The following is a 230,686-nucleotide window of genomic DNA, read 5'->3' on the forward strand; positions in this document are numbered from 1 at the left end:
CGTAAATTTTTTAATTCAGTGTTTCATCCAGCCAATCGTACATGACGGCATTGGCAAACATCACATTTCCAACCTGGCAGTGCGTGCTTGCACCGCTCTCATCATCAAAGCAATAGCTGCTGCCCTGAACCTGTTTGATAAACGCCTGGCTTTGCCTTTGCGGCTCCTCACCCTCCCCGCTGCCAATCAGGGCCAGCGCCGGGCATTGGATTTGTTTTAGCGCCGCTTCGTCCACTTTAAAGCGGGCGATGTATTCAAATGTTTTGCGAAAGGTTTCTCTGCCGTATCGCTGCATCAGCATTTCACATTGGAACTTCACCTGACGAGGCATCATATCCTCAGGAATATCCGGCAAATCCTTAACCCCAAAGTCATCGGTTTCAGGTATGTCGCGAAGCGGATCAATGCCTGCAAACGCCGTCATGTAAGCATAGAGGTCAATAATAGGTGAATTGGCTATTAGGGCACCGAGAGGATGTACATGGCACGCCGCTCGCGTGGCGAAATAGCCGCCAAAGCTAATGCCGCAAAGTGCAATTTTCTCAGGGTTGACTTCTTTAAGAGTAATAAGTCTGTCCATCAACACCTGGATGGCACGTTCATAATCGGGTTTGAAGCAGGACGTTTCATTCACACGCCAGGTATCCATTTGTCCTGGGCCTGCAAATACCACAATATTATAGCCGCGTTCGAGCCCTGCCATGCCGCGCATTAAAAACTCTTCTTCCAGGGTGCCGTCAAATCCACTGACAATGATAAGAGTCTTGTGATTGCGCTTCCCCTTTTTGGGAAAAAAGGCATAAGCCGGCAGCATTTCACCGTCCAATTCCAACATCAGGGACTCAAAATGATGATCCACGCATCTCATCGCCTGCTGGAAACTGGAGCGGGCCTTAAAGCCTAACTGTTTATGTTCCGGCGTGATGACCGGACTGTAGTATTCGGCAGCCCTGAATGAATTGCATGCCTTAATTAACTGGCCATACGCGCTGACTTTATGCTGCTTAGCCAAACGGGCAAGCCCATCCTGCAACTGGTGATTGGCCAAGCGGGTAAACACATGAACCCAGTCTTTGGGTTCATTGTCATGGATGTCGTTGACTGCAGCAAAACATTCGCCAACGGAGGAAGCGCCATAGGCTGTTGCACCCAACTGGCGCAATAATTGGAAATCCATTTCAGGGTCGGTAAACCCCTGTACCTTGATAGACCCCCGCTTAAGATTCGCCATACTCACCCCGATTTTATTTCTAGTGATTAAAATTTAGATTATTGCGCCTCAATTTGCCATCAGCTATGCTGTGCACAATTAATCACAGTGACCCAAGGATTTGCAATGAGACTATTTTATGCCCTTTTATTTGCCTGCTGTTTAACCCCTCTCTGGGCTGCGCCTTATCCTTCTAACAATGTGCACCAACACCCCAGTCAGGATCAAGCCCTGGCAAGAGCCTTGCGAATTGGCACGGATACGGATGGCAAACCCCTGTTTCTTTGCCTGGCCCGCCTGTTCAACAGTACGCAACCGGGGAAAACCTGGGCGGGGTATGGGCGCTGCAATGTGCCGTATGGCGGTAAGGAATACATCGTCAATGATTACCAGGTTCCACCAGCCAATGCCTTTGGCAATGTGTTCTGGCAGAATGCAGGCGGTGCGCCGCTGGCCATTGGTCGCGACACCAACGGCAATCCTCTGTTTTTATGCCAGGCTTATTTCAAGGGCAGTAAACAACCCGGCAAAACCTGGCCTGGTTATAACCACTGCAATATTTCTTATGCGGGACACGAAATTATTACTGATAATTACCGTATCCTGGGTTCGGATAGCGGACAGGCCAATTACCACCAGCACGCCAGTCAAAATGCACAGCAACAGTGCATTACCGGACCGTTCAGTAATAAAGCCTGCGGTTATAATTGCATCAAATCCATGAATAATGTCGCCTGCGCCCCCTCTCCGGATCAGCAATGCGTCAGTGATAACTTCGGGCGTATTGTCTGTGGGTATGGTTGCGTGCAGTCACCATTCAAAGTTGCCTGTGCCAGTCGCCGCTCTGAAAATTGTGTCATCAATTCATTTAATGAGATTCGCTGCGGCAGAAATTGCAGAATGGATAACTTTAACAGGATCCAGTGTAATTAACGCCGTTCATAAGAATAGAATGTAACATCGTAGGGATTTTTCTCATCCGCCTGTCTGGAAAGCATCTCCAGACAGGACCACTCGTTCTCCTTCCATGACGGAAAAAAGACATCCGCATCAAACAGGTGATGGATGACTGTCAGATAAAGGCGAGTGGCCAACGGCAAAGCCTGTTCAAAGAGTTCCGCCCCTCCAATAATCATGGCTTCAGGAAACTCCGAAACCTGTTCAAGCGCCTGGGACAGGGATGACACCGTAACCACATCAGGAATCTTAGACTCCGTGCGGCTGAGAACGATGTTCAGGCGACCCGGCAATGGCCGGCCAATCGAGGCAAAGGTTTTCCTGCCCATAATAATCGGTTTGCCCATGGTGATTTTTTTAAAATGAGCCAAATCAGCGGGAAGATGGCAGAGCAACTGATTGTTTTTACCCAGGCCGCGATTTTCATCCACAGCGGCAATGAGACTGATAATGGTCATGAATGGCCTCTCGCTCGAACCATGGTCAACGCCGTGCGTACCGCAGCGAACAGGCTTCCTGTGTCGGCATGGCCTGTTCCGGCCAGTTCCAACGCCGTGCCGTGATCCACTGACGTACGAATGATGGGCAAACCTAATGTGATATTCACAGCATGATTAAAACCAGCATACTTAAGCACAGGCAATCCCTGATCATGGTACATGGTCAGATAAACATCGCATTGGTCAGCCTTTTGTGTTGCAAACAGGGTATCCGCGGGAAAAGGCCCACTCACATTAATGCCCTGTTGACGTAAGGAAGCCAGCGCGGGTTCAATAATATCAATCTCCTCTCGACCCAGGTACCCGCCTTCCCCGGCGTGAGGATTGAGTCCGGCAACAGCAATCCGCGGTTCTCGAATACCAAAATCCCTTTGCAGAGACTGATGAACCTGTCTGGCCACGCCAATGATCAAATCCTGGTTTATTGCCCGCGGCACCGCACTTAAAGGCAGATGGGTGGTCACCAGAGCGACCTTCATGGCTTCACAGGCCAGCATCATAACGACCTCATTGACACCAAAATAATCAGCAAAAAATTCGGTGTGGCCAGTGAATGGAATACCGGCTTCATTGATGATGGCTTTGTGAACCGGCGCTGTCACCAGCGCCGAGAATTCACCTGCAAGGCAAGCTTTGGCACTTGCCGTCAACAGATCCAACACGTAAAGGGCATTGCGTGCATCAAGTTGCCCCGCGACGACTGGTGCAGGACAGGGTAACGATAACACCGTGAGTTGCCCGGGTTGGGCATGGAGAGGGACTTGAGGGTGGTAATCCTGAATTTCAACATCTAAACCGAGCATTTTGCCGCGCTGCTTTAAAAGCTGTTTATCACCGATTACAACGAGGGGTAATTCAAGTCCGGCCAACGAAAGACACAAATCAGGTCCTATACCAGCCGGTTCACCGCTGCTGACCAGCAGCGGCTTCATGCTAAATCCTTATCCAGAATTTTAACATAAGCATCCGCTCTTAAATGCTGCTGCCAGTTTTGCACCGCCTCGGTAAATTTACGCTGCTGCAGAAAGGCGCGAACCTGTTGCCTTTTGAATGTTTCGGTGTCATCGACCTTTTTACGGCCAAGAACCTGAATGATATGCCAGCCAAAGACCGATTTAACCGGTTTGCTGATCTTGTTAATGGGCAAGGCATCCATGGCTTTTTCAAATTCCATCACCAGTTCACCGGAATTAACCCAACCTAAATCGCCGCCTTTTACTGCACTCGCCGCATCCAGCGAATACTGCTTGGCCATGTGAGCAAAATCTTTACCCGATTTCAATTGCTGGTACAGATTATTGGCCTGCTTTTCCGCTTCAACCGCTGTCATGCTGGCATCCTGTTTCAGCAGGATATGGCGTACATGGGTCTTCACGACTTCATGCTTCTGCTCTGCCCCGCCAATAGCAATCAGCCGAATCAGCTGGAAACCGTTCCCTGTACGAATGGGACCGGCAATCTGGCCGGTTTTCATGTTCACCACCTGTTTGGCAAAGACTTCAGGCAATTCCGCCAAATGACGCATGCCCAAATCGCCCCCTTCCAAGGCAAACTCACCGCTTGATTCGGCAATCGCCAAACGGTTGAAGTCCTCCCCTTTTTTGATTTTGGCCAATAATTCCTTCGCCTTTTGGCGGGCTTTATTTAATTGTTCAGTCGTCGGCTCTTCCGGCAACGGGATGACAATGTTCTGCAAGTGATAGGTAAATTGGGTTTTATCCTGAAATTGCGCTGTTTTAAGATAGTCTTCAACCTGCTCATTGCTGATGGCTGACACGTCCTTGCCCACAGCTTTCTGCTGCACGCGGCTGATTAAAATTTCCTTGCGAATGTTTTCGCGATAGCTCTGCCAGCTGATCCCCTGACGCGTTAATTCTTCACGCAATTCAGTGAGAGTCAGGTGGTTATTGGCGGCAATCTTGTTGATGGCCTCATTCAGCTCCGTGCTGTCGACCGTCATGTCGTTCTGCTTAGCCAGCTGCAATTGCAAATCCACATCAATCAAATGCTGCAATACTTGTTTGCGCAGGGTTTTTTCAGGCGGCATCTGCATTTTTCTGGCTTGCATTTGCTGACGCAGTGCTTCCACCTGAGTATTGAGTTCGCTTGAGGTAATGACGCCGTCATTGACAATAGCCACCACGCTGTCTAAAGGCTGAGCTAAGGCAAGGGTTGGCAGTAACATGGCCAAAGAGACAATCCGCTTTAACATCCAATTTTCCTCTAAATTGTTTTTTTGCCGCCATTTTGGTTTATTTATAACCAAAAAACAAGCTTTGATTAATTAAACGCCATTATGCCTTCATTGATGAAAAGTATCCACATAGCTCGGCAAATATGTGCGAATCATGCCGATGGGATCGCTGTATCCCAATGAGCCTAAGCCTTTTAACAGAAACTGTAAATAAACATGGTTGTTGTATTGAGGTTGAAGGGTATTACTCAGGCTTTGGAAAGAACGTCCTCCGACCAGTCGCACAGCCCAACAACAATTATCGTACTGCACGCCCAGAAAGGACAGCATTTCATAACGTTTGCTGATGTTGTAACTGAATGCGCCGAGCGTGCTCCATCGATCATTGAATGGCCAGGCATAGGATACCGTGGCCTGATGCAATGGATTTTTCTGAGGTTTAACCGTACTGCGTGCCACCTGAGTGATATCGCCATTAACCAGGTAGGTATACCCTACATTAATAATGCGGTTAGCCTCGGGCTGATAGTGAAAATAGACATTGCTGTTATCGGTACTGCGGGTATAGGGATCCCACACGTAATCGCTGGTCACAGTCCACACAGGATTAAAACGGTACATGCCTCTCGTAGCCACAGGGGAAAAATCAGCCAGTGGTGATAAATAACCCAGCAATGTCGGCGGATCGATGCAATCCGGCTTGCCGGGACGATTGCGGCAAAGCTGGACTCGCCTGTCTTCAAAATAACGGATTTGTCCTACCGTCACCTGGGCTTTTTCAACCCCGGATTCATCCGCAATCCATCGTGAGGTGAGGCCATAAGCCAATTGATTGGCATCGCTGATGCGATCGTAGCCGGAAAAACGATTCGCACGAAAAACCTGATCCGTATTAAAAATCATGTAGGCTGAATCAAAAACCGGTATCTCGGACTGATCCACAAAAGGCGTATAAAGATAATAAAGCCTGGGCTCCAGCGTTTGAGTAAATGAACGATTCATTATCCTCAGGGGACGGTCAAAATAAAGACCTCCGTCTGCGCTTAAGCGGGGAATAGTGGGGCTGAATTCAGAATCAGGCATAACCCCGTTTCCCTGGATATTGTAATAATTCTGCACCAACTCAACCGTTGGCGTGAAATACCCCCAAGGTTTCATCTGCGGCAAGGAAAGCACAGGATTGAAATGATAACGCGGCCCTTCCGGTTGCTCGGTGAAACTGTTATCAGGCCAGTGGAATTGATCAAACTGATTATGCAAAATCAAATTGCCGTTAAACGGCAGGTCGTTGTAGTTGCCTAAGGCCACCAATTGCGGCAGACGCTCATAAATGTCGCTGACAGGCGTCTGGTTAACCGGCTGCAGGGTCTGGTAACTTTGCAGGGTTGAGCGGAACAGCCAGTGATCCGTGGTATAGATTAAATCCCCCTGACGCAACAACTGCCTCTCGGTCAGCACCGACAGATTGCTGCTGAAATCCTGTAGAAAATAATCGTCCGACACCTGTTGGTAATTAATCCGCAGGCGAAGGTTTGGAGCCAGCCGGGTGATGTCATTGTATTGCAGGGACCAGCGATTACTGGATTCGTTACGCAACGCCGGAAATTCCAGTTCGTTATCGCGCAGAAACTGGTTATAGGCACGATCCTGAGGTAAAAAGCGTCCGTTAAAAATACCCGTTGAGTTTTCGGTCAGATAACGGAATTGCCCACCCAGCATCACACCGCGGCGCGTGTAAATCTCGGGGGTTATCGTGGCGTCATAATTAGGCGCCATATTCCAGTAATACGGCAGGGCAAAATTAAACCCTCCAATGTTGGATGAACCCAGTGTAGGCAGCAGGAACCCTGATTTTCTGTCTTTGGAAGTGGGGAAACTTAAATAAGGCGTATAAAACACAGGAACATCCCTGACGCGCAAACGGGCATGACGGGCAACGCCGGTGGCGGTGGAGTCATCCAGCGCAATGGAATCGGCTTCAATCTGCCAGGCTTTATCCTGCGGGGCGCAGGTGGTGTAAGTTGCCTTTTTTAAAAAATAATCCTTGTTGGCAAAGCGTTCAATAAAGCTGGCCCGCCCCCAGGCCGGTAAAGAAGCGCTGGGGCGGGGTGAATTAAAGCGGTATAACACGTCTTCTGCCTGTCCGGAGCGATCCGATGGATTGATGTTTACTTTTCTGGCAATCATCAGGCGCCCGGGCTCAAGGTAATTGACCCGGCCTAACAATTCAATGCGGTTAACCTGATTGGTTTTGGCGTCACGGTACACATAAGCGGTCTCGGCATTGACAATGCGGCCGGTTTGATGGACCTCGACATTGCCCTTCAATGTTGAGCGGCCCTGATTGTAAAAGGACACTTCATCCGCCTGAATACGGATTTCATCGTCTTCAGCCAACGGCTCAACATCCACCGGGCGGTAGGCCCCCCGACACATCGGCAACGCCGAACTCTCTTCCCAACCTAAACATTGGGCAATTCTGGCCCGAAGCATGGGATCAAGCACTGCCTCGCGTGGAATGATACAGGCCTGCACCGGTTCAAGCCAGGTTTCTGCCGCACTGGAAGCGTCCTGGTAAAGCAGGATCCCGAGCGTTATCAGGAAGAACCCCGCTGCTGCAACCGGCTTTAAACCGCGCGGCATTAATCGATAATATCTAATGTTCACCGTCACCAAAATACCTTATGATCCTGGTGCACATTGTGCACAGTCATTTAAACGCCCCTGATATTTTCAGTCAGGCAATGGGTTTGGAGTATAACATGCAACATCGTCAAAGCGCACTGAGCAAATGGCTTCAGAGCGTGCTTCCGCGGCAACACTATGAGTTAGTGTCTTTAACCGGGGATGCAAGCTTCAGACGCTACTATCGTCTCCATTATAACGGCATTAGCCGCATCGTCATGGATGCGCCCCCGGATAAGGAAACCATGAGGCCGTTTTTGCTGGTTGGCGATTTATTACGACAGGCCGGTGTCAGGACACCCACAGTGTATGCCTGCGATGAAGCCCAGGGATTTGCCATGCTCGACGATTTTGGCGACACCCTGTTGCTCTCGCAGTTGACGCCCGATCGTGCAGACTCGCTTTACCGTCAGGCGCTTGCCAGTTTAATCGTTATGCAGCAATGCGCTACGGCCAGCCCTCGCTTTTTGCTCCCCTCCTTTGACCAGTCCTTCATGCGGCAGGAGTTAGGGTTGTTCTCCACCTGGTTTCTCGACAGCTATTTGAAACTTGAACTGACTTCGGCTGAACAGACCATGCTTGAACAAACCTTTGACTGGTTAATGACTGAAATCAGCCGTCTGCCTCAGGTTTTTATCCACCGGGATTATCACTCCCGTAACATCATGATTCTTGAATCGGGGGAATTGGGCATTATTGATTTTCAGGATGCCATGAGAGGCCCGCTAACCTATGATTTGGTGTCGCTGCTTAAAGATTGCTACGTCCAATGGCCCTGTGAGCAGGTTCGTGATTGGGTTCACTGTTTTCACGCCCAGTCCGTCATTGCCCAACAATTACCGTTTCAGGATTTTTTCCGCGCTTTCGAGTTATGCGGTCTGCAGCGGCACCTGAAAGTTCTGGGTGTTTTTTCGCGCCTGTTTATCCGCGACCACAAGCCAGGCTACTTAAACGACTTACCGCTGACTATGCATTATACCCTGGCCTTCCTTGAATCCTGCGAAGAATTACAGCCCTTTTACCAATTCATGCAACGCAGGATTCAACTACCATGAAAACAGCGATGATTTTAGCGGCTGGACGCGGTGAACGTTTAAAGCCAGTAACACTTTATACCCCTAAAGCCATGTGCCGGGTCCAGGGTATACCACTCATTGAACGCCATGTGGTTAATCTTGCGCGGGCAGGATTTGAAAAAATCATTATCAACCATGCCTACTTAGGCGGACAGATTCGCCACCATCTTGGCGATGGCCGGCGTTTTGGAGTGGCTATCCATTATTCCCCGGAACCCCCAGGTGGACTTGAAACCGGTGGCGGCATTCACAATGCGCTTAGTCTGTTGGGCGATGAACCGTTCCTCACCGTCAATGCCGATATCATTACCCATTACGATTTCACCCGTCTGGCCCTGCCTCAGGGTTCACTGCTGCATCTCGTGCTGGTACCCAACCCCGCCCATAATCAGGCGGGAGATTTTGGTTTGACAGCAGAAGGCCGGTTAACCAATGATCGGGTTTACACCTATCCGGGAATTGCCTGTTATCATCCTCAGGCGCTTAAGCATTGCCTGCCAGGACGCTACTCGATAGTACCGCTGATGCGTGCCCTGACGAGAAACCAGCAGGCCACAGGGGAATTGTTCCGGGGCGTATGGCTGGACATCGGCTCGACCGACAGGCTCAACCAGGCCAAAACCGCGGCCTGTGACTAACCTGACTTTCCCAATTTATCAAGGGTGACTCCGGGACAGGTGATTAACCGCCCATGCGCCCGCCGCTTGTTGGGGATTCGGCCGTGGAAGGCACTTCCGGGCGGGTTTCCTGCGGGGCAGGAGTCGCTTTTCCTTTTTTGGCCGTATCCTGGGCTTCGCGACGTTTATCGGCCGTCTGCGCTTGCTCGGGGTACTGATGTTGCTGCACAACGACTTCCAGGCCCCGATCCTGAAGAAACCGGCCAAATCCTTTTTTCTCATCCGCCATCAATTGCATGATTTTTTCAGGATCAGCCCTTAAGGGGTTACCTGCCTTGTCTTTGACAATCTCACCGTGTTCATTGGTTTGATAAATGACGCTGCCTTTGCTTAAATAATTATTTTCTGCCAGCCAGGCATTAAACAATTTATCGAGAGACTCCACCGGCACGCCTTTCAAAGCCATCCCTTCTTCACTGTAGCCGCGAAGCAACTGCGCCGCCTTGCTGACCGCCACATCCATTTTGACAATGCCTTTGATAATGGCCGTGATGGTTCGGACAGCGGCCTCGGCCAGATGATGCTGCAGATTTTGAAAATCGGTGCGCATCTGTGTGTCGCCATCCCAGGGAAAGCCGCGGGCATCGCGCTGGTAATGGGTATTTTTAACAAAATCCTTGATCTTATTGAGAATCGGCTCTGACTTTTTGTAAACGTCGCCACCGGCTTCTTTTAGGATTTTTTCAAATTGCTCCAGAAAATAATCCGCTGCCTCAGGGAATTTAAAGCAGGCTAAGAGGGCATCCTTGTCGGGTAATGGTGTTACTTTAGGCATTCTTACCTCTCGCTATCTTTACCAGTGCAAAATGCTGGGAAGGGCGCTCAGCATTTTTATTAATTATTAATCAATTATAGCAATCGGTACTGGCAAAGCAGTACCGATTATTTCAAAGAAATGGTTAAAAGAACGTAAAGTTTAATCGACCGGATTGGGTAAATTATCCGCCACGGACGTGAATGTTTTGTTTTTCATGGATTCGAACGTGAATTCATCCACCTGCATGGCATCCCATCGCGCCTTTTCAACCGCGACTAAGTCATCCATTTCCTGTTGCGTCAATTTCCCCTGGCTGACTCTTTCCGCCAGCTTCACTTTCATGTCATCCAATTTTAAGCGGCGAAGATCACTGACTTTTTTATACAGGTCAGCGTTTTTCAATACCATCTGCAGAGTCTCTTCCATTTTATCCACGGGTTGCCGCCGATCGCCTGAGAGGTAAATGCGTTTTTTAATGCGATCACGGTAATGGTTATTGGTCATCATCCGTTTGGCCAATTGATGATCAGCCTTGTCGCTGGGGTAGCGCATGGTTTGTCCCAGCGGGAAAGCCAGCAGGCGCATGACCACACCCAGAGTGCGGGAAGGAAAATTGGCACAAAAGGCAATCATCGCGCGCTGGGCGTGATAAAAGCAGTAATCCACCGCCCATTGCGCATGCAGTTTCTCATCCGCATGTTCTTCATTCTGCTGGTAAGTCAGAAGAACGCCCATGGCCATGTAGAGGTAAGAAAGGCCGTCAGCCAGACGAGCGGACAGGCGCTCGCGGCGTTTTAAATCCCCACCAAGATAAATCAGAGATAAATCGGCCAACCAGGCGTAAGCATGGCTTAAGCGAGCCAGGCGTTGATAGGCTCTTTTCATACCGTTATTGGGGGCACTGATAAAAAGACCGCCAGTCCAGCCCGAACAAATGGTTTTGGCAAAATTTTGCATGAAATATTGGATGTGTTTCCACAGCAGGGTATGAAAGGCCGATTTGTCTTCCCGTGAAATGGCGTAAAATTCATCGCGAACATAGGGATGGCACGCCATCGAACCCTGACCAAAGATCAGCAAATTGCGGGACATGATATTGGCCCCTTCCACTGTCACCGACACTGGGATGCCTAAATAAAAGCTGGTCATGTAATTGCGTGGCCCTACCACCACCGCACGACCGGCATGGATGTCCATGGCATCATTAATGACAATTCTGGCCAATTCGGTATTGAAATATTTGGTAATTGCCGAAGCCACGGAAGGCTTTTTGTGTTGGTTGACCGCGGCCACCGTCAGCAGGCGCGTGGCATTGATGAGGTAGTTCAAACCAGCGATCTCTGCCAGTTTTTCCTGAATTCCCTCGAATTGACCAATGTCGACATTGAATTGACGGCGAATGTGAGCAAAGGCCCCCGTAGCCAGATAGGCAATGGTGGAGGACGCAGCGCCAAGTGCGGGCAGCGAAATCGAGCGGCCGATGGACAGACACTCCACCAGCATTTGCCAGCCGCGTCCGGCATTCTTTTGGCCGCCGATGATGGTGGTGATGGGGACAACAATGTTTTTGCCGCGGATAGTCCCGTTCATAAAAGGTTGATCGGCCGGCAAATGGCGATTACCGATTTCCAGATTTTCAGTATCGCGTGGAATTAACAAACAGGTGATCCCTTCTTCGCCTTCACCCTGTAACAAGCCATCCGGGTCTTTGAGGTTAACCGCGAGACCGATGAGCGTGGCCACGGGTGCAAGTGTAATCCAGCGTTTGTTCAAATCAATTTTTAAATACAATTCCGTTTTGTTGCCCACTTTTTTCTTCATCACAATCGCCTCTGACTGGATAGAGGTCGCATCGCTGCCGGCGCCAGGCTCAGTCAGGGCGAAGCAGGGAATGTCGACGCCTTTGGCGAGATTAGGCAAATATTGCTGCTTCTGTTCATCCGTGCCGTAGTAATGCAGCAACTCGCCCGGGCCAAGCGAGTTGGGAACCATCACGGTCACCGCGGCGACACCGGAGCGGCTGGCAATTTTCATGACGATGTCAGAATGGGCGCGTGCAGAAAAACCCTTACCGCCAAATTCCTTGCTGATGACCAAGCCAAAAAAGCCATTCTTTTTTAAATAGGACCAGACTTTCTCTGGTAAATCACCGTGTTGAATAATTTCCCATTCATCCAGCATGTCGCACAGCGTTTTGGTCTCGTTATCAAGAAAAGACTGCTCTTCATCGGTTAAGGATGTGGACACCGCGCTTAGTTTCTGCCAATCCGGCGTACCGGTAAAAATGTCTTTTTCCAGCCAGGTTTCACCGGCATTCAGCGCTTCTTCTTCGGTTTTGGACAGTTTAGGGATGGCTTTTCCTGAGCGGGCATAAAAAAAATCAGTGATGGCCTGGCGCAAGGGTTCGGCCCTGACAACCGCCACAGCCGCGAGAATGCCCAATGCAACAAGGATCGTTAGCACCCAGTGCATATCCAGATACAGCGTCGCGATAAGCAGGTACACAATACTGCCAGCTTCCCAGAGGATGGGACTCATCGCCCGATAAAGGACAATCAGGGTAAATGCCAGGTAGGCAATCAACAATAGCGTAGCGGCCATAATGGTCTTCCTTTTAACAGCCAAACAGAGTGGAAATGAAACCTAAGTATATACTGTTAATAGCAAAATTGGCGAGATCGGGCGATTGAAATCCTGATTAACTATCGAGGACTTTGTTCAGTGTCACCTCAGGGACAATCACCGGAGCGACCGGTTTGGGTTTGCGCCAGAAATTAAACCAGCCTGTGGTTGGAGACTTTGGCGGCTCTAACGGTTCGGCTTTGGCCACATCCGGGATCACGGAAATACTGGTCAATAAGGCATCGACTTCTTCGCTGACGACAACCTGGGGCTTTTCAGTTTTAATATCAAGCAGGATAAAGCTGGATTCACCGAGATGGCTGCTCTCGTCCAGGGATTTCTTACCCTCTTTGACTGTAACGTTCTGCTCATCCAGTTTTTGTTCTGGTTTTTGCCAGCTAAACAGCCGCCCGACATAGTCCATGACACGGAAGAAACCGCTGACTAAGGTAGCCGTATACCCCGAAGCATCAACACCCTGCACAGTTTCCAGCGTTTTGGGATGGGTTTTTTCATAATAAGCCTCCAGATCAATCCATGCTCGCTGCTCGGCAGGCGCAAGGTTCGCTTCCTGTTTTTTTACAGGCTCGGCGGGGACGGGAGGGACAGGCTCGTCAGGGTTCTGCATGGCATCGGTCATCTTTTGCATCACATCAAAAGAGGGGTGTAATTGTTTAATCTCGTTAAACATGGCCTTGTATTCGGCCAGTTTCTGCTCATAGTCATCCGTGTTTCGCACATCGTTGCTGGACAATTCGAGGACTTTCTCCGCCTCGTTGATTGCCTTATCCAGTTCCTCCAGGGCCTTTTGCAGGTCACCCTCTTCGGTTTGGGCAATCAGGGCCTCGACCCGACTCATCGCCCGGTTAACGTCATTCAGTGCGGCCAACTCCACCTCGACCTGGTCTTGAGCAGGATACACCCGAAAGGCATTGCGCAAACGCGCGATGGGGCCAAAGGCAAACGCATTGGCAATTTTGGCCACCAGAAAATCGGTCAACAGGGTTTTAAGTAAAGCCAGCCCTAAACATTTCAAGACAACCACCGTGATTAATCCCGCTTTTTTAGCATTGGAATAATCAGGGTGATTGCTGATGTCATTGAATTCCTTGCGGTGTGCGAAAATCTCTTTACCCATTTTGATGGTGAAACGCACCAGGGCCATGACGCCAAGAACCACCGCCCCCGCGATTGTAGCCGTTCCACCCACCGCGCCACCAACACCAAGCAGAACCAATAAGGATTGTAAGGCGCCAGATGCGCCCCCGATGGTTGTCAGCGGCGCAATGATGGATGCCCAGAGCGACGTAAAAGTCACGGCCTCGTAAAACCATCGCATAACGGTTACCGCCAAACGGGGGTTATTGCCTTTATCAAGGTCGTATTCCACGGCCACGACGCTTCGTCCAAGACGCGGCGGTTTCGCCGTTTTCAATTCCTCTCGAGCATCAATTTCGTGCTGAATGTCAGCTTTTGCGGCCCGAAGCCGTTCAATAGCCCGCTGTTGAAGTGCGGCCGCTGCTTTTTCTTTCGCAGGTTTTAACAACTGCATCAGTCGAGCGGATGATTGAGCAACGGCTTTTTCTTCTTCTTTTTTAAGAGAAGCTTCATCCGTTTCCATTTTTTTAAGGACCTTGGCTAGAGTTTCTATCGCCTGTTGCTGTAACTTGTATTTTTGATCGGCCTCCAGTTTTTCCGATGCTTCCAGAGCCATCAGCAGGTAGCGGTTGACTAAAGCGATGCGGATAACGTTGTCATTGTCCGGATCGCTTAAATCCAGGTTTTGAATTAAAAATAAAAGTTGATCCTGTGTTTCTTCTACAGCTGAGCGCTCACGAACCGGTTGGGTATTATCCTGCAACCGTTGATCCAGCGCAGTGAAAGCCCCCATGAGCCTGTCTTTTTTATTCTCTCTTTCGTCAGCGTCCTTCTCTTCTCCAAGAAAGGCATTAAAGAGGTAGCCGACGCAGGAAGCGGTCCATTCCGGGTCCGCCTTCGGATTTTGGCGTTTCAGGGCCTGGTACTGGAGGTAATAATAAGCAAAAGCATCCCTGTCAGCCGATGAGGCGGCTTTCTTGTCGGCACTGATGGCATAAGCATAGGCGCGACTTTCCATGGTTTTTTTCAACTGCACACCCAACAGCATGTAGAGCCTTTCTTTGGCAATATTAGCCACCTGCAGGGTTTTATCGGCAATCACATCACCGTATTCCGTGGCCATTACGGCAAGAAATTGTCCCAGCAGATTCCGCATTTCCTCACTCTGCATCATCTGATAGGCAATAATGCCCATGAAAGGATACGGGAACAAATTCATTAACGTGTCTTTGTTAATGTTGCTCACTATTTTTTGTACTGATGTTTTAAGGAATTGGCTGCCCCAGGCCAGGAATGATTGTTCATTTATTCCAAGCAGGGTATTTAACAGCTGATCCATCTGCGCTTCCTCGGCCGGAATAAGATGGTCGACACTTAAAGGATCCGTCAAGACGGGCATTAACTCCGGAATGGGCCTAGCATTTAATTCATCGTGAAATGTTTTTTGCGCCTGATAAATTTCACTGGCATCCGAATCCTTAAAATAGTAGGTCAGGAGATTATGGAGAAAATTATCATCGGGTTTGTTGGGTTCATTTGCCGGCCAGACCGTCCAGGCAAAGCGGACCAGTTTGCCGCTTAAGGACGTAAACGAAAGACTCTTAATCCCTTCTTCCACTTTTTGCCCGCTAATCCAACCATCAAGCGCTTGAGCCAACGTACCAGGATGGTGGGTAATCGCATCGTTGAGTTTATTAATGCTTGCTTTTACGCTGTCAATGTAGTTTATCTTTTTTAGACAGAGTGCATGCAAGTCGCTCCCTGCGTCACATAATTCCAATAATCTGTTGCATTCCTTTTTCTGATCATCAAGTCCGTTCAGCAGGTATTGCAGTGTTATTTTGATGTTTGGAAGCGCCTGAGTTGTAATAAAATGAACACGCGATTGGTGCGGTGTCGGGCAAGGCTCAGGGTTGGCATCACTGGCCGGGAATAATTTGCAGAATGATTTTTCCAGCGAAGATGCCGCAGTGAACAAGTCCTTGCAGGCGGCGAATTCAGCCGTGTTGGCAAAGACTGATTTGAGGGACTCATAATCCTGTCTCGATAATCTCTGCCTGGATTTAAGCTTGGCATAAATGGCGGGCAAATGATTCGTGTCAGCCTTATTGATAGGGTCAACTCTTGGCTCATCGTAGCCGATGACACGCTCCAGCAAGGGTATAAATTCATTCCCCATGGCATCGAGCAGCATGGCTTCAATGGCAGGTTTCAGGAAGCGTTGGCTGTATGCGTTCAGGGTGGGGTTGTCTTTCCTGCTGTTTATCGCCTCCATCGCCAGTTTCAGGGCCATCATGATTTCAGACAAGGCTTTAAAATCGTTTGCCTGCAATGCCGCATTAAACTGGCTCTGCAATTCCTTAAGCTGATGAACCATCAACACCACATCAAAAGCCCGGAAATCCTCGCTTCCCAGTGAGGCAGGCGTCGGCTTGTTGCTTTTTTGGTCGGCAAATTCTTTCAGGCGTTGGTGTAACGGAATCGCCAGATCGCTTTCATGAAGGCTTTTTCTGAAGGCTTTGAAATCGGAGTAAGGGAATTTCGCTTGCGTGTCTTTATATAAATCGCGAATGTACGCGTTAAAGAACCGCTCAATCAAGGGTTCCTGAATATCGCTTCGAACAGCCAGCTCATAAAAGCTAAGATACACCAGCGCGGCTTCCGCCCCACCAGCCTTGGCGCCAAAGGTATGAAAAATTTCGGCAAAATCATCCTGCCGGTTGGTTAAATACTGTCTTATGGATTCCGGGATAAAGTAGGTTAAACGGTTGTAAAATACCCCGAATCCCTCATAAGCCGCCTGCATCAAATTCTGAATCCCATCCGCTTTCTGGTGCAATTCCTGATAATAACGGCTGGTTTCCCGCAACCAGGGCGGCAGCAGGCTTTCATCCACCTGCGCGGTGACATCGGCCATCTGATCAAGGTTAGCGAAGATTCTGCCAATCTGGGCGGCTCGGTCGATTACATTGTCATTGGCAATGGCTTTTCCTGTCGCCTCCGCGGCGCCCCAAAGGCCACTCGCCAATTGCTCGCACTGATGAACGGGATTAAGCAGGGTATTTTGGATCACATCCTGCAGGGAATCAAAATGGATGCCGAGATGAGACAATAATTTCTGACGGGCAGCGGTTTTTTTCGGATCATCGACCGGGAAAATTTTTCCCTTGGCTTTTACAAGCCGTTCATTGTGCTGCATGACCTGTACAATGAAGGGTAAAAGCTCGTCTTTAATCTGATCAATTAATTGTTCATCCATGGGTAATTCAGGCAGGGCAATCTGTACAGCCAGTTTTAAGGCTTCCGTCAGTCGGTGCTCATCCAGCGACAGACTGACCACGTCAAGCACGCGGGTCAGCATTTCCGCGCTTTTACGGGGGACGTAATTAATGCCCTTGTTATTGGCCACGCCAACACAGAATTTTTCAAGCACAAAGGGCAGAGTCAGCAGGGTATCTAAATAATTACGGTGTGCATGCAGGGCATCGAGATACTCCCTGCTTAAGGTTTCGCCGAGTTCTTCGCCATGGATTATACTGACTGACATGTCCTCAGGCGCATTGGCCAGCGTTCGAATCGCCATTTCAGTGTTTTTACGGGCTTTATCAAGCTCGCTTAAATAGCCGGTTTTGAGTAATTTCACGCCCCAGGGATCACGATTGGCCTGCTGAACTTCATCGACGATGCTTTGAGCAAATTCCTTGAGCAGAACCAGGGTGCCGGCACTGGCTTCATCATGCCAGGCTAAAGGCAATGCCTGGCATAACTTGTTCCATTTGTCTGCCTTAAGCACCATTTGCCGCCGCAGGGCGATGTGCAGGTGAAAAGCATAAGCCGCGGGGTTACAGCCGGCTTTGTCTAAAGTAAAACCACATAAGTCCAGAATGAACTGACTTAATCTTTTTTTATCATTAGCAATTAGATTGCTCTCTGTTTTTGCAAGCATGACAACTCAAAATGCCCAACTATTATTCATTGAGTATAAAACGTATTTATTAAGGGAATATGATATGCCATGACGAATGGTTTGCATTTGCAAACTGACTCCAGCGGTAAGCGCTTTTTTTGCCCCACGAAGAAAAAAAGGCTTTTAATAGCCCACCCCCATGAAATAGACTAACTTAAGAATCACCCAGTCAATCCGCCTATGAAAAAACGCCTGGTTTGGAATTTTGAAATTGACCCTACGCATGCCGAGCAATTCCCACCCCTCGTGCCTGCTGCCAAAGAATCCCTGCGTTGGGAAGCGCGTTATTTCTGGCCGGAAAATGACATTGCAGTCCTTCATGGCTTAAGCGATTATTATCTTGATTTAACCCGTTATGAAAGCAAACACAGAGAAGACACCTACCACCTGCTTCTTCCCTTTGACTTCAATATTAAAGTCAGACGGGGCGAACTCCTGTACAAGCCTTTACTCGACCAAACCCCGCTGTTACTGGGGTTTGGTAAGAAAATACTCCTCCATGAACAACCCTCTGAAGCGGTTTTACCTGGAACCGATGGGCTTTCAGCACGGCAACTGCTGGAATTTGTTGAAAAAGAGTCACGCCTCATCACCGTGGAAAAGGAAGCGCTCATTCATCAATTGACCAATGAGCCAACCATTAAACTGGAATTGTCGCGGCTTAAAATCGGCTCGGGTATTTTTTTCAGCGCCTGCCTGGAAGGGCGGTCGCAGGCCCTGGTTCAAGCCCTTGCCCGGCATATTTTTCCCGATCTCAAGCCCTGCGATTACGTGCGCTTTCTGAAACAGCAGGTTGATCATGATTAATACCCTCCTCGCTTTAATGGCAAGTTTCGGCAAAATTGGCTTTATCTCGCTGGGCGGTGGTAATTCCATGCTGAAATTGATTGAATACGAAGCCGTGGTCTACCGGCATTGGATTAGTCCCGAAGAATTTGTCAACATGGTTGGTACGACCTTTTTATTTCCCGGTTTAACTGCCGTAAAATTGTCAGCGGTCATCGGTTACAAAGCAGCCGGCTTCTGGGGCCTGGTCCTGGCCGTTGCCAGCATTAATTTACCGGGTTTGATTTTAGCCGTACTGGGTTACCGATTTTTAAGCAGCAGCACCAGTGTCCTGGCTCATAAAATCATGGTTTCAGTTCAGTATGGAGCCCTGGCCTTGCTGGCCGCTGCCTCGTTTTCAGTGGCTCAGGGGGTGGTGAGTATGTATTATTCCCTTTCCATCAGTATTGCGACGGTGTTATTTTTCATTGCCCTGGTTTATTTGCAGTTATCGCCGTTTTGGGGATTTATTGCCTTTATCGGCATTTGCTTTTTTATAGTAAGATAAACAGGCGAGAAATTTGCTTGTATTGGCGAATGAGGCCACCTTAATGGAGGAGATCGGTGTGAGCGAATCTCTGGACAATCCGGAATACTACATCAATCGCGAGTTCACTGCCCTGGCATTCAATGAACGGGTTTTACAACTGGCTAAAAATGAACGCGTCCCCTTGCTGGAACGCATGCGTTTTTTATGCATATGCAGCAGTAATCTCGATGAGTTTTTTGAAATTCGCGTTGCCGGTTTGAAAGAAAAAATCGCCCTGTCGTCCCGCAAACCCAATATCGATGGGTTAACGGCCGATGATGTGTTTAATCATTTAAGCCGCAAGGCCCATCTGCTGAGCGATGAACTTTATGAGATTTTCAATCGCGAACTGATGCCGGCGCTGCGCAGAGAAAACATTTATTTCCTCGGAATTGATGAGTGGAGCGAAGACATCCAGTTGTGGGCCAAGCATTATTTTAAAAATGAAATTCTACCCATAGTCAGCCCCATTGCGCTGGATCTGGCGCATCCGTTTCCGCGTTTATTTAACAAGAGCCTCAATTTCATTATTGCTTTGCAGGGCCGGGACGCCTTCGATCGCAGCATTGATTACGCGGTGGTTCATGCGCCCCGCTCTCTGCCGCGCATGATTCACCTTCCCTCCGAACTCTGCACTCCAGGCGGCAGTTATTTTGTTTATCTTTCATCCATTATTCAAACGCACATCCACAGCCTGTTTCCGGGCATGGAAATCAATGGCTGTTATCCTTTTCGTTTAACACGAAACAGTGATTTATTTTTGCGCGAAGAAGAAATTGAAGATCTGGCAGTCGCCGTACAGCGCGAATTGTTCTCCCGCCATTACGGTCATGTGGTCCGGCTTGAAATCGACAAAAAATGCCCGCCGCACATTGTGGATTTTCTTCTGCAGAAACACCACCTGCACCATGAAGACAGCTATTATTGCGATGGGCCGGTTAATTTGCAGCGCTATGCCAGCGTCATCAATCAAATCGATCGCCCCGACCTGAATTATCCGCCGCTGCATGTCCAATACCCGACGTTTCTCAATCATAAGCGCAACCTGTTTAACGTCCTTGATGAGCAGGACATCCTCCTGCACCATCCTTTCCAGAGTTTTGATGTGGTCATTGATTTCGTGCGCCAGGCCGCGGCCGATCCGAACGTACTGGCCATTAAACAGACCTTGTACCGCACCCGCTCGGATTCCATCATGGTGAAAGCCCTGATTGAGGCAGCGCGCTCAGGCAAGGAAGTAACTGCCGTCGTTGAATTGCGAGCCCGCTTTGATGAAGAATCAAACCTTAAACTGGCCAACCGTCTGCATGAAGCCGGGGTGCTGGTTCTGTATGGGGTCATGGGCTATAAAACTCATGCCAAAATGACACTGGTGGTCAGAAGAACTCACGGCAAGCTGAAGCGTTATGTTCATCTGGGGACAGGAAATTACCATGAGCAAACCGCCAAACGCTACACGGATTTTGGCTTGTTAACCAGCGAGTCCACCATTACCGCCGACACGCAGATTATTTTCCAGCAACTGACTGGCTTGGGTAAAACGGTCAAGCTCAAAGCCTTGTGCCATTCACCTTTTACACTGCAGAAAAACCTGCTGCAATTGATTGAGGATTGCGCCGCCACCGCCAAAGAAGGCAAAGAGGCTGAAATTATCATCAAGGTGAATGGCCTAACCGACAAAGTCATGGTAAAAGCGCTTTACCTTGCCTCTCAGGCGGGTGTTAAGATTACACTGCTGGTGCGAAGCCTCTGCTGCCTTAAACCGGGAATACCCGGCATCTCCGACAATATCCGCGTCATTTCCATTGTTGGGCGCTTTCTTGAGCACCACCGCATATATTATTTCCGCAAACAGGAAGAGGAATTTTATTTCTGCTCCAGCGCGGACTTGATGGAGCGCAATCTTTATAACCGCATCGAAGTCATGTTTCCTATTCTCGATGAGAACTGCCAGCGGCGCATCAAAAATGAAATTTTTAAAAACTACCTGAAAGACAACCGCAATGCCTGGGAAATGCAGGCGGACGGCAGTTACAAAGCCTTAACCCATGGCGCCTACAGCGCTCAGGAAAAATTAATTGACCTGTATTCTCATAGCAACGAATAGCGCTTACACCAGCAGGGTCTTGTGTTTTTTCCCTGCCTCTTCTCTCGCCAGACGCGGAACCAGGTAACCTGGAAGCATCGCTTGCAATTGACGATAAATGGCAAGGGCTTCGTCATCCGGCATGTCGAAATGCGCCCCTCCCTTGATCTTATCGAGCACGTGCAGGTAATAAGGCAGAACTTGACAGTCGAACAAGCGTTCGCTCAATGCGGCAAGGACGTCAGGCCGATCATTAATGCCCTTGAGCAGAACCGATTGATTGAGCAACTGGCAACCGGCCTGGTGCAGGGCAAGGCAGGCTTTAGCAACGGTTTCGTCTATCTCCTGGGGATGGTTGCAGTGAATGACAATGACTTTGCGTAAGCGTGACGCCGTCAGTTGTTCCAATAACGCCGCATTGATGCGCTCCGGCAGGACGACAGGGATGCGGGTATGAAACCGCACCGTGCGTACGTGGTTTATTTCACCCAGAGCTTTAATCAATTCGCCCATTACCAAATCCGACGCCATGAACGGATCACCGCCGCTCAATATCACTTCATGAATGGCTGAATCCTCACGGATATAGTCGATGACACGCCGCCAGCCTTCGCGGCCCGGATTGTTATCCTGATAGGGGAAATGACGACGAAAACAATAGCGGCAATTGACAGCACACGCACCGGTTAATGTTAACAGCACGCGGCCCTGGTATTTATGAATTAAACCCTGAAGCGGATTGGCTGCCGCCTCCGCCAGCGGATCAACGCTGTAGCCCTCGGTCTCATGCAACTCCTGGTCCACAGCCAATACCTGAAGCAGCAAGGGATCGGTTGGATTTCCCGCCTGCATCCGTCTGGCAAAACCGCGCGGAACACGAGTCTTGAATTGCTGTTCCGCCCCATCACTGCCCAGTGTATGAGGCAGGGAAAGGTAATCCAGCAACGCCTCTTTTGTGGCAAAACCTTGTGCCAGAATTTTTTGCCAGCTCACAGAAGCATCTCGCATTAATTGTACAAAATTGGTAAACTGCGTGAACTTTAGCGAAATTACGACAAAATCTCAACTGTGGAGAACGAATGGCTATTTACGGCAGTAATGATTTAAAAAATGGTTTGAAGGTCATGGTGGACGGCGCGCCCTGTAACATTGTTGAGTGCGAGTTCGTCAAACCCGGCAAAGGCCAGGCTTTTACCCGCATCAAAATCCGCAATTTAAAAACCGGCCGCGTCGTCGAGCGTACCTTGAAATCAAACGAGACTTTATCCTCTGCCGATGTCACCGATGTGGAAATGCAATACCTTTATAATGATGGCGAACAATGGCACTTCATGGTTCCTGACAATTTTGAACAATACGCCATCAGTACCGAAACTCTCGCGGACTCCGCCCAATGGTTAAAAGAACAGGATATCTGCATTGTGACCCTGTGGAATAACGAACCCATTCAGGTCACGCCCCCGAACTTTGTTATCCTGGCCATCACCGAAACCGACCCTGGCTTAAAAGGCGATACGTCTGGCGGCGGCGGTAAACCCGCGACGCTGGAAACCGGCGCTGTGGTGCGTGTCCCACTGTTTGTCCAAACCGGTGAGCTGATTAAAGTGGATACCCGTAAAGGCGAATACGTTTCTCGCGCCAAAGAGTAATGGGGCCTGGTGCGGGCATTTTCCCGCACCCCCTTCCTTTAATTACTTCTCTTTTTATCGCTAACTTGTTTATTATTAACAATTTTTTGATCCTATTGAACAAAAAAAATTCATGTGTTAGCCTAGCCTCTTTTATTTTTCAGGCAGAGCATCATTATGGTTTATTATTTTGGCACCCCGGATCAGGTTAAAGCCGATGAAGCTTACGTCAGCGGTGATTACCATGCAGCACTTACCCATTATTACCGCGCACTCGAAACCCTCAACCGGTACGCGGCCCAACCTCATTTTCATCCCCCTTCTGCATTTTATGATGCCGTGTGCTATGTCAATGTTGAAATTGCCCACACGCAATGCATGATCATCCAGACTGCTATTGATGACGATCGTTTTTCACAGCAGGAAACGGAGATGCTCTGGCAGCAAATCCGGGGAAAAATCCCTGAGATTATCCAGGTCTTTGAACGAATCAGGAATCATAGTCACGTCAAATGCGATCAGGCATTCATTAACAATCTCTTGGTTCTGGCTTCGGAAACCTGCGAAAAAATCAGCGATGAACTGTTTGATTTACAGGATAATCAAGAACCACCCGCTCGATTAGCTCTGCTGCAGGCCGGCAAATCCTGGATAAGAGAAGCCATTCAATACCGTCGTCAGGCAGGCTTAAGTTCAGTAGACCAGCACTTAAGCTATTTAAATACATTGGAGTCACTCTTTAAGCTGGATGCAAACCCTGAAACCATGAACGAGATGCTTTCTTACACTGAAAGCAGCCAGCTGCTTGTCACAGTATTACCAGCCACACTGGAACTGGAAGTGTGTTATTATCGCGCACTGGCCGCCTTTGAATTGCAAAAAGACGATTGCGAACTGTTTATGGCCCGCTGTCAACGCCTTATTGATGGGTTCGATTCTTCTGCCAATGACCTGATCGTGGTGGACGATGCCAAGGCACTGATTAATCGCTACAGAGGATCATTTTCTACGCCAGACGCCTTTGATCGTGCCGATGATTACCTCGATCCCGATCGGATGGATGACTCTGGATTCGAGGAACGGCCAATGGAGGATGACTCAAACGTCATGCCCAACTTCTTTTCTGCAACCATGCCGGCTGCGGCAGCCAGCCAGTTGGCAGCAGGCACATCGCCGCTGCTTAATAATCCTAAACCATGGTTATTTTTTCAGCCTTCTGTAGAAAGTACAGGAACAATGCAGGTTGTAGCCGCCATGAGGGCCATCACCGATCATGCAAAAAATGAGAAATTTTTTGCCAATATTCTGTCGGTAGCAGGAGATTATTTCTATAAAAATTGCCGGGTTAAATTTAAAAATCGCATGCTGATGGCCAATGATCTGTATACCGCGACCTTGTCCATCGATCCAAACCATGGAGTGGCCAGAGCCAACCAAAAGCAAATTCAGCGTTTCCCCGAAGTACGGGATAATCGCCTGTTTGCCATGAAAGGGAATCAACACCAGGATCCGAGAAGCGCTTTTATTCAGGCGATTGAAGACATCGGCCTGCAACTGGAAGTACTCGCTCCCCAGACAATGCAGAGAATTCTTGATGAGATGGTTCAATCCATTGCGATGACCATTGAATCAAAAAACATTGCCGGCGCCTTATCTCACCATGTCGCCGACACGTTAAGGAATCACTATAATCAAGTCAAGCCGTCTGTTTCTCTTCACGGCTTCTAGCGGCTGTTGCTGCCGCAGGCATCACCACCTGCGGCCAAATAAACCGACACCATAAGAACTGCCATAATAACCGCCATAAAGTGAGCGATTACCATACCAATAGCTGTTTCTCCAGGTCACTCCAGGATAATAGGAACTGTAATAGCTTCCCCAATAGGGTCTATACCCATAATAACCCACGGAGTAGACATAATCGCTGTTGTACCCGGGTGAATAGGTGGTGCTGGTCACCGTGCAACTGGAAAGCATGAAGGCGGACAAAGAAAGACTGCTTAATAGAATTAGTTTTTTCATAACGTTGTCCTTGTCAATAGACGTGTATAAAGTATACGACAAGAACAAATTATTAACAAATTGTGACTTTACTTTTCACTTAAATTCAAGCCAATGATGGAGAGACAAATCAAACTGATGCAGGTGAGGCGCAGCAGCGACGTTGATTCACCAAAAAAATAAATACCATAAATAACTGTGCCAACCGAACCGATCCCAGTCCAAACCGCATAAGCTGTTCCCAGGGGAAGTGATTTAAGGGCATAGGATAGAAAGAAAAAACTGACAGCCATACCGGCACCGGTCAGCAGGGAAGGATATAAGCGCGAAAAACCCTCCGTGTATTTTAGGCAAACAGCCCAGAAAATTTCAAAAAAGCCTGCGAGAAAAAGCGCTATCCATGCCATCGTTGCTTATCAATGATAAAAGAATAAAGGGTATAGGAATTTAAAAAAGAAGAAAGGGTCATCGCGATACAGGTAACGACTTTCCTGAGTTCTGAGCCGCTACTGCTCTCACTGTGGCGATCTATGAAGGACTTTAGGTTTCCTTAATTCACAAGGACGCACACCGCTCTTCAAAATCAATCTCCGTATTCGAAATTTGATTTAGGTTCAGCCAGGGCAGTCATCACCTATATGTCTAATATAATAGACCATTAAGCCATGTTGTGCATAATTTATACAAAATTACTTTTGAAAAGGGGCTCGGGTTGTACTATCCGGTTGATTTTTTTTATTTTTTTTCAGTTGTTGCTTCGTGACTTCATCAATGGGAGCAGGGCCCTGAAAGCCATGATCATTTTCCAGACGCTCTTCATCTTCGTCATTGGTGAGGGGAATTGCTGTCGGATTATTCTTTCCTTTCCCTGAATGTTTAAATGTTGACATCTTACGACTCCTTTGCTTGTGACTAAAAAGCAAAAACCACCCGAGGGTGGTCATTTGCTGTCGGTAACTAGCGAAATTTTCATTCCGTTACTACCTACATTTTAAGTATAGTAATGAATAACAACTATTTCCAATTTTATTACTAAAAGACATCGAAAATTTGATGGAAAATTTTTAAATATCAGCCGATTGATCTTTGAAAAAATTTTTATAAAAATTTGCGCAGTTTGCATAATACTTTTATATGTTCTATGGTTAGTAAGCTTACTTCAATTTTGGACAAGCAATGATAAGGAGAATTATCATGGACTATAATCAACAACCCGGGAAAAACCCGCCCCAGAACAATACGGGGAAAAATCAGACTCAAACCCAGGGACAAGGGCAAAATCAAGGGGGCTTTAATCAAAAAACCGCACAAAATCAACCGGTTAAAGGCGGTCAAGGCCAATCCACACAATCCCAAAATCTGGGTAAAGGCAACACTCAAAACCAGGAAAAGAGTAGTCAGGGTCGCAATAACAGTGATGATCCCATGCGACGCTAATCGCTAATCCATTTAAAATTCTGCCAGTTTTCTGGCAGAATTATTATCAAAAATTTTTGGATTAACAATTAAAAAAATCGTCATTTTTACCCCATTTTAATCGCGAAAATTATCAAACTGCAACGGAATTTTAATGTCTGATTTTTTCAATAAGGCAATTATTTCCTGTAAATCATCGCGTTTTTTCCCTGTTACCCGCACCTTATCGCCCTGGATAGACGTTTGTACTTTTGCTTTACTATCCTTAATGATTTTAACGATTTCCTTAGCCATGGGCTGATCAATTCCCTGTTTAAACGTCATATTCAGAGAGAAGGTTTTCCCGCTGTGTACCGGTTTGTCTTCCATGTCAACACCGGACGCATCGACACCGCGTTTACTGCAATGATTACGAAATAAATCTTCAAGTTGTCTGACCTGAAAATCAGATTCTGATTTTAATGTGACAGTCATTTCTTTTAATTCAATGCTGGACTCCACCCCGCGAAAATCAAATCGCGTTCCCATTTCCCGTACCGCATTATCGACAGCATTTTTAAGCTCAACTTCATTAATTTCGGAAACAATATCAAATGACGGCATAATGGACCTGCAACAGTTAACATAACGTGGACTTACGATTGTAACGAAAAAAAGGAAGCAGTGAAATTCCAGATGGGTCACTGGTTGAACCAGGGGAAATACTGTATAATTTTACAGCATTCTTGCCTCCCCCGTCTGAAACAGGGGCAGATTTTTTTAATGGCAAAATGGTAATATGCCGGCATCCGTTGCTTTAACTCCAACAGGTAGGATTATGAATTCGTTTGTTATTATTGCTTTCTATAAATTCACCCCCATTGCCAATCCCGAACAATTGCGTGAAATTCTTCTTTCGAAATTAATTGAACTTGACATCAAGGGCACCCTCATCCTGGCAAACGAAGGGATCAATGGCAGCTTCAGCGGCACCCGGGAGCAAGTGGATAATTTTATTGCCTACCTCAGTACTTACCCTGAATTTAAAGGCATCCATTTCAAGGAAAATTACGACAGCAGTAATCCCTTCGATAAGTCCAAAGTCAAGTTACGCAAGGAAATTGTTTCCATGGGCGTGGCCAACGTCGATGCACAAACGAATGCTGGTGAATACGTGAAACCGGAAGAATGGAATGCCCTTATCGACGATGAAAACGTGCTGGTCATCGACACCCGCAACGACTATGAAATTGAATTAGGCACGTTTAAGCGGGCCATTAATCCTAAAACAGTTAATTTCCGTGATTTTCCAGACTATGTTGAAAAAAACCTGCTTGAAAATAAAGACAAGAAAATAGCCATGTTCTGTACCGGCGGCATACGCTGTGAAAAATCCACCGCTTACTTAAAACAACTCGGCTTTGAAAAAGTGTATCACCTGGAAGGGGGAATCCTTAATTACCTTGAAAAAATCCCCGAGCAAGAGTCCTTATGGCAAGGGAGTTGTTTCGTTTTTGATAATCGCGTCGCCGTTAATCAGTCGCTCGCTTCTCTGCAAAAAGGCACCATCGATCTCGAATGGAAAAACAAACACCGTCAAAAAAGCCTTGATGACATGATCGAGTCTTAATTCATCGTGAGAACTGAATGAACATGCCCATTGCCATTCGTTTCGTTAAAATTCTACTCGTTGTCAGCGTTGCGCTCATCGCCACGCTCATTGCCTGGGGAAACATGGCTGATTACTCATCGAACCTGTCTTATGTCGCCAAAATCATGACCATGGATGATATTTTTGTTACCAGCACGCTGCGATCGCGGGCCATGCAACATCCTTTTCTCGTGCATTCTGCTTTTCTAATCATTATCCTGTGGGAATGCTGTATCGCTCTGTTGTGCTGGATGGGCAGCGTCCAGGCATTGCGTCAACTGAAGCAGAACTCCTCCGTGTTCAATGCCTCGAAAGCAACCGCTACTCTGGGTCTGATGCTGTTCTTATTGCTCTTTGCCCTGGTGTTTATGACTATTGGCGGAGAATGGTTCGCCAGTTGGCAATCGCCGCAATTCAATTCAATCACAGCCAGTAACACGCATTTTGCCTTCTTAGGCATTATCCTGTTGCTATGGCTGCATGCGGATTAATATGGACGCCTTAAAGAAAGCCGCGGCAATTTATCTTGCCAAACCCGAATACCACCAGGAGCTGGCAGAAGAACTTGGCCAGGATAGCTTAACGATTGGAGACCTGTTCTTCTCGCCGCATCCTTCGCAGACTGTTTGTTTTGCAAAAGACAGCTGGCTTAATCCCCAATTCGTTGAATTTGAATCCATTTCACAAGCAGCCGCGGTATTAAAAAACGCGGGCAAATTCTGGTACCTTCATCCCTTAACGCATGTTCGCCGCGGTCGCCTAATCGAAGAAAAATTGCGAAAAACACCTTCGCTGCTGCGTCATTTTCCCCTGACAGATGAACTGCCGCCGGTGAATGTTTTTTTCCTTCTCGATAAAAACACGCTGGTGTACAGCACTGAGCGAACGAATCCATGGCCGGACGGGGAATGTTTATTCATTGAAGACAAGGTCAATCCACCCAATCGAGCTTATTTAAAATTATGGGAAGCCCTGACCCTGCTTAACCATTACCCCAAAACCGGGGAAAAGGCCCTTGATTTGGGAGCCTCACCCGGTGGGTGGACTTTTGTCATGCACAGCTTCGGCGCCAGCGTCACCGCAGTTGACAAAGCGCCTTTGGCTGACCCCATCGCACGCTTACCGCGCGTTCATTTCCTAAAGCAAAGTGCTTTCGCACTCGATCCCGATAAACTGGTAGAGTCTTATGACTGGATACTGTCCGATGTGGCCTGCTATCCCGAGCGGGCTTTGCGTTTGATCAAACAATGGATAGCTTCAGGTAAAGCGAAGCAATTGATTTTTACCATTAAACTGCAGGGTGAAACGGATCTGCAAATCATTAAGGAATTGCAAAACATTCCCAATTCGCGGGTTTTAAATCTGTTCTATAACAAGCATGAGGCCACCTTTTTCCATCCCTTTCCAGGCTAGGCCGCCGGTTGTAATTTGACTCGGACTAATCGCGTACTCAGAATATTAATCATTAAACCGCAAATGACCAGCAAACCGGCTGCCACTTTCCAAAGCTCAAAGGGCTCGCCTAATACAATGATTGAACTGAAAACGCCCACAACGGGTACTAATAACGTATAGGGAACAACCATACCCACCGGATAACGGCTGATTAACCAGTTCCATACGCCATAGCCTACCCAGGTGGAGATGTACACAATGTAAAACAGAGAACCCATGCCCAGCCAGTTGATATGGCGGTAGGTGTAGACCATACTCGCCGGTCCTTCAAGCAGGAGGGATAACAGCAGCATGGGGATACTGGCTACAAAGCTGCCCCAAACCACCACCGCCATCATATTGACGCCTTGAAATTTTTTGGTAATCAGATTGCCAACCCCCCAGGTAGCGGCGGCAGCAAGAATGAACAGGAATCCGGTTAAGGTGATATGGCTATCCAGATGCAAGGCGACAAGGCCGATGCCGGCAAATGAAACGATGGCCCCCATGATCTGCAACAGATGAGGCTGCTCTTTTAGAAAAACCACGGCAAAGAACAGGCTGAAAAAAACCTGCACCTGAATGATCAACGAGGCCATTCCAGGGGTCATACCGGCATGCATCCCCAAAAACAATAAGGAAAACTGCAGGGCAAACATCACCAGGCCATAGGAGGCAATCAAGGTAAAAGGCACCTTCGGCGGTTTAATAAAAAAGACAGCCGGCAGGCTTGCCAGCACAAAGCGCAGAGCACAAAGCAGCAAAGGGGACATTTCATCCAGGGCAAATTTAACAAAGAGGAAGTTGACACCCCACACCAGCACCACAACCAGGGCTAATAACACATGGGCAAAAGGCATAATGGAAAACCGCTTGAAACAATACCCGTTATTTTAACTTAAAAATAACATTATTTTTTAAAACCACGTGAAAAAATAGTGTTAAGTTTAAAAATCATACAAGCTGCCTGCAGGCAAACGCCTGCAGTCTGAGAAGACAGCGGCTTAGTTGCAGCGCCTTTCTATCCAGCATTCATCATAATAATTATCGCAAACCTCATACTCCTGGCAGCGTGGAACATAATAATTCTCGACGGGCACATTGATAATCACATTGGGCACCGGAGGTCCCCAATAAGGACCTGGACCGTAATAATAGGCGCGCGGCCCATAACCTGGGTGATAATGGGTATTGCCGCCATACCAGCCCACACCAACGCTTACCGCTGACCAGGCCTGGCAATTAAAACTGGCAAGGAGGCTTACGAGAAACAAGCCAATACAAGCTGCATTGCCTTTACGTGTAGTCATTTTATTATCCTTGGGTAATGATTATTCATTTTGAACGTGGAGAACAACAGAGTCACTCGGTTGGAGGTTATTTTAAATTTGTACAACTTGTTCCGCAATTACCTTTGAAAAAATATTTTAGTTCGTTTCAATTCATTTGACGCTTAATCGTCTTGCTAACTGCCGTCGTTATTCGCAAAATGCTGGTCACCCAATTCAACCCATCAGGCTGCTGCATGAAATTGAAACTTGATAAATTTTTGGACTTTTTTAAGAAGAAAAAACCTAAACCCAAAGCCTTTTCCGCGGACAATACCCCCAACCGATTGAGTCTGCTTGAGGCGAATACCCCGGCTGAAAAAGCGGATAACCGACCCAAAATGCAGACTTTCTCCGAAAAGCAACCGAATTTATACAGCGTCTCTGCCGTTCGTATTACTTCCGGGCGCCTGGGGGTCAAAATAGCGTTTGAAGTCAAATCGGAAGCCTTGTCTAAAGTGTATTTTCGCCTGACACAAACCAAAATACCCCTGAAATGCAATAAACACAACGAAGCCTATCATCTGGCTTTAACGTTGTCGCAAAATCGCTTCATTCAGATTGTCAGTAACGATGTGTATGACATTCTTACGAGCCTTAAAATTTTATCCCCTGACTACCTGAGTCCTGAACTGTTGCAGCAAGTTGCCCAACATTTTCCTGCCATGCCTGGCGAGGTTGATCTCTACAGCTTCATAGCCCCACCCCCGTTGGACGATGCGCCTGAGCCGCCGCAGGCAGGGAATAGTAAGCCCCTTCAGACCGACACCCGTTCCTCTGGCTTTTTTATCGTGCGCCCTGTAAAACAAGCACCCACACCGCCAGAAAATCAGCCGTTGAAATACCCATAAGCAGAATCATCTGCCCTTAACTATACTGAGAGAAACTGCTGCGTTACCCTGGCCATCGAATAAGGAAGAGAAATGAAAGGGACCAGTCAAATCACTCTCTCAGTGTGTTTTATTGCCTTGCTCAACCTGCCTGCCTTCGCTGCAAACTCAGAAAACAAGCTTCATTATGGCAGCGCGTTTGAAGGCGGCGTGGTTGCCTGCCTGCAGAGCAACGGGGATCTTTATAACCTCATCGCCGCAAGCAAAGACAACAGTGATGGCATTACTTGGGGTGGGCAGGGAATTGCCATTGGTCCTTCAGCCCAAAGCGAAACGGATGGTTTGGGCAATAGCCAGGCCATTAGAGAAAAATTAGGGGACGACGCCAGTTACGCTGCGAAACTCTGTCTTGATTATGAAGTCGATGCGGCAGGCAATACTCCCTGCAAGGACGGTCAACCCTGTTACCGTGACTGGTTTCTGCCCGCTAAAAAGCAACTGCACTGCCTTTATAAGCATCACAAGGAAATCGGTGGTTTTGCGAAGGATTATTACTGGAGTTCAAGCGAATTTGCAGGTTACCCCGAATACAGTGCCTGGGATCTTTATTTTTCAGACCAGGATCACCATGATTCGGGCGAAGATGATTTTGAGAGAGTGCGTTGCGTACGCTATTTTACTCCCCCAAAATCCTGATTTTTCAAGGATTACTCCTCTGCGGTGACGCTTAACTTGCCAGCGGCACTGTATGCCTGAACATTGGGCTGATACATGGCCTGGGCATACACGGGCGGTACGATGTATTCCCCATTATTAATCGCTTTAATGCGATAAACAATTTCAGTCGCCTCAGAGCCAAGGCCGGTGAAGAAGATGACGCGGTCTTCACGCACATCGGCATAATCAAGGTATTTCGCATTCACGGAATCCCTGACGACCTCAAAGCCGCCCGGCAACAGATCGACAATGGCGACGTTATTCAAGTACCGATCATCCAATGCCCTGACTTGAATATGGACTTCCATCTCCTTGCCCAGGGCAATGGCATCGATGACATCGCCATCCAGATTACGGTATTCACGGTCAATTTCTATCCCTTGCTTCAAGGCCTCCGTGGGTGCCTGTTGATCAAAGCCCGCCTGAATCAGTTGATAAAAAATAGACTGCTTTCCTGGATTATTAAAGGTAATTTCCTTAACCCCGCTTTCCAATAACGCCTTCTGGAAAACAGGATTGCTGGCGGGTAATGCTTTGGAGGTATTGTCCGCCAGGGTTTCAGTCATTGAGAAGCTTCCCGAACCATCTGCTTCCACGGCCTGTGCGTAGGCGCCCAGCGCCAAACTGGAATAACCGGCGAGCAACGTGTTGATTTCGCCATTATTCATCGCCGACACCAGTGGGATAACGTACTGGTCAGTCATTTTTCCTAGCCTGTCCGGAAAATGGCTCGCGACTAAATAAAGGTATTGGGCATTGGCAATCGATTTGCTGTAAAAATCAGCGGATGAAGCATCGACAGGTGCCTTGTAGCGTCCGATCAATTGCTGCGCTTCATCCTCGCTTTTCAGCAATTGATAACTGGCAGCAATGTAAGCCCCGAGAATGTCCTCACGCCAGACTTTCACCTGCTCTTTTTCCAGATAAAGTTGCAGGTTGGTTAAATAATTGGTCGTAACGACTTCATTGCGGGTTAACAGATAAATGGCATAGGCCTGTAACCTCGCGTCTTCGAGATTTCGGGGATTTTGTGCGGCCAGTTCTTTTAAAAAGGCCATACCCGCATAATACAGTTCATTAGGAATGTTATAACCCTGCGCTTTCGCTTCCGTAATAAAGTGCATGGCATAGACAGAAACAAAGCGATCGCTGTCATTGGCTATCATTCCTGGCCAGTAACTAAAACCACCGCTGGTCATCTGACGTTGACCAAGCATCTGGAAGGTTGTTGTCAAGCGATCGGTAATGGAGGCGGCGCTGCTGTTAAACCAGGGCTGCTTACCCATGGCCAGTAAAGGCAGGGCCTTACTCGTCAATTGTTCCGTACACCCATAGGGATAATCATTTAAATAGCGTTCGAGACCCGTGACGAGAATCAGCGGGCTACTGGACATGGCGGCCTCGACATGCCTGTATTCGGGATACAGATTTCTATCCAGGGCCAGGCTTTTGGTTTCGCTGGTGGCGCTGCCGCTGGTAACCGAGGTGAGGAAAGCCGTAGGGGGCCTGATACTTAAGGTAGCCGCCATTTTGCTGGACTTATCCCCTGCACTGGTTACGAAAGTCACCGAGGCCGAACCAAGTACGGATTTTGCCCGTAATTTATAACTGACCGTCTTTTCCTTGCCTTCACCAATGGTCAGCGTGGTCTTGGCATCCCCAATAATCTCCAATCCGGGAGAAGCCGTCAGCACGACATCAATGGCAGCCGCCTCCCCTGAGTCTTTGATGTTATTGGCAATGCTCGCCGTCACCTCAAACTCATCCCCGGGAGCCACAAACGTGGGCACATTGGGATTGATAACAAAATGCCCGCGCACCTGCGATTCTTTGGTCGCCCCACCCACAGCATCCTCAGCCACGGCAACCGCCATGACTCTTAAAGTGCCGCTGAAATAATCCGGCACCTGGTATTGGACCTGCCTCAGGGTTTGGTCTGCGTCCATAATCCCTGACCAATACACCACGGGTAAATCGGTTTTGCGCTTGAATGGGTTTAAGTGATTCGCCAGAAACTCTTCGCCGCCATCGCCGCCCACCGTCGATAACTCGCGCTCCTGAACAAATTTAGGCAGAATCTGATCGACCGTTTGTTGCGTCAACACTTCGAGTGCTCTTTTCTGGAAAAAGAAGCTTAACGGATCGGGTACCTGATAGTTAGCCACCTGCAGAATGCCTTCATCGACGGCATACACGATGATTTTCCCAGGCTTGTCCGTCTGGTATTCAATGGTAAACGGTTCACCGGGTCTTGCCAGTTGCGGCGTGTTGAGTGCAATTTTTACCGCATGATTGTCATGGCTGACCTTAAAGGGAATCACGCTGTAACTTAAAGGACTGATAAAAATTTCTGGCGAATTCCAATCCCGGACAAAGGCGACATTCACATAGCCGTTGCCCTCAAAATCGGCAGGAATGTGAATCGTCTGGACCGAACTGGTCGTCTCCGTTTTAAACCACTGGGTTGCATAAACTTTATCCCGCTCAATGGTGATTAACCCGGCACCTGTATAGGGCGCGGTAATCTGCAGCTCAATGTCTTCATCCGCGTTGTACTCTTCCTTGCTGAGTTTGACGGTTAATTCGGCATTTTTTGCCAGAGGAATTTGGCTTTCGCCAACAACGCTGAATGTGAATTGACTCAGCTCGGTATTGTTTTTATCCACCACCCGGACGGAAAAATCACCGATTTGATTTGTCGGCAGCGGGTATTGAATGCCCTGTTCAGCAATACCAAGCGGCTGACTGCTCACCAGCGTGGATTGAACAATGGATTGGTATTGGTAAGTGCCATCCGGTTTCTTTACCAGCGTTGAAACCGGCCTTAAGGAGTAAAGGTTCAGTTTCAAATCGTTGACAGCCATGGGCTTTAACTGGGGATCGATGGCGATAAACTGTACTTGTCGGGCACTGTTCTGCTTAATGTACTTTAAATCACCATCCGGTTTATAACCGATAAGGTAGCTTAGAGGACTGACCAAAGCCGTCAATTGGGTAGCGACACTTCGGCCACCCTGGGCTTCAAAGCCCTCGGCAAAAAAGGTCAACTGATAAGTTGCCTTGTCAAATCGCTCAAGGTCCAAATTGAATACGGCCATGCCTTCCGCATCCGTTTTGGTCTCCGGCAAATTGTCTGTAAACACTTTAGCGGGTTTATCAGGATCAAGCAGCGGATCGGCAAACACATAATCTGGGTATTTATCAAAGGCCACGCGTTGCGGGGTCAGTAAAATTTTAGCGCTGACGCTGCGCTCAGCCGCAGGAGCGCCGTACAGATTCCAAAGACCCACTTTAGCGCTTAAATCGGCAGGCGACATCCACCCTTCCGAGCGCGGTTGCGACCATTGCGAGGTGATGCGCATGCGGTCCGGCTGAAACTCAGACACACGGAAATTCACCGAGCCTAAGTAACTGTCAGCCTGGTTATCCTTCACGATGTAGAGGTTAACATAATACGGCCCCGTGGGAGAGGTAGCATTGGTTGCGACATCAAAACTCATGTAACCTGACGCATCCAGGGTGAATTTTTTATCCAGAACGGTCGTGCCACGCGGATCAGTGACCGTGGCCTGGAGGGGTAAACCCGCAGGTTGAGGTTTGGCGAACGTTTGTTTGACAATGACGCCAATGTGCGCCTCATCCCCCGGACGATAAATGCCGCGATCCGTAAACAGGAAGGCACTGAGACGGTTTTTCTCATCGGCATTGTAAACGCCTCCGACATCATAACGGGAATAATTCAATTGCCGGCCGGGATTATTGTAGGGGATAAACGAAACATCGCTGCCGAAACTGGCTAAATAAGCCACGGGCTCCCTGTCTTCGATAAAATCATTGAGGGGTGGAAAATTGGCGCGACCCTGCGCATCGGTAAAACGCGTTAAGACAGGCAACCCGTTTTTACCCAAAACCGCGACCATGGCATTCACCACGGGAGTACCCTCGGTAATCGACTGCACAAACACATCATGGGATTTGTCGCTGTTGTCTTTCACAATCAAGCCCAGATCCGTCATCAAAATCAGGCGGCTGTTTTTGACGTCAAGCGGGGTATTGTTGTTCATATCCCAGCCTGTGGCCTTGAGCAGGAATAAACCCTGCGGTCCCTGACTGTTGATCTCGGTATTGACGTACTTACCCAAATCCAGCGCCGTATACTGCTGCCGGCTTAAATCCGAGTTATCGAACTGGCGTATTTCAGAAAAAAGCTGACTGATGTTCTGCTGATTAAAGCTTTGATTGATGAAATAAGGGTTATTAAAATCCCCTTGTGTCTGCGTCACCAACTGATTGATGTTATCCGGCATAACCCGGGCAATTTCAAATTTAACAGCAGAAAGCCCGCGCACTGTCACTGACAGTTTTCGCTCGCTGTTTAAGGCCAGCAGAGCCCCTTTATGTAAAAAGCCGATTTCGCGCGGGAATTCCGGCACTTTGACAATCACCGCGTAGTCACTGCTTAAGACGAAATCGCCAAAACTCTTGATGCCTTTGTTGAGTTTGACATACAGGTAACGGGGTTCATTCACGGTAAATTGATAGCTGTGCAGAGTCGAGAAATGATGTGCAGCGGGAATGGTTGTTTTATTAAGCGGAGTAGCCAGCGCCAGGATGTTTGCGGTGACTTCCCCGGGATTCTGCCACTGATAATTTTTAATCTCGCCTTGTGTACGCGTGGCGGGATAATCCTCCGGCAGCAGGTAGACATGCAGGTATTTGTTCAACTCGGCCTCATTAACACCCACGGACGTTTCCAGATTCAGAACCTGTTCCGGTTGATCATTGCTGTTACGTACAATGGCGGCATCCACTTTAACCACTTTAAAGTAACTGCCCATGTCAGGAAGCAGCACATTCCTGCTGATCGCCGCTGTCGTTTCACTGGATTGACTGGCTGATTTAACCCCGGGACCGATCGACAGTACGAGATAACGCGAGATTTCAGGCAGTTGCAGTGTCTCTGAACGCAAATACGCCACGCGGTTGTGTTTGCCATACGTGACCGTGAATTTGTACTGTTGTGCGGCCAGATCCAGTTTGTCTTTTTTAATGGCTTCCAGGATCAAGCGGGTGTTGTTTTCAAAACTGGACGTATCCACAGGGTAATTAAAGCGCACGGTGGCGACAATCTGTCGTACACTGGGTTTCACCGGATCCTGATAAAATTTCAATTGGCTGATTTTGACGCTAAACGGTTGGGTTGCAAAACGATAGGTCAGGGTGTCCATCCGGCTGCTGTCAGCGACAGCGCTTTTATCCAGCGTGACCTGATAGGTTTGACCCGCAGGCCAATCCTGGCTGGGGGTAAAAATCAGACGGTGATCATTTTCCCATTTCCAAACCCCCGGGATCTCGGGAGACAGCGTGATGCCTTCAGTAACCTCCTTGCCTATGCGCTTTAAAGGGGCTACCGATTGGCTCATAAACCCGCCATCACGGTTTACACCAAAATCAAAAATCACCGGTTCGGGAATTAATTCATCCGCTACGGGCGTTAGTTCAGGCGCTGTGATTTTGGCGGTAATCCATTCAGGAACCGGGCGGTTTTTATACCATTGATACGCATAGGCGAGCGCCGCCACCAGAATGAGGGCCGAAGCCAACGCACCCACGAATTGCGCTGGTTTTCGGCGGGCTCGCTGACCTAATTCATGGACCCAGGGCGGAGAACTCCAGCTGATACGACCAACGAGTGATGACAGGACAGAGCCCAGTGCAGCAAAAAAACGTGAAAAAGGATTGTTATTCATGTTGGGTCCAATGAAAGGGTGGCACTTAATAATTCAATCTGCTTGAGGTAGTCAAAGTCCATTTTTTATCTTTTTTAGCGAATTGGCAGGAAAAAAATAACCTCCCCGCGTACGGTTGCGTTATAGTATGGCTATGAAATTCCTCAGACCCTCTAGAATAATATTTGTTTTGCTTTTTGTCAGTGGATCGGCTGCTTATTTTTTCATTCCAAAACCGCCGCTGCTTGCGGGAGTCGATTATTCGCGGGCTTACTTCGATGAACAGGGGCAACTCTTACGGCTCAGTTTAAGTCATGACGACCAATACCGACTCTACACCCCCCTGTCGGCCATTGCATCACCCTTGATTGAAGCGACGCTGCTGCAGGAAGATCAATACTTTTATCAGCACCCGGGAATCAACCCGTTTGCCCTTTGCAAAGCCATCTGGCAGACGTATGTGATGAGAACACGGCGACTGGGGGCATCAACCATTACCATGCAGCTTGCGCGCATCCGCTTTCACTTAAACTCCAAAACGGTTTCAGGCAAGCTGATGCAGATAGCCCGCGCGTTACAGCTTGAACGGCATTACAGCAAAAACGAGATTCTTGAGGCCTATTTAAATCTCGCACCCTACGGCAATAACATCGAGGGAGCGGGGGCTGCGAGCCTGATTTACTTTAACAAACCGGCAAAGCAGTTAACGCTGCCTGAAGCATTGACGCTCAGCGTAATTCCACAAAACCCCACACACCGTACCCCTGATAATCGGCAGTTGCAAAGTATCCGTAACAAATTGTTCAACCGCTGGCTTAGCCTGCACCCGCAAGACAACACTTTCAAGGGAACCATGAGCCTGCCTCTATCGATGCGCAGTATCCGCCAGATGCCTTTCTCAGCGCCTCATTTTGTTAATTCACTGACAAGAAGCCACCCCCTGCCCACCACTGTCACGACCACGCTGGATAGCCGTCTTCAGCACATTGCCGAGCGTGTCCTGCATCACTACTTAACTCGAACCAAACGGTTAGGCGTGGACAATGCCGCCCTGCTGCTGGTTGACACGCGCAATATGGGCATTAAAGCCATGGTCGGTTCGGCTGATTTTTTTAATCAGCACATTGGCGGGCAAATCAATGGTACGGACATTAAACGCTCGCCGGGCTCCACCTTGAAACCCTTTATTTATGCTCTGGCTCTGGATCAGGGCTTAATCCATCCAGCCACTGTGCTGAAGGATGTTCCCCACCGGTTTGGCGCCTATAACCCTGAAAATTTTGATTATGATTTCATGGGCCCGATCAAAGCCAGAGACGCCCTGGTCTTAAGCCGCAATATCCCTGCCATTGCCTTGGCCAACCAGCTCAGTCATCCTGATTTGCATCAATTACTGGTAGAAGCCCAGGTCACTCAACTCAAGCCCGCCTCCTATTATGGACTGGCGCTCAGTCTGGGCGGTGCGGAATTGACGATGAAAGAACTGACCTCCCTGTATGCCATGCTGGCCAATGAAGGGGTGTGGCATGAATTACGTGCACAGGTTGATGAAGGGCGGGATGCTGGCAAACGCCTGTTAAGTCCGGAAGCCAGTTTTCTGGTTTTGGATATGCTGACGCAGATGCCAGGACCTGGCGTATCCCACCCTTTTAGTCAGGATAAGCTTAAAATGGCCTGGAAAACCGGTACCTCCTCTGGTTTTCGTGATGCCTGGACCGTCGGTGTTTTTGGACCCTATGTGCTGACCGTGTGGGTTGGTAATTTTAACAACAAAGGCAACCCGGCCTTCGTCGGCAAAGACATCGCGGCCCCTTTGTTCTTTGAAGTAGCGGAAGCGATTCGACAGGAATACGGTCCTCTGCCCAATCGGCCCCAATACCCTCAAACCATGAATTTACGGCAGATTGAAGTCTGTAAGGCGTCAGGCATGTTGCCAACCCGCTATTGCAAAGAGACGGAGCGTACCTGGTTTATCCCCGGCAAATCGCCCATAAAAAGCGATACCATCTACCGGGAAGTGGCCATTGATAGCCGCACCGGATTAAGAACCTGCCATTTTAATGAGTACACTCATTTCGAAGTGTACGAATTCTGGCCGTCTGATCTGCTTAAGATTTTTAAAAAAGCCGGGATTCAACGACGCTCTCCCCCGGTCTACGAACCGGGTTGCGAACGCATCAGCAGTTCAGGCCTGCCGCCGCAGATCACCTCGCCCCAGCGTGAACTGCGTTACATGATTCAGGCGCACGCTGCGCAAACCACCAGAATCCCTTTAAGTGCGGTGACCGATGCCGATGTGACCACCCTCTACTGGTTTATTAATGACACTTATCTTACCAGGACATCCCGCGATGAAACCTATTGGTGGCAGGCAAAGCCCGGGCACTTTATTGTGCGCGTGGTGGACGATCACGGGCTGTCTCATGCGCAGGATATAACCATCTCCGTTACCGATTGATACGTTTGATCAAAAAAAACAGCACTTGTTTGTGCTATGTTTTGATTATTGCCGATAACGAGCTGCCCCATGAAGCCCTCGCTTTCTGAGTATTATCAATACGTCTTAGCCGGTCATGCCCGCATTGATCTTTCCCAGGTGCCCCCTGCCAAGCAGGCACAGCGCAGGCATTTCATTATTGCCTGCATTAAAGAAAAATTTCAGGCCATTATCGAGGATGGCGATTTGTCTCTGCATTTCAGACGGATGCTCCGCCAGACAGGCTCCGAACTTGAAGAGGTATTGTATGGCAATCAGGAAGACCCATTGGGCCCTGCCATGCCCGGGTATGAAATACCGGATGATGAGACAATTTTTGCCCTTTTTCAGCCGCTGAATGCCCGTTATCATTTTTTTAAACGTGACGATGACGAAACAGTTCAGCAATTCAAACTTTTTTTCAAAATAGGCAAAATGGTTAACCTTTACCTCGAAAAAAGCGGGGCAGACGATGGGGCGATCGGTTTACAGGCTTACAAGATGCTTGTCTGGCATGGGTTTACTCCGGGCCGCAACCCGTTTGCCCGCATAGAAAGCCATGTCAGCACGCATGGTGCATCACTTGAAAAGCCCTTGTCCGACAGCCTTAAGCCTGATTTGCCAATCAACGATCCACCCATTAAAAAATTTGAGCAATGGCGCAAACTCATTGCACTGCATGGTCAAATAGCCATCATGCTTTTACAACAGGCCCAGCCCATAGAACAGGGCTTAAAGAAAAACAGATTGACATTGACGTCTGCCCTGCAACAAGCTGCGGCTTTGCGTTATGGACGCGCCAGAGAATACCCGGAACTCGCCACTCTCTGTTACCTATACAATCGTCCGCAAAGCCTGTTTGATCAATGCCTGGCACTCAGGCCGCTCATTAAAACCCGCGACAGACTGCCTGACCTTGTTATTGAAGGCCGGGATTTTGGTTACAAAGGCTATAGTCTCGTAAAAATGCCTGCGAATGATCCTAACGCATACCTGCTTGGTGAAATCACCCACTGCTGCCAATCCATGGGGGCAGCCAGTGAATCCATTGTCCGTGACGGTTTGCTTTTTGAAAACAATGGTTTTCTGGTTCTGCTTAAAGAAAAGAAGCCTGGTGCAGGTCCTCCTCGCGATCTGCAAGGAGCGATCCGTTACTCCGATTATGAGATTGTCGCGCATGGTTACCTGTGGAATTCCGCCTCAGGACTGGTGCTGGACTCCTTCGAAAGCCTTCGAGCCGCCGATGAACCCGCCGGCATCGCTCTGTTGCAGCAATACGGTCGAGCCGTGTTGCAGGAATACCCGCAATACCGCCTTTTTTTACTTGGTGCCGGGGGTAAAACACCGGCAGCCTTAGTGCATGAGGCCAACCTGCCGTTGCTGTTTTTAACCGATCCCATGCTTGAAGGAAAACAACACCTGGATTCGTTCCTGCAATTTGTTTTGGCCGAACGTGATCTTGACGAACGCCGCGACGCGCTAAGGCGTCGCCTTTCTGACAATAAGCTGGGATGGGATCCAGATGATCTTGCCCGATTAATTGCTGTTGACTCGCTGTATACTGACAGTCAATTTGACAGCATTGAATCCACATTGTTTGATGAGAATGCCTGCCAAATAATCCGCTCGTTTGAGGCAGAAAATCCCGAAAAATTTTCACGTTTTTTTCTAAAAAAACCCGATGTTTTTTTAGGCCTTCTCTACGCGCTCAAACGGAGGAATCTGACAGAGGACCATGCCCTGTGCTGTCAAGCACTCGCTTTCACCAAAATAACCGCCATTCATACCCTTAAACTTCTGCAACAACTGCCGTCTCTCGATAAAACCATTTTCAAGCGGCTTTTTTCATCAGAAGCAGAGTTTAAAAAAATATCAACGATGAGCCATTTCCTGGCTGGCTGGAATGCACTGAACCAGTCCACTTTCACTTTACTTCTGAATGCTCAAACAGTCGCATCCAGACTTAATCTTCAGGATAAAATTCAGCGTTTGTCCAAAAAAAATCATGTGGTTAGTGATGATTTTTTAGCCCTTGTGAATTTATCGCCCAAACAGCAGCAGGAGACACTGGAACACTTGTGTTTATTGAGTGAAATGGGTTTATTTACCCCGCCCATCCGGTATTGTCTGTTGACTGATCCTGCTCACGGCAATACCTTGCTGCTTTTATTATCGCGCTTAAACCCTCTCCATGATCAGTTCACTGAGAGTGACTACACCTTCATTCAACAACATATCGATGAGTTGCCGGCCTTGCAGGTGGCAGCGGATTTTCTGATCGATAAAAATCAATTAACGCTCTCTGCCTGGCGAGCCTTGATTCCTGTCCTGATGAAAAGAAAATCAAGTACGGATCAGTTAAAACAATGGTTGGAGCACTATTGGGAGAAAGAAACCCCTGCTGTCGCCACCGTATCAGGAAAACACGGTCTGTTTATGAGTAAAACCCCTGCGTTCAATGATCAGGAAATTGACGCAGCCGTAGGCCGAAGTTCTCCGCCCCCCGCATGAAAATGAAATAATTGAATACAAACAATGTGATAAAAAAAATCCTTCCATTATTGGAAATATTAAAAAACAGGGACTACTATTAATTTTGCTGTCTTTATTAATTAATCCATAAGGAAATGAAAATGACACAAAGAAACGATCAGGGACATCATGGCCAACAAAAAATTAACTCCGCATCAGACAATGCCCGATTCCACCCGAATCATGATAAAAATAATGCGGACAAATCAGAAAAACGCCACGACTCAAACCTCTCTCGAACCGCTCGTGACAGCAAAGAAAGAACTGACATTCGAGACAGTAAAAAGCAAGAAAATCAATCTTATAGCCGCAATGAAGCGTCTCAAAGAAATGTTAATTCACGCCAAAACAACACTCCAAGAAACTAGGAAAAAAATATCGCCAGAATATTAATTTCTGGCGATAACTTTATTCGTTTATTTTTTAAATTAAAAACAAACATCTACTTGATATATATAGCTAAATTTTTTGCCAAAAGGCGTGCAATGGTCTAATCTTAAGACAAGCCATATTTTTTATGGATTAAATATAAATCCTGATAGATTAAAATTAAAGCGGTTTTATAGTTGGATATGGCTCTCTGTTTTAATTGAAGCACAATAGGGAATGATGCTTCTTTTAATCTCTGATTTATTAATACCGCTATTGCATAAAATTGGGAATTCATTAATAGAGGTAGATATCATGGATAGATTACGTTTGAAAGCAACAACCCTTCTTATTCTGGGCGGTCTGTCGTTCAGTCCCTTAGTCAGCGCTAATGCCGTACCGGCTGACGCGACGACCTCAACCACAACGCCTGCAACCACAACGACGACGGAAGGCACGGCAACCGTGAAAACCAGCGATGCTGACTTCAAACATGCCGTCGAAGCCGCTTTGGCCCAATACCCTGATGTCAAGGTCACTGTGACTAATGGGATTGTTTATTTGGACGGGCAGTTAGCCTCCGATACCGATTATGAAAAAGTGGTTATGCTTACCGAATCCGTGGAAGGGATTGGCGATGTCAATGCCGATAACCTGACCGTAAAAGACAGCCGTGCTCCATTGGCAGACACCTACATCACCGCCAAGGTGAAAGCGGCCATCTTAAAATCGGACATCATGGGAAGAGACATCCCCAGTTGGTCTGTGAGCGTTGAAACCAAAGACGGAAAAGTCATTTTATCCGGTGAGGTCGCTTCCGCCCAGCAGAAGCAAGCCATTATGACTGTCGTTAACTCAGTCAAAGGTGTGAAAGGGGTTGACGATCAGCTAACGCTTTCCGGGGATGATTCATTAACTGAATAACAGCCGTTATTCAGTTAACCCGGAGTAAACGGAAGTACAAGGAGAATCATTATGACAAGCTTGATAGTAAACGCCAATGATGTCATTGGCGCTGAAGTACGGAACCTTCAGGACGAAGACCTTGGTAAAATTGAAGCCCTGATGATTGATAAACTGGACGGACATGTCGCCTATGTCGTATTGTCTTTTGGGGGCTTGTTTGGCATGGGTGACAAATTATTTGCCCTGCCCTGGTCCACTTTTTCCTATGATAAGGAAAATGAGTGTTACATCATCAACATCAGTAAAGAGAGACTTAAAAACTCTCCGGGCTTTGATAAAGATCATTGGCCTGATATGTCCAGTCCCAACTGGAGTACGACAATCCATAATTATTATGGAACTACTCAGCAATAACAAAAAAGCAAACACCAAAGATGCACTGGCATCTTTGGTGTTTTATAAGGAGAAAAAAAATGCTTAAATATCTGATTGCCTGGTTATTAGGCGTACCATTGAGTGTATTAGTGTTGATTTGGTTAGTATCTCGCGTCTTTTAATTTAAACAGGACTTATAGACAAGGAAAGCTATCATGATTGAACAAACCATCCCTGTGCAAGAGGTTCATGAGGAACACTGCACGATACACCATCATCATTTCAAGCGTATTTCCTGGACAGCAATCTTTGTCGGTGCGCTGATTGGAGTAGGACTCGGATTTTTACTGACCCTGTTTAGTATGGCCATTGGTCTTAGTTTATTCACTTTGAGCAGCAATGGCGCTATCGTTTTGGCAATTGGTGGATTTTTGGGGGTAGTGATTGGCTTAATCGCCTCCATGCTGACCGCCGGTTATGCCGCAGGCTATCTTGGCCGTCTTTACTGCCCAAAAAGAAATCTTGGCATTGTCTATGGTTTTACAACCTGGACGGTGGCTTTGTTGTTAAGTGCCGTAGCCATTGGCCACATCAGCCAATACGTCGCCAATTATCCGACGGCCATTCCTCATTCGGTTAAACAAATGATTCCGGTAGTCACAGCCAACACGGAAGCGGTCAACCCGAGCGCCTCAGCGCCTGAGGGCCAAAAGCAAGCCGCTGCTGATAATACCCTACGAATTGATACAAGCCCCTCCAACCTGGCCTGGAATGGTTTTGTCATTTTCGTGCTGTTCTTTATCGGTGCCTTATCCACCTGCTTTGGTGCGTGCTGGGGCATGACCTGTAAGCGTATCGATTAATCATCGGCAAGGGGAGTATACGGCTCCCCTTCCCTCCTGTATCCTGGTCACACCTCACAACGCACCTGATGAAAGCCGGTTACATCAGAGGCTCAGCCCAACGCTGACATTGTGCGGCCACCACTTGCGGATAAGTTCCTTTTTCCTTGTAAATGTCTCTTAAATACTGGGCATCGCTTTGATTTGTCTTTACCCCGTCAAGCAAACGCTCAATGCCTTCCCGCGTGTTTAATTCATCCGCTACATCCTGGATGTTTTCCCAGGTTTGCAGAATATCGTCATGGATGGCTATTTTAGTTTGGGAATCAGGATGAATGAATTCACCTTCATAACCGTAGCGGCTGGCCTGAAAACGGTTGTAGTTATAGAGGTAATAAAGATCGTGGGAAATAGTAACGGGCTTCTCACGCAACAGATAAAGCACCAGCGCCTGGACATAAGCCGTGATATCCACTGCCTTTTTCATGCTGAGCGGGGTATCGCACACACGGATTTCCACCGTGCCAAACTCGGGTTTTGGCCTCACATCCCAGTAAAAATCCTTCATGCTTTTAATTACACCCAGGCGTCGCAACGTGTAAAAATAGTCTGAAAACTCTTCCCAGGTGAGGAAATAGGGAATAACACCGCTCATGGGAAAATTGGTAAATATAGTCGAGCGGGACGAATAATACCCTGTGTCTACCCCCTGATAGAAAGGGGAGCAGGCGCTTAAAGCGATAAACTGGGGCACATAACGGCCTAACGCATGCGTGAGGTAAAGCGCATCCCTGGCACTGGCACAGCCCACATGGATGTGCTGCCCAAAAACCGTGGAACGCTTGGACAGGTATCGGTATTTCTGCGATAAATTTTTATAGCGTAAGGTTGGGAATATTTTTTGCAGATTCCATCGTTGAAAAGGGTGAACTCCGCCCCCGCAGAATCGAATGGCTAATGCCTCTGCCTTGTGCATTAAAAAATCATGGATTGCCTCAAATTCCCGGAGCAACTCCGCAGGAGAATGATGCACAGACGAATTGATTTCAATCATGCTCTGGGTAATTTCAGGAATGATTTGCCTGCTGAAATCACTTTCACGGAGGCTGCGGATAAGATCCTTTGCCCGTGGAACCAGGGTATAGGTCTGTGGTGAAACAATTTGAAATTCAAGCTCCACGCCGATAGAGCCCACCAGGGACTTTTTAAATGGTACTCGCCTCATGGTTGTTCCTTCAATCCACTGGGTAGTCTATTAATTATAAATCAACTCTTTATTGGCGGGACATTCATGGAAAGACTTTCACTGTGTAATCATAAACATTATACTAAAAAAAACCCACGTCTAGCCTTCAGTTGACAAAACATCAATAAAGGGAAAATCAGAATAAGGATTATTTTATGTATAAGAAAAAGCAAGGTCTGGCTTTCGCACTGCTGAGCGCCCTTTCTTTGACGATTCAGGCCGATCCGCCCACCAGTTACATGCCGGTTATTATGAAAGAAGACTTCCAAAGCGTGGTCAAGCGCATGGAATCCCAAAAAGAATCCCTGGCCAAACAACACAACGAGTTATTGAATCAACGGTATGATTTAAGCAATAAACCCTCCAAAAACGCGACCATGACCGGCGGCAAACCGGTACAGGAAGGGGTGCGGGTTAAATTGCCAGCCGGCGTCACCTGGGAATCCCTGTCAAAAATGACCCCTGAGGAAATCAAGGAAAAAGGCGTGTTCCCCAAAGGCTTTTTACCCCTGCCCCATCCGCATCATGCCGAGGGGGGCATGCTGTTTCCTCATTTTGTTATCGATGAGATTAAACGTCAGGAACAACGGGATCTGACCCGTTTTGATCTGGATTTTGATATTCCTGATCATTTTCTGCCGCCGTTTCCCCCCGCGATCTTTCTAACCACACGTCCGGATTTAGGGGATGTATCCAAAGGTCAGCTGGTCACTATCAATAATTATTTTGACTTGTTTAACGGCCTGTTAAACCCCAAACAACTGGAGGGCTTGCGCCTGCTGGTCACTCCTTTCCCGCAGCAGCAATTTAACCAGACCGATGATCGCCGCACCCTTCAGCCAAGCCGCGGCGTTGCCTGTCTTGATTGCCATGCAAACGGACATACCAACAAAGCCACCCATCTGGTGGGCGATATCCGTCCCCAGGAATTCAGGCATCGTATCAATACCCCCAGTTTAAGGGGAGTGAATATCCAGCGCCTCTTTGGCTCTCAGCGTGCCTTAAAAACCATTGAGGATTTTACGGAATTCGAACAACGCGCCGCTTACTTCGATGGTGATCCGGTCATTGCCACGAAAAAAGGGGTGAATATTCTCGAACGGGGCAGCCAGGTTCACTTTATGGCGGAATTTCAGGCGCTGCTGGATTTTCCACCCGCCCCCAAATTACGATGGGACGGCAAACTCGATCCTAAAAAAGCCACTGAAGCGGAATTACGCGGACAGGCCTTATTCTTTGGCAAAGCCCAATGCGCTACCTGCCATACGCCGCCCTATTACACGGACAATACCATGCACAACCTCCAGACCGAGCGTTTTTTCAAGCCCGAACTGGTCAATGGGTTAATGGAAAGTGCTGACGGTCCGATTAAAACTTTCCCACTCCGAGGCATTAAAGACAGCCCGCCCTATCTGCATGATGGCCGCCTGTTGACGCTCGATGACACCGTTGAGTTTTTTAATCAGGTGCTGGAATTACAGCTTAACAGCCAGGAAAAACAGGATCTGGTTGCCTTCATGCTTACTCTGTAACCGTGTAATCCGCTCTGCATTCAGAGCGGATTTTATTTTGCAGCGAGCAAGGCCAGAACCGCATCAAAAACCGCGTCCACTGAAATGGCCTGCAAACCGAGTTTCGGGTTGATCGTGTCTTCGGCGCGCAGCACTTTACACTTTTCTTCAGGCATATAAGGACCGCAGTCGCCCGGGTGAAGCTCGGAAAATAAAGCCACCAATGGGGTGTTCAATGCCGCGGCAAGATGCATGACGCCGGTATTGGCTACCACGAGAACATTTAAACGATGAAGAAAACACAGGTACCGTTGGAAATCAGGCTCCGTCGGCAATAACACCGCGCAGCCCTGACTGGCTTTTTGTATTTGCAATCCCAATGCTCGTTCTTCGGGGAGCAAGTCCATCACCACCTTGATATCCATCCCCCTGTTTTTTCCATACTCAGCGAGCATCAAAGCCAGTTTGGCAAAGTGTTGCCAGGGCCATAAGCGATGAATGCTCTCCTTCCCCTTACCCCACTTATTAAATCCGCTGTAGGTCGGGTGCAGTCCAATCAAAACCGTACTGGACGTGATGCCTTGAGCCTGCAAAAAAGCATTAAGCGACAAGGCTTTTTGAGTATTGAAGGTCAGGTAATGGTGCTGGTAATTCGTTTCAGGCGAGGGCGTAACCAGTGTCAAACAACGCCAGGCATAATGTTGCAGTTGCGGGCTGGGCTCTATTATTTTAGCCTGCGCGGGCAGCCAGGAAATCGTGCGTTTTTTCCTTTCAAAACAATAAACCAAATCAAACGGCTGTTGGCGAATAAATCGCCTGACTTTGTAGAGTTCCCACCACCGATAAAGAAAATGATTGTTGTATTCGGCCATTGTTTCAGGATTCAGTCCAAAGGCTTTCAGAAGGCGAATACCATCTGAACTGGTAATGACATGAATCCTTGCTTGAGGATACAGACGCTGGATTTCTTTCACCGCGGGCAGGATCATCACCATATCACCCAGACGGCCAATTCTTACAAGTAAAATATTCATACAATCCGTTACAATGCCGTGTTAGTTAACGCACGCTCAATAAAAACAGGTCAGTATAACTCATCCAGGAAAGAGCCGTTAGTTTTTATCCCTCTGATAACAATCACTGGATAATTCTTTTTCTTGCACTATCCTTAAAGATACCGGATTAGAAAAGAAAGGAAGCGTACCATGAAAGACACGGAAGCCCATCAAAAAGCGAACAAAGTAACCGAAGAAGCCTCTCTGGTTTTGACTCAGCATGAGCTTGAAGAATTTTTAAAAACACTCATTAACAGAGACGTGGATTTATACGAAGAATTTGACGTTGTCCGCTCCATTAATTAAACGGCTTTTGCTCACACACCGGTTAACCTTGAGCAGTCATTCAAGGTTAGTCCAGGTTGTTTTACTGTCAGGCCTGATAATCGTATTGCAATTCCAGCGGCATTAATTCATGCAATCGCTGAAAAAGCCGCAGAATGTCAATGCAAAAAACATGCTGTTGCTGGCGACTTTCCCACAATTCATAATCAATTCCTTTGCGAAAGGCCACCTGACGCGACAGTTTTTTCATGAGTTGAATGTCCTGACTGGAAAAACCAAGATCAATGTTTAACTCCACCAGTTCCTGTAAATTTTTATGTTGTTTAACCGGGCGGTGATCATGCAGCAGGAAGGCTTTAAACATCATCTCAAACGCGGTATACATCAAGGATGAAATGGGCGCTAACGCATCGCTGACGCCGTACCGGGCAATATTGACTTCCGCGTCGTTCTGCAGCAAATGCTGCGCGCAATAGGCATGCTGGCTTGCAATTTTAAGCATCTCAATAGGCGAGTAATAATGTTTGTCCATGGCATTCCTCATTACGTTGTGTGCCTTAAGCGGAGCAATCATGCATCATGATAATGGATGTGTATAATACTCTCAATTAATGGTTGTCTTATTTCATTGTAACCCATGCAATCTTTTTTCAACACACCACTGACTATCGGGACACTGTCTTTAGCCAACCGTCTGATTCAGGGCCCCCTGGCTGGATTCAGCTGCGCGGCGTTCAGACGCTTGTTCTATCGTTTTGTACCGCCGGCTTACTCGGTCAGCGAAATGATGTCCGCTCACGATGTAGTCTATAAACATCATTTTAGCAGCCGCTACCTCTTCCGTGCACCGGAAGAGACTCGTTTATGTTATCAACTTGCCGGCAACGATCCGGCCCTGATGGCTGAAGCGGCGGCTAAACTGACGGCTTTTGCCCCCGACTTACTGGACATTAATTGCGGTTGTCCTAAAGCCAAGATTCGCAAAAAAGGAGCTGGCAGCGCCCTGCTGCAACAACCCGATACGCTAGGAGCCATTGTTCGCGCCGTGAAAGACGCGAGTCCCTGTCCTTTAACCGTCAAAATCCGTATCCAGGGGAATGATCAGGACGTCATGCTGGCAGAGCAACTTGCCGAAGCCGGCGCCGATGCTCTGATAGTGCATGGACGCCGCTGGGTGGATGATTATGATATTGCCTGTGATTTTAAACAGATTGCACGCATTAAACGCCATATTGCCCTGCCGGTTATTGCCAATGGCGATATCCATGACCTGGCGAGCCTGGAAAGGGCACGACTTGAAACCGGTTGTGATGCGTTTATGATTTCCAGAGCTGGCACGGGCAAACCCTGGCTTTATCAGCAATTGCTGCAACAACCCACGCTAAGCCCAGGCACTGAACAATCAAGCGAATTATTTCTGTTGCATCTGACTTATTTAAGTGAACAGGAGAATGAGCATCAGGCGGTTTTACAAAGCAAATCCCTTGTCCGTTATTATTTTAAAAACCGCCTCACAGCCTCTGAGCTGTCGTCTTTTTATGCCTTAACGAGCCTCGCCGCCATCAAAGACTACATGCGGCAGTGGTGTTTAAGTCAGGCTGCGGCCACCGTCGACATTTAAAATCTGGCCCGTGATAAAGGCATTATCCGCCAAAGCCAACACCGCCTGAGCAATGTAATCCGGCTGTCCGTGGCTTTTTAAGGGTGTGCGGGCAATGATTTGTTCGCGGGCATTAAGACTTAAGCTGTTTTCATGCTCAGGCCAGGCAATGGCTCCCGGCGCTACCGCATTCACCCGCACAAGCGGAGCAAACTCACGTGCCAGCGCTCGGGTTTGCATGGCTAAAGCCGCTTTGGACTGGCAATACAGGGCATAGCCTTTCAAAGGCTTATCGGCATGGATGTCGGTAATATTGACGATGCTTCCCTTCTGTTGCTGTAACCAGGGGAAGGCAGACGTACTTAACGAAAAAGGGGCAAACACATTAACCTGAAATAAACGATTCTGATCATTCACATGCCATTGCTGAACATCGGTCCGGAAAAACACCGACGCGTTGTTCACTAACAAGTCAAGACGGCCTGCCCAGCGGGTCACCTCGTCGATAATAACCTGCCCAGCATCGTCGCGTAACAGATCACATTGGATAACCCGGGCACTGTCGGCTTGCAAATTGTTCAATAATTTTGCTAAATTAGCAGCCTCGGTCGACGACTGATAGCAATGAATGGCCACTTTAAACCCTGCCTGATGAAGAAATTGAACGATAGCTGCCCCGATACGACGAGCAGCCCCGGTCACCAGGGCAACACGGCCTTCTTGTTTAGTCATTTGATTCAAGGTATTTTCCCCGTTTTTAATGGTATTTTCCTATGAGCAATCCTACTTCGCTTCATCAACTTTTGCAGGAATGCGGTGAAATCCCCTTTGTGGAATTCATGCAACACGCCCTCTATGCACCAGGCAGCGGTTATTACAGCGCCGGATTGCAGAAGTTTGGTGCAGAAGGTGATTTTATCACAGCTCCCGAATTAACCCCGCTTTTTGCACAAACACTGGCAATACAGTGCCAACAGATTCTTAAGGAGCTTAACCGCCCGGTTTTGTTTGAGTTTGGTGCAGGTTCAGGACGTCTTTGCGTGGATTTACTGAAGGCGCTGGATGCCCTGCAGTGCTTGCCAGAGCAATACCTGATTATGGAAGTCAGCGGCAATTTACGCCAACGTCAACACCAGTTGATTCAAAACGAAATCCCTCATCTTCAAACGCGCGTCCAATGGTTGGAGCGGTGGCCAGAGCAGGGCTTTGATGGCGTCATGATTGCCAATGAGGTACTGGACGCCATGCCCGTTCATCGCTTTCTGCAAACCGAACAGGGTCTGCTGGAGAGCTGGGTAGGCGTCGATGAACAAGGCCAACTCATCGAGCGTTTTAAGCCCTGCGACAATTCCCGTCTGGTCAAATACCTGCAACAGACCGTACCCGACCTACCCTGCCCTTATCAATCGGAAGTGAATTTATTCACCGCGGACTGGCTTAAGGAATGCAGCCGGATTTTACATCGGGGCGCCATGCTGCTGATTGATTATGGTTTCCCGCGCCATGAATATTATCATCCGGATCGCAATCAGGGCACCTTAATGTGTCATTTTCGCCATCGCGCCCACAGTAACCCGCTCATTCATGTCGGCGAGCAGGATATCACCGCACACGTGGATTTCACCCAGGTGGCCGAAGCGGGCCATGAGGCGGGTTTTCATGTCGCCGGTTACACTAATCAAGCCTCTTTCTTGCTTGCTAACGGTTTGCTAAGCTTACTGGAGCGTATAGCCGATGGGCCGCAACGCATTCGGGCGCAACAAGCAGTGAAACAGTTAATTCAGCCCGGCGAAATGGGTGAACTTTTTAAGGTGATTGCCTTGACCAAAGGCATTGACTTTCCCCTGCAGGGTTTTCTACTTCATGATAAGCGAGTGAGTTTGTGATATGAGCAAATATTTAACCACTGTGGAATTACAAAAAGAATCCATGAAGTTTTCCGCAGGCCATACAACCCTCTTTTCAGCCACCGAGCGCGAACCGTTACATGGCCATATGTACAACGTTTATCTGGCACTGACAACCTGGGTTGAAGAAAATGGCATGACCTTCGATTACCGCTATTACAAGGAACGCATTCACAAGCTGTGTCGGCAACTGAATCAAACATTTCTGATGCCGCAATTCTCCCCCTTTCTGCAATACGCTGAAGACGAAACGTATCTTTATTTCACCTTTAATCACAAAAAAATTCCTTTCCTTAAGGAAGACGTCACGCTCATGCCCTTGACCAACATCACTGTGGAAGAGTTATCACGCTGGTTTGTGCAGGAATTGATTAAAGACACCGCCGAACTGGACCGTCATCGTATTGAAAAAGTGGTGGTTAAGGTTTTTTCAGCACCCGGGCAATCCGCCAGTCATGAATGGCAACGCACTTGACAATGGCTAAAGTCGTTAAGGTCTGCATCCCACACACTCACCGCGATCATTTCGACTATTTACCGGCGGGCGCTTTGCCTTTAGCCGGTTCTCGTGTGCTTGTACCGTTCCGTAATAAAATTCGCGTCGGCATCGTCACAGGATCCGGGGAAACAGAACAGGAAATTACCACCTTAAAAACCATCGAACGGCTTTTTGACGAAGAACCGCTGTTCACTCCACCACTGCTTGAATTGTGTCACTGGGTCAGCCGCTACTACCAGTCGCCGCTGTCTGAAGTACTCCCCCTTGCCCTCCCTAAAAATTATCGCCTCGGTAAAGAAGCGCAATTGGCTTACGTCGATTATTTTCAATTGGCCCTTCCTGCGGAAGAGGCTTTGCGTCTAATTAATCAAAGGGCGCGAAAACAACAGCAATTGCTGGCTCAATTCATGATTAACGCCGAAGCAGTCAGCAAAAGCGAATTGCAGAAAGCCGGATTTAATTCTTCTCTGCTGACCTCGCTGTGTGAGCGCGGCATTCTGGAGCGCCGACAGGAGTTAGCCTTTCCTCTGGCGAGTAATCGCAGCCCCGAGGCGCCGCTTATGTTAAATGAGGAACAACAGTCCGCAGTAGAAAAAATAACCGCCAACCCGACAGCTTATCATTGTTATCTGTTACAGGGTGTAACCGGCAGCGGTAAAACAGAAGTCTACCTTCAGGTGATTAGCACGTGGCTGTCTTTAAACCGTCAAATTCTGGTTTTAGTCCCGGAAATCGGCTTAACACCGCAATTGATCCATCGTTTTAGCCAGCGGCTGACCGTGCCGATAGCGGTTATTCACTCGGGCCTCAATGAACAGGAACGTCAGCAGGCTTGGCATCTGGCTAAAATAGGCGCGGTTAAAGTCATCATCGGCACCCGCACCGCCGTGTTTACTCCCATGCCCGATCTGGGCTTGATCATCATTGATGAAGAGCACGACCCCTCATTAAAGCAGGGGGAGGGCGTACGCTATTCTGCCCGCGATACCGCTTTGATGCGGGCGCACCTTGCAGGCATCCCTATTCTTTTGGGTTCAGCCACTCCAAGCCTTGAAAGTCTGCAAAACGGTCTGCAGGGAAAATACACCTTGCTGCGTTTAAATCAAAAGGCGCTCAATCAATCCCCTCTGCACATTCAAATCACCGATTTACGCAACGTCCCGCTTAAGGATGGCCTGGCCGATTCGACCCTTAAAACCATGGCTGCCCATCTGAATAAGGGCAATCAGGTGTTGGTTTTTATTAACCGCCGCGGTTACGCCCCGGTTCTGCTTTGCCATCAATGCGGCTGGATGGCCGATTGCCGCGCCTGCGACAGCCATCTGACGCTGCATCGCCAACGCCAGCGGCTGCTTTGCCATCATTGCGGCTTAAGCCAGGCGATTCCCTCGGTATGCAAGCAGTGCGGCAGCCGAGAACTCGTTCCTGTCGGCGTGGGTACGCAACGGCTGTATGATTATTTAAGCGAGCAATTCCCAACCATCCGCCTGCTGCGTATCGATCGGGATGAAGTGCGTAAAAAAAATGAACTGGATGAGCGGCTGGCCGAAATCCACCGTGGAGAGGCCCAATTAATCATTGGTACGCAGATGCTGGCCAAAGGGCATCATTTTCCCCGCCTGACCCTGGTTGTGATTGTGGATGTGGATGCCGGCTTCTACAATCAGGATTTTCGTGCCTTGGAACGCCTGGGGCAGTTACTCACTCAGGTGGCAGGGCGTGCAGGACGTGCGGACAAACCAGGGCAGGTCATTATTCAAACCCATTTCCCGGCTCACCCACTGTTAAACACGCTGGTGCAGGAAGGCTACGATGCCTTTGCCGAAGCGTTGCTGACTTCCCGCCAACAGGCTGCCCTGCCGCCCTACCACTACCTTGCTGTGATTCGCGCACAGGATAAAAAGCCGGCGCCGCTGCTTCAGTTTCTGCATGCGGTGAAAAACCAGTTACACTGCCAACCCATTGACATCATGGGACCGGCCCCAGCCCCCTTGCCGCGTAAAGCCAATCAATACCGCATGCAATTATTATTAAAATCACCCTCACGTAAATTACTGCAACAGTCATTGACGACCTTAAGGGAGTGGTTAACAATAGATAAATCACACAATATCCGCTGGAATATCGACGTGGATCCCATGGATTTAACATGACCGATGCAAAAATTGCTGTTCACCAAAAAACCTTTTCCATTGCCTGGGGCGACATGGACGCGTTGGGTCATGTCAACAATGGCCGTTATTTCGACTATTTTCAGCAGGCGCGCATTGACTGGCTGCAGGAATTGAATCTGGACATGCAGCAAACGCTTGGTCCGGTTGTTATTCACATTGCCTGCACCTTTTTAAAACCCGTGGTCTATCCGGCCACATTAACCTTAACCAGCAGCGTGCATAGCCTGGGGCGATCCAGTTTCGTGATGGATCACGACTTGTTTCAGGATGATCAACTGATGGCGCAGGGCACAAGCAAAATTGTCTGGGTTGATTATCAGAAAAATCAGTCTGTTCCCGTGCCGGCGTGCATTCGCGAGTTTTTTCAGCAAAAATAAATGCAATCCTTAAGCTTTCCTTAACGCTGTTCTGCCTATAATCCGCTCTCCTTGATTAAGCCTAACGGAGAGACCATGGCAAAAAAAGAAGAACTGCTTGAATTAAGCGATACCTTACGCAGCAATTACATGACCTATCAAAAAGACAAAAGTCAGATTGCCCGGTTAAAAGCCGGCATTGAAGCCTTTGAGAAGGTCGTGCCGGATCGCTCAAAGGTAAAACGCCTGTTGAGCTACGTTACAGTGCTCGATTTACCGGCCTATCTTGATGTCCTTCTGTTGGCCGCACAAAGTTATGTGGCTTTGGCGCTTGAAAATAAAGCCGAATTGGCAAGGCATCACGCGTTAGTAGATTGCGCTTTGGGCTGTTATCAACTGACTCTCGAACTCATTGAACCGATCGGACCAGCCAGGATGACACCCACGTTAGGCGATATTGAACTGGACGCCACATTCTGCGTATTAAAAATGGCTTATTTTAAAGCAGAAGGCGAATTACATACCCTTAAGAAACAACTGGTTGTAGAAAACAATCCGGACTCAGGTATCCATGAACGCCTTCAAAAAGTCCAGACTGAACTAAGTGCGTTTCATCGAACCCTCAAAAACGAGTATAAAAACGCGTATTACCGAAAAGTCTTAAACATTACCCCCGAACTCGAGGACGAGGTGCAAAAAGCCCTGGATTCGGTTAACAGCCTGTTGAAGGCACCAAAACGAAAGGTAAGGGACGTAGCAGAATCACCTTCAACAGAGGGGACTGTATTTAAAAAACCGGTGTCTATTCCTAAAAAGAAAAAAAATCCGTCACCTGCACAGCCCACGCCGCATGAAGAGGCGGCCAATGTCCTGCTGTTGTTGTCGTTCTTTGGTAAACAACCTGAACAGGAAAAACCTGCCAATACTGCCAACACTCTGCAATTCTCCTGACAGCCTTGAGGCTCTCATTCAGGTTGGGTTTCACATGGCCCAACCTGAAAATTTGCCATAGTCCTTCTTTTCCATTACCTTAGCCGTCTATTCCTTTTTATTAAGACAAGAATGACTGACGCATTAATTTCTCATCAGCAGGAAACGGAAGCCTTGTCCGTGGTAGCAGCACGTGTCGCCGAGAAAATTAAACAACAGGGCAGGCAGGATGGCTTTTCCGTCGCGGAGCAGTTGGCACTTCTTCAGGAATTGCAGTCGTTTGACTTTGGGCGCTTTCTTTTACAGAACCAGGGCATTAATGGGTTTTGGACACATTACATGTTAACACACCCCTTTCATGGCCGGCTAACCGGAAAAAATAACCGCGGCCAGGGGTTTTCGCCACTGGAAAAATTTATCCTCGATGACTCCCCCTTAATGTTGGCCACCCAGGAGCGTTTCACATTTTTCCTCAAAGAAAATCAGGCCCAGGTGCGTCCCGGCGCCACACTGGCCTGTATTCCCTGCGGCATGATGGGGGAGCTGCTTTATCTTGATTTTCACGGGGTTTCTGATTGCCTGCTGGTAGGTATTGATTACGATGCCGACACCCTGGCGGATGCGAAGCAATTAGCCATCGAGAAAGGCTTAAACCAATGGCTTGTTTTAAAACAGGCAGATGCCTGGAAAATCACGGCCGAGAATGAATACGATTTGATCTCAAGCAATGGCTTAAGTATTTATGAACCGGGCACGGAGCGACTCTTGCAGCTCTATCAACGCTTTTATGCCGCATTAAAACCAGGTGGTAAATTAGTCACCAGCTTCGTCACTCCGCCGCCCACGGAAGCTCACCCCGGAGAGTGGGATCTGTCGCAGATAAATCATGAGCACCTGCGTTTACAGAAACTGTTATTCACAACGCTCATCGACAGCAAATTCCGCTGCTTTCGCTCGTCGCACGAAACAGAAGCCCTGCTCTCGCAGGCAGGATTCTCATCCATCCGATTTATTTATGACAAAGCACGCCTTTTTCCTACAGTGACGGCGTTTAAGCCCCAATAAGACAGCACGCCTTCTCAGGTTTTATTGCTATAGTTAATAAAACCAAGGAGGAATCATGTGTCGACTCGTTGCTTACCTCGGGGATGATGTGTTACTGGAAGACGTGCTGGTGAAGCCCACCAACTCCATTATTATGCAAAGCCTTCATGCCCGCGAATCCACCATTCCAACCAATGGCGATGGCTTCGGTTTAGGCTGGTATGCCCATCACCTCAGCCCGGCGCCGGCTTTATTTACTTCCATCTCACCGGCCTGGAATGACAGAAACCTGTTGCATTTGACCGCTAAAATTCAATCCACCTGTTTTTTTGCGCATGTCCGCGCGGCCAGTGCGGGAGGTGTGACCAATTACAATTGCCATCCCTTTATTCATGGTAACTGGATGTTGATGCACAACGGCGGCATTGATAATTTCATCACCGTTAAACGTCATTTGCGCCATATGCTGGAAGATGACATTTATAACTGGATTCAGGGGGAAACCGATTCGGAGCATTTTTTTGCCTTGTTTCTGCAATTAGCCAAGGGAAAAGATTTATCGCAATTATCAACCGTCGCTGAAATTTTTCAGGTCACGGTGACCGAAATCAATCGGCTGGTCAATGATTTTGGGGCGAAAGAAGCGTCTTATTTTAATATTTGCCTGACCGATGGGCAGCGCTTGCTGGCAAGCCGTTATTGTTCTGACAAGAAATTAAAACCCGAATCCATGCATTATTTTTCTGGTCACTGCTTTACGCCGCATAAACACAATCATGGTAAGGATGCAACTGAAGATCATCATTGCGTGCTGGTGGCGTCCGAAAAATTGACTAAATTTAAAGCGGAATGGCAGGATGTGCCGCCCAATCATCTGCTGCTGGTGGATTTTGACCGGGAAATCAGACTTCATCCCCTGCTGTAATAATTAGGCGTGCAGCGTGTCTGTAACCGTGGTGAGGCTGGCTGCAGGCGTGGCGCTGGTTTGTTTTCCGAGGTAATTCAAGGCTAAGGAAATGCGCTCCTGACTGACGATTTTTGGCCAGCAATAAATATCGTTGAAACATTTCTGTTGTTGTTTAAACGTTTCAGCAAAGGCGCTTCGCATCATTTCCGAATCTGTCCAGGCAATGACAGGCAATGAGGGCTTCAATTCCCAGAGCGCATCCGCCAGGGCAGGTCCATTACACAATAATCCATCGCTGGCACCCAAATCGCCATCGACAATCACTAAAGACATCTCGTCTGATTCGATCACATTTAACGCGCTGAGACTGTCATTGACCACTGTCACTTGCACTGAAGGTTGCACGGACTGCAACAGACGTGTTAAGCAAAAGGCATTAAATGCATTGTCCTCGACAATTAATACACGCATGAAAACTCCTTGAATCAATGCCTGCAGTATACCGAGCAAACCTTAAGAAAAACTTAAGAATTATTGCAATTTCATAAATATTTTTAGCGGCTATTAAAATACTATATTGATTTTTAACGATTTTTTTAAAAAAATAGGCTGCAAGGCAGCCTATTCATGCGTTAAGAAAAATTTACCTGATCGTGATGCCATTCGAGTGAGCGGCAATGACTTTGTTCGCGCGGCGTTTAGCAAAAAGACCGCACTCGACCACGCCAGGAATGAGTTTGATGGACTCCTCAAGACGGATGGGGGTGGATATATCCAAATGATAAACATCGAGAATAATATTGCCGTTGTCGGTTTTAAATCCTTCACGGTATTCCGGGTCGCCACCCAGCTTAACCAGTTCGCGTGCCACGTAACTGCGGGCTAAAGGAAGCACCTCGACTGCCACGGGGAAGGCGCCTAAACGATTGACGATTTTTGATTCATCCACGATGCAGATAAATTCCGAAGCCACGGTCGCAATGATTTTTTCACGGGTTAAGGCCCCGCCGCCGCCCTTTACCATTTCATTCTGTGCATTGATTTCATCTGCCCCATCAATGTAAATGGGCAATTCACCCGCGGCATTTAAATCAATCACCGGAATTCCTGCGGCCCGCAAACGGGTTTCTGTGGCCACGGAACTGGCAACGCAGGCGTCAATGCGATGTTTAATGGCCGCCAATTCCTCAATGAAATAATTGACCGTTGAGCCTGTGCCTACGCCGACAATCATGTTGTCCTCAATAAAGGCGAGAGCCGCTTTGGCAGCCTGTTGCTTTAATTCATTCATTTTGCACTCACATGGGTGAAAAGCCGCATTTTAACGCCATAAACTGTTCTTCACCAAATCAAGAATTTCAGTCCCCTGGCCGTTGATAATGGCTTTCATCATGTAAAGGCTAAACCCTTTGACCTGCGCTGTGGTGATGGTTGGCGGCATGACCAGTTCATTGCGGTTAACCCGCACGTCCACCAACGCAGGCCCGGGATGGCTGAAGGCAACCTGCAAAGCCTGTTGTAATTGTTCAGGTTCTTCCACCCGAAACCCTTTAATCCCTACCGCTTCCGCCATGTTGGCAAAATTGGGGTTTTCTAACTCGGTGGCATATTCCAGCATGCCGCCCACGTGCATTTCCATTTCCACAAAACCTAAGGTGCTGTTATTAAAAATAACGATTTTAACGGGCAGATTCTGCTGCACCAGGGTCAGGATATCCCCCATCAGCATGCTGAATCCACCATCGCCGCATAAAGCGACCACCTGACGATTGGGAAAGGCTGTTTGCGCCCCGATGGCCTGGGCCAGGGCATTGGCCATGGAGCCGTGATTAAAGGAGCCCAGTAAACGACGCTGGCCATTCATGGTGAGATAACGGGCTGCCCAGACGGTCGGCGTGCCAACATCGCAGGTAAAAATGGTGTCGACGTGAGCCTCTTCGTTGATCACGCGCGTTAAAAACTGCGGGTGGATAACTTTTTTGCCTGGGTTATAGTTTGCAAGCGCATCCAAATCCCGTCGTGCCTTTTTATAATGGCTAACCGCCTGTTCCAGGTGACTGCTGTCAGTCTTGGCCTCAATCAAAGGCAGCAGGGCTTTGAGGGTAGCATCACTGTCGCCAATTACCCCAAGCGCGAGATCCGTGCGTTTGCCCAATTGTTCACCGTGCAAATCAATTTGAATGATGTCCGCTTTACCCGGATAAAATTGCCGGTAAGGAAAGCTGGTTCCAAGCAACAGCAGGGTATCGCAGGCTTCCATCGCATAATAACCGGAAGAGAAGCCAATCAACCCTGTCATGCCGACGTCGTAAGGGTTGTCGTATTCGACATACGGTTTACCGCGCAGGGTATGAACCACCGGCGCACGCAATTTCTCACACAACGCCATCAACGATTGATGGGCGTTGGCCGCACCGATGCCGGCAAAAATGGTGATTTTTTTGGCGCTGTTTAACCGCTTGGCCAATTCATTCAATAAATCCGGTTGTGGAATCACCGCGGGTTGCGGCATAGGCATCCACTGCGGCATCGCCTCTGCCCGCATTTCCTGCAAAGCCAGATCGCCAGAGATCACCAACACAGCCACACCCCGTTTGGCCATGGCGGTCTGCATGGCAATTTTCAGCAAACGCGGCACTTGTTCTACTGACGAAATGACTTCACAAAAACAGCTGCATTCTTTAAATAAGATATTGGGATGGGTTTCCTGAAAATAATCCCCGCCGATTTCCGGGGTTGGGATATGCGCGGCAATGGCTAAAACCGGGGCATTGCTGCGCTGGCAATCATAAAGCCCGTTAATCAGATGCACATTGCCCGGCCCGCAGCTTCCGGCACAGACCGTCAGCCCGCCGGTCAACTGGGCCTCGGCGCCAGCAGCAAAAGCCGCCACCTCTTCATGGCGGGTATGCACCCATTGGATGGTCTTGCGTTTTTGCAAGGCATTGGTAATGCCGTTTAAAGAATCCCCAACAATACCATAAATGCGTTTGATGCCTGCCTTTTCCAACGAGTCCACAAAAACATCCGCAACAGTAGCCATGTTCAGTCCTTAGCGCCAGGCGTTGGTGTCAATTACTGACCTACAGTGGGTGCTGACATCGGCACCGCCGGTTTGGTCGTCATGGATTGACCAGAGGGTTTGGGCGCATTTGCGGCCGCTGCGGAGGAAGACGAGTGAGCGGCTGTGCTGGATCCGCTGGTTGGCGAATTCGCACGATCATAGGTCGTGACGGAGGCCGAAGAGCTGCTATGATAAGTGGTGTCATCCCTGCCGCTGGAGCCGCCCATTAAGCTCTGCATGGTGTCACACCCTGTCATTAACAAAGGAGCAACCAGTAACAATGAAGACATCGAGACAGTGCGCAATTTCAGTTTTTGCATATCATCATCCTTGAATAATTGGAGATACAGTCGTATAGATTCTAGCGGGTGCTCCGAACGTTGTAAAACGCCAACTTGTTAATACGGCAAAATTGGGATAAATATGTCTTATGCGTAGAATGCGCAACCCAATCATTAAAAGGATTCATTCATGATTTACCAGACTATTCTTGAAACCATAGGTCAGACCCCTGTTGTCCGCATTAACCGCATCAGCCAGGAATTGGACTGCGAACTCTATGCCAAATGTGAATTTTTTAATCCCGGCGGTTCAGTAAAGGATCGAATCGGCTATGAGATGGTTAAAAAAGCCGAAGAAGCCGGACGCATTAAACCAGGCGATACCCTGATAGAGCCCACGTCCGGGAATACGGGGATAGGCATCGCCCTGGCCGGTGCCGTGTTGGGCTACCACGTCATTATTACCATGCCAAACAAAATGAGCCAGGAAAAACAGGCCGTACTGGAACGCCTGGGCGCGACCATCTACAGAACACCCACTGAAGCGGCGTCCAGCGATCCGGACAGTCATATTTCTCTGGCGAAGGATTTACAGCGGCAAATTCCCAACTCCCATATCCTCGATCAATACGCCAACCCCGACAATCCCAATGCCCATTACTATGGTACCGCGCAGGAAATTATTGATGATTTCGGCAAGGACTTGCACATGGTGGTTGCCAGTGTAGGGACGGGAGGCACCATCACCGGCATTGCCCGCCGTCTGAAAGAATATAACCCGTCCATCCAGATTGTCGGCGTTGATCCCGTAGGCTCAATCCTTGGCGGCGGGACAGAAATTAAACCTTACCTTGTCGAAGGGATTGGCTATGATTTCTTTCCTGACGTGTTAAACAATGCCTTGATAGACCAGTACATTAAAACGACAGATGCCGATTCTTTCGCCATGGCAAGGCGCTTGATTCGTGAGGAAGGCTTGTTGGTCGGCGGCTCCTGTGGAGCCGCCATGTGGGGGGCTCTTAAAGCGGCAAAAACACTGGGGAAACATCAGAAATGCCTGGTTATCCTGCCCGATTCCATCCGCAATTACATGTCCAAATTCGCTAACGATGAGTGGATGAAAGAGCAGGGTTTTCTGTAAGGCAATGGACTCCCCTGAATGGGGGAGTCACCTTTTATTTAATGGCCGAGATGGAACTGCGGGTATTTTCCTGACTGTCGTTTTCAATCATGTCAAGTACCAGTTTGGAATCGAGTTGACCGATACTGACTGCACGGGCAATGGCATGGATAAGCTCCTTCACCACCTGCGACTCATTGGCTTCTCTGCTCAAACCAATGATGGCGGGTCTGTTCTGAGCTCTGGCTGTAATTTCAGCAAAGAAATGCTCATTACCGTACTCAAGTCCTACCTGACGAATGCGTCCGCGCAGGTAATCACTGCTGCCTAATCCTTTGACATACATGGAAATCAGCTGGTCTTTGTTCAAATTGCCATACTGAACCATGTTGGACAGCAGACTTTTATAATAATCAAACTCAGCCAGCAACCGATTGTCTTCCGCCTCAATACGCGCCAGGATGGCAGGCATTTCCGGATCGGGTTTGCCTTGCTCAGGGTTTGGTTCAATGGGCGGAACGGGTTGATTGGCAACCAGTTGAAAGCGTTCGGGTTGGGAAACACGTGGAATATAATGTTGTCCCTGCAACTGCATAACGACCTCCCCCACTCCCTGAGACTCGGCTTGACCATGGTACTTCATTGCGGGTATTTCTTTGTTGGGCTCGACAATTTTCACGGTAACCGGTATGTGCAGGGCATTGGCTAAGGCGGCAATGGCCGTTTCATCAATCCAGGTGGATGGTTGACGCATTTCAGCGGGTGACGTGCCTTCCGTGTCATCAACGAAAGCACCGCGATAATTTTCGGGATAAGTCACCATTTCATCGACTGCAATCTGACGCAGGGTATAGGCTAATTTATCAATAAATTCAGCCATTTTGGCAGGTGAATCCACCATTCTCGCCGGTGAATCGACTAAATCGCGGACACGCTCAGTCACTGTTTTCAATCCAGAGGCATGTTTCATGGGGAATAATTTAAAATGACGTGCCAATATACGCTTAAACAGGTCTTCGATGCCTCGAGGGCGGGCATTCACAGGAAAGTTGTTTTTAGTCAGCAATTGATCAACCAGAGCCGCTGCAATCGCTCTAAAGCCGCAATCGCCGTGACCGCCGACATCAATGAACGCGGGTTCCTGAAGTTTGACTACTTTAGATTTAGAATAGGCCGGCGCCACACCGTGGATGGGATTGACCCTGGCCGGGTTTCTAAAAAAACTTGATGTACTCATCGCACACCTCTATGTCGGGTTATTCTTCCATTCTAATCAAACTAGATTAAGGAAATATTAATAGGAAGACTGTTTCTAAAATTACCTAAAAAATTAAATCTTAATCACTTTTTGGGCAATGGGAGTGAATAAATTGCATAAGCTGCACAAAAAAATCCTTATCCCACAAATTATTATGATCTTTATCTGCAAATTCAATCAATTTTTTAGGTTCTTTGGCTTTTTTATACAAAACCTCGGCCTGCTCAAAGGGAACAATGCGGTCTAAACGCCCATGCAGAATAAGCAGCGGCGCACCAATGTGTTCAATCCGGGATAAGGAATCGAACTTATCCCAGGGCGACAGCAGAATCCAGGGGTAATGAAATCGAGCCACTGCCGTCATCGATGTGTAAGGGGATTGCAGGATCACCGCGCAAACGCGGTATTGTTCGGCCAGTTTTGTCGCGACACCACTGCCTAAGGATTCGCCATAAAGAATCACCCTCTCGCTGGTCACGCCCTCGTTCAGCAAAAAAGTCATCGCCGCCTCGCCATCGAGGTACAGGCCTGCCTCACCCGGGCTTCCAGCATTACCGCCATAGCCGCGGTATTCCAGCAGCAATACCCCATAACCGGCATTTAAAAAACCCGTCACCAAGGGCATGCGAAAACCAATGTGGCCGGCATTACCATGTAAATAGAGTATGGTTGGTTTTCCAGTCGCCGCTTTTTTATACCACGAGTTTAACTGAAGACCATCCGACGTGATTAATTTAACATCCTGCATACTTTGTGCATGGAAATGCTGTCGACTTGGCATTTCTTTTGCTGGAAAATACATAAGATGCCGCTGTAAAAAATACAGAAGCAACATAACCAGAGTGAACACAAAGGCAAGCGCCCAAAGAAACTGTTTCATCATTGCGTCATTAGAAGGGGCAGTCCTTTACTTTAAAGCAGGGTCTCCATCCAAACAATACACGCCCCGGGAGACACTGTACCCAGCAAGGAGATGGTATGGACCGTGTGCGGGAAGAAGATTTGCTGAGAATAAAGGAATTGCTGCGTCATGCCAGTGAATTCATTGCTTATTTTGAACTGGCTGAAGTCAAAATGATGGAGTGGCGGCAGGATATCGAATTGCAGACGCAATTGCAGCAACAACAGACACAGGAACAGTTACAAGGCCTGCGCAAGGAACTTGAAAATTTCCATGAGGTATTAACCCAGGCAGGGCTGCAACGCCTTCGCCAGCATACGGAACAAACGCTTAAACAGGGAGAAATCCACCTCCATTCCCTGCAGAAAACCAGTCAGCAAATGCTCGCCGATATGCAGTCTCAACATCGGGAATTCACTAAAACCGTCGAGAAAAGCCTGGCGCAACTCGATGAGTATGCGTTGACAGCCATTCAAAAAATCGGCACATTGCTGGCGGACTATGATGTGCAGCATTTCAAACGGGTAGCGAATGAAAGTTGTGAATACGTGGAAAAAGCAGCCAGCCAGGCCATCACCCAAAGCACGCGCCTGCTTAGAACCTTTCAATGGCGCGCCGCGGCGTTCGCCTGTTTAACGACTCTGTTAACGGCTTTTGGCGTAGGATTGTATGTCAACAATGAAATGCCCTGGGAGATGCATCAACAGGCGCGCAATGAACGCGAAGCGGGTAAATTACTGATGAAAGCGTGGCCCATGCTGTCGCAGCAGGAAAAAGACAACATCGTTGCCGGCGGGAAAAGGAACAAGTCTTGACCGTCTTAGTCTTTGCCGCCATCACGTCACTGCTCGCCCTAGGCTGGCCTGCCTTCAAACGACGCCGGCACCTTCGACGGTGGCGTCAGACTCTTGCCCTTAGCCATCATGCCAGGCGCTTTAAAGTGCTTTACCAGGATGTAGATGGCTTTGCGTTATCCCGCTTAAGCCGAACCAATCAGGATGCGATGGAATACGTTTACGGGGAAATTGAGTTTGAACCCTTCATTGCCTTGTTGTCGCTTTGTCACATCACGCCCCACACCGTGTTTTATGATTTAGGCAGCGGTACCGGCAAGGCAATCCTTGCCTGTGCCATGGTCTATTCCCCACAACGCAGTTGCGGTATTGAACTGTTCGCCCCACTTCATCAAGCCGCGGATGAGCGGCGCATTCAGTTGCAGGCATGGCCTGAGTACGCGCTGAAGGCGAAGCGCATTGAATTCAGACAGGCTGATTTTCTAGAGGTTGATTTGCGTGATGCTGATTTGATTTTTATTAATTCCACCGCCTTTTTTGGCGATTATTGGCGCAGGATTAGTGGTTATCTGGAACAGTTAAAACCGGGAACGCAGGTGTTAACTACCAGCAAACCATTGGATTCCGCCGCGTTCAACGTACGAAAAACCACCGTTCTGCAAATGAGCTGGGGACGCGTTACAGCCTATTTACAGTTCCGTTTGCACACGAAGTAAACGCTTATCAGGCCGCTGCATTTGCATTATTTGACTAAATCTTGTTACAGTTAATTGATAACATTGAATAATTTATTCTCGGGTCTATACTGAATATAAAACAATAAAATAGGCATTACCGGCAGTACTCTGGTAATGATAGACCTTAGAACGCGGCTAACCGAGGTGGGTATGATTAAATCGGAACTCATTGCAACCCTTGCTGCTGAAATGACACGCCTTCCTGAGAAGCAAGTGACTGACGGCATTAACCGAATTCTCGACTTAATGAGCCAGGCCCTGATTGATGGGAAACGCATTGAGATTAGGGGATTTGGCAGCTTCTCACTGCATTACCGCCCCCCCCGCAATGCCCATAACCCCAAAACCGGGGAAAAAGTGGTCACCGAAGCCAAATACAGTCCCCACTTTAAACCTGGAAAAGAGCTTCGTGAACGGGTCGATGCTTCACGAGGCAAAATACCGCTTGCGAAAGAAGAGGAGTAATGCGTTCTCAGGTTCGCGGTAAGGTAACGCCAGTTTGACCCTGGTATTTACCGCCCCTGTCGCGATAGGACACGGCACAGACCTCGTCAGACTCCAAGAACAACATTTGCGCAACTCCCTCGTTAGCATAAATTTTAGCTGGCAGGGGCGTGGTGTTGGAAAATTCAAGCGTCACATGCCCTTCCCATTCCGGTTCAAGCGGGGTCACGTTCACAATAATGCCGCAGCGTGCATAGGTGGACTTTCCAAGGCAAATGGTCAAGACATTGCGAGGGATTCGAAAATACTCCACTGTGCGAGCCAGCGCAAAGGAATTTGGCGGAATAATGCAGACATCGGATTGGACATCGACGAAGCTGTTGGCATCAAAATTTTTAGGATCAACAATGGCGGAGTTGATGTTGGTAAAAATTTTAAATTCATCCGCACAACGCACATCGTAACCGTAACTGGAAACACCATAGGAAATGATACGGCCATTTCCGGTTTCCCTTACCTGCCGGCGCTCATAAGGAGAAATCATGCCTTCTTCCATGGCCATTTTCTCTATCCAGCGATCTGATTTAATTGACATGGCAACCCTGTATAAATTTTAAAACCGATTTTCTACCACAAAGCATGCCGCAGGGGAAGGTATAGCGCAATTTTCAATCAATAAACCAGCACGGGTGTACGCAGTAACCGATTCAGGCTCATCGTTTCTGGCCTCGTAATGGACTTATCCTGATTGCTAATGAGTGTGTCTTGTTTTCGATCCCGTACTTTTTAATTTCCCAAGTAAACTCAATGCAGCCAATAACGCCATGTCTACTTCTGGACGGAAATCCATTGCAACAGCAAATCCAATATAATCCTCTTCAGGTAAAGTGAACTCTCTCTTCAAAATTGGCGTTACTTTATTAATCAGGGCCTGCATGGCAATATCATCTATCGATGTATAATGCATTTTTCTACTGGATATCATCTCCCCCAGGGTGACATGGAGAGCATACTTTAATAAATACAGCGCATCTTCTTGCGTTTGATCCACGTTGCTTAACTGAATCAGACCTTCTTCATTATAGAGGTGGGTAAACTCATCTTGTTCAGATGAAAACTCAGTGTGAAGAATATCGGGTTGGTGCGCATGAGTAGTCTGGCATCTAAAGAAAAACAAACAGTCTCCTCACCTTGCCGTTCAGTGATTTTAAAGCATCCCTGAAAAATAAGGGGGTTTCCCAAACAGCAACTAAAACAAGGGTTTCAACCGTAATCCCTGTCAATTTTTTCTTGGTTGACATGATGCAGCCGTTCCGAATTAAATTTTGTGGTTAATATTATCACCTGATTTTGATAATTCATGGCGTTTTAAATCGAGCCATTACAATCCTTTCTGCGAGGCAACGTGGTTGTAATCGACAAACCATTGCGGAAGTTTATTCCTAAGTCATTGAGCATTCATGGATCATCAAACCCACGCCATCATGCTTAAATGTTTTGACCCAAGCCTCGGCCATCCCATTTGCATCAGCGTCTCCCACTCCCGCCACAATGCGTTGCAATCCCATTTTCTTTATGTTTTATTGTAAAAAAGGGACAAGGGGTTTATCGGATGATCTATCTCATCATTTTCCTGTTAATGTGCGCTTTGGCTTACCTGCTAACCCCTCTGATTTTCCCGGGTTACTTCATCAAAAGTCAGAACCATTCCCTGACAAACAAGGATACGCTGACCCACAACGACCTGCTTAAACTATTAAATTTTTTTGAGTACAGCCCTGTGGAAATCGATGGGGTCTGTCACGGCTTTACTTTAAATTGGGCATTGGCTGCGGCAGGTAAATCAGAAAACTATTTTTTTAATCTGCTGAACACCTTAAGGACGCATAAGGCTGTTTTGCTTGATCAATCCAAATCCATCAGCGAAAAGGTAAAAAATCACCAGACGTTGAATAAAAAGGAAATACAAGTAGGCGAGTTGCAATCGCTTTTAGGACTTATCTGCCTTGCTCAGGATCCGGATTTTTATCACGAGGTCTATAATAAACCGCTGGCGCAAAGCGCCATTAATCCAATCCTTAAAATGATCCGCTATCAAAAAACACCGGAACATCAAACCGTCCAATGCCTGTATCAAAAAACGGTGCCCTGCGCTTCCAAAGCCAGGCTGCAGGAATTCCTGCAGCAACTCCGCCTGCTGCTCAAACTGGAGGATCATGTCGCCATTCTCGCGGGCAGCGAAGAACACAGTCTTGGCTTTCGGGTTCATTCCAAAGGATGGCTGTTCATGGATATCAATAACCTGTACAAGCAATCAAAAGACTACCCGCAGCAAATCCTGTCAACGGCAGTACTCGCAGAACGGTTGTATGAAACGCTTTTTGAAAAGGGCAACCATTTCATCCTATCCACCTGTTATATCGCCAGGCCCAATGCCGGCTTACTGCATCGTTTAAAAAAACTGGATTCAATGTTCCCGGTCACTAAAAAAAACATGGCCATCACTAATTCCCGCGGTTATGGGTTGCTGCCCATTGCGGCACAAAGTAATGATGTGCCTACGGTGAGAGAGCTGTTGACGCTCGATAAGCAGCACGCCTTTCTCAATAAAACTCAGCTTAAGCGCACCTTCTTTTATGCCGCCGCTTACAATCACACGACGATTCTCCAAATGCTTCGTCGAAAAGCGGGGCTTGATCTCAATACTCCCTGTGACTCCGACCACAACAGCATGCTGGGTCTTGCCTGTCGGGAAGGGCATACGGAAGCCGTGATTGAATTGCTGCGTGACCCGAGAGTGGATGTGAATTACATCAACAAAGAGGGATGCACCCCCTTGATGCTGGCCTGCACCTCCGAGTGCACAACCACTAACCGCGCGCTTTTTTTAGCCTTGCTTGAACGTGGAGCCAATACCCTGTCTCCTGACGGTAAGCCCATTATGGAACTGGCCGCTTTTTATGGTAATCAGGCAGCCATCGATGCCATTACCAGCCATCAAGCCTCAATAACACCCAACGATTCCGCTTCTGCCCTGAGGCAGTGCTTTACAAAAGCCTATGGCCACTTTTTTAAAGCATCTTCCCCATCAAAACCACAGATCACAAGCTCACTGGATGGCTGTTCGTTTAAGGACTCAATTTCCGCAATAGATCCCCCAATTCCACAGGCATAGGAAAAATAATGGTGGAATTATTCGTCCCGGCAATGGTCGCTAGAGTCTGGAGATACCGCAGTTGCATGGCTTGCGGTTGTTCAGCCAGAACCTTTGCGGCCTGTAATAATTTTTCGGACGCCTGCAGTTCCCCTTCCGCATGAATGACTTTGGCGCGACGGTCGCGCTCAGCCTCGGCTTGTTTCGCAATCGCACGAATCATGCTTTCATCCAAATCCACGTGTTTAATTTCCACATTGGCCACTTTGATACCCCAGTTATCGGTTTGCGCATCGAGAATACGCTGAATGTCGCTGTTTAATTGTTCCCGTTCAGCCAGCATTTCATCGAGTTCGTGCTGCCCTAAAACGGAACGCAGGGTTGTCTGCGCCAATTGACTGGTGGCCTCAAAATAATTCTCGACCTGAATAATCGCATGTTTGGGTTCAACAACACGAAAATAGAGAACTGCATTGACTCTGACTGACACGTTATCACGGGAAATAACATCCTGGCTGGGTATATCCATGACCACGGTACGCAAATCCACTCGAACCATCTGTTGAACACCCGGAATGACAATAATTAAACCGGGGCCTTTGACTTGCCAGAATCGCCCTAACATAAAAACAACGCCACGCTCGTATTCACGAAGCACTTTGAAGGTCGACAGCAACAGCAAGCCCAGTATGATTAATGCGAACATCAGAAAAGGTGCCATAATATCCTCCTAATTATCCTGCTTCTTCACGGCATTGCTGTTTTCCTGTCGTGATTTTTTTGCAGGTTTCATTTCCTTAACTTCCAAAAGCAGACCTTTCGCGGCAATGACTTTTATTTTCTTATTCTTGCCTATGGGTTGAGAGGCGTGCACATTCCATATTTCCCCGCGAATAACAGCCTGCCCCTGTAAATCAATATCCTCCATCGCTCGACCCTCTGCACCGACCAGAACGGACAGACCATGCTGAACGTCATGGCGCCGTGACTTGATGGTCATCCCAAGCAGGGTAAACAGCACCAGGACATTCACTACCGCCATGGCCCAAATAGCAGACCAGGCGACCTGATAGCTTTGATGGTCAGTATCAATTAACAGGATAGACCCAAAAATAAAGGCGATGCTGCCGCCAATCCCCAAAGCGCCAAAACTTGGCGAAAACGCTTCGGCAATAATAAAAACAATACCGATCAGGATTAAACCCAGGCCGGCGTAGCTGACAGGCAACAGCTGCAAAGCATACAGTGCAAGTAACATGGCAATCGCACCAATGACGCCAGGCAGTACAAAACCAGGGTTCATTAACTCAAAAAAAATGCCATAAATACCTAAAAGCAGCAGGAGGTAGGCGATCGTTGGTTCGGTGATAATCAAAAGCAATTGTGTACGCCAATCAGGATGAATGCGTTCAATGGTCTTATTTTCAGTGTCCAATTGAATTTTCATGCCATTCTGCATCACCACTTGACCCTGCAATTGCTGTAACAAATCAGTCTCATTGTCGGCAATGAAATTGATTACACCGGCCTTTAATGCTTCCTGTGCGGTCATGGTCGCGGCATCGGTGACGGCTTTTTCTGCAAATTGGGGGTCCCGTCCGCGCAACTGTGCCAAGGTACGGATATAAGCCTGTGCATCATTGGCTACTTTCTTGCCCAGGGTTGAGTTGTTTTTATCGCTCGTATCCTTGTTTTGCTCACCGATCTGTACGGGACTTGCCGCCCCCAAATGGGTACCCGGTGCCATAGCCGCCAGCGTACTGGCATAAAGGATATAAGTGCCGGCGCTCGCCGCCCTTGCGCCGTTGGGAGCCACATACGCAACCACCGGTGTTTTTGACGAAAGAATCGTCTGAACAATCAGGCGCAAGGATTTATCCAATCCGCCGGGAGTATTGATGCGCAGGATAATTAATGAGGCTTTATCGGCCTGAGTGATGCCGCGATGAATGTAATCCGCCATGGCAGGGCCAATGGCGCCTTCTACATTGAGGACAATAATTTTTTCAGCGTAGGTAATGGCTGGAATAAGTAAAAGTGTTAAACAAATAACCCACTTCACAAGAAAGGCACGTCTTTTGTGCGGGTTCATATAACATCCTGTTTGTCTCCCATCCATTAAGCATAGCATTTAACCCTGCTTTGTTATGGGATGACCCGGTTTGACAGCGTGGTCAGCCTTAAAGGCTGACCTCAGCATTAGAAGAAAACACCAATCTGTGCAACAACGGTATCGGCTGTTTTACCCGTGCCCAAGGTATTGGCATTGATTACGCCTGGAGGGGCGATACCGTTGGCAAAATCACCACTGCGGTAATCAATGTCATGACGGTATTCAAGACTCTCTACCGTGTCTTTCCAGAGGGAAATATTGAAAACCGTACTGATTCGTTCCCGCGGCAAATTGAGCGCCAGTGTGTCTTTAGACCATTGATAACCCAATGCCAATGAGGCGGGCTTATCAAAGGCTTTGAAGGTGACACCTCCTTCAATCTGAGCCGCCTGGGGTTTTGCGCCTCGGCCGTTAAAACTCAAGGCATTGGGATTGAATGCTTTGGTCGCGCCGACCCATTCTAAAGCCAGGGTATAACGATCGAAACTCACATTACCATGAATATTAAAGGCCGGTACTTTGCCAACGGCCTCAGAACCATTGGTAATTGAACCAAAACCGCCAAAGGTGGTGCCTGCGGGGGAACCCGTATTCTGCATACCGCCGGCGTCGGCAATCGTGCCAAGGTACCCTGCACCGATCTCGCCGGTGACATCGCCCTGTTCCAGCGTATAACCGGCATTGACACCACCTACACCGTCACGTCCCAGGGTAGTATCAGAACGGAAAGCATAAGCCTGGGCATAAGGACCGGTACCCTGTTGTGATTTATAACCCAGGATAATCGGTCTGGCTTTGGTACGAGCCATGATCATCGTAATGGGCGAACTCACCATGGCGCTTGCATACTTTCCAAAAGGAACAAATAACTGTCCTGCGGTAAAATAGAAGGGCGATTTGTCCAGATTACCAATGTTGACAAAACCCAGGTTCAAATCAAAGGATGAATTGGCTACGCGTTGATTGCTGAGATCGGGCGGTGATTCATCATAGGCAATCCCGATAAAGGCTTCCACCATGTCGTTCAAGGCTGCCGCGACATCCAACTCACTGGATCCTAAGGTAATATCACCCTGTGAATTCCCAATGAATGGTCTCGAGAGCGTGGCTACGGGTTCCGTTTTACCGCTGATGGCAATAATGGGCATGGTCGGGACAGGATAGCCAATGCGCTCATAGGCACGGTAAAGGCGTCGACGCTGCTGCATTAAACGGATATCGCGGTTAATACTGGAAATATTAACGATGTAATCGGAGCCATCAAAGGCAGGCCTGTCACCAAGATAGGGCGAGGTCACCACGGGCGTACCGGCAATGTAGGTCAACACGTGCTCATCAGCAACCAATGCGGTTGGGTAAAAACCGATGGATTCTGGGTGGCTGTCAATGGTATGCACGCTGAGCAGGCTGCTATGAAATGACAAAGGGCCGTCTCGTGGTATGGGTTTCGCTGTATTAGCCGTGCTTTCAGGTGCTTTACTGGCTGGCTTTTTATTGAGTTTGGGGGGTTCCGCCGGTTGTGTGGATTGCGAGACCACCTGCTTTTGCAGGTTGTTAATCTGATCCTGAAGGGCTTTCGTTTGATTTTGAAGGCGTTGAATTTCTTGCAACAATTCCTTATTCGCTACAGCAAAGCCCGGGCTGGCTAACGCAGCCAAGGCCATAAATAATACTTTGTGTTTCACAACCGATACTCCTGATTATAATTCAATCTTCCACTTGCTTCGGCGAATTGATTATAACTGGAGCGCATCAGGCTGGCCAGCGATTGTTCACTCTATTTACCTAAAAGGTAGTTTTTTGCAATAAAAAACCCATCCGAAGATGGGTTCTTGAAGCGGGATGGGCATTAAGCCGGGGCAACCCATTTCAGTCCGCCATAAACACCGTACATGCCAAAGTCAGACATATCAATTCTTAAGCATCCGCATAATGGGTTAATGTGCTGTAATGAATTGAAGTAGTTAAATACCTGATAGCCTGCTTCAATATTCAGTGTTCCATTCGCTGTTTCATAGGCATAGTTAGCTCCTAACTTGGCCTCAACGCTGGGAACCACTGATTTCTGCGTACCATAACGAGTAAATGCAACCAGATTATTACCAAAGAAGGTTGCTTCGTTATAACGTCCAGTTCCATAAAGAATCGATCCGGAAGTATTGGCTGTAATGCTGAAGTTTTCCGTCAGATCATAGGAAAAATCAACACCTACAACTGGCCCCACACCATTGAAGTCGGTATTTTGCGTACCAAATACCCCAGAGGTTAACAAGAGAATGGTGGGCGAAACAACGCTGTAAGCCAGGTTGCTGTTGACACGGATGTCAGCGTACTGGAAACCGCCATAAAAACGGGCGTTCTTACGCATTCCCATATCCACGTGTTGACCCATTACAGCATTCACACGATCAAACTTGTTGGTGAATGTGTGGGTAAAATTAGCGGATACAACACCACCCAGCGGGGAGGGGAAAACGCCAGTGAATGAACCGTTGTTGCTATCCACATCATAATGCAGCCAATCGACCGTGAGATCATTGCCTGTGCGGAAATGATAGGATCCTTCCAGTTTGTATCCCCATCCCCATTCATTATCAACATCTTTGTATTCACTCAGGGAAGAGGCAGCGAGACCGTAAGCCTTGTCAGCGTCATAAATTGGCTTTAAGTACAATGCCTGTATGCCGAGATCCCATTTTTTTGCTTCGCAGGGGACTGTGACATCGCCCGGGGTACAAGTTGGAGCAGGCGGAGCACCGTACATACCTGCTGCTGCAAAACCGCTGATACTCATTCCTAGAATTGCCAGGGTTGTTCTTCTAAACATGTTTACTCCCTTAATCCAAAAAAAAGCCCATCACAGGTGATGGGCTTAAATCTTACCGAGTTGCTAATTAAACGTTGCCAACCCACTTCAGACCGACGTAAGGACCGTGCAGAGCGAAGTCAGTTTCGATAACGTTAGTACCCAGGATCAATGGGCTAGTTCCGATATGCTGAGCATTGAAGTAGTTAACCCACATGTAACCAGCATCCAGAGTCAGATCGCCTTGAGCCATAGCGTAAGTGTATTTAGCACCCAGTTTCGCTTCCAGTTCAGGAACGATAGCAGTTTTGGAACCGTGAGTAGTAGCAACTGTAACACCGTTAACTACACGAGCAGTGTCAAACTTGCTGTCGCCAACCAGAATAGCAGTTGCGCCGTTTGCATAAACTGCGAAACCATTACCCCAATCGTAGGACATGTCAGCACCAACACGAGGACCGAAACCGTTGAAACGCAGGTCAGCTGTATCACGAATAGCTAAAGCGTTAACTTGAGCCCAGAAATCAGTGTCGATACGAGCGTACTGAGCACCACCGTGGAAGCGGATGTTTTTGAACTCACCGAAGTCAACGTGTTGACCGAATTCAAAGTTTACAGCATCCCATTGTGGCTCAACACTGGCAACTCCACCGACAGCGAAGAAATCATCAGTGAAATTGAAATCAGTGTCTTTACTGAAGTGGTACCAGTTGATGTTGATGTCGTTACCAGTGCTGAAGTGGTAAGAACCTTCTAACTTGAAGCCCCAGCCCCAATCCAGATCCAGGTCGTGGTAGTAGGTGTTGCCAGCAGCATCAGTAGTAGCGAAACGGTAACCGAAATCGCCGTCATAAACTGGTTGCAAATATAAAGCTTGTACACCGAAATCCCAAGCAGTTCTTTCGCAAGGAACGGTTACATTACCAGGGGTGCAAACAGGACCCATGGTACCAGCAAACACTGCACTGCTTCCTAAAGCAAGAACAGCTACCGCTGTTTTTTTCAAATTTAACATTGCTTCATCTCCACTTTTTATTATTAACTTTCCGTTTTGCTGTCAAATCACAACGAGGTGTTGACCACAGTACGCAATCATCGCTCTATCCGAGAACGTACATAGGCAAATTATCTAGTCCAATTCTTGTAAAGTCAACATTAAAATTGCAAGTTTTATCAACAATCTTAATATTTTCCTCGAATTCGCTCATATTTTATTCAGCCTGAAAAATATAATGCAGAACTCACACAAGCAGGCTTAATGGTAAAGGCTACATGAATTTTTTTGGTTTTGCCACCTGAAAGTAGGCTTTTTTTTGCTTTTTTTATACGAACACACCAGGCATGCATCTTATTGATACAATGAGATAAATTAAATACCATAATCAGCGCATTGATCGCCAGCATCGAAATCAGCACGGATTGAAGAGCTATATATAATGTATCGATGCACCGAGCAAACCCGTATCCAGCCTATATTTTTTTCTCTATTTCGACCACCACGCGACGGTTTAATGCCATGCCGGCCTCTGTGGTATTCGGCGCGACAGGATCCAGCACCCCAAACCAGGTGGTATAAATCATGTCCTTGTTAATGCCCTGACTTAACAGAAACTTCTCAACGGCTTTAGCCCTGGCTTCCGACATCGCATTATTAATGGATTTACGGCCCCGATCATCAGAATACCCGTAAATGTTGATTTTCCTGACCTGTGGATCCGCATTCACATAGGTCACGATGCGCTTGAGTTGGCGCAGCTGTGCTTCTTCCAATTTGTAATCGTTGGTATCAAACAATAAAACCGTGGTTTTAACGTGCTCGTAATTAAACGGCAGAAGATTGCCGAGGCAGCGCTGGTATTTGGCATACACTTTCTGAAAATGGATGGGGGATAGAATCACCGTGACTGGAAACCCTTGTTCCGAACGGTATTGGATGCGCGTATTATATCCCTTGGCCAGGTACGTCAGGGTACTGAGTGCTGGATCCCGCGGGAGAAAAAGTGCAAATTCGCCTGGGGTGAGGACGGTCTTAGTGATCGGGAAACGCAGGGCGCGCGGCTTCCAGACAGGTTCTTTGGCATAGACCACCGCCGGCAACTCCCTTTGCACCTGCTCCCACTTACTCATGATGAAGTGCGGCGGTCTTGCGGCATATTGCTCAAAATAGGCAATCCCATAGTTCGGAATGACCAAAGACAAGCCGCAGCGCAGACGGTTGCCGGTCATTTTCCATTTCTCAAACCCCATGGGGCTTTTGTATTGAACCGGCACAACCGCCTTTGCCTGTTCTCCCCACAAGCTGCCAATCACGATCAAAGGCAAAACGGAACATGTAAAAAACTGCTTTAAAGCCATTTTTTGTTCATCCTGCTTTGTTATTCCGTGTTATGCTCCCTATTATCGGCTAACTTTGTGGAACCTTTATTTTGCAAACACTTGTTATAACCCGTCCGGACGATTGGCACGTTCATTTTCGCGACGGCGACGCGCTTAAAGAGACAGTAGCCGCCACCGCCAGGCATTTTTCCCGGGCGTTGGCCATGCCCAACTTGAAGCCGGCGTTGACGTCGGTTCGGTCCGTGTTGGCTTACCGGGAACGTCTTATGAAGGCTCTGACGTCACCCTATGACTTTACTCCTTACATGACACTTTATATTAATGAACAGGTACAACCCGAGGAGATGCTCAGCATTCAGGCAGGCGATGCCATTCTGGGAGCCAAACTCTATCCCGCCGGCGCCACCACCAATTCAGAAGAAGGAACTCATTCGTTACGTGCCCTCTACCCTTTATTGGAGGTTATGCAGCAGCAGGATCTGGTGTTGCAGATCCATGGCGAAATCACTCATGGGGATATTTTCGATCGCGAAGCCGCCTTTCTTACCGAAGGATTACTGCCCTTAACCCGTGATTTCCCTAAGCTGCGCATCGTACTGGAACACATTTCCACCAAGGCCGCCGTTGATTTTGTCAGTGAGGCAGGCGAGCGGGTTGCCGCCACCATTACGCCGCATCACTTATTGTATAACCGGAATCAACTGTTAAGCGGCGGGGTTAAACCGCATTATTATTGTTTACCGATTCTTAAACGGGAGCGCGATCAACTGGCTTTACAACAAGCCGCCGTCAGCGGGAATGCTAAATTTTTTGCCGGCACCGACAGCGCCCCGCATGCACGCCAGAACAAAGAGACTGCCTGCGGCTGTGCCGGCATCTATTCCGCACCCTATGCCGTTTCACTATACGCCCAGGTGTTTGATCAACTCGGTAAGCTTGAAAAATTGAATTGCTTTATGGGCCATTTCGGCGCTTCATTCTATCAATTACCCATCAATAAAAGCGAATTACTGCTTAAAAGGCAGCCGCAAACAGTGCCTCACAGCCTGCCACTCGGTAAGGACAGTGTCATTCCCATGGCCGCCGGCGAAACATTGGCCTGGAGTGTTCATGAAGGTTAATGCATTATTAAAATCCAGTCTTAAACACCGTTTTCGCGGTTTTCTCCCGGTGGTAGTCGATATCGAAACAGCAGGCGTGGATCCCTGCAAAAACGCCTTGCTGGAAATGTGCATTGTTATTCTCGACATGGATGAACAGGGTCATTATTACCCTGCCGCTACCTACTTCGAGCACATTCTGCCCTTTGACGGTGCAGAACTGGACGCCAAGTCTCTGGCGTTTAATCAGATTGATCCCTTTCAACCCCTGCGCTTCGCGGTCGATGAGAAGGAAGCCTTGCATCGCCTGTTTACCCCTATTCTTGCCGCCCTGGATAAAAGCAAATGCCAGCGCGCCGTGCTGGTCGGTCATAATGCCTGGTTTGATTTGCTCTTTATTAAGGAAGCCGTGAAGCGTACTGGAGTAAAAAGCCCCTTTCATGCCTTTACCTGCTTTGATACGGCAACGCTTGGGGGGTTGTTTTACGGAGAAACCGTCCTGGCTAAAGCCGCCGTGGCCGCAGGCATTCCCTTCAATACCAATGAAGCTCATTCAGCGATTTATGATGCGGAAAAAACGGCCGAGCTCTTTTGCAGGATGATCAATACCTGGCATAAAACGCTGGCAAAAACCATTCAGGAATAAGAAGAGGACTGCCGGCGGTAACGCCGGCAGGAAACAGTTACAGCGAGTCGGAGTGAGAAGCCAGGTACTCGGCAACCCCTTTTGGAGAAGCCTTCATACCCGCCTTGCCTTTTTGCCAACCGGCTGGGCAGACTTCGCCATGTTCTTCAAAGAATTGGACCGCATCGATAATGCGCAGAATTTCATCCACATTGCGGCCAATGGGTAAATCATTCACGATTTGTGAACGGACAACGCCATTTTTATCGATGACAAAAGCCCCGCGGAATGCAACGCCGGCAACAGGGTGTTCCACGCCGTAAGATTGGCAAATGGTATGCGAAATGTCAGCTGCCAGGGCGAATTTGACCGGGCCAATACCGCCGTCTTTAACCGCCGTGTTACGGTAAGCGTTATGCGTAAATTGCGAATCAATGGATACCGCAATCACTTCCACACCGCGTTCTTTAAACTCATGCATGCGGTGATCCAGAGCAATCAGCTCGGAAGGGCATACAAAGGTGAAATCAAGGGGGTAAAAGAAAACCAGCCCGTATTTCCCTTTGATCGTGTCATGCAAATTCAATTTATCAGTGATTTCACCATTACCGAGTACGGCAGGTACAGTAAAGTCCGGGGCTTTTCTTCCAACTAAAACACTCATCTGCTTCTCCTTAGGAAAGGCGTACCAGGTACGCGGATTTAAATTCACAATGTACAGGGTGCAATGGCTTAAAGAGCAATCGCGTCTCTTAACAAGGCCTCCAGTTCCCCTTGCTGATAGAGTTCGGCAATGATATCAGAACCCCCGATTAATTCACCTTTTACCCAAAGCTGCGGAAAGGTGGGCCAATCAGCATATTGAGGCAGTGTTTGACGGATGTCAGGATTGGCAAGTACATCGACATAAGCAAAATCAACACCACACGCATCAATGCACTGAACAGCACGGGCAGAAAAGCCGCATTGAGGCATTTTGGGCGTGCCCTTCATATATAACAATATCGCATTTTCAGCAATTTGTTGTTTGATTTTATCAATGGTATCCACAAAGTCACCTACATTTTTGGAAATTAAAAAACACCGCCAATTATGGCGAAAATAAGACCAGTTAGCAACTGGGGTTACCCTTTAGCCGCATTGAATATGTTGAACATCCTGCTACACTTACTAACTCAAAATAAAAACTGGAGAATGATTCATGGCATTCAGCTTACCCCCACTACCTTATAGTCTCGAAGCCTTAGCGCCCACCATTTCCAAAGAAACACTGGAATATCATTATGGCAAACATCACAATGCGTATGTGACTAACCTCAACAAGTTAATTGCCGGCACCGAATTCGAGCAGTTAAGCCTTGAAGACATCATCAAACAGTCGTCAGGCGGTATCTTTAATAATGCCGCTCAGGTGTGGAATCATACCTTTTACTGGCATTGTTTAAGCCCTAACGGCGGCGGCGAACCCAAAGGGCGTCTGGCTGACATGATTACTAAAAAGTTTGGTTCCTTTTCCGCGTTTAAAGAGCAATTCAGTCAAGCGGCCATTACCACCTTTGGTTCAGGCTGGGCCTGGCTGGTGCAGGATCAAGATGGCGAATTGAAAATCACCAGTACCAGCAATGCCGGCACCCCGATGACGGAAGGACTGAATGCCCTGTTAACCTGTGACGTCTGGGAACATGCCTATTACATCGATTACCGTAATGCCCGTCCTGACTACGTCAGTGCATTCTGGAATCTGGTGAACTGGCAATTTGTAGAAGAAAACCTGCAATAACAGCGCAGGTTTAACCGCCTGATGATTAATAAGGAGTTTTAATGGCACTAATTACGAGTTATAACCCGCTGCCGATTACTTTTACTCATGGAGAAGGTGTCTGGCTTTATGATGAACAGGGCAAAGCCTACCTTGATGGCTTAAGCGGTATTGCCGTCTGCGGGTTGGGTCATGCTCACCCCGAAGTCACTAAAACCATCCAAACTCAGGCGGCTAAACTGCTGCACACGTCGAATGCCTTCCACATCAAGGAACAGGAATTACTTGCCGAGAAATTAACGGCAATTACCGGCATGGAGCAGGTTTTTTTTGCCAATTCTGGCGCCGAAGCCAACGAAGCGGCCATTAAACTGACCCGCCTGTACGGGCATAAAAAAGGCATCGAAACCCCCTCCATTATTGTTATGGAGCGTGCATTTCACGGCCGCACCATGGCGACACTCACAGCCTCCGGCAGCCGCAAGGTGCAGGCCGGTTTTGAGCCTCTGGTGCCGGGTTTTATCCGTGCGCCCTTTAATGATCTGGAAGCCCTGCATACCATCGCGGCAAATCGCGACGATGTGGTGGCCATCATGCTTGAACCCATTCAGGGTGAAGGCGGAATTTTTGCCGCAGATGATTCTTATTTACGGGCGGTTGAACAACTTTGTCACCAGCATGACTGGCTGCTCATTCTCGATGAAATCCAGACAGGCAACGGCCGCACCGGCAAATGGTTTGCCTACATGCACACCAATGTCCGCCCAGACATCATCACGACTGCCAAAGGGCTGGCCAATGGCGTACCCATCAGTGCCTGCTTAATGAGTCATCGCGCTTGCAATCTCTTCAAGCCAGGCAATCACGGCTCAACTTTCGGAGGCAATCCATTAGCCTGCGCAACGGCCCTGACCGTACTTGAGGTCATTGAGCGCGACAAACTGTGTGAGAAAGCCGCAAGTAACGGCAATTTCCTTAAAGAAAAACTCATGCGTGAACTCAACGATCACCCGGCTGTGCGTGCTATCCGCGGCCGCGGCCTCATGCTGGGCATTGAACTCGACAGGCCGGCGAATGATGCCCGGGCGATTGGGCTTAAGCATGGGGTTTTGTTTAATGTCACCGCGGAAAACGTCATTCGTCTGCTGCCGCCTTTAATTATCAGCGAAAATGAAATTGAAGAATTGGTTTCCCGTGTCTGTAAAACCATTCATGAATTCATTGCCTTAAAAGCGAAGGAAGTCAGCTGAGTTTAATCCTGCCCGCGATTAATGGGCAGGAGAATTAAGCGAGATGAAACACCTGCCCACGCTTGACGAAACCACAGAATCCCTGGTGTTGAGCGTCGGGTAGTTGACCGTCATTGTAATGATATAACCACATTTTGCTTTTAATACCGGCATCCAATTGACTCAGCTCAACAAAATTGGCATGGACACCGCTTAAATACGATGACGTTTCGCAGTCATGAAAAATAATGTCGGCCTGCTGATAATAAGTCCGCAGCATGGGTAAATTAAATTGGGTGTCCGTGGTCAGCAGAGCCTTGCTTTTTTTCCCCTGGATGAGCAAACCATAGCTGGGTTTCAGTACGCCGTTAGAAATCATGTGCACGGTTTTTACCAGGGTCAATGAAATCCCCTCCCAGACAAACGGGGTTTTATCCGTCATGGCGTTCACATTGAAATAGCTGGAAAGTGAGGCTTCTTCGGTTTTTAGCGTTGCCATCCCGCCTTTCAGGCGTTCCTGCCACAAGGCATCAATCAAACTTTCGTGGAGAAGCAACTCGGGTTTGGGTAAGTCCGTGGTGAATTTGCGCTTAAATCCCAGCCATTCAAGTCCTCCGCAGTGATCCCCATGAAGATGACTGATATAGACAGCATCGATGTCTTTTGCAGCATAGTTCGCATGCGCTAAGGAGAAACGAACATCGGTACCGCAATCAATGAGTAATGTTTTCCCTTCATCGGTTGTCAATAGCATGTTGGAATGGAAATTACCCGCATCTTCCGATAAGCCATTGGCTGTACCCAAAAATAACAATTTCATAGTCAGTCCTATTTATGCGTGTGCACAAAAACCCCATCCCAATCCGGCGGTAAATTCTGAGTACGCAAGTGCATAATCCGTTGGATATAAAGTTCATACAGATACCTATCAGGATAGCATCTCTGCAAATTCTCAAATGCAGTTAAAGCCTCCGGCCAGCGCTGTTGATAAAAGAGAACGAGTGCCTCCTCATAGTGCTGTAATTGAACCAGTAAGGCCGCATCAGCCTCTTGCTGGTAGCCCAAGGGTTCATAAATCGCTACAGGTTGCTGCCGGCCTTTCACAGTTACCTTGTCAATGAGCTGCCAGACAAAGGCCTCCTGGGACGCGCGTGTCGCCTCACTGACTAAAATATCGACGCGATAAAATTTAGTGAGCTGCTCAAGCCGCGAGGCCAGATTCACAGTGTCGCCAATCACGGTGTAAGCTCGTCGAAACTCCGAACCCATATCCCCAACATCCATTTTGCCGGTGGAAATGCCAATGCCCAGTTTAATTTCAGGAAAAGCGACCTGCCCGTGCTGTATGGTTGTCGGTAAGGTGGTCTTAATCGCCAAAGCCGCGGCCACGGCATGAAACGCATGCTGCTCATCGTGCAGCGGTGCACCCCAAAAGGCCATGACCATGTCGCCAACGTACTTGTCTATGGTGCCTTGATGTTCAAAAATGATGCGGGTCATGGGCGTAAACAAGGCATTCAACAGCCACTTGACCGTGCTGGCATCCAGGCTTTCGCTAATGGCGGTAAAATTTCGGATATCGGAAAATAACACCGACATTTCCCGTGTTTCCCCCTCCATGCTGAAATGCTCAGCCGCATTGGTCATCTCCTCAATGTGAGAAGGCGGCACATACTGACCAAACAACCGTTTGATTTTATTTTTTTGCCGCCGCTCGTACACAAACTCATAAAGAAAATTGACCAGAGCCAGCAGCAAGAGCAACAGACAGAAACTTGCCACCGAGAAATAAGTGTTTTTATAGGTGAACAATAAAAAAGAGCCCAACAAGAGGGCAGCGGTCAAGAGGAGGTAGAGAATAATAAGCCACACCGGACCAAGAAACGGCATAATCAGGATAAGCGGCGCCCCAAGCAGTGACATTTCAACCAGCTTTTTTGCGTGATGAGAATGGTGAATGGTTGGAATTTGCTGGTTTAAGATCGCTGCAATGACATTGGCATTGATTTCTACCCCGGGGAACGTCTCGGAAACAGGCGTGGGGTGACGATCGGATAGCAGAATGGTTGACGAGCCGACAATGACGATGGCCCCAGCCAGTTCCTCAGCGGGAACTTTTTTATCGAGTAGATCAGCAATGGAGTAATAAGGAAGTGAACCGGCTTCACCAAAAAATGGAATGAGAATTTGCCCCGATGGATTAAGCGGAATGACCGTCCCACCGACATTCAGCCCGGTTAAAATGGCCTTTCCCTCGCCGTTTGGCCGGGTTAACAGTAACACATGATCCACCAGCAGATAGCGCATGACCACTGCGAGGCTTAAACTTGGGTAAAGTTTATTATCAAAACCAGCTACCAGCAAACCGTGCCTGACCAATCCGTCGGCATCAGGAAAATTGGACACAAACCCGCCAAAACGGGCAGCCTCAATGAAGGACTTAAGGCTCGATTGATAGCCTTGAAACTGAATGACCGACAAGGCGTCGGATTGTATTGCCTCCTGCTGTTCATTCAGTAAAGCGGGAGGCAGTGCGCCTTTGTTGAGTTTAGCCTGGTAAAATAAATAACCCAGGACCGTTTCATGGGTTTGCATTGCCTTGGCAAACAGTAGATCATTGTCAACAGCCGGCGCGAGCCTGTCCAGCGTATCCATTAATGGCTGCCAGGAATTCGCCGATGGCAGGTGAATAATCTTGTCCTTTAAACCCAGCGCATAATTGATTTCCGGCTCGGAAAAAACAACATCAAAGGCGACAATGATGACGCCATACTCTTTCAAACGTTCAATCAACTGAGCAAAAATGGAGCGAGGCCAGGGCCAGCGGCCCTTTTTTGCCACGGAATAGTCATCAATATCGGCAATGACCACGCGCGGGAAAGAAGGCAATGGCCTGGGACTGTTCCTTACCAGGATGTCGTAAAAATAATTATCGAGTCTATGCAGAAAGTGGCTGGACTCTACAACACGGAATTGCTCGAGACAGAGACTGGCTGCTAGAACAAAAAAACCGGCCAGAATTTGCAATCGCTTGGCTTTGAACGAAGCCTTAACATCCATGTCCAGTCACTTTCATGATAGTACCTGTAAGATGCCGCTTAAAACCAACGATTGCTCACTCGTTGGTTACCCTATGTTCATTTTCACGGACAGAGTCGACTGGTTGCTGTGGTACACGCTGCCGCGCTGGAAGTACTGCTGTTCCAGACGGAAAACGTATTGCTTGTAATTGAAGGCAATACCACCACCCACTTTATAACCGTTCATATCCAGATTGAACTCAGGGACAGGTCCTAAAATCACGCCTGTCAATGCGGGACGGCTGTTGGAAAAATCAAGAACCTGCAACAGGCCGCCCTCAACAAACGGTTGGACGCTGTCATTGATTTTATAACCAAGTTCCGCATTTTCCTGCAAATAAGACACTTTATTGGTTAAGGACGGAACCCCCTGGGTTGCCGGATCAAAGGCAAAATGAATGGTGTAAGGATCCTGATCCACTTCCGTGCGCAGAGCACGCAGGTTGGCGTTGAATACAAACTCTTTCCAGGTGTGTGTAAACAGGGCCGATACACTGGCAAACCAGTTTTTGCTGATGGCATTGGCATAGCCGTTTTTCTGCTGGAACTCAAACCGCGTGCTGGTATTGTAGCTCAAACTGTTTTGACCATAGCCGCCAGCCAAATCAAAGAAAAAATGCTGCATAAGGCGCGTTAACACGTGGGCATAAATGCTGTTGTTGCGGATTGATTGTGTGGATGACACCAGCGGCAGGGAAAGCAGTTGCAGCTGGGAACTGAGTTCGGTATCGAGTTTATAAATAAAAAAGCCGCCGGAAATGCGCTGATTAAATTGAAAATTATTGCCGCCCACGCCGTACAGGTTGGAATGCCCATTAAACCGGTTAAAGTTGAGTAATTTCGACGAATCAAATTTAAAATCCTGGTAGCTGTATGCAGCGCCCAGATCATACCGGCTCACAGAAGGCACATTGTCCACCGAGGAATCAATTTCTTTGCTTTGCTCTGTACTGGCAGTCGCCATCAAAGGGAACAGCAGACAGGCATAGCATAACCACTTATTCTTATTCATAGCTACTCCATGCAGGTTACTTGGCCCTAAAAAGGCTGCCAACTCGGCATCAGGCCCCTGTTAACCTAAAATTATAATTCTTTTTATCCCGCAGAATCGAGCAAAATTTTTATCATTCTTTCCTGCAACTAGGTCGCAAAGAATGGCGGAAAATCAGGCGTCACGGTGATTGTTGGCCCCAGCGGCGATTCCACTGCCGTATCGATCACGTTGCTTGGAACCAGTTGCCCAATCACATCGATTGCCATTAAAGCCGGTTCGACTTTGGACGCAGCAGTCACCACCCAGCCCAACGCACCCCAGGAAATAGACCCTGGAGTCACCTGACCTGAAACGCAATCGTAGGTGGCGCTTTTGTATTTTTCCTTAGGTCCCAGGCGGGTATCCCCCATGGTGACCTGCCCCTGATAGACTTGCGTGGCAATTCGTGTGGCTTTGATATTCCTGTTGTTTTTGCATCGTTTTTCTGACGTTGGCGATTTTACCACCATTGCTCTGTAAGAGGTACCGGAAATTGCCAGAGCAATCACTGGGGTTTTTAAAATGGCTTTTTTCTGACTCTTGGTCGTTGATTCCACACCGCCGTTTTTTAGATTGGCCTGACTCTGAATACCTTTGCTTGCTGGTGTGTAACTCGTAATCTCATAAGTCGAATTGGGTTGCAAAGCCACCAGGGTACCGTTGCTGTAGCGAATCTGTACCTGGGAATTGGCGCCGGTCACGATGGTATCGCCCACATAAAAAGAGGAGCCGCGCGTCAGCGGAAGTTTTTGGTTATTGCGTTCCACCGTCACCTGATTGCCGGCAAACAGCACAGTGCCGATGGCCTGCTGCGCATAAGCCGCAAAAGCCTGACCCAAAAAGCAAAAAAAGAGCAGTTTTTTCATGTGAGTATGTCCCTGAATTCTCTCATAAGTTAGCCATCGTACTCTGCCTGATTACACATCGTCAACCGCATTACATGGAATCACTGGCCAGCAGGCGATTCGCATAAAACAGGCGCTTGGCAATTATTTTGACAATGCCCTTATGGAAAGCCGCAGCCAGTTCCGGGTGCTCTTCTGTCATTTTACTCAGGCTCTCTGCAGTAAAGCGATAGGCCAAACAGTCATTGGTCGCCACGACAGAGGCCGTGCGAGGCTGATTTAAATAGAATGCCATTTCACCCACAATGGTACCGGCAAGCAGCCGGCGCAGCCGTTTTTCTTTCGCGGTGCCATAGCCTAGAATGATTTCCAGTTCACCCTCCGCTATCCAGAACAGTTCACGCGTTTCTTCTCCCTCTTCACAGACAATACTTCCCTTGCTGAACGTCAATCGTTCACCATAAGACAATAAATCATCAATCTCGCGAATGTCAGGAAAACTTAAATTAAAAAGCGACTTGTAATCCTCTTTCCTGGCTGTCTGGTATTTTTGCATTAACGCGTTTTCACACCATTCAAGAGCATGGTCAAGATCGGTGAATTTTTTATACGCCAGTTTTTTATGCTCCGTCGCGGCAAAACGCTGGATTTCCTGCTCAATCACGCGAGGAAGATGGGTAAACAGCACCTTGACGTGTTGTTTCTGGGTATAGTTCAGCAAATTGATGAAGCTTAAGGCACCAGACACTTCAATCCCGGTCACCTGATTAAAATTAATGATTAAGTAATTGCAATGCGGTCCTTTATCCAGCTGTTTGCGGATGCGATTAAGAATGTCATAGGCATTCCCAAAAAAAAGATACCCTCTGACATTGACGATCAGAATTTTGTTGCCGTGTTGTTCCAATAGAATTTTATCTGCTTCATTACGTTCGACGTGGCTGTGCAAGACTTCGGCGGAAAGCATGGAAGACACGACCGGGATACGGCTATAGCGGAAAAAGAAGATGGCCAGGGACAATAGTAAACCAATCATGATTCCTGTCAGCAGACCTAAAAACACGATGGTGGCCATAATCATCAGCACAATCAGGTAATCCAGCCAGGAAATTTTATTTTTAATCGTCACCAGCCATTCCAGCAAAAAATCAAACGCCACATAAAGCAGCAGGCCGCTGAAAATAAACCTGGGCAGCAGAGTGAGCAACTCGGCCCCCGCAACCATCAATAACAGACAGAAAATGCCAGCCAGGATACCCACAGCGCGCTGACCGAGGTGAAAATGGAGATTGGTTTTCGAGAACGACAGCACATGGTAGCCGCCTAAGCCGCCGCCCAAGCCGATTAAGCTGTTAGCAATGCCATTGGATTTTAATTCACGGTTAATGTCCATGCTTTCCCGGCTGCTTATCTCAAAGCTCGATATATTGAGAAGCATGCTGATCATACCCAATACCGCCAACGCAAAATAATCAGCCATGTGATCAAGAAGCAGGCGCCATTGCACGGACTGACTCAGCACCTTTTCACTGGGCCACAAAGGCAGCCTGCCGTCAGGGAAGGGGCCCAGCATCAACCCGGCTCGTTTTGCGTCATCGAGCGGAATACCCAGAAGCAGTAAATAAAAATAAAACCCGATAAAACTTAAAATGACCATGATCGGGAACACACGGCTGCTGGCCAGCATCCGTTCCAGAATAAGGATGCTGCCGCCTAATGCCGCCGGTAAAATCCATAACGCCCGCGCCTGTTCCTGAACAAGCGCCTCAAACGTGTCCAGGGTGGAATGGCCGCCGACCATAGACTGCAGAGTACTGACCAGGAGCAACCACCCCGTACCGGCCAAAAAACCGCCAATCACCGGGTAGGGAATATATCGAACCAGTTTTCCAAGCTTAAAAACCCCTAAGGCGTACATGGTAAGCCCTAAAAGCAGGGCCATGATGACGATCGCCATCATCACCGTCGGTAAAGGGTCAATGCCCCTGTCCAGTGCCAGCAATTCCCTGGCAAGGGAGGCAGCCACCAGGGCTGTGATGATGGCAAAGATATCCTGGGAGGCGGCAATGGTGTATCGGGATGAACTGAACCAGGCCATAAGAATCAGCAGGATCCCCGAACCGAATAAGCCGGCTGAAATCCCATACAATAAATCAGACGATAAAGGCCCGCTGAAAATGAGCGACGCATACGACAGGCAATCCACGGCCACCAGGGTACCGAGGAGTAATCCTGCAAACACGGTGGTGATTGAACTGGCCTTAAAGATATTCATTAATGTCGATACTTGAGCGTTTACCCAGGTGGATAAGGTTTTCCTTTAACCAATCATCAGCCAAATGACGCCCCAGGTCAAACAGGTGAAGGATAAACTCCCAATCGGTATTTAATTTACTGGCCACTGAATAATTTTCCATTGCTTTATCTGCCCGTATGGCATGCATGTAGATCCGTTTCATGGTTTGGGCATACTCGTCTTTAATCCAGCCCTCATCAAGCATCTTGCTGACAAAAGCGACCGCCCGCATTTCGCGCATCAGCGACGAATTAAAGCTCACCTCATTCATGCGGTTGATGATTTCCGAGGCTTTTTGCGGTAGTTTTTCACGCTGAATGGGATTGATGTGGATAATCAGAATATCGTTATGATGGGATTCGTAAATAAGAGGGAACAGGGCGGGATTTCCCATGTAACCCCCATCCCAATAAAAATCCTCCTTCACCTGAACCGCCTGAAAGAGAAAAGGCAGGCAGGAGGACGCCATGACGGCATCCAGGCCGATCTCTTCGTTTTGAAATACCTTGATTTTGCCGGTTCTGACATTGGTTGCACAAATAAACAGACGCAGGGCCTTGCTTTGACTGATTTGATTAAAATCGACCAGGGACTCCACAATGTCTCGCAAAGGATTCACATTGCCGGGATTAAATTCGTAGGGAGAGAACAATTTGGTCATCATATCGAACAGAAAATAGCCCTGGGAGAATTCAGGGGTGATTCCCAGCCATTGCTCAAGCCAGGTGACCTTGACGGGGCTGAAGAAAACGCCGGCATCGCTTATTGTTTTCCAGAAATGGGCTAGTAAATCACGGGCTTCGTCAGGTCCTCCATTGGCCATCCCCTGCGCCAGAATGACGGCATTCATTGCCCCGGCGCTGGTGGCTGAAATACAATCGATGTCAATTCTGCCGTCTTCAAGAAGCCTGTCCAACACCCCCCAGGCCAAGGCGCCGTGTGTACCGCCGCCCTGCAGGGCCAGATTAATTGTTTTTGCGTGTTTAGCCATAACCATTCCCTAGTTTCAATTAGCATAGGCAGAGTTGATCACACGCGTCAAGTCAGTGAAATGGCGTGGCTTGCTAATCGCCCTGGTCAACCTTTAAACTAAAACATCGTACACGGACGTGAACAGGACGCACCATGAAATACGCTAACCGGGATCCCTTAAAAAGCCTCGAGAGTCTGCACAGGCATTTATTACCCAAACGCCTGGCGTTGAAGCAGCTTTCAAATGAAGAACGTCAGGCGGTGAATGAAAGCCCCCTGGCCTCGTTTCTCTCGCTAAAAACCGAGGAATCAACACCTCATGGGCTTTTTAAGAGCGCCATGTTGCCCATCAAGGATATTTTGATGCTGCTTCAAGACAGCGTCCAGGGCAAATTCAATGATCACCTGCAGGAAGCGCTGAACAATGCTGAAATTGAAGTGGCCATCAAACCGCAAAATCCAGCCGACAGCGACAGCCGCAAAGCCCTGGAAATCAAAATCAGGGTCGTCGCCACAGCCATCGATAATTATGCCAATCTGTTGGCCATGGTGTTAGGGAATAAATCGCTGACGTCTGAGGATGAGGAAACCCTCCACCAGGCCCATAAAACGCTGAGTACCGCCACAGGCTATCTGCGCTCAATTGAAATAAAATATGACCTCATGCAGTTAAGGGCATTCTGCAACCGATGGGTGAATGAACACCGCTTTAACTGTTTCGGTCTGTTTCAGGCGTTCTCTTCCTGGCACTCCTCGCAATACAATGCCCTGTTGCAATGGTTTGAAGACTTAACAACGCAACCCCTGTCGGAGTATGAACTGGTGGGCGGGATTTATTGCATACGGACTCAACTTGATTTGATCTCGAATAAAACGGAGCGTCACGCTTTTCGTGATGGGCTGGATACTCTGTTAGCGAAATACCATTACCCGCGCCATACCGATAAGGGTCATTATGACTATCTCCGTCCCTTTGTCAGCCGTGGTCCGCTGTTGAAACTTTCGTTGCCCAACCTCTTCCATTACCCTTCTCAGGATATCGTCATGGATTTAACCCTGTAAGCCGCCCTGGCGCTGACGAACTGCTTCATAAAGGGAAATGCCTGTAGCCACCGAAACATTTAAACTCTCAACACTGCCCAGCATGGGCAGTGAAAAAAGCCCGTCGCAATGCTCTCGCGTCAGCCGTCTTAAGCCATCGCCTTCCGCCCCCATGACCAGTGCAATGGACGAACGGCAGTCGAGTTGATAAAGGCTTTGAGACGCCTCACCGGCGGCACCATAAATCCAGACCCCTTCCTGTTTGATGATTTCCATTGCCCGGACCAGATTCGTCACTCGAACCAGGGGAACTGACTCCGCCGCGCCGCAGGCCACCTTACTGACGGCCGGCGTGATGCTGGCGCTTTTGTCTTTGGGAATCATGACAAAACGAACCCCGGCCGCATCGGCTGAGCGTAAACAGGCGCCCAGATTGTGCGGATCGGTTACGCCGTCTAAAATCAGGATGAGCGCGGGTGACTGGTTTGCTGACAACAGGTCCTTCAAATCGCTCTCATTAAAATCGCGCACGGGAGCAGCTTCCGCCACGATGCCTTGATGGGTAAAGGCTTGAAAGCGCTGATTCATCGTTTGCTGATTTAATTTGTCCACAGCGACATGCCGGCGCTCGGCCAATTCCAGAATGGCTTGTATTTTTTGATCCAGGCGCTCCTGATTCACATACAGTTTTTTAATGGTGCGATAGGGATTGCCTAACAGGGCTTTGACTGCATGCAGGCCGTAGACATACTGCTCACTCATGATCATTCTCTGACTCTACCGGCTCAAAATCAATTTTACGTTCGTCGAGGTCCACCCGCGCCACCAGGACTTTCATTTTATCGCCCAGACGATACACCTGCCCCCCGCGCTCACCGACGAGGCGGTGTTTGACGGCATCAAAGGCATAATAGTCATTGCGCAGCGACGTCACATGGACTAATCCTTCGACGTAGATTTCATCGAGTTCCACAAAAATACCAAACCCGGTTACGGCTGAAATGGTGCCCTTAAAGACCTGTCCAAGCTTGTCCTGCATGTACTCACATTTCAACCAGGCAACCACTTCGCGTGTGGCTTCATCGGCCCGCCGCTCAGTGGCTGAACAATGCCGGCCCAGTCGATTCATGTCGTCTTCGCTGTAACTGAATTGATCAGCCACATGATTATCGATCAGGTGACCGATGGCGCGATGGATTAATAAATCCGGATAGCGGCGAATGGGTGAGGTAAAGTGGGTATAGGCTGAATAAGCCAGACCAAAATGACCATCGTTACTTTCGTGGTATTGCGCCTGCTTGAGCGAGCGCAGCATGACGGTTTCGATCAGGTGTTTTTCCGGTCTGTTGGCAATCATGCCCATGGTTTTTTGAAAATCCTTGGGATGCGGTTTCTTCCCCCCACCCAGGGTCAGGCCCAATTCACCCAGGAACTGGCGAAGCGCCATGATCTTGTCTTCTTCAGGCACCGGGTGAACACGGTAAAGAACAGAGATGGATGCTTTTTCAAGAAAGCGTGCCACAGCGACGTTGGCCGCCAGCATGCACTCCTCGATCAGTCGATGGGCATCGTTTCTTATGACCGGAAGAATACGTTGAATTTTACGGTTCTCATCGAATTCGATCCGGGTTTCAGTCGTGTCAAAATCAATAGCGCCGCGGACTTTGCGCGCCTTGTGCAGCACATCGTACAGCTCGTACAGCGACGTCAGCATCGGTTGCAGCGACTGGTATTGCGGATCGATGGTGTTGCTTTCCATCCATCGCCCCACCTGGGTATAGGTTAACCGGGCCTGGGAGTGGAATACCGCCCGATAAAAACGGCTGCGGGTAATTTTTCCTTCCGCACTGATGGACATCTCAGCAACCATGCAGAGTCTGTCAACTTTGGGGTTGAGCGAGCAAATGCCATTGGATAAGGCCTCAGGCAGCATCGGCACGACTTTTCCCGGGAAATAAACCGAATTGCCGCGATTCGCTGCTTCCTTGTCCAACTCAGAATCCTTGGGCACGTAATGACTGACATCGGCAATGGCGACATACAATTGGTAGCCTTTTCCTTTTTTGTAACAATACACCGCGTCGTCAAAATCCTTGGCGTCTTCACCATCAATGGTTACAAAAGGCAAATCCCGTAAATCCGTGCGGCCCTTTAAATCGTCTTCTTTGACCTGCATGGGGATTTTAGCCACTTCCGTCAGCACCTCCTCCGGCCAGGAGGCAGGAATGCCATGGGCATGAATAGCGACTTCAATTTCCATCCCCGGCGCCATGTGCTCGCCAAGGATATGGATAATTTTACCTATGGGCTGATTGCGTTTGGTGGGAAAGGCGATGATTTCGGCTAACACAATCTGACCATTGCGGGCGTCTGCCGCAAATTCGATAGGAATGGAGATATCCTGTGTCAGACGTTTGTTATCAGGGATTAGAAAGCCAACCCCGTGTTCGGTAAAAAACCGACCGACAACATTGGTGTTGGCGTGTTCGACGACTTCATGGATTTTAGCTTCCGGCCGTCCGCGGCGATCAACACCGCTTTGGTAGGCAAGCACCACATCCCCGTGCATGACTTCGCGCATGTCCTTGGCCGAGACTACCATGTCATCACTGCCGTCATCAGGAATAAAGAAACCGTAGCCGTCAGGATGCCCCTGAATGGTACCGCGTTGCAGGTTGATGCGTCCAAGCAGGCAGAAGCGGCCTCGCCGATCCTGCATGATCTGCCCATCCCGCACCATGGCCTTTAAGCGAAAGCCCAAGGCCTCCTGCTCCTGCTCCTCAATCTCGAGTTTATCAATCAACTGATTTCGAGACATGGGACGTCCGTATTCTTCCAGTACTTGCATAATCCATTCACGGCTTGGAATGGGCAGCTTGTATTTTTCCTTTTCCCTCTTATAGTGGGGATCTTTGCGTTTCTTACTCACAGTCACCTGTCTTTATACTAAGTCCTTACAGTCTATCACTGATTAGGACGAAGGGGGTAATCCAAATCCATTTCCGCCCAAATGCGTCAACAACGCCGAAAGCGTCATGTCTTCACCGGCCCAAAACGTGCCGCTCGATTGTGCAGGCATCGTCACTACCGGCCATTGGCAGACTGCAATCGCACCGGTGCAGGGAATTTGCTGCTCATGCCCCGGTTTCGATTCGATGCAGCTTAATTCAAAGGCTTCCTTATCCAACGCCAGAGCCGACCATTTATCACTTTGTAAACGACTGCTCCACCCGGCGCTTGCACTCGGATCGGAAACCGGATGGGTAATCCAGAGATCGTTTTTAGATAAATTATGAATCAAAATCAGCAATGGTTTTTTTGCCGACAACATCACGGATTCACCCTGAACCGCCACAGGCTGACACGAGGCAGGGGCTTTTTCTTCCGCTTTCACCGCGGCTGAAACGAGCATTAACAGGGCTAACAGATACTTCATGGGGTGCTCCTCTTGGATACGCTTAAAATTTGCATGTAAGCTAACTTGGCAATCCGGTACAAGTAAAGTAGTCTTGAGTAAAAAAATTCAGGAAATTGAGCGTGCGCTTCCTTGCAAAGCTGTTTTTAGTGTTACTCAGCGTCAGTGTTTATGCCCAGACCATCCGGGTGGGCACCGGCTTGTACGCGCCTCCCTTTGAAATGCAGGCCGACAGACAAAAGAACATGTATGGCTTTGACATTGAGCTCATGCAGGAAATTTGTCAGCGTGCGGGCTGGCGTTGTCAATTTAAAGGAATGCTCTTTGAACAGTTATTCACTGAACTGAAAGACAACACCATCGATTTGGCGATCAGTGCCATCAGCATTACCAGCGAGCGTCAGAAACAGTTCCTCTTCAGCCTGCCTTACATGGCCAGCGGTGCTCAGTTTCTGACCAAAAGCCAATCGCCCATTAATACCATCCTGGATATCCGCAATCAGCACGTCGGCATTGAACGGGGTACCATCTTTAAACAAATGCTTCAGGCGCAATACCAGGATGCCATCGACATCAGCGAATATGCTACGCAGCAGGATGTCTTAAACGCATTAAGCAATGACGATGTCGATGCGGTCCTGATCGATACCGGTGCCGCCCAATACTGGGTAGTCAATAACAGCGGCTTGTTTAAAGCCGTCGGCGAAAGCCTGCCCGTTGGCATAGGCTATGGCATCATGGCCAACCAAAACCGCCAGGATTTAATTGAAACGGTCAACAGGCAATTGCTGGCCATGGAAAACGACGGCGCGTACCTTAAACTGTACTCCCGCTACTTTGGAACCCTGAGTTTGTAGTTCTGTAAGTACAACACGGGCTTTAAGTCATGGTACACTAGGCCTTTTGCCAGGGTCAGACTTCATGAATACCTTAGTTGAGTCAATTAAAAAGTTACATCATCATCGCATTATTGAATGGAAACAGCAGGGCATAAACACCAGTGAAGAAGGCTTTCTGGGCCTGGTGGAACAAAACCACGCGTTTAATTATCAGTTGTGGCATGCTGAAGATCGGGCACGGCGTGACGACATGGGTTTTGAATTCGTTTACAAGGCCAAACGCGAAATTGATTATTGCAACCAGCAGCGCAACGATCGCATGGAAGCCATGGATCAATGGCTTTATCAGCAATTAGAGCCTCAGGCCCCTGATGCCTGCCCGGTTCACTCGGAAACACCCGGCATGATGATTGACCGTCTCTCTATTCTGGCGCTCAAGGCTTACCATATGCAGGCGCAGACAGAACGATCCGATGTTGACGAATCCCATCGTCAAACCTGTCAGCGCAAATTACAGACCATCCATGCGCAGCAACAGCAGTTATTGTCCTGCTTAACGCAATTACTGGATGAAGTTAAAAAGAAACAGCGTACCTTCAGGGTCTATCATCAATTCAAAATGTATAATGATCCTAGTTTAAACCCGGAGATATATCGAAATCGTTGAAATGGGCTGGTTGTGAGGAAATACGACGAGGGATTGCGATAGGTTTGGATTGAGCAGGGGTGAAAAAGCCGGGCCAGGAAGAGGTAAGATTAGAACGGGAACCAAATTTTTGCACCGGCGGATTTGGTTCCCGTCGCGACGAATCGGTCGAGAGGATCTCCATACCGGGTGCGTCGTTTTCCTCATCCGATACCCCATCTTCATTGATCAGCAGCGGTGAGGCGGAGGGCTCTTCACTTTCTGTCTCTTTAATCAAAGGCATTTGATCCAGCGGCGGGCGGCCAAAGCCGCGTGCCAGCGCCCTTAAGGCCAGAACAGCGGCATAAAACAGGGACATGACAGCACTCACGCCAAGCATCACTGGCGTATCCTGATAATGCCCCTTGTCATTCATTTCCTGCAGGGGATTCATGGAATAATCCACCGCCTTGGAGCCTTTCCCTAAACCGGAAAAGAAGGAGCGAACCACTTCAAACCACTCCTGAAAAAAGAACTGGGGCGAATAATCCAGGGTCAACCCGCTGTGAATGGCACTTTTTACTTCCTCATTGACATTCATTTCCTGAGCGGAATTTTTGATATCCTTAATCTTTTCGAGCATCTCGGCAAGCGGCTCATAAGGCTTCTCGCGTTCCTTCAAGGTCTGATGATGACGCCAGGTCTGGACGAGGGATTGGCTGATGAAGCCAATCAGTAAAGCCATCCCAAGGCCTGCTCCCAGAATTAACAGCAACGGTGGAAAAGGGGCTGAGGCCAGAACAAACACCGTGCCTAAGGTAAATAAAATACTGGTTACGGCGCTAAAAGCGGCCAGGCCATTTTTAGCTCCGGCTAAAAATGCGGACGTATAGGACAAGGTAAGTAAGGACTGCAATTCCTCCCGCTTGCCTTCAAATTCCTGTTTGATCTGGTGAATTTGGCGTGAAACTGCACTGCGTTTTTCTTCCAGTTCCTGAATGGCCTCGTAATTTTGTTCGGTAGGAGCAAATTTGGATAACTCAATAGAAAGCCGCTGCAACTTGTTCAGCAAATCAATGATTTCCTGGCCATGCTCTTTACTGTAAAGCGCCAGTTCAACTTTCGCCTGGGCTATCAGCAGCTTCTTTTGAAAATCATATTCCTCATAAATACGAGTGGCCACGCAGATGAGTGAGAACACTATGCAAAAGACAGACAGGGTAACAAAGACCGGCCAGGCGGTCGGGGCTAAAAAGAGTATACCCACGTACAGATAGAGGCTGTCGATGGCCCCTCCCAGAGCCGCTGAAAACAAAGCGGCACGACGGGTATTCAGAGTCTGACGCTGTATTTTTTCCCGCAGCAGCTGACACTCTTCCTTGCTTAAAAATTCCGCATTTTGAATCTCTTCCAGCACAAGCTTGTTATTTTTCATCATGTCTTTGCGCTGGCTCAGCATGTAGCGGAACCATAAGCGGTTGGCTATGGCAATGCCGCCAAGCACCAAAGCCAGGGGCAACATGAGGAAATTAAGATTAGTTCCGCCCAGCACATTCAGCATCTGAATGGTACTGCGTACCCCTTTATAGGCATTTTTTAACCCTTTCATGGTATCGCGGCAGTAAGGCCAAACAACCGCAATGAAACGTTTTAATTTGTCGGGGTTGTCATCAAAATGGGTAGCCAGCATGGCGAAAACAATGAGGGTAATGGATTCTGTTGCAGCGACAGCGATACCAGCAGGAGACATCAGCCATTCATGCATGACATCCGAAGAAGACCGGTCACTGTTGGTTAAGGCAACATCAAAGAAATATTTAAGCGTACTATAGGAAAGATTCCAGCCGTCAAGGCAAGCATAAGCCAGGTATATTTTACCGTTCGTATGCAGCCATTTGGCCATTAACCGGCTTTGCGCATCCATTCTGCCAGCAATCAGGTAAACAGTTTCATCCGGATCGTTTTGGGTATCAGCAGTTTTGGGATTAACCTCGGTCATGCTTATTTAGTCTGTGCATTGCCAAAGATGCGCGCATTCTACCGAAATCATGCGTTTTTGACAAGAAAATTCGCACACTGACTCAAAAAAAGTCAAAAATGCCGACACCATTGCGTATTTTACCACAAGAAAAATCAATAGTCCTATTACTTTTCATTAATTCAACAGCAATGACTGGCTTGCCAAGCCGGCAAAAATTGAGTATAAAGAGAATTGTTTGCCATTTATTTAATCAAACCATAATGTTTATAAGCCAATTCACACTCCGTTCTGCTTCTTCTCCCGTCAACGCGTCACCGCGTTGCGTCGTCCATGACTTGGCCTCCTGCGTTTCTCCTGTGGTGAATGTGGCCGCCTAGGCCCTCTACTTTCCCCTCATTCAGACTGCCCATTAACCCCTTAGAGGAATCGCTTTTATGTCGCACTATAAATCCATCTTTGTTTATGGCTTTGCTATTTTTGCCATGTTTTTTGGCTCGGGTAATCTTGTTTTCCCCCTCGAAATAGGCCATGCCGCAGGCGGGAGCTGGGTGTATGGTTTTTTTGGATTGTTACTGACCGGTATTTTTCTGCCGCTGGCTGGGCTGTTTGTGATTAAACTGCATCATGGCGATTACCGTGCTTTTTTTAATGGCGCCGGAAAACTGGCGGGCGGACTACTGCCGCTGTTGATGCTGGCTCTACTTGGCTCCTTTGGCGTTGTGCCGCGCTGCATCACCGTCGCCTATGGCAGCATGAGCTACTTAATTCCCCAGATTCATCTTTTGCCCTTCAGTCTTTTCTTTTGCCTAATTACCTTCCTTTGCTGCCTTGATGATCGCATCATGGTCAAAATTCTCGGCAAATGGATGAGTCCGGTCTTGATTATAACCTTGCTCATCCTGATCGGTATGGCGGTTATCCAATCCCCGGATACCTCGCAGACGATCAAACCGTCCCTTTCTCTGGCCAATGGCTTTCTGACTGGCTATCAAACCATGGACTTGTTTGCTGCCTTCTTTTTTTCTGCCTTGATTTTTAACCAGATTCAGCAACAATTTCCCAAGGCCAGTCAGGGCGACATTATTCGCTTTGCCATCAAGCCGAGCCTTTTGGGGGCAAGCCTTCTGGCCTTGGTGTACCTGGGTTTTGTCTACATGGGCGCGCATTACCAGGCCCTGCTTGAACACGTCAAACCTGAACTGATGTTACCGGCAATCGCTGCCAATACCCTGGGCAGTCAGGCTACCCTGATCATGGGTGTCGCCATGTTCTTCTCCTGCCTGACCACGGCCGTGGCGCTGAATAATCTGTTCGCACGTTACCTGCACTCCTCCCTGAAGCTCAGTGAGAACCGCTTTCCATTCCTCCTGGCCGGCACCACCCTGACGTCGTTTATCGTCTCGCTGCTGGACTTCAGAGGAATCGCTGCGTTTTTAGCACCAGTACTTGAATTGACTTACCCAGGCATCATCGCCCTGACGCTGCTTGGCCTTGTTTTGCGGAAAAAGCCTGCCCTTAAAGCACTGGCCTTTTACAGCATTACCTTCATGACCTTATTGATCGCGGGGCTTTCACTCGTTCGCTAAAATCGAATACTATCAAACGCAGCAACGGAATAAACAGTTTGAACAGGGTATGCGAATGGGCAAAGAGACACAGCTACAAAACCAGGATCTGGGAGAGATGGCCGAACGCTCTTCCAGAACTCGGAAAGAACAGCATCTGAATGCCGGTGAACGGGTTAACAGCGCGTTTAAATGGCTGAGTGAAGCCAAAGGAACACATTCCCGTCAAACCCGGATGAAAGAGCAGCTAATCGAGAACTATCGAAGCGTATGCCATGACGCGGATAGCCAGTTTGACCCGCTCATTAACGAAAAGCAGCAGCAACTGTTGCAGATTGAGTCAGAGCATCAGCAGTTGACCATGAAAATAGAAACCCTGGCTTTGCAGATTAAATCCCGCAAAAAGCATCTTTCCGTGGCAAAAGAACGATTAAACGAATTCCATGAGCGCTTGGGCTCCGATAAAGGACTCTACATGCCGGCTGACATTCCGGCTGACGAATTACAGACGTACCTTGAATGTACCAATCCAAAAATGACGGCAGCCATTGACAGTGTTTATGAAAACCAGCGCCGTGGGAAGGCCTATTTGGGTTTCAACCGTCACAATTTGCATCAGCATTGGCTTTATTATACGACGTTTTTTCAAGCCACCGAAGCCGAAGAAGACCTGTTTGATCTCTTAGGTTACTTCAAGGAAAAATTAAAATGGATAGATTACGAATTATCGTCCTGTGAGAGCGAGGGGGTGCTGGAACAGAACACGCAGGACGGGGAACTGGCGACTGAAAAACACCTGGCCACCTCTTTTTTGCCTAAGGAAAATCTCTGGACGATGAAGGCAGACGAACGCCGGTGTCTTAAAAGAGAAGAAGATATCAGTAAAACCCATGAAACAACCCTTAAAGAAAACCAGGCGTTGCTGCAGGCAAAAGCCTTAGTCCTTGAACCCTCCCAACGAAGCATCGAAGCAATGGAGAAGCGTTTGCTGCAAAGCCAATACACGTTGCAGCTCGCTTGTTGCGAACATCAGCAGGCCCAGCTGGCATTGACTGTCCTTAAGATGGAATCGAGCCTGCTTGATCTGGCAGAAAAAGCGGACGGGCCGCTTAAGTTGTTTCAGGAATTAAAAACAAAAGAGCCCCATGAGGCATTCCAGTGCTTTTTAAATAAGACTGCATCAGAAGTAAACGCAGGGATAAATGCAGTCGCCCTTATCACCTCACGTTCATCATTTCATGACTTATCGCTCAGCGAACTGGCTGCCGCCCTTGAACAAGGACGGATTAAGCAAACAAAAAATCTCCACAGTTTAGCGGACTCCTGCCGCAAAGCCGCACCGGATCCCCAACTTAACGGGTTTCAGGACAAGCTGCTCGCGGAGTTTGAGTGTTTGCAGGAAAAAGCCTCGTGCCTTACTGCCTCAACCAATAAAACGGTGCAACAACTGCAGGCCATGTCTGACCTCATGCGGCTGATGAAACAACGTCAGGCCATTGAAATTGTTTTAACTCGAGTCGCCAACGATGACAGTACACAAGAACCTGCCCTTCGGGTTGGTGAATTACAGCCGTTGCTCACGGCAACAATCAATCTTCTTGGCGAGATGGAAAAACGCAGCGACCCGACTGTTGTCTGTCATTCCAAACAACTCCGTCAGGCGGCACTTTTAATCGAGTCTCACCTTGAACGTTACCAGTCCGCGGATGATTTACTGCAATTAACCAGACAGCAGCAAAGCATTGTGCAGACGCTTCACATCGTAAGCAGTGAAGAGATTGTCGAAAGCAACCCCGAGGCGCGAATAAGTGAATTAATTGCACTAAGTCTAAACACGGCAACGGTGTTGGAAGCCACCAAGAATAATAAGAACCGGAATGTGGCGTCTAAACGCGTCGAACTGGATACGCTGGTCTCTCAGCTTAAATCTCACTTGACACGCTATGAGGAAGAAAATGACAGACGCGAGGCATTGCTCCTTTTACAGGATTGCAATGCATTAATGGGCCGCTTTAATCAACACAGCAACCGCACCGGTTTGTATGAAGCCTATGAGGCGTTTTTTGGCAATGCCCGGGTAGAACGCCTCTTGCAACGCTTGAAGTCGAGGCAGAGTATGCCCCTTGTCGAAAACTTATTGTCCAAAGTCAGCGCGATGGCGGTGCAGCGGGATATTCTGGCGCCAGAAACGTCGGAAGAGCGTCTGCTTTTTGGGGAAGCGCCGCCTTCATCCCCCCTTGCACCGACCCGCCCTGAACCTGTAAAAACGACGGGCGGGATTACGATAAGCCCTTATTTACAACGGCTGGATAACTACTTGGCGGAGCGCTCGCGGACCTATCATGTAAAAGATAAAATCAGTCAATGGACCTGTTCTTTGTTTGCCTGTACCGGCTACCGAAGCGATAAGGAGCGGCGTACCCGTTATATTTTTGATCTAAAAAGCGAGATTGACCTGTATCAGAAGGAACCGACACCGATTAACTACCAGTCACTGATTGCCTGCCTAGACCAGGGTATCCAGCATTTTTCACCGCGGGCAAGCGCAGGCAAAGGCTACGAAAAAAGTCTGCGCGCTCAATTGGAGACGCTTAAACGGCAACTTCCGGTCCCTGCAGATCCTGACCTTGACCCGGCTGATTTGAATCGATCAAGCCTCAAGGGATAACTGGCCGAGAAGGGTATCCACCAGCGTCAGAATATCCTGCAGCCGATGCGGCTGTATTATTGGATCCGTACGGCACAGGCAGTCCAGCAGGGAGGCCAGGTTTAACAGATGAACCGTCACCTGCCACTGGTTTGGCAGCCGACCGGTTGCCTGCAGGCCGTCAAGAAACGAGGACGCCCAGGACGCGGGCATGGCATGCGCATAACGCAACATATTCGCCACATCCCAAAGCGGTGATCCGGCAAAGGCAAACTCCCAATCAAGGACAGCGGTAATGTGCCATGCTCCGTCACGTTTATCCACGAGCAGGTTGGCAGGATCGTAGTCGCCATGCACGAGGTGCGCTGGGTGTTCATCAGGGAGGAAGGCAGCAAAATGGTTAAAATAGGCACTGATTCTCTGCCTTTGTACCGTAGACAACAGGGCTAGGGCAGTCGGATGAGTGAGTTGCCTGTCAACAAAAGCCGCTATCGTCGGGTTTTCAGGTTTGACGATACGCAATTCCCGGTCGAAAAAACCCGCGGATTTAAACTGATGAGTCTGGATTTGGCCAAGTAAAACCCCGGCTTGATACAGAAGGGAATCACCGTGCTGCTTATCATTACCAAGCAACACCTCACGAAGGCTGATTCCCCGGCAATAATCAATTAAGGCAAAACGATACCCCGACTGAATCCCGACAAACCGGCTTTGCGGGACAGGCAGTTGCGGTGCCAGGCGGCTTGCCAATTGCTGTTCACGAAAGGCGGCTTCCGGATCGCGCAGGTAAATGCGAAGGACATAAACCGGCTCACTCGCTTCGCGAATAAGAATAGAATTATTGGCACATCCACCGGAAAGCCGCTCCCAGCAGCAGCTTTTTCGGTCAGGCAAGGCCTCCGATACCATGGCATCGATAACAGCATTGGACAAGACTGCACTTTGTCCTGCCGCTTCCCAATTGGCTTTAAAAATCATGCGATTCCAATCCGCCTGCACGAAAGGCGGTTTTTTTTGATTAAATAGAACACAATTTTAGCTTAAAAAAACAACAATTACTCCCCCTGAGGCAAGAATAATGCTATAGTACGGCACTGATTTTATACGCAATTCCCCTTGCTGGAACTGTGCGTAATTAGACTAACCTGCTAGTATTAGCAGTCTTGTCAGCATTTATCGAAAGGTCACGTGAATGAAGTTGAGTGGTTTGATTGGTATGGTTTGGGCAGTATTATCAGGGTGTTCCATGGCAGCAAATGAAAAAATAATTTATGGCTATGTCGAGAAAGCAACACTGGTAGAAAAAAATCTGATGCTGTCGGCCAAACTGGATACTGGCGCCAAATCGGCCTCTTTAAGCGCAATCAACATTCAGGAATTTGAAAAAGAAGGCAAATCTTACCTGCGGTACATCGTACCCAGCAAAGTAGGGAATGTGGAATTCACGTCGGAATACATCGGCAAAGTCAAAATTAAAGTCCGTGCCGGGGAGCGTCACGAGGGCATCTCCAAAATCGCGCCTATCAAACGGCCTGTGGTGCTTATCCGGATTAAAATCGGCGAAAGGGAACGCCTTATTGCGGTCAATTTAACCAACCGCAAACGCTTCAATTACCCTTTGTTATTGGGCCGTGACGCCATTAAAGCCTTCGATGGTTTAGTCGATCCCAGCTTAGCTTTTACTATTAAAACCGAAAAAGTTGAATCAAAATGAAATCAAACCAACGCCATGTGTATGGCCTGATCATCTCGCTGTTTGTCATTGGCCTCGGCCTTTTTTTCTACCGTCACCTGGCGCTGGATGTTCCCCTCACTGATACTGAAACAGTCAACAGCTGGATGGTCGAAGCGAATTTGCGCTTTGTAGCCAATCGCAACACGCCGGTCAAAGCCAATTTTGTTATCCCTTACATGCCGCCTTATTTTGCCATTCTCGATGAGTATTTTGTCTCTCATAATTACGGCGTCACGACCAATTTAAGCGGCTTTAACCGTCAAACTGTCTGGTCGCTTCGTCGCGGCAGCGGTGCCCAATCACTCTATTACCGCGCCATTTTCCGTGAAACAGATGGCAATGAATCCAGTCTGGGCAAACCGCCCATCGTCAAAGCCCAGCCCCTGGCTGAAAACCAGAAGTCAGCCGTGGATACCATTACCACCTTAGTGCGGCAATCGTCTGCCGATATTCAGACCTTTGCGCAGGGCACCATCAAGGAGCTCAATAAAAAAGACGGCAATGCCAAATTACTGGTAGGGCCTGATTTCAGTGACGACAATGTGATTCAAGCCGCGATCACCGTGCTCAATCAGGCCAGAATTTATGCCATGCCGGTGAAGGGCTTGAATTTAAGCCAGCAGAATAAGGCGGAATTCAAATCCTATCTCGTGGTTTACAATGGGAAAGACTGGATTTATATCAATCCCAGAACAGGCGGCGCGGGGTTTCCCAGAAATTTTCTGGTATGGCAATATGGCTCTGAACCCCTGTTTCAGGTTACCGGCGGCAAAAAACCGGTTTTTAATCTGACCATTTCCCCCACCCCAATCAATGCCCTGACCATTGCCAAGGCGCGCGGACTGCAAACCGATTCGCAACTGTTGCGTTTTTCCTTGCTGCAATTACCGGTCAATGTTCAGGAAACCTATAAAATTCTTCTGACGGTACCTATTGGCGCCTTTATTATCCTTTTGCTGCGTAATTTTGTCGGATTAAAAACCTTTGGTACATTCATGCCGGTATTGATTGCACTGGCTTTCCGTGAAACCCATGTCATTTGGGGAATCACCCTGTTTGTGATCATTGTGTCATTCGGTTTACTGGCGCGATTTTATCTGGATCAATTGCGGCTTTTGCTGGTGCCGCGATTAGCCGCCATCCTTACGGTGGTCATCCTTCTGATGATTTTTATCAGCGTCATGAGTCAGAATTTAGGCCTCGAATCGGGCTTGTCTGTGGCCCTCTTCCCCATGGTTATTCTGACGATGACCATCGAAAGAATGTGCATCACCTGGGATGAGCGCGGGGCATCGGAAGCGATTAAATCCGGTATCGGCAGTTTGATTGCGGCCGTCATTGCCTTTGGCGCCATGAATTATGCCCCCATGCAGTATCTGGTTTTCGCCTTTCCGGAATTACTACTCGTCCTGTTGGCACTGATTATCTGGTTCGGCCAATACCGGGGTTATCGGTTGTCTGAACTGAAGCGCTTTAAAGTCTTAGGCGGAGAGCAATGATGTGGAAACTCTATCGCCGTTTACGTGAGTGTGGTGTTTTAAGCATTAATCAACGGAACTGTGACTATGTCCTCCCCTACAATGACCGCAAGCTTTATCCGCTGGTGGATGACAAATTAAAAACCAAACGCCTGGCGATTGCAGCCGGCATTGCCGTGCCTGAATTGTACCTGACCATTGAAAATGAGCATCAAATTAAAACGATTGATGACTTGCTTTCGCCATACAAGGATTTTGTGGTCAAACCAGCCCATGGCGCCGGTGGCGATGGCATTCTTGTGTTTACCGATCGGGTATTTGGACGCTACCGTCAGATCAATGGCAAATTAACCACCAGCCAGGAATTAAGCTACCACTTGTCCTGCCTGCTTTCCGGCGCTTACAGTCTGGGCGGTCATGCGGATTATGCCATCATTGAACACCGTGTGGTGGTGGATCCGGTATTTAAGGAAGTCAGTTACGAAGGCATTCCTGACATCCGTATTATTACCCTTCTTGGTTACCCAGCCATGGCCATGGTCAGACTGCCCACGCGTTTATCCGGGGGTAAAGCCAACCTGCATCAGGGCGCAATCGGTGTGGGGGTGGATTTAGCCAGCGGTAAGACCTTAGGTGGTGTATTCCATAACGATGCCATTGATTTTCACCCCGATACGCTCAATGCCATTGTCGGCATTGAAGTGCCTTACTGGGATAAAATCCTTGAAATTGCCGCCAGTTGTTATGAATTAACCGGGCTGGGTTATCTCGGTGTCGATATTGTACTCGATAAAGAACACGGTCCTTTTATGCTGGAACTGAATGCCCGTCCCGGCCTTAATATTCAGATTGCCAATCGCGAAGGGGGCCTGACCCGTTACCGTGAGATTGAAGCACGGGCGGCCTTAGGTAAAGAATCGGTTCCTGCACGAGTCGCTTTCAGCAAATCGCGATTTGGACGCGGCAATTGATTTATCGATGAGCGGAGAGATTCAGGTGTTGATCGCAGCCAGCCTGGCAAGCCGCGATCAAAGACAGGTTACAACAAGGAATTAATGCGTTTGAGGGGTGTCATCGCCGCCTTCATCGGTTTCAGTCAATGAGCGAATGCGTTGGGCTTCGATAACCAGCAGCTTGAAGTAATCGTAAGACATGTAAAAATCACCATGATCCCCCAGACGATCACCCCAGGAATTACGCAGGGTTAACAGACCGCGGTGTTCACGCCCTTCATCATCAATGGCAACGGCATTGTCGTCATACCCGGTGATGACCATTTCATGGCCGCCGAAAAAGGGTCTTAGATAAACGTCGCGGGCAATTTGCGGTGTCAGCACCCAACTGTCGTTGGTGGAATTACGAGTGCCGACTGCCCCCATGGTACCCAGATCAAAATCGAGTAATAAAACGCCGAATGTCACCCGATCACCTGCTGACAGGGAAGCTTTCACCTGAGTCAACGTTTGATTGGTATCAAAACGGTCAAAAGCATCCATAATATCCAGGACAGGAGACCAGGCTACGTGATCGTCCATGCGCAGGCTGATTTCACGGTATTCCTCCGGTGTCATCGCATCAAATGGTCTTTCGCCTTCAAGCGGATATTCATGCAAACCACCGCATCCCTGAGCCGCTTCACGCTCTTTGGGCACGATCCCAAACATATCCATCTGGCTTAAAACAAATCGTCCCAGTGAACCATCCCAGCCGCTTAAGGCATACCCTTGTTTTTCCAGGTAATTGCCTAACTGCAATTGGCACAATTGACTGACATAGTCGCCTTTTTGCAGCACGGCATCAACGGCCGCCGTCGAAGCAAAGGTCACGCAGGAACCATGGTAGCCCTGATCCAGTACCGGTACGTCATTCATACCCAATTCCACCTGGGGAGGGTACTTGCTGTTAGAGGGGGACGCCAATTGCTGCGTTTTGTTCACGGCAGCGGCCGCTCTGGCTGCCAGAATTTGCTGTGCGTGCGTGGAAAGATCCACTTTCAGTAATTTGATTGTTTTGGTTGTAGGCGCCTTAAGGCTGTTTTTACCCTGCACGATGGGTGCTTTGATGGTTTTGGAAAAAGTTCCCTGGATATGAATGTCCTGCGCCATGACGCTGCTGCTCATGAGCAGGGTCAACGCGATTGCTGGTGTTACTTTCATCTAAATCTCCTAAAGACCACTGATTGTGGCGACGGGAGTTTACCATATGTATTTAATTTGATCACCAAGGGCGTACTACTCAGCGGAAGAACCTAGGCCGCGTTTAACCCGGGCACACTGAACCGCCGCTTATCCTGTAACCGGAGTGCGGTTAATGCTCCTCCCCACAAGCACCCGGTGTCGATGGCGTGAATACGGGGATGGGGTGAATGGCCCTGTAATGCCGCCCAATGACCAAACACAATGTCAGCCTCAACAACGCGACGGTTCGGCACGGCAAACCAGGGCAGCATCTCTGTCGAGGTAGCGGCAATGGTGCCTTTATGATGCAGCAGCAAACGCCCTTGTGCATCACAAAAGCGCATGCGGGTGCAATAATTGGTAATCAGGCGCAGTCGCTCCATGCCGCGAAGATCATCGGACCAACGATCGGGACTATTGCCATACATGTGAGCAAGGAATTCCCGGAAATCGGGTCCAGACAGCACCTGCTCAAGTTCACCGGCAAGCTGTTTCGCCTGGGTTAAATCCCAGACCGGCGCAATGCCGGCATGGCACATCACCACATTTAAAGGCTCTTCGTGATGGAGAATAGACTGGTGCCGTAACCAATGCCCCAAGTCGTCACGATCGGGGGCGGCAAGGATGTCGTCCAGGGTGTCATCCTGGTTTTGACGGGGAGAATCGGTAAATAATCGGCTCAGAAGATGCAAATCATGATTACCCAGCGTAACGTAAGGCGCCAGCGGCAGGTTTTTGACAAAACGCAATACCGCAAGCGATTGCGGCCCGCGATTGACCAGATCGCCGACAAACCACAGCCTGTCGCTACGCTCATTAAATTGAATGTGATCCAGTAAACGAAGCAAGGGGTCATAACAGCCCTGAATATCGCCTATTGCGTAATCAGGCACCGTTTAATACTCCGGGTTTCGCCTGAACTGAAACCGGTGCTACAGTCTGCCAACCGCCTTCAGCATTAAGGTGATGCAATGCCTGAGTCGCGGCATGGGATGCATGGCCGATAAATTGATGATTCACTTGTGCCTGATGGATGAATTCAGTGGCCGAAAGCGTGCTTACTTTTCCGGATTGCAGGGAATGAACAGACACCTCCGCCGGCAGGGCAATGGCATAATCGGCAAACACGATACCACTGTGCATCTGCTGGTTACTCAATTGTTCAAACCGTGAAATCACCTGGCCGTCAGGACCTGCCCTGTGCAAGCCTAAGGAGAGAAATCCATTTTGTATGGCCTGCCAGTTTTTAAATTCAGGATGCTCCCGCACAAACAATTTAAAAATATCAGGCGACATCAAAAGACCGCCAGGAACCATCAACAAGGGTGCCTTATTGATCATAATGCGCCCGCTTTCCAATGATTTGGTCAGCCACTGGATAAACTCCAGCCCAAGCTGCTGTTCCATGTCGCTGATGGATTCCGGTACGCCGCCAGCAAAGGTACTGACGCGGCCATAACGGTTACCGCCGCGGGAACCGTAATTACGAGCCATTAACTGATTGAAATAACGCTGAATGGCAATCGCGTCTGCACGAATGAGAATAGCGCCCAAAGTCCCTGCGGCGTAATGATCCTCGTTCAGTAACGCAAGCCAGATAGCCAGCACATTGGGATTGGAAGCAATCCAGGCAAATCCGGCGGCGGGCATTAGACGAGCCGCCAACAGTAAATTGAGACGACGCCGAAACTCCACATCGGATTCTTTCAAAAATTCATAGACATAATGGCTTCCGACAGCAGCCAGACTCTCCAGCAGCGGATTCCATTGTTTTAAAAACAAGCCGTTATTATCAAAGAGTTCGACTTTCAAATCGATTTGCAGTTTACCTATTCCCTGCAGCAGGGCTGCTGAAAACAGCGTGTATTGCCAGAGTTTCTGCTCTTCGGACAATTCCGCAGCACCATCCAGCAGAATAAACTGCTTGAATAAATTCAGTGCTGCCTCAGTACGGTTTAAGGCGTGATCAAGAACCCCCCCGGGCTGCGAATAATAACTGTTGGACGTTTCCGGCAAATTCTGGCAGTGGTTGACAAAATTATTCATTAAAGTCTGGCAAAGTGTCTCAAACCGTGTCGAATCCAGAGCTAGGGCGTCTTTGATCTGTTTGATCAACGTGACTCTTTTTTCCTCAGCCAGCAGTACTTCGGCAGCAAGAACACGAGTCATATCTTTCAGCGGGCGAGCCTGCAAGGCCTTGCCTTTTTTGCTATGACGATGGAACAATGGAGTCTCCAAAATTATACTACAGTTATAATTTTATACTATTGCCAACCGCATTGGCTATGCGGACATACTCTCTGACAGACACCTGTTCAGGCCGCATGACGGGGTTAATGCCAATGCCCTGCAACTGGTCAGCGCTCAGTACCGGTTTTAAATTATTAGCCAGCGTTTTCCGACGCATCCCAAAAGCCAGGGCCACCACCTTTTCCAGCACGCCATAATCCACTTTTTCAAATGGGGATTGCTGGTAGGGCACGAGGCGCAGGATGGCTGAATCCACTTTGGGTTTCGGGAAAAACGCATCCGGCGGTACATCAAACAAAAAGCTCGCCTCGCAATAATATTGAGCCATGATGCTTAATCGTCCATAGGCTTTTGAACCGGGTTCCGCAGCGATTCGGCTGACGACTTCTTTCTGCAACATGAAGTGCATGTCCCTGATGAACGTTACCTGATGGAGCAAATGCAACAGCAGAGGCGTTGAAATGTTATACGGCAAATTGCCAACCACACGCAAGTCGCTGCCCCACTGCGAAAAATCCACGGTCAGGGCATCCGCCCCCAGCAACTGCAATTTTTCTTTCGCCTTGGGCAACTCAAGGAGCCTTTGCTGCAAATCCGTATCAATTTCAATGGCAATGAGTTGATTGAGCCGCCGCAAAAGCGGCACAGTCAATGCCGCAAGCCCTGGGCCGATTTCGACCATGGTATCGGCCGGTTGCGGATTAATGGCATCGATGATACGGCCAATGACCGCCTGATCCTGTAAAAAATTCTGGCCAAAACGCTTGCGTGGACGATGACTCACCGGACTTTACCTCATTTAAAATCGCACTCATTATACCGGATTTTTCGGCTTTTGTCTGATTTACCGATTGGACGGCTACCGATACAACGGCTTCCGTGATAGCTTAATCAGAACTCTCTTTTCATGAACCTTATCATGCTTCTGCATTTAATCGAGCTACGGCACAGAGCGTTGAAGACAGTGATTTTTTTCCTGGTGCTGTTTTGCTTTTTCTTTTTTTATGCCAATGCCCTGTTTCACACGTTAGTGACGCCCCTGCTTAAGCAATTGCCTGCAAACCATACGTTGATTGCCACCCGCATTACCTCCCCGGTACTCACCCCGGTCAAGCTTGCAGCGGATACCGCGCTGCTGGTCACGGCCCCCTTTGCCTTAAGTCAATTGTGGTTATTCATTGCACCAGGCCTCTACCGACATGAGCGGCAGTCCATCGTCGGCGCGTTGAGTTTAAGCCTGGTGTTGTTTCTGGCAGGATTGCTTTTCTGCTTTTATATCGTCTTGCCCTTTATGTTTCAATTCTTTGCCCATGCGGTTCCTGCCGGCGTGAGACTTATGCCGGACATGAATGATGCCATTGATTTTATTACCCGCATGCTGATTCTTTTTGGTTTCTGCTTTCAAGTTCCTCTGTTGTGCACCACTCTGGTGCGCCTGCAATGGCTTGACGTCGAGACGTTAAAACAGGTACGACCCTACATTATCGTGGCGGCCTTTACCCTGGGCATGTTGCTGACGCCGCCGGATGTCTTGTCGCAAGTCATTCTGGCCGTGCCTTTATGCCTTCTGTACGAAGCCGGCATTTGGCTGGCCGCCTGGCAGAAACGCCTCAAGCCAGCCGCACTGCCTCAAACCAGCGCGGAGGGTTAACATCAGGCAGACAGCCTTACCGCCAGCGCCTGCAAGGGATGACGTAACAGCAGAATGCCTGCCATCATAATAAAAATCGCATAACGGTTGAGGTAATCCAGCGGGCCTGAGGGAGCCTGCCAGTCCGGTTCCTGACCGGCCACCCAGCGACTCATGGCAATGCAGACCGGCAAATAAAGCAACATCAGAATTTCCTGAAACACACGGGCCTCAATAAAATTACCGATGAAAAGCAGCGCGGTAAAATAAAAAAAGGCAACATAACGAAGCGGCCTGTAGCGCCTGGGGATGTAATCATAAAAAGCAAACCAGAATACAGGCAATCCGGCAAAACAAAACATAAACAGCAACAGATGCTGCTGATTAAATAACCAGCTTAAATTGCTGTTAAAATGCGTTTCTGCAAACGAAAGAAAATACCACTCCGTCCAGGCACCGGGTAAATGGCGAACCAGGTAAAGGATTATCAGACGGGCGAAGGCATAGGCTAAGGCGGCCGCCGCCAGGGGTTTGAGCATGTCGCGGCGTTCCTGCCAGTGCAGGGCCGGAATCAGCAAGACTAGCAAAACACTGCTTTCACGATTAAACGTAGCCGCCAACACCACCAGAGTGAACGAAACCCAGCGTTTTTGCAGACACAGTAAAAAGCCCAGGGCCATAAAAAAAAGACAGGCGCTGTCATAGGGATAAAAAAAAGTAGCTTCACCCTGAGTGGTAAAGCGATAATTCACCACACTCATTAACGGCAGTAATAGCAGAAAAAGCCAACTGAACAATTCCGACTGGTTTTTATTAAATGCAAACTGAAACAAACGTTTTACGGTGAAAAACAAAAGACTGACAAAGAAGAGCTCCAGCAGAAAAAAAATCTCTTCAGGGGACCAGGGAAGGACACGATGCAGACCATTGGCCAAGGCTGGGACCAGCATGCGCTGACCGAACGGCAGTCTGGCACTGAGATTCATGAGTTTTTCAAGATCCGTATCGATATAGATGCCCGTTAGCCTCACGTGCATGTAGGCATAACTAATCACCAGCACCCAGGTCAGAAAGCCGGTTTTAAAGCGGAAGAGCTCTTTATTCATTCATTCTTGCATTGGCATTCAAGATTCGCTCAGGCTAACCGATAAATTAATTAAAAGGCAAATTTGATCACGCGGTGAGGTGTATCATGATTAAAAATGCGAAATTTAATATTGGCGATCGGGTATGGCATCAGCAACTGGGGTATCGTGCCGTGATCATTGACGCAGATCCTGTTTTTCAAGCTTCCGGACGCTACAATCCTCAGGCCAGTAAACGGGCTTTTGCAACCCGCAATCCCTGGTATCGGCTTTTAGTCGACAACTGCAGCCAGATTACCTATGTTGAAGAATGCCATCTAACGCCCGATACCATTCCTTTGTGGATAGACAATCCCAATGTGGGTGATTACCTCATTGAAAAAAAGAACGGTTATTCCAGTAATTCCAAGCGCCACTAAGGTTATGTGCTTCGCACCATGAAAACCAGAAAGGCAACAAAAGCAATCAGCACCAGTGCAAGGAGGCCCATGGTGGCAAAGCTTTTACTGAAATTTTCACTGGTAAACAAATCAGGCCGCCCTTTGACCGTACGGAATAAATACCAAAGGATTAAGCCTGCGCCAGTGAGCCCGAGTATTTGATAAAACGTTTCCATTAATTGTCCTCCGATTCGAAACTGAATGCATCTGAAAATAATTGTTCACGCGGCATGCCGGACGCCACCAGAGCATCGCGGATGGCATACACCATGTCAAACGGTCCGGCGATAACAATCTGGTGGTTCAGCAGGGTGTCGGGGTAATCCGTTTGTACAATGGAGACTACGTTTTCGCGGCTCTCCCCCGACAGCAGAGTAACGTAGCGAAAGCGGCTGACATGAGCTTGCCATTGCTTCACTTTATCATCCATGTATAAATCGCTTTGTGACCGCGCCCCCCAATAGAGGGCAAACGCCCGGGCATCGCCGGTAGCCAGTAATTGCTCAATCATGGCCTTAACGGGAGCAAAGCCGGTGCCGCCAGCAAGAAATAGCACAGGGCGATCCGGGTGTAATTGATTAAGAAAGCAATCGCCATAAGGCAAGGCTATCTGCACACGGCCTTCTCGTTTAATTTCTGCAAACAGCGGCTGATTGTAAGGATTTCCCTGATCATGGCGTATGTGCAATTCGTATTTATGCGAACCCAATGGGGCGTTGGCAATCGAAAAACTTAATGCATCTTCACCACAAAGAATTTTTAAATACTGGCCGGGTTGATAGTCAATGAAGTGTTGCGGCGAAAGGATTAATTCGATAATGCTGTCAGTTAAGGGAGTAACGCGCTCCACCTGCGCCCAGGTCTTTTTAATACTCATAACGACAGTCCCAGAGAATCCCAATAGCCGTCGACACGCTGAATAATCTCGTCATCCATTTCAATAGCCCTACCCCATTCGCGCTGGGTTTCACCCTTCCATTTATGGGTCGCATCGATGCCCATTTTAGAGCCTAATCCAGATACCGGTGAAGCAAAATCAAGGTAATCAATCGGGGTATTATCCAATAAGACGGTATCCCGCGAGGGATCAACACGCGTGGTCATTGCCCAAATCACATCCTCCCATTGACGTGCATTAATGTCATCATCGCAGACAATGACAAATTTGGTGTACATGAATTGCCGTAAAAACGACCAGACAGCCATCATGATGCGTTTGGCATGGCCAGGGTATTGCTTTTTGATCGTGACGACAGCCAGACGGTAGGAACAACCCTCCGGCGGCAAATAAAAATCGACAATTTCCGGGAACTGCTTTTGTAACAGGGGAATAAATACCTCGTTTAAGGCCACACCTAAAATGGCCGGCTCATCGGGCGGGCGGCCGGTGTAGGTGCTGTGATAAATGGGATCCGGGCGATGCGTGATACGCTCGACCGTCAACACCGGAAAATGGTCCACTTCATTGTAATAACCGGTGTGATCGCCAAACGGACCTTCTGCCGCTTCTTCTCCAGGATTAATGTACCCTTCAAGAATAATTTCGGCGCTGGCAGGAACATGGAGATCATTGCCGAGGCATTGTGTTAATTGCGTACGCTGCCCACGCAGTAAACCGGCAAAGGCATATTCGGATAACGTATCCGGCACCGGAGTCACTGCCGCAAGCAGGGTGGCAGGATCCGCGCCAAGCGTCACCGCCACGGGAAAACGCTCACCCGGATAGGCAGCCTGCCAGGCCTGGTAATCCAGTGCGCCGCCCCGATGGGATAGCCAACGCATGATCACTTTATTTTTACCAATGACCTGTTGACGATAAATACCCATATTTTCACGCGCCTGATGCGGCCCCTTGGTAGTCACCAATCCCCAGGTGATTAAAGGCGCCGCATCGCCAGGCCAGCAGGTCTGGACAGGCAAACGACCAAGATCCACGTCGTTGCCCTCAAACACATGCGTCTGGCAGGGGGCCTGGCTGACGTACTTGGGCGCCATCGTCAGAGCCTGCTTCAACAAAGGCAATTTGCTGAATGCATCTTTAAAGCCTTTAGGCGGCTCGGGCTCCTTAAGCGCAGCCAGCAGGACACCCACTTCCCGCAGAGCCTGCACCGATTCTTCCCCCATCCCCAGCGCCACCCGCTCGGCAGTACCGAATAAATTGGCCAATACCGGCATGGCCGCCCCTTTGGGCCTGGTGAATAATAAAGCCGGGCCGGCTTTGCGTAGAACCCGATCACTGATGACGGTCATTTCCAGAATGGGCGACACCGGGTAATCAATGCGTTGCAGCAAATGACGCGATTCAAGCTGGTCGATAAAATCACGTAAATCAGTATATTTCATGCCATCGTACAGGAGTTAAGTGAAGCAGGGATTATCGCACAAGATGCATTTGGGCGATACTTGATAAGCCTTTTCTCTTAAAGCAGCACTCTATGCTACTATAACGTTGTTCTAACCATACGGATTGATGATGCCCAACGATCAGCAAACAACATTGACTGCCATCATTAGCGCCTTAAAGCAGCTTAGACCCCAGATCCTGTTATTTAAAGAGTCGATGCAGGATTTTAAAAAGCGCTTGGAAACTGTCAGTGACGAGGCTGAATTGACCACCCTGGTGCAAGGTATTGATCAACGGGAAAAAGAATTGAATCAGTTACTGCGCAGGGCCGCTGCCGGAATGGATAAAGCCCTGTTTGACGCCATTCAGCAGCAATGCCAAAACGACAGTGAATTAAAAGAAATAATGGAGGTATTTAACGCGGACAACAGCCTGACCAACCTGATCACCACCACCCGGGAACGGCTTGGAGAACAAACGCTTTATAACCAACTAAACGGTGACGAGTTGCAAATGGCGAAAGATTTCATGCAGCGGCTTAAGCAATTGAGCTCCGTTGCCCAACTGCTTAACGCTCAAAAGGAATTGTTTCGGCAGCGACTCAAGGAAGCGGACGATGCTCAAGCGATTGATGAAATCGAAAATGACATTTTAGCGCAGCATGAAGGCATCACCAAAGTTTACAATGCCATCATCTTTTACCCCGACAATGAGCGTGTGGCTCAGGCTCTGGTTGACTATTTTGAAACAAATCCGCAACTGTTAGCCCTGGTTAAGGCCTTTCATTTTTATGATTCGTTGGCACAAGACTTGGCTGACGCTAAAACGCGGATAAAACGCGCATAGTGGAAATTTGTCTGTCAAATTGATATAACATCAGGTTGTCTGTGCATGAGATTTACCTGTGAGAAAAAAACATTCTATATTTTTTTGTATCCTTTTGATGCTTCCTCTCGCAAGCGGGGCTCAAACAAACGAGAAATCACCGCCATCAAAAAGACCAACGCTCCTCGAAAAACAGGCCATGCAGCAGAAAAAAACCGGCGACAGTCCCAGCCTGATTGAATTGTATCGCCCCAACTACGTGTTGCCTTATTATTACACCAACAAGCCGTACCACGCCATTTATCAAAACGCAACGCCCAATAATCAGGAAGTCCAGAATGATGAATTTAAGGCGCAAATCAGTCTTAAAATTCCCATTTTCCGCCATGTCATCAAAGACAAGCCGTTAGCGCTTAATTTCTCGTATACGCAGCTCATGTATTGGCAGGTGTATGCCAAATCACAGTATTTTCGTGAAACCAATTACGAGCCTGAATTATTTCTTGAGAATTACTTTAATCCCTATTTTGCAGCTCAACTCGGCCTCAACCACCAATCCAACGGCCGCGGCGGTCTCCTCGAACGCAGTTGGAATCGCGCCTACACCCAGCTTAAGTGGACCGGCAACCGCTGGCTGGTGAATTTACGGCTGTGGGCATTAATCGATAAAGCCGAATCCAGTGATTTGCATAACCCGGATATCGCCCATTTTCTGGGACATGATAATCTGGTGTTATCGCATCAATTACCCGGCAACTGGAAAGCCAGTCTGGAATTGCAGAATCTTGAAAGCGGTTTGCAACGCGGATTTGTGCAAGTGACGTTGTCTTACCCTATTCTGCAATCCCTGTCGGTTTACGGTCAGGTGTTCAGCGGCTATGGGCAGAGTCTGATTGAATACAATCACCGCACCACCAGTGCCGGGATCGGGATTGTTCTTAATGATTGGGTGAGTTAGGGAAGACAGCGCACATCAAGAGAAACCTTCCTGTGCGCTGGGCTGCTGTATTATTAGCGCTTCATCTCATCAAAAAACTCAGCATTGGTCTTGTGATTTTTCATGCGCTCAAGGAGGAATTCAATCGCTTCACACTCTTCCATGGATTGCAGAATCTTACGCAGGATCCAGGTACGGTGAAGGTCTTCAGGACTTAAGAGCAGATCTTCGCGGCGGGTACCGGAACGATTAATGTTGATGGCAGGGAATACACGACGCTCAGCAATATTACGGCTTAAGTGGATTTCCATGTTACCGGTTCCCTTGAACTCTTCGTAAATCACTTCATCCATTTTTGAACCTGTATCAACCAGGGCGGTCGCAATGATAGTCAGGCTGCCGCCTTCTTCCACATTACGGGCCGCACCATAGAGGCGCTTGGGACGCTGCAGGGCATTGGCATCCACACCCCCGGTGAGTACCTTACCGGAAGAAGGAATCACGGTGTTGTACGCCCGCGCAAGACGGGTAATGGAATCCAGCAGAATGATGACATCGCGCTTGTGCTCGACTAAACGCTTGGCTTTTTCAATGACCATTTCAGCCACTTGGACGTGACGGTTGGCGGGTTCATCGAATGTACTGGCGACCACTTCGCCTTTAACAGAGCGCTGCATCTCGGTCACCTCTTCGGGCCGCTCATCAATCAACAGAACAATCAGATAACAATCGGGGTAGCTTTTCTCAATCGAATGGGCAAGATTTTGCAGCATCAGCGTTTTACCCGCTTTGGGTGGCGACACAATCAAACCCCGCTGACCGCGGCCAAAGGGCGCGCATAAATCCACTACCCGAGCCGTTAAATCTTCTGTGCTGCCATTGCCCTGTTCCATCACCAATCGCTGAGAGGCAAAGAGGGGGGTTAAGTTTTCAAAGGAGATTTTACGTTTGGTACTGTCAGGGGAATCGAAGTTAATCTGGTCAACTTTCAAGAGAGCGAAATAGCGTTCATTGTCTTTGGGGGGGCGAATTTTACCGTACACCGTGTCCCCTGTACGCAGGCCAAAGCGGCGAATTTGGCTGGGGGAAACGTAGGTGTCGTCAGGACCGGCCAAATAAGAGGCATCGACTGAACGCAGGAAGCCAAACCCATCGGGCAATACCTCCATCACACCGCCGCCCAGGATATCCTCTCCTTTGCTGGCGTGCGCCTTGAGGATAGCGAATAAAATATCCTGCTTGCGCATACGTGACGTGTTTTCGACCCCCATTTCCTCGGCGATAGTAACGAGGTCACCAATGGGCATTTGCTTAAGTTCTATAAGATTCATACTTCTCACTTGAATGTGTTATTAAATGAAATGAATTTTCCAGGAAAATTTTATGGGAAAGTCAGCAAGGAAACTGCTGCCTACGGGTTCATTCGTCAGTAACCAATCTTTATTATTCCTGAAATAACTTATTACGAAGGGTTGATGTAATTTAGTAAATCAGAAGTCCGGGATTGGTGACCTGAAAGAATTAGCCACATATTGAATCTTTATCGTATCACACCCTGGCCAGAAAAGCCATCTTTTTTTACCCTGACCGCGCAAACAGCCAGGGCAAACCAAGCGTTACACGTTGCTTTCAACAAAAGCGCTTAATTGGGATTTGGACAATAATCCCATTTTAACTGCCTCTACCTGCCCATTTTTAAACAGAATCAGGGTAGGAATACTCATCACGCCATATTTGGACGGCATTTGCTGATTTTCATCGATATTCAATTTGGCAAACGTCACACTGTCGCCATGGCTGGCGGCAACCTCTTCAAGAATGGGGGTTAATGCGCGACAAGGACCGCACCATTCCGCCCAGAAATCAACCAGAACGGGTTTGTTGGAATTCAATACATCCTGTTCAAAACTCGCGTCCGTTACTGTTTTTATATAGTCACTCATGGATATAGCCCCTGATTTAGGTATTTGAAAAAAAGTATAGCAATTATAGATCACCCCAGACCGCTTGCAAAACACTAATGGCTGTAATCGCAGCCGTCTCCGTACGCAAAATACGCGGCCCGAGGCTTAAAGGCAGAAAGCCCGCTTGCTGAGCCTCGTCGGATTCAGAGGGACTCAAGCCGCCTTCCGGACCAATTAACAACATCGCCTCCTCCACGTGAAGGTTGCTGTAGCTTCGGTAATGATGCAGTGCACCCGGTTGCAGAATAAAGGCGGGAAAACCGTTTCTCTTCAATAAAACATCGTGGAACGACACAGGACTATGCACCAGCGGCACCTGATTGCGCCCGCACTGTTCACAGGCGGCGACGGCAATCGCCTGCCATTGTGCCTGCTTCTTATCAAGACGCGACGCATCGAGTTTGACCGCACAGCGCGCCGTGAACACAGGGCTGATGCTTGCGACACCGAGTTCCACTGCCTTTTGCACCACCCATTCCATCCGGTCGCCTTTGGAAATGCCCTGTGCCAGATGAAGACGAAGCGGAGACTCCCTGTTAACCTGTTCGGCATCCTTAAGCCTTACCGTCACCCGTTTTTTATGCACCGCCGTGATTTCGGCCTTAAACTCACGGTTATCACCAGAAAACAGAGTCAAAACCTCACCGGGCTGCATGCGCAGCACCACGCCAATGTGCTGACCTGCTTCTTCCGTCAACGTTAATTCCTGCCCAGCCAGGTAATCGCCAGGCTGGTAAATGCGTACGTCTCTCACCTTGACCCCTGCGCTTTAAGATGCCGCTTCACTGGTTAAATCGTCATCCAGCGCGAATTCGATTTGTTCGTGGTGCGCATTGTCGATAACCTGCTCTGACCAGTACAGCATGATCAGGCTGAATGGCAAAAGACAAACCATATCCCAGGGAAACTGCAAAATACCCAGGCCGCCGAAAGAACCCAGATAGGAAATCACCAGCAACACGGTCATGTAGGATAAAAACCAGAATAAACTCTGGCCACAGTCCCTTAGTGGCTTGCGATTATAAATCAGGCTAATGACAAGACCCGCCAGCAATGCCGCATACAGTTTCCACAAAATCGCGAAACCACACCAATAGAGCATTAAATTACACACGTAAAACGCGATGTGCGAAAACAAGCCGCTGTAAGGCAACCTGAACGGCCTTGGGGTATCCGGCTGCAACCGTCTCATGGCCAGAAGACAAATGGGACCAATGCCGTAAGACAGGATGCTCGCTGACGATAAAAACGCCACCAGCTTCTGCCAGCCGGGAAAGGGCAGAAATGAAAACAACCCCACCAGGAAATTGGCATACAGCGTGACGTAAGGAATTTTATGGCGATTCACTTTAAGGAAAAATTCAGGCAGGTGATGATTTAATGCCATGCCGTACACGATGCGGGACGTAGCCGCCGTATAAACCAGCGTAGTACCAAAGGGAGAAAATGCCGCATCAATCATTAATAGCGTGGCCACCACGGTTAAACCCAGCAGCAGAGCCAATCCGACTAAGGGCCCGCTGTCGCCAGGGTAGTGGAGCGCCTGCCAGCCGTTAGCCAGGTATTTTTGCGGCATGGCGGCAAGGAAGCTGAATTGCAGCATGAAATAAAGCGCAAAGCCAATTAATACCGCCCCCAGAATAGCAATGGGGATATTGCGTTGCGGGTTTTTCACTTCACCGGCGAGAATCAGGCCATTTTGAAAGCCGGTAAAAGCAAAGGCCACGCCCCCTGCGGAAAGGGCTGTAAAAATCTGCACCCAGCTTTGCTTATCCCCAAGATGAAGGGAAATATTAGCCAGTGAAGGGCTGTTATGAAGCAGGGCTATAATGGCAATACTGGGCAGAATAAATTTAATGATGCTGGCGTATTTGTTGCATTCCGCCAGCATTTTAATGCCATAGGAATTAAGAATCACCACAAAGAACATGATGGCGCCCGCGGCCGCATACCCGTATCCCGACAGACTGAGCGAGGCGGGATCGCCTGCCATCAGAACCGGGAAAAAATGGCTGGAGTATTGCAAGATCGCCTGAATTTCAATTGGGGTCATGACCACATAGGAAAGCCAGGATGTCCAGGCAAACAAAAAACCCACCTCCTTGCCGTGGGTGAACGTGGGGTAATTGGACATCCCGCCTGCAACGGGAAACATGGTCCCCAATTCACACAACGGCAAGGCGATAAATAACATGAACAAGGCGGCGATAACCCAGCTTACCAGGGCATTGCTTCCCGCCATTTGCGCACTGATGAAGGGGCTGAACAGCCAGCCTGAGCCAATCATTCCGCCGGCTGAGGCGACCAAGATATTTGTTCTCGAAATATCGCGTTTTAGCATGTGTTATTTTCCTTCTATCGCCTGTCTGGTTCCCTCGGCCAAAGCGACTTGCCCCCAGGACTCTTGGTTACTTAACGTCGTCTGACTGTTTTTAAGCCAAATCACGACAAAATTAAGCGAATGAATAGACAAAACCTTTTTGGATGGTATCATTACACCGTTTTTTCAGGAAGTAATGTAATGATTTAAGGGAGTAAATAACGTGAAGTATTTTGTTCATAAAGCCGCTTGCCTCACCTGGGCTTTCGCTTTTGCAGCGCCTGCTTTTTCTGGCACCATGGGCGCAGCGGAAGATCAGGGCCATCCTTTTTTCTTCAGCGTCGCCCCTTTTTATGGCGCCATCACGGACGAAGGGATTAATAAACTGGTCTTTGCCGAGCAGGCAACACCCGCAGGCCAGGTGACTGCTTTCCTGCCGGATGGTGAATCCGACTGGGGTTATACCTTAAGCCTGGGCTATGCGTTTGATCCTAACCATGAGCGCGATCTGGTGCTGACCTATTCCCATCTGTCAACCGAAACCAGCAAAAGCATTGCAGTGGGTGAGGACGGCCTTATCATCAACCGGTTAAGTCAGCTTGCCAATTTTGGCCCTCAGAACGTCAGAGGCCCCGCGTCAGCCGGTATAAGTGCGGATTATGAATACCAGACGGCCGATTTGATGACCAATCATTATTTCCCATCTGAACAGTTTAACCGGGTCGAGTTTTCCCGCTTTTACGGCATTAAGGCCACAGAATTTAAAAAAGGATTCACAGCCAATTACAATGGCCGTTTCATCGTCGAGTTTGACGGGATAAACGCACCCTCAATTGACAACATCAATTACTCCGCCAAGTATTACGGGATCGGTCCGCGTATTGGTATGGGCGGCAAGTGGCGCTTAAACCGCATTTTCAGTGTCGGCGGCGATGTATCGGCATCCATTTTAGTCGGCTCCTATAAAAACGAGTGGAATGAAACGCTGGCCGTAGACGCGTTCCTTGGTGAACTTCCGGCAGGCCCCGTGCACAGCTACACGCAAGTCACCAACAGCCGGGCCTGGGTATCCCCTGTATTGGCCGGCAATCTGGCCGTGGCCGCTGATTTTGATGTGAGAAGCGCCAATCATATCCGTATTGAAGGCGGCATCGGTTCCGAGCAATACCTGCCCCATCTGTCGCCCGATTCCTACCGTGCCAAGGAAGGGGATAATACACTTTATATTCCTCAGCATTTCTCCATTAGAAACGTCTTCATCAAATTCACTTATTTCTGCTAATGGATCTTCACAAGGCTTGATTCCAATCAAGCCTTGTTTTGTTTTTTTGGAGGTATGGTCGTGCAAATGAGTCAGTTGGATCAGCAGCATGTACGCGACAAAGTTATTCCTATTCACCAGCAAATTCACCCGACCGCCCTGATTGCCCACGGGGCGAGAATCGGAGCCAATGTCAGCATTGGGCCGTTTTCTGTCATTGGTGAACACGTTGCCATCGGCGCCAACACTGTCATCGGCTCTCACGTGGTCATTGAAGGCTGGACTACCATTGGCGAACGCAATCAGATTCATACCGGCGCCGTCATTGGCTCTGTTCCACAGGATTTGAAATTCAATGGCGAAAAAAGTCTGGTTTTACTGGGTAATGATAATATTGTTCGCGAATACGTCACCATCAGTCGCGGCACCGCCGGCGGAGGGGGCGAAACCACCATTGGCCATGCCAATTTATTAATGGCCAGTTGCCATGTTGGCCATGATGTACGGATGGGCGATCACAACATCATTGCCAATGCGGTCGGCATTGCAGGGCATGTGGTCATCGAAGATTGGGTCACCATTGGCGGTATTGCGGTTATTCATCAATTCTGCAAACTGGGGCGCATGGCCATGATCGGCGCCAAGAGTTACATCAATAAAGACATTCCGCCTTTTGCCCTGGTACAGGGAAATCCCGCCAAATTGTATGGCGTCAACATTGAACGCCTGCGCCGTAATCAGTTTAAACCCCAGCAACGCCTGCTTATTCAACGGGCTTATAAAATCCTTCATCGCTGCAATTATCACTTACCCAATGCCATTGCCGAAATTGAACAGGACTTGCTGCCTGATGAGCAAATCGCCCGCCTGCTCGATTTTCTTCGCCACAGTGAACGCGGCATTTGCCGGGGGAATCGCGAATGAAATCCTTGCGCTTTAATCAAAATCACGGCCCGTTCAGCTTAGCCACCTTGGCCCGGATTTCTGACGCTGCACTGCATAACCCCGAGGATAGCGATTGCCTGATTCATCAGGTGGCACCTCTCGATGAAGCTAAAGAATCAGACATAGCCGTACTCCATAATCTAAAATACATCAAGGCGTTTAAAAACTCTTCTGCAGGGGCCTGCATCATTTTCCCGGATGCCGTTAAACATGCCCCGCCGGCCATGAAATTACTGGTACATCACAACCCTTATAAAGCCTTCGCACTGGTCATGCAGCATTTTTATTCCCGCCCCAAAGAAGCACCAGGTATTTCTCCCCAGGCTTTTATTGCCAGAAGCGCCTCCATTGGCAAGGGATGCGTTATTCAGCCTGGGGCTTACATTGGTGAACGTGCTGTCATCGGCGAGGGGAGCGAGGTTGGCGTGAACAGTTACATCGGCCATGACGTGATCATTGGTAACAATTGTCGCATAGAAAACAACGTCAGCATCACCAATACCCTGATGGGCAACAACGTGGTGATCTATACCGGCGCCAGAATTGGACAGGAAGGCTTTGGTTTTGCCACGGATGCAGGTGGCCATTACAGTATTCCTCATATCGGCTGCGTCATCATTGGTAACCACGTGGAAATAGGCGCCAATACTTGCGTGGATCGAGGTTCCGTTAAAGACACTATTCTTGAGGATCATTGCCGCATCGATAACCTGGTGCAGATTGGTCACAATGTCACCATTGGCCGCGGCAGCATCGTGGCCGGCACTTCCGGGATTGCCGGCAGTTCCCACCTGGGGGAATTTGCGACCGTAGGCGGGGGCGTCAGCGTGGTTAACCACGCGAAAGTCGGTAACGGCGCCATGGTATTAGCCCACTCGCTGGTCATTAACGATGTGCCGCCCGGGACACGGACAGGAGGAACCCCCGCCATCGAGGCCCGCCAATGGCATAAACAATCATTAATCTTGAAAAAATTATGCCGATGAAGGCACTGCCTGGATGAGTTTGATAACCGCCATGGCAGCCTTGCTATTGGCATCCTGCCTTAACTGCTGATGCAACTGCTCAAATTTTTCCACTACCCTGGCAGGGGCGTCGCCCTTGGCCAATTTCTCTAAAAGGCATTGGCTGATGGCCTCAGGCCTCGCCTGCTTTTGAATAAATTCCGGCACCAGACCCTCATTAGCCAGCAGGTTGGGTAGCGCAACGTAATTAATTTTAAGCTGCGAAGCAATGATTAAGTGACTCAGGGCACTCCATTTATACGCAACCACCATGTTACATTTTAGCAGCATGGCTTCAAGGGTTCCTGTCCCCGATTTAACCAACACCACATTGGCCAGCGCCATGGCCTCTCTGGCACCTCCCTGTTGAAGTTTTATATTCAGATGAGGATAACCTGAGGCGCGCCATTGGGCTTCGAACAGCGTGATAGCCTTTGAGGTCGCCAGGGGCACGATGAAGGTTAGATCGGGCCGTTTCTGGCTCAGTCGATTCATCACGTCAAGGTAAAGCGGGCCCAGGTAACGAAGCTCGCCAAGACGACTGCCAGGCAGCAGGGTGATGAGGGCATCGGAATCCGCATAACCGGCCTGTTTTCTTAGATGCCTTTTATCCATTTGCAGGTCAATCATATCCGCCAGCGGATGGCCAACGAAGCAGGCCGGCACCTCGTATCGCTGATAAAATGCCTTTTCAAAAGGGAAGAGGGTCAAGACCAAGTCCACGGCCTCCTTGACTTTATACACCCGTTTTTGCCGCCAGGCCCATACTTTGGGACTGACATAGTGGATGGTTTTTATCCCTTGTTGTTTAAGCTTTTTCTCGACGACCAGATTAAAATGGGCATAATCAATACCGATAAACACGTCAGGGGGATTCACGGTCAATTCCCTGATTAAACGTTTGCGCAAGAAAAGCAACTGCAGATAGCGCTTCAGGACATCGGTAATCCCCATGACCGAGAGGTAGTCCATGGGAAAAAAGGAATGAAATCCCTGGCGCTGCATTTGCGGCCCGCCGATGCCGACAAAAGTGACATCCCCAAGCCGCTCCTTAAGCGCCGCAATTAATCCCGCCCCTAATAAATCCCCCGAAGGTTCCCCTGCTACAATGGCTATTTTTATTGGACGCTCGCCCATCCCTTACTACTCTGCGGAATTTTAAGTAAACCGACTATAGTGGACATTCCCTTGCTTTACAATGCACACGGTGCTGGTAAAATTCACGTTTTGTGCTGTGAGAGTGCTATGGAACACAAGGAAACATCCCATGAGCCATCCGTCACCTGGTTAGGGCGGCTGTTTTACCATGCATTCCATAAACCGACTTCTCAAACCCACACCAACATCCATGCTGTCTTTGGAAATCGACTATCGGACAAACAAAAAAAACAATTGATTATGGCTTTTTATTCCCACATGATCACGCTGTTTAAAGAGTTGATTATTTGTCTGTTACGGGGAGTGAAGCCCCTGAAAAGAAAAACGGATATGCAGGGGCTTGAACATTTATTGGAAGCCGTAAAGCAAAACAAGGGCGTCCTACTGCTCACTGGCCATTTTGGCAACTGGGAAATTGGTTGCCCCCTCTGTTATGTCATGCTCCCTACCTCTAACCCGGCCTATGCTGTACGCAAACCCATTAAACGCGCCTGGGCGGAAAAATTGCTATTTGCTAATTACCGACGTCACGGCTTAACCATTATCCCTAAAAACAAGGCCAGAGGCCCTATCCTTGACGCCCTCAGACGGCAAGGCTTGGTCTTTATCACCTTTGATCAACGAGCGCCAGCGGAATCAAAAGGGACGTTACTCACTGATTTTTTAAATTTGCCAGCCTACACTTATCAGGGTTTGGCTTTATTAGCCAACGAATCGGGTGCCCCTGTCGTTCCTGTTTCCTGCCATCGATTACCGAAAGGCAGGCATCGGATCGAATTTCATCCCGCACTCACCTGGCAGGAGGATCCAGATTCAGCCGCTGCCCTATTAAAAAATACCGTGATTTATAACCAAACACTGGAGAGGCTGCTGTTGCGTCATCCCGAGCAGTGGATTTGGTCTTATAAGCGCTGGCAACTCTAAAGGACCCGGAGCATCCATGCCGCAAATCTCCCTCGATAATCTTAAAATCACTGCCGTTGGCCGCCTGATGTATTATCTCGTCCCGCTGCGCAAGCGCATTATCATGAAAAACATAGAGCGCGTTTTTAAATGCCATTCCAAACAGGAAAAAATGAATCTGGCCAAAGCCTTTTATTCCCACTTTTTAACAACACTCAAAGAAATCATTTCTATACGATGGTGCAATCATGACAAGCTGAGAGAGGGAATAGAAATCGAAGGCCTTGAGCATCTTCTGTCTGCCCATGCACAACAACGCGGCGTGATTTTACTTTGTGCTCACGTAGGCAATTGGGAATATGCTCCCTTACTGGGCTTCCCCACGATTGCGGCCCTTTCTGGCCGCTTTTATTTTGTCCGCCGTGCAATCCGTATCAAATGGTTGCAAAAAATCCTGTTCCAGCGCTTTCAAAAGGCAAATCTTGCCATCATTGACAGCCGCGACATGTTTAAACACGCACGAAAATTGCTGCGTGACAATAACGTCCTGGTGTTTACATTTGACCAGCATGCCAGCATAGATGGACGTCATGGTATTGCCGTTGATTTTTTTGGCAGCAAAGCAGGAACCTATAAGACGCTTGCTTTCCTGGCAGGTAAAACAGGGGCGTTGGTTGTCCCCGGCGCCACCTATAGACTCAACAAAAAACACCATGTTCTCCAGTTCTATCCCGCCCTCGTCTGGAAAGAAAATGAGGATTGGGAGCAGGCCCTGCATGACAACACCCGAATTTATAATCAGGCCATTGAGCAATTCATCTTAGCCAATCCCGCCCAATGGCTATGGCCGCATCGGCGCTGGAAATTGGACGACATGGAAAAAACCGGTTGATTCTTATTGATTCTGTTGCGGCCAGCCTCTGGGGCTGTGCTAAGATTAGCATTTTGTTAATCAGGAACCCATTATGAGTAACACACGCATTGAAACGGACAGCATGGGCGAAATTGCCGTGCCTGCTTCCAAGTATTGGGGCGCGCAGACAGAGCGTTCGCTGCATCACTTCAACATTGGCCGCGACATCATGCCGCGAGAGGTCACACATGCCTTCGGTATTTTGAAAAAAGCAGCAGCCTTAACCAATCGTGAACTTGGCAAGTTAAGTCAGGATAAAGCCGATTTAATCATCAAAGCCGCTGATGAGGTCAGTGCTGGCCTGCTTGACGATCACTTCCCCCTGCACGTGTGGCAAACCGGCAGCGGGACCCAATCCAATATGAATGCCAACGAAGTCATATCCAACCGTGCCATTGAACTGGCCGGGGGCGTCATGGGCAGCAAAACACCCATTCATCCCAATGATCATGTCAACATGTCCCAATCGTCCAACGACACCTTTCCTACCGCCATGCACATCGCCGCCGCACTGGCTTTCAAACAGAAATTAATACCCGCAGTACAGCATCTGCGCGATGCGCTCGCGGCCAAAATGGACCGTTTTAATACCATCGTTAAAATCGGGCGGACGCATCTGCAGGATGCGGTGCCTCTGACCTTAGGTCAGGAGTTTTCGGGTTACGTAGCCCAGCTCGATGCCTGCCTGCATCGTTTTGAGGCGGTGCTGCCGGAACTTTACGAACTGGCTCTAGGCGGAACTGCTGTCGGTACCGGATTAAACACTCATCCCCAGTTTGCAAACAAAGCCGCAACCCATATCGCCGCATTGACACAATTGCCGTTTGTGTCTGCACCCAATAAATTTGCAGCCCTGGCCTCTCATGAAGCACTGGTAATGGCCCATAGCACGATGAAGGCCTTAGCCTGTGCCTTAATGAAAATTGCCAATGACGTGCGCTGGTTGGGGTCAGGTCCCCGCTGCGGCTTGGGCGAATTGATCCTCCCTGAGAATGAGCCAGGCTCCTCCATCATGCCCGGCAAGGTTAATCCGACTCAGTGCGAAGCCATGACCATGGTTTGCGCCCAGGTGATCGGCAATGACACCAGTGTGGCGGTTGCGGCAAGCCAAGGAAATTTCGAACTCAACGTCTTTAAACCGGTCATTATTTTTAATGTCCTGCATTCTCTGAACCTGCTGGCAGACACCTGCCATTCATTCCAGGAATTTTGTGTGGAAGGGCTTGAGGCCAATGAGGCAAAAATCGAGTATTACCTTAAGAACTCACTCATGCTGGTCACCGCGTTAAATCAACACATTGGTTACGACAAAGCGGCCAAAATTGCCAAAACAGCCCATCATGACAACACGTCGCTTCAGGAAGCCGCAGTCAAGCTGGGTTACCTCACAGCCGAACAGTTTAATGAATACGTTAAACCGGAAGAAATGATTTCACCTCGCTAACGCTGAGGATTAACGACTTTGCTCAACAGGGCGCAGATAGGCTGCGCCCTGTTGGTAAACACCCACCGAATACCACGATTCAACTCCCGATACAGGCTGTTTTTTGAATCAATGAATCCAACCCCAACCTGCTGCCTGGCTGCCATGAGCGGTTTGATTTTCTTATTGCTCAATAACAAATAATGACCTAAAACCCCGCCGTAGTTTTCCTTTAAACTCAAGGTGCAGAACTGTTGCACATTGTGATGTTCCGGGACGAGAAGGAGGGCTGCCCGCGGGAAACGCGTTAAGGGGCGGAGCAAGGCGTCATCAAGGCTAATCAAATGATAGTCGTCAATCGGGGTTAATGTCTTCAGGTTGTCATACAACAGAGCCTCATCCACCTGGGTTTTCAATTCAATAAACAAATGCAGACGCCTCCCATAACGGCTGATAACCTCCGGCAACGACGGAATATCCGGCACCCGTTCCCGCAAGGCTTGAAAAGACAAATCGGCAATTGCATCAGGCCTCTGCCATAGTCGCATCAGGGTGGGGTCATGATGGACGACAAGAACACCATCCGCGGTGATTCGCACATCCAGTTCGATTCCCCAACAATGGCAGCTTAGGGCGCGGGCAAAGGCCGCGTCCGTATTTTCGATAACATGGCGGTCATGTGCGCCACGATGAGCAATCACACGCGCCTCTCCCAAAGCCTCACAAGACGGCCGTGAGCGTGGAATGACCGCCATGATGTTATTGATGCACCGTTCAATCACCGTGAGTAATGACATGGGGGTTTCCTGGGTTTTACCGTGTATTTTGTGAAAAATTCAACTATAACAAGAATACAGGGTGAGCGAGAGACGAAAAAACACTTTATTTTATAAAATGGTCGAATAATCATTGACAGAGCCGACGTTCTTGAGTATTTTACCGTCCTATGCCGAGGTGGTGGAATTGGTAGACACGCTAGCTTCAGGTGCTAGTGGGGGTGACCCCGTGGAGGTTCGAGTCCTCTTCTCGGTACCATTAATGGATTTAACATCCGCAATAACTAATTGAATACCTTAAGTTTGTAATACCTTAAGCCGTATTGAACCAATACGAACTTTTTCCTAATTTTATCCATCCTAGTCAAGCCTTAAAAGAGCAGATAATCGCAACCAAAATGACTCTCTCTTTTATTCCTTCTGCAACGCCCGCATCGGAAATCAATCAACAAGAAAAAGGGCGCGAAACGACTGAAACATTTTTTTTGCATAATAAGCCAAAATCTCAGGACTTTTTCCTTGCGAGGCGGCTCGCCAAAATAAGCAGTTTGTTTACAAAATGAAATTATTTTGAACTATACTGAGCTTAGAAAGTTCCAATTAGTCAAAATATGAACATCGATGAGCAATCGTTGCAGGCAATCTGTGGTGAAAGCAAAGAAGTGGTCGTGTACGGTTTCGGTCAATTTAAATACCTTGAACTGTGCAAAGCCATTAATTGTATCGCCGGTATGAAAGCCTATCATTCCGACGATTATGTTGAAAAAAATGAGGTCATGGATAAACGAACTCACTACACCATGTATAACCACTTCAAATACATTCTCAATGATTTAGTCCTTGAAAACTATAAACGGCAGCTTAAAAAAGAACCCATCATCCCGCTTTTGTTTGTTGTTGGTTTCGCTGAGAGCGAGTATGAGATACCACGAATAGCAGAACGAAGTGATGATGAATTCGCCAAGGGAGTAACCCTGACAGAATTACGCCGATGTTACAAACTGGCTCATGAATTCGGCAAGGACTTAAGCCAGACGGCCAACGACACGTTCCAGTTTGTGCATTTAATCCCCTCGGAAAAGGGCTACGTGCTTAAGACGGTCAAACCATTCTGGCAGGATGAGCAATGGCAGAAGTTGTGGCAGCAACGCAAGGCAACAACGGATAAAAAGCCCGACAGTGATCATAAAAATCTTTTTTGGCGTGAAAAGTACTCAGGGCTGGTGGATGAAGCGAAGCCCCAAAGCCCCTCCAACAACGAAGAAGTCAGCAAAGAGGAAATCGAAGCGCCTGATCATTCGCGAATGCCAAAGGGATAAGCGACTATCCCATCTGAATGCACCAATCCTTCAAGGTGAAATAGTCGCTAGCGCTTCGCCATAACGAATACTATCGCCGGCCTTAAGCGAAGAAAGCCAGTCCACCTTCGCACCATTGGCAAACATCAGCACCACGGTTGACCCAAGTTTGAAATAACCCATTTCTTCACCTTGCTCAAGGGTGAGCGGTCTGTCAGCATAGCTGAATTCCTGCACTCGATTCAGGCGCGCTAAATCACCTTCCCAAGCCGTGCCAATTGCCCCGACAATGACAGCCCCGACTAACACCATGGCCATCAATCCCACCTGCGTCTCAAAAAAGACCACCAGCCGTTCATTGCGCGCAAAAAGACGCGGCACCGTTCTGGCGGTGGCGGGTTGCACAGAAAACAATTTGCCCGGAACATAAATCATGTGCTGCAAAGTCGCTTTTATCGGCATATGAATACGGTGATAATCCTTGGGCGACAGGTAAAGGGTGGCAAAACGGCCGTTAATAAAGGGTTCATACCGTGACGGATCACAGGCCAGGAAATCATCCACGGTATAGTAGCGTCCCTTGGCCTGCAGCAACTGGCCCTTGTCAATACGGCCCAACTCACTGATCACACCATCAACGGGCGACACAACGTCAGCGTCTGCCAGAGGGCGGCAATCAGGTTTTAAATGACGAATAAAAAAGTCATTGAAACAGGCATAATTCTCAGGGTTTTCCTCGTACGCCTCACTCATGTTCACGCTGTATTTAGCAATAAAGCGTTTGATTAGACGATTTTTGACCGCTGGTACTTTCACTTCCGCCAGCTTGCCTGCCATGGAGGTTAATGTGTGTTTGGGCGCAATGAATTGCGGCAGGGTTTTTAGAAAATCACGGGACATGGGCATTCATTAAAAAAGCAGGATAAGGAAATATACCCTGAAAATACGCTGTTTGTCATGAATTATAGCGTATTGGGAACGCTGGTTTAGAAATCATTTTACAATTGGATAATTATATGGCTAATTAATAATTGGTTCTACAAATGAATGGAATGGAGCTCAACTAGGATGGTTATTGCTCTATAGGACGTCAGGGAGGATTTATGCGGGAAGGGCATCATCAAGTCACCTATCGCGCCATGCCGCCACAAGCCCGGTTTGGTTTTTTTACTCGTCCGCTGCATGACGAATCCTGCTATACCCAGGAGGAACTGCAATTGCGCGAGACCATTCTCGCTGCCCGCAGCCACAGCGGCCTCGACCCCGACTTGTTGCGCACTGACATGGCCTGGTTTTCCCCTGATAATCAAGTGGCATTGGTGAATGTCAATGAAGGCTCCTGGATTTTTGGCAACGAATACCGCCCAAGACAGGGCTTAAGCCGTGATGATTTTCACATTGGCCTGATTAACCGCCGGCTTCATTGGCCCGCCTTAAACACCATGACCCGCTTCATTGGCGACTACCTGTTAATACGTAATGATCAATTGGACGACCGGCATCTGAATCAGCCGCTTAATTATGTGTTCCTTGATGCTGTACAAATTCTTAACCGCATGGCGGTTATTCATGATGGGCGATTTGTTAACAAACAGCTGCAATTGCTCAATAAATACCTGCGCGTGGTTGAAACACACGTTTCACCGACTCAGGGAAGCGACCGCCTGTTCCTAGCCGACTGCCGATACACGCTGGAACATCGCATTGCCAAAGACATTGAAAATAAACAGCAGTCGCAACAGTTAAAACTGCAGTTTGAACAGGTTAAGCACCAATTAAACCGCGTGGCCGAATTACGCCATACGGTGCTCCATTTTGCCCTGACCGATGGGGCGGTTAATCCACATCCTTATTGGGAGCATTTTTCAGAAGCGCCAAGAGGGATTGAGGGCAAGCAGGAATTTCCCACCCTCTCCGCTAAACACTGCGCCGAAAAGACGAGCGATGCCTTAGCCCAACCCGGAAACCCGCAATTAAGCCAATTAAAGCTGACGCCGCATACCCTGGGCAACTGCCCGTCGCTGGGATTAATCGATAAAATCTCGACAGCCACCAAGGCCGCTTACGGTCAGAGCATCAGCGACTTACAGGAAGTCTTGCGTTTTCAACATATTCTGGATTCCCTGCTGCAATTATTTGACCAGGCCGGCGAAGTGTTTACACTCATCCAGTTTCGAAGGCAAATGAACAATCTGCTGCTTGGCATTGAACAGTTTGTTCAGCAATCGGAACAACACATTGTCAGTGTGGTGGAGGCGAATTCGCGGCTTTATCATCAATTGATTCAGGATAAGCAGGATTTAAGCTGGTGGAAACGAATGACATCCGGAAAGACGGAAAAAATCGATCGTTTCATTCACAATCAGGATAACCTCGCGCGCTTTCCCACCTCGATCTCGGATTTAAGCGCAGCCAGCAAGGAATTACTCGATGGGGTGCATGAAGTGCTCAATCATCTGAAGCAGCAAGGCACAGAAACCCAGCAAATTGCCATGGTCAGTTCCACGCGCGAGCTAGTCCAGCATTTGATGGATTCCATGCACGCCTGGGTCGGTCACCAACAGGAGATGAATGGGTTGCCCATCCCCGATAAGCCCGCGCTGATCCCCAGCACACAACAGGAACACCCCCCTATCGATTTGAGCACCCGGCCATTACAGCCGCCCGAATCCTTTGCCAAACAGGCGTCGCTGCCGCAAGCGTCGTTTACCCAGCGCGTCGAAGCGCCGCTTTTTTTCCAGACACAGTCCCAGCGGGTGCCGGGCCCCTCCTGTCTAAGCAACCAACCCTGCACCGCCCCTCTGCTCGCAGGCAATGGCACCATTACCCAAGGCAATCCTTCAAACACGGCTGCCATTTCGGCCTCTATCTTATTGGGCACGCTGGTTTTATTGCCTTTAGTCTTTATCGGACTGAAATTACTGTACGATGCCTGGCAGAGACCAGCACCAAGTCGACGTGCGCCCAATGACAAAGAGAACTTTAACCAATTGACCACGCAGGCCGCGGATTTATTATCCGCCGCCCCGCACCTGCTTCCGGAAGAGGAAACCAGTTGCATGCAGGAGGAATTTGACTACCTTAAGGATAAAGCCGAGGTATCACAGGATTATGATAATGAATCCATGAACGACTTAGTGCACGAGATAAAAGAGACGCTGTCTCCTTTACAGCCCGGGCGAGTCAGCCTTAATGGCTGAACTCACGCAAAGCGGGATTCGTTTTGCTGAAACTTCTTGATTTCGCATTATCATATACCGCACTAAAAAAATGGGCTCGCAAGTCATCCGTCGTCACTTGACAAGCGAGAGGGTACTTGTCTTCGTTCTTCTGCATTTGCTCCACCACCTTATTGAACACATCGCGACTGAGTGCACTATCGCTCCCTTTGCCACAAAAAATTTTGGCTAGAATCATCTCATTGCTGTTGCTTGAATCTTTGAGGTAACCTTCCACTTCAGGGCCACGCGTTCTGGTACTGAATATATTTAACGAGTAAGGGGTATATCCTTTTATCACATCCCGAATTATTTTTTTAAATATTCCACTCTCCATGGTTTGGGCCCATTGAAACAGGCTTTCTGTAAACAACTGACGGGCTTTGGCGGAATAAATATGGGTGAAGCGTGGAGACGCCTGAACAAATTTCTGAGCCTCAACAGCGTATGTTCGGATTTCGAATTCCTTCTTTTGCACCGCGCGTAAAACAGATGACAAATTGACATCGCTTTGCCCAATGCGGTGAGTCAGCATCTTGGGCACGAGGTATTTGATGAGCAGAGTATTCAGTGAATTACTCTCTGTCCCACCCGTAGCCAGAATATGCCCCAGAATGTTTTCCCCTTTTTCCTCTTTGCTGTTTTTGAGAAAGCTTAAAATTTCATCCGTCCGGTTTTTATTGGATAACACATTCAAGGCAGAAGGTTTGTAATGGTGTTCTATCACCTCCCCAATATAACCATCCAGCGTGAGGCGACCAATGTCATTCGCCCAGTCAAACAAGGCTTGCAAGGTTACTGAAATCACCGCTTTTTCGGTATGATTCCGCATAACGAATGGCTGTGTCTCGGATTTTTCCTGACGACCAATCGGTGTATCCTTGCCTTTAAGATGTCGGACAAAACCAAAACTGTTATTAAACTCCCACATTTGTGTAATGATGTTGAGCCAGGCATCGGCGCTGGGCGTCTGGCCAAATAATTTTAAAAGCCGATTTTCATAACTGTGGCAGCAATTGGTTATGTCGATGCAGAACTGCATATTGGCTTCGTCATCTAATTGCCCGGCCTGAAGGTCAAAATACCGGTCAGTGCATTTTCCTAAATCCTGCCTTAACCGCTTTAATTCCATGTACCCTTGCGCCAGCGGATTTTCTTCATCGCAATCCAGCTTGGGCATCTCGATGTCCGACTTAAACAGCTGAATGGAACGTGTAATCTCTTCCATGGGCTTGGGCGGGGCCTTACTGGTTTCCGACGTTTTGCTCGCCAATGAAGTCTTACGGGTTAATTCCTCCCATAAGCTCTCCAGCAATTTGTCAATGTTAGACAGAATGGCCTGAAAATGCAGGGTATGAGCATCACGCCAGATTTGATGATAGCGGGCATGCATTCTTTCCAAATCATACCTTGCCGCAGTCGGTAAACAATAATAGTTCGGTGTACCTGCTGGCTCCGAGGCTGATTCGATTTTCTTATTATAAGCCTCCGAGTACTCCGCTATGGATGCATTTTCCTGCTCCGCCCACGTTTTGGTTTTTTTAAAGGCAGACGGCCTCGCCTGGAGGAAATCACGAAAACTCATGACCGGAACACCGGAGTCGTTTTTTTCTTTTCCAACATAAAAAACAGTGTTACGGTAAAACTCATCATACTCCCTCTGCATCACCTCAAGGATATGGTCAACGAAAGGTTGGCGGTCGGTTTCTGCATTAAAAAGCCTGGGGTAGGTCTTTGATAACAGTTGATCTTTACCGTCCGGCAGTGACAGATAGTTTAGCGGTTCCGTGCCGAAATACTCATTGAAACGCTCTTTCAGGATAGAGGGTTCGTAGGTTAATAACTCCTGCAAAATCGCACTGAAAAACTGCTCCTGAAAACTGACGGGAGTACTGTCTGAATTCAGTTTGATGGAGGGATTGGCCGCCAGCTCGCGAAAGGCCTGATAACACATGTGCCGTTTGCCCAGATTTAAATTGCCTGGCATGGTATTGGTAGGCCAGTGAGTACGGGTATCGATAATGGGGAAATTATCAAGATCCGTGCTTTTTAAGCCCATCGACGTTTCCGGGTGCTCTTTGATAATGCCATCGACATTACGAGCGCCTTTCATTATCCAGGTGATGCCCCACAGCATCATGTCGTAGTCGAGGATGTTGTCCAGATCGGTGTTTCCAGGATGACGATCATCGCATTTATGCCGCCAGGCTGCGACAAGCCACTTGGCAACATTATGTGACAACAAGGTGTTGTAACTGGGATAAACTTCTTCCCTTTCGCTGGCATTGGTAGGCAGGGTAGCACCGGAAGGGGCCATAGGCTTGTATTTTTTTAGAGCAATTGAGAAGGTTCCACAAATCTCACCCTTTTCATCGTAGACCAGCCGCTCTTCCGCGGCATTATCGCCCAAGGAATTGCGCAACGCAACGCTGACCGCTACTGAGTAAAGAGCCAGCACTCGTGGATAAGAGCCGCTTAGGGGTTTAAAAAATCCAGTTTTCTCACCATCAACAGCATCTACAAAAGTTGCTTTTTCTATTACATGACCAGAGGAGGGTACCGTCTTGTCGTTGGTAAATTTTAACTGGCCATACCGTAACGCCTTCTTTGGCAAAGTCATGGCTCATTCCTTAAGTTTCCGTCGGTGCAGAATAATCATATTAAGCAGAAAATCAGGCGTAATTCAATAGTATTTTCTATAACAAATGTGCATGGACATGAAATTGTTTGCATTTTCCATGGACATAAAACCTGATGTTACGATTATTGATTATATATTAATCAACTTAAATTGTTTTTACATCAACTGCCGCAGAATGGGGCGAGGGCTTATAAAGAAATAAAAATGCAATAGTGGCAAACACGCATTCCAATAGTGGTGGAACCCAAAACCAATGCCATTGAACAGCCTGCTCGGCAAACGGCAAACTCACCGCACCAATGCTGGCTGCCAATGCCCAGACAGTGGATACACCACGGCAACGGTACTGGGCCGGTAACTGTAAATAAAGGAAATAAAACATGGATGAACAAATCAAGCCATTGGTCAACACATAACCTGCCAAGGCGGCGAACACACCTGGGGCATAGGCAATGGTAGTACAATAAAACAACACAGGCGCAGTCAACAGGGCAGTCACGGCACCGAGGCGCAATAGCAGATACACACGTTCCGGACTCACCGCCCGCGCCAGGGGCAGAGCCAGCAAAGCTGAACTCAATTGCGCCAATGAACCAATCCAGGCGCATTGGCTGCTGCTCCAGAGGCCCCTGTCGATGGCATAGGAAACCCAGAAGGCATTGCAGAGATACACGGTGACACTGACAAAGGCCCCAAGCATGGCAATGTTCATCAGTCCTTGTGCATGGTTACGCCAGATCTCGGCAATCGGCGCGTGATTGGTTTTAAATTCGGGCGATTCAGTCAAGCGCTTGCGAAGCCGGCAAACCCACAACGATAAAAGGCCGACACTGGCAAAGAGTATTCGCCACATCCAGGGAACAGAGCTGTATTGCAAAAGAGCGGCCATTGCCCCGCCAAGAAACATGCCAGCCGCACCGCTTGCGGCAACAAGACTTCCCGCCCGCAACGGTTGTCTTGCATGATGTTCAATCAGAAACATGGCGGAAGTATTGATTTCGCCACCCAACGCCAGCCCCTGCGCCACGCGCAGGAATAAAAGTCCAAAGGCGGCAGCAATGCCAATGGTGTTGTAGTCAGGTAATAAACAAATGCCGACCGTCGCGATGCCCATCAGGCCGGCTGACCAGACCATGGGCTTTCGTCGCCCGATGGCATCCGCCTGCTGGCCAAATAACCATCCGCCAAGGGGACGCGCCAGAAAAGCAGCGGCAAAGAGGGCAAATGACAGAAGCAGACTATACGATGAGGGCGGAAAGAATTCTTTGGCAAACACTGATTTGGCCAAATACAAATAAAGACTGAAATCCAGCCACTCCAAAAAAATCAATGCAAGGACAATCGCTAATGCACTTCGTTTCATGCCGCTGGCGCTCCAATGGTCCGTGCAAGCTCAATATCCAGCGTGTTGATCCCTTCGCTGGTGGCCGGCCGCTCAAAAAAGAGGAAATCGCCGCTTTTTCGGTAATGGTAAGCATTGGCAAGAGTCAGCGTAAAAATCAAAGTCAGCATGTTGGTAATGATCAGCAGCGTTTTTCTTAACAGTGGATTCCTGTCTTCATTGGCTATGGCCATCAGGGGAGTCTCTACCTGTTTAAGTTGCTTTAAAAACGTGTCTTTATCCGGGCGCACCTCCTGAGCCATTGCCCCAAACACCATCTGATAAAGTTGGGTCCGGTATTGACGTTCCGGCTCAAGGTAACGGGCCAGTTTATGCGGGGCATGCCGTACCAATCTCGCACGGATCTCCTGAAATCGGGTTTCAATCTGTGCGACCACAGTAAAAAACTGCCTGCCTTTTTCGTTCTCTTCAAGCAGGAGATCGACTAAAGTTCTATCGAGCCCCAACTGTCGAAAGCGATTGACTAACAGCACGCGCATAGCCAGGTAATCACCGTACTGCCAGGTATCGTCCTGGGCGAGTGCTCCCCCCATCCCGGGTTTAAAAAATCCGCCCGTCTGACGTTGGCTAATAGCCTCATAAACAAACTGCGCAGCATCAGACTGCAATAAGGGCGGAAAATGTTTAACCTTGTCCATGACTTTGCGAAAATCATAGCCCTGCTCATTATTTTGCATGGCCAATTCATAATGCGCCGCATGCGTTGAGCCGCGGCGTGTCAAACGATTAACCAAAGCCACGCGTGAAGCCTGATTCTCTTCCTGTAACAGCGACCGTACCGGCAGGTTTTGATTATGAGCGGCTAAAACGGCCGCCGCCAATTCAGGTTTGGTCATTAAAGTCGGGACAATATTCGCTAACGGGCTGTCCTGGTTTTCTAAATGAGTGATTTTAAGTGCTGCCGCCGCCTGCTGTATGAGCTCATCCCCGGGCTTGTCATCCACCATGGCAAAATAAGACGCAAATTCGCTGAACAGCCGAGATGCCAGTATCGGTGCGATGTCCGCTTGCTTTGAGCCGATGTCGAGTTGACGTAGAGCAATCGCCATCGCCTGCAGCCTGGGTCTCTCTTTGAGTAAATCAAGCCAGCTCCAATCGATACCGAGGGAAGACGCCAGGGAGGCGACTTGCTGATAGTCACTGATAATGTGGCTAAGCTGATGAATCGTGTCAGGCTTATCCACCGGGGCTGGGAACTGGTTTTTTAACAGCCTGGGCAAAACGTCAGTCAGGTAATCTTTTACCTCGCTTTTATAGAGCGAATTTTTACACTGGCTGTAAAGCAAACTCAACAAATGACACAATGGCGAATCAAGCACCGCGAGATCGAAAGGCAGCTTTAATGTCATTAAGAGATTAAGCGCCCTCGCTTTTACTGGATTGCTGCTAATGTCCTGCATTTGTGACAGCATGAATTTTTCTTCATGCATTAAAACGATAAGATTAGCAAGATAAGGTTCGGCAACAAGGCGCTGCCTTAATTTGTCCATTTCCTCAATTTTGACCAATCCCTGCGCAACAAAAATCAATAATGCGCGTTGCTGCAGCAAAGGATAAGTACTCATCGCGACGAGAACAACATGGAAAAGGGGTATATTCAGTAAAGGCTTGATCGCCGCTTTAAGATTCAAGGAATCTAAATGATTGATGGCCAGGACCACCGCGTCATTGGGTACCGTAAACGCCAGTATTTCTGGCGGAAACCCCAGTTCCAGCAAAACCTGGCAAGCCTTGATTTGGTTATCATTTTCACAAATGGTCAGAATATGGAGGTCTTGCCCGTCGATGTAACGTTTTCCCAGGCCTTTCAGGAAATCAGGCTGAAGAGGTTTGTTACGTAACGTCTGAGCTGTTGCGAATTTGGGCAAGACATTAGCAAAATAGGCCTGCATTTCCTTAATGCGTTCTACTTGTCGGCCAAAGGGCTGTTGCTTAGCCAGATAACCTGTCAATTCCACAGGATTAAACACCTGTGAAAGGAATTTGGAAGGAGTAAGGCTGTCGATAAGCAGCGTCAGTTGCTCTGGAGTTAACTCCGGATCAATAAGCAGCAGCTGAAAAACAACCGCCTGGATGTAATGATCGTCTTGCTTTAAAAAAACATCATGAAAAAAGGTCACTGCCTTCCACACCACGGGCACTGATTTGCTTTTCTGGGTGATCAATAGGCGAGCCATTTCCATTTTATAAGGGGAATGGCTTAAAAAGCGGAAAAAATCAACCTGCCTTTGGGTAGTGAAATGTTCTATCAACTGATTATCAAATTCATTTAACAGGCTTTTCACAAAATCAAGCAGCGAATCACTGTCAGCCACCGACTCGTATTGTTTCAAAAGGCCCAGTCTATCCAGCCTTAAGACGACATAGGTTTTTTCACGATCATCTAACGTCATGGTCTTTTTATCCAGTAAGACCTTTTTTAAGGGTGACTGGGGCTTTAAACAATCAATCACCTGCCTCGGGGTTAAGTGACTGCCCACGCTATTGAGTTTTTGCAACAGCGAATCATTGAGAATAATGTCCGGATTTTTTTCCAACAGCTGCAGCAACGTGTCATTGTCTTCGAACCGGGAGGGTTCAAAAGTCACATACTGGCCACAATGCATGAATGTGTCGGCATGGACATTAAATTTGTTGTTGATACCGGAAACCAGGCTGCGGGCCATTGCCTCGATGCGCGGTGAATTAATGTGATCTACGATGGTTCTGGAAATAGGGAACAAGGTATGAGAAGACAGCGCGGTTACTCTTTTCTCAGGCTCCACGAGGTAGGGTTCGGGGTTAAAGCTGGTGACAACATAGACTTCACGCTGCTCGACAGGCAGGTGGGTGTTTTTAGTGATGGCAATCAGCCAAAGGCTGGGGTCATCGGCACGGTAACAAAAACTGAATCCTGAAGGAACACCGGCTTTATCGACATAGGCAAACGAAACGGCTTTTTTTTGTCTATAATAGGTTTCAGTTAGCTCACTGGACTCATCCGCCTTCCTGAATGCACTTTCCGGAAAAAGCATCTGGATGTTGCCCGCACTCATATCCCCCTGCCAATAGTAAAGGTGATTCTGGATGGTTTCATCCTGCCAGTGCTTCAGGTGTGCATTTAATTCGTTGCGCGTGCCGATAAAAAGCGTGCGGTGGATGTCCCCGATAATGCTGTGTCTGGTTTTTTCCGGTTTTTCAAGCAGCGAAGGTCGTTTGAGGTCAAAAATTAAACCCCTTGCCTTGCCATGTATAAAATAAACCATTGAAAATCCTCCCTTCAGGCTGGACTGCCATTATACTTCATACTTGGTCATTTAGAAAAAAATAGATTCCTATTGGTGCAAATTTAACCCTTCAGCCCCAGTGCATCCGGTTTAGGAAGAACCGGGCAAACGACACCCACTTCAGCAAAGGCTTCCTTGACGGCTGCCGTATCCCATTGGCGATCATGCGCGGCTTGAATAACACCGCAGGCAGCAAAATCGTAATAGGCAATGGGGGACCAATAAAACCGATTGGCATCAATCATCACCTGAAAGGCCTTCTGCACAGTCCAACCCGGTTTATTGGCAAGCCGGTAAAAGGCTTTATTGTAAACGCCGCTGCTTAAATGCACATCCAGATCATCGGTATACTCCCTGGCATGCTCGATGGACATGCCGTCTTTGCCCGGCTCATCCATGTAACGTAAAGGCGCGCCGCCAAGCACAGCCTCACGGCCTATTGTCCAATCAAGGCCATCCCAATACCAGGGGTAGCTCTGTCGTATATAATCCTGCAGGGCGATAGCGGCCATATCAGAAAACGCTTCGTTAATGGCCCCCGATTGCCCCTCATACACCAAAGCCGAATGAAGCTCGGTAAAATTATGTGATAACTCATGGGCAATGACCGTTTGGGCCGGGGCGGTGAGAAACTGATGACCATTGCCAATGATGATTTGTTGATGGGCCATCAATTGGCCATCCAAAGAAACAGTGGGTATGGCAAAGGCATTGTCCATTTCGGACAAGTGCGTGTAAACCCGCAGGGGCAAATCCGTACCCAGGGGATTTCGTTGCTGATAATTCCTTTCATACATTGCCAGAGTCTGTGTGGCAAAGTACATGGCATCGTTCACAGGGGAAAAGGAGTAATTCACCGGCCCCGTGTTGGCATCATTGTAATTAAGGTAATACGAGGACGAGTCGCAGACGTAGGAAAATGCAGTTAATTCATAGGTGTTTTCGTCTTCCGTACTGATGGGAAAGGCTTCGTAACCGAGTGGTAAATTGGCCATGTTAATGACGCGCAGGGAATCACTCTCGACATAACACCGTCCGTCTTTTACCCTGACTTCAAATTTCCCCAGCGAAGGCAAGCCAGGCAGGGCGTCACCGTGCTGAAAAGACCCGGGACGATAAGGTAAGGGAAATGCATTTCCACCAAGCCCCTGCCCCCATTGTTCGCGATGAACGGCATCCCATGCCTTGAATACCTGCCCCGTATCGGCATCCACCAGCATCTGGGGTGCATGCAACGTATGGTCCGGGGTATGGATATAATAAGTCATATGGTAAGCAAGATGGGCCTGTTGCTGGTTATCAAGGTAAACCACCTTTTGATGATGAAACCACTTCACGGATCCTTTGGCTTTGGCCAGCACTCGCTTTCTAAGCTGCTGCACTGACAATAACCCCTTTGTCGTTTTAATTGTTCGCTCGAGCCCGCGGATATTCATCCCGGTAACCCAGACCGGCTGGTTATCCTGCTGATGAAAGATCAACTGATAACCCCAAACGGGAAGGCCCTTAAAAAGAATCTGATACCGGGCATGATGCGGCGCAGTCGTTAGCAACCGCAACCCATAGGGGCTACCCGCCATGCTTTTGAGCGGGGTCAGGAGGGAGGGCTGATGAAGCGGAATACCCGGATATTGCTGCAGGAGACTGTCACTTTTGCCCCACATCAGTTTTACCGAGGCAGCACAAGCCATACCTGACAGACAACCCAGAGTGACGATACAAAGCATTCTTATTCTCATACATCATCCTGATTGATACGCAACATGGGAAAACGCCCTTTTCTCAGCGCTCAATTTACCAGTATTTTCCGTGAAAGGCTAAGGTAAGTCTTAGGCATGCTTTCTGGTTGATAGTTGAGTATACTCTTAAAACTTTCCCCTTAAACCCTGACCATGCTCCATACCTTACTGGCCATTCTTTTACTCGAAGGATTTGTCACTATTTCCGTCGAAATCTTAACGATACGGCAATTACTGCCCTTCTTTGGCGGCAGCGTGGTCATTACCAGCATCATTATTGGGGTATTTCTGTTATTTCTGGCCTTGGGGTATTGGCGCGGCGGCATGCACCCCAACGATTTTTATAAAAAGTTAAACCGCAATTTCATGGTCAGCCTCATTTGGATAGGCATTGGGCTGAATTACAGCTTCATTGGCAGCTTTTTCGATTGGACCATTAACAGGCTGTCCCTGCCTTTTCTGGCCAGCCTGACCCTGTACCTGCTGTTCATTCTGGCGCCTGTTGTTTTCTGGCTGGGACAAACCATCCCGTTAACCACGAATTTATTCAGTCAGGAGCAGCGAGTCAGCCGCATCAGCGGCAAAGCCCTGTTTTTAAGTACACTGGGATCTTTTTCAGGCGCACTCGTTACGTCACTGCTGCTTTTTCAGTTTACCGGCGTAGCCTGGACCGTCGTCGTCAATTGCGCCCTGCTTTTTTTGCTGATTATTTTGCTAAAGCCACAAAGCGGCCTCGCCTGGCCTCCGCTGATTTTTCTGGGGTTGGCGTTGTATTTTATCAAATTATTAAATGTGAACTATGAACAGCAGTTTTTTAAATTAACTAACAATTACGGCAATTATGAAATCATTACCGCTCACAATGCGCGCCTGCTCCGAATTAACTTATCTGGCAGCTCAATGATAACTAATAAGAAGGAGGGATTTGCCTACATTGAATTTATCCGCCATTTCTTATTTAACCAGCTCCAGTTGCAACATAAAAAAATATTGGTGATCGGTGCTGGCGGTTTTTCGCTTACCGCAGCCGGTACCCATGCTAATGAGGTGATTTATGTGGACATTGATCCGCAAATTAAAGGCGTGGCTGAAAAGTACTTCCTTGAGGACCAAATCAATGGCCGTTTTATTGGTCAGGATGCGCGGCGTTACCTCAATGAAACACGGGAGCAATTTGATGTCATTGTGTCGGATGCCTACAGTCACCAACAAAATATCCCGGCCTCCCTGCTCACTGCCGATTATTTTGCACAATTGGCTTCGCACCTGAAGCCTTCAGGCCTTTTAGTGGTCAACCTCATTGCCAATCCCCTGTTTAAAAACTCGTTCAGCAAGCGCGTCCATAATACCATTTTGAGCATTTTCCCTTTTTGTAATATCGTTCCTCTCGATTGGAAAAAATTAAGTAATGTCATCTACATTTGCCCGCGACAGGGAAAAGATGAGGTGATCTACAGTGATAATCTAACCAGTTCCACGTTTGACTTTTATCATCAGCTGCAATCCAGCCAATAATGCCCCTGCTCCTGCAGGTTTTTAAAACCCGCCAGGACCTCCTGGCGGGTCCTTAATTCCCCAGACGCGAATCCTACAATTTCAAGTCTGATTGAGCTCGGTTGTTTTTTGCTGCCGAACATACAGGGTTTTTTTGACTGTAGCGACCACCTGCTTTTGTTCATCCACAATGGCCACTTCAAATGTTGGGTAAACCTTTTCATCGCGTAGAGCGGCTTCACGGATTTCCGTGACTTGCTGCTCGCTTAAAGTAAACTCAGCATAAACCCTGCCTTTACCCGGCCGGACGTAATTAATTTCGCCCTGCTTATCCCAGGCCACATAGCCTTTTCCCAGACGTTTAATCAGCATCAATACAAAGAAAGGATCCGTCATGGAAAACAGGCTTCCGCCATACTGGACACGCATGTAATTTTTGTTATACCAGCGAAAAGCCAACGAAACACGCGCATAGGAGAAATCATCGCGAAGTTCTTCAACTTTAATGCCGGCGCCCCAAAAAGGGGGCCAGGCATTTAAAATCCACCGCAATTGGTTCGCTGACAATTTCATGCGTTCGCCGGCTTAAGGACCGTGACCTGCAGAGCCGTCACGTTCTGCAGACCGCGGGGTAAGCGATTGCCGCGTCGGCCGCGCTCACCCGCGTAATGATTCAAATCCTCGTTCTTTAGGGTGAAATGGCGCTTGCCGGCATGGACTGTCAGCGCATCTTCAGCATGCAACACCTGAATGTCCATGACGAATTCTTCGCGCGCCATTACTTTGGAAGTGGGAATACTGATCATCTTGTTCCCCTTACCTCGACTGAGTTCAGGCAGTTCTGACGCGTTGAAAATCAGTAAACGCCCAACATTGGTCACGCAGGCCAAGAGCTGGTTTTCTTTGTCAGTCAACAGACGTGGCGTCAACAGGCTGCTGCCTTCAGGCAGTTTGACACAGGCTTTGCCGTTACGGTTTTTAACATACAGCTCGCCAAGGCGGGTAATGAAACCATAGCCGGCATCCGACGCCAGGACAAGCCAATCATCGGCCTCGCCGCTGGCCATGGCCTCAAACATCATGCCATCGGCAGGATTCAACTTACTGGTCAAAGGCTCTCCCTGACCACGTGCTGAAGGCAGCACATGCCCCGGAAGATTATAAACCTTGCCTTCACTGTCAAAGAAGAGAATCTGCTGATTACTGCGGGCATTGACCTGTGCTTTGAACTCATCCCCCGCTTTATAACTTAACTCACGCCCTTCGACATCATGCCCTTTGGCCGCGCGAATCCAGCCTTTCTGCGACAACACCACGGTAATGGGTTCATTGGGCAACAAATCTTCTTCCTTTAAGGCCTGGGCATCATGACGTTCCATTAAAGGGGAACGACGCTCATCGCCAAAGGCATCGCGATCAGCAATGATTTCTTTTTTAACCAGGGTCTTAAGACGTGCTTCGCTGCCTAATGTTTTTTCAAGCATGTCGCGTTCGTTGCTTAACTCATCATGCTCAGCCCGCAATCGAATTTCTTCCAGTTTGGCCAAATGCCGCAATTTCATTTCAAGAATCGCCTCGGCCTGCCTCTCGCTCAAATTAAAGCGCTGAATCAAAGCCGGCTTCGGTTCTTCGCTCTCACGGATGATGGCAATGACCTCATCGATATTAAGAAAAGCAATGATTAATCCTTCAAGCACATGCAACCGCTCAAGTACTTTATCCAGGCGGTATTGAAGGCGCCGTTTCACCGTCATTAAGCGATAAACCAGCCATTCATTGAGCAAAACCGGTAAACTTTTTACCCGGGGCTTGCCATCCAGACCAATCATATTGAAATTGACGCGGTAGCTTCGCTCCAGATCCGTGGTTGCAAACAGATGAGACATTAATCCCTCCACATCAATGCGATTGGAACGAGGAATAATGACGATGCGGGTAGGGTGCTCGTGATCAGATTCATCGCGCAGGTCTTCGACCATGGGTAATTTTTTTTGTTGCATCTGGGCTGCAATCTGTTCTATTACTTTTGCACCGGATACCTGGTACGGCAGGGCAGTAATGACAATGTTTTGCTTTTCTACTGCAAATACCGCGCGCATTTTGATAGAGCCGGTACCGGTTTCATACACCGCTCTTATCTGACTTTTGGGCGTAATAATTTCGGCGCTGGTTGGAAAATCAGGTCCCTGAATGTAATGGCAAAGATCATCAAGGCTGGCCCTGGGGTTGTCAAGCAGATGAATGCAGGCATCCGCCACTTCCCTTAAATTATGCGGCAAGATGTCAGACGACATACCTACTGCGATGCCTGTTGCGCCATTCAGCAGCACATTGGGTAAACGAGCCGGCAGCAGGGAGGGCTCTTTTAATGTGCCGTCGAAATTGTCTACCCAATCCACGGTTCCCTGCTGTAACTCAGATAGCAGTAATTCCGCATAAGGCGACAAGCGTGCCTCCGTGTATCGCATGGCAGCAAAGGATTTGGGATCGTCTGCAGAACCCCAGTTGCCCTGGCCGTCGACAAACGGGTAACGGTAGGAGAAAGGTTGGGCCATCAATACCATGGCCTCGTAACAGGCTGAATCCCCATGGGGGTGGAATTTACCCAGAACATCCCCCACTGTTCGCGCGGATTTTTTATGCTTTGCCGTGGCTTTAAGGCCCAATTCCGACATGGCGTATACAATTCGGCGCTGAACCGGCTTTAATCCATCGGCAAGATGGGGCAAGGCTCTGTCCAGAATGACGTACATGGAGTAATCAAGGTACGCTTTTTCTGTAAATTCCGTAATTGGTTTACGCTCTATGGCATCATTCATAACAATATTCATCGGCTGGTTCTTTTCAATGTTGATCGTAGTGTACTCTACAACAATTTGGCAAAGCTATTTTATCAAACTCTGGTGTCCGCTAGAAACAAAAAAGGCCGAGGATGTGAATAACTTTCCATCAGCCTAGCCTTATTTTGAATAACAATCAATTATCTCATTGATTATTAATTGTTTTTTATGGCGACCCCGACCCATTGACTTTGTACATCCTGTGGATAACCCTGTGAATTTATCCGCAAGTGCTTGTTATTCCTCAACTCTTTTCCTGCTTTGTGCTTCTGGTAGAAGGTACAGGCTCAAATAGGTTAATAACTGAAACCCGCCTTGAATCATATGATTTTCTTCCAAATCAAATTTCATTACCAATTGATCAGCAAGGAAAAAGGCCAGCCAATAACTCAAGGAAATAATAAATGCCCAATCAGCGCGCCGCATCCAGTCTGATGTCGGCTGAAACAAGGCTAAAGCCGTCCAACCGAAAGCCAGAGTGGACAGGAAAGACCAAAGGATAATGCCTGCAAAAGACCATTGCGGTACCCAGGCGGGTACCGCATACATTTTGAGCGACTCCACCAGAAAAGGGTAGTTTGTATCGGGCGCCCAACTTTTGATTAACCAGCCATTGTGGGCAAGCACGCCGACCACATCTGTCCAAAGAGCAATGAGCCACCAGACAAACCAGAAAAGAATCAGTATTTTTTTAAACCCGGTTATTGGATTGAGATGTTTCATTGTTTCACCTGGAGTATTATGCAATGGATTAGATGCAACCGTCATTGGTCGGATGTTCTTCGTTTAGCCTCCTGCCACAACTCACCGAGTAATTCGATGGGTTGGCCCTTTAAATCAGTATACCCTTTTTCGCCTGCCAGGGCTTTAAGCGCCTTCATGCGGGTTGCAAATTTATCGGCTGTCTTTGCCAGTGTTTCCTGAACATTCAAGTTCAGAAAACAACAGAGGGAAAGGGCTGTGTGCAATAAATCACCGACCTCTTCCTGCACGCGCGCGGCCGGTTGCCGATTATCCAGTGCCTCTTTAATTTCCTCACATTCACTTAAAGCCTGCTCAATAATCATGTCGGCATCGGGCCAGAGAAAACCAAAATCACGCACCTCTTTTTCGAGCGTCAGTAAGCGCTGCAACGCTGTTTCTGTCATTCAATCACCTCCAATGCACGTTTAAACCGGGTGGTTTGGCCGGTAGCAGCGAGTTCGTGTCATCGTCATTGTTCTTTTCAAAAAAGCCAATAATGGATGGACGTTTCTTTAATGCAGGCTCAGGCCAGGAATTAACCACTGCATAGCTTAGTTGTGCCTTTTCCAATGGGGTTCCCGGCAACGCCAGCGAGCCATAACGATAGGCATTCAGACGGAGCAGTCCACCCTGAGGGAGGGTATACCAGGGATCAATCAGGTTAATCAAGCCGCCTTTTGAATTTTTTCCGAGAAAATTGTCCAGGCTTTTCCCCCAGGGAGGCGAAGCGAGATCATGACCATGAATCAGGGTTAATTTAACCTTGGTCCCAGCTTGCAATGACGAGGTATCCCGATTCCAGCACAGCCGAAATAGAGGACATTCTATCGGCATGCTGTGAGGGAGGCCATTGCGGTAAAAAATCTCAAGGTAACACCGCTCGAAGTCAATGGCTTTTCGCAAGTCCAGGCTGGCAAAGACAGCATTCACAGCATCAATCACCTTAGCCAGCTCACCTGCACCCAAATGATAAAAGCAGGTTTTTGCATTGTCAGTTTCTTTTGGAAGGGGCAGTGTGGCCAGTAAGGCATCCGTCATTCGCAGTTTATATTCATCATAAAAGGCATACAAGGTTTCCAAACCCACCGGCGCATGGGTGTACAGGATAAGTTCATTGTCATCTCCTTTGCCGCAGGCAAAGAGGGTCAGGGTGGAGCGGTACAAACTGAACAAATGAATAAACCGCTCTTCAGGAAACAGATCATGATAGAGAAAAAATAAGGCGCCAAACGTGGATCGCATTTGATGATTAGGCAATCGGTCATATCCCACCGTCAGAGCAATATGGGGTGAGTATTCACCATTTAAAACCAAGCTGATGAAAGCCATGTCATGATTAGACATCATGGTTTCAACCCGAATTTTGGCGATGAGAAGCCACTCATAGATCAATAAAGTATACAGATCATTATTGCCGCGATCAGCGACCACATCACCTAAAAAGCGCAGAAGGCCTACCAGGCCCGGCTTCGCCTGGTGGAGGATATGGATAAAATCGTCCATGGCCTTCGCATAGGGCGCATAATCGTCCGTCTCCGGATCTAACTCCTGTTCATAAATCTCCACTATTCTCTGGTAATCTTCTGCTCCTCCTGCAAGCGTCATAATGCCTGTTTTTATCAAAAAATAAATCATTTTCAGGGCATTCCCGTGACCGTCGCCAAGGGTTACCTCATCCTCTTTATTAAAAGGAGAAATTTCGTCGGGGTATTTCCTGAGATCAACATCCATGTGAATCACTTTAAGAGCCATTCCTTTTCCTCTTGTTTTTATATTGTGTGTTACACTTCTTTAATTTAAAGAAACACCGCTCTCTGACTATGACATCGATTCGGGCTTTTTGGGGTATACAACTGCCACAAGCAGCGAATAACAAGTTAGCTGGTTTTATCCGTTCTCTGCAAACCCATCTGGCAGATACAAACATCCGATGGTCTGTGCCAGAAAATTTACATATTACTTTACAATTTTTAAAGTCCATTGATAAGGAGGATATCCCTTCTCTGATTTTTAAGGTAGGACAACACGTACAGGGCATTTCCGCTTTTCCTATCCAGTTAGGAAAAATCGAATTATTTCCGTCCTCCCATAAACCGCATGTCATTTCGCTTGAAGTACGCGTCAATCAGTCCCTGATTTCTCTTGCCAATCGTATAGGAGAAGGCATTGTCCATGCGGGGTATGCGATTGAACAAAGACCTTACCGTGCTCACCTGACCTTAGGCCGCTTGCGCCAGAAAGAAAAAGTGCTTTTGCCGCAGGATTTGATGTGGGCCGATCGCGGCGACATTCCTGTGGAAGAAATCTGTTTGTGGGAAAGCAGGCCTTCGCATCAGGGGTCCTGTTATCTCCTTCTGCACAAAGAGAGATTAGCCTCGGTTTGATTCATTGATTTATGTCCTGTGAGCGAAGTCAGGTTAGCGAAAATAACCGCTGTCCCAGCGCACCGGCCTGGCTATCAGAATAAATCGATGGATACCCGATAAAAAAAATCCCGCCAAGGCGGGATTTGCTGTTTTGTCCGATTATTTTAAATTCCTGCGAATTTTTTGTATCGCTCGAATTTGAGCAACTGCTCTGGCCAATTCAGCAGCGGCACGGGAGTAGTCCAGATCCGTGTTTTTGTTGGCAATCTCTTCTTCGGCTTTAGCCTTTGCAGCCAAGGCCGCGGCTTCATCAAGGTTATCAGCGCGCTCTACTGTATCAGCCAACACGGTAACGCAATGAGGTTGTACCTCCAGCATGCCGCCTGATACGTAATAGATCTCCTGGCTGCCGCCAGGAAGCGTTATCCTGATTTCACCGGGCTTAAGTACGGTCAGCAGCGGCGCGTGCCCGGGAGTAATCCCCACCTCGCCAAGCTCACCTGTTGCCACAACCAACTCAACAACGCCTGAATAAATTTCCCTTTCAGCACTGACAATGTCCAGATGCGTGGTAATCGCCATATTATCCTGCCTCATAAGGTCTTCGCTTTGGCAACGGCTTCTTCAATGCTACCCACCATGTAGAAGGCTTGCTCAGGCAGGTCATCGTATTCACCAGCCAGAATGCCCTGGAAACCTTTAATGGTATCTTTCAGTGACACGTATTTACCAGGTGAGCCAGTGAACACTTCAGCAACGAAGAAAGGCTGAGAAAGGAAACGCTGAATCTTACGGGCACGAGTCACAACGCGCTTGTCTTCTTCAGACAATTCATCCATACCGAGAATGGCAATGATGTCTTTCAGTTCTTTATAACGCTGCAGTGTTTGCTGTACACGTCGGGCAGTATCATAATGCTCCTGACCTACAATCAATGGATCCAATTGACGGGAGGTGGAATCTAATGGATCAACCGCGGGGTAAATACCCAATTCAGCAATCTGACGTGACAAAACCACGGTGGCATCCAGGTGAGCAAAAGTGGTTGCAGGTGAGGGGTCTGTCAAGTCATCGGCAGGAACATAAACCGCCTGAATGGAGGTAATGGATCCTGTCTTGGTTGATGTAATACGTTCTTGCAGCATACCCATTTCTTCAGCCAGTGTCGGTTGATAACCTACAGCGGAAGGCATACGGCCTAGTAACGCGGACACTTCCACACCAGCCAGCGTATAACGGTAAATGTTATCGATGAAGAGCAGTACATCACGACCCTCGTCACGGAATTTTTCCGCCATCGTCAGGCCGGTCAAAGCCACACGCAGACGGTTTCCTGGCGGCTCATTCATCTGACCATAAACCAGGGATACTTTATCGAGTACATTGGAGTCTTTCATTTCATGATAGAAGTCATTACCCTCACGTGTACGCTCACCCACACCGGCAAATACCGAGTAACCACTGTGCTCAATTGCAATGTTACGGATGAGTTCCATCATGTTAACGGTTTTACCCACACCAGCACCACCGAACAGACCAACCTTACCCCCTTTGGCAAACGGGCAAAGCAAGTCGATAACTTTAATACCGGTTTCCAGTAATTCCTGGCTGCCGGCCTGTTCTTCGTAGCTTGGGGCTTTACGGTGAATTGACCAATATTCTTCTGCTTCAATAGGACCTGCCTCATCCACTGGGCGTCCCAATACATCCATAATACGACCTAAGGTTTTCTTGCCGACAGGAACCTGAATGGGTTTACCGGTGTTTTTAGCTTTTACACCGCGTTTTAGACCTTCTGAAGATCCCATCGCAATCGTACGGACAACACCATCACCAAGCTGCTGCTGTACTTCAAAAGTTAAATCGCCATCAACCAGATGCAAGGCGTCGTTTACTTTGGGAACCTCATCACGGGGAAATTCCACGTCAACAACCGCACCAATTACTTCAACTACTGTTCCTAAACTCATGATATACCCTCGTTATAAAGCGTCAGCGCCACCGACAATTTCAGCCAATTCCTGAGTAATGGCAGCCTGTCGGGCTTTGTTATAAATCAAGCGAAGCTGTTTGATCAATTCACCGGCATTATCCGTTGCACTTTTCATTGCAATCATTTTGGCAGCTTGTTCGCAGGCGATGTTTTCAACAACCGCCTGATAAGCCTGTAATTCGATGTAGCGTTCTAATAAGCCATCGAGCAATTCCTTGGCATCCGGTTCGTAGATGTAATCCCAATGATGTCCCAGGCGCTGAGTATCTTCTTCGGACACTGGAAGAGGCAGCAACTGTTTCAGCATGGGCTTTTGAGTCATGGTGTTTACAAATTCATTGTAAATGATGTGCAGGGCATCAATTTCACCACGGTAGAATGCATCAAGCATGACCTTGACCACACCAATTAAGTCACTCACGCTGGGTTTATCACCCAATTGATCCACGGAAGCAATGACTTTGCCGCCAAATCGCTTGAAGAAAGCCTGACCCTTGCGGCCTACAACACTGATATCGATGTCCTTGCCTTCCTGCTGCCATTGCCGCATATGACGTACCGTTTCTCGCAGCAAATTTGCATTTAAACCACCGCATAAGCCACGATCGGTTGTCACCACAATAACGCCTACACGTTTAATTTCACGACCAGTCATAAAGGGATGACGGTACTCCGAGTTTGCTCGGGCAATATGCTTGACTACGTCATAAATTTTTGAGGCATAGGGTTTTGATGCGCGCATTCTATCCTGCGTTTTACGCATTTTACTCGCGGCAACCATTTCCATAGCCTTGGTGATTTTTTTCGTATTGTTAATACTTGCAATTTTAGTACGGACTTCTTTTGCACCAGCCATATCTGCTTCGCCTTAATTACCAGAATGATTCAACTCATCCTGCTTAATCATTGAGCCGCCAGCAACTCGGCTGGCGGCTATTCATTACCAACTTCCAGTGTTTTTAAATTCCTCAACTGCTGCTTTTAATTGCGTCTCAATTTCAGCATCATAAGCACCAGTTTCATTGATTTTATGCAGAAGACTTGCATGAGAGGATTGCATGTAGCCTTGCAGCGCCGCTTCAAACGCTCTCACTTCAGCCACTGGTACATCATCGAGATACCCTTTCTCGATAGTAAACAGAGACAGACCCATCTCCGCGACAGACATGGGAGAGTATTGCTTCTGCTTCATTAACTCGGTAATTCGTTGACCACGCTCCAATTGCTTACGTGTTGCGTCATCCAAATCCGAAGCGAATTGTGAGAATGCTTCCAGTTCGCGGAATTGCGCGAGTGCCAAACGGGTACCGCCACCGAGTTTTTTCATAATCTTGGTTTGAGCCGCACCACCAACCCGTGAAACGGAAAGACCGGAGTTAATAGCGGGACGAACACCGGAGTTAAACAGATCAACATCAAGGAAAATCTGACCGTCGGTAATTGAAATCACGTTAGTAGGAACGAAAGCGGACACGTCCCCGGCTTGCGTTTCAATAATGGGCAATGCAGTTAGGGATCCTGTTTTTCCTTTCACGCGACCATTGGTTAATTTCTCAACTTCATTGGCATTAATACGTGCCGCCCGCTCAAGCAAACGGGAATGGAGATAGAAAATATCACCGGGATAAGCTTCACGACCGGGTGGGCGTCGTAACAGCAGAGAAATTTGACGATAAGCCCAGGCCTGCTTGGTTAAGTCATCATAAACGATAAGGGCATCTTCACCGTTTTCCATAAAGTATTCACCCATGGCGCAACCGGTGTAAGGTGCAATAAACTGCAGGGCAGCCGAATCAGAAGCGCCGGCAACCACAACAATGGTATGCTCCAATGCACCGTGTTCTTCCAATTTACGGACGATGGCTGCAACAGAAGAAGCTTTTTGACCAATTGCGACATAAATACATTTAATGCCAGTACCCTTTTGATTGATGATGGCATCAATGGCAATGGCGGTTTTACCGGTTTGGCGGTCACCGATGATTAATTCACGCTGGCCACGACCAACAGGAATCATGGCGTCGATCGCTTTAAGACCGGTTTGTACGGGTTGATCCACGGACTGACGGGAAATAACGCCTGGGGCCACCTTTTCAATCGGTGACATTTTTTCTGCATCGATTGGGCCTTTGCCATCAATAGGATTACCTAACGCATCCACGACACGGCCAAGCAGGCCTCGACCGACAGGTACTTCAAGAATACGGCCAGTACATTTCCCTTTCTGACCTTCTGATAAACCGGCATAATCACCAAGAATTACGGCACCAACCGAGTCACGCTCAAGGTTAAGGGCCAGACCATAGCGTTCGCCGGGGAACTCAATCATTTCACCCTGCATCACATCGGCCAGTCCGTGCATGCGAACAATACCATCTTTCAGGTTGACAATGGTTCCTTCGTTTCTGGCTTCAGAAACAACGTTGAACTGGTCTATTTTCTTTCTGATTAAGTCGCTGATTTCAGCGGGGTTTAATGCAACATGTTCTGACATGAATACTATCCTCTCTATTACGCGGCCAAACCTGCACCGAGTTTATTTAATTTTCCACGGACTGAACCATCAATTACCAAATCACCGGCTTTTATGATTGCACCGCCCAGTAAGGATTTATCAATGGCTACCTTGAGTGTCACCCGACGTTGCAGACGTTTGCTTAAGGCATCGATGAGTTCTTTTTCCTGAGTGTTGGAAAGGGTGGAATAACTCGTGACACTGATGGTTAATGTCTTTTCCTGCTCAGAGCGCATGGCTTCAAACAAGACATAGATATCAGGTAAAATCTGTAAACGCTTGTTTTCAGCAAGGGTGCGGACAAAATTATCCAGGGCTTGGATTTCCCCCGTGTCTGCCATTTTTTTCAGCGGCTCAGCCATGAGGGTTATCTGCTGCTCAATGGTGGCAGCAGGGTTACTAATAAAACTAATTACCTGGTCATTTAAGGCAATTTGTGAGGCTGCAAAAAGAATCGTTGACCATTCAGTCAATTTCCCTTTATGCAAAGCATGCTCAAAAATTGCTTTTGCGTAAGGTCTGGCAATGGTAATCGTCTCGGACATATCAAATCTCTTCTATCAGTTTATCCAGCAATTTACTGTTTGCCTGCTCGTCGATTTCCTTCATAAGAATTTTTTCGGCACCTGCAATCGCCAGCTGAGCCACCTGTTTTCTCAACCCTTCTTTCGCATGATTCACTTCCTGCAGAAGTTGATCGTGCGCCAGCTTGGCTTGTTTTTGCGCTTCCAGTTTGGCCGACTCTTTGGCTTCTTCAATCAATTGATTGGCCCGACGATTGGCTTTTTCAATGATCTCATTCGCTTGAGCCTTGGCATGCTTTAACTCGTCACGGACCCGATGCTGAGCCAACTCCAATTCCTTACGACCACGTTCAGCGGCAGAAAGCCCATCAGCAATTTTATCCTGACGCTCTTCCAGCGCTTTGGCCAATGGCGGCCATACGAATTTCATGGTGAACCAGACAAATGCCGCAAACACGAGCATTTGAATAATCAGTGTTAAATTAATATCCAATGTAGTCTCCTTGTAACAATTCAGGGCGCACAGCGCCCCACTTTGGTGTTATCAAGAACCGAGGTTGCTTAAGAAAGGGTTAGCAAAGGTGAAAAACAGAGCAATACCAACACCAATCATGGTCACAGCATCAAGCAGACCGGCTACAATGAACATTTTAACCTGCAGCATGGGTACCATTTCAGGTTGACGTGCGGAACCTTCCAAAAATTTACCGCCCAACAGACCGAATCCAATAGCTGTTCCAAGAGCGCCGAGACCAATCAACAGTGCGACGGCAATCACAGTCATACCTTGAACTTGTGCGATTAAATTTGCAGCTTGCATATAAATCCCCTTAATGGACAATGTTTAAATTAAAAATCAATAAAAATGCAGGTTAATGTTCTTCATGAGCCAGACTCAAATACACAATGGTCAGAACCATGAAAATAAACGCTTGCAGGGTAATCACTAAGATGTGAAAAATGGACCAGGCCAGAGCCAGAAGGAATTGCGCCACACCCAGAGTGGCTGTACCGGCAACCGACGTGCTTGTGGCATTTAAGGTCAGCAGGGCAATCAAAATAAAGATGAGTTCGCCAGCATAAAGATTTCCGAACAAACGCAGTGCCAGGGAAATCGGCTTGGCAATGAGACCAACCAACTCAAGCAACAGATTAAACGGAATAAAACCAGGATGATTAAATGGCTGCAGGGTCAGCTCTTTAGTAAACCCTTTGATCCCTTTAATTTTGATGCTATAGAACAGAATGAGCAAAAAGACTGTCAACGAAAGGCTGAACGTCAGATTTAAGTCATTGGTGGGAACCACTTTCAGGTAATGAATCCCCATGGATTTAGCGACGATGGGTAATATGTCGACGGGGACAATGTCCATGAAGTTCATTAAAAAGACCCAGGCGAAAATCGTTAACGCCAGAGGTCCTATCAGTTTGTTACGGCCATGAAAACAGTCTTTAACCTGACTGTCGGCAAACTCCAGCAGCATTTCTGCAAAATTCTGCAGTTTGCCCGGAACACCCGTTGTTACGCGGCGCGCACCCATGTAAAGCAATAGCAGGACGAAGGATCCAAGAAGTATGGAAAAGAAAAGGGTATCCAGGTTTAAAGTCCAGAAGCCACCATGCGTACCAAATTCCATTGCTTTGAGGTCGTAAGTCAGGTATGTCAAATGATGTTTAATATAGTCTGTGCTTGATACCATTTCAGTCACTTTTTGGCCTATTTTGTTTATTTGCTAAAAACAGTGGCGTGAACCAGAAATTCAATACCACCACAATATACGTTAAAAAAAATGCCAGCGGCTTTACTTTGTAAAAAGTAAATACCAGGATAAACAGCCCAATGGATATCAGGATTTTTAAGGCCTCGCCAGCATAGAAACGGTTAATAATTTTTCTTGCCGCCCTGGCTCCCTGATGCTTGAACAATGTCCTAGCAAAAAAAAACGATGGTAACACAGCGACCAAGCCTCCCAGCAGGGCGGATATCGCTTCGTGTTGACCATAAAACAGGAATAGGACTAGTGCTATAACCGTCGTGCTTAAAAGTTGTGTAATAAGTAAGGACCTTACAACGCTTGTCGCCTGCTGGTTTTTCACTGTTCACCTGTTCATCTTCGCGGCGAATTATAAAGTAATCAATTTTGAGAAGCAATGTCAGTTGGTTAATTTTCGACTTGCGGGCAGCGTTTATGGCAAATAATGACCAAATTGGCTATATTTTTATATGAAATGGGATGTTTGTTGATCATCTCTCGTTTATCAAAGTAATAAGGAATTGATTATGTCTGAAAAACAGCAGCGTACTTCCGTGAGTATGCGTGAACGCATGTTAAACCGATATGGTGATGGAATCCACCATAAACACGATAAAAACCACCATCCTTACCGACAACACTGTCGATCCCATCCCGCCACAAAGACGTTAAATGGCAAAGAAGAGACCAGCGTGAATTCATCGACGGGCCTCTTAAGAGAATTTAAAACAAGAAAAATTCGTAAACGACTGGATAAAGGTCGCTTCCATTGATAGAGTAAAGGATAACCTCCAGGTTAGCCACTTCCTGGTACGGGGCAGTACAATGTGGCCTGTTTCAACTCAGGCCACAGTATTAATGCTTACCCGGCTTCGGGGTTTCACTCAAATTATAGTAATTGAGCAGTTTTACCACACGAACGACCCCTCGGGTCTGACGTGAAATGGCAATAACCCGTTCGGCCTGTTCAGGAATGACGTCCCCCATCAGGTAAACGATGCCATCGACTGTGATGATTTTAAATTCCTTGGGATTAATTTCAGCGTCAGCAAAAATCTGCGTACGGATCATGGTTGTGATCCAGGAATCCTGCAGCGCATTGTTTTTATCATTTTTTACCGCAACCTGATTGAAGAATTCACGATAGCCGCCAAGTTTTTGCAACCGATTAACCGCCAACTCCCGTAAAGCCTCCGAAGGAACGTGCCCCGCCAGCAGCATGTCGTTGTTAAATACAGCCAAATCCAGATAGCAACCGGGTTGCTTGAAGACTTTATCGTCAAACAGTTCATGATGGGCGACAGCGGCAAGATTGTAATCATCAAGCTTTTTATACACATTGTGACGGTCATACACCAGGGATGCACCTGTCCACAAGTTGCTTACACAGCCCAATAATTGCGTCAATGCCAGACTGATCAGAATGAAACATCCCTGTTTTTTCATATTAATTAATGTATTGGAATACTTTAACCACTTTGCCGACACCGTTAATCTGGCGGGCGACATCCACCGCGAGATTGCCTTGTTCCTGCGTTACAATACCCATGAGATAGACAACTGAATTTTCAGTGACGACACGAATTGAACCGGATTCCAGCCCTTTTTTGGTTAACATTTTGCTTCTCACCTGACCAGTAATCCAGGTGTCTTTGGTCCGTTGCGTCATGGATAAGGGATGCTCGATGGTGACTTCATCATAAACGCGGCGGACATTGGGTGTTTTCTGGGCAATTTTTTCTGCCATAACCCGCAAAGAGGCTGTGGGTGTTTGCCCAACAAGCAGGACAACCCGGTTAAAACTGCTCACCAGAATGCGCGAGTCACGAAATGCTGGATCAGTCACAATGGCCGTGTGGACCAGATGGAAAATTCGGGCATCACTTTCCAGCGTGACCACGCTGCGTTTATCATAAACCACCATACCCGCTGCTGCGCCGGCTACCACTGCCGCCACACAACCGGTTAACAACGCACTGACAATTAAAAACAAAACCGTTCGCAACTTCATACTTACCCCAACATTTGGCCAAATAATGATTGATCAATTAAATCGCAAAAACAATGCAGTATAAATAAATGGGTTTCTCTGATGCGCGCCTCCGTATCGGCTATTACCCGTAATTCAATGTCTTCGGGACCTAAATGGTTGGCTAAAACACCACCGTCCCGACCGCTTAGCGCAATGGTATCCATGCCGCGGTCATTTGCCGCATTGACCGCATGAAGAATACTGTCTGTATTGCCGGAAGTCGATAAGACCATCAGCACGTCGCCTTCCTGACCTAAGGCCTGAATCTGACGGGCAAACACGTGATCATAATGGCTGTCGCCGGCAATGGATGTCATGGAGGCGACATCCGCAGTTAAGGCAATCACCGGCAGGGGTGGGCGTTCAACATCAAAATGGTTAAGCATCGCGGCGGCAAAATGCAGGCAATTGGCGGCAGAACCACCATTACCGCATAAGAGAATTTTGCCGTCATTTAACAAACAGTTGACTAAACGAAGCCCTGCTCTGGCGATGGGAGCAGACAACACATCGGCTGCAGCGATCTTTGCCTCAATACTCATTCCGAACAATTGCCTGACCCGATCTTCCATTGGTGTTGACATGATAGATGACCTCATTCAATTTAATAATCCAATCCAAACGCGTTTTTTATCCACTCAAGCTGACATGGCGTGCCTTGCAGGCTGACCACGTCAAAGCGTAATGGATGCTGGTTTTGTCGATTTTGCGTCAACTGGTAATGCAGAGCGGTTTGGATTAGCCGCTTTTGCTTACTTGCGGTAATACTGGCTAATGCCCCGCCAAAAGCGCTGGATTTGCGAGCCCGCACCTCAACGAACACCAGATAGCTCCCATCGCGCATAATGAGATCTATTTCACCAAAGCGGCAACGGTAATTACTGAATAACAGCGTCAGGCCCTGCTGCTTAAGGTAGTTGCAGGCCACTAACTCCGCCTTATCCCCAATTCCTTTTGACATGAACGACTCGCAAGTAGGGTTTACCCGTTAAACCCCTGAATATCAGATGGTTTGGCTGGTGAGTTCGGCCACTCCGCCCTTGAATTTACCCCAGGCCAATACCCTGGCCACCTGCTGAGCGCGGTTTAAATATAAAACACCGCTCTTGTCATCAATGCCCAAGGCAGGGAAAAGGATTAATTGGTTTAACTGGGTCGCCAGGGCGTAACTGTCCATGCCCAGAGCATAAAGGCGATTATAACTGTTTAATTGCTCAGGCCAGTTTTTATTCGCCAGCTGGTGGTTAAAAACCCAGGGCATATCACAGAAAATGATGCCGTCCAGATCCCTGTCGCGCATGGTATTGGTACTTCCTCCATAAACAGAGGAGGTGGCATAGACTGGCACATCGCCAGCAAAATAATATTTCAGCAGGGGCATGATTTGCCGGGCTTTGGAAGGATAGGCCAGCAGGAAAATCATATCGAAATCCTGACGCCGCTTCGGCAGTTGTTGCCCCTCAGGCTCTGCACCGGGCCGGAATTGTTTTTGTCTTGCCTGACGCTCAGACACATGCAGAAAATCACGCACAGCCGCAGTCAGGTTGGTGTGATCATCAAAAGCCAGGCGTTCGACGATGACTCCGCCGCTTGCATGCCATTGATCATTAAATGCCGCGACAATGTCGTCACCCCAAACACCTGCTGGCGCAATGACCAGTGCGCGCTTTAAACCCTGCTTGCTGGCCTTGGCAGCCACCTGACGTGCTTCGTTGGTGGGCGACAGGCCAAAGCGATAGGCATTGCTGCTTGAACCAACATCGATATCATTCAAAAACAGAGTAGGCACCGGATGATTCAGTCTGGCGACCTTGGCCACATCCGCTTTAGCCAGAGGACCAACAATGTAATCAGCGCCGTCATCAAGGGCCTGTTGATAAAGTACTGTGACATCCTGAGCTGCAGTATCATACAGTCTGACACTCACCTCCCTGTCCGGATCATTGCTGGTATAAGCGGCCATGAATCCATCACGTATGGCGCCGCCCGGTCCGGCCAGCGGTCCGGTAACTGGCAACAGCAAGGCCATATTATGCGGTTTTCGATGCAAATACGGTTTAACCGCATCCAGGGGAGAGGGTAATAAATTGCGTGCAGGATGCCCTGGGAAATGATCCTGCCAGGCTTCTACCTGCGTCAGGATGGATTGTTTGGTCTGCTGCTGCCTTGGGATCAGGGCAAGCTTCATCCAGCCCTGCAATTCAGAGCCATCCTCCGCCTCAACAGCCAGGGTATTGAGTTCCGCTGTCGGCAAACGGGTCAACGTCAACCAGAGAATACGGCGATTGTTGGTGCGGGAAGCCTCGTCGGGAAGCAAATGCTCCAGTTTTATCCGCTCGGGGACGGCGTAGGATGAGTTGCCTATCGACTCGTAGGCCGTGGCCAGAATTTCGTGGTATTGCGCTTGATAGAATGCGGGCAGACTGGCACTATTACGCACCGATGACAATTTGGTGATCGCCATCCGCGGTTGATCACGCAACATATCGGCTTTGGCTAAAAGAATATTTTTTTCACTGGCCTGTATGGGTGATAAATTGTCCGTTTCAGACAGAATGGACAACGCCTGCCGCCATTGGCCATCATACATGGCACGACCGGCCGCCATGATCAGCATGTTTTGCCGCTCATCCCCCCCCTGGTTTTTTGCCATGGCCAGGTAAGCCGTTGAGGGCATGGTGTAGGGTGTGGGTTGGTGCCGGGTGGATTGAGGACGATTTTCTGCAACTTTTGTACAGCCAGCCAGTATAATGGCTGAAATCATCATCAGCATGAGTTTTTTAATGAGTGAATTCGCTACCATGAAGAAAGGGTCCAAAACGCAGGAACGCAATAGGATAAACTATGGATAAAAGTTCAGCAAGCTCTAAAGGCTGCCTTTATATCGTCGCCACCCCAATCGGCAACCTGGAAGACATCAGCCTTCGGGCCATCAATACCCTGAAACAAGTAGACACCGTATTGGCTGAGGATACCCGCCACTCCGGAAAACTGCTTCATGCACTGGGGATTAATAAACCGCTTGTATCGCATCACGCCCACAATGAAGGCAGCCACAGCGAAAACATTATTGCCGCCCTGCTTAACGGCAAATCGTTTGCGCTTATCAGTGATGCGGGGACGCCTTTAATCAGTGATCCCGGCTTTGAACTGGTGCGTCAGGCGCGAGCGCAGGGCATTGAGGTCGTTCCCATTCCCGGCCCCTGCGCGGTCATTACCGCCCTGTCTGCAGCGGGCGTTCCCTGCGACACGTTTACTTTCATGGGGTTTCTACCGGCTAAACAGCAGGCGCGGCGCGAACAACTAAAAACCATTAGCCGCAGCCTGCACACCACCGTTATTTATGAGTCCACTCACCGTATTCATGACTGCATAGACGACATTGAGGAGGTATTCGGCCCTGATTATGCCTTTGTACTCGCTAAAGAATTGACGAAGGCATTTGAGCAGTTTATCCATGCCAATGCGCTGACCATCAAACACTGGCTTATGGAGGACAAAGCGCGAAGCAAAGGGGAGTTTGTTCTGATTTTTCCTGCACAACACCGAGACGAGGAGACTGGCAGAGAGGAAGAACTACTGCAGATTTTGTTGAAGGAACTGCCGTTAAAGCAAGCGGTTAAGCTGGCCTGTGAACTGAGCGGCAGGCCTAAAAACGAATTATACCAATTGGCTCTGAAGCTGCAGAAATCCCCTTAGCATTTCAACGCAGTAAACTGAATTCAGCTATAGTTAAAAGAGGGGAGTATGCTTCGTCGGGTGGGTTATGTCGTTGGGCAAAAAGCTCAGTTTTCTTACCGGGTATCTGTTGCTTTTACTGCCGTTGGCCGGTTTTTTCTTAGGCGGAATTTATAATTTCCTCGCTTTTTTCGTTCTGTTTACCAGCGTTCCTGTGATTGATTACTGGGTGAGGGATGCCAGCAATGCCCCGGCGCCTGAGGAAAAAGCAATCGCCAATGATCCTTATTTTTCAGCCATTGTTTATGCTTATGTCCCAGTGCAATGCCTGTTATTGTTGTTTTCTGTCTATGTGGTCAGCCATGTCCCCTTAAGATGGTATGAATGGCTGGGTTACAGCTTATCCATTGGACTCATCACCGGTGGATTAGGTATCACGCTGGCGCATGAGTTAATGCATAAAAAAGGCCGCTTGCAGCAATTCCTCAGTCAATGCCTGCTGGTTATGGTGTGTTATGGGCACTTTATGATTGAACACGTCCGCGGCCACCATGTGCGGGTAGCTACCCCGGATGATCCGGCCTCTGCTCCTCTGGGAATCAGCGTTTATCGTTTTATTCCCCGCTCCATTATTGGTTCGTTTCAATCGGCCTGGCATCTTGAAAAACAGCGCCTTAATAGAAAAGGGTATTCCTTCCACAGCCTCCACAATCAATTCCTCTGGATTATCGGAGCCCCCTTGATAATAGCTATAGTCCTTTATGGTTATGGCGGTCTGTCCGCACTCGGTTTTTTCCTGCTTCAATCACTGGTTGCCATTGTTTTACTGGAAATGGTCAACTACATCGAACATTACGGTCTTAGGCGTAAGCGATTACCTAATGGCCATTATGAACCGGTTTCAAACCAGCATTCCTGGAATGCCAATCACTGGTTGAGTAACGTCATTCTGTTCCATCTCCAACGTCACTCCGATCACCATGCGCAGGGTGCAAAACCCTACCAGATTTTGCGCCATTGCGATGAGAGTCCCCAACTGCCGTCCGGTTACCTGGGCATGATCATGTTGTCTCTGGTGCCTCCGCTCTGGTTTGCGGTTATGGACAAGCGGGCACTCCATTATCGTCAAGGCGAGTAATCCCTCTTTCAAATTGGCAAAGACAGCGATATAAATTAATTTTGATCATGTTATTAAGGACTTGTATGTCAAAACGTCATCTGTTGTTCACTCTGTCTTTCCTTGCCTCAAGCACACTGATGGCAACCCCATTGGGACAGGTCACTGTTGCTGATCCAGTACTTGGCAGCCGTCAATTGGTTTATGAACAAATCAATGATTACGCGGTCGTTGAGGGCGATATTCTGATTGCCAAAGCGGCTGATTTAAAACGGCATAGTGCGGTCATCCGGCCCAAGGTCGGCGGCAGCCGCTGGACTCATGGCATTGTACCCTTTGAAATCGCCGAAGAATTACCGTTTAAAAATAAACTTGCCGTCATGCAGGCCATTGCCCACTGGCAAGAGCATACCGCACTTGAATTCGTTGAACTGACCTCAAAAAATCGCGCACAGTACCCTGATTTTATCGCGTTTATTCCAGCCGAAGGCACCACCTGCTCGTCGTATGTCGGCAAACAGGGGGGACGTCAGGAAATTAACCTCGCGCCGCGTTGTACGACCATGAATACGGCGCATGAAATCGGCCATGCCTTAGGCCTGTGGCATGAACAATCCCGCGCTGACAGAGCTAGTTATATTCACATCGTCTGGGAAAACATTGAGGACGATCATCGGTATAACTTCGATCAGCATTTGACAGACGGCAAAGACATCGGCGAGTATGACTACCAGTCTATCATGCATTACGGCCCTTATGCTTTTTCCAAAAATGGTCAAAAGACTATTATTCCCTTGGTGGAGGGGGTCGAAATTGGTCAAAGGAGTCATTTAAGTGAAAAAGATATTGCAGCAATTGATGCCATGTACCCGGAAATCTAACCGCTGGTGGTTGCTCGCCGCCCTGGCAGCAGGGATTGACCCGGCCCTGGCGGCAATCAATTGCAGCCATCTTGACGGCATCTGGCAAGGGACTTTAACTGATTTTAGCGCGGTTAAATTAACCATTGCACCTAAAACAGCCCAAAGCAAACTGGGTTTTATCCAGTTTGTGGACAGTCGCTCGCAAAACCGAAGTTATGATGTGAACGAAGCCGCCTGCCAGGTGCTCTCCGATAAATCAGTCTCCGTCACCTTTTACCGTAACCGCGGCGGCGCCGAGGTCAATCTTAAGGTGTACCTGGCCGGCAACAGTGACGGCAAGCTCCTGCAAGTACCGCTTTTTTCCGTAAGGGAAAACCGTAAATACGAAAAAGTCAGCGGCACCTTAAGCAAGGGTTAACTGGCTTAAAAACCCGAGAGAGCAAGGGTGTCGGCATCCTGTGGGTGATTTTCATCCACAGGATTTTCCACATCAATGGCAACAAGCGAATTTTCGCCGTCCATCGGCGTCATCTCAAACACCTCCGGTTCCTGAGAGGCATTCTTTTTCTTGCAGTAGGCATTCAATAATTCGTAGACGGCATACATAGCAATCATTACAACGGCGGCCTGCCAGCAGAATACAAACATTGCAAGAATCGCCGTTGGAATCACCGTGTTTTTAAAGATCGTAAAGAAAAATTCATTCCTTGCTGCCTGATACTCTTCCAACACGCGTTTCAGATCGCCAGCAGGGACATTTTCTATATGCGCTTGTTGTAACCGCAGGCTTTTTTCCTTGTAATTGTTGTAGGCGCCATCGGATAAATACATTGCCACTGCCACCATGCACACCGCATAAGAAACCACAATCAATGCCGGGGATGCAAACAGCATGGAGGCTGAAAACCCTGCACCCAGCATCAGCGCCGCAGCGGCGTTAAATAAGAAGGTGGAATTTTTAGCCTGCCAACTGATTTCAAGGTTTTTAAGCTGCCGGGTGAGCAGGTGATATCGCTCCAAATCCTTCATGTGTAAACAATGCTGCTGCTCGGCCGTATACTGCGCCTTTTTCGTGTTGTACTCTTCCTCTGCCAAATGGCGGCGCCAGAGAATCAGTGCAAAATCAAAGAGCATGAATCCTGCCGTTATCCATCCTGCTGCCGCGGCAGAAATATGAAAAACCTGAGCATAGTTGGTCACGCCGTTGACGACTGCCCACACGATATCATTTAAAAACACGGGATGGCGTTTGTAGATTTCGAGATAAAAACGTTCCTTGAGCGGCAGTGATTTTTCTTCCTTGGACGAGCCGGCCATGTGTTTAATGGTCACCAGGCCATTGAGAAACAGGCGTGCCAAAAAGAATCCGACGCTTAACCCTCTGAATATCGAGTTAGGCGCTTCAAGGGTTTCAACCACCCCATCCACATCAATGTTTTTACCAATCGCGTTTTCAAGCAGTTCGAGAATCTTGACGTCACGCAGCAAGCGCAGGGAATTGGTGAAGGTCAGGCGGCAAAAGACCCAGTAAATACGAATAATGTTATAAAATCCGACTTTATCCCGTAATTTGGACAACTGGGTGGGGGTTTTGAACAGCTCAACCACGTCATTGCTTACCGCTTTACCCACACGGGTCAAAAAGGCATCGTCTTTCTTATTTTCTCTGACAACCCTTTCTCCCTTAAGACTGGCTTTAATTTTATCGGCAATGGCCCTGTATTCCTGAGCCTTGGCTTTCTGGCCATAATGCCTGTGGTACGTTTCAAGCATCAGGGCACAGGAATAACAATACAGCCAAAAATCCCGTCGGTTTTTCTTTTTCGCTTTCAAGCTCGCAAAAAGCTGTTCGAACTCCTGCTGTAAAAGGAGATGATTTCTGGCAATGAAGGGATAGTCCGATTTTTTGGCATAGTTTTCAGCAAACTCAACAAGATTTTTTCCTTTTTTTAACTCAGCAGCCGCCTTATCAAAAAATGTATTTTTATTCTCGTAGAATGCTTCGTACTGTAAGGCGTAAACCATCTGATTGCCCCTCTTCTTAGGTTGATATTAAACGTGTGGCTTGAAGTTCCCAAAGAAATCATTATGTATTTATTTTTTTCATGTTGCAAGCTCACAACCAATTGTGTTTATAAATAACTAATTATTGCTTTTTTTTAGCTAACCCTGTTTACCATAAAGTGGATAACAGGCTGGCATCATAAGCCAATAATGGACGCTGCGTTTTAAAGCGCTCGACCAGATCGGGATTGGCAATGAACGGCCGGCCGATAGCAATTAAATCAAAATCACCCTTATCAATACCTTGCGCGGCACGCTCCAGCGTGTAACCACCCGAGGCAATGACAGTGCCATCGTAAACGTGGCGAATAAATTCAGTCATTGTCTTGTTGCCAAGCTCACTGAATTGAACGCTGTCATCAAAATTACCCGTATGCACATAGGCCGGCTGGATTTCATTGAGTTGTTGCAATAAATACTGAAATACCTCGGCATCGCGCGAATCACCTGCGATTTCATTCAAATAGGCACCGGGCGATAACCGCAACCCCACCCGCTCTGCGCCGATGGCGGCAACACAGGCACTGACCACCTCCAGGGCAAAGCGCGCTTTATCGCGGAAAGTACGGCCATAGTCATCGCCACGAAGGTTGGTGTGGTAGTGAAGAAACTGATCAATCAAATAGCCATTGGCGCCATGAAGTTCAATACCATCAAACCCCGCTTCCATGGCATTCCGGGCAGCCGTGGCATAACTTGCAATTAACGAATGAATCTCAGCCAGTGAGGCTTCCCGTGATGTCCCATAGTGCAAATCCTTCATGCGAGCGACTTTTCCTTTCATCGTCGTGGCCGAGGGTGACAGCGGTAATTGACCATTTAAGAAGAACGGATGCGATACCCTGCCCACGTGCCAAATCTGCAGAAAAATTTTCCCCTGCCGGGCATGCACCGCCTTAGTCACCGCCTGCCAGCCTTTGATCTGAGCGGCCGTATAAATACCCGGAACATGACTGTAGCCGCGACCGTCTGGGCGGATAATGGTTCCTTCCGTAATGATTAATCCTGCATCAGCCCGTCTGGCATAATAATCTGCCATAGCCGGCGTGGGACTTAAATCATCATTCGCCATATTGCGTGTCATCGGCGCCATGACAAGGCGGTTTTTTAACTGAACGAAGTCATTCAGTTGATAGGGTTGTAACAAGGTTTGCAGTGACATACAGCCTCCATTAATCGGTTAATTTAAATATTGCAAATTCCCGATATATTGACCTAAATTTTTTTACAGCACGTCTTTTAATGCCGCCAGGAATTCGGCAATGAGTTTTTGGTTTAGCTTACAATAAGTCCACTGGCCACGGCGCTCCATGCTGATAAGACCGGCTTGTTGCAGTTGCGACAGGTATTGCGAAACCGTCGATTGCGATAAACCCGATTTTTTTTCAATCAGACCGACACAAACACCATCAGCGATGACATCGCAATGCGCCGAACTGAAATGTTTTCCCGGTTCCTTAAGCCAGCCAAGAATTTTTAAACGCTTCTCATTCGCCAGGGCTTTAAGCACTAAATGAATATTCATAATCTGATTATATCGGAATATTACGATATGTCAATTAAGACTATTGATTGGGCTGCATGGATTAATTTAGTATATATTGCTATTTTTTACAGCATCGAATAACCAGGAGGGTTCATGTTCAGTAAATCACAACCAACGAGAATTCAGTTATCACCGCAACAACAGGGCGGCGATTGCGGTTATCAGGTCATCACCCTTGGCCTTTTTTACTTAGCCCTTCGCGCTGCATCCTCATCCTCTTTACAGGAACGGCTTGATAACAGCAAAGCGCTCGCTTGCCTGCTAACCTCCGTCATTCCGCCGGTACCTCACATCCTCCTACAGGATAAATCCTCAGGCAATGCAAAGAATCTGCTTCATCATGTGCAGGCAGTTGCCTCAGGCACCTGGGACAGTCCTGGCTTTGATGAAATTCTGTCATCTTTTACTGTGGCATTAAAACAGAGAGCCTCTCAGTCAACCTGGTTACCTGAACAGGTGAAGCAAAAAATCAAAAGTGGTCTCTGGTTCGACGATTACTGCTGTTGGGAAAATTACCCCAGCTTTAAAGCAATTAAAGAAAAAGTGATATGCCAAATGGATGAGCTTTACGCCAGGTTGAGCAAAAAAGATGCCTGCGATTTTGAAAAAATTCAGGAAGTCATGTTTAATTCCCGTGTTACCGTATGCAATCAATTAAGCGATGAGGAATTGCTTGAACCGGTGAATGAAGTTATCCGGAGGCATTATCAGGATGTGTTTAAAAAGGCCTGGTTGGATTGTGCGTTTTTAAAAGCGTTGACCGCCGATTTACTGGGCTGCGCTGACCTTTTTTTTTCAGGGAGTGACGTGATGATTACCGGTTGTGCCACAGACAGCAATCATTGGTCCATTGAGTTACCCGGGAATGAGGCAAGTGAAAAACTCATCAGCCTTTATCAGCAGGGTTACCAGAAGACTCTTTCCATTCATCGCATTTATCCTAACAACAGCAACTGCTTTTTTAAGGCACCATTAGAAAACAACCAGGAAAAAATCAAGCCCATTACCCTGAGCTTTACTTCATGAATAATCAGGCGTGTTACCACTGCCCTTGAGCGTGTCGGATTTTATTGATGTTGTTGCAAAAAAGCCTGTCAATCTCGTCGTTTGGGAAGCCTGTGTTTTTTTCATTATCTTAATTTCTTCCTTCAGACTCTCAATTTTACTTTGACTCTCGCTGATGGATTTACTGATAACGACCAGACTGGTGTAACCAGGCAACAAGCTCTCCTCGTCCGCTAAAAAAGGCAATAAGGCCGCAGTAATGGTTGGCTCATCCGGGGGCTCTGTCTCAAAATACCCAAGGGCTAAGACTTCCTCGCTGGCGGATTTCATTTGTGCCTGAACAGTCCGTAATGTTGCCTTGAATTCATCAAGGTTTTTTTCCTGAACTTTGAGCAAATCCTTTAAAGTCTCTTTTTTGTCATGCAGCATTTCAACGGATTTGTCCCTGACGATAAAACGCTCAATGACCCGTAAATCTCTCGTATACCCTTTATTCGCAGTATTAAGGAGCAGGGTGCTCTCCTCATCATCCGGCAAATCAAGATACCAGTGACTATCTGAAGTGCCCTTACTGGTTATTTCAACTCCTTTTTCATTGAATAGCAGCGTACTGGATGCGAACAACGTCTGACAAAGAAATTCAAGGAACCCTCGATCAACCCATGCTTTCTTTGAACCAGGACCATAATGACATTTAATAACTTCGTCTGCCATTTTTTCTAATTCGTTTTCTTTCAGACTTTGGCAGACTTCGAGGGTTGCTTTAAAGCGAATTTCCCCAGCCTCTTCAACTCCAACTGCACGATTCCCTGCGATTTCGCTCATACGATCAAAGACACGATGTTCCAATTTTTTAAAAGACGGCAGTGTATTCCAATCGCCATGATTAACACTCCAGGCACCTTCCTGAATAACCCTTGTAAAGTAGTCTCGACCCCAGGAACTGTGCATCAGGGCATTACGCAAGGCGTTGCTGAAATCATTCAATAATTCATTATAACTAATCCTGTCCCAGTCTTTCGATGCCATGGCATCGAGCATTTTTCTCAATGTATTCACATTCTCATTCGATGAGAAAATATTCGTTTCCATGGACTGAAGGATATCCGACAGGACCAGGCTTTCATTCAGTGTTTTTTCAAGGCAGTCTTCATTCTGAGACGCCAAGACAAGATAGAGTATGCCGGTAAAAAGGGCATAGTAGCCGCAGTCGCCGGCATTAAAGGGCGGTTCCAGTTTAATCCGTTTGACTTGGGATTTGGTTTCGGATTTTTGTTGCATGGTGAATGGCTTAAATTACAACATATGTGTAATTAATATACACCACGAATATTAAAGGAAGATTATTTCCCTATACAGAAGCTTGAGAATATTTTTCCAAGCAAATCATCGGTTGTGAACTCGCCGGTAATTTCATTTAAGGCTTGGTGAGCCAGGCGCAGATCATCCGCCAGCAATTCACCAGCTTTTGCTTCCTGCAATTGCAACTGGCCACTAAGCAATAATTCTTCTGCCTGTTTAAGGGCTGCCAAATGACGCCGTCTCGCAATAAATTGGCCCTCTGTGGGTTGGTAACCCGCCAATTCTTTGATTTTAGTTTTCAATAAGTCAATTCCAATCCCTGATTTGGCTGATAAGTAAATGTCATTGCCCTGTTGAGAAGGTTCACGATTGGCTTTATCAATTTTATTAAATACCTTGATGATAGGCACATTCGAAGGGAGTTGTTTCTGAATCGCCTGACTGAGCTCAGTCACCTGATGATTATCCTGAATATCGATCACCATCAGCACGCAATCGGCCCGACTGACTTCCTGCCAGGCTCGCTTAATGCCTTCTTTCTCAACGACATCATCGCTTTCTCTCAAACCGGCTGTGTCAATGAGGTGCATGGGCAGGTCATCAAGAAGAATGTGTTCGCGCATAACATCCCGCGTAGTCCCGGCAATGTCGGTAACGATGGCTACTTCGCGACCGGCCAGCGCATTGATTAAAGTCGATTTACCCGCATTGGGTTTTCCGGCAATAACTACGCCCAAGCCTTCACGAAGCAGGGAGCCCTGTGCGGCCATGGCGCCAATGGCCTGTACATCCGTCAATAAATCAGCGAGCATGCCCGCAATTTTACCGTCACCAAGAAAATCGATTTCTTCCTCTGGAAAATCAATGGCGGCCTCAACGTACATGCGAAGGTAAATCAGTTTGTCATTCAAGGCATGGATTTTGTTTGAAAAATCACCTTGCAGAGAGCGAACAGCAAGACGGGCCGCGGTTTCAGAACTGGCATTAATTAAATCGGCAATAGCCTCAGCCTGGGTTAAATCCATTTTGTCATTCAGGAAGGCCCGCTCAGAAAATTCACCCGGCCGCGCCATGCGGGCGCCCAAATCCACACACCGTTTCATCAACAGATCCAAAACCACAGGAGAGCCGTGGGCATGAACTTCAACCACGTCTTCGCCGGTGAATGAATGCGGTGCCTTAAAGAAAAGAGCAAGACCGCTGTCGAGGACTTCGCTTGATGCATTAAAAAAGGAAGTATACGTTGCCAAACGCGGCTTTAACTGTTTCTTACGAGTCAAATGCAGGGCAATGGCATACGCGGCAGGACCAGAGAGTCGGATTATGCCCACTCCGCCGCGACCGGGCGGAGTGGCGATAGCAACGATGGTTTCTTCCTGCATGACTATTTGGCGGTTGCAAGCTTTTTCTGGTTGTTGGGCTTGTCATCGCTGTATTTACGGGTGATATGCCACTGTTGCAGGATGGACAAGGTGTTATTCACAATCCAGTAAAGGACCAGACCTGCGGGAAAATTCCAGAATAAGACGGTAAACAACACCGGTAAAAACATCATGATCTTGGCCTGCATCGGATCGGGTGGCGCAGGATTCAACCGTTGTTGAATGAGCATGGTTCCCCCCATGATAATGGGAAGAATGTGGTAGGGATCGGCTGCCGCCAGATCATTGATCCACAGAATAAAAGGAGCCTGTCTTAATTCGACGCTTTCCAATAATACCCAGTAAAGCGCAATGAAAACCGGGATCTGCACCAGGATAGGTAAACATCCGCCCAAGGGATTTACTTTTTCCTGACGGTAAAGCTCCATCGTCGCCTGGCTCATTTTGGCTTTATCATCGCCATAGCGTTCACGCAAAGCCTGAAGTTTAGGCTGCAGTTGACGCATACCCGCCATGGAGCGGTAACTGCTGGCGGATAAACGATAGAAAGCCAGTTTAATCAGCAAGGTGACCAGAACAATAGACCATCCCCAGTTACCCACGACTCCATGAATGGCTTTCATCACCGCAAACAGTGCAGAGGACAGGAACCATAGCCAACCATAGTCCACGGTTAAATCAAGACCTGGGGCGATATTCTGCAGCACATGGGTTATTTCCGGACCGACATACAGTTTGGCGCCGACGGTTTTTGTGTCCCCCGGTTTCACGCTGATGGGTGAACTGACCACACCGATGGTGTAATTGTTGTCTGCTGAACGGGTGTAAATGACATTTTTGCTTGAAGCATCAGGAACCCAGGCGCTCAGGAAGTAATGCTGCTGCATGGCAACCCAACCGCCTGTACTGTCGGTGTTCAGATTGGACTTGGCCATGTCTTTAAATGTCACTTTCTGGTAATTATGCTGACCGGGAACTGAATAGGAAGCCCCCACATAAGAACCGACATGAAAAATACTGGATTGGTCTTCTCTGGGAGAATCTCGCAGTAATTGCGCATTCAGGTATCCCTGCCAATCGTCGCTGCCCTCATTGGCAATCTGATAATTGATCTGGATGAGGTAACTGCCACGGGTGAATTCAAATATTTTCTTCACTTCAAGGCCGCTGGCGCTTTTGCCTTCCAATACCACGGTGAGTGTCTTTTGATTGTTGTCCAGCTGATAGGTTTTCTCCTGGCTGCTGAAATTCAGATCGACCGGCATCACGCCTTTTGTCGAACTGACCAGCAGATTGCTATTGGCAACATAACGCTCATCGGGATTATTATTGAGCAAGGTAATGGGTTTGTCTTTTTCTTCAACACTAACAGGGTAATCGAGCAGGCGAGCATTGACAATATCGCCATGTTCCGTATCAATCTGGATGTCGAGGACGTCTGTTTTTACGGTCACATCACCGGCATCTGCTTTTTTATCGAATGAATCGGTTGTGATGGGGTTTTCATTCTGGCTTTGACTTTCAGACGCGGAACCGGTCGCAACATCCGGAAGCAGTTGTTTTTCTTTGGATAGTTCTTTGGTTTGCGGCTGTACTGCCGGAATCGCAGGGTAATCCTGATGCCAACTCGTCCACAACGAGTAGACAATCAGAGCCAGTGCAGCATATAAAATAACTCGTCTTGTATCCATTAATGTTTCTCTTCGTTAGGTAATACCGGATCGTAGCCGCCATCACACCAGGGATGACACCGCATAAGACGGCAACAGGCTAATTTAATGCCTTTAACTACGCCGAAGCAGCGGATAGCCGTCAGGGCGTATTGTGAACAACTTGGATAAAATCGGCAGCTAGGTTTCATAACAGGCCGGATGAATAACTGATACATAATAATCGGTAAAGCAACTAGTTGCCGTAAAATGCGATTAATTTGTTCCATGTTAAACCTAGCTTGGTTGCAATGACTTTATTTTCTACTTTGGCCACCCCATGTCTGGCGAGAAAGATAACATCTACTGCTGGCAAAGGATGGGTGCGGAAACTTTCACGGAGTAAACGCTTCAGGCGATTTCTCTGATGCGCTTTGGGCACTAATTTTTTTGACAAAGCTAACCCCAGACGAGCATACCCCAGAGTATTTGCTTTATGTAATATCACAAATTCTGAGGTTACTGTTTTATTGGGTTGATTAAATACAACATCGAAGTCTTTTTTTTTCAACAATCGACGTTTTTTGTCAAAACAATACACTTAGGCAGATAAACGCTTACGTCCTTTAGCTCTTCGTCGCTTTAAAACCAGACGACCACCGCGGGTTGCCATACGTTGACGAAAACCATGATCGCGTTTGCGTTTTAGATTACTGGGTTGAAAGGTGCGTTTCATGATGAACCTGTTTAAAAATTAAATTTTGAGGGTGGGAATGATAGAAAACTTTACATCTTCTGTCAAACCATCTGTGACGAAGGTTCAAAATGAAACCGGTTATTCATGCCGCCAATTAACATAAAAAATTAAGATCTTAAATTTTGTTTTTTTTATTAGTAAGTCAGATATCTGTTAACAACCTTGTTTTTTTCATTAAAATCAATTGCTTATTTGTTATTTTATGTTGTTGATAATAGGGCTGTAATCGCTTGAATATCTTCTTGATAGCTTCAGGGTTTGTCTTTTCTGGCTATTTATACCCCTTTTATCCACGCCGTTTGTATAACTTTATCCTCCGTTTATTCATTACTTGTTTGAGTGTGCGAATGAATTGCCGATGCAACTGAATCGTTTAGAGTGTTCGTTCGTTTAATGATTATTTCCATAATCCTGTGGATAACTCTGTTCTTTTGTGTTTTGGAGGGTATAATGATTTCTCATGTGTCTACGACATTCCTTCATTGCAGTGAATTAACCTTTATTGTTTTAGCAGCTGGCATTTACTTGCCTGGACTTGCTCGTTATAAATGATAGTGGCACTATTTAAATCCGTGTTGCCTTTCTTTCAGTGCGACCTTTGTAGGTAAGGGGAGTTTTTGTGTCTGCGAACGTTTGGCAGAAGTGTCTGGGGCTTCTGGAAGAGGAATACCCTCCACAGCAATTTAATACCTGGTTACGTCCGTTGCATGCGAAAGTGCAAGACAACAGCCTTATTTTATTGGCACCCAACCGTTTTGTGGTTGACTGGGTCAATAAGCATTTCTTTGCACGAATAAGAGAACTGGCTACACAACTGGGTGGCGAGTTGATTTCTGCTGTCAGTATTGAGATTGGCAGTAAACCGTCTGCTCAACCGGCGGCTGCCACTCCCGAACGAGAAACACCGGTTGCAGCCCCTGTGAATAAAGTCATTCCCAAAAAAACCGCTGACTATAAAAACAGTTATTTAAACAAGAAATTTCATTTTGATACCTTCGTCGAGGGCAATTCAAACCAACTGGCTAGAGCCGCCTCCCTGCAAGTGGCTGAGCGTCCTGGCGATGCGTACAATCCGCTTTTTATTTATGGCGGTGTAGGCTTGGGTAAAACTCACCTGATGCATGCAATAGGCAATGCCATTTTAAAGAATAACCCTGAAGCCAAAGTGCTTTATCTTCATTCCGAACGTTTTGTTGCGGACATGGTCAAAGCCCTGCAAACCAATACTATCAATGAATTCAAGCGATTCTATCGTTCGTTAAATGCCTTATTGATTGACGATATTCAGTTTTTTGCTGGAAAAGATCGATCTCAGGAAGAATTTTTCCATACGTTCAATGCCTTACTTGAAGGTCAGCAACAAATCATTCTCACCAGTGACCGTTATCCTAAGGAAATCGAAGGGGTGGAAGAGCGGCTTAAATCACGGTTTGGCTGGGGGTTGACCGTCGCTGTTGAACCGCCCGAGCTTGAAACGCGTGTGGCCATTTTGATCAGTAAGGCGGAGCAATCCAATATTGAATTGCCCTATGAAGTGGCTTTTTTTATTGCCAAACGCATACGTTCCAATGTGCGTGAGTTGGAAGGTGCTCTGCGACGTGTCATCGCAAATGCCCATTTTACCGGTAAGTGCATTACCATCGATTTTGTTCATGATGCCTTGCGTGATTTGCTTGCTTTACAGGATAAGCTGGTTACCATTGAAAACATCCAGAAAACGGTCGCTGAATACTACAAGGTCAAAGTGGCTGATTTATTATCCAAACGCCGCAGTCGCTCCATTGCCAGACCAAGGCAGATGGCTATGGCTCTGGCTAAGGAATTAACCAATCACAGCCTGCCTGAAATAGGCGATCATTTTGGCGGCCGTGACCACACCACTGTCATTCATGCCTGCCGTAAAGTTAAAGAATTGGTGCAGATAGAAAATGATTTTGCTGAAGACTATAAAAATCTGCTACGCATTTTGTCTTCCTAACTGGAAAAAAACATGTTTCAACTGGCTATAGAAAAACGGAAATTACTTCCTGCGTTATTAACAGTGGCTGGCGCCGTGGATAAACGGCAATCCCTTGCTATTTTGTCCAATATCCTTCTTGCGGTATCCAATAACCGCCTGGTTTTGACAGCGACTGATTTGGAAATTGAAATGTCTGCTGTGTTAGATTGTGATTCGGTTGACGCCGCATCAAAAATCACGGTGCAGGCAAAAAAACTGATTGATATTATTCGCTCCCTTGATGACGACGCGGTTGCCGAGATTAAATTAACTGCAGGTGGGGTTGCAATCAAATCGGGACGCAGTCAGTTTAAGTTAGCCACCTTGCCAGCGGATCAGTTCCCGGTAAATGATTTGGATAAAAGTGAGCTTGAGTTCACCATTCAGCGTGAGTCGTTGATTCATCTGCTGCAATCCACCCATTTTGCCATGTCGCAGCAGGACGTTCGTGTTTTTCTTAACGGCTTGTTGCTCGATATTGAAGGCACCCATTTAACCACGGTGGCGACTGATGGTCATCGCATGGCCATTTGTAAGTTTCAGTGTGAGCATCATTTGCCGCCGCAACGGTTTTTGTTGCCCCGTAAAGGTGTTCAGGAAATGCTCAGGTTGTTGGCTGCAGTCACGGATGATTCCATTGTTGTAACGGCTGGTAAAGGTCATTTTCGTTTGGTGACCGAACAATACACTTTTTCGACCAAACTGATTGAAGCGCGTTTTCCGCCTTACACCAAAGCCATTCCAACGGACCAGGACAAGTACGTATTGATTGATCGGGACATCCTCAAACGATCCTTGTCTCGAATTGCTATTCTGGCCAATGAGAAATCACGCGCGGTTCTTATTCACATTCAAGCCAATTCGCTCACGTTGATTGCCAATAATCAGGAGCAGGAGGAGGCCAGTGAGTTACTCGAAGCCCACGTTGATGGTCATGAGCTCAAGATTGGGATTAATGCTGGTTATTTATTGGATGTATTGGCTTATTTACCTGACGGACTTGTCCGATTATCAATGTCCACAACAGACAAGAGTATTCTCGTTGAATCATTACAGGACGCCAATTACCAATACATCATCATGCCCATGAAGTTATGATTCTCAGTGAATTGCATGTTCATAATCTCCGCAACCTGCAGCCGTTGCGTGTGAATTTGCATCCTCACATTAATTTTGTTACTGGTCTCAATGGCAGTGGTAAAACTTCCTTCCTTGAGGCCATTTATTTATTAGGGAATGGCCATTCGTTCAGAGCCCGTGAAATTTCCAGTCTTGTAACTTATCAACAGTCTGCTTTGTCTGTGTTTACTAAAACAGCCGATGAGCAGACGGTTTCCATCAGTAAATCGCTGTCGGCAGCAACAGGAGTAAAAATCAATGGTACTCCCTGTTTTGCCAGTAGTCAGCTCGCCTACCTTTTACCAACGCAAATTTTTTATCAGGACATCTTTCAAATCATTGATTCAGGTCCATCGGTTCGCCGCAGTGTATTGGATTGGGGATTGTTTCACGTGGAACATACTTACCATAATTTATGGAAGAATTATCGCCGGGCTTTAAAACAGAGGAATAGTTTACTCAAACAACAGGCTTCTGCGCAGCAGTTTGCTCCATGGGACAAACTATTATCTGATTTGGCGAATGAATTGGATGAGTCACGGGCCCATTACGTGCTTAAGCTGAATGAACGTTTCAAGATCATTTTACATGCGTTTTCCGATCTTTCCTGTCAACTGAATTACTACAATGGGTGGGATAGAAAGCAGGAGGGTATTCCCCTTGGTTCTGTTTTAGAGGCGACGTTAGCCGCTGATCGTCAAAGGCAATTTACCCATTACGGGCCTCATCACGCCGATATTATGATTACCATCGATGAGCATAAAGCCCGGTTTCATCTATCACGTGGACAGCAGAAGATGGTTCTTTTTGCGCTTAAATTGGCTCAGGCTGAATTACTATCCCGACATTGCATTCATTTGATTGACGACATCAACGCCGAACTGGATCCGACTCATCTGTCACGGCTTATTGAGTACATTAAAACAAATGACTCTCAATTCATTATTACTTCAAATACGTCTGGATGGTTTACCGATTTTTTCCATGAACATCATTATGAGCTCATCTCTCTCGACAAAGGTCAACGGGCCTAGGTACGTCATTGAATGACGATGGCTCGTGTAAGTCCATGTTTCACGTGAAACAAATCAAAACAACGCTGTAAAGAAATGGCACGAACGTATAATCCTGCGGTGAAAAGTGCTATAATCCAAGGTTTGCACAGGCAGAATTCGTAACAGAGGAAAACTTATGACTGTTAATGCTAGCTATGATTCGACCAATATTAAAGTCTTAAAAGGTTTGGATGCCGTTAGAAAAAGACCAGGAATGTATATTGGCGATACCGATGATGGCACTGGCTTGCATCATATGGTTTTTGAAGTGGTCGATAACTCCATTGACGAAGCCCTGGCTGGTCATTGCAAAGAAATATTTGTCACGATTCATGCCGATGAATCCATTACTGTAAAAGATGATGGCCGCGGTATTCCGGTGGATATTCACAAAGAAGAAGGCCGGTCAGCGGCGGAAGTCATCATGACGATTCTGCATGCGGGTGGGAAATTTGATGATAACTCCTATAAAGTGTCAGGCGGTTTGCATGGGGTCGGTGTGTCAGTGGTCAATGCCTTGTCTGAAGAACTGCATTTAACCATTCGCCGCCATGGCAAGGTGCATGAACAGCACTACCGCAACGGGGTACCGGATGCGCCTTTAGCCATCACCGGCGATGCCAATGCGACAGGGACCCAGGTGTGGTTTAAACCCAGTTCCAATACGTTCAGCAACATTGAGTTTCATTACGATATTTTAGCCAAACGATTAAGGGAGTTGTCTTTTCTTAATTCCGGTGTGTGCATCCACCTTTTTGATGAACGTACCCAAAAGCAGGATACATTCCGTTATGAAGGGGGTATTCAAGCCTTTGTTGAGCATCTTAATCGCAATAAAACCCCGATTATGCCCATTGTTTTCAGTTTAACGGCTGAAAAAGACAACATCACGGTCGATTTATCCATGCAATGGAACGATTCTTTCCAGGAAACGTTCTTCTGCTTTACCAACAATATCCCTCAACGCGACGGTGGAACTCACCTGGCAGGATTCCGAGCGGCACTGACACGTACGTTAAATACCTACATTGAAAATGAAGGGTATGCCAAAAAAGCCAAAGTGACGACCACGGGGGATGACGCACGTGAAGGGTTGACGGCTGTGCTGTCGGTTAAGGTTCCTGATCCCAAATTCTCTTCGCAAACCAAAGACAAATTGGTTTCTTCAGAAGTCAAACCGGTTGTGGAGTCCGTGGTCGCTGAAAAATTTAACGATTTCCTGTTGGAGAATCCCAGCATTGCGAAAGCGATAGTGGGGAAAATCATTGATGCGGCGCGGGCGCGTGAAGCGGCAAGGCGGGCAAGGGAAATGACGCGACGTAAAGGCGCTCTCGATATTGCCGGTCTTCCAGGGAAACTGGCTGATTGTCAGGAAAAGGATCCAGCGCTTTCAGAACTGTACATCGTCGAGGGAGATTCGGCCGGTGGTTCCGCCAAGCAGGGACGTGATCGTAAATTCCAGGCCATATTGCCGCTTAAGGGTAAAATTCTCAATGTTGAAAAGGCACGTTTTGATAAAATGTTGTCTTCTCAGGAAGTGGCTACCTTGATTACTGCTCTGGGTTGTGGAATTGGACCTGATGAATACGATCCGGACAAAATACGTTATCACCGCATAATTATCATGACTGACGCCGACGTTGACGGATCTCATATTCGTACTTTGCTGCTTACCTTCTTTTACAGGCAAACACCTGAATTAATCGAGCGCGGTTATATTTACATCGCGCAACCGCCTCTCTACAAAGTTAAGCGCGGAAAACAGGAACAGTATGTCAAAGATGACGAGGCTTTGTTTGATTATTTAACACAGGCCGCCCTGGATGAAGCTGCTTTTTATCCGGATAAGGAAGCGCCTGCCATTACTGCCAAGGCACTCGAAGAATTGGTATTGCAATATCGACGTGTAGAAAAAATAATCAAACGTCTGTCGCGCCGTTATAACCAAAACGTCTTGAAACGCATCATGTACTTGCCCGCTTTGCAAAGTGATGATTTTAACCATCAGGAAATCATCGCTGGATGGGCTCAACAACTGCATTTAAGTCTGCAACAACTCGACAGCAAGAGTCAGCAATATGCGGTGGACACGCAATACCATCAGGATGGAAATTATTATTTCCCAAGGATCAGTATTGTGCAACACGGCATTGAAAACTTCCTCTCACTGAGTCCTGAATTCTTTGTCTCGAAAGATTATAAAGAAATCAATAACTTAGGTACGAAGCTCGCTAATCTCATTGACGAAGGCGCTTATGTTCAGCGTGGTGAGAAAAAGCAGGTGGTTGAAACATTTGAGGATGCGCTTAACTGGTTAATGGACGAAGCCAAACGCGGCCAAACGATCCAGCGCTATAAAGGGTTGGGAGAAATGAATCCTGAACAACTCTGGGAAACCACCATGGATCCAGAAGTCAGGCGCATGCTGCAAGTCAGCATTGAAGACGCTGTGGCGGCAGACCAAATCTTCACTACCCTGATGGGTGATCAAGTCGAACCACGGCGTGATTTCATTGAGTCGAATGCACTGGAAGCAGAGAATATTGATGTGTAAGGGGAATAGGTAACACAGACAGTGTGAAGGGGATAGGTGAATCACTCGGAGGAAGCCAGAATCACCTATTCCTTTCCAAAAAAGCCGCATCCCTACGGCGAAGCACATCCATTGTGCTGGTCCCTTGTTTGACTTCCTGTCAGACAATCCGTGTCATCCTTTGCATCAAGTATTACCCAGGATACTAAAAAAGTCTTGATGTTTACTTCTCTATCCGTTGTAAGAAATATCTCAAAAAACAGTTTGTTCCATCTTAAAGCATGGGTAGGCAAACCAATTGATTTGTATGATAAATTGTTAGAGGCAGTGATTCATGGTGCATCAGTTTGATACGTAGATACCGCGGCTTGCCGCGATACCTACATGCAGAGTATGGATGATTAAAACAAAACGCAGCAACCTTTTTGATGTTCATCGTCAGATGAAGGGCTTTCGTCAAGTAAGCTTACCTCTTCTTCTTTCTCTTTTTTCGATTTAGCAACCATGAGTTTGCCAAATTTTTCAAGAATGGTTTTAAATACATCGCCAGTGGGTTGTACGGATAAAATCCTGAGGCCTTTGGCAATTTCTGTAGGAGACGAAGGAGAGTTGGCGAGACAATGGGCAATCTCTTGTTCCTTACCGGCCAGACGGTGCTGAACCAGAGCGGCATGTTCATTGTACAAATCGACATTGAATTCTTCGCCGATAAAGATACGTCCGGGGTTCTTGTTTCGGCTGTCGGTGATGGAATCAAGACGGCGGCAGACTTCCAGTGCTCTTGAAAAGGCGGCATGAAAGCAGTCATTGGTTTGCAGTGTGGGATTACGCAGAGCATCGCTCAAGTGGCTTACCCCTTTAAGATCGGTTCTGTTCGACAACATGTGAAAAATCAATTGTCGTTTCTCACTATGAGACAGCTCGTCCAATGCCTCACGGCTGGCAATCAATGAATCCTCATCATCCAGCAGAGCCTGGGCGTCAGTGGGTTTAAAATTACGCAATTGTTCTGGTGTGTACTTTGGCATTGAATACTCCTTGTATTGATGCTCAGATGGCATAGTAACGGTCAACAACGAGTGTAACAGGCGAAAATGGTCTATCCAACAGGCCTTAAAAATTAATCCCCATCCATGCCTTATTAACGAACCAGCCGCTCATAAATAATTCATTTAGTCTTAAAGTATTCTCAGTGAATGCCGACTATACTTGTGAATGTGGTTGCCTTAAAAAACAAGAACAAGGAGAAGGCAATGTCTAATAAAAATCACTTGCTGCAGGATCCCTTTCTGAATGAACTTCGTAAGGAGAAGGTCCCGGTATCGGTTTTTTTAGTCAATGGCATTAAGTTACATGGACTGATTGATTCCTTTGATCAGTACGTGGTGATGTTAAAGAACTCCGTCACGCAAATGGTCTATAAACATGCCATTTCAACAGTGGTTCCATCACGAATGGTTAAAGTGCCCACTGGTGATGAGGATGAAAATGTGGCAGACTGACACCCTTTCAACATGGTGGAATTGACGTATTGTTTGAACGACCGCAAGGTGGCGAGCGCGCTATTCTGGTGCAACTGGCCCTTCCCGGGGTGGATGCCGGCAGGGCTCTGGAAGAATTTAAAGAGCTGGCGGTATCGGCTCAGGCTGACGTGATCGCTTGCGTAACCGGCGCCCGCGCTACCCCTGAAGCCAGGTATTATGTTGGTCTTGGCAAAGCGGAAGAAATCCAGGAACTGGTTCAGGCTGAGCAGGCGGAACTGGTTTTGGTCAATCATGAATTGTCGCCATCCCAGGAACGAAATCTTGAGCGGCTTTTTCAATGCCGGGTCGTGGACAGGAGCGGTTTGATCCTTGATATTTTTGCTCAACGCGCCCGTACCTTTGAAGGGAAGCTTCAGGTTGAACTCGCGCAATTACAGCATATTTCAACACGGCTCATCCGCGGCTGGACCCACCTTGAGCGCCAAAAGGGCGGTATCGGTTTGCGTGGTCCGGGCGAGACCCAGCTTGAAACGGATAGGCGCCTATTGCGAGAACGCATCAAATACATTAATAAACGCCTTGAAAAAGTCAGACGCAGCCGCGATCAGAACCGTCGCGCCCGTCAAAAAGCGGCTCTTAAAACCGTTTCACTGGTGGGTTATACCAATGCGGGCAAATCCACGCTGTTCAATGCGTTGACTGGCGGCCACAGTTACGCAGCCGATCAGTTGTTTGCGACTCTGGATCCCACCATGCGTAAATTGGATATCCCGGGTTCCTCTCCCATTATTCTGGCCGATACGGTCGGTTTTATTCGTGACTTACCCCATGATCTGGTGGAAGCATTCCGGGCTACGCTGGAGGAGACGGCGGAAGCTGATTTATTACTGCATGTGATTGATATTGCCGATCCAAACTGGCGTGATACGGTGTTTGCCGTGCAGCAGGTTTTGAAAGAAATCGGTGTTGATGACATTCCCGTAATCCAGGTCTTTAATAAAATTGATCAGCATGAAGACTGGCAGCCGAAACTGGATATGCAGGATGACAATTGCAAGGTCTGGCTTTCAGCTAAAACCGGTGAAGGATTGGATTTATTGATCAAAGCCATCGCTACCTTGTTGCATGGGGATATTATTGAAGAAACGGTCAGTCTTGGACCTGACCAGGCCAAATTGCGTGCCCAACTCTATCAGATGGGCGCTGTAAAAGATGAAGTAAGCCAGGAAGAAGGGGGATGGCAACTGACCATCACAATGACGCAAAGCCAGAAGGAACGTTTGTTTACCCCCAAAAGTGATAATCTTGAACCAGAGTATTAGCTGCGCCGGATGATTTCCCTTAAAGTGTCTAAGGTTTGACTGCCGTACAAGGCGGTCATGAATTGACCTCGGGGATTAAAAACAAAGGTTACCGGTACGCCGCGGATATCACCCAGCTCCAGGGAATGACGGGGATCGTTTTGCAGACTGGGGTAACGAATACGGTATTGTTTGATTAACTGCCGTTGTTCAGCCAGAGATAACCCCTCATAATTGACTGCAAACAGAGCCACACGATCTTTTTCTATCTGATAAAACCGATTGAATTCCTGGATTTCGTCGACGCAGGGCTGGCACCAGCTGGCCCAGTAGTTAATCATGACCCACTTGCCCTTAAGATCATGGAAGGCGATTTTCTTACCCTGGATGTCAGTTAATACGACGCCTGCTTGTGTCCAGTGACTAATGAACAGTAACCCAAGGAAAACTAATTTTTTTAGCGGCATGGTAGTGTCCAGTATAAATGAGAGTTGCCAGTAGCCCAGACCCACTAACTGCAAGGGGTTAAATCGATTGGGATTCTGGTTTTAATGAGGTTCTCGTATAAATTAACCATATTACCATAATTCATTTCTATTCTGGCATTTTCTTTAGCAATTCAATTTGACTTTCTGTACAACCAGTGCGATAAAGAAATTGTCAAATAGTTAATATTTAATTAAGCTTGGTCCTGTAAATCGACTCATTAATAAGCATGCCCAAATATTCGTTGACACAGCTTTTAAACAACCCTGACCTGTTAAATCTCGCTAACCCGGGTCAACCGGATAAAAGAAAAGAGCCGGTTGTCCACTTTAAAGGGGATAAAAATTTTTTAAAGGCAGCGAAGTTTGAGAAGCCGGCAGAGGTTGTTGTGCCTCCTTATCACGAGGATAACGAAATTTCTTCTATTATTAATGGTTGTTATCAAGATCAACTATACCAATTTACCCATAGCAATCGCTACAGTATTTTTCAATCCAAGACACAGCCGGTGCCCGGCTATACGGTCCATCCCTTATTGAATAAGCCGGGATTTCGATGCACCGCTGCCGTTGCTGATAAAATCGAGGGCGACACGGTAGAACTTCATATTAATTTCTTAGGCACCATTGATTTTGCTTCCCTCAAAGCTGATGTGGACAAGGAAGGACCTGGTCAGCAACTTTTAAAGAAATATGAAGAAGACTTGATTAAAAAAGTAAATACCATGATTTTGCAGCTTTCCAGCCAATACCCGGATAAAAAAATAAGACTAAGGGTTGCTGGACATAGTCTCGGTGGATCATTGGCCAAGGGATTTGCTCATACCATTCAACGCGCCTGCGTGGTGCAACATCCTGATTTAGACGGGACGGGTATTCTCAATACAATAGTACAGGCTGGTTTTAAACCAACCAATCCAGAGCGGTTAAGAAAAAAACTCGATTCTGACCGTGTCAAATTTGGGAAACTGGATGGTTTGAAAAAATTAGCGGGTGTTACGGTTTATGCTCTGGGTTCTCCGGGTGTTGGCAAAATAACGGATGAAGATGCAACGGCATTGAGTTACGCGCACGATAGCCATTTTTTAAGGGTTTACAATCACTATCATGAAGAAGATGATATTCGGCGATTCGGTGAAGTGGAATTTTTGTCGGGTCAATGTGGTAAACCCAATATAAAAGTTAACAGGGCCGTCAGTTATAATGGGCAAATCGAACAATACAGAAAAGACAGAGTTGAGGGTTTACCGTTTCCAGGCATTGGCAAGACCGTCATGGCCGCTCATGTTATGACGATATGCGCCCATGATTTTAAAAACGATCAGGATGTCTCCAACCTGAGTACTCAAAAATCCGAAGAAAAATTCCATTTTTCTCCACTTCTCTGGGTATTGTATGAAGCCTTTTACCTGATTATGAGTGCAATTGCCAAATTGGCTGAAGGAGCAACGAAGGAAGGGGATTTTTTATACTCCTATCCAGCGGACGACGATCTTCCCATACCTTCGTTTGGGTATGAATTAATGGGTAATAATTAAGCGCCTACGCCTTATCGATTGGCATGGGTTTATGGGATGAAACCATTGAGAAAGCTCGCTCTCTTTCTCAATGGCCAGTGATGTTTCTCACGTTCAGGAGCCGAAAACAAGCGTCGTTTCCAATTCCTTGCTTTCTTCTTTGGGATTAACTCCAGGTTCAGCAAGCAAGCCATGCTTACGTAAGGCTTGTTGCAATGCTGCCCCCGAAGCTGGTTTGTGCCAATCGGCATTGATCTCCAGGGAGGGTGTATTGCAGGGGGGGATGGGAATAGGCTGCCGATTGGGATTTAAATCCTGCTCTTCCTTTTGAATACGCAATAATTCACTGAGTGTAAGCGCTTGCAAGGTCCCTTGGTAAACATAAGGAAAAAGTCTTAATTTGGCGACCAGATTGAATGCGCCCCATTGGCTGGTTAATGGCGAATAACCATGCGCACCGGGATTTTCACGTAAATTCCGGTAATCCGATGGTGACAATAATCGGATTCGGCTTAAATCGTTACGATAAAAAACAGTCTCGTTTTCATCAAGAACAAACAATGGCTGTGGTTGTCGGTAGCGTTTATCCACATCAGGCAATTCTTCCAAACCGGCATAGTTTTCCTGCGACGGTATCTCACCACCCTGAGCCACGCGCTCCAAATCACCCAAAGACTTCTGCATGCCGCTAAGGCAGGCGGCTTTATTGAAATAATTAATGCACTCATTAAAATCACTGTCGCCTCGTGCTGCATTCGGCGGCTCTGACGGAGTCGGGGTTGGGTCGTAGGCCCGGGTGGTGTAGACACCGACACGGTTCAACTCATTATGCAGATCATTGGCAAGTATACTTCCCCATACGCCAAACCGCTCCTGCAGCAGTACGCGTAAATCACTGATCATGGACATGTGGCCTGCGGCGAAGTGATCGGAATAATAATGGAAAGTGAATAATTCCAGTCCCAACCCCATGGCCTGATAACGGCAGGACAGATCATTTAATTCATCGGCAGTATAGGCTTTCTCCGTTTTCAGGGATTCCCATAACGCACGGGCAGACTCCTGTTTGGGAATATAATCCCGATTGTAAGCCAATTGCTGAAACTCATAAGCCATGCGGGAAAATTCCAGGGCAAGGTGATGACCAATGGTGTAAACGCGCACGGACCAGGGAGTAAAATGCGTTTGGTTACGGTTTAGCATTTCCCCATAATCTTTCACACGTAAATAAAACATTAACTGTTTGACATAATCATTTAAGGTGTCAGAAAAAGACACATACCGGGTACCGTCAATGCGATAAATTTTATCGATATCACTGTTTTGAACATCGGGGGAAGCCAGATTATGATAAGCGCGCAATAAAGCCTGTTTGTCGTCGTCTCTAACCGGTTGGCGTATCAGTTTTTTGCCAACGGATTTGGCTTTCTGCCCATGGCATTTGGGTAAATTTAATGCCATGGACCAGGTTGGATCAGTAAAAAAGTCCCCTGCCATGGCGATGACATTGCCAAAGGATAATTTCAGATTCATGGGCTCAGGAATACCCGTACTGGAAATGCGCATCATCTGCAAGACTAATTCCCCCTGCTTTCCTGTTTTCAGGTAAGGGTTGTTCTTAAAGCCGTTAAATTTTAAGGCATTCCCCAATTCTGTATGTTCCTTGGTATCCACAGACAAACTCCTTTTTTGTTGAGTAAAATGATGCGGTTGGGATGGTGGCGGGCGACTCCCAGATAGTAAGCATAGAACAGGGTCTATAAAACGGCAAAAAGGACAGGGATGAATAAATCAACGCTCAGGCATCCCTAAATGGTTGATTTTAAACTATGCTAAAGTCATTCGGATTAAAGCGAGAAGCCAATGAATCAAATCGCAGTAAAAGAACGCCTGCAGGGTACTCTGATGCGAGAGGGCGCAGGAGTTAAATTGTTTCGTTACATCGGGGCTGACAGACAAAACCCTTACGAACCGTTTTTATTATTTGATTTTTTTGACAGCGACAACCCTATGGATTTTATCGCGGGATTTCCGCCCCACCCTCACCGCGGCTTTGAAACCGTGACCTACCTGCTCGACGGACAGATTGCCCATGAAGACAATCATGGCCGGCGCGGCTTGATTGGGCCCGGTGATGTGCAATGGATGACCGCCGGTAAAGGCATCATTCATTCGGAGATGCCTCAACAGGGTAATGGCCGCCTGACGGGGTTACAGTTGTGGCTTAATCTGCCGGCGGCCAATAAATGGGTTGAACCGAATTATCAGGAATTTACCGCTGACGAATTGCCTGTGGAGGCATTGCCGGCAGGCGTACAAATCAAAGTGATTGCCGGAGAAACCCTCGGCGGCAGCCGATCGCCGATTCACGGCATAGCCACCCAACCGGTGTTTCTCGATATTTCCATGCCGGCGGGACAAGCGGTGAATGAAGTCGTCGCAGAAGATCATCAGGCGTTGCTGTTTGTTTTAAAAGGTAAATTGGCCGTCGGCAGCGAGACGGTGGCCGCTCGTACCCTGGCTGTTTTAAGTGAAGGGACGGCATTGCGGCTGCAGGCGAAGGATGAAGACGCGCGCTGCTTACTCATCACCGCAAAAAAACTGCATGAGCCAATTGCGCGATTAGGGCCTTTTGTAATGAATACTCAGGAGGAAGTCATGCAGGCCCTTGATGATTTCCGCAATCAGCGTTTTTAACTCAGGAGGAGTGAATGGCAAAGGTATTGATTTTGTATTATTCCAGTTACGGTCATGTTGAAACCATGGCTTACGAAGTGGAGAAGGGCGTTAAAGAGGTGGATGGGATTACGGTGGTTGTCAAACGTGTCCCGGAAACCATGCCGGAGGAGGTGGCTAAAAAAGCCGGCGTCAAACTGAATCAGGCAGCCCCCTTGGCTACACCGCAGGAACTGACGGATTACGATGCCATTATTTTTGGCACCCCAACCCGGTTTGGGAATATGGCAGCGCAGATGCGCAATTTTCTTGACCAGACCGGCGGCATGTGGGTAAAGGGCGGCTTGATTGGGAAAGTCGGCAGCGTGTTTGTTTCGACCGGCACAGGCGGCGGCAATGAGTCGACCATTATGTCGTTCTGGAATACCCTGGTGCACCACGGCATGGTTCTTGTGGGGGTACCCTACTCGGAATCGGCTTTGACCGACTTAAGCCAGATGCGCGGCGGTTCGCCCTTTGGCGCCGGAACCATTGCTGGTTCGGATGGCAAATTAACCCCCAATGCCATTGAACTGACCATTGCACGCGCCCAGGGACGGCATGTGGCTTCACTGGCCAAACGCCTGTTTGGCTGAAGACGGGGTTTTTTGCGTTTATAATGCACAATTTGCCCATCGGGTCATTTGCTGGGATGGCCAAATGATGTATAATCACTGGTCATTCCGGCATATCAATGGCTAATTTAGCTTTTCTTTGCCAATTGATATGCTTAAGCTTAACTTTTAATGGCTTTGTGCGTCTGATGGCAATTCCTTTTATTATTTTTACCATTCTCCTTTTAAGCGCGATTTGCGTTGCCGCCATGCTGTATCGTCTGTATACCCAGCCTAAAGTTTCTCTATCCATCCTGGATTACATCAAACTGTTGGCGAGCGGTATTATTGCCTTCATTGCCGATACCCTGGGTGTGGGCAGTTTTGCGGTGAATGTGGCTCTTGCCAAGTTGTTAGGGACCTTCCCCGACGATGAATTACCCGCCGTGAACAATGGCGCCCAGGTCATTCCGGGTACCATTGAATCACTGTTTTTTATGCAGATGATTGATGTCAATCTGACGACGTTAATCACTCTCGTTTCCGGCGCCTGTTTAGGCGGATTAATCGGCGGCGCGGTGGTAAGCCGGCTCAGTAAACAAGCCATTCGTCTTGCCATGATGTGTTGTTTTCCCTTATTAATCGCTCTGCTGATTTGCCATCAATTGCGTCTTATTCCTTTCGGCGGGGATGCTGTGGATTTACATACCTATAAGCTGTTCATCGGCTTTCTGGCTATGATTGTCTGTGGCGCTCTCACTTCCGTGGGCATTGGTCTCTTTGTCATGGTGCAAAGCGTGTTATTTTTATTGAATGTTTCACCGGTGGTTGCCTTCCCCATCATGACCACGGCCGGAGCCATGCAGCAGCCGCTCACCACGCTGGTTTTTTTGCAACACGATAAAATTCCGATGAAAAAAACGCTGGTGTTAAGTTTAGCCGGTTGCATTGGGGTTCTTGTCACCATTCCGGTATTCACGTCGCTAACAGTGACCTGGCTGCATTCATTATTGCTGGTTATTTTAATTTATAATCTTTATGCTATCAGCCGTACCTATTTTCAAAACCGCACGCAGGCGCGCAGGCAGGAATTGCTGATGCCGTGTACCTGAGCCCGTTAATTTTGGATACGCTTTAAGGACGAAGTCATGAAAAAAATTGCAAGTATTGTAGTCGGTATCCTGTTAAGTTTTTCCAGTCATGCCTTCAATAACCGTTTCGATACCATGGTTATTTTTGGGGACAGCATGTCTGACAATGGCAATATTTACCGCTTTCTCTGGCACTATCTGCCCGCCTCCCCGCCTTATTATGACGGCCGTTTTACCAATGGTCCTTTATGGGTGGAATACCTCTATCAACATTATTTTCCCTCAGACTACACCACAGGGTTTCAGGATTACGCCGTTGGCGGCGCGGGAGCAGTCCTGTCCTACAAGGAAAACCTGCCGTTTACCCTGACATTCGAGCTCGATAATTACCTGTATTGGCATACCTATGGGCATAAAGAAACCACGTTGTACACCTTGTGGATTGGCGCGAATAACTATTTGAACGGCCCGACCAATGTCGAGCCATTAACAGATGGAGTGGTGGCAGCCATTGGTTCGGCAGCCGAGCGGCTTATCAGTTATGGCGGCAATAAATTTTTAATCGTGAACCTGCCGGACATCGGTCATGCCCCATTTGCCAGAGAAAACAGCAATGAAGAGTTACTGACGTTATTGACCGTGACTCACAACCGCAAATTGAAAGCGGAGGTGGAGCGGTTGCAGGCAAAATACCCGGATGTGACGTTCATTTATTTTGATATTTACAGCTATTTTGTTGATGCCACCCAGCATGCCAATGATTATGGATTAATCAACACCGAGGAACCCTGTTATCTGGGGGGCTATACCGGTTGGGTGAAGGCTTTGCTGCCAGATAATGACACCTTGGATGAAAACATGAGGAAACGTTATCCTATGCTTACCGAACAGCAGTGGTTAATGATAAACTCCAATCCCGAGTTGCATGAAGCCATGCTAACCGATTATGTGCATGCGCTACTTCCCGCTCGACTTCAGGATGAACCTCTACAATGCGACGGCTACCTTTTCTGGGATCGTGTTCATCCGACCACGACTGTGCACCGTTTTATTGCGGACAAGGTAAAGGAACTCATTGATGATGCGGGTTTGTTGGCGGTATTGCCTGACAACGAGATGAAGAAGGCCAGTTGATGGAAGAGTCGAAAAGTAAATCACAAAAAAAACGCGAGGCGGATGCATTACAGAAATTGGGTGTGGAATTAATTGGCTTAAGCCAGGCCAAGCTTGATCAACTGCCCCTGCCGCCCAATTTGCGGCAGGCCATTATGGACGCCAGAACGATCAGGAGCCATGGGGCAATCCGCCGTCAGGCCCAGCTCATCGGTAAATTAATGCGGGCGGCGGACAATGAAGCCATTATCACTGCCTATAATCAATTTATTGAGGAAGACAATGCGAAAACGGCTGCGTTTCATGAGTTGGAGCAATGGCGCGATCGCTTAATGACGGAGGGTAAGGATGCCCTCACGCAATTTATTGATTGCTACCACCCAGAGGATGTGCAGCAGCTTCGTCAATTGGTGAAAAAAGCCATTGAGGAACGGGATAAGGACGCCCATACCGGTGCATCCAAAGCATTATTTCGTTTTCTAAGGTCCTGTCTAGAATGAATTATTCTCTGTTTATCAGCTGTGCGAAAGGGCTTGAATACCTGCTTGAAGACGAAGTCCGTCAACTGGGTTTGCACGTGGAACGCGTGAGTCCACAGGGTGTTTTTGGTGAGGCAAGTCTTACGGTGATTTATCAGCTGTGCATCTGGTCGCGTCTTGCCAACCGCGTGCATTTACTGCTCTTTACTGGAGAGGCTCATAATGAGCAAAGCCTGTATAAACTGTGCTATCAATTTCCCTGGCAGACGGTATTTACTGTTGATAAAACGCTGGCCATTGAATTTCATGGTTCGTCTGCTCACATTCGTAATTCCATGTTTGGCGCCCAGGTAATTAAAGATGCCATCGTCGATCATTTCCGCAAGCAACAAGGTCATCGTCCCTCCATTGACCGGGAGCAGGCTCAAGTTCGCCTGCAGGCCCACTTAAAACAGGATCAGGTCACCGTGAGTCTGGATTTAACTGGTTACAGCCTGCATCAGCGCGGTTACCGGACTCAGGCTGGGGAAGCCCCTCTGAAAGAAACGGTGGCCGCCGCCATGCTGCTTCGCGCCAAGTGGCCGCAGTTGGCAGCAAAAGGCTATGCGTTTCATGATCCCTTTTGCGGCTCAGGCACATTGGTTATCGAAGCAGCGATGATGGCCAGCCACATTGCCCCCGGCTTGTTAAGGCAGGATCAATCCTTAATTCATTGGGTTCAACACCAGCAGTCCCTGTGGGATAAGTTGCGAGCCCAGGCTCTTAAGCAGGTTAAACCGCCCAAAGTCAGCATCAGGGGAACGGATAACAACAGTAAAATGATTAACCTCGCTCGTGCCAATGCCGAGCGGGCGGGCGTGTCACGCCTGGTTGAGTTTGCGGTGCAGGCCATTACGGAGATTCGCCCGGCCAGCAGCAATGGCTTATTATTATGTAACCCGCCCTATGGTGAGCGTTTAGGGGAAAGCACACAGCTTATTCCCCTTTATCAACAACTGGGGGCAACCTGGCATGCTCATTTCAAGGGATGGGAAGCCGCGTTGATTACATCCAATCCCCTGCTGGCCAAGGCTACTGGATTGCGCTCCAGTAAGCAATACACGCTTTTTAATGGTGCGCTCGAATGCAAACTGTATTGCATGAGCTTAAGCGAGAGCAACCTGCTTAAAAGGACGGCTGAGGATGAGCTTTCCGGTGGGGCGCAAATGTTTGCCAACCGCTTAAAAAAGAATGCGCAACATTTGCAAAAATGGGCAAAGCGTAATCACATCAGCTGTTACCGTGTGTATGATGCCGATTTGCCGGAATACAATTTCGCGATTGATTTATACAATGACTATGCCGTTTTGCAGGAATATGCGGCGCCAGTTTCTATCGCTGCCCACAAGGCTGAAAAGCGGGGGCTTGAAGTCATGCAGGTCGTCCCGCAGGTTTTGAATGTATCCACTGACAAACTGGTTGTCAAACAGCGCAAACAGCAAAGGGGCAGTAACCAGTATCAAAAGATGGGGGAGTTCAAACGTACGTTGACCGTCACCGAAGGACGGGCAAAATTCATTGTGAATTTATACGATTACCTCGATACCGGATTATTTCTGGATCACCGTCCATTACGACTGCGTTTTTCCCAGTTGACGCCAGGTACGCGTTTCCTGAACTGTTTTTGCTACACGGCCACAGCCAGTGTGCAGGCGGCCTTAGCGGGCGCCATCACCACCAGTGTGGATTTATCCAATACCTATCTCAAATGGGCGCAGGACAATTTCAAGCTCAATCATCTTGATCTTTCCCGGCATCAACTGGTGCAATTTGATTGCCTTGAATGGTTAAAAATGGCCAGAGATCGCTATGATGTGATTTTTCTTGATCCGCCGAGTTTTTCCAATTCTAAGCGCATGTCGACGACCCTGGATATCCAGCGCGATCACGAGATGCTGATTCATGCCGCCATGCGTCTGTTGAACCCAGGGGGAAGCCTCTATTTTTCCACCAATTTAAGGCAATTTAAATTGTCGCCCATGCTAAACGGCCAGTATGCGGTAAGAGACATTTCCGCTGAAACCATCGATGAGGATTTCAAGCGCAACAAACGCATTCATCAATGCTTCCTGATTCAGAAAAAGCAGACTTGATACCTATCGGAATAGGCTATTTATCCCCTGTGCCGGTAGTCTGCTTACACGGCCTGCAGGCGCAGGGCGTCATGTGTGCAGTAGCAAAAAAGCGCACTTTTGCCTTTAATTCCTCAACAATCGCTTGCGCATGCAGGGTATTGAGGGCTATTTGTGTGGTTGTTTGTTCCCGTTGATTAACTAAAAAAAGCGTGCTGTCACCCTCATAAAATTTTTTGGTTTCGCCATATTGGACCTTTTGTGCCAGCCTTAACTCCCGGATTAAAAGATTGATTTGTCGAATCCCCCGCTGGATGCCAATGCGCATGTTTAAATAATCATTGTGCAGCTGGTCATAAAAAAAACGTTTTGCGACTCGAATCTGGCGTAACTCACTTTCCGCCTGAATTAAATCGCCCTTAGCCTGCCTTTGCAACAAGGGAAATTTAAAGGAGACGCCGACCATGGCGGCCTGGGGAATCAATAAAGGGTCTCCTCCTGTGCCGTTTTGCTTGAACGTATAGGCGGTAGCATCCAGCTGCGGTAATAACGCGTTTCTTGCCAAATCACGCTTTAATTGGATGATATGGGTGTAATTAGTGAGCTTTTTAAGCTCAGGATGTTCGTGAAGCGGCACGGGACTTTTAGTCTGGGGAATAGAGGCCTGGGCCAACGAGGGTACTGCGTATTTGCTTGGAATGATTGGTTTACCCTTGTCATTGCGATAATAAAGCGACAGATTCACGCTGGCCTGTTCGAATAGCATTCGGCCCTGGTTGAGCAGTTGCTCCCTTTGGATTATCTGCTGTTGATTTTCACTGATAGCCAGCGTGGGCAAATCGCCCTGGTGTGCCTGCTGCAGAATGGCATGCTGGCGTTGTTTTGCCAGGTGCAGCAGTTGTTCAAATGTCTTTAATTGCAGCCCTGCCTCTACCCATTGCCAGTACGCCTGGATGGCTTCCTGGTAGATTTTTATTCTTATGGCTTCAGCGTCCTGTTGTTTCATGAGAATCAATTCAGCGGAAGAAAGTAACGCCGTGCGCTGCTTATCAATTAACCGATCACGAAGCAAAGGCAGTGATAATCCTGCCCGGTATTCACCGCCTGAGTTGGTCAAATAATTTTTGTAGTAAATGGGCCAGTCCCCTTCTCCCTTACGGTAGCCCGCAAAAAGCTTGACGCCATGATAAAGGGTAGGCACAGTAAATTGCGTATCGCCATAATTATTGATGTAGCCGCCAGCGGGCTGAGAGCGGGTAGTGGCTTCAAGTTCAGGATCAAACTGACCCTTGGCTTTGATAAACTCGCCCTGTGCTTTTGCGATGTCGAGACGAGCAATTTTCACCTGCGGGTAATGGTGATCAATGCTTTGCAGCACGTCAACCAAATGAAGCATGTGGGGTTTCTGCAAAGCATGGGAGCCGTGGGAAATCAGAAAGACGCTCAGTCCTGCCAAGGCCAGTAAAACATGATTTTTAAAGATCATGGGTTGTTCTTCCCGGCTATGCTTTCTGGCGGAAAGCCATTAAACTGGCGCCATAATTCATACCACAGCGGGACTTCCCCTAATTGAACCCAGCCATGAACGCGGACCCCTTGCCTTAGGAATTGCGGTGAAGGCCATGGCTCATCAGGCACGATCACCGCGCGAAAAAGGCCTAGTCCATTGTCCGTGGGATCAATGAAGGCCACCTTTCCTCCAAAAGTACCCACGGCAATCTGAGGCCATCCCCTGAATTGAATGGCAGGCCATCCTTCAAATTGTAACCGCGCTTTCTGATGTAAGTGGACAAAGGGAATGTCATTGCCGTCAATCCATAGTTCCACCGCTCGAGATTCTGTTTCCGGAATAATCTGGGCCAATATGTCCCCTTCCTTGACAACCACGCTCTCCTGCCCGGTTAACCGTTTAAAAACAATGCCTTTGACATGGGCTTTGATGAGCTGGGATTCCTGCCTTGCAATGCGAACATCAATAGTGACTTTATCAATATTGGCCTGTGCCAAGTCGTTCTGGTATTTGGTGTATTCAATTTGCGCGAGCTCGTACTGGCGTTTGGAATTAATCCCTTGCTCATAGAGGTTTTTTTGCCGTTTGAGGTTCGCTTCGCCGGCCAGTAACGCTTTCTCTGCGGCCTCTATGCGAAGCATGATAGCCTTTTTCTCCAGTTCCAGACGTTTCAGTAATTGCGGATCATTGTCATTAATATCCACCAGCGGATCGCCAGGATTAACACGCATACCCTCATCAACATACCATTTTTTTATTCGGCCGTTGATGGGTGAATTGACCGTGTGGGGACGTTCAGTGGGTGAGAAGGCAATCACTTTGCCGCTTCCTAAGGCGAATTGTTGCCAGGGAGTGAAGCTTAAAAACAAAAACAGCATCAGCAGGATTAAAAAAATAACCCTGGCAATTTTGCGAGGGTTTGGTAATTTACCAATCATTTTGTCAGCATGTAACTTCATGAGAGCACCAGGCGGTTAGCAAGCGGAATAAGCTCAGGGTAACACGTAATGATAATCAGAATGGTTTCATTCATCGCGGCTAACTGTGCCAGGAGGGGTTCGATGTCTTTTCTGTTTAGCTTATCCAGGGCGCCATCAATGATAAGAAGCTGAGGCTTTGCCAGCATTGCTCGAATGGCCATGAGTTGAACGAGCTCAAGTGGGGTAAATACTCCCTCCCAATCAAAAATAATGCTTTTTAAGCCATGAGGCTGCCGCATGATTTTATCCATGAGTCCGAAGGCGATTAACAGCTCTTTGAGTTGCTCGGTGGAAAAAGAAGGGTGGTTCAGCCGGAGGTTGTCATAAATGCTGCCGGCAAACCATTCATTGTCCCGAATTAACAAGGCATGCTCCCGGAGAGAACGTCGTTGTTCTTCCAGACAGAGGATATTATTGACCAGAATGGTTATTGGGAGGCTGTTTTTAAATCCCAGAATTAATTCCGCAATGTATTGGCCGGGTTTTGATTCATCCACACCAATGACAAGCGGGTCTCCCATGCGGCTTGACGCTTCTTTTTGATCTTGAGTAATCAAGGTGAGGCTTTGCATGGGGATAATCAGTTCACTGAGCTCTGTTTTGATCGTTTCGCAGGGCAGATTTAATACGGTATCAATTTTATCTTCAGAGGCCACCAGGTCATAGTAATTTTGCAGTAAGACACTAAAACGTTTGAAGGTGTAGATTAGTGCCCCAAGGACAATCTCGGCGGCAACCAACTGCCCTAAACTTAATTGGTTATTGATAATTAAATACCCGCCCATGCCTAACAACAGACTACTGGCAAAAGCGGAAAGAAGGTAGAAACCGAACTGATGTTTAATCAGCTGCTTAAAATGGGTGTTACGCGCTTTTAAAAAGGATACCAGGCGTTTATCCGCCTGATGAACGGCGTATTGATGGTAATCGTTAAAGCGGAATAAAAAGCGATTGGTGAGCAGTTCCTCTAACCAGGCACCCACCTGGTGTTTCTGCGCACACTCTTCCTTGGCACTCTCCAGTCCCTTGCGATAGGGAATGAAAACGATAAGCAGGATGCTCAGAATGATAAAACCATCAAACACCAGAAAAAGCGGATGGTAAAACAGGAGCAGGACCAGTCCAAAAAACAACTGCAGGCTGAGATTGACCCCGTACAGTAAAAGACTGGCCAGTGCTTTATTGATGGTGACTATCTCGAAAAAGCGGTTGACCAGTTCCGGCCCGTGATGAACGGAGAAATTCGTCAGTGAGAGATGAGTAAACTGACGGGTGAGATTCAGGCTGATTTTGACCATCAATTTCTGCTGAATGACTTCAATGATGACACTCTGCCAAATAGTTAATGCCCCCAGGGCAAGCATTAACACCAGGACGATAAGGCTTAGCGTCACCACCGGCTGGAGTAATTTGCCAAAGGCGATGAGGTTGATTAATGTCTGAGCGGCGATGGGTATGCTTAAGGTCAGTAAGCTCACCAATACGCTGATCATGACGATGGAAGCAATCGTCGCCTTGTCCAATACTTCCGTAATGGAATTCATACCCTTTCTACTCATTGGATAACTTACCTTCGCCTAATGTTTCAATTTATCCATAATAAAGAACTCTAACGATTCAATGGCTTTGTTTCCTTCTTCCCTTTTTAATAGTGAGACATGAATGTCATCCAACGGGGGTAAAACAGCATTATCCAATCGATCCAGATCATTTGGAATCATGCTGCGCTGGATCGCTGTAATGCCCAATCCTGCCCGAACAGCAGCCATTTTACCTGCATAACTGGGACTGCTGAAAGCCAAACGCCATTTCAAATGGCGTTGATTCAAGGATTGGATAACATTGCCACGATAAACGCAAGGGGATGGGGAGAGGACTAAGGGAATGATGGATTGATGATTAAGGGTTGGGAGTAGATCTTTTTTTCCTACCCATTCAACCGGTTCATTCCATACATTCACTCCTGTTGTTGCCGTGTTTTTTTCATTGGTTTTTATCAAAATCAAATCAAACTCGCTCTGATGAAAGCGTTCAACCAGACGAAGCGTTAAATCGCATTCCACATTAAGCATGACGCGGGGGTGGAGTCTTGAAAATTCGACCAGGATGTCTGAAAGCATCATGGAGGCAAAATCTTCGGGTAATCCAAAACGAAGCTCGCCCTGAAGCTCAGGCGCCTTGAAACGATCGAGCGATTCGCGGTGAAGTTCATAAATGCGTTTGGCATAGCCTAAAAAAAGTTCACCATCGGGGGTTAACGACAGTTCACGCCCCCGGGTGATGAGTTGCTTCTCTACCAACTGTTCGAGCTTGGCAATTTGCTGACTAATGGCGGATTGTGTTCGGCCAACGCGCAATGCCGCTTTGGTAAAACTGTGTGTTTCCGCCACAGCGAGAAAGCATTGCAGGGTGACTGTATCCAGAGACATTAGAATTCCTAATACCGTAAATAATAATTTTTAATTTTACTTATATCAGTATATCTAATATTTTTTGTTTTAACAAAAGAAATTCTAATGATAATGGTGATTTTGATGACTCTTCTTTTTTTAAGCCTGCTATTAGGTTGTCCACTGATGGCCCTTGGTCTTCACCTGGTTTTTGCGGCTCGTCCCAAGATTAGTGCGCAGTATGCGGGTTATTTGATGGGTGCGGGGTTTTTAGCCGCCGTTGGATTGCTGTGTTATTTATCCCTGTTTCAGCAGTCTGTCCTCTGCTTCTGGATTAACATGGATACGTTAAATGCCTTGTTAGGCAGTCTGGTTTTGTTCATCAGTTTTGCCGTGCATCGCTTTTCATTCCGGTACATGCAGGGAGACAGGCTTTACAGGCGTTTTTTTATGCTGATGTCCTCCCTGACCTTAAGTCTGCTTTTGATGGTTTTTGCAGACCACCTTGTCCTGCTTTGGGTGTCCTGGGCTGTTTCCAATGGGCTGTTGGTGTTATTGATGGTGCATAAAAAGGAATGGCGTGCAGCAAAAAATGCCGGAATTCTGGCATTTTATACACTGGCTTGCGGTTCGTTAGCATTGCTCATAGCCTTTGTGTTGTTATATTTAAGCGGTTTAACGGGCTCCCTTCAGGCCCTCACAGAGCAACCCCAATGGCCTGACTTGCCGTTGATGCAGGTGTCGATAAGTTTTCTTTTGGTTGCTGTGCTGATTCAGTCCGCATTATTCCCGTTCCATCGCTGGCTTCTCAGCTCCTTGAACTCCCCAACCCCTGTTTCTGCATTCATGCACGCAGGCCTTGTCAATGGCGGGGGGATACTCATGGTCAAATTGGCGCCAATAATGGCTCGGCATTCTGCACTGTTAACCGGTTTATTTGTATTGGGGGCATTGTCGGCTTTGTTAGGCACCCTCTTTAAACTGATGCAGCATGACATTAAAAAAATGCTGGCCTGTTCAACCATGGCGCAAATGGGTTTTATGATGATGCAATGCGGACTGGGGTTGTATGCTGCAGCCATCGCCCACCTGTGTTGGCATGGTTTATTTAAAGCCTCTCTTTTTTTAGGTTCGGGTGCAGCGATTGCGCAAGCCCCACCAGAGAATAACACCCCAAGACCGTCTTTTATTTCTCTTCTTTCGTCTGTTTTCGGCGGGCTAACCGCCGTCTGCGCCTTTGCCCTGATGACTCATAAAACCATGTCCTGGACGCAAGCGTCTGCTTTTGTGCTGTTTTTTGCCTTCATCGCCGGCGCCCAATTGATGTTGACCTGGATTAGTCATCCTAAAAGCCGGGGAAATCGGGTTACCGGGTTAGTCGCGGCGGCTTTGGCTGGGCTTTTATATGGCGTCAGCATTCGTGGTATCGAGCAGCTGCTTCCCAGCCTGATGGCAATTCAGACGCTGCCGCTGTCGTGGTTGCATTGGACCATCATGATCCTGTTTGGGGCCTTGTGGGTTGGATTGAATGGGGGCCTTGCTGAGAAATTAGGCGTAACAAGGTTGGGTTGCTGGCTTTATATGACGGTATTTAATGCCAGTCAGCCTTCTGCAAAGACGGTGACGGCATTGCGGACCGATTACAGCTACTAAACGCATTGAGGAGTAAAGATGACCACTGCAAAAATGGCTTTGGCACAACATCAGGAATGGGACGAGCGACAGGCGGTTCTTCCTTTTCAATCATTCAACAAGACGCTTGATATTCGAGCGCTGGTGGAAAAAGCGGCTGAGGTGCTGGCGCCCGTGTGGCCGCTTGAAACCTTTATTGCCTGTAATCCGCTTCAGGGCTATGAATCGCTTGATTTTGAGGAGGCACTGACCTTAAGGCAATGGCAATCCCCAAAAGCAGGGCCTGCTTCGCTTTTGGCGGTAAACCGGCAAATGATAAAGTGGTGTAGCGGCTTTTTTGATGAAGGGCAAAGCCGTATAGAAATGCCGCATCGGGCACGTGGTTTTTATACCGCATTTTTAAAATTAGCCTGCTTTGATAAACAACTGCACCAGAATAAGAAGGAATCAAAGCATTTTCTTCGAGAATTGCCAGAGTCGGCTGAGGAAGCAATTAAAATCTGTCTGTTAAGGCTTGGGGTGCCTGCAGGTCAGGAAGAGGTCTTTTTTTCGCAAACGTTTCTTGCCCTGCCGGGATGGGGCGGGTTTGTGAAACGGCATGCCGAATGGGGCGGCGTCACGGAATCAGAAAAACCTGCGACCCTGATTGATTTTCTTGCTGTTCGCCTGGTGCTTACCTGTTTACTGTGGCCTTTTGCGGCTAAAGAACAAACCCATCTGCAGGACAACGAGTCGATGAAAGCCGTTGTCGGGCCATTGAAAGCCAATGAAGCGGCCTATCGCCAGACACTGCTTAACCGGCTTTTGCCGCAATTAAAAACAACAGCAATCAAAACGGCAAGAAAAAACGCGCAATGGGTGTTTTGTATCGATGTCCGCTCAGAGCCTCTCCGTCGCGCCATTGAGGCATCAGAACACTATGAAACATTTGGTTTTGCAGGATTTTTTGGAATCCCTGTGCGTGTCAGTGAATTTGAAACCGGCAAGACCAAAGCCTGTTGTCCGGTTTTATTAGAGCCCCGGTTTGCGATTAAAGAAATGCCCATCGCGGCCAATGAAAAAACGTTAAAGCGTTCGCAGAGGGGGAAATCGTTTATCCGCCGTTTAAGGAACCTCTACACGCAGTTGAAGCATAATATTTCATCTCCTTTTGCTTTGGCTGAGTGTTTAGGCCCCTGGTGCGGTGTCAGCCTGGCGTTTAAGTCCCTGGCGCCTCATCTAAGCCAGCGTGCAGTTCAAACCATGAAGCATTGGTTTGCTCCTTCCCTGCCCACCCGGGTCACCTATGAATCGAATGATGCCGATTGGCAACATGGCCTGTCCCTGCACGAGCAGATTAATTATGCCGAAACAGCCTTGCGTCTCATGGGACTGACTTCGAATTTTGCCAAACTGATTATTCTCTGCGGCCATGGGGGTGCGACTGAGAATAATCCCTATGCCTCGGCGTTGGACTGCGGGGCCTGTGGCGGCAATCATGGCGGCTTCAATGCGCAACTATTAGCCACCATTCTCAATCAGCCCAAAGTGCGATGGGGGTTGGAAGATCGCGGCATCCACCTGCCCCTGGACACCCTTGTTTATGCAGCGCTTCACAATACCACCACGGATGCGGTTGAAATCCAGCATCAGGATGTCCCTGCGCCGATTTACCCAGCGCTTTTAAAGCAACTTCAGGATGACTTAAGGGAGGCTCAGTTTAAAACCAGTCAAGAACGTGGACTGGCCTTAGGGAGCAAAAAACCGCATCAGGATGCTATCCGCAGAAGCCTGGACTGGTCTGAAACACGTCCTGAATGGGGGCTGGCACGAAACGCTGCATTTATTGCCGCACCGCGTCAATTGACCAGGAACATTCCCCTGGACGGGCGCTGTTTTCTCCATTCCTATCCGTGGCAGGAGGATGAAGACGGGACTTTGCTGGAGACGATTTTAACCGCCCCTATGGTGGTTGCTGAATGGATAAACACGCAGTATTTGTTTTCCACGCTGGATAATGTGACCTTCGGAAGCGGCAGTAAGATTACGCACAATGTCGTTGGACGAGTGGGCGTCATGCAGGGCAATGGCAGCGATTTAATGCATGGTCTCCCCCTGCAATCGGTGATGAGCAGCGATGAACAGCCGTATCATCAACTCCAACGGTTGCTCACGGTGGTTTATGCGCCCAGAGAAAGGGTGTTGCCGATCATTGCCAGGCATGAACGGTTAAAAAATCTTTTCTTTAACCAATGGGTGCATCTGCTGGTCATTGATCCAGCCAGCGAATTACCCTATCAGCTTAACCCTCAGGGGCATTGGACTTTATTAAGAGATACTCAGACTGCGAGGCCTGCGCCATTCAGGCAAGGGGAAGAAAAAAATGCTGTATGAGCATCAATCCGTGCTTCTGGCCTCCATGCATGAAAAAGAGCGGGCGATTGCCAAGCCCTTTTCAGAGCGGTTGTCCTGCACGCTGGCCATCCATGATTTTAATACGGATCAATTCGGTACATTCACCGGTGAGGTTGAGCGCCGCTTAAGCCCCTATGAAACGGGCCTGCTTAAGGCTGAAACGGCAGCAGCGCAGTATGGGTATCGGTTGGCTGTGGCGAGCGAAGGCAGTTTCGGACCTCATCCGGTCATCCCTTTTGTTGCCAGCGCGCAGGAATGGATGGTGTTTATTGATAGAGAGCCGGGCTTAGTCATTGCCGAGCACTTGATAAGTCAAAAAACCAACTATGCGATGATGACCATCCAGAAGACCACCGATGTGAATGCCTTCCTTAAACGAACCGGTTTCCCCTCTCATGCCCTGACCTTGCAGGCGGGTTCGGATAAAGGGGTTCTGGCTAAAGGCATTCGCGATCTGGATTGCTTGCATGCTGCTCTGAAGCGTGGCTTCCAAAACGAAAATGAATTGCTTTTAGGCACGGACATGAGGGCCATGATGAATCCCACCCGCATGGAGGTGCTTGGCGAGCTGGCGGATAAACTGGCGCAAAGGATTGCGACCTTATGTCCAGAGTGCCATACTCCCGGGTTTGGTTTCAAGACAACACAGGGCTCCCTTCCCTGTCGTCTCTGTGAGGCATCCACCTCGTTTTACAAGCACGAAATTTGGGCCTGTGTGCAGTGCGATTATCAGGAATTTAAAGGGCGAAAAGATGGCCTTTTGGAGGCTGAGCCGACTTATTGTGACTATTGTAATCCGTAAAGAATCAAATTGTCCTTACGCGGCGTCCTGACCACCGGCGGCTTTGAGGTCAGGACGGGGAATTTCAGGATTCGGTTTATTCAGGATCTTTGGTGACTATCTCGGTACGATCGGTCGTATCAGAAGCGCCGTGCATCGCCTGCTTTAAGGGCTGCATGTAGCCGGCCATAAAGCAGACTTCGGCGGTTAAATACAATGGCGCTACCAGAGCCTGATAGAAATTATCGATTAAAGCGGGACGGCGGCCTTCAATGAAATGCCCGGCCAATTGCAACAGCCAACCCAACACGAACAGGACCACGAAGGTCCAGAACGCGCCACTGGTAAGCCCGGCATAAGTAATCAGGTTTGCAATCCAGAGTAGAATCACAAGAACCGGGAGAATAAGCAGACCCAGACGCCAATTCAGACGCATGTAATAAATCCATAACAGCAGGGTGGCGATGTCAGCAAAACTGATGTTCAACACATTGGGTGGAATGACCAATCTTACAAATCCAAGCAGGATCATCAGCGACAGGATAATGAGTGGAACACCAATGATATGAGTATAAAAAGTCGCTGTTTTTTGGTGGTATTGTGCGTAAAAGCGAGCTTGTTCAATAAAGGTTTTCATCCGGAAGTCCTTGCTTTCTTTTCTTAAAAAGTTAGCACAGACTGCCCAAAAGCTCCACTTTGTATTAACAGGCTGACCAGCGAAAACAGTCGGTTATATGATCATTGACCATACCCACGGCCTGCATAAAGGCATAGCAGGTGGTTGGTCCCATGAAGGCAAAGCCGTCTTTTTTGAGTTGTTTGGCCATGCGGGTCGACTCGTCGGTTACTGCTGGAATCTGGCTTAAGGCCCCCCACTGATTTTTTTTTACCAGTCCATCGGTAAATTGCCAGAAGTAAGCCACGACACTTTCCCTGTCCGCGATGCGTAAAAATGCCTGGGCATTGGTACGTACTGATTGAATCTTTAATCGGTTACGAATGATTTCGGGATTTAAGAGCATGGCTGCAAGGTCAGAATCCGATGCCTGGGCTAAACGCTGGGGCGAGAATTGCATAAAGGCTTGACGCATGGCGTCCCGCTTTCTAAGAATTGTAATCCAGCTCAGTCCGGCCTGCATGCTTTCCAGGACAAGCATTTCAAACAATTTTTGAGGGTTTCGGACGGGAACGCCCCACTCCTCATCATGATAAGCGGTGTACAGGGGATCCTGTTTACACCATCCGCAACGTGTGACCACTATGGACTCCAATGGGCATGGAGGCTTGAGTCCATGCCCGTCTTGACTTATTTGTGCAGGAATTTTTTAAGCTGGTGAATGGATTTCATGTCGGCGGCGCGCAGTGCAAAGGCCTGGATATCATCTGAACCCAGATCATAAATGCAATAACTAAACCCTTCACCACCATCTTCCGGAGAAGGACGGCCAGATAAATGATAAAGCAGGGTATTGCCTTCTTCCAGGGCCTGTTCTTCATCACTTGCCTGGACAGGGCCAATACCAAATACCCAGGTGTTATCAGTATTGTATTGACTGATGTGGTAAGTCAGGTAGGTGTTGGACATGATGACCTGAGCCATGCTTAACCCTTCGCTTTTAATCGCACCAACGTCAGGGCAGGACTCCTGGTTTTGACTGGCAGCCCAGGTGGCGCCGGCCAAAAATAAAGCGCTCGCAAAGGCAGCAAGTTTGGCTGTAAACTTCATGTAAGACTCTCCTTTAGGTTGCAAAAATGCCGGGTCAGCGTAGCAAGGGGAGTGAGAAGATGCAAGACATCAGAAAAATAAATTTTCAGGCCTTGTCAAAGGTCAGTCGTGCAAAAACAAAGAGCACATTGCCAATATTCGTGCCGCCGGGGACGTAGGCTGCAGACAGCGACACCTGCTTGTAGGTCAGGCCTATCCAGGGTGCTGCACCGGGAAAAGGGTAGCCGTCAAAAATATCCGGGCGCATGGTGACCAGCACGGAATAGCCGCCGCCGATTCTGGCGTTGGGGGACAGTTGCAGGGTTTTTAAAAAAGCATAACCCGCCACCGGTTGCACATGCTTGTGGGAATCCAGAAAGGCCATGGCGTAGAGGCCGTGCCAATCGCCGTCTTCATCGTAAAAGCCTTTGCCCATACCGCCACCCCAGGCATTTTCATTGTAATGGGTTGTGCGCAGCTTTTCTTCCGTATACATGAATCGGTTATGCCAGGCATAAAAAGGCAAGTACAGTTCATTACTGCCTTCATACCAGATCTGATGAAGTCGTAAACACATCTTTCTTAACAACCAGGGCTTGCTGGCGCAGGGGGTGGTCTCATTGGCATAGACCGGTTGCCACATCAATAGGAAAGAGAAGACAAAAATGAGTGATGAATTTTTCATTAATTTCTGTGTTTCCGTATTTAACAACTGACTAAGGCAATAAGCGAGATTGGATCACTTATTGCTTTCAACATTCAAACGGCACAAAGAGCATACTAACATGGACTTGTTTCGCAAAAAAGCCATACATGAATCGGTCAATGGGGCACCTCGTCTGGCTCAATGCCTGACAGCGTTTGACCTGATGTTTCTCGGCGTCGGAGCAATCATCGGTGCAGGGATTTTTGTGCTGACCGGCATCGTTGCAGCAACGCATGCCGGGCCTGCGATTATTCTTTCTTACGTAGTAGCCGGTTTTGCCTGTGCTTTTTCAGCGCTCTCTTATGCGGAGCTTGCGGCGTCGATTGGCGGTTGCGGCAGTGCGTATGGGTATGCCTATGCTGGTTTTGGTGAATTGATAGCCTGGATTGTCGGATGGGATCTTATTCTTGAATACTCCATTTCAGTCTCTGCTGTCTCCGTGGGCTTCAGCGGCTATTTTAATGACATGCTTAAAATAGTAAAACTGGATTTGCCGCCCTCTCTTTTGCATGGGCCTTTAAATGACGGATGGCTCAACGTCTTGGCTTTGGGCATTATTCTGTTTTTAACAGCCTTGTTGATTTTGGGGGTGAAGTCGAGTTCCCGGACCAATAATGTGATGGTTTTTATTAAACTCACCGTTATCCTCCTGTTCATCATTATTGCCAGCATGAATGTGAATTCCGCCAATTGGTCGCCATTCATGCCCTTTGGCTGGACAGGTGTGATGAGCGGTGCGGCCCTGATTTTTTTCGCCTACATTGGTTTTGATGCCGTTTCGACGGCGGCAGAGGAAGCGATCAATCCGCAGCGTGATTTGCCGCGCGGTATTCTCGGCTCATTAATTATCTGTACGATTCTTTATATGATTGTGGCGGCCCTGCTGACAGGGATAGCCCATTACAGTACGTTGAATGTGTCTTCGCCAATCAGCCATGCGCTTATCATGCTGAATTACAACGTGGCGGCAGGGCTTATTGGTGTGGGCGCAATCGCCGGGTTGACCACGGTCATGCTGGTGTTGTTTTATGGATTAACCCGGGTGTTTTTTGCCATGGCGCGGGACGGCCTGCTGCCCCCGTATTTTGCCCAAACGCACCCGGTTACCAAAACGCCGATTCGCATCGTACTGCTGTGCGGGAGCGTGATGGCACTGGTTTCCGCCCTGATTCCGATTTCCGATTTGGCGGAACTGGTAAACATCGGCACCCTGTTTGCCTTTGTCATTGTCTGCCTTGGTGTTATTATTCTGCGCTATACTCATCCTGAGATGCCGCGGCCATTTAAGACACCCTGGATGCCGGTGGTTCCTATTCTTGGCATCGTGAGCTGCGCTTATCTCATCATCAATCTTCCCTGGGTGACCCAGTTGCGGTTTTTAATCTGGATGCTGGTGGGGATTGTGATTTACTTTAGTTACAGTCAATTTGCCAGCCGCTTAAATCCCGTGAAGCAGGAAAAACCATGAGGTCAGGAGTTGCTTTTGAACAAAAAAGAGTTAAGGAAAAGCAGAAAACGATCCATTTCCCATCTGCTTAAAAACATTGCGATGAAACATGACAAGGAGAGCCGTCTTCGTTTTGGGGATTTGGTCAGGGAATTGGGTGATCAGGCTTTTGGCCTCATAATGATTTTGTTTGCTCTGCCCAGCGCCCTGCCTGTCTCGGCCATTCCCGGTATCTCCTTTCTTTTTGGCTTGCCCATCCTGTTTATCGCCATTCATTTACTGATAGGCCGCCGAAGCCTGTGGTTACCCAGGCAATTGGCTGATCGCAGCATTCAGCGCGGTACCCTGCTCGATGTGGTGACTAAAACCCGACCCTATTTAATGTACGTTGAACGCTTGCTGAAGCCGCGTCTGACCTTCTTTTCTACACCCGTTATGGAGAGGATGCATGGGGTGGTTCTGCTTTTGTTAAGCATTTTATTATTGCTGCCCATCCCTTTCAGCAATTTTATTTTTGCCATGCTAATCATCCTGTTTGGCTTGGGAATTGCCGAGCAGGATGGCCTTTTTCTCGTGTTAGCCTACACCGGCACGCTATTGTATGCCTTAGCGCTCATCGGATTGACGCGTGGCATGATTCATTATTTTACTGGATAGTTAACATCATGCCCGCAGCCACGATGCCGGCGGCAGGAATGGTCAGTAACCACGCCAAAAAAATGCGCCTTAAAACCGGCCAATGCGTGAGGCTCGGTCCATTGACGAGGCCGACACCCGCGATGGCACCTGTGACTGTGTGTGTTGTGGAAATCGGTACTCCCAGTTCGGTCGCGGCAAAAATCATGGCCGCGGCCCCGGTTTCAGCGGCACAGCCGCGAAGAGTCGTAAGTTCCGTTATTTTTTTACCCATGGTGTAGACAATGCGCCATCCCCCCGCTAACGTGCCCAGTGCAATGACGGTATGGCACGAAATGACCACCCAGAAAGGCACATAAAGGTCTCCTTTAAGCCAGGAGGCTGAATAAAGCAGGATGGCAATAATCCCCATGGTCTTTTGGGCATCGTTGCCGCCGTGGGTCAAACTGAGTAATGCCGAGGAAGCGAGTTGAAATCGTTTAAACAGGCGCTCCGTCCGCTCTCCGGGACGGCGTTTGGCCAACCGCGTCAGGCCTAAGGTTAACCAATAACCAATCAGCATGCCGACAAGCGGTGAAATGAAAATTCCCGCCACGACCTTGATAAACCCGGCGGGTATCAGGGCTGAAAAACCCGCTTTAGCCACCGCAGCACCGGCTAACCCGCCAATTAAGGCATGGGAGGAGCTGGAGGGGAGACCATAATACCAGGTGGCTAAATTCCAGAAAATGGCACCCATTAAAGCAGCGAAAATTAACCGCGGATCCACCAAATCAGGATTTACGAGACCGCTGCCTATGGTTTTGGCCACCGACAGACTAAAGACCAAAAAGGCAATGAAATTAAAAAACGCAGCCCAGAGCACCGCTATTTTGGGCGTTAACACCCCCGTGGTGACGATGGTGGCAATGGAGTTGGCGGCATCATGAAAGCCATTGATAAAATCAAAAACAAAGGCAATGGCAATCACAAGAAGGATAAAGAAAGTGCCGGTGGCCATAGGTTATCCTTATTCCTTATCGACAGTATCCTCAAATTCATTTTTGCGGGGAACAATGCGGATCTGAGTAATGCGTGCACCCTGAATGCTCTCTATAGTAGCGGAAAAATCTGTAAATTGAACCGTCTGCCCTTCTTTGGGCAGTGAGCCAAGCTTATAGAGAATCAAACCGGCAATGGTGGACACTTCCTCTTCTTCCTCGTTGTTCAGGATGATTTCAATATCCAGGGCTCTCTCCAGTGCGTAAAGAGGGCAATCGCCTTTCACCGTCAGGGAGCCATCGCCATGTTGAATCCAGGCATCCTGCGTTTTATGAAATTCATCTTTAATCACGCCAATGACCAAATGCAGTAGATTATCGAGGGTAATGAAGCCGATAATGTTTTTCTGGCGGCCATAAACCAGTGCAAAATGAGGGATTTCTCTCTGAAATTGCCTGAGCAATGCCAGAGCAGGCAAGCGATAGGATACCTTGGGAATCGGACGAATCACGTCCTGCAAAGGCAGCGTGTCGTCACTCTGATGGTTTTCCAGAAGCATCTGGATGTCTTTTACGTGCAACAACCCGATAATCTGCTTTTTCTTGTGATCGTAAACGGGGTATCGGCTGAAGCGCGTGCGGGTGATGGTTTCAACCAGTTGACGTTTGCTGATGGGGGTATGAATCATGACGATGTCATCGGATGATCGCATGACATCCATGGCCTGCAAGTCAGCCAGTTCAAGCGTATGGGCAAGGATACTGCTGGCCTGAGGGGTTAATTCGCCATGAATCTGGCTTGAGCGCAGAATTAACTTGATTTCATCATTGGAATAGGCCTGTTCACTGGGGTGAATAACATCCAGATCGAGTAACTTCAATAAAAAATTAGAACAGGAGTTTAAAATCCAGATGATGGGATACATCAGCCAGTAAAAACCATAAAGCGGTACGGCAGTCCACAGGGAAATCTGTTCGCTTTGACGGATTGCCAGCGATTTGGGCATGAGCTCGCCAACCACGATGTGGAGAAAAGAAATCAGGGAAAAAGCAAAAATAAAACTGATGAATTCAATGACGGTACTGCTCATGAATCCCATGGCATGCAGCAAAGGGGTCAAAAGCCTTGAAAAAGCAGGCTCTCCTATCCAGCCTAATCCCAGGGAGGCTAAGGTAATGCCCAATTGGCAGGCAGAGAGGTAGGCATCAAGCTGCTCATGGACTTTGGCGAGAATTTTGCCGCGGATAGGGTATTCATCCACCAGGGCCGCCACCCGGGTATTACGCAGTTTGACCATGCCGAATTCCGCGGCTACAAAAAAGCCGTTGAGCAGGACCAGCGCCAGGCCGACAAGAATGAGAAACAGGTTAAAGAGACTCACAGGTAATAGCTCGTTTTAGTCATTAATTTGGATACAGCCGACATCATGGCCTGAATGGGAGGAGGCAATGCGGCTGCGCCTGCTGCTTCGGCCATGGCCGCATGATGGCTTTCCTCCTCGTGCATCTGTTGAAGGATGGCTTTGGATTGTAAATCGGCGGCCGGCAGGTTAGCGAGGTGATTCTGCAGATGAGCGCCCACCTGACGCTCCGTTTCGGCCACAAAGCCTAAGCTCCATTTATCCCCAGCCAGCCCCGCCAGGGCGCCGATGCACAGAGAACCCAGATACCACAAGGGATTGAGTACGCTGGGCCGGCTGTTTAATTCCAGAAGACGACTTTCGCACCAGGCCAGATGATCCACTTCTTCGGCAGCGGCCTGTTCCATTTGCTGACGGACTTCCGTTAAGCGTGCTGTGATCGCCTGCCCTTGATACAGGCCCTGAGCGCAGACTTCACCGGCATGGTTAACCCGCATCAAGCCGGCCACGTGCTGTTTTTCCTTGTCGGTTAAAGGGACTGCATTCACGACGCCCTCATTCGGTATGGGTCGGCTGCATACCCGCTGTGGCGGCGGACAAAGGGTGCGCAGCGCGGTATCTGCATGGTTTAACAGCCTGTCGATAAGATTCTGAGCCATACGCGTCACGTCATTTAAAAGAATAAGGTAATGGTAGCCTGATTAGCCGGGAGTTTGAAGCAGAATTGCACATTTCTGACTAAGCTTTGAATAAGTTTCCCAGAAGATAACAGTCATGGCCGGTTTAAATAAAGAGTCATTGCAGGAATGGAAAAAAAAACATCAGAATGCCCGCCAGGAAAAACAGGATGTCGTAGTGGAGCAACCGAAAGAGAACCCTTCTCCTGGTGAACAGGTGGACAATTACAATTCATTAGCCGAGGGTGATTTTGAAACCTTTAATCCCAATACCGATTAGCCCTTCCTAACCGCCGTTTTTATTTCATTGATTATTGGCAAAATTTCCAAACATTATCTATAAATTAGTAAGCTGAAACCATTTAAATAAGGTCATATCATGGAGATGAAAAAGAGCCTTTTAGTTGTTTCTCTTGCCGCGTTAATGAGCAGTTATCCTGTGTTTGCAACCACCGCTGAGGGCGAGGAAGCCTATAATCAACAACGTTATGACAAAGCCTACATGCTTCTTTCTGAGGAAGCGGCAAAAGGCGATGCCAAGGCTCAATACCTTCTTGGGTCCATGTATTATCACGCCCAGGGCGTTCCCTACAGCGCGGAAAAAACGGAACAATGGCTGCTGGCATCCGCCAACCAGGGCAATGTTGATGCTCAGGTTTTACTGGCAGACTTTTATTGGTATCAAAAAACACCGGAAGGCTACACCAAGGCGTTGAGCTGGTATGAAAAAGCAGCCGCGCAAGGCAACTCCAGTGCCGAATATGCCATCGGTTACATGTACAACTTTGGCGCCGGGGTGGCAAAAAATTATGACACGGCGATGATGTGGTATCAAAAAGCGGCTGCCAAAGGCAATGCCGACGCCATGATGTCCATTGGTTACATGTATGACATGGGTACCGGTGTAAGCAAGAGCATCCCTGAGGCGGTCAAATGGTATACCAAGGCCGCTGATCTGGGGAATACCAGCGCACAATTCAACCTCGGTACCATCTATGAATACGGTGACGGTGTACCGAAAGACATGAATAAAGCCTTTGAGTATTTAAGCAAGGCGGCTGAGAAAGGGCACGCCAAATCACAATTGGAACTGGGTAATATTTACGACACGGGTAAATACGGCGGCGTGGATTTGAAGAAAGCGGCTTATTGGTATCAGAAAAGCGCCGATCAGGGCAATGCCACTGCCCAATATGACATTGGCGACATGTATTTTTATGGCGATGGAGTTGAAAAGAATATAGCCACAGCGGTGGATTGGATTTCCAAGGCAGCGCGTCAGGGATATGGTCGAGCCCAAAACCGCTTGGGCGTGTTTTATCGTGATGGCATTGGCGTTGCAGCGGATCCGGTGGAAGCCTATGCCTGGTTCAGCGCAGCGGTCAATAATAAGTTTGCCGACGCGACTAAAAATCGTGACGATTTGGAAAAGAACTTAACGCCTGAACAGTTGCAGAAGGCTAAAGAGCTGGCTAAAACCTATTCGGAAGAATACGCAGCGAAAGAGCAGTAACGAGTTGACAATCCGGGGAGGCGGTGCTTATGCCGCCTCCGGATTGGGCAAAAAAAGACAGCCCCCTCCCTTCCTTATTTTACATCCTTGTTTTTTTAGGCTATTTTAGGCCTGAAAAAATTCGCAAGACGGATTTTTTCATGTTGTAGTTTTCCCGAAGATTGATTAAAAGGAAGCAACATTCATGAAATATCCTCTATTGGGTTTAATCCCATTCCTGGCCGTGACGCAAGCCACTGCCGCACAACCGGTCACTATTGCCCCCGCACAACCCACCGCCTGCATAACGTCACAATTCAGTGCGCAAGGGAACCAGCATTGGAAAACGGTGAATTTGAAATTAACCAACCAGTGCAATCAGGCGGTGGATTTTCAGAATTCAACGATTACCTTTAAAAGTACAACGCCGTTGACCACAACGTTTTGGGGCGAATTTTCACCCTTATCTTACCCTGATAATGCACTGACGATCAGCTCCCAGCCTCAGACGGATGGGCAGTTTCTGGCAACGCTGACCCTGCATTTTCCTTCTTATCCCGGCGCCAACTCGAAATTGCCGGCAGGAAGTGATTTTCAAATCAATTATGGCGTCAGCAGTGACGATCATGTTGAAGGCAGCGTTAATGTGTACACCGGGTCTGTGGTGGAATCCGGCACCCTGATTTTAACGAATACCTCGGAAAAACCCGCGAATGTGTTGCAAAATTATGCCTTGGTTCACTTGTCGATGAACGGCCAGATCGTCAATAGCATCCAACTGCCCTGGTCTTCACCCAAAACCTTATCCGGATTAGCGGCTGGCAATTATTCACTGGCAGCCGAAACCATAACCGCCAGCAATGGCGACGTTTACCAGGGAACTGTTGTTCCAAGTACCCTGACTTTGGCCGCGAATCAGTCCGTCCATGCGTCGGTGAGTTACGCGCGGGTGCAACCCAATGGAAAACTGGCCATTCAACTGCAGGCCCTGCCTGCCGAGTTGTCAGGGTATAGCGGCAATCCCACCGCGCTGATCACGCAAAATCAAACCGGACAATCCGTGACTCACGCGTTAAACTGGAATGCGTCCACCACCGTCTCAAACTTAAGAGAGGGGGCGGCTTATACGTTCTCGACCGCGTTGATTGAATACAATGGTTATCGCTGCACGCCGGGATTCCAACCAGCGAGTGTGACCGCCAGTGCGTCGAGCACGCCGGCTACCCAATTGACGTATCAGTGTCTTCGCGTTACAGAAGACACCGTCACTATGAATGTCAGCGGCGCACCGGCTACCCTGGCCGCGTTAACGGTTTATCTCACGCCCAATAATGGGTCTGAAGTGCTGTCGACCGTCATTGATTTAAGCAATGGCAGCGGTTCTGCGGTCATGAATTTAACGGATGGGGTCATTTACACGCTGTCGGCCGATGCCGTACCCGGGTATACCATTCATTTTTCACCGCAACCCCTGACTGCGACCGCCAATGCCATTGAAACCATCACTTTGACGCCGATTAATGCCAGTACACCCGTTGGCGCCAATGGCCAGCTGACGGTCTGCGGGACGAAGCTTTGTAATGAGCACGGGGCACCCATTCAACTGAAGGGCATGAGTACGCACGGTCTGCAGTGGTATGCAAACTGCGTTACGCCAGCGTCGCTGGACTACCTCACTGATCAGATGAAAGCCAACGCCGTCAGGGTTTCGCTGTATGTTCAGGAAGGGGGGTATGAAACCAACCCGACGCAATTCACCAATCAGGTCAGTCAACTGATTGATGAAGCGTATGACCGCGGAATTTATGTCATTGTGGATTGGCATATATTAAACCCGGGTGATCCGAACTATAACCTGGCCCGCGCCAAAACCTTCTTTACTGCCATTGCCACGGCCCATAAAAATAAAAACAATCTTCTTTATGAAATTGCCAATGAGCCCAATGGGGTGAGCTGGAGTACGATTAAAAGCTATGCCAATGAAATTATTCCAGTTATTCGAGCAATTGACGCCAAAGCCCCTATCATTGTCGGCACGCGCGCCTGGAGTTCTTTAGGGGTATCGGAGGGCGGCTCGTACCAGGAAATAGTCAATAATCCGGTACAGTTTCCCAATATCATGTATTCCTTCCACTTTTATGCGGCGTCCCATCGCGATAATTACCTGACGGCACTCGATAATGCGTCACAGGTCCTGCCCATTTTTGTGACTGAGTTTGGTACACAAACCTTTACCGGCGACGGGGCCAATGATTTTGATATGTCCAATCGCTACATGGCGTTGATGGCGGCCAAAAAAATTGGCTGGACGAATTGGAACTATTCCGATGATTTTCGCTCAGGAGCCATTTGGAAGACCAATACCTGCGCCAGTGGTGCCTGGGTTGACAGCAACTTAAAGCCTGCGGGTATCTACATCAAAGAGCAGATCCAGACTCCGTGACCTATCGCGCTGCCGGAAAGCGACTTTCTGGCAGCGTTATTGTCAGGAACCGCATAAAAAATATCAATTAGATCAAAATTGCAACAAATAGATCTATTTTTTGTCTATAGTTTAAACATAAGATTCTCATGGATGGTGAACTTATGTTTGACTTACTCCCTGTCGAAGGCGGCTTGCTTAGCCAAAAAAGAAAACAGATTGTACTTCTGAATGATATTCTCAAGAAGATGAATCACAGCAAAAATAGCGACCCTGAACGATTACCCTATTATTACGGCAAACTGGAAGCTCTGCATCGCAGGATCATGAGCAAAGGCGAGGCCGATACCGTTATTAAAAATTGGTTTCTTGCTCACCCCCTCTACAAAACCCACCATCAGATTATCGACTTGGTCAAACACCGTCAACTTGAAAAAAAGGTTAAAAAAATAGCCAAACAGATGGATCTTGGTAGTTTATACAGTAAATACACCAGCAAAGGCAGTTTTAAAGGCTTGGTTCAGGATCGGCTGATGGCGATTGATTCGAGTTATAAAGTGACGTCTTTGGGAGGCGGCAACAACCCCATTCTGCTTGTGACGCTCAATAAGGATCAGCAATTCATCATACGGTTGGTTCGGGTGGACAGTCAGGATGAAGAACGGGGGATATCGCCAAAACAGGCGCGGGAGCAGGTCAGCGGCATGTCCCAGGTCCCTCAACCGTTGCTGATGCATTTTGTGGCCAATGATTTTCAGGAGAAAACGTACATTGAATTTGGCCATTATTATTCTCAGGGGAGTATTGAAGAATTGTTCAAACAACTGAACGACCACAAGAAGAATTCTCCTCACAAAGAGACCATGGTGTTGCTTTATGCGCGGAAGTTCCTTGAATTTTATCTGGAATTAAACAGGCATGGCGTCTGGTATACTGATCTTAAGCCCAGCAATGTCCTTCTCGATAGTCAGGGCGAGCTTGTGATAAGCGATGTCAAAGGCTTGCTGATGTCTCATGAAGGCAAAATGCCCTCTGCAAAAACCAACACGTCCAAAGCGTATTATCAATCGTCCGTATTCGAAGGCAAATTAATCAATCTCGAGCGCCTGCAACGGCAAACCCTCGCCAATACCCTTTATCAGTTAACGACCGGTAAGTTACCTGTCTCTGTCAAAGGGCATTACATCGATTGGAAAAACAAATACAATTTTAATCAGGATTGCTTTAAAACCCCCGAGGGCGAGTTAATTAAATCGTTAATTCTGGCTTTAAACATGTCACGACCCAAACCGCTGACGCACTATTTAACCCGAATTAATGATCACTTGAATCAGGAACAGTTACACCCTCAGGAAGAAGAATCTGCCCGCCTGCCTACTCGTGACCGAGACGATTCCCAGGCATCAATTACTCTTTAGGGGGGTAACGGTATTAAAAATCCGGCTGTAATGAGCGTTGTCCGGATGATGATCACTGCGCGGGTTAAAGGAGCTCTCGGTAACCACCAGATTTTTTATTTCCGACAACCTGAAGTTGCGCCATTGCGGAAGATGGCCGCTGGCGCTGCCATTTGAAACCTGATAAGCATGCAGTTGTTTTAAGCCGTTGAGGAGCCCAAAATGATGAGGCTCTGCGCAACGCGAATGCCCGCCGTAATGAAAGAGGACACGATGGCGATGGGTAATCGCTTCGTTGATTTTGCGTTCAACTCTGTCCATGGCGGTGCCTTCCTGTTTATTAAAGTATAGACAGTGCCTTATAGTGTACGATCAGTTGTTCATAAGGCCAGATTGTTCTAAATATTGTAAATTGTCGGTACACTGATTACTCTGTAATCGTCTTATAAAAAAGGAGTTATTATGCGTAATGAAGTCAGACAATCCCTTGAAGAGAAAGCGCTGAAGACCAGGACAGTCTTTTTGGCGGCTAATCTTATTGTTCTTCCATTTTATTGCATCGACTCTACTTTTGGTCTCGCCGTCTCTGTTGCATTAAATGTTGTCTTGCTGAAGGTGCTTCATGACCTGGGACAAAGTCGGCGGCCGGGTTCCAATCTACTGAATGCAGCGGATCGCTTCTTTTCAAACATGACGGGCCGTAATCACGAGGATTTGAATAATACGTTCCGTAACATCATCAATGGTGGTGCGGCCGTTTATGATGAAATGAGCGTTGTTTTCAGCGAGACGTTAGGCCGGTAATTTGAATGCGGGGTTAAGCCTGCGGCATTCATTTGAGTCGAAGGTGAAAATCGTCGGCTTTATCGACAGGCGAATAGCCCTTACGGTAGGCAAAGGATTCACACACATGGGAAACGATTAACAGCGGTGCGTCTGCGCTTTGACGCGATAAAATCCAGGTGTGGGTCATGTCGGCAATCAATTGCTGGCTGTAAGCCGCCGGCGATTGCCAAAGCCGGGCATGCCAGGCGCCTTTGGTGTGAACGGTGACCTGATTGCCTTCCTGCTCACTGCCCACCAGTTCACAATCGAAATGCTGATCAAAATAAATCAGCTTCCCAATCTGATGATCAGCAAACCCGGCAATGCCCTTAAAATGAATATCACTGCCCCGCAAGCGAATTTCGAAGCGCTCCGCATCAATGATCGTCAGGAATTCGACCATAGGCGCACGCGACGCATTGAGATGGTTAAATCGCTGAATAATCGCAAACGCTTCTTCGGCCACGGTTTGATTCATAGGGGCTCCGTAAGGATTAACGCTGCGGAAGCATTAACCCGCTTTTTTCCATTGCTTCCAGGTATTTTAATAGCATCAACCTGAAATCGCTATTTAATTTATTCAGGCGCTGCTGGGTGGAAATAAAATCCCCCACATCACCATTCAGGCTTGCTCTAACGGAGGATGCTTCAATGTTCCTGAGAATGGAATCCATTTTTTTCATTTCATTCAACATGATAACTCTCCCACTCAATCCGCAGGGATTCATTCTTAGTATAGTTCAGGATAGCGTGATTAGTGTTTAAGTGCGGGAGACGCCATGTGAACTTTTTCATCCTTATCGGTCAGCATATAATGGTTGGCTCGCTGACTCAGGCGTTCTAACTCGTCAATCAGTGCTTTCGTTTTGCTTTTTCCAAGGCTTGCAGAAACATCCTGCGTGCGGTAATTCGTTACTGCCGCTCTGAATGCCCCGGCATCAAATGAATGACCCTTGAATTTTTCAGCAATGCTTTTGAGCGCCCCAATTTTTGCATGCCTTTCTTTGTGACGGTAGAAGCCAAAACAACCGATCAAATCGGTTTCTATTTTTTTAATATGAGCCTCTATTTTTTCGTGCATGTCATGAAAATCCTGAGGCAGGTGTGACTGAGTCTCTCTGATTTTTTGCTCGCGCACGGCCACGGCATTTTGACCTTCTTCTAACCAGGATAAATCGTTTAATTTGCCTATTTCTGTATTTTGCATTTTAGCGGCTAGCATTTTTGCAGTGGCATGCAACGGAAGACTGTTTTCCGAAATAAAGGCTTTATCCAATCCATAGAAAGAAAAAGAAAAAGGAGCAATTTCTTTATTAACGGCATCCTTTTTATTGTAAAGATCGAATAGCGCAGAGAGTAATGCGCCGGGACCCGAGGTATAAACAACGCTACTTTTCAGAAAAATCATCCGGGTCTGCTCCCGCACCGCGGTTAAAAATTGATTATCATCCTGTATTGAGGCAAGCGTTTCAATTTGTTTGTATTGATTTCCAGGCAAGAGGAGCCAAGATATCCATCCCAGCTGTTTTTTCAATGCTGCTCGTTGCTGTTTGGCCGCTTGTGCAATAATTTCCTCATCTGAGAGAAAGAAATGAAAGGGCATAACACTGTTGCTAAAACTAAGATTATCGGCAGTTATCCTTATAATTTCTTGACGCACTTCCAGGACTGTTTTTCCTTTACTTAAACTCGCTAAAGTGGACAGGGTTTTAGAATTAGGATCCAGATCGAAAAGCATGTCGGCTAAGAGTGGTGAAAACAAGGAAGCTAACGTGCTTTTGACGTGCGCTACATAGTTTTCAATGAAACCCTGACCCCTCTTTGGTTGTTCAGAGCAGGCCTTATAAATAGTCTTTTGTATTTTTTGAATATGGGGTAACGCATCCTGACTGTCGACGACGGCTATCGTGTCGTTATTGATGGAGATGGCCTCAATGTCGCCTTTTAGAGCGTAGCTGCCCACACTAAGCAAAAGAGGTTTTTCAACAGCAATTGTCTCAGGAAGTTTTCCAGTGTCCACATGGACATCAAAATCAGTGTAAGTACCCAGTTCATAAACAGGTTTTAACCAGCGTAAAATATCACTTCCCACCGCTGGATTCCCGCCTTTCTTTAAATGAGACATTTCATCGTTATAAATTGTAATCAGATTTTTCTCTTCCTGGGTCTCACAGTGAGGGATCACCTCGTTTCTTACATCATGGGCAATAATATTATATCGAGAGCAAAAGGATTCCAGTTCCTTTAATGCTTTTGAAGACAATAACTGACTATCATAAACAAAATGGATTTCATCATTCGGATTAATATCCCTCATTCTGACCAGGCGAACACGATTCTCGAGATTCAAAAAGGTGTCTTTATCTTTACTAAGCCAAATTTTTACGTGACGATGGGGATTAAACTGATAAGCCATAATGAGATACCTGCTACACTATTTTTGATAAAAAGAAGGTATTATGGCATGCGGTTATTAACGGAGCGTTAAGGCTATATTTTGGGCTATAAGAGCAAATTATAGTTCCCTGTGGAGCATGTAATCGTTTGTAACTGTTTTGCTGATTAAGAAAAGGACTTGGTGATTAGGGGAATCTGACGCCACTTGAAATAATTGATTGAAAGCGGGTTTCTGTAGTGATCGTGATTTGTTTGAGTGATTTACCAAAACCCAGACTGGATTTGGCTCCCCGGACAGGACTCGAACCTGTGACCTAATGATTAACAGTCATCCGCTCTACCGGCTGAGCTACCGGGGAATAGGGCGGAATCTTAAATTGATTCCGCCTGGTGGTCAAGGGATTACGGAACTTTTTTTTGTTTATTGACAAAAACGGGCTAAGCGATCCATGGCGTCGCGGATGATGTCCATGCTGGTGGCAAAGGACAGGCGGATACAACCCTCATTGCCGAAGGCGGAACCGGGTACTAAGGCGACGCCGGTTTCTTTTAACAGTTTTTCAGAAAACTCCATGTCATTGACAAAGCCCTTTCGTTCGATAACCGCCTGCACATTGGGGAAGATATAAAATGTCCCATCGGCAGGAATGGTTTCTATGCCGGGAATGGCTTCAAGGCGTTCAACAATGTCGTTGTGGCGTTGATGGAAGGCCTTGACCATCTCCTGCACGGTTTCCAACCCGCCGTTTAAAGCGGCTACTGATGCACGCTGGGCAATGGAGCAGGGGTTGGACGTCGATTGCGATTGCACGGTTTTCATGGCGTTGATGAGCACCGCGGGTCCGGCGGCATAGCCTATGCGCCAACCGGTCATGGAGTAGGCTTTCGATACGCCATTCAGCACGATGGTGCGCTCATACAATTCCGGGCAGGCATTCAAAATATTGCAGAAAGGCTGTGACCAGAGAATGTGTTCGTACATGTCGTCTGTCGCAATGAGAATCTGTGGGTGTTGTTTCAAAACCTCACCCAGGGCTTTTAATTCCGCTAAACTATAAGCAACACCCGATGGATTGGATGGGCTGTTGATAAAAATCATTTTGGTTTTTGGCGTGATGGCTTGTTTGAGCTGGTCTGCCGTGATTTTAAAGCGCTGGGCGGGCGTTGATGGGATAATCACCGGTGTGCCGCCAGCGAGCAGGACGATGTCCGGGTAGGAGACCCAATAGGGGCCTGGAATTAAAACCTCGTCGCCTTCGTCGATGAAGGCCTGGCACAGGTTAAAAATGCTTTGTTTGCCGCCGACAGAGACTAAAATCTGATTGAGTTGGTACTCCAGGTTGTTGTCGCGTTTGAACTTGTCGCGTATGGCCTGCTTGAGTTCGGGAATGCCGTCCACGGCGGTGTATTTGGTGAAGCCGGCCTCAATGGCGGCAATGGCCGCTTTCTTGATGTGCATTGGGGTATCAAAATCAGGTTCACCGGCACCCAGGCCAATGACGTCAAGCCCATCGGCCTTCATCTGCGCTGCTTTGGCCGCGACAGCTAATGTCGGCGACGGCTTGACTTGCTGCACACGGCCGGCTAGTGTGATATTCATTTTTAAACTCCTATGCTAGGATGTTAACTGTCTGCCTTAATTTTAGGCAATTACAACACCCGGTTACTCGTATGAAAAACGTTTTTAAACTCTATGCCGATTACCAACCGGCCGGCGATCAACCCACCGCGATTGCCTCGCTGATCGATGGCCTGCAATCGGGATTGGCCCGCCAGACGCTGCTTGGGGTGACTGGCTCGGGTAAAACCTTTACCATTGCCCATGTTATCCAGGCCATGAAACGGCCGGCATTGATCATGGCGCCCAACAAGACGCTGGCAGCGCAGTTGTACGGCGAATTCAAAGCGTATTTTCCCGACAATGCCGTTGAGTATTTCGTCTCGTATTATGACTACTATCAACCGGAAGCGTACGTCCCTTCCTCCGATACCTTTATCGAAAAAGACGCCTCCATCAATGAGCACATTGAACAAATGCGTCTGTCAGCGACCAAAGCACTGATTGAGCGTCGGGATGCGATTATCGTCGCCACCGTATCGGCAATTTACGGTCTGGGTGATCCGGATTCTTACCTGCGTATGTTATTACATCTCTCTCGCGGAGAACAATGTGATCAGCGTAAAATATTAAAACGACTTGCTGAAATGCAATACATCCGCAGCCAGGTTTCTCTGGAGCGGGGGCAATTCCGGGTGCACGGCGACATCATCGATGTGTTCCCCGCCGATTCTGAAAAAAGTGCGGTGCGCATTGAGTTGTTTGACGACGAAGTCGAAAACCTGTCCTTTTTTGACCCCCTGACCGGTGAAGTGCTGCAGCGCGTGCCAAGGGTGACGATTTTCCCCAAAACCCATTATGTCACGCCGAGAGAGCGTATTCTGCAAACAGTTGACTGGGTGAAGGAAGAGCTCAAGGAACGGGTTGACTATTTTACCCGCGAAAACAAACTGCTGGAGGCACAGCGCCTGCAGCAGCGCACCTGTTTTGACATTGAAATGATGCTTGAGCTGGGTTATTGCTCAGGCATTGAAAATTATTCCCGCTATTTATCGGGACGCAGCGAAGGCGAACCGCCGCCGACCCTATTTGATTACCTGCCGCCGGACGCGCTGCTGATTATTGATGAATCGCATGTCACGGTCCCGCAGATTGGCGGCATGTACCGGGGTGATCGCGCCCGAAAAGAAACGCTGGTCAATTATGGTTTCCGTCTCCCCTCAGCCCTCGATAACCGGCCGCTGCGCTTCGAGGAATTCGACCACCGTTCGCCTCAGACCATTTACGTCTCCGCGACGCCAGGTCCCTTTGAACAGGAGCAGGCCGGCAATGTCGCTGAGCAGGTGGTCAGGCCCACCGGGTTGGTGGATCCTCAGGTGGAGATTCGCCCGGTGAGAAATCAGGTGGATGATTTGCTGTCTGAAATCCATGCCGTTGTAAGCCAGGGTGAGCGCGTGCTGGTCACCACCCTGACGAAACGGATGGCGGAGGATTTGACGGATTACCTGCGCGAGCATGGCATTAAAGTCCGCTACCTGCATGCGGACATCGATACGGTTGAACGGGTTGAAATCATCCGCGATCTTCGCCTTGGCGAATTTGATGTGCTGGTGGGTATTAACCTTCTGCGCGAAGGGTTGGATATGCCGGAAGTGGCGCTGGTGGCGATCCTTGATGCCGACAAGGAAGGCTTTTTACGTTCTGATCGTTCTCTGATTCAGACCATAGGCCGTGCGGCGCGTAACATCAACGGACGCGCACTGCTCTACGCTGACCGCATCACCGGCTCCATGCAACGGGCTATTGAGGAAACCGAACGCCGCCGTAAAAAGCAGATGAACTTTAATGAACAACATGGCATAACCCCGAAAGGAATTCGCAAATCGGTGGCCGATATCATGGAAGGCGCTTATGCCACGAAACGCCGGACCAGTGAGAAAAAAGCAGAGTATGCGCATTTGCCGCCGGATCAGCTGGCGAAGCAGATTAAAATGCTGGAAAAACGGATGCACGCTCACGCAGAAAACATGGAATTTGAGCAGGCCGCGCAGGTGCGGGATCAATTATTGGCGTTAAAAGAACAATTAAAGACTGGATAGGGCACGAATCAACAAGACCAAGGAGCGTTCATGACGGTAGGTGATTTAAAAAAAGCGTTGCAGGAACTGATTGAAGCGTATCAGCAGATGAAGTGGACATTAGGGGTGGACAGGGCAACGGGGATTTTAGAGGCGTTGAGCGGGCTTGATGAAACCTCCGCGGTGGATGAGGAGGAAAAAAAACTCTTAAGGCAGATGATTAAAAACAATTGGCAAGATGTGATTGTCACGTTAAAGCCTGACCAGTGGGAAAGGGATGCAAAAGTTCTGCCGTTAATCCGGTTTCAAAAGCAACTCGAAGCCCAGAAAATGATTCCCGTGAATGACCATCACAGCCTCTGTTTTAAAGAAGTCATTGACCGTTTTAATCAGTCCCCGGGGCTTTTTAAGGCGGAGACCCTTTCAGCCCTACTGCAATCAACCTGCCGGGTTATTGGTTATGCGGAACACGAGGAAATGGATTGTTACCCGTCAGCGAGGCTTAAAAAACGTGCAGAGAGTAGCTCACCGGGGGCCAAAGCCAATCTCGACATGTCCATCACGTCCATGGCGGCTCTCTTTTATCTGCTGTATTACCAAACGTCCGAGGCGCGGGTGGAGTTGATTCCTTTTCTCATTGATTACCGGGAACGTACGACGGATGAAGAGCGGCGCTCTGAATCAGCGATGCTTCGTTTTTTAAGAAACACCCCCTACCGTGCTGTCGAACTCATCAAACAAATGGAGCATCGCATCAGCTACCATATTCTATTGAAAGAGAAGGAATTTGAAGCCATCCGACCGTTGTTGCCGGCTCTGCGCAAGACCTTTTTAAAAGTCCTTTCGCCTGACTTATGGCATTTTAAAGCCAACCAGGATCGTGGGATTGACGATGTCATCACACGCAAAGTAGCCTTATGCAATGCGATAACCGCGCAATTTAAAGCCATGGCTGTGCCGTACTACGGGATAGAAACCCTTTGTCAACAGATTAAGGGGCAAGAGGGATTGTTGTTATCTCCAAAAGACAGGGAATTACTCGATGAAAGCCTGGCGCTGTTTAAGTTGCAGCAATATAGAGAACAGCGAGAGAGCGAAGGCCTGCGTCATACGTTTTTTTCAGGTGAACTGAAATACCGTGCTGCAAAAAAACAGGAACAAACACTTTTAGGCGTCCCTGAAAAATTAGGGTTCCTGGAATGGTTGGCGGCTCATCAGGGTCGGTTGGGGGATTTACAGGAAAAGACAAAACCAAGCGAGCAGTTAAGCCTATAAACAGCCCGACAGGCCAAGATTTTGAACCCTGGGGTTCAAGTGGGGGGCGGATGAGACAGTTCAGGCTTCCCACTCAGGGTGGGCTTGCACAACACTGTGCTGCAGGATGCTCCCCTGTCAGTGAGTGTTGGTTCATAAATCACTCGCTGCCGGGTTAATTGCAGTATAGCACTGATGGTCTGTTCGTCACCAGAGGCAAGTAAAATTTACTTTCTTTTTACGGTCAGTCGGGCTGCAGCTCGGGACTGCCATTCACCACCTGGTTGATTTTATTTTCAAGGGAGCTGATGAATTGCGTGACCTGATGGCGTTGCTGTTCCTGTAAACGCTGGTAGTTAATCAATTCATGCGTGATGTGCAACGCGGCCAGTAACAGATTGTTAAAGTCATCCAGTTGCTTGAATTTTCGTTTATTGGCAAGCAATTGATCCTGCAGCTTTTGGGCGGCTAATTGCAGGTTGTCAGTTTCATGCTCAGGGCATTTGATGTCATAGGTTTTACTTAATAACCTAATTGAACACGTTTTGGATGTACTCATGTCAGCGAGCCTTTCTGGTTACAGCAATGAGTAAATGGTAACAATTTTGGCTTGTTGGGGCAAATCAGTTATTATTAGCCATTTGTTTTAACGAGTTTACCATGCCGGTTGAAAACCATCTGACGACGCTGCCTGATTACCAGGCTTTTACTGAAACCATCGCGGTGTTGGCTTTGCCGATTTCCAGCAGCGAATTGCACGGCATGATGTGCGGTTACCTGTGCGCCGGCGCCTCGCAGCAGGGCGAGTCTTACCTGCGGGCGTTAGCAGTGAACAGCAGGAAGGATGAGGCTACCCGTGTGGCGGCCATGGCCATGTTCAGCGTCTATGCTTTAAGTGAACAGCAGATCAACACGCTGGATTTTGAATTTCAACTGCTGCTGCCAGACGATCATGAACCCCTGCTGACTCGCGCCCAGGCATTCAGTGAATGGTGTGAGGGATTTACTCAGGGCATGACCCTGGCGGGTGTGGGTTTTGAACAATTTACCGAGGAAGATTCTCAGGATACCCTGCAACACATCACGGAGTTTGCCGAGCTCGATTATCAATCCCTGGATGTGGATGAAGAGGACGAAAAAGCCTTGATGGAAGTCAGTGAGTACACGCGTATGGCCGTGCTCAGGTTGTACAGTGATTTACAGGAAGGTCACGATAAGGATAATCCTGATGCGGCTCATTAGGATTTGAGCGTTAGTAGTTAACAAGGAATAGATGATGATTACCCAGCAAGAATACCGTACGAGACGACAACAACTGGCGCAATCCCTGCCTTTTGGCGCCGTGGCCATTGTTCCGGCGGCTGATGAAGTCCTGCGTAATGGCGATGCCCATTACCGTTTTCGCCAGGCCAGCGATTTCTACTACCTCACCGGTTTTAATGAGCCAGAGGCGGTGCTGGTGATTATAGCCGGTCAGGAAGGCGACAGTTATCTGTTTAACCGGCCGCGAAATCCTGCCCAGGAGCAATGGACGGGCAAACGCCTGGGTCAGGAAGACGCCTGCAGCCACCTGGGTATGAAAGAAGCGTTTGCCATGGAGTCTTTAGGTACCCATTTGCCGCAATTGCTGGCTGATAAAACCGCCATCTATTATGCTCTGGGTAAACATCCGGCCTACGAAGAAAAAATCATCCATGTGCTGAATGAGTTGAAAGGCCAGATTCGGCGAGGTGTTAAAGCGCCTGCCGCACTCTGTGATCTTGATCCGCTGTTGAGCGAGATGCGCCTGTTTAAAAGCGAGGTCGAACTCAATTTGATGCGGCGGGCGGCGGGCATCTCCGTCAATGCCCATGTGCGCGCCATGCAGGCTTGCCGCGAAGCAGAATACGAATACCAGCTGGAAGCCGAATTAATGCATGAGTTCATTAGTCAGGGATGCCGTGGGCCGGCTTATGATCCCATTGTCGGCAGCGGTGCCAATGCCTGTGTTCTCCATTACACGGATAATAATCAACGCCTGCGTGATGGCGATCTGGTGTTGATTGATGCTGGAGGAGAGTATGAAAATTATGCCGCTGACATCACCCGTACTTTTCCGGTGAATGGCCAGTTCAGTGAAGAGCAACGTGCCATTTATCAACTGGTATTAGAGGCTCAGCGTGCAGGCATTGCCTGCATTAAACCGGGCTTGCCCTGGAATGCGGTCCAGAAAACCATGGTCAGAATTTTAACCCAGGGTCTTTGTGACCTGGGGCTATTGCGGGGGGATGTCGATTCGCTGGTGACGACCGAAGCATATAAACCGTTTTACATGCACAATTCCGGGCATTGGCTGGGTCTTGATGTGCATGACAGCGGCAGTTACAAACTGGACAATGACTGGCGCCCCCTGCAGGCGGGTATGGTCCTGACGGTCGAACCGGGTCTTTATATCCGCGCTGGAATGCCGGGTGTGGATGAACGCTGGTGGAACATTGGTGTTCGTATAGAAGATGATATTCTGGTGACGGCAGACGGCTATGAAAACCTGACTGCCGCCCTGCCAGTAGAAATTGATGAAATAGAGGCGTTGATGCGTGGTTGATGAACAGGTTGATATTTTAATCGTCGGCGGTGGCTTAATCGGCGCCGCCTTGATGCTGGCTTTAGCGAACAGTTCCTATCGCGTTCTGATGGTTGAAGCGCTGCCTTACAGTACCTTGCTGAAGGACGATTTTGATGCACGAACCCTGGCCCTTTCACCTGCGAGCGTCACCATTCTTAACATGCTCAACCTCTGGCAAGCGATTGCTCCTGACGCCACATCGATTACCACCATTCATGTCTCTGAGCAGGGCCGTTTTGCTACTACGCGATTGCAGGGCAGAGAAGACAATCCCTTAGGTTATGTTGTCCCTTTGCAGGCCATACAGCGTGCCGTGCATCCCTTATTGACACCGCAGCAGGTGTTAGCGCCGGCAAAATTGATTTCCTGGGATAATGATCAGCGTCTGGCAATCATTGACGAAGGGAAGGGATTGCGCCGGATCAAGACGCAATTGCTTATCGCTGCAGACGGCGGGCAATCCACCGTGAGGCAATTATTGAATTTGCCGGCGCATGGTAAGGATTATCATCAGCACGCGGTCATTGCCAATATTGGATTAAATCGCGACCATCACCACGTGGCCTATGAGCGTTTTACCCGCAATGGCCCCCTGGCGCTTTTACCAATGACAAACCGTCGCTCGGCGCTGGTGTGGTGTCTTCCTCCTGCCGAAGCCAAAGCGGTCAGCGCGTTGCCTGAGCCGCAGTTTTTACGACGGTTGCAACAGGTATTCGGGTATAAACTGGGACGCTTTATCAAAGTGGGCGAGCGTGCGGTTTATCCCTTAAAACAGGTCGTCATGCCTAAAACGGTCCAGTGGCCGGTTATTTTTGCCGGTAATGCCGCCCGAACGCTGCATCCTGTAGCCGGACAGGGGTTTAATCTGGGTCTTCGCGACATGGCCGCTTTAGCCCAGGTCATTATTGAGCAAGGCATCAATCCGACCATGGTGGAACAATACCAGGCCATGCGCCGCCATGATCAGCAGGCGATCATTCACTTTACCGATGGCCTGGTGACGCTTTTCAGCAGTCGTATTCCTGGCCTTGGAGCCGGACGCAATCTGGGCATGATGGTGATGGACAATGCCCCCCTGTTAAAGTTCATTCTGTCGCATTATGCCCGCGGTTATGCCGGTGTAGTGTCTGATCTGGCCTGCGGTATCACTCTTACTTAAGGAACAGCGCATGCAAGTGATTTATGATGGAATCGTAGTTGGCGGCGGCGTCGTTGGCCTGACAGCGGCTCTGGCCATGGCCGAACGCGGTTTGGATATGGCGGTTATCGATGCGGGTTCATTGACGGCGGGCAGCCCTGCGCCGGATGTTCGTGTCTATGCCATTAATCAGGCTTCGGAGTCCTTGCTGCGCGAACTGAAGGTCTGGGAATTAATGGTCCCGTCTCGCCTTTCGCCTTACCAGCATATGCATGTGTGGGATGCGGCCAATGGCGCCAGCATCGATTTTGACGCCAGAATGATTGCAGCGAACAAACTCGGGACGATCATTGAGGAGTCGGTCATTAAACAGGCGCTGCTGCTACGCCTTCAGGAACAGGGTAAAGTCGTGCTGTTGCCTCATCAGGAAATCGTCAACGTCAATACCGATGGGCCGCAGGTGACTGTCGCGAGTTCAAGCATGGAATGGCAAAGCCAGTTATTGCTCATTGCCGATGGTGCCAATTCCGCTACACGGCAAAAATTGCGGGTAGGACTAACCAGTTGGCCTTACCATCAGCATGCGGTGATTGCCACGGTAGAAACCGAAAAGCCACATGAACAGACGGCGTATCAGGTGTTCAACAGGGATGGTCCTTTAGCGTTTTTGCCTCTGGCGGACAGCCGGCATTGCTCCATTGTCTGGTCTACGAGTCCTGCGCGAGCGCAGCAATTGCTTGATCTCAATCCAGACGGGTTCAATCAGCAATTGGCCAAGGCATTTGCCCATAAACTGGGAACCGTTACTTTGCGCAGTGAGCGGTATCAATTTCCACTCGTCATGCGTCATGCCCGACAGTACACCGGTAAAAACTGGCTACTGTTAGGCGATGCCGCCCATACTATCCATCCTTTAGCGGGACTGGGGTTGAATATTGGCCTTGCGGATGTCAGTGCCTGGCTGGATTGCTTAGCCAGCGGACGCTCGCTGACCTCGCCGCGCCTGCTTACCGCCTATCAGCGCCACCGTCGGCATG

Annotated in this window: 212 protein-coding genes, 2 tRNA genes and 1 other RNA gene (1 of these 215 only partly in view); 98 read left to right on the forward strand and 117 right to left on the reverse strand. The window is 48.1% G+C overall.

The genetic code is table 11. From position 1 onward, the window contains the following. Nucleotides 1-10 precede the first annotated feature (10 nt). Nucleotides 11-1,231: an alpha/beta hydrolase family protein gene (locus tag Lrub_RS12720; protein ID WP_058532481.1), complete on the reverse strand. Its 1,221-nt coding sequence runs from the start codon at nt 1,229-1,231 to the stop codon at nt 11-13. Between the two features lie 105 nt (nt 1,232-1,336). On the opposite strand from Lrub_RS12720, the gene Lrub_RS12725 reads away from it, so the two are divergent. Next, on the forward strand, nt 1,337-2,143 hold the full coding sequence (locus Lrub_RS12725) for a DUF3421 domain-containing protein (RefSeq protein ID WP_058532482.1): 807 nt from the start codon (nt 1,337-1,339) through the stop codon (nt 2,141-2,143). Here the strand turns inward: Lrub_RS12725 and Lrub_RS12730 are convergent. The 4 genes from Lrub_RS12730 to Lrub_RS12745 form a co-directional block, all read right to left on the reverse strand. After that, nucleotides 2,140-2,625 (reverse strand): dihydrofolate reductase, encoded by a 486-nt coding sequence (locus Lrub_RS12730; protein ID WP_058532483.1) that lies wholly within the window; start codon nt 2,623-2,625, stop codon nt 2,140-2,142. The two genes, Lrub_RS12725 and Lrub_RS12730, sit on opposite strands and share 4 nt — an antisense overlap. Continuing rightward, on the reverse strand, nt 2,622-3,599 hold the full coding sequence (gene pdxA, locus Lrub_RS12735; protein ID WP_058532484.1) for a 4-hydroxythreonine-4-phosphate dehydrogenase PdxA: 978 nt from the start codon (nt 3,597-3,599) through the stop codon (nt 2,622-2,624). Before pdxA ends, Lrub_RS12730 begins: the two co-directional genes overlap by 4 nt. Next, a complete protein-coding gene (locus tag Lrub_RS12740; RefSeq protein ID WP_058532485.1) occupies nt 3,596-4,879 on the reverse strand; it encodes a peptidylprolyl isomerase in 1,284 nt (427 codons plus the stop codon). The genes pdxA and Lrub_RS12740 overlap by 4 nt, the downstream gene beginning before the upstream one ends. A 90-nt stretch (nt 4,880-4,969) precedes the next feature. Then, a complete protein-coding gene (locus Lrub_RS12745) occupies nt 4,970-7,504 on the reverse strand; it encodes an LPS-assembly protein LptD (protein WP_058532802.1) in 2,535 nt (844 codons plus the stop codon). Nucleotides 7,505-7,623: 119 nt separating this feature from the next. Between Lrub_RS12745 and Lrub_RS12750 the strand changes: the two genes are divergently transcribed. Together Lrub_RS12750 and murU are read left to right on the forward strand one after the other, a co-directional pair. Next, a complete protein-coding gene (locus tag Lrub_RS12750; protein ID WP_058532803.1) occupies nt 7,624-8,601 on the forward strand; it encodes an aminoglycoside phosphotransferase family protein in 978 nt (325 codons plus the stop codon). Then, nucleotides 8,598-9,260, forward strand: coding sequence for an N-acetylmuramate alpha-1-phosphate uridylyltransferase MurU (gene murU / locus Lrub_RS12755; RefSeq protein WP_058532486.1), 663 nt, complete (start codon nt 8,598-8,600; stop codon nt 9,258-9,260). Before Lrub_RS12750 ends, murU begins: the two co-directional genes overlap by 4 nt. A gap of 43 nt (nt 9,261-9,303) precedes the next feature. Here the strand turns inward: murU and Lrub_RS12760 are convergent, their stop codons facing one another. The 3 genes from Lrub_RS12760 to Lrub_RS12770 all read right to left on the reverse strand — a co-directional run bounded on the left by Lrub_RS12760 (nt 9,304) and on the right by Lrub_RS12770 (nt 17,722). Continuing rightward, nucleotides 9,304-10,074, reverse strand: coding sequence for a hypothetical protein (locus Lrub_RS12760; RefSeq protein ID WP_058532487.1), 771 nt, complete (start codon nt 10,072-10,074; stop codon nt 9,304-9,306). A 141-nt stretch (nt 10,075-10,215) separates the two neighbouring features. Then, nucleotides 10,216-12,657 carry an acyl-CoA dehydrogenase gene (locus tag Lrub_RS12765; RefSeq protein ID WP_058532488.1) on the reverse strand — a complete coding sequence of 814 codons (2,442 nt, stop codon included), beginning with the start codon at nt 12,655-12,657 and terminating at the stop codon, nt 10,216-10,218. A gap of 97 nt (nt 12,658-12,754) precedes the next feature. After that, on the reverse strand, nt 12,755-17,722 hold the full coding sequence (locus tag Lrub_RS12770) for a hypothetical protein (RefSeq protein WP_058532489.1): 4,968 nt from the start codon (nt 17,720-17,722) through the stop codon (nt 12,755-12,757). Between the two features lie 201 nt (nt 17,723-17,923). On the opposite strand from Lrub_RS12770, the gene Lrub_RS12775 reads away from it, so the two are divergent. Genes Lrub_RS12775 through ppk1 form a run of 3 tightly spaced genes read left to right on the forward strand, consistent with a single transcriptional unit; the run spans nt 17,924 to nt 21,204 of the window. Continuing rightward, nucleotides 17,924-18,550 carry a hypothetical protein gene (locus Lrub_RS12775; protein ID WP_058532490.1) on the forward strand — a complete coding sequence of 209 codons (627 nt, stop codon included), beginning with the start codon at nt 17,924-17,926 and terminating at the stop codon, nt 18,548-18,550. Then, the gene (locus Lrub_RS12780) at nt 18,543-19,076 is read left to right on the forward strand and encodes a chromate transporter (RefSeq protein ID WP_058532491.1); all 534 of its coding nucleotides are present in this window, start codon (nt 18,543-18,545) and stop codon (nt 19,074-19,076) included. Before Lrub_RS12775 ends, Lrub_RS12780 begins: the two co-directional genes overlap by 8 nt. Before the next feature lie 58 nt (nt 19,077-19,134). Next, on the forward strand, nt 19,135-21,204 hold the full coding sequence (ppk1, locus tag Lrub_RS12785) for a polyphosphate kinase 1 (protein WP_193392358.1): 2,070 nt from the start codon (nt 19,135-19,137) through the stop codon (nt 21,202-21,204). A gap of 3 nt (nt 21,205-21,207) precedes the next feature. On the opposite strand, the gene epmB is transcribed toward ppk1, so the two are convergent. Next, nucleotides 21,208-22,191 carry an EF-P beta-lysylation protein EpmB gene (gene epmB / locus Lrub_RS12790; RefSeq protein WP_058532493.1) on the reverse strand — a complete coding sequence of 328 codons (984 nt, stop codon included), beginning with the start codon at nt 22,189-22,191 and terminating at the stop codon, nt 21,208-21,210. A gap of 71 nt (nt 22,192-22,262) precedes the next feature. On the opposite strand from epmB, the gene efp reads away from it, so the two are divergent. Together efp and Lrub_RS12800 are read left to right on the forward strand one after the other, a co-directional pair. Beyond that, nucleotides 22,263-22,832, forward strand: a complete 570-nt coding sequence (gene efp / locus Lrub_RS12795; RefSeq protein WP_058532494.1) for an elongation factor P — start codon at nt 22,263-22,265, stop codon at nt 22,830-22,832. A gap of 156 nt (nt 22,833-22,988) precedes the next feature. Further along, nucleotides 22,989-24,539, forward strand: a complete 1,551-nt coding sequence (locus tag Lrub_RS12800) for a hypothetical protein (protein ID WP_058532495.1) — start codon at nt 22,989-22,991, stop codon at nt 24,537-24,539. Nucleotides 24,540-24,560: 21 nt separating this feature from the next. Here Lrub_RS12800 and Lrub_RS14670 read toward each other — a convergent pair whose 3' ends face one another. From Lrub_RS14670 to Lrub_RS12810, 3 genes are all read right to left on the reverse strand, one after another. Further along, nucleotides 24,561-24,833: a hypothetical protein gene (locus Lrub_RS14670; protein WP_082651515.1), complete on the reverse strand. Its 273-nt coding sequence runs from the start codon at nt 24,831-24,833 to the stop codon at nt 24,561-24,563. A gap of 68 nt (nt 24,834-24,901) precedes the next feature. After that, nucleotides 24,902-25,219: a quaternary ammonium compound efflux SMR transporter SugE gene (sugE, locus tag Lrub_RS12805; RefSeq protein ID WP_058532496.1), complete on the reverse strand. Its 318-nt coding sequence runs from the start codon at nt 25,217-25,219 to the stop codon at nt 24,902-24,904. A 282-nt stretch (nt 25,220-25,501) separates the two neighbouring features. Further along, entirely contained in the window at nt 25,502-25,702 is a 201-nt protein-coding gene (locus Lrub_RS12810) for a hypothetical protein (RefSeq protein ID WP_058532497.1), read from the reverse strand. 304 nt (nt 25,703-26,006) lie between these two features. Between Lrub_RS12810 and Lrub_RS12815 the strand changes: the two genes are divergently transcribed. Further along, on the forward strand, nt 26,007-26,249 hold the full coding sequence (locus Lrub_RS12815) for a hypothetical protein (RefSeq protein WP_058532498.1): 243 nt from the start codon (nt 26,007-26,009) through the stop codon (nt 26,247-26,249). Nucleotides 26,250-26,345: 96 nt separating this feature from the next. Here Lrub_RS12815 and Lrub_RS12820 read toward each other — a convergent pair whose 3' ends face one another. After that, nucleotides 26,346-26,831, reverse strand: a complete 486-nt coding sequence (locus Lrub_RS12820) for a YajQ family cyclic di-GMP-binding protein (protein ID WP_058532499.1) — start codon at nt 26,829-26,831, stop codon at nt 26,346-26,348. A 214-nt stretch (nt 26,832-27,045) separates the two neighbouring features. Here Lrub_RS12820 and trhO point away from each other — a divergent pair, with 214 nt between their 5' ends. Genes trhO through Lrub_RS12835 form a run of 3 tightly spaced genes read left to right on the forward strand, consistent with a single transcriptional unit; the run spans nt 27,046 to nt 29,271 of the window. Then, nucleotides 27,046-27,837: an oxygen-dependent tRNA uridine(34) hydroxylase TrhO gene (gene trhO / locus Lrub_RS12825; protein ID WP_058532500.1), complete on the forward strand. Its 792-nt coding sequence runs from the start codon at nt 27,046-27,048 to the stop codon at nt 27,835-27,837. Between the two features lie 17 nt (nt 27,838-27,854). Continuing rightward, nucleotides 27,855-28,349: a DUF2165 domain-containing protein gene (locus tag Lrub_RS12830; protein ID WP_058532501.1), complete on the forward strand. Its 495-nt coding sequence runs from the start codon at nt 27,855-27,857 to the stop codon at nt 28,347-28,349. Nucleotide 28,350: 1 nt separating this feature from the next. Next, the gene (locus Lrub_RS12835; RefSeq protein WP_058532502.1) at nt 28,351-29,271 is read left to right on the forward strand and encodes an SAM-dependent methyltransferase; all 921 of its coding nucleotides are present in this window, start codon (nt 28,351-28,353) and stop codon (nt 29,269-29,271) included. Here the strand turns inward: Lrub_RS12835 and Lrub_RS12840 are convergent. Next, nucleotides 29,268-30,152, reverse strand: coding sequence for an EamA family transporter (locus Lrub_RS12840; protein ID WP_058532503.1), 885 nt, complete (start codon nt 30,150-30,152; stop codon nt 29,268-29,270). The two genes, Lrub_RS12835 and Lrub_RS12840, sit on opposite strands and share 4 nt — an antisense overlap. 144 nt (nt 30,153-30,296) lie before the next feature. Continuing rightward, nucleotides 30,297-30,602 (reverse strand): hypothetical protein, encoded by a 306-nt coding sequence (locus Lrub_RS12845; RefSeq protein WP_058532504.1) that lies wholly within the window; start codon nt 30,600-30,602, stop codon nt 30,297-30,299. A gap of 215 nt (nt 30,603-30,817) precedes the next feature. On the opposite strand from Lrub_RS12845, the gene Lrub_RS12850 reads away from it, so the two are divergent. Beyond that, nucleotides 30,818-31,471, forward strand: coding sequence for a hypothetical protein (locus Lrub_RS12850; RefSeq protein WP_058532505.1), 654 nt, complete (start codon nt 30,818-30,820; stop codon nt 31,469-31,471). Between the two features lie 72 nt (nt 31,472-31,543). Next, nucleotides 31,544-32,146, forward strand: coding sequence for an Lcl C-terminal domain-containing protein (locus tag Lrub_RS12855; RefSeq protein WP_058532506.1), 603 nt, complete (start codon nt 31,544-31,546; stop codon nt 32,144-32,146). Between the two features lie 11 nt (nt 32,147-32,157). On the opposite strand, the gene Lrub_RS12860 is transcribed toward Lrub_RS12855, so the two are convergent. Further along, complete coding sequence (locus Lrub_RS12860) at nt 32,158-37,917, reverse strand: alpha-2-macroglobulin (protein WP_058532507.1); 5,760 nt, start codon at nt 37,915-37,917, stop codon at nt 32,158-32,160. 127 nt (nt 37,918-38,044) lie between these two features. On the opposite strand from Lrub_RS12860, the gene pbpC reads away from it, so the two are divergent. The 6 genes from pbpC to Lrub_RS12890 all read left to right on the forward strand — a co-directional run bounded on the left by pbpC (nt 38,045) and on the right by Lrub_RS12890 (nt 45,417). After that, nucleotides 38,045-40,354 (forward strand): penicillin-binding protein 1C, encoded by a 2,310-nt coding sequence (gene pbpC, locus Lrub_RS12865; protein WP_082651516.1) that lies wholly within the window; start codon nt 38,045-38,047, stop codon nt 40,352-40,354. A gap of 69 nt (nt 40,355-40,423) precedes the next feature. Further along, nucleotides 40,424-42,883 (forward strand): hypothetical protein, encoded by a 2,460-nt coding sequence (locus Lrub_RS12870; protein WP_058532509.1) that lies wholly within the window; start codon nt 40,424-40,426, stop codon nt 42,881-42,883. A gap of 122 nt (nt 42,884-43,005) precedes the next feature. Then, nucleotides 43,006-43,272 carry a hypothetical protein gene (locus Lrub_RS12875; RefSeq protein WP_133134088.1) on the forward strand — a complete coding sequence of 89 codons (267 nt, stop codon included), beginning with the start codon at nt 43,006-43,008 and terminating at the stop codon, nt 43,270-43,272. Nucleotides 43,273-43,588: 316 nt separating this feature from the next. Next, entirely contained in the window at nt 43,589-44,197 is a 609-nt protein-coding gene (locus tag Lrub_RS12880; protein WP_058532511.1) for a BON domain-containing protein, read from the forward strand. A 51-nt stretch (nt 44,198-44,248) separates the two neighbouring features. Next, complete coding sequence (locus tag Lrub_RS12885) at nt 44,249-44,593, forward strand: PRC-barrel domain-containing protein (protein ID WP_058525416.1); 345 nt, start codon at nt 44,249-44,251, stop codon at nt 44,591-44,593. A gap of 176 nt (nt 44,594-44,769) precedes the next feature. Next, on the forward strand, nt 44,770-45,417 hold the full coding sequence (locus Lrub_RS12890; protein WP_058532512.1) for a hypothetical protein: 648 nt from the start codon (nt 44,770-44,772) through the stop codon (nt 45,415-45,417). A gap of 79 nt (nt 45,418-45,496) precedes the next feature. Here the strand turns inward: Lrub_RS12890 and Lrub_RS12895 are convergent, their stop codons facing one another. Then, nucleotides 45,497-46,621: a YbdK family carboxylate-amine ligase gene (locus Lrub_RS12895; protein ID WP_058532513.1), complete on the reverse strand. Its 1,125-nt coding sequence runs from the start codon at nt 46,619-46,621 to the stop codon at nt 45,497-45,499. A gap of 176 nt (nt 46,622-46,797) precedes the next feature. On the opposite strand from Lrub_RS12895, the gene Lrub_RS12900 reads away from it, so the two are divergent. After that, nucleotides 46,798-48,174, forward strand: coding sequence for a hypothetical protein (locus Lrub_RS12900; RefSeq protein WP_058532514.1), 1,377 nt, complete (start codon nt 46,798-46,800; stop codon nt 48,172-48,174). Nucleotides 48,175-48,206: 32 nt separating this feature from the next. Here Lrub_RS12900 and Lrub_RS12905 read toward each other — a convergent pair whose 3' ends face one another. Beyond that, the gene (locus Lrub_RS12905) at nt 48,207-49,187 is read right to left on the reverse strand and encodes a glycosyltransferase family 9 protein (RefSeq protein ID WP_058532515.1); all 981 of its coding nucleotides are present in this window, start codon (nt 49,185-49,187) and stop codon (nt 48,207-48,209) included. Nucleotides 49,188-49,358: 171 nt separating this feature from the next. Here Lrub_RS12905 and Lrub_RS14880 point away from each other — a divergent pair, with 171 nt between their 5' ends. Then, nucleotides 49,359-49,514: a hypothetical protein gene (locus Lrub_RS14880; protein WP_156413049.1), complete on the forward strand. Its 156-nt coding sequence runs from the start codon at nt 49,359-49,361 to the stop codon at nt 49,512-49,514. Nucleotides 49,515-49,581: 67 nt separating this feature from the next. Here Lrub_RS14880 and Lrub_RS12910 read toward each other — a convergent pair whose 3' ends face one another. Next, complete coding sequence (locus Lrub_RS12910) at nt 49,582-50,025, reverse strand: hypothetical protein (protein WP_058532516.1); 444 nt, start codon at nt 50,023-50,025, stop codon at nt 49,582-49,584. A gap of 105 nt (nt 50,026-50,130) precedes the next feature. On the opposite strand from Lrub_RS12910, the gene Lrub_RS12915 reads away from it, so the two are divergent. Further along, entirely contained in the window at nt 50,131-51,114 is a 984-nt protein-coding gene (locus Lrub_RS12915) for a tRNA dihydrouridine synthase (protein ID WP_058532517.1), read from the forward strand. Here Lrub_RS12915 and Lrub_RS12920 read toward each other — a convergent pair. Beyond that, complete coding sequence (locus Lrub_RS12920) at nt 51,082-51,834, reverse strand: pteridine reductase (protein WP_193392359.1); 753 nt, start codon at nt 51,832-51,834, stop codon at nt 51,082-51,084. The genes Lrub_RS12915 and Lrub_RS12920 overlap by 33 nt on opposite strands. Before the next feature lie 32 nt (nt 51,835-51,866). Between Lrub_RS12920 and Lrub_RS12925 the strand changes: the two genes are divergently transcribed. The 7 genes from Lrub_RS12925 (at nt 51,867) to Lrub_RS12955 (ending at nt 58,928) form a co-directional block, all read left to right on the forward strand. Continuing rightward, nucleotides 51,867-52,979, forward strand: coding sequence for a class I SAM-dependent methyltransferase (locus Lrub_RS12925; RefSeq protein WP_058532519.1), 1,113 nt, complete (start codon nt 51,867-51,869; stop codon nt 52,977-52,979). Between the two features lies 1 nt (nt 52,980). Continuing rightward, nucleotides 52,981-53,475, forward strand: a complete 495-nt coding sequence (locus tag Lrub_RS12930) for a 6-pyruvoyl trahydropterin synthase family protein (protein WP_058532520.1) — start codon at nt 52,981-52,983, stop codon at nt 53,473-53,475. A gap of 2 nt (nt 53,476-53,477) precedes the next feature. Beyond that, nucleotides 53,478-55,652 (forward strand): primosomal protein N', encoded by a 2,175-nt coding sequence (locus tag Lrub_RS12935; protein ID WP_058532521.1) that lies wholly within the window; start codon nt 53,478-53,480, stop codon nt 55,650-55,652. Further along, nucleotides 55,649-56,050: an acyl-CoA thioesterase gene (locus Lrub_RS12940; RefSeq protein ID WP_058532522.1), complete on the forward strand. Its 402-nt coding sequence runs from the start codon at nt 55,649-55,651 to the stop codon at nt 56,048-56,050. Before Lrub_RS12935 ends, Lrub_RS12940 begins: the two co-directional genes overlap by 4 nt. Nucleotides 56,051-56,125: 75 nt before the next feature. Continuing rightward, nucleotides 56,126-56,980 carry a hypothetical protein gene (locus tag Lrub_RS12945; RefSeq protein WP_058532523.1) on the forward strand — a complete coding sequence of 285 codons (855 nt, stop codon included), beginning with the start codon at nt 56,126-56,128 and terminating at the stop codon, nt 56,978-56,980. A gap of 111 nt (nt 56,981-57,091) precedes the next feature. Next, entirely contained in the window at nt 57,092-58,024 is a 933-nt protein-coding gene (locus Lrub_RS12950; protein WP_058532524.1) for an SAM-dependent methyltransferase, read from the forward strand. 55 nt (nt 58,025-58,079) lie between these two features. Then, nucleotides 58,080-58,928 carry a class II glutamine amidotransferase gene (locus Lrub_RS12955; protein ID WP_058532525.1) on the forward strand — a complete coding sequence of 283 codons (849 nt, stop codon included), beginning with the start codon at nt 58,080-58,082 and terminating at the stop codon, nt 58,926-58,928. A gap of 3 nt (nt 58,929-58,931) precedes the next feature. Here Lrub_RS12955 and Lrub_RS12960 read toward each other — a convergent pair whose 3' ends face one another. The 4 genes from Lrub_RS12960 to Lrub_RS12975 form a co-directional block, all read right to left on the reverse strand. Further along, nucleotides 58,932-59,381 carry a response regulator gene (locus Lrub_RS12960; RefSeq protein ID WP_058532526.1) on the reverse strand — a complete coding sequence of 150 codons (450 nt, stop codon included), beginning with the start codon at nt 59,379-59,381 and terminating at the stop codon, nt 58,932-58,934. Nucleotides 59,382-59,553: 172 nt separating this feature from the next. Next, nucleotides 59,554-60,201: a ribose-5-phosphate isomerase RpiA gene (rpiA, locus tag Lrub_RS12965; protein WP_058532527.1), complete on the reverse strand. Its 648-nt coding sequence runs from the start codon at nt 60,199-60,201 to the stop codon at nt 59,554-59,556. A gap of 30 nt (nt 60,202-60,231) precedes the next feature. Next, nucleotides 60,232-61,953: a ubiquinone-dependent pyruvate dehydrogenase gene (gene poxB / locus Lrub_RS12970; protein WP_058532528.1), complete on the reverse strand. Its 1,722-nt coding sequence runs from the start codon at nt 61,951-61,953 to the stop codon at nt 60,232-60,234. A 32-nt stretch (nt 61,954-61,985) separates the two neighbouring features. Next, nucleotides 61,986-62,294 carry a hypothetical protein gene (locus tag Lrub_RS12975; RefSeq protein ID WP_058532529.1) on the reverse strand — a complete coding sequence of 103 codons (309 nt, stop codon included), beginning with the start codon at nt 62,292-62,294 and terminating at the stop codon, nt 61,986-61,988. 151 nt (nt 62,295-62,445) lie between these two features. Between Lrub_RS12975 and Lrub_RS12980 the strand changes: the two genes are divergently transcribed. Continuing rightward, nucleotides 62,446-63,396 (forward strand): pyridoxal-phosphate dependent enzyme, encoded by a 951-nt coding sequence (locus Lrub_RS12980; RefSeq protein ID WP_058532530.1) that lies wholly within the window; start codon nt 62,446-62,448, stop codon nt 63,394-63,396. Between the two features lie 34 nt (nt 63,397-63,430). On the opposite strand, the gene Lrub_RS12985 is transcribed toward Lrub_RS12980, so the two are convergent. Further along, the gene (locus Lrub_RS12985) at nt 63,431-64,612 is read right to left on the reverse strand and encodes a hypothetical protein (RefSeq protein WP_058532531.1); all 1,182 of its coding nucleotides are present in this window, start codon (nt 64,610-64,612) and stop codon (nt 63,431-63,433) included. Nucleotides 64,613-64,712: 100 nt separating this feature from the next. Continuing rightward, nucleotides 64,713-65,516, reverse strand: coding sequence for an alpha/beta hydrolase (locus Lrub_RS12990; protein WP_058532532.1), 804 nt, complete (start codon nt 65,514-65,516; stop codon nt 64,713-64,715). 95 nt (nt 65,517-65,611) lie between these two features. Here Lrub_RS12990 and Lrub_RS12995 point away from each other — a divergent pair, with 95 nt between their 5' ends. From Lrub_RS12995 to Lrub_RS13005, 3 genes are all read left to right on the forward strand, one after another. Beyond that, complete coding sequence (locus tag Lrub_RS12995; protein WP_058532533.1) at nt 65,612-66,349, forward strand: hypothetical protein; 738 nt, start codon at nt 65,612-65,614, stop codon at nt 66,347-66,349. Beyond that, nucleotides 66,346-67,044 carry a class I SAM-dependent methyltransferase gene (locus Lrub_RS13000; RefSeq protein ID WP_058532534.1) on the forward strand — a complete coding sequence of 233 codons (699 nt, stop codon included), beginning with the start codon at nt 66,346-66,348 and terminating at the stop codon, nt 67,042-67,044. Before Lrub_RS12995 ends, Lrub_RS13000 begins: the two co-directional genes overlap by 4 nt. 171 nt (nt 67,045-67,215) lie before the next feature. Further along, a complete protein-coding gene (locus Lrub_RS13005; RefSeq protein WP_058532535.1) occupies nt 67,216-67,530 on the forward strand; it encodes an integration host factor subunit beta in 315 nt (104 codons plus the stop codon). A gap of 7 nt (nt 67,531-67,537) precedes the next feature. Here Lrub_RS13005 and dcd read toward each other — a convergent pair whose 3' ends face one another. Beyond that, entirely contained in the window at nt 67,538-68,104 is a 567-nt protein-coding gene (dcd, locus tag Lrub_RS13010) for a dCTP deaminase (RefSeq protein WP_058532536.1), read from the reverse strand. Between the two features lie 156 nt (nt 68,105-68,260). Beyond that, on the reverse strand, nt 68,261-68,560 hold the full coding sequence (locus Lrub_RS13015; RefSeq protein WP_133134090.1) for a hypothetical protein: 300 nt from the start codon (nt 68,558-68,560) through the stop codon (nt 68,261-68,263). Nucleotides 68,561-68,969: 409 nt separating this feature from the next. Here Lrub_RS13015 and Lrub_RS15205 point away from each other — a divergent pair, with 409 nt between their 5' ends. After that, nucleotides 68,970-69,098, forward strand: coding sequence for a hypothetical protein (locus Lrub_RS15205; protein WP_272946959.1), 129 nt, complete (start codon nt 68,970-68,972; stop codon nt 69,096-69,098). Between the two features lie 23 nt (nt 69,099-69,121). Continuing rightward, the gene (gene ankG, locus Lrub_RS13020) at nt 69,122-70,684 is read left to right on the forward strand and encodes a Dot/Icm T4SS effector AnkG/AnkZ/LegA7 (RefSeq protein ID WP_058532538.1); all 1,563 of its coding nucleotides are present in this window, start codon (nt 69,122-69,124) and stop codon (nt 70,682-70,684) included. Here ankG and Lrub_RS13025 read toward each other — a convergent pair. The 7 genes from Lrub_RS13025 to Lrub_RS13055 form a co-directional block, all read right to left on the reverse strand. After that, entirely contained in the window at nt 70,638-71,384 is a 747-nt protein-coding gene (locus Lrub_RS13025) for a slipin family protein (protein WP_058532539.1), read from the reverse strand. The two genes, ankG and Lrub_RS13025, sit on opposite strands and share 47 nt — an antisense overlap. Before the next feature lie 9 nt (nt 71,385-71,393). Further along, on the reverse strand, nt 71,394-72,755 hold the full coding sequence (locus Lrub_RS13030) for an NfeD family protein (protein WP_058532540.1): 1,362 nt from the start codon (nt 72,753-72,755) through the stop codon (nt 71,394-71,396). Nucleotides 72,756-72,862: 107 nt separating this feature from the next. Beyond that, nucleotides 72,863-74,461 carry an LbtU family siderophore porin gene (locus tag Lrub_RS13035; protein ID WP_058532541.1) on the reverse strand — a complete coding sequence of 533 codons (1,599 nt, stop codon included), beginning with the start codon at nt 74,459-74,461 and terminating at the stop codon, nt 72,863-72,865. Nucleotides 74,462-74,625: 164 nt separating this feature from the next. Beyond that, complete coding sequence (locus Lrub_RS13040; protein WP_058532542.1) at nt 74,626-75,603, reverse strand: Lpg1974 family pore-forming outer membrane protein; 978 nt, start codon at nt 75,601-75,603, stop codon at nt 74,626-74,628. Between the two features lie 67 nt (nt 75,604-75,670). Beyond that, entirely contained in the window at nt 75,671-76,597 is a 927-nt protein-coding gene (locus Lrub_RS13045; protein ID WP_058532543.1) for an Lpg1974 family pore-forming outer membrane protein, read from the reverse strand. Between the two features lie 200 nt (nt 76,598-76,797). Further along, nucleotides 76,798-76,986 carry a hypothetical protein gene (locus Lrub_RS13050; protein WP_058532544.1) on the reverse strand — a complete coding sequence of 63 codons (189 nt, stop codon included), beginning with the start codon at nt 76,984-76,986 and terminating at the stop codon, nt 76,798-76,800. Between the two features lie 66 nt (nt 76,987-77,052). Next, nucleotides 77,053-77,937, reverse strand: a complete 885-nt coding sequence (locus Lrub_RS13055) for an OmpA family protein (RefSeq protein ID WP_058532545.1) — start codon at nt 77,935-77,937, stop codon at nt 77,053-77,055. Nucleotides 77,938-78,008: 71 nt separating this feature from the next. Here Lrub_RS13055 and pyrC point away from each other — a divergent pair, with 71 nt between their 5' ends. After that, nucleotides 78,009-79,040: a dihydroorotase gene (gene pyrC, locus Lrub_RS13060; protein WP_133134092.1), complete on the forward strand. Its 1,032-nt coding sequence runs from the start codon at nt 78,009-78,011 to the stop codon at nt 79,038-79,040. Next, complete coding sequence (gene rnt / locus Lrub_RS13065) at nt 79,030-79,665, forward strand: ribonuclease T (RefSeq protein WP_058532547.1); 636 nt, start codon at nt 79,030-79,032, stop codon at nt 79,663-79,665. The genes pyrC and rnt overlap by 11 nt, the downstream gene beginning before the upstream one ends. 37 nt (nt 79,666-79,702) lie before the next feature. On the opposite strand, the gene Lrub_RS13070 is transcribed toward rnt, so the two are convergent. Then, complete coding sequence (locus tag Lrub_RS13070) at nt 79,703-80,308, reverse strand: peroxiredoxin (RefSeq protein WP_058532548.1); 606 nt, start codon at nt 80,306-80,308, stop codon at nt 79,703-79,705. 68 nt (nt 80,309-80,376) lie between these two features. Continuing rightward, nucleotides 80,377-80,694 (reverse strand): Grx4 family monothiol glutaredoxin, encoded by a 318-nt coding sequence (gene grxD / locus Lrub_RS13075; RefSeq protein WP_058532549.1) that lies wholly within the window; start codon nt 80,692-80,694, stop codon nt 80,377-80,379. Nucleotides 80,695-80,845: 151 nt separating this feature from the next. On the opposite strand from grxD, the gene Lrub_RS13080 reads away from it, so the two are divergent. Together Lrub_RS13080 and Lrub_RS13085 are read left to right on the forward strand one after the other, a co-directional pair. Then, entirely contained in the window at nt 80,846-81,424 is a 579-nt protein-coding gene (locus Lrub_RS13080; RefSeq protein WP_058532550.1) for a superoxide dismutase, read from the forward strand. 41 nt (nt 81,425-81,465) lie between these two features. Beyond that, nucleotides 81,466-82,653 carry an aspartate aminotransferase family protein gene (locus Lrub_RS13085; protein WP_058532551.1) on the forward strand — a complete coding sequence of 396 codons (1,188 nt, stop codon included), beginning with the start codon at nt 81,466-81,468 and terminating at the stop codon, nt 82,651-82,653. Nucleotides 82,654-82,687: 34 nt separating this feature from the next. On the opposite strand, the gene Lrub_RS13090 is transcribed toward Lrub_RS13085, so the two are convergent. From Lrub_RS13090 to Lrub_RS13115, 6 genes are all read right to left on the reverse strand, one after another. Further along, complete coding sequence (locus tag Lrub_RS13090) at nt 82,688-83,452, reverse strand: MBL fold metallo-hydrolase (protein WP_058532552.1); 765 nt, start codon at nt 83,450-83,452, stop codon at nt 82,688-82,690. 8 nt (nt 83,453-83,460) lie between these two features. Next, on the reverse strand, nt 83,461-85,692 hold the full coding sequence (locus Lrub_RS13095) for a CHASE2 domain-containing protein (protein WP_058532553.1): 2,232 nt from the start codon (nt 85,690-85,692) through the stop codon (nt 83,461-83,463). A 66-nt stretch (nt 85,693-85,758) separates the two neighbouring features. After that, nucleotides 85,759-86,724: a hypothetical protein gene (locus Lrub_RS13100; protein ID WP_058532554.1), complete on the reverse strand. Its 966-nt coding sequence runs from the start codon at nt 86,722-86,724 to the stop codon at nt 85,759-85,761. A 128-nt stretch (nt 86,725-86,852) separates the two neighbouring features. Further along, complete coding sequence (locus tag Lrub_RS13105) at nt 86,853-87,611, reverse strand: FecR family protein (protein ID WP_058532555.1); 759 nt, start codon at nt 87,609-87,611, stop codon at nt 86,853-86,855. 70 nt (nt 87,612-87,681) lie between these two features. After that, a complete protein-coding gene (locus Lrub_RS13110; protein ID WP_058532556.1) occupies nt 87,682-89,865 on the reverse strand; it encodes an SLC26A/SulP transporter family protein in 2,184 nt (727 codons plus the stop codon). Beyond that, a complete protein-coding gene (locus Lrub_RS13115) occupies nt 89,852-90,877 on the reverse strand; it encodes a patatin-like phospholipase family protein (RefSeq protein WP_058532804.1) in 1,026 nt (341 codons plus the stop codon). The genes Lrub_RS13110 and Lrub_RS13115 overlap by 14 nt, the downstream gene beginning before the upstream one ends. A gap of 134 nt (nt 90,878-91,011) precedes the next feature. Between Lrub_RS13115 and Lrub_RS13120 the strand changes: the two genes are divergently transcribed. Continuing rightward, the gene (locus tag Lrub_RS13120) at nt 91,012-91,920 is read left to right on the forward strand and encodes a hypothetical protein (RefSeq protein WP_058532557.1); all 909 of its coding nucleotides are present in this window, start codon (nt 91,012-91,014) and stop codon (nt 91,918-91,920) included. On the opposite strand, the gene rlmB is transcribed toward Lrub_RS13120, so the two are convergent. The 3 genes from rlmB to Lrub_RS13135 are packed head-to-tail and all read right to left on the reverse strand — an operon-like array spanning nt 91,909 to nt 95,335. Then, nucleotides 91,909-92,661 carry a 23S rRNA (guanosine(2251)-2'-O)-methyltransferase RlmB gene (gene rlmB, locus Lrub_RS13125; protein WP_058532558.1) on the reverse strand — a complete coding sequence of 251 codons (753 nt, stop codon included), beginning with the start codon at nt 92,659-92,661 and terminating at the stop codon, nt 91,909-91,911. The genes Lrub_RS13120 and rlmB overlap by 12 nt on opposite strands. Further along, a complete protein-coding gene (rnr, locus tag Lrub_RS13130; RefSeq protein ID WP_058532559.1) occupies nt 92,654-94,828 on the reverse strand; it encodes a ribonuclease R in 2,175 nt (724 codons plus the stop codon). Before rnr ends, rlmB begins: the two co-directional genes overlap by 8 nt. 42 nt (nt 94,829-94,870) lie before the next feature. After that, the gene (locus Lrub_RS13135; protein ID WP_058532560.1) at nt 94,871-95,335 is read right to left on the reverse strand and encodes a hypothetical protein; all 465 of its coding nucleotides are present in this window, start codon (nt 95,333-95,335) and stop codon (nt 94,871-94,873) included. A gap of 101 nt (nt 95,336-95,436) precedes the next feature. Here Lrub_RS13135 and Lrub_RS13140 point away from each other — a divergent pair, with 101 nt between their 5' ends. Together Lrub_RS13140 and Lrub_RS13145 are read left to right on the forward strand one after the other, a co-directional pair. Beyond that, the gene (locus Lrub_RS13140; RefSeq protein ID WP_058532561.1) at nt 95,437-96,171 is read left to right on the forward strand and encodes a transporter substrate-binding domain-containing protein; all 735 of its coding nucleotides are present in this window, start codon (nt 95,437-95,439) and stop codon (nt 96,169-96,171) included. Nucleotides 96,172-96,235: 64 nt separating this feature from the next. Further along, nucleotides 96,236-96,820, forward strand: coding sequence for a DUF4254 domain-containing protein (locus Lrub_RS13145; protein ID WP_058532562.1), 585 nt, complete (start codon nt 96,236-96,238; stop codon nt 96,818-96,820). Here Lrub_RS13145 and Lrub_RS13150 read toward each other — a convergent pair. Continuing rightward, on the reverse strand, nt 96,786-98,777 hold the full coding sequence (locus Lrub_RS13150; RefSeq protein WP_058532563.1) for an AAA family ATPase: 1,992 nt from the start codon (nt 98,775-98,777) through the stop codon (nt 96,786-96,788). The genes Lrub_RS13145 and Lrub_RS13150 overlap by 35 nt on opposite strands. A 416-nt stretch (nt 98,778-99,193) precedes the next feature. Between Lrub_RS13150 and Lrub_RS13155 the strand changes: the two genes are divergently transcribed. After that, nucleotides 99,194-100,345: a branched-chain amino acid transport system II carrier protein gene (locus Lrub_RS13155; protein ID WP_058532564.1), complete on the forward strand. Its 1,152-nt coding sequence runs from the start codon at nt 99,194-99,196 to the stop codon at nt 100,343-100,345. 55 nt (nt 100,346-100,400) lie between these two features. After that, nucleotides 100,401-102,992 carry a synaptonemal complex protein 1 gene (locus tag Lrub_RS13160; RefSeq protein ID WP_058532565.1) on the forward strand — a complete coding sequence of 864 codons (2,592 nt, stop codon included), beginning with the start codon at nt 100,401-100,403 and terminating at the stop codon, nt 102,990-102,992. On the opposite strand, the gene Lrub_RS13165 is transcribed toward Lrub_RS13160, so the two are convergent. Then, nucleotides 102,975-103,949, reverse strand: coding sequence for a phosphotransferase family protein (locus tag Lrub_RS13165; protein ID WP_058532566.1), 975 nt, complete (start codon nt 103,947-103,949; stop codon nt 102,975-102,977). The genes Lrub_RS13160 and Lrub_RS13165 overlap by 18 nt on opposite strands. A 268-nt stretch (nt 103,950-104,217) precedes the next feature. Between Lrub_RS13165 and Lrub_RS13170 the strand changes: the two genes are divergently transcribed. From Lrub_RS13170 to Lrub_RS13180, 3 genes are read left to right on the forward strand one after another with little or no spacing between them, the layout of a single operon-like run. Beyond that, entirely contained in the window at nt 104,218-104,685 is a 468-nt protein-coding gene (locus tag Lrub_RS13170; protein WP_237760819.1) for an ATP-dependent zinc protease family protein, read from the forward strand. Continuing rightward, nucleotides 104,682-106,205: an inactive transglutaminase family protein gene (locus Lrub_RS13175; protein ID WP_058532568.1), complete on the forward strand. Its 1,524-nt coding sequence runs from the start codon at nt 104,682-104,684 to the stop codon at nt 106,203-106,205. Before Lrub_RS13170 ends, Lrub_RS13175 begins: the two co-directional genes overlap by 4 nt. After that, on the forward strand, nt 106,205-107,155 hold the full coding sequence (locus Lrub_RS13180) for an alpha-L-glutamate ligase-like protein (RefSeq protein WP_058532805.1): 951 nt from the start codon (nt 106,205-106,207) through the stop codon (nt 107,153-107,155). The genes Lrub_RS13175 and Lrub_RS13180 overlap by 1 nt, the downstream gene beginning before the upstream one ends. An 81-nt stretch (nt 107,156-107,236) precedes the next feature. On the opposite strand, the gene Lrub_RS13185 is transcribed toward Lrub_RS13180, so the two are convergent. The 4 genes from Lrub_RS13185 to rsmA form a co-directional block, all read right to left on the reverse strand. After that, on the reverse strand, nt 107,237-108,340 hold the full coding sequence (locus Lrub_RS13185) for a C1 family peptidase (RefSeq protein WP_058532569.1): 1,104 nt from the start codon (nt 108,338-108,340) through the stop codon (nt 107,237-107,239). 92 nt (nt 108,341-108,432) lie between these two features. Further along, nucleotides 108,433-109,254 carry a symmetrical bis(5'-nucleosyl)-tetraphosphatase gene (locus Lrub_RS13190; RefSeq protein WP_058532570.1) on the reverse strand — a complete coding sequence of 274 codons (822 nt, stop codon included), beginning with the start codon at nt 109,252-109,254 and terminating at the stop codon, nt 108,433-108,435. Continuing rightward, entirely contained in the window at nt 109,247-110,587 is a 1,341-nt protein-coding gene (locus Lrub_RS13195; protein ID WP_193392360.1) for a TraI domain-containing protein, read from the reverse strand. Before Lrub_RS13195 ends, Lrub_RS13190 begins: the two co-directional genes overlap by 8 nt. 25 nt (nt 110,588-110,612) lie before the next feature. Then, nucleotides 110,613-111,395 (reverse strand): 16S rRNA (adenine(1518)-N(6)/adenine(1519)-N(6))-dimethyltransferase RsmA, encoded by a 783-nt coding sequence (gene rsmA / locus Lrub_RS13200; RefSeq protein WP_058532572.1) that lies wholly within the window; start codon nt 111,393-111,395, stop codon nt 110,613-110,615. Nucleotides 111,396-111,530: 135 nt separating this feature from the next. On the opposite strand from rsmA, the gene tatC reads away from it, so the two are divergent. Next, the gene (gene tatC / locus Lrub_RS13205) at nt 111,531-112,262 is read left to right on the forward strand and encodes a twin-arginine translocase subunit TatC (protein WP_058532573.1); all 732 of its coding nucleotides are present in this window, start codon (nt 111,531-111,533) and stop codon (nt 112,260-112,262) included. A 2-nt stretch (nt 112,263-112,264) separates the two neighbouring features. Here tatC and Lrub_RS13210 read toward each other — a convergent pair whose 3' ends face one another. Continuing rightward, entirely contained in the window at nt 112,265-113,347 is a 1,083-nt protein-coding gene (locus tag Lrub_RS13210; protein ID WP_058532574.1) for a hypothetical protein, read from the reverse strand. 86 nt (nt 113,348-113,433) lie between these two features. On the opposite strand from Lrub_RS13210, the gene hspQ reads away from it, so the two are divergent. Beyond that, nucleotides 113,434-113,745, forward strand: a complete 312-nt coding sequence (gene hspQ / locus Lrub_RS13215) for a heat shock protein HspQ (protein ID WP_058532575.1) — start codon at nt 113,434-113,436, stop codon at nt 113,743-113,745. Nucleotides 113,746-113,747: 2 nt separating this feature from the next. Here hspQ and Lrub_RS13220 read toward each other — a convergent pair whose 3' ends face one another. The 3 genes from Lrub_RS13220 to ubiD are packed head-to-tail and all read right to left on the reverse strand — an operon-like array spanning nt 113,748 to nt 116,109. After that, nucleotides 113,748-113,942, reverse strand: a complete 195-nt coding sequence (locus Lrub_RS13220) for a hypothetical protein (RefSeq protein ID WP_058532576.1) — start codon at nt 113,940-113,942, stop codon at nt 113,748-113,750. Next, nucleotides 113,942-114,643, reverse strand: coding sequence for an NAD(P)H-flavin reductase (locus Lrub_RS13225; RefSeq protein ID WP_058532577.1), 702 nt, complete (start codon nt 114,641-114,643; stop codon nt 113,942-113,944). The genes Lrub_RS13220 and Lrub_RS13225 overlap by 1 nt, the downstream gene beginning before the upstream one ends. Further along, nucleotides 114,640-116,109 carry a 4-hydroxy-3-polyprenylbenzoate decarboxylase gene (gene ubiD / locus Lrub_RS13230; RefSeq protein ID WP_058532578.1) on the reverse strand — a complete coding sequence of 490 codons (1,470 nt, stop codon included), beginning with the start codon at nt 116,107-116,109 and terminating at the stop codon, nt 114,640-114,642. Before ubiD ends, Lrub_RS13225 begins: the two co-directional genes overlap by 4 nt. A gap of 127 nt (nt 116,110-116,236) precedes the next feature. Here ubiD and Lrub_RS13235 point away from each other — a divergent pair, with 127 nt between their 5' ends. Together Lrub_RS13235 and Lrub_RS13240 are read left to right on the forward strand one after the other, a co-directional pair. Continuing rightward, on the forward strand, nt 116,237-116,956 hold the full coding sequence (locus tag Lrub_RS13235; protein ID WP_133134093.1) for a hypothetical protein: 720 nt from the start codon (nt 116,237-116,239) through the stop codon (nt 116,954-116,956). Between the two features lie 97 nt (nt 116,957-117,053). Next, a complete protein-coding gene (locus Lrub_RS13240; protein WP_082651530.1) occupies nt 117,054-117,893 on the forward strand; it encodes a phospholipase A in 840 nt (279 codons plus the stop codon). Nucleotides 117,894-117,946: 53 nt separating this feature from the next. Here the strand turns inward: Lrub_RS13240 and rho are convergent, their stop codons facing one another. The 4 genes from rho to Lrub_RS13260 all read right to left on the reverse strand — a co-directional run bounded on the left by rho (nt 117,947) and on the right by Lrub_RS13260 (nt 122,177). Then, nucleotides 117,947-119,203 carry a transcription termination factor Rho gene (gene rho / locus Lrub_RS13245; protein WP_058532581.1) on the reverse strand — a complete coding sequence of 419 codons (1,257 nt, stop codon included), beginning with the start codon at nt 119,201-119,203 and terminating at the stop codon, nt 117,947-117,949. 285 nt (nt 119,204-119,488) lie between these two features. Beyond that, the gene (trxA, locus tag Lrub_RS13250) at nt 119,489-119,815 is read right to left on the reverse strand and encodes a thioredoxin (protein ID WP_058532582.1); all 327 of its coding nucleotides are present in this window, start codon (nt 119,813-119,815) and stop codon (nt 119,489-119,491) included. A 43-nt stretch (nt 119,816-119,858) separates the two neighbouring features. Beyond that, nucleotides 119,859-120,590, reverse strand: a complete 732-nt coding sequence (locus Lrub_RS13255) for a 16S rRNA (uracil(1498)-N(3))-methyltransferase (RefSeq protein ID WP_058532583.1) — start codon at nt 120,588-120,590, stop codon at nt 119,859-119,861. Nucleotides 120,591-120,605: 15 nt separating this feature from the next. After that, the gene (locus Lrub_RS13260) at nt 120,606-122,177 is read right to left on the reverse strand and encodes an APC family permease (protein ID WP_058532584.1); all 1,572 of its coding nucleotides are present in this window, start codon (nt 122,175-122,177) and stop codon (nt 120,606-120,608) included. Between the two features lie 202 nt (nt 122,178-122,379). On the opposite strand from Lrub_RS13260, the gene Lrub_RS13265 reads away from it, so the two are divergent. Genes Lrub_RS13265 through lpxD form a run of 3 tightly spaced genes read left to right on the forward strand, consistent with a single transcriptional unit; the run spans nt 122,380 to nt 125,348 of the window. Beyond that, entirely contained in the window at nt 122,380-123,438 is a 1,059-nt protein-coding gene (locus Lrub_RS13265) for an Lpg1974 family pore-forming outer membrane protein (RefSeq protein ID WP_058532585.1), read from the forward strand. A gap of 60 nt (nt 123,439-123,498) precedes the next feature. Continuing rightward, nucleotides 123,499-124,341: an acyl-ACP--UDP-N-acetylglucosamine O-acyltransferase gene (lpxA, locus tag Lrub_RS13270; protein ID WP_058532806.1), complete on the forward strand. Its 843-nt coding sequence runs from the start codon at nt 123,499-123,501 to the stop codon at nt 124,339-124,341. Then, nucleotides 124,338-125,348 (forward strand): UDP-3-O-(3-hydroxymyristoyl)glucosamine N-acyltransferase, encoded by a 1,011-nt coding sequence (gene lpxD, locus Lrub_RS13275; protein WP_058532586.1) that lies wholly within the window; start codon nt 124,338-124,340, stop codon nt 125,346-125,348. Before lpxA ends, lpxD begins: the two co-directional genes overlap by 4 nt. On the opposite strand, the gene lpxB is transcribed toward lpxD, so the two are convergent. Beyond that, nucleotides 125,337-126,503 carry a lipid-A-disaccharide synthase gene (gene lpxB, locus Lrub_RS13280; RefSeq protein WP_058532587.1) on the reverse strand — a complete coding sequence of 389 codons (1,167 nt, stop codon included), beginning with the start codon at nt 126,501-126,503 and terminating at the stop codon, nt 125,337-125,339. The genes lpxD and lpxB overlap by 12 nt on opposite strands. 108 nt (nt 126,504-126,611) lie before the next feature. On the opposite strand from lpxB, the gene Lrub_RS13285 reads away from it, so the two are divergent. The 3 genes from Lrub_RS13285 (at nt 126,612) to fumC (ending at nt 129,784) form a co-directional block, all read left to right on the forward strand. After that, a complete protein-coding gene (locus tag Lrub_RS13285; protein ID WP_058532588.1) occupies nt 126,612-127,448 on the forward strand; it encodes a lysophospholipid acyltransferase family protein in 837 nt (278 codons plus the stop codon). Between the two features lie 16 nt (nt 127,449-127,464). Next, entirely contained in the window at nt 127,465-128,319 is an 855-nt protein-coding gene (locus tag Lrub_RS13290) for a lysophospholipid acyltransferase family protein (protein WP_058532589.1), read from the forward strand. 73 nt (nt 128,320-128,392) lie between these two features. Continuing rightward, complete coding sequence (fumC, locus tag Lrub_RS13295) at nt 128,393-129,784, forward strand: class II fumarate hydratase (protein WP_058532590.1); 1,392 nt, start codon at nt 128,393-128,395, stop codon at nt 129,782-129,784. Here the strand turns inward: fumC and Lrub_RS13300 are convergent. Beyond that, the gene (locus Lrub_RS13300; protein ID WP_058532591.1) at nt 129,781-130,560 is read right to left on the reverse strand and encodes a glycerophosphodiester phosphodiesterase; all 780 of its coding nucleotides are present in this window, start codon (nt 130,558-130,560) and stop codon (nt 129,781-129,783) included. The genes fumC and Lrub_RS13300 overlap by 4 nt on opposite strands. Nucleotides 130,561-130,711: 151 nt before the next feature. On the opposite strand from Lrub_RS13300, the gene Lrub_RS13305 reads away from it, so the two are divergent. Both Lrub_RS13305 and Lrub_RS13315 read left to right on the forward strand, forming a co-directional pair. After that, nucleotides 130,712-130,798 (forward strand) — tRNA-Leu (locus Lrub_RS13305). Nucleotides 130,799-131,150: 352 nt separating this feature from the next. Beyond that, nucleotides 131,151-131,858 carry a hypothetical protein gene (locus Lrub_RS13315; RefSeq protein WP_058532593.1) on the forward strand — a complete coding sequence of 236 codons (708 nt, stop codon included), beginning with the start codon at nt 131,151-131,153 and terminating at the stop codon, nt 131,856-131,858. A gap of 30 nt (nt 131,859-131,888) precedes the next feature. Here Lrub_RS13315 and asd read toward each other — a convergent pair whose 3' ends face one another. After that, on the reverse strand, nt 131,889-132,737 hold the full coding sequence (gene asd, locus Lrub_RS13320; protein ID WP_058532594.1) for an archaetidylserine decarboxylase: 849 nt from the start codon (nt 132,735-132,737) through the stop codon (nt 131,889-131,891). A gap of 203 nt (nt 132,738-132,940) precedes the next feature. Between asd and Lrub_RS13325 the strand changes: the two genes are divergently transcribed. Further along, complete coding sequence (locus Lrub_RS13325) at nt 132,941-135,037, forward strand: hypothetical protein (RefSeq protein WP_058532595.1); 2,097 nt, start codon at nt 132,941-132,943, stop codon at nt 135,035-135,037. Here the strand turns inward: Lrub_RS13325 and Lrub_RS13330 are convergent. The 4 genes from Lrub_RS13330 to Lrub_RS13345 form a co-directional block, all read right to left on the reverse strand. Next, complete coding sequence (locus Lrub_RS13330) at nt 135,027-137,675, reverse strand: hypothetical protein (RefSeq protein ID WP_058532596.1); 2,649 nt, start codon at nt 137,673-137,675, stop codon at nt 135,027-135,029. The genes Lrub_RS13325 and Lrub_RS13330 overlap by 11 nt on opposite strands. 166 nt (nt 137,676-137,841) lie before the next feature. Beyond that, the gene (locus tag Lrub_RS13335; RefSeq protein ID WP_058532597.1) at nt 137,842-139,059 is read right to left on the reverse strand and encodes an MFS transporter; all 1,218 of its coding nucleotides are present in this window, start codon (nt 139,057-139,059) and stop codon (nt 137,842-137,844) included. Continuing rightward, nucleotides 139,056-142,343 carry a hypothetical protein gene (locus Lrub_RS13340; RefSeq protein ID WP_058532598.1) on the reverse strand — a complete coding sequence of 1,096 codons (3,288 nt, stop codon included), beginning with the start codon at nt 142,341-142,343 and terminating at the stop codon, nt 139,056-139,058. The genes Lrub_RS13335 and Lrub_RS13340 overlap by 4 nt, the downstream gene beginning before the upstream one ends. Nucleotides 142,344-142,426: 83 nt before the next feature. After that, complete coding sequence (locus tag Lrub_RS13345) at nt 142,427-144,103, reverse strand: M4 family metallopeptidase (protein ID WP_058532599.1); 1,677 nt, start codon at nt 144,101-144,103, stop codon at nt 142,427-142,429. Nucleotides 144,104-144,256: 153 nt separating this feature from the next. On the opposite strand from Lrub_RS13345, the gene Lrub_RS13350 reads away from it, so the two are divergent. Then, nucleotides 144,257-145,618 (forward strand): fused MFS/spermidine synthase, encoded by a 1,362-nt coding sequence (locus Lrub_RS13350; RefSeq protein ID WP_058532600.1) that lies wholly within the window; start codon nt 144,257-144,259, stop codon nt 145,616-145,618. Between the two features lie 81 nt (nt 145,619-145,699). Here the strand turns inward: Lrub_RS13350 and Lrub_RS13355 are convergent, their stop codons facing one another. The 5 genes from Lrub_RS13355 to Lrub_RS13375 form a co-directional block, all read right to left on the reverse strand. Next, nucleotides 145,700-146,170, reverse strand: coding sequence for a DUF4442 domain-containing protein (locus Lrub_RS13355; protein WP_058532601.1), 471 nt, complete (start codon nt 146,168-146,170; stop codon nt 145,700-145,702). Then, nucleotides 146,167-148,416 carry a DNA topoisomerase IV subunit A gene (gene parC, locus Lrub_RS13360; protein ID WP_133134108.1) on the reverse strand — a complete coding sequence of 750 codons (2,250 nt, stop codon included), beginning with the start codon at nt 148,414-148,416 and terminating at the stop codon, nt 146,167-146,169. Before parC ends, Lrub_RS13355 begins: the two co-directional genes overlap by 4 nt. Before the next feature lie 258 nt (nt 148,417-148,674). Beyond that, complete coding sequence (locus Lrub_RS13365) at nt 148,675-149,160, reverse strand: hypothetical protein (RefSeq protein WP_133134095.1); 486 nt, start codon at nt 149,158-149,160, stop codon at nt 148,675-148,677. A 41-nt stretch (nt 149,161-149,201) separates the two neighbouring features. After that, nucleotides 149,202-149,585: a MazG nucleotide pyrophosphohydrolase domain-containing protein gene (locus Lrub_RS13370; RefSeq protein ID WP_065235773.1), complete on the reverse strand. Its 384-nt coding sequence runs from the start codon at nt 149,583-149,585 to the stop codon at nt 149,202-149,204. A 4-nt stretch (nt 149,586-149,589) separates the two neighbouring features. After that, complete coding sequence (locus Lrub_RS13375) at nt 149,590-150,933, reverse strand: hypothetical protein (RefSeq protein ID WP_058532604.1); 1,344 nt, start codon at nt 150,931-150,933, stop codon at nt 149,590-149,592. 68 nt (nt 150,934-151,001) lie between these two features. Here Lrub_RS13375 and thpR point away from each other — a divergent pair, with 68 nt between their 5' ends. Further along, complete coding sequence (thpR, locus tag Lrub_RS13380) at nt 151,002-151,565, forward strand: RNA 2',3'-cyclic phosphodiesterase (RefSeq protein ID WP_058532605.1); 564 nt, start codon at nt 151,002-151,004, stop codon at nt 151,563-151,565. Nucleotides 151,566-151,706: 141 nt separating this feature from the next. Here thpR and Lrub_RS13385 read toward each other — a convergent pair whose 3' ends face one another. The 9 genes from Lrub_RS13385 to Lrub_RS13425 all read right to left on the reverse strand — a co-directional run bounded on the left by Lrub_RS13385 (nt 151,707) and on the right by Lrub_RS13425 (nt 158,676). Beyond that, complete coding sequence (locus tag Lrub_RS13385) at nt 151,707-152,129, reverse strand: F0F1 ATP synthase subunit epsilon (RefSeq protein ID WP_058532808.1); 423 nt, start codon at nt 152,127-152,129, stop codon at nt 151,707-151,709. A gap of 11 nt (nt 152,130-152,140) precedes the next feature. Then, nucleotides 152,141-153,517, reverse strand: coding sequence for a F0F1 ATP synthase subunit beta (gene atpD, locus Lrub_RS13390; RefSeq protein ID WP_058527858.1), 1,377 nt, complete (start codon nt 153,515-153,517; stop codon nt 152,141-152,143). Between the two features lie 12 nt (nt 153,518-153,529). Further along, nucleotides 153,530-154,396 (reverse strand): F0F1 ATP synthase subunit gamma, encoded by an 867-nt coding sequence (gene atpG, locus Lrub_RS13395; protein WP_058532606.1) that lies wholly within the window; start codon nt 154,394-154,396, stop codon nt 153,530-153,532. Between the two features lie 84 nt (nt 154,397-154,480). Further along, nucleotides 154,481-156,034 carry a F0F1 ATP synthase subunit alpha gene (gene atpA, locus Lrub_RS13400; protein ID WP_058532607.1) on the reverse strand — a complete coding sequence of 518 codons (1,554 nt, stop codon included), beginning with the start codon at nt 156,032-156,034 and terminating at the stop codon, nt 154,481-154,483. A gap of 17 nt (nt 156,035-156,051) precedes the next feature. Then, on the reverse strand, nt 156,052-156,600 hold the full coding sequence (locus Lrub_RS13405) for a F0F1 ATP synthase subunit delta (protein WP_058532608.1): 549 nt from the start codon (nt 156,598-156,600) through the stop codon (nt 156,052-156,054). A 1-nt stretch (nt 156,601) separates the two neighbouring features. Further along, nucleotides 156,602-157,072: a F0F1 ATP synthase subunit B gene (locus tag Lrub_RS13410; protein WP_058532609.1), complete on the reverse strand. Its 471-nt coding sequence runs from the start codon at nt 157,070-157,072 to the stop codon at nt 156,602-156,604. Between the two features lie 51 nt (nt 157,073-157,123). After that, a complete protein-coding gene (gene atpE, locus Lrub_RS13415; RefSeq protein ID WP_028385819.1) occupies nt 157,124-157,399 on the reverse strand; it encodes a F0F1 ATP synthase subunit C in 276 nt (91 codons plus the stop codon). Nucleotides 157,400-157,451: 52 nt separating this feature from the next. Beyond that, nucleotides 157,452-158,279 carry a F0F1 ATP synthase subunit A gene (gene atpB / locus Lrub_RS13420; RefSeq protein ID WP_082651518.1) on the reverse strand — a complete coding sequence of 276 codons (828 nt, stop codon included), beginning with the start codon at nt 158,277-158,279 and terminating at the stop codon, nt 157,452-157,454. A gap of 1 nt (nt 158,280) precedes the next feature. Next, the gene (locus Lrub_RS13425; RefSeq protein WP_058532610.1) at nt 158,281-158,676 is read right to left on the reverse strand and encodes an ATP synthase subunit I; all 396 of its coding nucleotides are present in this window, start codon (nt 158,674-158,676) and stop codon (nt 158,281-158,283) included. A gap of 184 nt (nt 158,677-158,860) precedes the next feature. Between Lrub_RS13425 and Lrub_RS13430 the strand changes: the two genes are divergently transcribed. Next, complete coding sequence (locus tag Lrub_RS13430) at nt 158,861-159,106, forward strand: hypothetical protein (protein ID WP_058532611.1); 246 nt, start codon at nt 158,861-158,863, stop codon at nt 159,104-159,106. An 82-nt stretch (nt 159,107-159,188) separates the two neighbouring features. Here the strand turns inward: Lrub_RS13430 and Lrub_RS13435 are convergent, their stop codons facing one another. Genes Lrub_RS13435 through Lrub_RS13455 form a run of 5 tightly spaced genes read right to left on the reverse strand, consistent with a single transcriptional unit; the run spans nt 159,189 to nt 163,168 of the window. Continuing rightward, nucleotides 159,189-159,779, reverse strand: coding sequence for a BON domain-containing protein (locus Lrub_RS13435; RefSeq protein ID WP_058532612.1), 591 nt, complete (start codon nt 159,777-159,779; stop codon nt 159,189-159,191). A 1-nt stretch (nt 159,780) separates the two neighbouring features. Beyond that, nucleotides 159,781-160,344 carry a BON domain-containing protein gene (locus Lrub_RS13440; RefSeq protein WP_058532613.1) on the reverse strand — a complete coding sequence of 188 codons (564 nt, stop codon included), beginning with the start codon at nt 160,342-160,344 and terminating at the stop codon, nt 159,781-159,783. A 2-nt stretch (nt 160,345-160,346) separates the two neighbouring features. After that, nucleotides 160,347-160,949, reverse strand: coding sequence for an SIS domain-containing protein (locus Lrub_RS13445; RefSeq protein WP_133134096.1), 603 nt, complete (start codon nt 160,947-160,949; stop codon nt 160,347-160,349). Between the two features lie 20 nt (nt 160,950-160,969). After that, on the reverse strand, nt 160,970-161,326 hold the full coding sequence (locus tag Lrub_RS13450) for a YraN family protein (protein ID WP_058532615.1): 357 nt from the start codon (nt 161,324-161,326) through the stop codon (nt 160,970-160,972). Between the two features lie 42 nt (nt 161,327-161,368). Further along, nucleotides 161,369-163,168 carry a penicillin-binding protein activator gene (locus Lrub_RS13455; protein ID WP_058532616.1) on the reverse strand — a complete coding sequence of 600 codons (1,800 nt, stop codon included), beginning with the start codon at nt 163,166-163,168 and terminating at the stop codon, nt 161,369-161,371. A 41-nt stretch (nt 163,169-163,209) separates the two neighbouring features. Here Lrub_RS13455 and rsmI point away from each other — a divergent pair, with 41 nt between their 5' ends. From rsmI to Lrub_RS13475, 4 genes are all read left to right on the forward strand, one after another. Further along, a complete protein-coding gene (rsmI, locus tag Lrub_RS13460; RefSeq protein WP_058532617.1) occupies nt 163,210-164,064 on the forward strand; it encodes a 16S rRNA (cytidine(1402)-2'-O)-methyltransferase in 855 nt (284 codons plus the stop codon). Nucleotides 164,065-164,131: 67 nt separating this feature from the next. Then, entirely contained in the window at nt 164,132-165,181 is a 1,050-nt protein-coding gene (locus tag Lrub_RS13465; protein WP_058532618.1) for an alkane 1-monooxygenase, read from the forward strand. Nucleotides 165,182-165,246: 65 nt separating this feature from the next. Then, on the forward strand, nt 165,247-166,041 hold the full coding sequence (legP, locus tag Lrub_RS13470; protein WP_058532619.1) for a Dot/Icm T4SS effector Zinc-dependent metalloprotease LegP: 795 nt from the start codon (nt 165,247-165,249) through the stop codon (nt 166,039-166,041). Beyond that, complete coding sequence (locus Lrub_RS13475; RefSeq protein ID WP_133134097.1) at nt 165,995-166,441, forward strand: hypothetical protein; 447 nt, start codon at nt 165,995-165,997, stop codon at nt 166,439-166,441. Before legP ends, Lrub_RS13475 begins: the two co-directional genes overlap by 47 nt. A gap of 5 nt (nt 166,442-166,446) precedes the next feature. Here Lrub_RS13475 and Lrub_RS13480 read toward each other — a convergent pair whose 3' ends face one another. From Lrub_RS13480 to Lrub_RS13490, 3 genes are all read right to left on the reverse strand, one after another. Continuing rightward, nucleotides 166,447-168,048: a hypothetical protein gene (locus Lrub_RS13480; protein WP_058532621.1), complete on the reverse strand. Its 1,602-nt coding sequence runs from the start codon at nt 168,046-168,048 to the stop codon at nt 166,447-166,449. Nucleotides 168,049-168,196: 148 nt separating this feature from the next. Beyond that, on the reverse strand, nt 168,197-169,249 hold the full coding sequence (locus Lrub_RS13485) for an alkene reductase (protein ID WP_058532622.1): 1,053 nt from the start codon (nt 169,247-169,249) through the stop codon (nt 168,197-168,199). Between the two features lie 63 nt (nt 169,250-169,312). After that, complete coding sequence (locus Lrub_RS13490; protein ID WP_058532623.1) at nt 169,313-169,612, reverse strand: ArsR/SmtB family transcription factor; 300 nt, start codon at nt 169,610-169,612, stop codon at nt 169,313-169,315. Nucleotides 169,613-169,726: 114 nt separating this feature from the next. Here Lrub_RS13490 and Lrub_RS13495 point away from each other — a divergent pair, with 114 nt between their 5' ends. Continuing rightward, nucleotides 169,727-170,659 carry a hypothetical protein gene (locus Lrub_RS13495; protein WP_058532624.1) on the forward strand — a complete coding sequence of 311 codons (933 nt, stop codon included), beginning with the start codon at nt 169,727-169,729 and terminating at the stop codon, nt 170,657-170,659. Here the strand turns inward: Lrub_RS13495 and Lrub_RS13500 are convergent. The 6 genes from Lrub_RS13500 to rpmH all read right to left on the reverse strand — a co-directional run bounded on the left by Lrub_RS13500 (nt 170,654) and on the right by rpmH (nt 175,707). Then, entirely contained in the window at nt 170,654-171,919 is a 1,266-nt protein-coding gene (locus Lrub_RS13500) for a hypothetical protein (protein WP_058532625.1), read from the reverse strand. The two genes, Lrub_RS13495 and Lrub_RS13500, sit on opposite strands and share 6 nt — an antisense overlap. 62 nt (nt 171,920-171,981) lie before the next feature. Then, complete coding sequence (mnmE, locus tag Lrub_RS13505) at nt 171,982-173,322, reverse strand: tRNA uridine-5-carboxymethylaminomethyl(34) synthesis GTPase MnmE (protein WP_058532626.1); 1,341 nt, start codon at nt 173,320-173,322, stop codon at nt 171,982-171,984. Nucleotides 173,323-173,324: 2 nt separating this feature from the next. Next, nucleotides 173,325-175,013, reverse strand: a complete 1,689-nt coding sequence (gene yidC / locus Lrub_RS13510; RefSeq protein ID WP_058532627.1) for a membrane protein insertase YidC — start codon at nt 175,011-175,013, stop codon at nt 173,325-173,327. Next, nucleotides 175,013-175,261, reverse strand: a complete 249-nt coding sequence (yidD, locus tag Lrub_RS14675; RefSeq protein WP_082651519.1) for a membrane protein insertion efficiency factor YidD — start codon at nt 175,259-175,261, stop codon at nt 175,013-175,015. Before yidD ends, yidC begins: the two co-directional genes overlap by 1 nt. Further along, a complete protein-coding gene (rnpA, locus tag Lrub_RS13515; RefSeq protein WP_237760820.1) occupies nt 175,228-175,542 on the reverse strand; it encodes a ribonuclease P protein component in 315 nt (104 codons plus the stop codon). The genes yidD and rnpA overlap by 34 nt, the downstream gene beginning before the upstream one ends. A 30-nt stretch (nt 175,543-175,572) precedes the next feature. Next, on the reverse strand, nt 175,573-175,707 hold the full coding sequence (gene rpmH / locus Lrub_RS14680; RefSeq protein ID WP_019215662.1) for a 50S ribosomal protein L34: 135 nt from the start codon (nt 175,705-175,707) through the stop codon (nt 175,573-175,575). A gap of 640 nt (nt 175,708-176,347) precedes the next feature. Here rpmH and dnaA point away from each other — a divergent pair. The 4 genes from dnaA (at nt 176,348) to gyrB (ending at nt 182,455) form a co-directional block, all read left to right on the forward strand. Next, entirely contained in the window at nt 176,348-177,706 is a 1,359-nt protein-coding gene (gene dnaA / locus Lrub_RS13520; protein WP_058532629.1) for a chromosomal replication initiator protein DnaA, read from the forward strand. Between the two features lie 12 nt (nt 177,707-177,718). Further along, the gene (dnaN, locus tag Lrub_RS13525; protein ID WP_058532630.1) at nt 177,719-178,825 is read left to right on the forward strand and encodes a DNA polymerase III subunit beta; all 1,107 of its coding nucleotides are present in this window, start codon (nt 177,719-177,721) and stop codon (nt 178,823-178,825) included. Then, the gene (recF, locus tag Lrub_RS13530; RefSeq protein WP_058532631.1) at nt 178,822-179,880 is read left to right on the forward strand and encodes a DNA replication/repair protein RecF; all 1,059 of its coding nucleotides are present in this window, start codon (nt 178,822-178,824) and stop codon (nt 179,878-179,880) included. Before dnaN ends, recF begins: the two co-directional genes overlap by 4 nt. 157 nt (nt 179,881-180,037) lie before the next feature. After that, nucleotides 180,038-182,455 (forward strand): DNA topoisomerase (ATP-hydrolyzing) subunit B, encoded by a 2,418-nt coding sequence (gene gyrB, locus Lrub_RS13535; protein WP_058532632.1) that lies wholly within the window; start codon nt 180,038-180,040, stop codon nt 182,453-182,455. 380 nt (nt 182,456-182,835) lie between these two features. Here the strand turns inward: gyrB and Lrub_RS13540 are convergent, their stop codons facing one another. After that, nucleotides 182,836-183,462, reverse strand: coding sequence for a hypothetical protein (locus Lrub_RS13540; RefSeq protein ID WP_058532633.1), 627 nt, complete (start codon nt 183,460-183,462; stop codon nt 182,836-182,838). Between the two features lie 225 nt (nt 183,463-183,687). On the opposite strand from Lrub_RS13540, the gene hfq reads away from it, so the two are divergent. Beyond that, nucleotides 183,688-183,936 carry an RNA chaperone Hfq gene (hfq, locus tag Lrub_RS13545; protein WP_058527888.1) on the forward strand — a complete coding sequence of 83 codons (249 nt, stop codon included), beginning with the start codon at nt 183,688-183,690 and terminating at the stop codon, nt 183,934-183,936. Nucleotides 183,937-183,965: 29 nt separating this feature from the next. Further along, a complete protein-coding gene (hflX, locus tag Lrub_RS13550) occupies nt 183,966-185,240 on the forward strand; it encodes a ribosome rescue GTPase HflX (RefSeq protein WP_058532634.1) in 1,275 nt (424 codons plus the stop codon). Here the strand turns inward: hflX and Lrub_RS13555 are convergent. Beyond that, a complete protein-coding gene (locus tag Lrub_RS13555; protein WP_058532635.1) occupies nt 185,237-185,686 on the reverse strand; it encodes a TlpA family protein disulfide reductase in 450 nt (149 codons plus the stop codon). The two genes, hflX and Lrub_RS13555, sit on opposite strands and share 4 nt — an antisense overlap. Before the next feature lie 248 nt (nt 185,687-185,934). Here Lrub_RS13555 and Lrub_RS13560 point away from each other — a divergent pair, with 248 nt between their 5' ends. Continuing rightward, nucleotides 185,935-187,242: an alpha/beta hydrolase family protein gene (locus Lrub_RS13560; protein ID WP_058532636.1), complete on the forward strand. Its 1,308-nt coding sequence runs from the start codon at nt 185,935-185,937 to the stop codon at nt 187,240-187,242. A 93-nt stretch (nt 187,243-187,335) separates the two neighbouring features. Here the strand turns inward: Lrub_RS13560 and Lrub_RS13565 are convergent, their stop codons facing one another. Continuing rightward, on the reverse strand, nt 187,336-188,895 hold the full coding sequence (locus tag Lrub_RS13565) for a hypothetical protein (RefSeq protein ID WP_058532637.1): 1,560 nt from the start codon (nt 188,893-188,895) through the stop codon (nt 187,336-187,338). Nucleotides 188,896-189,084: 189 nt separating this feature from the next. On the opposite strand from Lrub_RS13565, the gene Lrub_RS13570 reads away from it, so the two are divergent. The 6 genes from Lrub_RS13570 (at nt 189,085) to rlmKL (ending at nt 195,305) form a co-directional block, all read left to right on the forward strand. Beyond that, entirely contained in the window at nt 189,085-189,918 is an 834-nt protein-coding gene (locus Lrub_RS13570; RefSeq protein ID WP_058532638.1) for a pirin family protein, read from the forward strand. Between the two features lie 14 nt (nt 189,919-189,932). Next, a complete protein-coding gene (gene wrbA / locus Lrub_RS13575) occupies nt 189,933-190,532 on the forward strand; it encodes an NAD(P)H:quinone oxidoreductase (protein ID WP_058532639.1) in 600 nt (199 codons plus the stop codon). Between the two features lie 167 nt (nt 190,533-190,699). Beyond that, the gene (locus tag Lrub_RS13580; RefSeq protein ID WP_058532810.1) at nt 190,700-191,602 is read left to right on the forward strand and encodes a TSUP family transporter; all 903 of its coding nucleotides are present in this window, start codon (nt 190,700-190,702) and stop codon (nt 191,600-191,602) included. Between the two features lie 36 nt (nt 191,603-191,638). Then, nucleotides 191,639-192,715, forward strand: a complete 1,077-nt coding sequence (locus Lrub_RS13585; protein WP_058532640.1) for an SGNH/GDSL hydrolase family protein — start codon at nt 191,639-191,641, stop codon at nt 192,713-192,715. Next, a complete protein-coding gene (yjgA, locus tag Lrub_RS13590; protein ID WP_058532641.1) occupies nt 192,715-193,194 on the forward strand; it encodes a ribosome biogenesis factor YjgA in 480 nt (159 codons plus the stop codon). The genes Lrub_RS13585 and yjgA overlap by 1 nt, the downstream gene beginning before the upstream one ends. Continuing rightward, complete coding sequence (gene rlmKL, locus Lrub_RS13595) at nt 193,191-195,305, forward strand: bifunctional 23S rRNA (guanine(2069)-N(7))-methyltransferase RlmK/23S rRNA (guanine(2445)-N(2))-methyltransferase RlmL (protein ID WP_058532642.1); 2,115 nt, start codon at nt 193,191-193,193, stop codon at nt 195,303-195,305. The genes yjgA and rlmKL overlap by 4 nt, the downstream gene beginning before the upstream one ends. A 16-nt stretch (nt 195,306-195,321) precedes the next feature. On the opposite strand, the gene Lrub_RS13600 is transcribed toward rlmKL, so the two are convergent. Genes Lrub_RS13600 through Lrub_RS13615 form a run of 4 tightly spaced genes read right to left on the reverse strand, consistent with a single transcriptional unit; the run spans nt 195,322 to nt 200,203 of the window. Beyond that, nucleotides 195,322-196,770 (reverse strand): TolC family protein, encoded by a 1,449-nt coding sequence (locus Lrub_RS13600; protein ID WP_058532643.1) that lies wholly within the window; start codon nt 196,768-196,770, stop codon nt 195,322-195,324. Next, nucleotides 196,767-197,753, reverse strand: coding sequence for an HlyD family secretion protein (locus tag Lrub_RS13605; protein ID WP_058532644.1), 987 nt, complete (start codon nt 197,751-197,753; stop codon nt 196,767-196,769). Before Lrub_RS13605 ends, Lrub_RS13600 begins: the two co-directional genes overlap by 4 nt. After that, on the reverse strand, nt 197,750-199,333 hold the full coding sequence (locus tag Lrub_RS13610) for an ABC transporter transmembrane domain-containing protein (RefSeq protein WP_193392361.1): 1,584 nt from the start codon (nt 199,331-199,333) through the stop codon (nt 197,750-197,752). Before Lrub_RS13610 ends, Lrub_RS13605 begins: the two co-directional genes overlap by 4 nt. 18 nt (nt 199,334-199,351) lie before the next feature. Then, a complete protein-coding gene (locus tag Lrub_RS13615) occupies nt 199,352-200,203 on the reverse strand; it encodes a LysR substrate-binding domain-containing protein (protein ID WP_058532646.1) in 852 nt (283 codons plus the stop codon). 105 nt (nt 200,204-200,308) lie between these two features. On the opposite strand from Lrub_RS13615, the gene Lrub_RS13620 reads away from it, so the two are divergent. Genes Lrub_RS13620 through Lrub_RS13630 form a run of 3 tightly spaced genes read left to right on the forward strand, consistent with a single transcriptional unit; the run spans nt 200,309 to nt 204,992 of the window. Next, nucleotides 200,309-201,817 carry a proton-conducting transporter transmembrane domain-containing protein gene (locus Lrub_RS13620; protein ID WP_058532811.1) on the forward strand — a complete coding sequence of 503 codons (1,509 nt, stop codon included), beginning with the start codon at nt 200,309-200,311 and terminating at the stop codon, nt 201,815-201,817. Between the two features lie 18 nt (nt 201,818-201,835). After that, nucleotides 201,836-204,169 carry a DUF2309 domain-containing protein gene (locus tag Lrub_RS13625; RefSeq protein WP_058532647.1) on the forward strand — a complete coding sequence of 778 codons (2,334 nt, stop codon included), beginning with the start codon at nt 201,836-201,838 and terminating at the stop codon, nt 204,167-204,169. After that, nucleotides 204,159-204,992: a DUF6671 family protein gene (locus tag Lrub_RS13630; RefSeq protein ID WP_058532648.1), complete on the forward strand. Its 834-nt coding sequence runs from the start codon at nt 204,159-204,161 to the stop codon at nt 204,990-204,992. Before Lrub_RS13625 ends, Lrub_RS13630 begins: the two co-directional genes overlap by 11 nt. Nucleotides 204,993-205,068: 76 nt before the next feature. On the opposite strand, the gene Lrub_RS13635 is transcribed toward Lrub_RS13630, so the two are convergent. The 4 genes from Lrub_RS13635 to pagP form a co-directional block, all read right to left on the reverse strand. Further along, nucleotides 205,069-205,608 carry an Mpo1 family 2-hydroxy fatty acid dioxygenase gene (locus tag Lrub_RS13635; RefSeq protein WP_058532649.1) on the reverse strand — a complete coding sequence of 180 codons (540 nt, stop codon included), beginning with the start codon at nt 205,606-205,608 and terminating at the stop codon, nt 205,069-205,071. 64 nt (nt 205,609-205,672) lie between these two features. After that, the gene (locus tag Lrub_RS13640) at nt 205,673-206,230 is read right to left on the reverse strand and encodes a DNA-3-methyladenine glycosylase I (protein WP_133134098.1); all 558 of its coding nucleotides are present in this window, start codon (nt 206,228-206,230) and stop codon (nt 205,673-205,675) included. Between the two features lie 47 nt (nt 206,231-206,277). Further along, nucleotides 206,278-206,697: a DUF4949 domain-containing protein gene (locus Lrub_RS13645; RefSeq protein ID WP_058532651.1), complete on the reverse strand. Its 420-nt coding sequence runs from the start codon at nt 206,695-206,697 to the stop codon at nt 206,278-206,280. Nucleotides 206,698-206,782: 85 nt separating this feature from the next. Beyond that, entirely contained in the window at nt 206,783-207,361 is a 579-nt protein-coding gene (gene pagP / locus Lrub_RS13650) for a lipid IV(A) palmitoyltransferase PagP (RefSeq protein ID WP_082651520.1), read from the reverse strand. Nucleotides 207,362-207,461: 100 nt separating this feature from the next. Here pagP and Lrub_RS13655 point away from each other — a divergent pair, with 100 nt between their 5' ends. Both Lrub_RS13655 and Lrub_RS13660 read left to right on the forward strand, forming a co-directional pair. Continuing rightward, the gene (locus tag Lrub_RS13655) at nt 207,462-208,850 is read left to right on the forward strand and encodes an amino acid permease (protein WP_058532652.1); all 1,389 of its coding nucleotides are present in this window, start codon (nt 207,462-207,464) and stop codon (nt 208,848-208,850) included. Between the two features lie 15 nt (nt 208,851-208,865). After that, nucleotides 208,866-209,486: an exopolysaccharide biosynthesis protein gene (locus Lrub_RS13660; protein ID WP_133134099.1), complete on the forward strand. Its 621-nt coding sequence runs from the start codon at nt 208,866-208,868 to the stop codon at nt 209,484-209,486. Here Lrub_RS13660 and Lrub_RS13665 read toward each other — a convergent pair. From Lrub_RS13665 to coq7, 3 genes are read right to left on the reverse strand one after another with little or no spacing between them, the layout of a single operon-like run. After that, nucleotides 209,476-210,465 (reverse strand): inorganic phosphate transporter, encoded by a 990-nt coding sequence (locus tag Lrub_RS13665; RefSeq protein WP_058532653.1) that lies wholly within the window; start codon nt 210,463-210,465, stop codon nt 209,476-209,478. The genes Lrub_RS13660 and Lrub_RS13665 overlap by 11 nt on opposite strands. 9 nt (nt 210,466-210,474) lie before the next feature. Beyond that, nucleotides 210,475-211,827 (reverse strand): hemolysin family protein, encoded by a 1,353-nt coding sequence (locus tag Lrub_RS13670; RefSeq protein WP_058532654.1) that lies wholly within the window; start codon nt 211,825-211,827, stop codon nt 210,475-210,477. Beyond that, a complete protein-coding gene (gene coq7, locus Lrub_RS13675; RefSeq protein ID WP_058532655.1) occupies nt 211,824-212,465 on the reverse strand; it encodes a 2-polyprenyl-3-methyl-6-methoxy-1,4-benzoquinone monooxygenase in 642 nt (213 codons plus the stop codon). Before coq7 ends, Lrub_RS13670 begins: the two co-directional genes overlap by 4 nt. Nucleotides 212,466-212,580: 115 nt before the next feature. Between coq7 and Lrub_RS13680 the strand changes: the two genes are divergently transcribed. The 4 genes from Lrub_RS13680 to Lrub_RS13695 all read left to right on the forward strand — a co-directional run bounded on the left by Lrub_RS13680 (nt 212,581) and on the right by Lrub_RS13695 (nt 217,815). Continuing rightward, entirely contained in the window at nt 212,581-212,763 is a 183-nt protein-coding gene (locus Lrub_RS13680; protein WP_058532656.1) for a hypothetical protein, read from the forward strand. Nucleotides 212,764-212,862: 99 nt separating this feature from the next. Further along, the gene (locus Lrub_RS13685) at nt 212,863-213,996 is read left to right on the forward strand and encodes a tetratricopeptide repeat protein (protein ID WP_058532657.1); all 1,134 of its coding nucleotides are present in this window, start codon (nt 212,863-212,865) and stop codon (nt 213,994-213,996) included. A gap of 184 nt (nt 213,997-214,180) precedes the next feature. Further along, nucleotides 214,181-216,418, forward strand: a complete 2,238-nt coding sequence (locus Lrub_RS15025; RefSeq protein WP_065235774.1) for a glycoside hydrolase family 5 protein — start codon at nt 214,181-214,183, stop codon at nt 216,416-216,418. 143 nt (nt 216,419-216,561) lie between these two features. After that, nucleotides 216,562-217,815, forward strand: a complete 1,254-nt coding sequence (locus tag Lrub_RS13695) for a protein kinase family protein (protein ID WP_058532658.1) — start codon at nt 216,562-216,564, stop codon at nt 217,813-217,815. Here Lrub_RS13695 and Lrub_RS13700 read toward each other — a convergent pair. Next, nucleotides 217,801-218,115: a WYL domain-containing protein gene (locus tag Lrub_RS13700; protein WP_058532659.1), complete on the reverse strand. Its 315-nt coding sequence runs from the start codon at nt 218,113-218,115 to the stop codon at nt 217,801-217,803. The two genes, Lrub_RS13695 and Lrub_RS13700, sit on opposite strands and share 15 nt — an antisense overlap. Nucleotides 218,116-218,256: 141 nt before the next feature. On the opposite strand from Lrub_RS13700, the gene Lrub_RS13705 reads away from it, so the two are divergent. After that, nucleotides 218,257-218,598 (forward strand): hypothetical protein, encoded by a 342-nt coding sequence (locus Lrub_RS13705; RefSeq protein ID WP_058532660.1) that lies wholly within the window; start codon nt 218,257-218,259, stop codon nt 218,596-218,598. 28 nt (nt 218,599-218,626) lie between these two features. On the opposite strand, the gene Lrub_RS13710 is transcribed toward Lrub_RS13705, so the two are convergent. The 5 genes from Lrub_RS13710 to Lrub_RS13730 all read right to left on the reverse strand — a co-directional run bounded on the left by Lrub_RS13710 (nt 218,627) and on the right by Lrub_RS13730 (nt 222,616). Next, nucleotides 218,627-219,097, reverse strand: a complete 471-nt coding sequence (locus Lrub_RS13710; protein WP_058532661.1) for a hypothetical protein — start codon at nt 219,095-219,097, stop codon at nt 218,627-218,629. 16 nt (nt 219,098-219,113) lie between these two features. Continuing rightward, a complete protein-coding gene (locus Lrub_RS13715) occupies nt 219,114-219,314 on the reverse strand; it encodes a hypothetical protein (protein ID WP_058532662.1) in 201 nt (66 codons plus the stop codon). Nucleotides 219,315-219,373: 59 nt separating this feature from the next. Next, a complete protein-coding gene (locus Lrub_RS13720) occupies nt 219,374-221,035 on the reverse strand; it encodes a glycosyltransferase family 88 protein (RefSeq protein ID WP_058532663.1) in 1,662 nt (553 codons plus the stop codon). Nucleotides 221,036-221,299: 264 nt separating this feature from the next. Next, nucleotides 221,300-221,375 (reverse strand) — tRNA-Asn (locus Lrub_RS13725). Between the two features lie 62 nt (nt 221,376-221,437). Further along, entirely contained in the window at nt 221,438-222,616 is a 1,179-nt protein-coding gene (locus Lrub_RS13730) for a pyridoxal phosphate-dependent aminotransferase (protein WP_058532664.1), read from the reverse strand. Nucleotides 222,617-222,687: 71 nt separating this feature from the next. On the opposite strand from Lrub_RS13730, the gene uvrB reads away from it, so the two are divergent. Both uvrB and Lrub_RS13740 read left to right on the forward strand, forming a co-directional pair. Further along, entirely contained in the window at nt 222,688-224,673 is a 1,986-nt protein-coding gene (gene uvrB / locus Lrub_RS13735; protein WP_058532665.1) for an excinuclease ABC subunit UvrB, read from the forward strand. Between the two features lie 30 nt (nt 224,674-224,703). Further along, the gene (locus tag Lrub_RS13740) at nt 224,704-225,927 is read left to right on the forward strand and encodes a hypothetical protein (protein WP_058532666.1); all 1,224 of its coding nucleotides are present in this window, start codon (nt 224,704-224,706) and stop codon (nt 225,925-225,927) included. Here the strand turns inward: Lrub_RS13740 and ssrS are convergent. Together ssrS and Lrub_RS13745 are read right to left on the reverse strand one after the other, a co-directional pair. Further along, nucleotides 225,926-226,086: non-coding RNA, 6S RNA (gene ssrS / locus Lrub_RS14460), on the reverse strand. The two genes, Lrub_RS13740 and ssrS, sit on opposite strands and share 2 nt — an antisense overlap. A 64-nt stretch (nt 226,087-226,150) precedes the next feature. Further along, complete coding sequence (locus Lrub_RS13745; RefSeq protein ID WP_058532667.1) at nt 226,151-226,465, reverse strand: cell division protein ZapA; 315 nt, start codon at nt 226,463-226,465, stop codon at nt 226,151-226,153. A 101-nt stretch (nt 226,466-226,566) separates the two neighbouring features. Here Lrub_RS13745 and Lrub_RS13750 point away from each other — a divergent pair, with 101 nt between their 5' ends. The 4 genes in view from Lrub_RS13750 to Lrub_RS13765 are tightly spaced (at most 34 nt apart) and all read left to right on the forward strand, a layout consistent with a single transcriptional unit that may run on beyond the window. Further along, a complete protein-coding gene (locus tag Lrub_RS13750) occupies nt 226,567-227,148 on the forward strand; it encodes a UPF0149 family protein (RefSeq protein ID WP_058532668.1) in 582 nt (193 codons plus the stop codon). 34 nt (nt 227,149-227,182) lie between these two features. After that, nucleotides 227,183-228,490: a Xaa-Pro aminopeptidase gene (gene pepP / locus Lrub_RS13755; RefSeq protein ID WP_058532669.1), complete on the forward strand. Its 1,308-nt coding sequence runs from the start codon at nt 227,183-227,185 to the stop codon at nt 228,488-228,490. Next, nucleotides 228,483-229,670, forward strand: a complete 1,188-nt coding sequence (locus Lrub_RS13760) for an FAD-dependent monooxygenase (protein WP_058532670.1) — start codon at nt 228,483-228,485, stop codon at nt 229,668-229,670. The genes pepP and Lrub_RS13760 overlap by 8 nt, the downstream gene beginning before the upstream one ends. A 10-nt stretch (nt 229,671-229,680) precedes the next feature. After that, nucleotides 229,681-230,686: the 5' portion of an FAD-dependent monooxygenase gene (locus Lrub_RS13765; protein ID WP_058532671.1), read on the forward strand. The gene runs 167 nt beyond the window's last position; the window shows 1,006 of its 1,173 coding nt (coding positions 1-1,006); the start codon lies at nt 229,681-229,683; its stop codon lies off the right edge, out of view.

Origin of the sequence: Legionella rubrilucens, from assembly GCF_001468125.1 — a bacterium.
Classification (GTDB): Bacteria; Pseudomonadota; Gammaproteobacteria; order Legionellales; family Legionellaceae; genus Legionella_C; species Legionella_C rubrilucens.

Coding starts and splice junctions, on each gene's coding strand:
- Lrub_RS12720 (WP_058532481.1), bottom strand. CDS start 1,231: ATGGCGAATCTTAAGCGGGGGTCTATCAAGGTACAGGGGTTTACCGAC.
- Lrub_RS12725 (WP_058532482.1), top strand. CDS start 1,337: ATGAGACTATTTTATGCCCTTTTATTTGCCTGCTGTTTAACCCCTCTC.
- Lrub_RS12730 (WP_058532483.1), bottom strand. CDS start 2,625: ATGACCATTATCAGTCTCATTGCCGCTGTGGATGAAAATCGCGGCCTG.
- pdxA (WP_058532484.1), bottom strand. CDS start 3,599: ATGAAGCCGCTGCTGGTCAGCAGCGGTGAACCGGCTGGTATAGGACCT.
- Lrub_RS12740 (WP_058532485.1), bottom strand. CDS start 4,879: ATGTTAAAGCGGATTGTCTCTTTGGCCATGTTACTGCCAACCCTTGCC.
- Lrub_RS12745 (WP_058532802.1), bottom strand. CDS start 7,504: ATGCCGCGCGGTTTAAAGCCGGTTGCAGCAGCGGGGTTCTTCCTGATA.
- Lrub_RS12750 (WP_058532803.1), top strand. CDS start 7,624: ATGCAACATCGTCAAAGCGCACTGAGCAAATGGCTTCAGAGCGTGCTT.
- murU (WP_058532486.1), top strand. CDS start 8,598: ATGAAAACAGCGATGATTTTAGCGGCTGGACGCGGTGAACGTTTAAAG.
- Lrub_RS12760 (WP_058532487.1), bottom strand. CDS start 10,074: ATGCCTAAAGTAACACCATTACCCGACAAGGATGCCCTCTTAGCCTGC.
- Lrub_RS12765 (WP_058532488.1), bottom strand. CDS start 12,657: ATGGCCGCTACGCTATTGTTGATTGCCTACCTGGCATTTACCCTGATT.
- Lrub_RS12770 (WP_058532489.1), bottom strand. CDS start 17,722: ATGCTTGCAAAAACAGAGAGCAATCTAATTGCTAATGATAAAAAAAGA.
- Lrub_RS12775 (WP_058532490.1), top strand. CDS start 17,924: ATGAAAAAACGCCTGGTTTGGAATTTTGAAATTGACCCTACGCATGCC.
- Lrub_RS12780 (WP_058532491.1), top strand. CDS start 18,543: ATGATTAATACCCTCCTCGCTTTAATGGCAAGTTTCGGCAAAATTGGC.
- epmB (WP_058532493.1), bottom strand. CDS start 22,191: ATGCGAGATGCTTCTGTGAGCTGGCAAAAAATTCTGGCACAAGGTTTT.
- efp (WP_058532494.1), top strand. CDS start 22,263: ATGGCTATTTACGGCAGTAATGATTTAAAAAATGGTTTGAAGGTCATG.
- Lrub_RS12800 (WP_058532495.1), top strand. CDS start 22,989: ATGGTTTATTATTTTGGCACCCCGGATCAGGTTAAAGCCGATGAAGCT.
- Lrub_RS14670 (WP_082651515.1), bottom strand. CDS start 24,833: ATGAAAAAACTAATTCTATTAAGCAGTCTTTCTTTGTCCGCCTTCATG.
- sugE (WP_058532496.1), bottom strand. CDS start 25,219: ATGGCATGGATAGCGCTTTTTCTCGCAGGCTTTTTTGAAATTTTCTGG.
- Lrub_RS12810 (WP_058532497.1), bottom strand. CDS start 25,702: ATGTCAACATTTAAACATTCAGGGAAAGGAAAGAATAATCCGACAGCA.
- Lrub_RS12815 (WP_058532498.1), top strand. CDS start 26,007: ATGGACTATAATCAACAACCCGGGAAAAACCCGCCCCAGAACAATACG.
- Lrub_RS12820 (WP_058532499.1), bottom strand. CDS start 26,831: ATGCCGTCATTTGATATTGTTTCCGAAATTAATGAAGTTGAGCTTAAA.
- trhO (WP_058532500.1), top strand. CDS start 27,046: ATGAATTCGTTTGTTATTATTGCTTTCTATAAATTCACCCCCATTGCC.
- Lrub_RS12830 (WP_058532501.1), top strand. CDS start 27,855: ATGAACATGCCCATTGCCATTCGTTTCGTTAAAATTCTACTCGTTGTC.
- Lrub_RS12835 (WP_058532502.1), top strand. CDS start 28,351: ATGGACGCCTTAAAGAAAGCCGCGGCAATTTATCTTGCCAAACCCGAA.
- Lrub_RS12840 (WP_058532503.1), bottom strand. CDS start 30,152: ATGCCTTTTGCCCATGTGTTATTAGCCCTGGTTGTGGTGCTGGTGTGG.
- Lrub_RS12845 (WP_058532504.1), bottom strand. CDS start 30,602: ATGACTACACGTAAAGGCAATGCAGCTTGTATTGGCTTGTTTCTCGTA.
- Lrub_RS12850 (WP_058532505.1), top strand. CDS start 30,818: ATGAAATTGAAACTTGATAAATTTTTGGACTTTTTTAAGAAGAAAAAA.
- Lrub_RS12855 (WP_058532506.1), top strand. CDS start 31,544: ATGAAAGGGACCAGTCAAATCACTCTCTCAGTGTGTTTTATTGCCTTG.
- Lrub_RS12860 (WP_058532507.1), bottom strand. CDS start 37,917: ATGAATAACAATCCTTTTTCACGTTTTTTTGCTGCACTGGGCTCTGTC.
- pbpC (WP_082651516.1), top strand. CDS start 38,045: ATGGCTATGAAATTCCTCAGACCCTCTAGAATAATATTTGTTTTGCTT.
- Lrub_RS12870 (WP_058532509.1), top strand. CDS start 40,424: ATGAAGCCCTCGCTTTCTGAGTATTATCAATACGTCTTAGCCGGTCAT.
- Lrub_RS12875 (WP_133134088.1), top strand. CDS start 43,006: ATGACACAAAGAAACGATCAGGGACATCATGGCCAACAAAAAATTAAC.
- Lrub_RS12880 (WP_058532511.1), top strand. CDS start 43,589: ATGGATAGATTACGTTTGAAAGCAACAACCCTTCTTATTCTGGGCGGT.
- Lrub_RS12885 (WP_058525416.1), top strand. CDS start 44,249: ATGACAAGCTTGATAGTAAACGCCAATGATGTCATTGGCGCTGAAGTA.
- Lrub_RS12890 (WP_058532512.1), top strand. CDS start 44,770: ATGATTGAACAAACCATCCCTGTGCAAGAGGTTCATGAGGAACACTGC.
- Lrub_RS12895 (WP_058532513.1), bottom strand. CDS start 46,621: ATGAGGCGAGTACCATTTAAAAAGTCCCTGGTGGGCTCTATCGGCGTG.
- Lrub_RS12900 (WP_058532514.1), top strand. CDS start 46,798: ATGTATAAGAAAAAGCAAGGTCTGGCTTTCGCACTGCTGAGCGCCCTT.
- Lrub_RS12905 (WP_058532515.1), bottom strand. CDS start 49,187: ATGAATATTTTACTTGTAAGAATTGGCCGTCTGGGTGATATGGTGATG.
- Lrub_RS14880 (WP_156413049.1), top strand. CDS start 49,359: ATGAAAGACACGGAAGCCCATCAAAAAGCGAACAAAGTAACCGAAGAA.
- Lrub_RS12910 (WP_058532516.1), bottom strand. CDS start 50,025: ATGGACAAACATTATTACTCGCCTATTGAGATGCTTAAAATTGCAAGC.
- Lrub_RS12915 (WP_058532517.1), top strand. CDS start 50,131: ATGCAATCTTTTTTCAACACACCACTGACTATCGGGACACTGTCTTTA.
- Lrub_RS12925 (WP_058532519.1), top strand. CDS start 51,867: ATGAGCAATCCTACTTCGCTTCATCAACTTTTGCAGGAATGCGGTGAA.
- Lrub_RS12930 (WP_058532520.1), top strand. CDS start 52,981: ATGAGCAAATATTTAACCACTGTGGAATTACAAAAAGAATCCATGAAG.
- Lrub_RS12935 (WP_058532521.1), top strand. CDS start 53,478: ATGGCTAAAGTCGTTAAGGTCTGCATCCCACACACTCACCGCGATCAT.
- Lrub_RS12940 (WP_058532522.1), top strand. CDS start 55,649: ATGACCGATGCAAAAATTGCTGTTCACCAAAAAACCTTTTCCATTGCC.
- Lrub_RS12945 (WP_058532523.1), top strand. CDS start 56,126: ATGGCAAAAAAAGAAGAACTGCTTGAATTAAGCGATACCTTACGCAGC.
- Lrub_RS12950 (WP_058532524.1), top strand. CDS start 57,092: ATGACTGACGCATTAATTTCTCATCAGCAGGAAACGGAAGCCTTGTCC.
- Lrub_RS12955 (WP_058532525.1), top strand. CDS start 58,080: ATGTGTCGACTCGTTGCTTACCTCGGGGATGATGTGTTACTGGAAGAC.
- Lrub_RS12960 (WP_058532526.1), bottom strand. CDS start 59,381: ATGCGTGTATTAATTGTCGAGGACAATGCATTTAATGCCTTTTGCTTA.
- rpiA (WP_058532527.1), bottom strand. CDS start 60,201: ATGAATGAATTAAAGCAACAGGCTGCCAAAGCGGCTCTCGCCTTTATT.
- poxB (WP_058532528.1), bottom strand. CDS start 61,953: ATGGCTACTGTTGCGGATGTTTTTGTGGACTCGTTGGAAAAGGCAGGC.
- Lrub_RS12975 (WP_058532529.1), bottom strand. CDS start 62,294: ATGCAAAAACTGAAATTGCGCACTGTCTCGATGTCTTCATTGTTACTG.
- Lrub_RS12980 (WP_058532530.1), top strand. CDS start 62,446: ATGATTTACCAGACTATTCTTGAAACCATAGGTCAGACCCCTGTTGTC.
- Lrub_RS12985 (WP_058532531.1), bottom strand. CDS start 64,612: ATGAGTACATCAAGTTTTTTTAGAAACCCGGCCAGGGTCAATCCCATC.
- Lrub_RS12990 (WP_058532532.1), bottom strand. CDS start 65,516: ATGATGAAACAGTTTCTTTGGGCGCTTGCCTTTGTGTTCACTCTGGTT.
- Lrub_RS12995 (WP_058532533.1), top strand. CDS start 65,612: ATGGACCGTGTGCGGGAAGAAGATTTGCTGAGAATAAAGGAATTGCTG.
- Lrub_RS13005 (WP_058532535.1), top strand. CDS start 67,216: ATGATTAAATCGGAACTCATTGCAACCCTTGCTGCTGAAATGACACGC.
- dcd (WP_058532536.1), bottom strand. CDS start 68,104: ATGTCAATTAAATCAGATCGCTGGATAGAGAAAATGGCCATGGAAGAA.
- Lrub_RS15205 (WP_272946959.1), top strand. CDS start 68,970: ATGGATCATCAAACCCACGCCATCATGCTTAAATGTTTTGACCCAAGC.
- ankG (WP_058532538.1), top strand. CDS start 69,122: ATGATCTATCTCATCATTTTCCTGTTAATGTGCGCTTTGGCTTACCTG.
- Lrub_RS13025 (WP_058532539.1), bottom strand. CDS start 71,384: ATGGCACCTTTTCTGATGTTCGCATTAATCATACTGGGCTTGCTGTTG.
- Lrub_RS13030 (WP_058532540.1), bottom strand. CDS start 72,755: ATGAACCCGCACAAAAGACGTGCCTTTCTTGTGAAGTGGGTTATTTGT.
- Lrub_RS13040 (WP_058532542.1), bottom strand. CDS start 75,603: ATGTTTAGAAGAACAACCCTGGCAATTCTAGGAATGAGTATCAGCGGT.
- Lrub_RS13045 (WP_058532543.1), bottom strand. CDS start 76,597: ATGTTAAATTTGAAAAAAACAGCGGTAGCTGTTCTTGCTTTAGGAAGC.
- Lrub_RS13050 (WP_058532544.1), bottom strand. CDS start 76,986: ATGCTGGCGATCAATGCGCTGATTATGGTATTTAATTTATCTCATTGT.
- Lrub_RS13055 (WP_058532545.1), bottom strand. CDS start 77,937: ATGGCTTTAAAGCAGTTTTTTACATGTTCCGTTTTGCCTTTGATCGTG.
- rnt (WP_058532547.1), top strand. CDS start 79,030: ATGAAGGTTAATGCATTATTAAAATCCAGTCTTAAACACCGTTTTCGC.
- Lrub_RS13070 (WP_058532548.1), bottom strand. CDS start 80,308: ATGAGTGTTTTAGTTGGAAGAAAAGCCCCGGACTTTACTGTACCTGCC.
- Lrub_RS13080 (WP_058532550.1), top strand. CDS start 80,846: ATGGCATTCAGCTTACCCCCACTACCTTATAGTCTCGAAGCCTTAGCG.
- Lrub_RS13085 (WP_058532551.1), top strand. CDS start 81,466: ATGGCACTAATTACGAGTTATAACCCGCTGCCGATTACTTTTACTCAT.
- Lrub_RS13090 (WP_058532552.1), bottom strand. CDS start 83,452: ATGAAATTGTTATTTTTGGGTACAGCCAATGGCTTATCGGAAGATGCG.
- Lrub_RS13095 (WP_058532553.1), bottom strand. CDS start 85,692: ATGGATGTTAAGGCTTCGTTCAAAGCCAAGCGATTGCAAATTCTGGCC.
- Lrub_RS13100 (WP_058532554.1), bottom strand. CDS start 86,724: ATGAATAAGAATAAGTGGTTATGCTATGCCTGTCTGCTGTTCCCTTTG.
- Lrub_RS13105 (WP_058532555.1), bottom strand. CDS start 87,611: ATGAAAAAACTGCTCTTTTTTTGCTTTTTGGGTCAGGCTTTTGCGGCT.
- Lrub_RS13110 (WP_058532556.1), bottom strand. CDS start 89,865: ATGAATATCTTTAAGGCCAGTTCAATCACCACCGTGTTTGCAGGATTA.
- Lrub_RS13115 (WP_058532804.1), bottom strand. CDS start 90,877: ATGGCTAAACACGCAAAAACAATTAATCTGGCCCTGCAGGGCGGCGGT.
- Lrub_RS13120 (WP_058532557.1), top strand. CDS start 91,012: ATGAAATACGCTAACCGGGATCCCTTAAAAAGCCTCGAGAGTCTGCAC.
- rlmB (WP_058532558.1), bottom strand. CDS start 92,661: ATGAGTGAGCAGTATGTCTACGGCCTGCATGCAGTCAAAGCCCTGTTA.
- Lrub_RS13135 (WP_058532560.1), bottom strand. CDS start 95,335: ATGAAGTATCTGTTAGCCCTGTTAATGCTCGTTTCAGCCGCGGTGAAA.
- Lrub_RS13145 (WP_058532562.1), top strand. CDS start 96,236: ATGAATACCTTAGTTGAGTCAATTAAAAAGTTACATCATCATCGCATT.
- Lrub_RS13150 (WP_058532563.1), bottom strand. CDS start 98,777: ATGACCGAGGTTAATCCCAAAACTGCTGATACCCAAAACGATCCGGAT.
- Lrub_RS13155 (WP_058532564.1), top strand. CDS start 99,194: ATGTCGCACTATAAATCCATCTTTGTTTATGGCTTTGCTATTTTTGCC.
- Lrub_RS13160 (WP_058532565.1), top strand. CDS start 100,401: ATGGGCAAAGAGACACAGCTACAAAACCAGGATCTGGGAGAGATGGCC.
- Lrub_RS13165 (WP_058532566.1), bottom strand. CDS start 103,949: ATGATTTTTAAAGCCAATTGGGAAGCGGCAGGACAAAGTGCAGTCTTG.
- Lrub_RS13170 (WP_237760819.1), top strand. CDS start 104,218: ATGGCAGCAAATGAAAAAATAATTTATGGCTATGTCGAGAAAGCAACA.
- Lrub_RS13175 (WP_058532568.1), top strand. CDS start 104,682: ATGAAATCAAACCAACGCCATGTGTATGGCCTGATCATCTCGCTGTTT.
- Lrub_RS13180 (WP_058532805.1), top strand. CDS start 106,205: ATGTGGAAACTCTATCGCCGTTTACGTGAGTGTGGTGTTTTAAGCATT.
- Lrub_RS13185 (WP_058532569.1), bottom strand. CDS start 108,340: ATGAAAGTAACACCAGCAATCGCGTTGACCCTGCTCATGAGCAGCAGC.
- tatC (WP_058532573.1), top strand. CDS start 111,531: ATGCTTCTGCATTTAATCGAGCTACGGCACAGAGCGTTGAAGACAGTG.
- Lrub_RS13210 (WP_058532574.1), bottom strand. CDS start 113,347: ATGAATAAAGAGCTCTTCCGCTTTAAAACCGGCTTTCTGACCTGGGTG.
- hspQ (WP_058532575.1), top strand. CDS start 113,434: ATGATTAAAAATGCGAAATTTAATATTGGCGATCGGGTATGGCATCAG.
- Lrub_RS13220 (WP_058532576.1), bottom strand. CDS start 113,942: ATGGAAACGTTTTATCAAATACTCGGGCTCACTGGCGCAGGCTTAATC.
- Lrub_RS13225 (WP_058532577.1), bottom strand. CDS start 114,643: ATGAGTATTAAAAAGACCTGGGCGCAGGTGGAGCGCGTTACTCCCTTA.
- ubiD (WP_058532578.1), bottom strand. CDS start 116,109: ATGAAATATACTGATTTACGTGATTTTATCGACCAGCTTGAATCGCGT.
- Lrub_RS13235 (WP_133134093.1), top strand. CDS start 116,237: ATGATGCCCAACGATCAGCAAACAACATTGACTGCCATCATTAGCGCC.
- Lrub_RS13240 (WP_082651530.1), top strand. CDS start 117,054: ATGCTTCCTCTCGCAAGCGGGGCTCAAACAAACGAGAAATCACCGCCA.
- rho (WP_058532581.1), bottom strand. CDS start 119,203: ATGAATCTTATAGAACTTAAGCAAATGCCCATTGGTGACCTCGTTACT.
- trxA (WP_058532582.1), bottom strand. CDS start 119,815: ATGAGTGACTATATAAAAACAGTAACGGACGCGAGTTTTGAACAGGAT.
- Lrub_RS13260 (WP_058532584.1), bottom strand. CDS start 122,177: ATGCTAAAACGCGATATTTCGAGAACAAATATCTTGGTCGCCTCAGCC.
- lpxD (WP_058532586.1), top strand. CDS start 124,338: ATGAAATCCTTGCGCTTTAATCAAAATCACGGCCCGTTCAGCTTAGCC.
- lpxB (WP_058532587.1), bottom strand. CDS start 126,503: ATGGGCGAGCGTCCAATAAAAATAGCCATTGTAGCAGGGGAACCTTCG.
- Lrub_RS13285 (WP_058532588.1), top strand. CDS start 126,612: ATGGAACACAAGGAAACATCCCATGAGCCATCCGTCACCTGGTTAGGG.
- Lrub_RS13290 (WP_058532589.1), top strand. CDS start 127,465: ATGCCGCAAATCTCCCTCGATAATCTTAAAATCACTGCCGTTGGCCGC.
- fumC (WP_058532590.1), top strand. CDS start 128,393: ATGAGTAACACACGCATTGAAACGGACAGCATGGGCGAAATTGCCGTG.
- Lrub_RS13300 (WP_058532591.1), bottom strand. CDS start 130,560: ATGTCATTACTCACGGTGATTGAACGGTGCATCAATAACATCATGGCG.
- Lrub_RS13315 (WP_058532593.1), top strand. CDS start 131,151: ATGAACATCGATGAGCAATCGTTGCAGGCAATCTGTGGTGAAAGCAAA.
- asd (WP_058532594.1), bottom strand. CDS start 132,737: ATGTCCCGTGATTTTCTAAAAACCCTGCCGCAATTCATTGCGCCCAAA.
- Lrub_RS13325 (WP_058532595.1), top strand. CDS start 132,941: ATGCGGGAAGGGCATCATCAAGTCACCTATCGCGCCATGCCGCCACAA.
- Lrub_RS13330 (WP_058532596.1), bottom strand. CDS start 137,675: ATGACTTTGCCAAAGAAGGCGTTACGGTATGGCCAGTTAAAATTTACC.
- Lrub_RS13335 (WP_058532597.1), bottom strand. CDS start 139,059: ATGAAACGAAGTGCATTAGCGATTGTCCTTGCATTGATTTTTTTGGAG.
- Lrub_RS13340 (WP_058532598.1), bottom strand. CDS start 142,343: ATGGTTTATTTTATACATGGCAAGGCAAGGGGTTTAATTTTTGACCTC.
- Lrub_RS13345 (WP_058532599.1), bottom strand. CDS start 144,103: ATGAGAATAAGAATGCTTTGTATCGTCACTCTGGGTTGTCTGTCAGGT.
- Lrub_RS13350 (WP_058532600.1), top strand. CDS start 144,257: ATGCTCCATACCTTACTGGCCATTCTTTTACTCGAAGGATTTGTCACT.
- Lrub_RS13355 (WP_058532601.1), bottom strand. CDS start 146,170: ATGAAATTGTCAGCGAACCAATTGCGGTGGATTTTAAATGCCTGGCCC.
- parC (WP_133134108.1), bottom strand. CDS start 148,416: ATGAATGATGCCATAGAGCGTAAACCAATTACGGAATTTACAGAAAAA.
- Lrub_RS13365 (WP_133134095.1), bottom strand. CDS start 149,160: ATGAAACATCTCAATCCAATAACCGGGTTTAAAAAAATACTGATTCTT.
- Lrub_RS13370 (WP_065235773.1), bottom strand. CDS start 149,585: ATGACAGAAACAGCGTTGCAGCGCTTACTGACGCTCGAAAAAGAGGTG.
- Lrub_RS13375 (WP_058532604.1), bottom strand. CDS start 150,933: ATGGCTCTTAAAGTGATTCACATGGATGTTGATCTCAGGAAATACCCC.
- thpR (WP_058532605.1), top strand. CDS start 151,002: ATGACATCGATTCGGGCTTTTTGGGGTATACAACTGCCACAAGCAGCG.
- Lrub_RS13385 (WP_058532808.1), bottom strand. CDS start 152,129: ATGGCGATTACCACGCATCTGGACATTGTCAGTGCTGAAAGGGAAATT.
- atpD (WP_058527858.1), bottom strand. CDS start 153,517: ATGAGTTTAGGAACAGTAGTTGAAGTAATTGGTGCGGTTGTTGACGTG.
- atpG (WP_058532606.1), bottom strand. CDS start 154,396: ATGGCTGGTGCAAAAGAAGTCCGTACTAAAATTGCAAGTATTAACAAT.
- atpA (WP_058532607.1), bottom strand. CDS start 156,034: ATGTCAGAACATGTTGCATTAAACCCCGCTGAAATCAGCGACTTAATC.
- Lrub_RS13405 (WP_058532608.1), bottom strand. CDS start 156,600: ATGTCCGAGACGATTACCATTGCCAGACCTTACGCAAAAGCAATTTTT.
- atpE (WP_028385819.1), bottom strand. CDS start 157,399: ATGCAAGCTGCAAATTTAATCGCACAAGTTCAAGGTATGACTGTGATT.
- atpB (WP_082651518.1), bottom strand. CDS start 158,279: ATGGTATCAAGCACAGACTATATTAAACATCATTTGACATACCTGACT.
- Lrub_RS13430 (WP_058532611.1), top strand. CDS start 158,861: ATGTCTGAAAAACAGCAGCGTACTTCCGTGAGTATGCGTGAACGCATG.
- Lrub_RS13435 (WP_058532612.1), bottom strand. CDS start 159,779: ATGAAAAAACAGGGATGTTTCATTCTGATCAGTCTGGCATTGACGCAA.
- Lrub_RS13440 (WP_058532613.1), bottom strand. CDS start 160,344: ATGAAGTTGCGAACGGTTTTGTTTTTAATTGTCAGTGCGTTGTTAACC.
- Lrub_RS13445 (WP_133134096.1), bottom strand. CDS start 160,949: ATGTCAACACCAATGGAAGATCGGGTCAGGCAATTGTTCGGAATGAGT.
- Lrub_RS13450 (WP_058532615.1), bottom strand. CDS start 161,326: ATGTCAAAAGGAATTGGGGATAAGGCGGAGTTAGTGGCCTGCAACTAC.
- Lrub_RS13455 (WP_058532616.1), bottom strand. CDS start 163,168: ATGGTAGCGAATTCACTCATTAAAAAACTCATGCTGATGATGATTTCA.
- rsmI (WP_058532617.1), top strand. CDS start 163,210: ATGGATAAAAGTTCAGCAAGCTCTAAAGGCTGCCTTTATATCGTCGCC.
- Lrub_RS13465 (WP_058532618.1), top strand. CDS start 164,132: ATGTCGTTGGGCAAAAAGCTCAGTTTTCTTACCGGGTATCTGTTGCTT.
- legP (WP_058532619.1), top strand. CDS start 165,247: ATGTCAAAACGTCATCTGTTGTTCACTCTGTCTTTCCTTGCCTCAAGC.
- Lrub_RS13480 (WP_058532621.1), bottom strand. CDS start 168,048: ATGGTTTACGCCTTACAGTACGAAGCATTCTACGAGAATAAAAATACA.
- Lrub_RS13485 (WP_058532622.1), bottom strand. CDS start 169,249: ATGTCACTGCAAACCTTGTTACAACCCTATCAACTGAATGACTTCGTT.
- Lrub_RS13490 (WP_058532623.1), bottom strand. CDS start 169,612: ATGAATATTCATTTAGTGCTTAAAGCCCTGGCGAATGAGAAGCGTTTA.
- Lrub_RS13495 (WP_058532624.1), top strand. CDS start 169,727: ATGTTCAGTAAATCACAACCAACGAGAATTCAGTTATCACCGCAACAA.
- Lrub_RS13500 (WP_058532625.1), bottom strand. CDS start 171,919: ATGCAACAAAAATCCGAAACCAAATCCCAAGTCAAACGGATTAAACTG.
- mnmE (WP_058532626.1), bottom strand. CDS start 173,322: ATGCAGGAAGAAACCATCGTTGCTATCGCCACTCCGCCCGGTCGCGGC.
- yidC (WP_058532627.1), bottom strand. CDS start 175,013: ATGGATACAAGACGAGTTATTTTATATGCTGCACTGGCTCTGATTGTC.
- yidD (WP_082651519.1), bottom strand. CDS start 175,261: ATGGAACAAATTAATCGCATTTTACGGCAACTAGTTGCTTTACCGATT.
- rpmH (WP_019215662.1), bottom strand. CDS start 175,707: ATGAAACGCACCTTTCAACCCAGTAATCTAAAACGCAAACGCGATCAT.
- dnaN (WP_058532630.1), top strand. CDS start 177,719: ATGTTTCAACTGGCTATAGAAAAACGGAAATTACTTCCTGCGTTATTA.
- recF (WP_058532631.1), top strand. CDS start 178,822: ATGATTCTCAGTGAATTGCATGTTCATAATCTCCGCAACCTGCAGCCG.
- gyrB (WP_058532632.1), top strand. CDS start 180,038: ATGACTGTTAATGCTAGCTATGATTCGACCAATATTAAAGTCTTAAAA.
- Lrub_RS13540 (WP_058532633.1), bottom strand. CDS start 183,462: ATGCCAAAGTACACACCAGAACAATTGCGTAATTTTAAACCCACTGAC.
- hfq (WP_058527888.1), top strand. CDS start 183,688: ATGTCTAATAAAAATCACTTGCTGCAGGATCCCTTTCTGAATGAACTT.
- Lrub_RS13555 (WP_058532635.1), bottom strand. CDS start 185,686: ATGCCGCTAAAAAAATTAGTTTTCCTTGGGTTACTGTTCATTAGTCAC.
- Lrub_RS13560 (WP_058532636.1), top strand. CDS start 185,935: ATGCCCAAATATTCGTTGACACAGCTTTTAAACAACCCTGACCTGTTA.
- Lrub_RS13570 (WP_058532638.1), top strand. CDS start 189,085: ATGAATCAAATCGCAGTAAAAGAACGCCTGCAGGGTACTCTGATGCGA.
- wrbA (WP_058532639.1), top strand. CDS start 189,933: ATGGCAAAGGTATTGATTTTGTATTATTCCAGTTACGGTCATGTTGAA.
- Lrub_RS13580 (WP_058532810.1), top strand. CDS start 190,700: ATGGCAATTCCTTTTATTATTTTTACCATTCTCCTTTTAAGCGCGATT.
- Lrub_RS13585 (WP_058532640.1), top strand. CDS start 191,639: ATGAAAAAAATTGCAAGTATTGTAGTCGGTATCCTGTTAAGTTTTTCC.
- yjgA (WP_058532641.1), top strand. CDS start 192,715: ATGGAAGAGTCGAAAAGTAAATCACAAAAAAAACGCGAGGCGGATGCA.
- rlmKL (WP_058532642.1), top strand. CDS start 193,191: ATGAATTATTCTCTGTTTATCAGCTGTGCGAAAGGGCTTGAATACCTG.
- Lrub_RS13600 (WP_058532643.1), bottom strand. CDS start 196,770: ATGATCTTTAAAAATCATGTTTTACTGGCCTTGGCAGGACTGAGCGTC.
- Lrub_RS13605 (WP_058532644.1), bottom strand. CDS start 197,753: ATGAAGTTACATGCTGACAAAATGATTGGTAAATTACCAAACCCTCGC.
- Lrub_RS13610 (WP_193392361.1), bottom strand. CDS start 199,333: ATGAGTAGAAAGGGTATGAATTCCATTACGGAAGTATTGGACAAGGCG.
- Lrub_RS13615 (WP_058532646.1), bottom strand. CDS start 200,203: ATGTCTCTGGATACAGTCACCCTGCAATGCTTTCTCGCTGTGGCGGAA.
- Lrub_RS13620 (WP_058532811.1), top strand. CDS start 200,309: ATGACTCTTCTTTTTTTAAGCCTGCTATTAGGTTGTCCACTGATGGCC.
- Lrub_RS13625 (WP_058532647.1), top strand. CDS start 201,836: ATGACCACTGCAAAAATGGCTTTGGCACAACATCAGGAATGGGACGAG.
- Lrub_RS13630 (WP_058532648.1), top strand. CDS start 204,159: ATGCTGTATGAGCATCAATCCGTGCTTCTGGCCTCCATGCATGAAAAA.
- Lrub_RS13635 (WP_058532649.1), bottom strand. CDS start 205,608: ATGAAAACCTTTATTGAACAAGCTCGCTTTTACGCACAATACCACCAA.
- Lrub_RS13645 (WP_058532651.1), bottom strand. CDS start 206,697: ATGAAGTTTACAGCCAAACTTGCTGCCTTTGCGAGCGCTTTATTTTTG.
- pagP (WP_082651520.1), bottom strand. CDS start 207,361: ATGAAAAATTCATCACTCATTTTTGTCTTCTCTTTCCTATTGATGTGG.
- Lrub_RS13655 (WP_058532652.1), top strand. CDS start 207,462: ATGGACTTGTTTCGCAAAAAAGCCATACATGAATCGGTCAATGGGGCA.
- Lrub_RS13665 (WP_058532653.1), bottom strand. CDS start 210,465: ATGGCCACCGGCACTTTCTTTATCCTTCTTGTGATTGCCATTGCCTTT.
- coq7 (WP_058532655.1), bottom strand. CDS start 212,465: ATGGCTCAGAATCTTATCGACAGGCTGTTAAACCATGCAGATACCGCG.
- Lrub_RS13680 (WP_058532656.1), top strand. CDS start 212,581: ATGGCCGGTTTAAATAAAGAGTCATTGCAGGAATGGAAAAAAAAACAT.
- Lrub_RS13685 (WP_058532657.1), top strand. CDS start 212,863: ATGGAGATGAAAAAGAGCCTTTTAGTTGTTTCTCTTGCCGCGTTAATG.
- Lrub_RS15025 (WP_065235774.1), top strand. CDS start 214,181: ATGAAATATCCTCTATTGGGTTTAATCCCATTCCTGGCCGTGACGCAA.
- Lrub_RS13695 (WP_058532658.1), top strand. CDS start 216,562: ATGTTTGACTTACTCCCTGTCGAAGGCGGCTTGCTTAGCCAAAAAAGA.
- Lrub_RS13700 (WP_058532659.1), bottom strand. CDS start 218,115: ATGGACAGAGTTGAACGCAAAATCAACGAAGCGATTACCCATCGCCAT.
- Lrub_RS13705 (WP_058532660.1), top strand. CDS start 218,257: ATGCGTAATGAAGTCAGACAATCCCTTGAAGAGAAAGCGCTGAAGACC.
- Lrub_RS13710 (WP_058532661.1), bottom strand. CDS start 219,097: ATGAATCAAACCGTGGCCGAAGAAGCGTTTGCGATTATTCAGCGATTT.
- Lrub_RS13715 (WP_058532662.1), bottom strand. CDS start 219,314: ATGTTGAATGAAATGAAAAAAATGGATTCCATTCTCAGGAACATTGAA.
- Lrub_RS13720 (WP_058532663.1), bottom strand. CDS start 221,035: ATGGCTTATCAGTTTAATCCCCATCGTCACGTAAAAATTTGGCTTAGT.
- Lrub_RS13730 (WP_058532664.1), bottom strand. CDS start 222,616: ATGAATATCACACTAGCCGGCCGTGTGCAGCAAGTCAAGCCGTCGCCG.
- uvrB (WP_058532665.1), top strand. CDS start 222,688: ATGAAAAACGTTTTTAAACTCTATGCCGATTACCAACCGGCCGGCGAT.
- Lrub_RS13740 (WP_058532666.1), top strand. CDS start 224,704: ATGACGGTAGGTGATTTAAAAAAAGCGTTGCAGGAACTGATTGAAGCG.
- Lrub_RS13745 (WP_058532667.1), bottom strand. CDS start 226,465: ATGAGTACATCCAAAACGTGTTCAATTAGGTTATTAAGTAAAACCTAT.
- Lrub_RS13750 (WP_058532668.1), top strand. CDS start 226,567: ATGCCGGTTGAAAACCATCTGACGACGCTGCCTGATTACCAGGCTTTT.
- pepP (WP_058532669.1), top strand. CDS start 227,183: ATGATTACCCAGCAAGAATACCGTACGAGACGACAACAACTGGCGCAA.